Consider the following 230,686-nt stretch of genomic DNA (forward strand, 5'->3'; position numbering starts at 1 on the left):
GCGTGACAACCGGCGCGCCACTTCCCGCCTTGCCGACGGTGGTGCTCGGCGGCCTGCCGATCACAGTGATCGACCGGCAAGATGCCGCCCGGCTGATGATCGCGTCGGCGCGCGGGCATCTGCCCAACACCCGCCCTTATTATTTCACCTCCGCCAATGGCGATGTCATCGCCCAGGTGGGGCAGAACGCGGAAGTCGCCCGGCTGTTTCGCCAGGCCGACCAGATCCTCGCCGATGGCCAGCCGCTGGTTTTTGCCTCGCGCCTGCTGTGCAGCGTGCACCTGCCGGAGCGGGTCGCCACCACGGACCTGTTCCATGATGTGGCCACGCTCGCCGAACAGGAAGGCACGACGTTCTACCTGCTGGGTTCGACGGAGGCGGAGAACAACAAGGCTGTCGCCCGCATCAGCGCCAAATACCCTCGCCTGCGCATCGCCGGGAGTTGTCACGGCTTTCTTGCCGGCCTGGCGCTTGAAAGGAAACTCGACGAGATCAACGCGCTTGCGCCGGACATATTGTGGCTGGGCCTCGGCGTGCCGCGCGAGCAGATCTTTATCCGCGACTATGCATCGCGGCTCCACAATGTCGGCCTGATCAAGACGTCGGGCGGGCTTTTCGACCATATCGCCGGCAAGGTCCGGCGCGCCCCGCTATGGGTGCAGAAGGCTGGTTTCGAGTGGCTCTGGCGTGTGATGATGGAGCCGCGCAGGCTTTTCTGGCGCTATTTCACCACCAGTCCCCGGGCCGTGTACGCCCTGTTGAGGTACTCCAAATGACGGCCGAGCACAGCCACAGTCCGCTGCCTGAAGGGACAGATGCCGAGATCGCCATCGTCGGCGCCGGACTGTCCGGCACCATTGCGGCGAATGTGCTCGGACGGGCCGGCTACAGCGTCATCCTGATCGATCGCCATTCGGTCTTTCCCAGGGAATTCCGAGTCGAAAAAGTCGCCGGCGACCAGATTGAAAAAATGCGCCGGCTTGGCCTTCTGGACAGGCTGGCGACGGCTGCGGTGGCTTTTGACGAGATCGTCAACATCCGCAGGGGACGCTTTCTCGATCGTACGCATGCGCGCCACTACGGCATTTTCTACGATGACCTCGTTGCCGCCATGCGTGCCGAACTGCCCGAAAACGTTCGCTTCATAGCCGGCCGCGTGAACGCATTGGAGACGGGAGCGGACCGCCAGCGCGTGTCGATCCTCGACCACCACGACGTAACGGCGCGGCTGCTCGTGCTCGCCACGGGCATGGGCGACATTCTGAAGCGCGACGTTGGCATCGAGCGCCATTTCGTCCATCAGAAGCAGTCAATGACCTTCGGCTTCAATCTGCGCCCGGTGGGAGCAAGCGCCTTCAAGCACCCGGCCCTCACCTATTACGGCGGGGTCTCCGACGGCATCGATTACCTTAACCTGTTTCCCGCCGCTGACGTTACGCGCGCCAATCTGTTCGTCTTCCGCGATCACCGTGATCCCTGGGTGAAAGCGCTGCGCGAACGTCCCCGCGAGACGCTCATCGACACGCTGCCGGGGCTGGTCAACGCGTTCGGCGATTTCGAGGTCATCAATCGGGTCGACAGCTGGCTCACTGACATCACCGTGGCGCAGAACTGCGTGCGCAACGGCGTCGTTTTGATCGGCGATGCCTATCAGACATCCTGTCCGGCCGCCGGAACCGGCGTCAGCCGGCTGCTCACCGATGTCGAGCGGCTGTGCATGCATGTGCCGAACTGGATGGCTTCGCCGGGGATGGCGGCTGCCAAGATCGCAACGTTCTACAACGATCCGGCAAAACGGGCGATGGATGAGCACGGTCTGCACATGGCTGATTTTCGCCGCAGCCTGACCATCGACACCGATCTGCGCTGGCGCGCGCGCCGGCAGCTTCACTTCAGCCGTCGTCGCGTGATGCAGCAGATCAGCAATTTCAGCCCCGCTTTCGCGGCCAGGCTGCGCGGTTTCAGAAAGCCCGGCATCGAAGCCGCGAGCTGATCGCAGGCACCCAAGCAATTCCAGGAAAAGTGTGACGCGGTCTTTCGGGGAAACGCGTAGCGCTTTCCCGTGGGGATTGCGTAAAAACAAAGAGATAGGGCAGTCAACGTTTCCGTGAAACGGACGTTCAGGATCCAGCCGCTTCGTCGCTGGGCGCCTGCGGCACTACGGTACGGTCAGGCTTGCGCTTCTTGCCATGCGATCCGACCAGCCGCCGCGCCAGGGCCTTGGCCGCCGGCAGTTTCTCGACGGTCATGTGCGCGGCATAGCCGAGCGGGCTGCCGGCGCTGAAAATCTGCCACATCGGCGATGGCCGGCCACCGAAGGTAATCTTGTAGGGTTCGTCACCAATGGTGAAATCGAGCGAATGGTCGCCACGCTCGATGCAGTCGCGGGCGATCTGTTCGAACATCAGGCTGCCGATCGACTGCTTCCTGTAACCGGCCTCGTCGAAGCCGCCGAGAATGACCAGCAGCGAGCCGCGATGAGCGAGGCCGAGCGCGCCGGCAATCGCGCGATCGTCCATCCAGAATGTGTAGGTGCGGGAAAAGCCGCCACATCCCTCCGCCGCCACAGCCATGTAGAAGTCGAAATAGGACGGCGACTGCAACAGGTCGGCCGGGCCGTCGCTGCCGTCGAAACGCTTGCCGCGGTACAATTTGAGCGCATCGAATGTCGTGCGGATGGCGTCGACACTATCCGAACATTCAAAACGCGCCTGGCCCATCCGGCCGAGCTGCCGCGACTTCTTGTCGAGTTCCTTGCGATAGGAATTGTCGAGCTGGTGTTCGCGCCACGCCGCGAATGTCGTTTCAAGCTTGCTGGAATAGGCGCTCATGCCCATGCTTTCACGCTTGTCGATGCCAAACAGGCGCTCGATTGCCAGCGAGCGGTCGGCCAGCTTGCCTATGCGCAACAGATCATAGGGCTTCAGATGTTTTCGGATGGCGGCCACTGTGCGGCCATCTGCCACGATGCGCGAAAACGTCTCCTCGTCGGCGACCGGCGATATGTAGTCGGAAACACGCATGTCGGCGAATTCCACGACTTTCAAGAGCGTGTAGCGACGCCTGACCAACGGCAGGACCATCGCCAGTCTTCCGCCTGTCCGCACGACGATTATCAGCGGCGTGGCCGCACCATGCCCGACGATCTTCTCATACAGGAGGGCGAGCCAAATGGGGTGCTGAAAAGCGGTCGCGGCCGAGCTGGCGAAAAGCTCGGCATATTCCTTCGAACGAAAATCGAACGAATCCTCGACTGTGACTTCAAACATTATGGTCCGAACCGGCTGAGCATGGTCTATCGACGCTGTCTTGCGTTCCACGTCAAGGTCAACCGCATGGAATGTTAGGAACTTGGTATATACGGGGCCTCAAGCGCTGATTGCATATCTGTCGTCAATCCAGCATTCGGCGGCTGGCCGGCAGGATTGGTCAAGTTCTTCCCCTAAAGCGGATGGCCAGACTTCCAAGTAACCGCAAGGTAAGTTTTTTCGGTCAGTCATTTGTTTGTACCGGTCATTGCTTTTCAAATGTCCAGGCCGGGTCCCGATACAATCGCGAACTGGTACGACATGCTGGCGATCGACGTCATTGTTCCGCAATTTGCACCGCGCCTGTGGCAGAAGATTGTCATCGAGCGGCTGCGGTCGGACGGCCATGATATCGCCGTGCTGCGGCAACCGGGAATGCCGGGCTGGCCAGGGTCGGCCAAAGCCGCTTTTGCTTTCGAACGGCGCCTGTTTCGGCGCCGCCGTCCCAATCTGGCCGGAGCGCTGAACGAGATCCCGGTCCAGCCCTCCGGACGGCCCGCGGCGCTCAGGCTGGACCTTGCCGGCAATGCGCCGCGATCCGAAGTTCCAACCCTTGGCCTGCTGTTCGACGGATCTCAGTCCGATCTTGCAGTGGCGGCAGCGATCGTTGCCGGAAAATTGCCTGTGATCGAGGCCGTCCTCGACGGAAACGTGGTCGGCCGGGCACGGCCGATGGTGGACAAGCGGGAATCGGTGGCGCTCGGCACGGAAGATGTCCTCGCCCGCGCCATCACGCTGATCGTCTCGCTCGCCAAGGCTTTTGCCGACGGCCGGACCTTGCAGAACGAACCGTCGTCTGAACCTCGTAGCGCTCCGGTAAGGCAATTCCTGCCTGCCTATGTCGGCTCGGCGCTGCCGCGGCTTGGCCGGGAGATCATCCGGCGCGTCCGCTATCGCCACGCGCATTGGCGGGTCGGCTACCGCTTTGCCGATGCCCCCGGCGTCGTGGAAACCGGCAGGCTCGGCAGCGGCTGGTCGGTGCTGCCCGACCCCGGCGACCATTTCTACGCCGATCCGTTCCCGTTCGAATGGCAGGGCCGGTCGTTCCTGTTCGTCGAGGACTATCCCCACGCCACCGGCAAGGCTGTCATCTCGGTCGTTGCGTTTGATGCCAACGGAGTTCCCGAGGCGCCCCACGTCGTGCTGGAGGAACCGCACCACCTCTCCTATCCGCAAGTGTTCGAGCGCGACGGGGCAATCTGGATGCTTCCTGAAGCCAGCGCCAGCGGCAAGCTCACTCTCTATCGCGCCTCCGGCTTTCCGGACCGCTGGACCGCCGAGAACGTTCTGGTCGAGGGCGAGATTTCCGACGCAACGCTGCTCGAGCATGACGGGCTGCTCTGGCTGTTCGCCACCGACCGCGACCGCTACGGCAGCACCTCCGATACATTGGTGGTGTTTTCGGCCTCCGCCCTCACCGGTCCCTGGACACCGCATGCCGGCAACCCGATCCTGATCGACCACCGCATGGCGCGTCCGGGCGGCGCTTTCGTTCGCGGCCCGGACGGACGCGTCGTCCTTCCCGTTCAGGACGGAACGCTCGGCTATGGCGGCGGCCTCGGCCTGTCCGAACTGTTGCAGCTCGACCGGCAGACGGTGAGGCTTTCGGCGCCCCGGCCGATCGTCGCCGACGGCGACTGGCCATACCCGAAAATCCATACGCTCAATCGCGCCGGCAGGCTGGAGGTGATCGACGGGATCGCAGCGGTGCGAAGGCGTTAGAGCAATTCCAGGAAAAGTGTGAGCGGTTTTCCCGGGAAAAGCGCGCAGCGCTTTCCCTTGGGAATTGCGCAAAAACAAAGACATAGAGCGGTTCACCGTTTCCGTGAAACGCTCTATGAAAACAGTAGCGCCTCATAGCCGGCACACATCTGGGCCGGCGAGTATTTGTCCTTGAGCCGCCGCCCGGCTGCCGAAAGCCTGGCCATGAGCTCCGGCCTGGCGATCATCTCGGCAAGCCCTGTGGCCATGCCCTCGGCGTCGGCCTCGACGAAGATCGCAGCCGGTTCGCCGTCTTGCGCGGTCAGCACCTCGTGCATCACGGCAAGATTGCTTGCCACCACCGGCAGCCCGGAAATCGCCGCTTCAACGCAAGCAAGACCGAAGGTCTCGCTCGTCGACGGGAACGCATAGACATCGCCTGCCGCCAGGAATTCGAAAATCTGTGCCGGCGGAACTTCACCGACAAGATGCAACCGGTCCGCCACGCCCTGCTCCCTGGCAAAGGCGACAAGCGTCTCCAGTTCTGGTCCGACGCCGGCAAGCGCTACATGGATGTCGGACAACCGTGCAAGTGCCCCGACCAGTGCGATCTGGTTTTTTGTCCGCGTCAGCCGTCCGGACGAGACGGCAAGCCATGCATTGCCTGGCAAGCCGAAGCGGACACGAGCCGCCGCCTTGTCGAATGGCTCACGCGGTGCCGGAACGCCGTGATCGATGCGGTGGAGCCGCCGCCGGTAGGCTTGCGGATAGTGATCGAATTGCGCTTCCGTCCAGGCCGAGTTGACGATGTTTGCCTGGTAAAGCCCGGTCACGCCCATCAGCTTGTCGATCTGGGAGAGCAGGCCCATGATGCCCGTGGTGTGCGGTGCGCCGCTCTGGTTGGCGACGATCTGCCTGACCCCCGCCAGTCGCGCGCCAATCGTGCCGAAGATGTTGCCATAGTGCTGATAGGTGATGACGGCATCCGGCCGCGCCTTGCGCAGGTAGCTCACCAGCCCGATGGTCGCCCGGATCTGTCCCGGCAAGCCTTTTGGCGGCTCGGTAAGAATGAAATCAGCGCTGGCGTCGTGGTCGAAGGCGTCGGTCTTGCGATACATGAAGACGGTGCGGACATCATGGCCGCGCGCCCGCAACCCTTCACCGACCATGTCGGAAACGCGTTGCGCGCCGGCCGCCTCCGCCTGCGTCTGGACCTGCACGATCTTCACGTACGGTCTCTAAGCACGGGTCGGGAAACGGCCGCCGCCTTGCTCGTCGCGAGGCCGAAGATGGACGGGTTTATGCCTATTCGACGCCGTGCGATCGAGACTGCGAGGGCAGTCCAGGCAATCACCGTTCCGGCGATGGTGACCGCCGCGCCGACCGGCCCGAAATAATAGGTCGTCGCGGCCGTCGCGGCGAGCCCCAGCACGTTGACGATGACCAGCACCTTGAACAGTGCATGCTGCAGGCCGGTCAGTTGCAGCAGTATCTCGATCGGGCCGCATGCGGTGGCGAAGGCCGCGCCGATGCCGAAGATGACGAGCGTCGTGCGCATGGTCGGCGTGTCATAGGCCGGATTGAAAATGGACAGGATGAAGCCGCCGAAAAGCCAGAACGCCGCCAGCACGCAGAGCGCAATGGCAAAGCTGCCAAGTGCCGCAAGGCTGGTGATGCGCTGCACATGCGCCCTGTCGCCGCTGTAGAAAGCGCTCGAAATCTGCGGCGCCAGCGCCTGATTGATGCCGTTGAGCGCCAGCGCCACGAAACGGGTTGTCCGGTCGGCGACGAAGATGGCGCCGGCCGGCACCGGCCCCAGGATCATGGCCACCAGCAAGGTGCTGACCTGGCCGAGCGCCGGCGGCAGCGAGGTGACACCCCAGAGGCCGAGCGTTACCGTCTTGAATTCGCTTTTTTGCTCTTCCGTAAGCGGGCCACGCTCAGCGCGCGACGTGTCGCGCAGCAGAAGCACCGTCTGCGGCACGACCGAAAGGATGAGCAGCCCGGCGGTCAGAAAGGTCGCTGCGACCGCACCCATCCCGACATGCAGGAAGCGGCAGCCGAGCATGGCGGCAATGGTCGCCGCCCGCCAGATGATGTCGCGCGGCAAAAGGCCGTAAATGAGTGCATTCTTGGCGCGGAAGGCGCCGGAGGTGAATTCCGACCAGCCGAGCGAGAGCGACAGCACCGCGGCAGCCAGGCACAGCGAAAACCACTCCGGCGTGGCGCTGCTGGCGAACGGCATAAAACCCGCCACCAGGATGAGCAGGCTGGAGGCGACAAGCCCCATCAGCGCCACCACGATGGCGCGCGCCATCATGCCATGCGCCGAGTTGAGGTCGCCGAGGCCGACATATTGCGGCCAGAACCTGAGCACCGTGCTCTGCTGGCCGACCGAGGCAAAAAAAGAAACCAGGCTGGCGCCGGCATAGGTGGCGCTGTAGAGGCCGAACTGCCGCTCGTCCATCACCATCGCCACGGCCACGAACATCAGGAACGACAGGCCGGCACTGGCAAGCTTGATCACACCCGCGACCGCCCCGCTCCTGGCGAGCGCAGGGATGGACATGCGCATGTCGGCTGCCGGATTGCCGCTCCCAGCCATTGCGGCCTTTTTGTCGCTTATGTTGTCATCCAAGATCGGCTCCCGTGACGATCGGCAATGGCCTTGCCCCCGCGGCAGCCAACCGACCCTGAAACCTGTCCCTGAATAGAACAAAAACTCACGCAAGCGCCAGTGCCTACGCGACGAATGGTTACCTGCACCCCTGCATACAAAGGTGAAACGCTTTGGTAACCTTAACGAAAGGCTAACGATAATGGGAAATAGTGCGAGGTGTAGGGTGACGTGACTCTGCAGAGGAAAAATGATGAGTCCTGCCGGCATCGACGATCGCACGCTTCCGCCGCTGTTTGATATCGCGGCGCTGTGGGCGATCCTGTGGGGCCGCCGCCTGATGATTTTGATCATCGCCGGCGCCGTGTTGCTGTTGACCGTGCTCTATCTCGCCGTGACCAGCCCGAGCTACACGGCAACAGCCTCGATACTGATCGACCCACGCGACTCGCGTTCCACCAATTTCAACAATGTTCTTCCCGGCATCGGCTCCGACAGCGCCGCCATTGCCAGCCAGGTCTTCGTCATCGAATCGCAGGACCTGCTGGGAGACGTATTCGACAGTCAGAAGGTGGAGAGCGACCCCGAATTCTCGGGCCGAGGCCTGGTATCGCGGTTGTTTTCCATATTCGGACCCGACAAGAAGGCCACGCGCGACGCAACCTTCAAGCGCTTTCAAAAAGCGGTATCGGTGGAGCGCGAAGGGCTCACCTATGTCATCAATGTCAGCTTCACCTCGAAATCGCCAGACACGGCCGCGCGCATCGCAAATGCCATCGTCGAGCGCTACCGGACCGGCCTTGCCGGGGAACGCGAAGGCGCCAACAGCGATGTGAACTCCCTCCTCAACGACCGGATCAAGGGCCTGCAGAAGGACGTCAGCGACGCCGAGCGCGCGGTCGAGGATTTCAAGACGACGCACAGGATCGTCGACCCGACCGATGGCGGCACGTTGCAATTCCAGCTCGATCAGCTGACGACGCAGCTGATCACCGCCCAGGGCGACGCCGACCAGGCAAGGGACCGTTACAATCAGGCGCTTGCCGCCGGCAGCTCGCCTGCGGGTCTGGCCAGGTTGGCGGAAATCCTGTCCTCCAATTCGGCCATCAAATTGCGCGACGACTACAACCAGCGCACCGCCGAACTCGCCAATCTCGAAACCATGTATGGGCCGCGCCATCCGGCGATCGCGCGGCTGCGGTCCGAGATCGAACGGATGAACCGGCTCATGGGCGCCGAGGCCGACCGCATCAGGCAGCAGTTGAAGGCCAGCTACGATCTTGCCGCGCAAAATGTCGGCAAGTTGCAGGCCAAGCTCGAAGCCTTGCGCCAGCAGTCTTCCGACTCGAGCCTTGCCCAGGTGCAGCTGCGGCAGTTGGAATCCAAGGCCCAGGCGGCTCGCGGCGTCCTCGACGACTATCTGAAGCGAGCCAAGGAAACCTCGCAGATGGAGGGCGTCCAGACCTCCGAGGCGCGTACCATCGCCAAGGCTTCGCCGCCGATCCAGCCGACCTGGCCAAAGCCTGCGCTGCTGCTGCCGGTGGGCGCGGTTCTTGGCCTCCTCGCCGGATGCGGTCTCGCTCTGGCGTTCGGCCCGGTTCGCCGGCCGGAAGACGAACCGCGGGCGCCCAAGGAAGAAATGGTGCCGGCGGTCCAGCCCAGGCAGGACGCATCGCGCCCGGTTGCCCAGCCCACTCCGAAGCCGGTTCCGCCCAGTCTGGGCGAATACCGCGTGCCGGCCAGCGGTACGGCGCTTTCGGGCATCAAGGCAATCAGGGCTTCGCTTTTCCAGGACGGCGACGAGGCGCTTTCGCGCGACGTGCTGAAGCTGATGCGGCAGATCATCCTGCGCCTGCACGACCATCCCAAACCCTTTGTGCTGGCCGTGTCCTCGACTCGCAGCAGCCTCGAGGCAAGGCTTGCCGGCGCATTGATCGGAATAAGCCTGCAGCGCGTCGAGCAGAACGTGCTGGTCGTCGAGATCGAAGGCCAACCATCGGCTTCGGCGGACCACGGCCCCGGTATATTCGTCGACAGCGCCAGCGGGCTCAGAACCGCCATCTGCAGCCCGCAAGGGCAAAAAGGCGGCCGGACCCTGGGCGACGTCCTGACCGAGGCTGGAAACGCCTTCGACTTCATCCTCATCAGCGCCCCGGCCTTCAGCGAAAAGGCCTGGTCCCCGGAGTTTTTCACGCAGGCCGATCTGACGCTGCTGGCGCTGAACCCGTCGGAGCAGGCAGCCGACGCTGCCGCCCTTTTGGCGCAACGGCTGGGCGCCGCCCAGATCGGGCGCAGCGCCACGCTGGTGATCGCACCACAGACCGCGCAGTCGGCCGCCCGCGCGCCCGTACAGCCGTCCGGCGCTGCCGACTGGCGCCGCGGTTTGGCCGCGAGGAGCTGATCCGTGCTGGCGGAGCTGCCATCGCTGCCGGTGATGTCACGGCGGCAGGCGCTCGCGCTGGCTGGCGGGGCTGTGCTTGCGGCCCTCCCCTTTCCGGCCCGTGCGGCGACAACCGTGCGCAGTGTTCCATCGCGCGGCTTCAATCTTCCGGGATGGTTCGATCGCGAGGCAGGGACTGCTCCCGCCCCTGCGACGCTGGAAAAGCTGCGCCAATCCGGGTTCGAAACCATCCGCTTGCCGGTGAACAGCGATCTTATCTCGGCCGGTGACCCGGCCGGGCTCCGCCGCATCCATGACGGCGTCGCCGATCTTGCCGGGCTAGGCTTTGCCGTTCTCGTCGACATGCACCCGTCCGCCGACCTTCACGCCGCTTTTGAGCGCGATCCGGCAGCCGCAAGCGGACAGGTGGTGCAGGCGTGGACAGCCTTGCGTGCCGTCATCGCCGATCTGCCGGCGGCTTCGGTCTATCCGGAGCTGCTGAACGAGCCACCGATGGAACGCGCCGTCTGGCTTGCTCTGCGCGACAGGCTCGCCGAGACGCTGCGCACAACATGTCCGCGCCACACGCTGGTCTGGGGCCCGGCACGCTTCCAGGGCATATGGGAAATCGCCGATACGCCGCCTCTGGCCGACGACAACCAGATCGCCGCCATCCACTTCTATGCGCCGATGGCCTTCACCCATCAATGCGAGAACTGGGATACGTCGCCGCTGGCGCGCATGGCCAACCTGCCGTTTCCCGCGACAAGGGAGACCTCTGCGGTACGCGACCTCATCGCAAAATTGCGCACTGCCGGCGACGAAGAAGCCGCCTCCCTGCTCGAGAACGAACTCTCGAACCCATGGACAGAGGCCGCGATCGCCGCGAGCTTTGCCGAGGCCGGACGCTGGTCGGCGGCGCATGACTGTCCGGTGATGCTGAACGAGTTCGGCGTGCTCAATTTCTGCGTCGATGCACAAAGCCGCGCGGCCTGGGTCCGTGCCGTGCGCGAGGCCGCCGAAGCCAATCATATCGGCTGGACCTATTGGGAGCTCGACCAGGGTTTTGGCTTCATCAAGAGCAGGCTGAGCACGGAGGGGTTCGACGCCTCGATGATGGTTGCCCTGCTGGGCGACGAGGCGGCCGGGCAATGAGCGTCACCGGCGCATATCCGCGAGTCGGGCTGCGCGCACCCGATAGCACCGAGGCGCTGCTGCATGTCTGCGTATCGCTGATCGTTGTTGTCTTGACGGTTTCGGCCTTTGCCGTCTGGACCCCGTTCGGCATTGCGGCGACCTTCCTCCTGACGCTGATCGTGTCCAACGCCCTGCCCGCGGGCGTTCCCGTCCTGATCATCTGCGCCTTCCTCTACCAGAACCTCGTGGTCACCTGGTTCACCCCTTACATCCCAGACAACGACACGTTCGATTCGCTGCGCGGTACCAATTTCGTCATCCTGATGAGCGCCTTCGGCATTTTCCTTGCCGCGTCATTCCAGCAGCGCGTGCGCGCCCTGATCGAATTGCGCTTCTGGCTGCTGCTCAGCCTCGTGCTCTGTGGAACCATCACCTTCTATCTCGCCCTGGGGATCGTGCACGGCCAGCCCAAGGACGCGGTCGTCTATTTCCGCAACACCATCACGCCGCTTGCCTGCTTCCACATCGCCGTGCTCGCCGCCAGCCTCTATCCGGTCGACCTGCGCAAGAGCATGTTGTGGCTCGGTGCCGGCGCGGTCGTCTACGGATATCTGGAATTGATCTTCACGATGAATTTCCTCAGCCTCTTCCATGGCGACCTTTACATCGAACGCAGCATATCGCGGCAGATCGAGACCGGCGTGTGGGAGAAGGCGCTGACGGAAACCGGCTTCGTTTTCCGTGGGCTTGAGGACGTGATGACCACGACCTTCTTCAACACGCCGTTCTTCAACGACATCCTGCCCAGCGTCTTTCGTGTCGGCGGCCCGAATTTTCATCCGATCAGCTATGCCTATGCCCTCAGCATCATATCGGCCTGGCTGCTCTTCAAAGGACGCTGGCTGCTCCCTATTGCGGCCTTGCCGCTGCTGCTCGTCATCGGCTCCAAGGGCGCGACGTTCCTGCTGCTCATCGCGCTCGCCATGCGTCTGATCTACAGCCCCTCCCGTGCCGGTTTTACGCTTACCGCCGTCATAGTCCTGGCTTTGGCCTGGACGACCGCGGCAATCGGCTATGGTGCGACGCATGGGGACTATCACGTGCTTGGCTTGACGGCCGGCCTGCGCGACTTCCTGGCCAACCCGCTTGGACAGGGACTGGGCTTTGGCGGCAATTTGTCGAGCACCAGCGTCAATCTCAGCTGGGCCAACGCCCAGGCGGAAGGCGTCGCCTCGGTCCCCGTCGAAAGCGCGGTCGGCGTCATGCTCTATCAGATGGGCATAGGCAGCTTTGTCTTCTTCGGCTTCCTGGCGGCGCTCGCCATGGCGGCGCGGCGTCAGCTGATCGAAACCCGCGACCCGGATTTCCTGTTCGGTTTCGTCGTCATCGTCACCATCTCGGCCAATGCAGTGCTGCAGGAAGAAGCCTTCTACTCGCCGCTTGCGCTCGGCTTCTGCCTGTTGCTTGTCGGTGTGTCGCTGGGCACGCGCTGGCGCGAACTGGCGATGCAGAGAGCAATTTCAGGAAAAGTGTGAAACGGTTTTCCCGGGAAAAGCGCGTAGCGCCTTCCCTTGGGAATTGCGTCAGGAAGAGAGAGCGCAATTACGGCCCGAACACCACAAGTTCGGTGAAGGTCAGGTCGCCCGGCGCCGGCGGATTCGGACCCTTGAAGTATTTTATCCCCCGGTTGGCGAAGTAGCGGCCGAACAGGCCAGGGATGGGCTCCCTGGCGTCGACGAGGCAAAGCAGGATTCCCCTTCGCAAGACAAAGCGCCCCAGGGCGCCGGCGCAGCGGTCGAGATCGGCCACCGAACGGCAGTAGACGACCTGATGGCAAGGAATGAGACCGCGCAGCACGTGCCGCTTCATCAGCACCAGCGGAAGCGCTTCGCCGTCACAGATGCAGATCAGGCAGAGGCAGCCCAGAGCGGCGTGTTCCGAGAGTATGTATCGTTCGTTCTCCGGCAGCATCGCCGCTTCGGCAAGATCGGCGCGAAATTCAACCATGCGGCAGGACCGCCCTGAATTCAGGACGGGCAGAAAGGCAAACTGTCCTTCGGAAAACAGCCGGAAACCGAGCGCCTTGTTGATTTTCAATGTCGCGGGCGCCGGCGAGATATTGATGTAGGTTACAATGTCCCGTTGCTTGAGAACCGCCATGATCAGCTTGGTCGCATAGGGGCGGAATTTCTCGTCCACCGTCCAGCTTGAGATATTACAGCGGATTTCGTCGCCTTCCAGGCCAGGGAAGCGGGCGTAGAGCGTCAGCACGACGCCAACGATCTTGCCAGCATGCTCCAAGGCAAAGCCGTATTGCGGAAAATCGGCGACGATGGGGCGTTGCGACAAACGTGCGAGCGCCCGCATCCAGTAATTACGGCTGCGTTCTGGAAAACCCCGGCGCAGGCAATCGGCTACGCCGTCCCAATCACCCTGGTGAATTGGCCGGCAGCTGAGATCGGGAGGAAGGGTACCAAGTACTGCCATAGTCGACCCGTGAACGATCAAATTACCAGATCCATTCACCCCCAGCCTCCCAATAGCGCAGGACGATTAACAATCTCCTCTGTCATCGGGGAATATCCCCACCATGGCACCCGATGACGGTCTGTCTCGGTGTCGATGGCAGCGTTGGCCGGTTCCCCGCGTCACCTGCCCGCCGCGTGCCGACCTGCATTCCTGCCGGAGAAGATGCAGCTGCCGAGAAATGTCCCTTCCAGCGCATTGTAGCCGTGATAGCCGCCGCCACCGCCGCCGGCCACCTCGCCCGCCGCATAGAGCCCGGCGATGGGCTCGCCATTGCCGTCGAGAACCTGCGAATTGAGGTTGGTGTGTAGGCCGCCCAGTGTCTTGCGCGTCAGGATGTTGAGGCGCACCGCAATCAGCGGTCCGTGCCTGGGGTCGAGTATCTTGTGCGGTTTGGTCACTCGGAAGATCTTGTCGCCGATGTAGTTGCGGGCGCCGCGGATGGCCGTGACCTGCGCGTCCTTGGTGTAGGCATGGTCGACCTCGCGATCGCGCGCCACGATCTGCGCCTTGAGCCGGTCGTAGTCGACCAGGTTGTCGCCGGAGAGCGCGTTCATGCCGGCGACCAAATCAGCCAGATTGTCGCGGACGACGAAGTCCTCGCCCTTCTCCAGAAACGCCGCCACCGATGGTGGCGCCTTGCCGCCGCGCCGGTTCTTCAGCACGGCCCGCCAATCCTTGCCGGTGAAGTCAAGGTTCTGCTCCGAGCCCGACAGCACGAACTCCTTCGAGGCGATCGTCTTGGTCAGCACGAACCAGGAATAGTCGTGGCCGGTCGACAGGATGCGCTTCAGCGTGCCGAGCGAATCGAAGCTCGGGAAGAACGGCGCCTCCATGCGTTGTCCGAGCGCGTCGAACCATAGCGGCGACGGCGCCGACAGCACGCGGATGCCATGGTTCGGCCAGATCGGATTCCAGTTCTTGAGCCCTTCGACATAGTGCCACATGCGGTCGGCGTTGATGACGGCGCCGCCGGCGTTCTGGGTGATAGCCACCATGCGGCCATCGACATGGTGCGGCACGCCGGCGACCATACGTTTCGGCGCCGGCCCGAGCCGCTCGACTGGCCAGACCTTGCGGACAAGATCGTGATTACCGCCGATGCCGCCGGAGGTGACGATGACGGCACCGGCCGAGAGTTCGAAATCACCGACGACTGTCCGGTTCGACTGCTTGCCGCGCTCGACGTTGGACGCCTCCAGGATTTCGCCCGCGACGCCGGTGACCGCGCCGTTGGTCTTGATCAGCCGGCTGACCTGGTGGCGGAATTTCAGCGTGATCAGCCCCTTGGCGACATGGTCGCGCACGCGCCTTTCGAACGGCGCGACCACGCCGGGCCCAGTGCCCCAGGTCAGATGGAAGCGCGGCACCGAATTGCCGTGGCCATTGGCCAGCGCGCCGCCGCGCTCGGCCCAGCCGACGACAGGCCACCAACGCATGCCCATGCCGTGCAGCCACGGCCGCATCTCGCCGGCGGCGAAATCGACATAGGCTTCCGCGACTTTCCGCGGCCAATGGTCCTCTGGCCGGTCGAACTGGGCCGAACCCAGCCAGTCCTGCCAGGCAAGGTCGCGGCTGTCCTTGATGCGCAAGCGGCGCTGCTCGGGCGTGTCGACCAGAAACAGGCCACCGAGCGACCAGAACGCCTGGCCGCCGAGAAAACCGCCGCCCTCCTGCTCGACGATGATCACGCGCTTGCCGGCATCGCCTAGTTCGGCAGCCGCGGCCAAGCCAGCAAGGCCGCCACCAACGATGATTGCATCCGCGTCAGCCATTGTCGTCACTCCTGTCTCGGCTTTTTGGTTTTGACATCGGATGCTTGTTGCTAGCCGCGCAGTGCGTTCCAGATGATGCGCGGCAGTTTCAGGACGCTCGGTCTGTAGTGAAACTCGGTGATCAGCCGGCCGACGATATCAGCCCTTTTGTGGGTCAGGAACCATGCCGGTTTCGGCATGATGCGGAACGGCGCTTCGAGTACGCTGCGCTCGGGCTTGTCGAACAGGAAGGTGTTGTGCACGACCCCGATGCCGCTCTGCACGTCCTCGAGCGTGTGGCCGGGGAAGGCGCCCCAGGTCGGCCGCAGCAGTGCGAACAGAACACCGCTCCAGGAATTGATGCCGATGCCGCCATAGCGCAGCTCGGCAACGATCTCTTCGAAGCGCGTCCGGCCGATCTCGGCGATCGTCTTGGGATGGATGAGGATGTTGGCGGCCAGCGTGCCGTGTAGCTTTTCATTGGCGTAGGCGACTGCGGCGCGCAGGTAGGATTCGGCATTGCCCGCCGGCAGCCGCAAGACGCTGAGCGCAGGCGCGAACACTTCGGCGTTTTCGAGATAGGCATCGCTGCCCGGCCGGAACGGCACCACCACGCAGGCAGGTCCACCCGGGCGCTCGAATTTCTGCAGGCTGTCGGCATGCGCTTCGAACGCGGCGAGGCGCTCGGCGGCGCCGGGATAATAGGCCGGCCGCGACGGGGCCTTCTGCATCACCTTTTCGAGCGCAGCCAGCAGCGCATCGGATTTGTCCCAGCCTTCGGGCAGCACCAGCATCTGGCAGGCGATGCAGTTGAAGCCGGAATTGTTAAGCTTCTGGGTCGCGATCAGTTCGGCATGATAGGCGATGTCGGCATTCGACCATGGGCCGGGAACCACGATGGTCGGCGCCACACCGCCAAGCTCGGAGGTGATGCGCCTTTTGTTCTTCGGCGTGCCCGCCGCCTTGTTCTTTCGGCCCTCCTCGCCGGGACCCCAGACGATCGCATCGTGCGAGGTGGCGGCACCGGTGATGTGGATGTCGTCGACGAGATCGTGATTGCACAGATAGCCGCCGACATCGGCACCGCCGCGCACGATGCGCAGCGCGCCGAGTTCGATCAGCGGCCGCAGCGCCGGCCGCAGGAAATCGATGAGATAGTCGTTGACCGGGTTCATCTTGAGCAGGACGACCTGATGTTCGACCAAGAGCTTGTGCAGGCAGTCGAGCGGCGCGATCGATGCGACATTGCCGGCGCCGAGCACCAGGCCGATCTTGCCCTTGCGGCTCGCCGCCGGCGCGTCATAGGCCGCGGCAGTGTTTGCTGCGAGGTTCGCCTTGGTCACGCCGGGCTGCATCCAGATCTCGGCTTTCAAGCCCGTGAACAGCACCCTGTCCCAGACCGAATTCGGAACCACCGTCACCGCCACCTGCCCGTTGGGCAAGGTGCGGACCGGCAGCCCGTCGAGGAAGGTCTTGCCCTCCATCAGGCTGAGTGTGTGGATGAACTGGTTGCAGCCGTCCATCAGCGCCGCCGGGCCGGCCAGCCACTCCTCGCCTTCGAGCGGCGAGCCGGTCGGGATGCCCTTCTTGCGCACCGCCGTCTTGACCCAGGCCTCGGCGACCTCGCGTACATTGTCCTTGACCTCGCGCAGCAGCGCGATCCGCTCGCTGTTCGAGGTGCGCGCCCAGTCGTCCTTCCTGGCATTGAGATCGGCCAGAGCCAAATCGAGTTCGGCTGCCCATTCAGGCTGCACGGGGTGGGTTTTGACTGCCTTGGCGACCATCGTATCCTCCTCCACTTCGATCTCTGTGTTTGCCGCAATTCCTGTGGGAAAACCGCTTCACACTTTTCCTGGAATTGCTCCTACGAAAACGGCAGTGCGGCCCATTGCGCGGCGATCTTACCGCCGGAATAGACCTGGATCGAACCGAATTGCTGTAGCACGAATTCGCTCTGCGTCGGACGCAGGAAGGCGTAGTCATCGGGTCCGACATTGGCATCGTCGGGCAACGCCATGAACTGCTGGTTGGTCGAAAAGCCGAACGTCTTGTCGGTCTTCATGCCCACGGGATAAACGGGCTTGGCCATCCATTTGCCGCCGTAGAGAAAACAGCCGCGCCGCGGCAACAGTCCGAGTTTCTGCAGCAGCCAGGAGCGCTCGTCGAGGCCCGGCAGCTGGACATCGACCACCTTCAGGATCGGCGCCGCGATGAACGCGGCAGGTTGCAATTGGCTGAGGCTGGGCACGTCGAAATCGGTCGGCAGCACAAAGGCCGATCCGATGGACAATTCATTGGCGCCGACCCAACTATCGTAGAGCAAAGCGGTGCTGCTGCCGCCAAGATTGAGGATCTTGCGCTGGTTGGGCGCGAGGCAGCCGACATACTGGCGAAACAGGCTGACGGCCTTGGCGCGCGCCTTCGCAGGCCCACCCAGCAGTTTGGGGATGTGGCCGATATGCGCCTCATAGGCCATGATGCCATCGCATTTCAGCCGCGGATAATTCGTCAGCGCGGCAACCGCCCGTGCTAATACGTCGGGGTCGCCGATGCCGCCTCGATGCAGGCCGACATCGACCTCGAAGCAGATGCGCAGCTCGCGGTCGAGCTCAGTGGCGAGCGAGCCATAGGCGGCAAGCCGCTCCTCGGTATCGATCAGCCAGACGATGCGCGACGTCGCTTCGCCGAGCCCGGCGAGCACGCCCTTGGTCAGCGCGTGCCTGGCACCAGCAACCGGCATCGGCTTGCCGAGCAACAGATCGACGTCGGCAAAATTCCGCAGCATCTCGGCGCTGATCGGCAAATGGAAGGTCATCAGCCTGTCGGTCGCAAACGCCGCGCGGATGTGCTCGATGAGCGGCAGGCAAGGCAGCGACTTGTCGACGAGGCGCAGATCGAGGCCAGCGGCGAACTTCGCCCTGATCGCAGCGATGTTGTGATCGAGCCGGTCGAGATCGAGCACCAGGCACGGCTGGTGGATTTCGGCGGTTCTCAGCGCGCCCGACAGTTCGGCGAAATAGGTGTCGGTCAGGCTCATGCCGCGACGCCGAGCAGTCTGGCCATGTAGGGCGACACGAAGCGGTTGTCCGGGTCCATCTCGCGGCGCACCGCCATGGCGTCGTTCCAGCGCGGATAGAGCGCGCTCAAATCCTTGGCTGTCAGGCTGTGCATCTTGCCCCAATGCGGGCGCCCTCCGCGCTTGCGGAAGATCGGCTCGGCGGCGTTGAAGAACGCCATCGGATCACGCTCGACGCCATGATGGATGGCGATGGAACAGGTCGGCCGCTTGTAGAACGGGCTGAGCCAGACATTGTCCGGTGCAACCACGCGCACTTCCATCGGAAAGTAGACCTCCGGAAACCGCGTCTCGAGCAGCGCGATGATTTCACTCAGCGCCGCCGCCCCTTCCTCGAACGGAAGGTGGTATTCCATCTCGTTGAACTTGACGTTGCGCTCGGAGGTAAAAACCTTCAGCCAGTCCTCGACATAGTCTTCTGCCGGCACTTTCGCGAAGGCCGAACCGATGAGACGGCGGCGCAGCCACGGAAACCACGTGAGATAGTCGCGCAGCCTCCTCAGCGTGGTGACGGCATCGTCGTCTTCCGTCGGCGGGCGCACTGTCGCCGGCGCCTCGGTGATGTCGCTGGCGATCAGCAGCGCCTGGCCTGAAAACGGCACGTAGTAGAACTCGGCCGAACGATGCGCCGTCATGGTGCTTTCGAATTGCGACAGCACATCGGCAATCGGCGCCGTCCAGCGGCGGTGCCGCATGCGGTAACTCGCCATGTTGCGGATCGTCACTTCGGTGACCGCGCCGAAGGCGCCGAGCGAAGCGCCCATGGCTTCGATCATGTCGGAGCTCTTGGTGCGATCGAACTCTTTCACCACGCCGCGCCCGTCGACGATCTGCATCGCCTCGAGCTGGGTATGATAGGCGCCGAGCGTGATGCCCGAACCATGCGTGGCTGTGCCGAGCGCCCCGCCGAAGGCCTGCTTGTCGATGTCGCCCATGTTCGGCAGCGCCTGGCCGACGCCGTGCAGCAGCTTGGCCATCGTGCCGATCTTGGTACCGGCGCCGACCCGCGCCGTAAGCTTGTCGGGATCGTGCGCCTTTAGCCCCTCGAAGCGATCGAGCGACAGGATCGTTCCGTCATTCTTGACCAGTGGCGTGAAGGAATGGCCCGTGCCGGCGAAGCGCACGGGCCATGGGGCGCTGCGGATGAGTTCGCGCAATTCATCGAGGCTCTGCGGCTCGGCAAGAGCCTGCGGTGTGGCCGTAACATAGCCCGACCAATTGCTCCACTGGCTGATAGCCTCTCCCACAATCGCCTCCCTGGAACGGCCGGCTTGACCGGTCTTGATCGCTGCACAAAATAATATGATACATAGTCAGCTTTTTGGATATGATACATTGTCAGCTTTCTGTCAAGCTGGCAATCGAGCGCTAAGCCGTTGCAAGCCGGCTTCGAAAGAAAAGCACCGTCGACCTCATGGCCTGTGACTTTTCGCGTCAATCACCAGGCATGTCACCGACTGTCATTTTTCAGGGGCAAGCAGCTGCTATGGGACGGCTGTCGCTCGGTCCTGTCGACCGAAAACCCCGTCCTGAACCGCCTGTCCCCCGAAGAGAAATCGTATGTGGCTAAGTGAATTTGAAATTGTCCTGCGCGACCGCGTCGTCCCGAACGGCGCCATCCGCATCGAAAGCGGCCGGATCGCCGAGATCCGCAACGAGCCGGTCGAAAATGCCGACATCTCAGGCGGCGGTCGCCTGCTTCTGCCCGGCTTCATCGACATGCATGGCGATATGGTCGAGAGGGAAGTCGAGCCGCGCCTCGGCGTGCATGTTCCAATGAAGATCGGTATCGCCGAACTCGACAAGAAGCTCGCCTCCTGTGGCGTCACAACGGCCTATGCCGCGCTCTCCTTCATCGGCGCCAGCATCACCAGCGGCGTGGCGCGCTCGGAAGAGCATACATCGGCGATCATCGACACCATTGCCGGCATGAAGGACCACCTACTGGTCGATCACCGTATCCACGCCCGCTTCGAAGTCACCTTCACGCCGGCCATTGCCATGCTGCAGAAGCTGATGGATGCCGGCAGGCTGCATCTGATCTCGCTGATGGATCACACGCCCGGACAGGGCCAGTATCGCGATGTCGAGCTTTACATCGCCCGCATCGCCAAGGAGCGCGGCATGTCAGTTGCGCAGGCGTCCGAGGTCGTCGGCCACCGCATCGCCGGGCGTGAAGGCCAAGGCGATGTGCTCAACGGTTTGCAGGACCTGTCAGCCCGTGCGCAGGCCAATGGCGTCGCGCTTGCCTCGCATGACGACGACACGTTGGAAAAGGTGGAACTGGTGCATGGCCTCGGCGCCACGCTGAGCGAATTCCCGGTGACGCTGGAAGCGGCGCAGGAAGCACGGAGGCTGGCAATGCACACAGTGATGGGAGCCCCCAATGCGCTCCGCGGCCAGTCCTATTCCGGCAATCTTTCGGCACGCCAGGCTTACGAAGCCGGGCTGCTCGACATGCTGGCCAGCGACTATCATCCGGCCTCGATCCTGCCAGCCGTGCTCGGGCTGGCCGAACTGCGCGAAGGCAGTCTTGTGGCAGCGGCGGCACTGACGAGTGCCAACCCGGCGACGGCACTAGGCCTTACCGATCGTGGCGCCATCGAGCCGGGATTGCTGGCCGATCTCGTGGTGGCCGATCGCCAGCCGGTGGCGCGGGTGCGGGCGACATTCCGCGCCGGCCGCATGATCTACAGTGACGGCACGCTGGGCCGGCGCCGGGATGACAGGGCATGAAGTCCAGCCCTGTCACGCCAGCCCGAACGTCTCCACGGCGCGCATGATACCGCGCAGTTCGGCCAGCCCCTTCAGGCGGCCGATCAGCGAGTAGCCGGGGTTGATCCTGGTCTTGCCGATATCGTCGGCCAGCAGATGGCCATGGTCCGGCCGCATCGGGATTTGCCAGTCGGCGCGGCCTTCCCTGTGGCGGCGCGCCTCTTCCTGCATCAACGCCAGAATGACATGCGCCATGTCGGTGCCGCCCTCGAGATGCTCGGCCTCGTAGAACGAGCCGTCCTTCTCGATGGTGATGTTGCGCAGATGGGCGAAATGGATGCGGTCGGCGAATTCCTTGACCATGGCGACAATGTCGTTGTCGGCGCGCGTGCCGTAGGAGCCGGTGCAGAACGTCAGCCCGTTGGCCTGACTGTCGACGGCATTGAGAATGAAACGCGCATCCTCAGCGGTCGAAACGACGCGCGGCAGGCCGTAGAGCGAGAACGGCGGATCGTCGGGGTGAATGCACATGCGCACCCCCTCCTCTTCCGCCACCGGAATGATCTCGCGCAGGAACCAGGCGAGGTTGTCGCGCAGCTCCTTCGGCCCGATCCCGTCATAGTCGGCAAGCGCCTCGCGAAAACTCTCGCGATCATATTTGCGCTCGGTCGCCGGCAGGCCGGCGATGAGGTTGCGCTCGATCTGGTCGATCTTCTCGGGCGGCAATTCCTTGAGCCGCTTCTCCGCCTCGGCAATGCGCGCCGGCGTATAGCTCGCCGCACCGTCCTTGCGCTTCAACACGAACAGATCGTAGGCGGCGAAATCGATCGCATCGAAACGCAGGGCATAACCCGTCGTCGGCAGCCGGTAGGCGAGATCGGTGCGGGTCCAGTCGACCACCGGCATGAAATTGTAGCAGATCGTGGCGATGCCCACCTTGGCCAGCGCGCGGATCGAGTCGCGATAGTAGCCGGCATAGCGCTCGCGTTCCGGCGCGCCGATCTTGAAGGAGTTGTGAACCGGGATGCTCTCGACGACCGACCAGGTCAGTCCGGCTTCCTCGATGATGCGCTTGCGCTCCAGCACTTCGGCTTCCGGCCACGCCCTGCCGTCGTAGATATGGTGAAGTGCCGAGACCACGCCGGTGGCGCCCGCTTGCTTGACATGATCGAGCGTCACCGGATCGTCAGGTCCATACCAGCGCCAGCATTGTTCCATTTTCGGCTTTCCTTCTGCGAGAGGTTGGCAACTTATTGTTGGACCGCGACGGGAGTCGATAGAAAAGGAAGGAGTTTTTAGAAATGACGGATTTCGAGGGCAAGGTGGCCCTGGTGACGGGTACGACCGGCATTGGTCTGGCGACCGCCAAACGCCTTGCGGCCGGCGGCGCTGCAATCATCGCCTGTGGCATCGACCGCGCCGCCAATGCGGCGATGAAAGCGCAACTGGAAAGCGCCGGCGCCAAAGCGTTGGTCATTGACACCGACGTCTCCGTCTCCGACCAGGTGCGCGACGCGGTGGCGGCCGGCGTGGCGAAATTCGGTGGCCTCGACGTCATCGTCAATTCGGCCGCCGTCCACCCCTATGGAACCGCGACGACGACCGACTGGGAAACCTGGAACCGGACGATGACGGTCAATGTCGGCTCCATCTATCTGACGGCACATTTCGGCATTCCGGAAATGATCAAGCGCGGCGGCGGCGCCATCGTCAACGTCGCCTCGGTGCAGGGCTTTGCCTGCCAACAGAACGTTGCCGCCTACGCCACGACCAAGGGCGCCATCCACACGCTGACCCGCTCGCTAGCGCTCGACTATGCCTCAGCCGGCATCCGGGTGAATTCGGTCAGCCCAGGCTCGATCCGCACGCCGATCCTGGAGAAGGCCGCGCGCGGCGACAATGGCAGCGATGCCGATGTCGAAGAGGCCTACAGACGCTTCGGCGCGGCGCACCCGCTCGGCCGCATCGGCGAACCGGAAGAGGTGGCCGAACTCATCGCCTTCCTGTGCTCGTCGAAGGCAGGCTTCTGCACCGGTTCCGACTACCGGATCGATGGCGGCCTGACCGCAGGCATCGGCGTGAAGTAAGGCTGCGAAATCGCCTGTTCACGCTTGCAACGTAACCCCATATGTGAAAATACTATTCACAAAAGAAGATTGACGGGAGGATCGATCATGCAGTCAGCGGGTCCGCGGCGCGCCCGGACGGATGCTTTGCCCGTTCTGGAGATGTTGCCATGACGGAGTTTGCGCCGACCGTTGGCGTGGCATCGACGCACCCCGCCAACATGCCGAAAGACCATACCGATATCCCGGTCTGGAATGCAGAAAACTGGTTCTATGAGGACTGGCCGGTCGGCCAGAAAATCCGCTCCTTGCGCCGCACAATGGCCGAAGGCGACAGCCATCTGTTCAACACGCTGGTGCTCGACATCCACCCCTATGTGCAGGACCAGATGTTCGCCGAGACGGAAGGCATTTTCGGCAAGCGGCTGATCGCTGGCGCCTTCGTCTTCTCGGCCGGTCTCGGCCTCGTCGCCACCAACTGCATCAACGCCTTTTCCTACGGCTATGACAAGCTGCGCTTCATAAAACCTGTCTTCATTGGTGACACGATCTATTCGATCCGCTCCAACCTCGACAAGAAACCGCGCTACAAGGAGATGGGGCTGATCCGCGCCTCCTACGAAGTGTTCAAGGGCGAAGGCGAGCTTGTTCTCTACTGCGAGCACCTGCAGACGGTGAAGTACCGCAACCCCGCGGACTTCATCGGCAAGACGGAGAAATGACGATGGCAGCCGAATTGCCGCTTGCCGGTCTCACTGTCGTCGACATGAGCCAGTTCCTGTCCGGGCCCTACTGTTCGCTCAGGCTGCTCGATCTCGGCGCCCGCGTCATCAAGATCGAACGTCCGGATGGCGGCGACCTGTCGCGGCGGCTCTATCTCAGCGACACCGAGATCGGCGGCGATTCCACCATCTTCCATGCCATCAACCGGGCGAAGGAAAGTTTTGCTGTCGACCTCAAGAACGAGGCCGACCTGGAGGCGTTGCGCGGGCTTCTGGCCAAGGCAGACGTGCTGATCCAGAATTTTCGCCCCGGCGTCATCGAGCGGCTCGGCTTGGACTACGAATCCGTGCGCAAGATCAATCCGCGGCTCGTCTATGCCTCGATCAGCGGCTATGGCGAGGAAGGTCCCTGGGTCAAACGGCCGGGCCAGGATCTGCTGGCGCAGTCGCGCTCGGGCGTGATGTGGCTGAACGGCAACGAGGACCAGGGACCGGTGCCGTTCGGCCTTGCCATCGGCGACATGCTGGCCGGTGCGGCCTGCGCGCAAGGCATTCTCGCCGCCCTCGTTCGGCGCGGCATTACCGGCCAGGGCAGCCATATCGAAACCAGTCTGCTCGAAGCGCTGGTCGACTTCCAGTTCGAGGTGCTGACCACGCATCTCAACGATGGCCGCCGCTTGCCCAGACGCTCCAGCTTCCGCAGCGCGCATGCCTATCTCTCAGCACCTTACGGCGTCTATCCGGCCAAGGACGGTTACCTTGCCATCGCCATGACGCCGATCCCCAAACTCGCCGATCTCTTGTCGCTCCATGAGCTCGCGCCCTATCGCGACAAACCGGCATCCTGGTTCACTGCACGCGACGATATCAAGGCGATCATCGCGCAGCGCATCGCCACCAAGACCATCGACGAATGGCTCGCCGTCCTCGAGCCAGCCGACATCTGGTGCGCCAAGGTGCTGACCTGGCCCGAGATGCTGGCCAGCGATGGCTTCCAGTCGCTCGACATGCTGCAGACAGTGACGCGCGAGGATGACGTCTCGATCCTCACCACCAGCTCGCCGCTTCGGGTCGACGGCATCAGGGCCAAGGTCGAGCGGGCGGCACCGCGCATCGGCGAGCACAGCGCTGCGATCCGCGCGGAGTTCGGCCTGTGAGCCAGATGACGCTCCGCGGCATGACCTGGAGCCACCCGCGCGGCTACGACCCAATGGTCGCCTGCTCGGCGCTGTGGGAGCAGAAGACCGGCGTCGCCATCGAGTGGGACAAGCGCTCGCTGCAGGATTTCGAATCCTTCCCGGTCGAGGAACTGGCGCGCGCCTATGATCTGATCGTCATCGACCATCCGCATGTCGGCCAGATCACCGCGGAGCGCTGCCTCACGCCGCTCGATATCGCCGGCCGCGAAGCCGAGCGCGCAACGCTTGCCTCGGGCAGCGTCGGCCAATCCTATCCGAGCTACAGCTGGCAGGGACGGCAATGGGCCTTTCCCATCGATGCGGCAACGCAGGTCCAGGCCTGGCGACCCGATGCGCTCGATACGCCGCCGACGCGCTGGAGCGAGGTGCTCGACCTCGCCCGGCAAGGCCGCGTGCTGCTGCCGTTGCGGCCGCCGCATTCCCTGATGACCTTCTACACGCTGGCCGGCAATCTCGGCCACGCTTGCGCCACCGATCCGTCGGGCGATCTCATCGACAGCGAGACCGGCAGCGAAGTCTTCGAGGCAATGCGCGAGATCGCGGCGCTGGTCGATCCCACCTGCTTCGAGATGGATCCGATCGCCGTTTCCGAACGCATGGCTGAGGCCAACTCCCCCATCGTCTGCGCGCCCCTAATCTATGGCTACGTCTCCTATGCACTATCTGGTTTTCGCGCGCACCGCCTGGCCTTTGCCGATATCCCGGTGATCGGCTCCAATGGCCCGGTCGGATCGGCGCTCGGCGGTACAGGTATAGCCGTCTCGGCTTTCTCCAAGGCGAAAGACGCGGCCATCGATTTCGCCTACTGGGTTGCCAGCGGCGATGTTCAGCGCGGTCCCTACGCCGCTGCCGGCGGCCAGCCCGGCCATGCCGCCGCCTGGGAAGACCAGGCGGTCAACGCCGCGACCGGCAAGTTCTACAGCGACACGCGCGCGACGCTGGAAGGCGCATGGGTGCGGCCGCGCCATGACGGCTACATGGCGTTCCAACAGAAAGCATCCGACTGCATCATCGACGGCCTGATTTCAGGGCATCGGCCCGGTCGGGTCGTTGCCGATCTCAATCACCTGTTCCGGAAGAGTAGCCCGGCGCTAGGCGCTGGAGCCTGAACCCAGGAGGTACAGATGCGCTCCTCGCCACTAGGCGAGCGCTGTCCGTCCGCCGCTACAGCTTCCACATCCGCTTGGCATTGCCCGAAAGCAGTTTCGTCCGCTCATCAGCACTGGCGCCGGCGATCAGCGCATGCGTCGCCGCCACCCAGGTCGCAAGGCCGCCGCCGAGCGTGCACACCGGCCAGTCGCTGCCCCAGACGACGCGGTCCCAGCCGAAACTTCCGATCGTGTGTTCGACATAGGGGCGCAGACTTTCGACGGTCCACGAGCCGGCATCGGCATAGGCGACCACGCCGGAGATTTTGCCGATGACATTGGGCCGCCGCGCAATCTCGGCCATGTGTTCGCGCCATGGGTGCTCCGCATTGCCCTTGATATCGGGCACGCCGCAATGGTCGAGCACGAACTGCACATCGGGCGCGAGATCCACGAGCGCAATCGCGCGCGGAATCTGATGCGGCAGCACCACGAGGTCGAAGGTCAGGCCGGTGCCGGCAAGTCGTTTGATGTTCTCGCGAAACAGCGCGCTTTCCGAAAGCTCGTCGGGCATGACGTGCAGCACGCGGCGAAACCCCTTGACGAAAGGATCGGCCTGCTGGCGCTCGAGATAGGCGGCAAAGCCGGCCTCCTCCGGACGGCATGAAGCGATCGCGCCGCGCAGCAGACTGCCCTTCTGCAGCGACTGCGCCTTGACATGGTTGGTCTCCGCCTGGATGTCGGCCTGGTCGACATCGACCTCCATGTGCAAGGCCGCCTCGATGCCGGCGCGGCGGGCCTGCGTCGCATATTCCTGATGCGAAAAATCGCGATTGAGCGCCGGCACGCCGCCGAGCCAGGGATAGCGCAACGCCGACAGATCGATCAGGTGCAGATGGGTGTCGATGATCATGGTGGCGCTGTCCTCCTCGTCTATTTCAGATCATCTCACGGAGAAATCGTTCATTCAAATAAGAATTTCACTTCGATGGCTTGAAGGTTGACCCCGCCAGCTGCGACAGCTTTTCTGCCGCCGCCTGCAACAGCGCGATGGTCTTGGTGATGTCGGGCGCCTGGGGCGAATTGACCAGCGTGATGTAGGGCACCGAAAGGGCTGCGATCGCCTTGCCGTCCGATCCCAGCACCGGTGCCGACAGGTTGAACACGCCGGCGGTCTGCAGCGACGCCATCATTTCGTAGCCGCGCTCGCGGATCTGGTCGAGGCGGGCAAAGAATTCCGGCGACTGCGCCGGCTTGTCGGTGCTGCGGATATGCTCCGAAATCATCATCTGTCGCTCCTCGTCCGAGCGGAAGGCCAGCAGCACATGGCCCGAACCGGTGTCGAACAGGCTGATATGCGAACCGACGCGGATCGAGATGCCCCAATAGTCCGGTGCCTCCTGCTGCGCGATCACCACGGCCGAACCGCGGTCAAAGACCACCAATTGGTTGGCCTGCTGCGAGGTTTCGGCCAGCTCGCGCATCAGCGGCGTGGCAAAGGAGCCGAGCCTGCGCACCGGCGCATGCAACTGCGCCAGGCCGAACAGTTTCAGCGTCAGCGAGTAGCGATCGCCGTCGGGGCGCGTGACATAGCCGCGCCGCACCAGGCGGTCGAGCATGCGGTAGAATTCGTTCGGGCTGCGGTCGAGTTTTTTGGCGATTTCCGCCTGCGTCAGGCCGCCATCGACGCCGGCCAGCAGCTCGAGAATGTCTAGCCCCTTGTCCAGCGCGGGGGCGCGATAGCGGTCGTCGTCATCGTCCTCGGCCATGCTCACTCTCCAGTGAATTTCAAACTTCATATACGCATACCGATCGTCATCTGAAAGCACTTTCCGGCTTGACGCTACCATAAATGTTTTGTTTGTATATGAATGAAGACTGTCAATCGAATCCCACAACGGGTTCGACGCAGGCTCTTTGGGAGGAAACCAAATGAACAGACTGTTTTCCGGCCTGTCGGCCGGCGTGACATTGCTTGCTCTGTCTGCCAGCGTCGTCTTTGCCGGCGACCTGCCGGGCAAATTCGAGGGCGTCACCATCGACGCCAAGCTGATCGGCGGCCAGCAATATGAAGGCCTCTACGCGCGCATCGGCGAATGGGAAAAACTGACCGGCGCCAAGGTCAACGTCATCTCGAAGAAGAACCACTTCGAGCTCGACAAGGAAATCAAATCGGACATCGCCTCGGGCAGCATCAACTGGTGCGTCGGCTCCAACCACACCTCGTTCGCGCCGCAATATCCCGGGATTTACACCGATCTTGCCAAGCTGTTGCCGAAGGAGGAGATCGATGCCTTCGTTCCGGCCAACATCGCCGCCGGCACGCTTGACGGCAAGCTGGTGATGCTGCCGCGTGCCCAGTTCGACGTCTCCGCGCTCTATTACCAGAAGAGCCTCTATCAGGACGAAGCCAAGAAGAAGGCCTACAAGGACAAATACGGCGAGGAACTCGTGCCGCCGGATACGTTCGACGAGATGGCGCAGCAGGCCGAATTCTTCGCCAGCCCGCCGGATTTTTACGGCACCCAGTTTGCCGGCAAGGAAGAGGCGATCAACGGCCGCTTCTACGAGATGGTCATCGCCGATGGCGGCGAATATCTCGACAAGGACGGCAAGCCAGCCTTCAACTCGGAAGCCGGCGTGCATGCGCTCGACTGGTTCGTCAATCTCTACAAGGCCAAGGCCGTGCCGGCCGGCACCACCAACTATCTCTGGGACGATCTCGGCCAGGGCTTCGCCTCGGGCACCGTCGCCATCAACCTGGATTGGCCGGGTTGGGCGGGCTTCTTCAACGACCCGAAATCGTCCAAGGTCGCCGGCAACGTCGGCGTCAAGGTCCAGCCCAAGGGCTCGTCCGGCAAGCGCTCCGGCTGGTCCGGCGCGCATGGCTTCTCGGTGACCGAGAACTGCGCCAACAAGGAAGCCGCGGCTTCTCTGGTCTGGTGGCTGACCAATGAGGACAGCCAGAAGCTGGAGGCAGCCGCCGGCCCCCTGCCCACCCGCACCAAAGTGTGGGAATGGGACATCGAGCAGGCGAAGTCCGATCCTTACAAGACCGAAGTGCTGCAGGCCTTCCAGGAAGCCGCCAAGAACGCCTTCCCGGTGCCGCAGACGCCGGAGTGGATCGAGATTTCCAACGCCGTCTATCCTGAGCTGCAGGCCGCCATCCTCGGCGACAAGACCTCCAAGCAGGCCCTGGACGATGCGGCTGCCAAGGCCACCCAGATCCTCGAGGACGCCGGCAAGCTTTGATTTTTCCCTCGGGGGCGCGGCATCTCCAAAGGAGCGGCGCCCCCGAATTGTTTCCAACAGCAAGATGCTCTCTGATGTCCCCTCGCCTGGTGGCTTGCGGCATCACGGCGCCAACCAGAACCGGATCGACATGAAAGGCTGGAAATCCTCGCCACCCTTCCTGCTTCTGCTGCCGGCCGTCATCGTGCTGGCGGCAGTGGTGGTGGTGCCGTTGCTGTTGTCGCTCTATTCCAGTTTCACGCCGTTCCGGCTGACGCGGCCGGAGACCTTCTGGGTCTTAATCGGCGCCCGCAACTACATCAACATTTTCACCAGCCGCGATTTCTGGGTCGCCTTCGCCCGCACCGTGGTGCTGCTCACGGTAGCGCTCAATCTGGAAATGCTGATCGGCCTCGGACTGGCGCTGCTGGTCGAGAAGGCATCGCGCGGACAGCGCCTGCTGCGCACCATCATGATGTTCCCGATGATGTTCTCGCCGATCCTCGTCGGCTTCCAGTTCAAGTTCATGTTCAACGACAATATCGGTCTGGTGAACAACGCGCTGCAGGCGCTTGGCCTGACCGACCGCGCCATCCCCTGGCTGATCGACGGCAACCTCGCCTTCATCGCCATCCTGACCGCCGAGATCTGGTCGTCGACCTCGGTATTCGCCATCCTGATCCTGGCCGGCCTGCTCGCCATGCCGCGCGAACCGGTCGAGGCGGCGCGCGTCGACGGCTGCACGCCGTGGCAGACATTCCGCTATGTCACCTGGCCGTTCATCATGCCGTTTGCCTTCATCGCCATGACCATCCGCTCGCTCGACGTGGCCCGCGCCTATGACATCGTCAAGATCATGACCGATGGCGGCCCGGCCGGCCGCACCGAGCTGGTCTGGACGCTGGTTGCCCGCACCGCCTACAGCGACGCCAAGATGGGGCTGGCCAACGCCATGGCCTACTTCTCGATCCTGCTGTCGATCGGCTTCACCGTCTATTTCTACCGCAAGCTCGCCGCGGCGCGCACCCAGATCGCGGCGGAGTGGTGACGATGGATCAGAACAGCATCCATCGCGTCCGCCGCCAGGCGCTCGGCATCGCCCACGGCGTCGGCCTGTTCCTGGCCATGCTGGTCATCTGCCTGCCCGGCATCTGGATCGTGCTGTCGTCGCTCAGGCCAACCGTCGAGATCATGGCCAAGCCGCCGGTCTGGATCCCGCAGGAGCTGTCGCTCGACGCCTACATCGCCATGTTCAGCGGCGTCGGCAAGGGCGGCATTCCGGTGCTCGACTATTTCCGCAATTCGCTGATCATCTCGGTGACCTCGACGGTGATCGCCATCGTCATCGGCATGGCCGGCGGCTATGCCTTCGCCCGCTATCGCTTTCGTGCCAAGTCGGCGATGTTTCTCGGCCTGATGCTGACCCGCACCGTGCCCGGCATTGCACTGTCACTGCCACTGTTCTTCGTCTATGCGCGGCTCGGCATCATCGACACCCATTTCGGCTTGATCCTGGTCTATGTCGCGCTCAACGTGCCGTTCACTGTCTGGCTCATCGACGGCTTCTTCCGCCAGGTGCCGAAGGACCTTGCCGAGGCCGCGCAGATCGACGGCTGCACGCGCTGGCAGGCGTTCTGGCAGGTCGAATTTCCGCTGGCCGGGCCTGGCATTGCCTCCGCCGGCATCTTCGCGTTTCTGACCTCGTGGAACGAGTTCGCGCTGGCCTCGCAGCTGACGCGCTCGATCAACTCCAAGACGTTGCCGGTCGGCCTGCTCGACTACACCTCAGAATTCACCATCGACTGGCGTGGTATGTGCGCGCTGGCCGTGGTCATGATCATACCGGCGCTCACGCTTACCTTCATCGTCCAGAAACACCTCGTCGGCGGCCTCACCTCCGGCGCGGTGAAAGGCTGACATGGCAACCGTATCCCTGAAAAACCTTAGCAAGAATTATGGCCCGGTCGCGGTCGTGCACGGCATCGACCTCGAGGTCGCCGACCGCGAATTCATCGCGCTCGTCGGCCCGTCCGGCTGCGGCAAGTCGACGACGCTGCGCATGATCGCCGGCCTCGAGGACATCAGCGGTGGCGTGATCGAAATCGGCGGCCGCAAGGTCAACGATTCGCCGCCGCGCTCGCGCAACATCTCGATGGTGTTCCAGTCCTACGCGCTCTATCCGCACATGACGGTGCGCGAGAACCTTGGCTTCTCGCTAAAGATCGCGGGCGCGGCCAAAGAGGAAATGGACCGCCGCGTCGCCGAGGCTTCCGGCATCCTCGGCCTCGATGCGCTGCTGGAGCGACGGCCGTCGCAGCTGTCGGGCGGCCAGCGCCAGCGCGTCGCCATGGGCCGCGCCATCGTGCGTGACCCTGATGTCTTCCTGTTCGACGAGCCGCTCAGCAATCTCGACGCCAAGCTGCGCACGCAGATGCGCACCGAGATCAAGAAGCTGCACGCCAAGGTGCAGTCGACGGTGATCTACGTCACCCACGACCAGGTCGAGGCGATGACGCTGGCCGACCGCATCGTCATCATGCGCGACGGCTTCATCGAGCAGGTCGGTACGCCAGACGAAGTGTTTCGCCGGCCGGCGACACGCTTTGTCGCCGGCTTCATCGGCTCGCCGCCGATGAATTTGCACGAAGCGACGGTCGACAACGGCGAGCTGCTGTTTGCCAGCGGCGAGCGCTTGCCCTTGCCCGGCCAGTTCAAGGCAAACACCACCGCCGGTGACAAGGTCGTTTTCGGGCTGCGGCCGGACGACATCTACCCGACCGGCCATGGCCTCAACTCCGGTGCCGATACCGATGTCCATCAGGTCGAGCTGCCCGTCACGGTCACCGAACCGCTCGGCAACGAGACGCTGGTGTTCGCCGAATTCAACGGCACAGACTGGGTGTCGCGCATGCTCAACCCGAAGCCGCTCAAGGCCGGCGACAGGGTGAAGATGAGCCTCGATTTGTCGCAGGCGCATCTGTTTTCCGCCGCAACCGGCAAGACATTGCGGAGCTGACCGACATGGCGAAAATCGAAAAAGTCGAGCTGCGCATCGTCGACCTCGTGCCCAAGGTCAAACGCACCGACGCCATCCAGAGTTTCGTCAGCCAGGAAACACCGATCGTCACCATCACCGATGCCGACGGCACGGTCGGCACCGGCTACAGCTACACGATCGGCACCGGCGGCTCCTCGGTGATGCGGCTGCTGTCCGACCATCTGGCGCCGCGCCTGATCGGCCGCGACGCCGACCAGATCGAAGCGATCTGGCACGAGCTCGAATTCGCCACCCACGCCACCACCATCGGCGCCATTACCGCAATCGCGATTGCCGCCATCGATACGGCCCTATGGGACCTGCGCGCGAAGAAACAGAACCTGCCATTGTGGAAGCTCGCCGGCGGCGCCAAGGACCGCCGCCCGCTCTACACCACCGAAGGCGGCTGGCTGCACATCGAGACACAGGCACTGGTCGACGATGCGCTCGCCGCCAAGGCGAAAGGCTTTCGCGGCTCGAAGGTCAAGATCGGCAAGCCGCATGGTTCTGAAGATCTCGCTCGCCTCTCGGCGGTGCGCAAGGCGGTCGGTGACGGCTACGAAATCATGACTGATTGCAACCAGGGTTTTTCCGTCGACGAAGCGATCCGCCGTGCGGAACGCCTGCGCGACCTCGACCTCGCCTGGATCGAGGAACCGCTGCCGGCCGACGACATCGACGGCCATGTGCGACTGTCCAATGCGACGTCGACGCCGATCGCCATCGGCGAGTCGCTCTACTCGATCCGGCATTTTCGCGAATACATGCAAAAGGGCGGCTGCTCGATCGTGCAGGTCGATGTCGGCCGCATCGGCGGCATCACCCCCTGGCTGAAAGTGGCGCATGCCGCCGAGGCCTTCGACATTCCAGTCTGCCCGCACTTCCTGATGGAACTGCATGTCAGCCTCGCCTGCGCTGTTCAGAACGGACGATATGTCGAGTATATTCCGCAGCTGGACGATTTGACCGGCAAGAAGATGCGCATCGAGAATGGTGAGGCGCTGGCGCCTGACGAGCCCGGCATCGGTATCGACTGGGACTGGGACGCGGTCAAGGCAAAGAGCATCGCCGAATTCACCACGACGATTGCCAAATAGGGAGCCGGCACATGCAGCGGATGGGAATGGTGCTCGGCCTCAAGCCGGAAAAGGTCGAGGAATATGTCCGTCTGCACGCTGCCGTGTGGCCCGACGTGCTGACCATGATTTCGGCCTGTAACATCAAGAATTATTCCATCTACCTGAAGCGGCCGGAGAACCTGCTGTTTTCCTATTTCGAATATCACGGCACCGACTACGCCGCCGACATGGCGAAGATGGCTGCCGATCCGAGGACGCAGGAGTGGTGGGCCGTCTGCATGCCGTGTCAGGAGCCACTGGCGACGCGCAAGGACGGTGAGTGGTGGGCGTCGATGGATGAAGTCTTCCATCATGACTAACGGCGGTTTTGACCCGGCCTCGCTCGTTCAGTCCTGGCCAAGGCCATCAAAGCCCCGGCCGATTGTGACTTTCGGCGCGGGTTCGATTGTCGGCGACGCGCATTTCCCGGCCTATCACAAGGCCGGCTTTCCGATCGCCGGCCTCTACGATCCGGACCAGGCCAAGGCGCAGGCCCTGGCCGAAAGATGGGGCCTAGGGGCATTCAGCACAGTGGAAGAAGCGGCAGCGGTCAAGGACGCGATCTTCGACCTTGCGACGCCGCCGGCACGGCACGCCGAAATTCTGAAAGCCCTGCCTGACGGCGCGGTCGCGCTGATCCAGAAGCCGATGGGAAACTATCTCGGCGAAGCCACCGAAATCCTCGAAATCTGCCGTACGAAAAATCTAAAGGCAGCGGTCAATTTCCAGCTACGCTTCGCACCGATGATGCTGGCGCTGAAAGACGCCATCGCCAGGGGCTGGTTGGGCGACATCGTCGACTTCGACGCCTGGCTGGCGCTGGCGACGCCGTGGCAACTGTGGGAGTTCCTGCTCAAGGCGCCGCGCGTCGAGATCGCCATGCATTCGATCCACTATCTCGACCTGATCCGGCAGTTGCTCGGCGACCCGCACGGCGTGCACGCCAAGACGCTCGGCCATCCCAACCATAAGGTGGCGCAGACCCGCACCAGCGCCATCCTCGACTATGGCGACACCGTGCGCTGCGCGCTGTCGATCAATCACGATCACAAATTCGGCCGCCGGCATCAGGTCTGCGAATTCCGCATCTGCGGCACCGAGGGCGCGGCCTATCTCAAGCTCGGCTTGAACCTGGACTATCCCACCGGAGAGCCGGACATTCTGGAGATCTATCCGAAGGGCGGAACGGACTGGGTTGCGGTGCCGCTGGCCGGCGAATGGTTTCCGGATGCCTTTGTAGGCCGCATGGCCAATGTCCAGCGTTTTGCCGCCGGCGAGGACAACGAGTTGATAAGCTCCGTCGAGGACGCCTGGAACACCATGGCGCTAGTCGAGGCGGCCTATAAATCGAGCGCGGCGCCGGCGACGCCGATCGCGGAAAGACCCTGATGGAACAGATCCAGTATTTCGAGGACTATCAAATCGGCTCGTCGCGCCTGACCAGCGGCCGCACCATCACCGAGACCGACTTCATCGTCCATGCCGGCCACACCGGCGATTTCTTCCCGCATCACATGGACGCCGAGTTCATGAAGACGACGCCGTTTGGCCAGCGCATCGCGCATGGCACGCTGGTCTTCTCGGTCGGCGTCGGGTTGACGGCAAGCGTCGTCAATCCTGTCGCCTTCTCCTACGGCTACGACCGGCTGCGCTTCATCAAGCCGGTGTTCATCGGCGACACGATCAAGACCCGCACGACGATCACCGCCAGGGAAGATGATCCGAAGCGGCCGGGCTCAGGACGGATCATCGAGCGCTGCGAAGTGATCAACCAGCATGGCGAAGTCGTGCTGGCCGCCGACCACATCTACATCGTAGAGCGTCGACCGGTGCCCAACGCATAACAGGTCGTCTGCCCGCTCAACCCCGCTTCGGGATCTCTTTGTCCTCGAGCAGCAATGTCAGCCCCATGGCGACGAAGTAGAGTGCCGCCACCCAGATGAACATCACGTTGAACCCACTGGAGTAATGGTCGAGCACCACTTCACGGATCGCGTCCGGCAGGCTCGACGCGAGGTGCGGGGTCAACCCGTTCAGGCCCTGCGGCAAAAGGGCCGCAGCATCGGCGGGGAGCTCTGATGTCTGCCGGTTCAGCGCCCAGATCATCACCGCGCCGTTCAGCGCCAGTCCAAGCGATGCTCCGAGCGTCCGCGCCTGCGTGATCAGCGAGGTCACCGCGCCGATGTCCTGCAGGGGTGCTGCCGCCTGGATCGCCACGATCAGCACCTGGAACTGCAGACCCATGCTGATCCCGAACACAGCCATCATCGTCGCCAGCACCCAGATCGGCGTGTGCTGGTTGGTGATGACGAAGCCCAGCATCAGGAACCCGCCAATGGCCATCGCCACCACCGGCATCCATTTGTAGCGTCCGGTTGCGGCAATCACCCGCCCGGCCACGATCGAGATGACCATCGACGTCAGCGACGCCGGCAGGAACAGGAAGCCGACTTCGGCCGGGCTCAGCCCCGTCAGCGTCTGCATGTAGAGCGCGAAATAGAAGAACATGCCCAGCGTCACCGTTCCGGCGACCAGCGACACGCCCGAAACGATGCTGACCGTCGAATTGCCGAACAGCCGCAACGGCACGATCGGCTCTTCCGCCCGGCGCTCGACCATGATGAACAGGGTGATTGCGACCAGTGCGAGAAGCGGCAGCGCGAAGGTGAAGAGGTCCGGCCCGGTAGGGTCGAGCACGTGATAGCCCCAATAGACGATTGATGTCGTGCCGATGGCGAGCAGCGCACCGCCTAGATAGTCGATGCGGTGCCGCTTCTCGTTAAACCGGCTGCCCATGGCGAACGCCAGCACCGCCATCACGGCGATGCCGATCGGCAGGTTGACCAGGAACACCCAGCGCCAGCCGAACAGGCTGGTGATGTAACCGCCGGCCAGCGGGCCGAGCACCGACGACAGCGCGAACACCGCCGAACTGTAGCCCTGGTATTTCGCGCGGTCGCGCGGTCCGAACAATTCGCCGATCATGGCAAAGGCCGACACCATCAGGCCGCCTCCGCCGATGCCCTGCAGCACGCGCGCGGCGATCAGACTTTCCATCGACCACGCCATGCCGCAGACCAGCGAACCCACGAGAAACAGGCCGATTGCCGTCAGCACCACATTCTTGCGGCCATACATATCGCCGAGCTTGCCGTAGAAGGGCGAGACCGCGGCCGTCGAGAGCAGATAGGCAGCACCCACCCAGCCGAACAAATGCAGATTACCCAGTTCGCCGGCAATGGTGGGCAAGGCCGTGACGACGATCTGCATGTCGATCGTGGCCATGAACATGGCGATCAACGCACCGAAATAGACGACCAGTGTCGTCAGATCAGGCCTGGCTTCGGCCTCAACCGGCGCCGCATTCGGCAGCGTCTGCTCGACAGTCATTGAGGTCTCCGTAACTTGGGGCGCGATTTATGTGCCCACGGCCGAGAGGTGTCAAATAGGCGATAACGCTATGCCTGGACGCAGTCCGTCCGGTTTAACAGGAAGTGCCCCAGCGCACCGTGCAGTCGTGGATGATCGTCGTCGCGACCTGGTCCGCCGGGTCGCGTGCGATCAGGTCGACGATGCTGTCGGACCCGGAGGTGGTACAAACGGCGGGGCCTTCGTTGATATCGCCGCGACAAATGGGCGCCTCCACGATCCGGATTCAAACGAGTGACAACTTTGACCGATGGTACTACCCCATCCCTGCTGAGACTGCCGCGACGGCGAGGAAGCAAGCGAGATTCCCGAACGACCAAATCATACTTGTACTTAAGCGGTAACTCATATGAAGCAGATACACTTCTTCGCACGGCGCCTTGCCGGCTTCATCCCCGCCAGAGAAAGACCGGGCATTTCTTGCCGCCCTATTTCAGCGTCGTGAGTTGAATGCAGCAATCGCCACCACCAACCCTGTGGATAGACTCCAAATCCCCCCATCAATTCAAGCGCTCAACCTCAGGACGTCCTAGACTAAAGCCCTTGGGGAATCGGGCGTATGGCAATCGGGTCAAGCAATCGCGTAATCTTGTGCCTGATGATGCTTGCTGTTGCCGGTTGTACGTCCGCGCCGGGCAAGGATTTTTTCACCGAGACCATCGACAGCCTGCACGCCAAGAACTCACCCTTGCGGGCAGGATACACCGGACCGTCCACCGTCACCTCGGCCGCAGCCGCCGGGCAGCGCTTCAACGGCGCGCAGTATCAGGGGTCCGGCCAGTTCGTCTCGTCCAGCGCCCCGGTCACAAGGGTGACGACAGACGGCTCGGGCCAGTTCGAGCTCAATTTGGTCAACGCGCCTATCGCCGACGCGGCCAAGGCGGTGCTGGGCGACGCGCTGCACCTTAACTACATCGTCGACCCGCGCGTGCAAGGCACGGTGACGCTGCAGACCTCGCAGCCGGTGTCGAAGGACGCGCTGGTCGATATACTGGAATCGGCGCTTGCCGTGAACGCCGCGGGCATCACCAAGCGCGCCGGCACCTACCAGATCGTGCCGCTGTCCGAGATCATGTCCAACACACCGCCGGTCAGCGTGCCTTCGGTGTCGCCGTCGGGTCCGGGCGTCAAGGTGCAGGTGCTGCAGCTGCAATACATCGCCGCCGACGAGATGAAGACCATTCTCGAGCCGATCACCCGCCAGGGCTCGGTGCTCAGGGTCGATGCCACCCGCAACCTGATCACCGTCGCCGGCAATGACAGCGACCTCAATGCCATCCGCGAGGCGGTGTCGGTGTTCGACGTCGACTGGATGCGCGGCATGTCGGTCGCGCTGCATCCGCTAAAGACCTCCAAGCCGGAAGCCGTCGCCGCAGAGCTCGATTCCATCTTCGGCACCAAGGACGGGCCGGGCGCCAAGCTCATCCAGTTCATTCCCAACGACCGGCTGAATTCGGTGCTGGTGATCACCTCGCGTCCGGCCTATCTCACGCGGGCCGCAAGCTGGATCAACAAGCTCGACAGGCTGGCCGAGTCCAACGAGGACCAGCTTTTCGTCTACCAGATTCAGAACCGCCCGGCCAAGGAACTGGCCGCTGTGCTGAGTTCGGTTCTCGGAACCTCGGTCAAGACCGAAGGCGATTCCGGCGGCTCGAACGTCTCGCCCGACCAGACACCGATCGCCATGCAGTCGGATGGCGTCACCCCGGTGCCATTGACCGGACCGTCGCCTTCGCTGCCTCAGCAGGACGGACAGCCGCCCGCCCACGCCACCGTCGTCGCCGACATCGAAAACAACGCGCTGCTGATCCAGACCACGGCACGCGACTACGAACGTATCGAGCAGATCCTGGCCAAGGTCGACGTGCTGCCGACACAGGTCATGCTGGAAGCCGTCATCGCCGAAGTCACCCTCAACGACGATCTGAAATACGGCCTGCGCTGGTTCTTCGAAAATGGCGGCACGAAGATATCGGTGACCGACGTGGCCAAGGGGGCTGCGGCCGCCACTCTGCCGGGTTTCAACTGGAGCTATGCCACCGACAACATCCAGGTGACGCTGAACGCGCTTTCCAAGGTCACCGACGTCAACGTTATTTCGGCGCCGACCATCATGGCGCTGAACAACCAGAAGGCGATATTGCAGGTCGGCGACCAGGTGCCAATCTTGACCCAGCAATCGCAAGACACCGGGAATGGCTCTGCGCCGATCATCAACTCGGTCCAGATGAAGGATACCGGCGTGATCCTGACAGTGACGCCGCGCATCAACAATGCCGGCCGGGTCATGCTCGACATCCAGCAGGAGGTCTCCAACGTCACCAAGACGGAGAGCTCCGATATTGATTCACCAACCATCCAGCAGCGCAAGATCCAGACCCGCGTGCTGGTCAATGACGGCGAAAGCCTGGCGCTGGGCGGTCTCATCCAGCAGAACAACAGCGTCGGCCGCACGCAGGTGCCGATCCTCGGCGACATCCCGATACTCGGCAATGTGTTCAAGCAGAAGGAAGACGGCATCAAGCGCACCGAGCTGATCATCTTCATCCGGCCGCATGTCGTGCGCGACATCAACGAGGCGCGCGAGGTGACCGACGAATTCCGCGGCAAGATCAGCCTGCAGACGCCGATCCAGAAGCGCCGCGGCGGCACCAAGCTGCAGCAGGATTTGAAGAGGCTTGCCTATTGATCACGCCCGCGCACCCATCGCTCCTGCTGGCCGCCACGATCGCCCTGGTGGCAATTCTCGCCGCGATTTCGATCGCCGATTTCCGCCGCCAGATCATCCCGGACGGCTTGAACCTTGCACTGGCTGCCATCGGCCTTGGTTATCAAGGAGCCGCCGGAGCGGACGGCCTGCCGCTGCATCTCCTCTTCGCCGCAGTAACGTTCGCCGCTGCCTGGTTGTTGCGGCGCGGCCACTTCCTGATGACCGGTCGGATCGGGCTCGGCCTCGGCGACGTCAAGATGCTGGCCGCCGCCGCATGCTGGATCGACCCGCTGCTGTTGCCGGTGCTGCTGTTCACCGCCAGCGCCACCGCGCTGCTTTTCGTCGGTGGGCATGTGGTTGCGACTGGACCGGCAGCCGCACGGGCCCGCATCGCCTTCGGTCCGTTTATCGCCATCGGCCTCGGCTCCAGCTGGGTGCTGGAACAATATGCCGGTTTGAACATGGGACTGCTCTGATGATCACGCTGCGCTTTAACCAAGCTTCCGATAAATCCGCCCGCAACCGCGACACCAGCGAAAGCGGCTTCACGCTGGTCGAGCTTCTGGTGGTGCTCGCCATCATCGCCTTGATCGCGACGCTCGCCGCCCCTCAGGTGCTGCGCTATCTCGGCTCGGCCAGGACCAACGCCGCCAAGGCGCAGATCCGCAACATCGAAAGCGCGCTCGAACTCTACTATGTCGACAACGCCAAATACCCAACCGATGAAGAGGGCCTCGCCGCGCTGGTCACACAACCCGCCGGCGAAGCACGCTGGAACGGGCCCTATCTCAAGGGCGGTCTCAAGGATCCCTGGGGCAAGCCCTATTCCTATGAGGTGAAGGCCGATGCGAGTGGCGTGGTCATCCGCACACTTGGCAAGGACGGCAAGCCGGACGGCACCGGCGAGGACCAGGACATCACCAACTGATCCCGTGATTGACCCCGGCTGAACCAAGGCCGGGTGGATCATGCCCCTCCCTTCGCCGGCGGCGGTTGGACAGCCGCCAGGTCGAGGCGGGCAAAGCCTGCCGACGAATAGGTCGCGCCGTCCCTCACCACCGAGATGGTGAAGCGCACGGCGGCGGGCAGACGCCGCGGCTCGGCCCAGCTCGCGGACCATGACGGGACTTTGGCCGACCCGTCGAGATACTCGAACCTGACCGCGCTGACGCCGGCGATCAGCCGCACCGGTTCGCCCTCGGTCGCTTTGGCGGCATCGCTGCCGCGTCGGATCTTCTGGACGATGGTCAGGTCTCTGCCGAGCGAAACGGCGATCTCACGCAGTGCGGAGGATTTGAAGCCGATGGCCTGAACGGCGTTGAACTCGATGCGTGCGCTTGTCCCACTGAGATAAACCACCTGGTCTGGCGTCGATTGCGACAGCGGCAGCGGCTCGGCGCTGCCGATCGCTGTCTCGAGAAACCGCGCCGCGGCATCGACCTCCATCTGCATCTCGGTCGTCTTCTGGATGCGCATCATCGTGCGTGCCTGTCCGAGAAAGACGATCATCAGCGCGGAGATCACTCCGATCATCGCCAACCCGACCAGCACGTCGATGAGCGCGAACCCGTCGATGGATGCCGATGATTTGGGCCGGCCGGTGCGGAAGAGAATACGCCACCCAGATGGCGGACGATGCTCTTGAGCCCGGATCAGCCGCAGGATCATTGCGGGCCCTTCACCGGCACGAAGGTCAGGAATGGCTGGCCGGCGCCGTTGGTTCTGGCAATGACGACGGCGGCCATCCTTGCCTTCGACACCACGATCGGGCGCGCCTGCAACCGCCAGCCGGATTGCACCCGCTCGCCTGAACCGTTTGTCCCGGCCTCGTAGTTCGCCAGCATGATGCGCGCTGCCCTCGCCGCTTCGATCTGCGCCTTGGCGGTGGCGATGCTGCGGCTGGCGAGCACGATCGACTGGCTGGCAATGCCCAGAACCAGCGCCAGGATCGTCATGGCGACGATCATTTCCAGGATCGAAAATCCGTCTTCGGGAGAAGGCTCGGTCATGGCAGCGCCCGCCATGTTGGCAGCCCGGTCAGCCAGTTGACCGCAATGCGCGCGGTCCGCCCTTTTTGCTGCAGCGAGATGTCCATGCCGGACGCGCTGCCGTCAGGCAGGAAAGTCAGCACCGTCTGGCGGTCGGCGACGACCGTCTCTTGACCGGTGACCACAGTCAGTTTGACATCGTCCGGCAAGGCGAAAACATCGCGCTCGCCAAAGCGGATGGTGCGGGCGCCGAGGTCGACGAGGACCTGCTTCGGCCGCGCGGTGGCGATTGCCGAGGTGCGCGACAGGCGCAGCCGCATGGTGATCTCGCCGGCCATCGCCTCCAGGGATTTGCTGCGATAGTGGCTGACCAGCCCCGGTGCGGCAATAGTCGCGACCAGCGCCATGATCGCCAGCACCACCAGCATTTCGACCAGGGTGAACCCGGCCTCCGTCTGCTGGTTGGCTTCCGGGGCGACGGTCATTGCAGCGCCAGATCGTTGATCGAGAGGATCGTGGTCATCACCGAGATGACCAGGCTGCCGACGAGGAAGCCGAGCGAAATCGTCAGCGCCGGCGTCAGCAGTTTCAGCACCGTGTCGATCCGCCGTGTCAGCGTCAGCTGCAGCATTTTGGCGGCGCGGTCCAGCACCACCGGCAACGCGTTCGCCTCCTCGCCGAGCGAGACCAGCGACATGGTCGCATGATCGAAAATCCCCGCCTTGACAACAGCGCCATGCAGGCGCGCGCCATTGGCGACATTGTCTTCGATCGAGGCAAAGCTTGCCGCCAGCGAGCTTTGCTTCGACACATTGGCGGCAAGCCCAAGCGCCTCGGTCATCGCCACGCCATTGCCGAGCAGCAGGGCCAGAGTTTCAAGGTAGCGCGCAATGACGGCATCCCGGACCAGCGCACCGATCAGCGGGATCTTCAACACCGCGTGCGAGACCTGTCTTCTGGCGCCTGCCGAGCGGGATATCAGGAGATAGGACAAGAGGCTGAGCACTGCAGCCAGCGGGAAGACGAAGGGATAGTCACGAAACACCGTGCCGAACACAGACAGCATTTTCATGGTGAACGGCTTGGGGGCGGACGATCCTTCGAAGATCGGCTCCAGCGCCGGCACCAGCACCGTCGCCAAAATGACCAGCGCCCCACTCATCACCAAAAGCAGAAAGGCGGGGTAGGCCAGCGCCTCGCCGATTGCCGCGCGGCGCTTGGCGGTGGCCTCGAATGTGTCCGCCAGGCGCTGGCAGATATAGGCCATCTTGCCGCTGCGCTCGCCGCTGGCGAGAAGCGCAGCGACATCGGAGGTGATGCCTGGCAGGGCGGCAAAGGCCTCGGCGATCGGCCGCCCGCCGGTCGTTAGATCGAGCACCGATTGCAGCTGCTGGCGGCGCTGGCCATTGGCTTCGCCCGCGATGACCGCGCCGAGCGCACGGTCGACGGTGAAGCCGGCATTGAGCAGCACCGAAAGTTCGGAAAACAGCCGGCTGAGATCGACCTTCCTGGTAAAGGTCAGCACGCTGCGCCCCGGCAGACGCAGCTTCGTCTTGTCGCTGCTCACCGGCGCGAGGTGATAGGAACGGCGGCCCTGCTGTGCCAGCTTGCGCGCCGCTTCCTGCTTGGTCGAGGCATCGAGAACACCGGTCTCGGTGCTGCCGTCGACGAGATAGGCGCGATAGGCAAAGGCCGGCATCAGCCACCTCCGGCGAGATCGATGACGCGCCGGACCTCGTCCATCGTGGTAACCTCGGCGCGGGCAAGTGCAGTGGCATGGACCGACATCGGCACGAGGTCGTCCTCCGCCGCTATGCGGCCGATCTCCATTTCGCCGGCGCCCTGGTCGATCAGCTCGGCAATGCGCGGCGACACTTGCAGCATTTCATAGGTCACCGTGCGCCCGCTATAGCCGGAGCCGTTGCAGGTGCGGCAGGGCGAGCCGGCCTGCTCGACGCCATGGCAGGCCGGGCAGACACGGCGCAACAGCCGCTGCGCGATGACGCCGCGGATCGTCGCGCCCAGGAGATAGCCGTCTATGCCCATGTCGCGTAGCCGCGTCAGCGCGCCGGCCGCACTGTTGGTGTGCAGCGTCGAGAACACCAGATGGCCGGTGAGCGCCGCCTGCACCGCGACCTGCGCCGTCTCGCGGTCGCGGATCTCGCCGAGCAGGATGATGTCCGGGTCCTGGCGCAGGATCGAACGGAGTGCTGCGGCAAAGTCGAGGTCGATCGCCGGATTGACCTGCAGCTGGGTGATCCCGGCCATGCGGTATTCCACCGGATCCTCGACGGTGAAGATCTTGACGTCCGGCCGCGACCGCTCGGCGAGGATCGAATAGAGCGTCGTCGTCTTGCCGCTGCCGGTCGGCCCGGTGATCAGCACGATGCCATTGGCGGCTTGCGACATGGAGCGGATCTTGGCCTGCGCGGCAGCGTCGAAGCCGAGCTTCTCCAGCTTCAGCTCGACGCCGGCGCGGTCGAGAATGCGCAGCACGATGGCCTCGCCGTGAATGGACGGAATGACCGAGACGCGCAAATCGACATCCCGACCGCGCACGGCAATGCGCATGCGCCCGTCCTGCGGCAGACGGCGTTCGGCGATGTTCAGCCGCGATAGGATTTTTATGCGCGTGGAGATGCCCGACAGCATCGCAATCGAGGCAGTGTCGACGGTGGACAGCATGCCGTCATGCCGGAAGCGGATGCGGACGTGATCCTCGAGCGGCTCGATGTGGATATCTGTGGCTCTGGCATCCACCGCCTTGTGGATGGTCTCGGCGACGAAGCGTACGATCGGCGCCTCGCGGGCGAAATCCTTTAGCCGTTCGAGATCGTCAGGACCAAAATCCATGATCTCGCCGGTAGCACCGCCATTGGAGACGGCCGCCAGCGCCGATTGCTCGATACGGTCGATGCATTCGGCAATCACGCGCCTCGGCAAGATGCGCAGCGAAAGCGTCCGCTCATAGTGGAAAGCGAGCGCATCGATGGTGGCCGACGCGAACGGATCGGCGACGGCGACGACCAGCCGCTCGGCATCCATCTGCAAAGGCAGGATGGCGTTTTCCCGGAGATAGGCGAGCGGCACGCCGGCCAGCATTTCGGCGCTGACCTGCTCCGGGATTTCCACCGGCATTGGCGCTTCGAGATAACGGCTGAGGCTGTTGGCAAGCTCCTGCTCGCCGATCAGCCCGAGTTCGGTCATCACCGTGTCGAAGGGATGCCCGGATGTCCGCGACGCTCCCAAGGCGCGCTGCGCGGCGTGCGCAGTCAGCACCTTCTCACCCTCGAGAAAAGCGAGAAACGCCTCGATCCCCTTGGTCTGGGCGGACGCGTTCATACGCTCCACCTCGCCAGCAATTGCGCGGCCTCAGTACCGAACAGCGCCTCGCAGCCGGCGGTGACCACGGCTGCCGACAGCGCTGTGGCATCGCCGGCCGGGCTGCGTGAGACGCGCGAGAACGGCGACGGGCCCGCCTGCGATTTCTCGATAATGAAGCCGGCCTCGCCTGTGATGCCGGAGCCGTCCCGCCTGACAACGACGTCAACCGTGTAGGCCGATGTGTCGGTCGCGCCCACAACGACCGAAGCGTTGGGGCCGCCGGTGAGAACAGCGCGAAGCCGGCGCGGCGCCCGGTCGGCGCTGATCGTGCCGCGCTTGGAGTTGACGGTGAAAATCCCCTGCAGGCTGCGCAGCGGGATTTGCGCAAGCGCGGAAAACTCCTGCAACTCAGATACGGATTCGAACGGCGCCTCTTTATCCTCAGGCGGGCCGACCGGGCTTCTGGCCTGGGGCAGGCCGGCGAACAGTTTGGCGCTGTCGCGAAACCGGATCGCGGCCTTGGCCAGTTCGTCCGACATCTGCTGCTCGAAGCCAAGCGCGGCAAAGCCCAGCCCCAGCAGGCGGTCGTCGGCGGCATTGAGATCGATCAGTCCGCCATGATCCTGGACGCGCAGGATAAAGCTGTATTTTCCCGACCGGCAAGCGGCCGGCGTGGAATCCAGCGGCAGCTTTTCCGTGGCCTGCTCCGCGGTCAGTTCGCTCGCAACCACATTGCTCAGCCCCTCGGCAAGCAGCGACAGGCGCTCCTGCTCCAGCTCGTTGTTGGCGATCATCAGCCGCGTCCTGGCGGTGACGGCGAAGGGCACGACGATGGCCGAGACAATCAGCATGAACACCAGCACCGCGACCAGCGAAAAGCCGGCGCTTGCGCTATCAGCATCTGCGTCGTCGAGCCAATCGCATATGGAGCTCCCCCTCTCCGTCTCGGCTTCGCCGAGCCACCTCTCCCCCATTTCATGGGGGCGAGGAAACGCTGACCTCCGAGGGCGCGACCTCGAAAAGCGTGGGTTCCTCGCCCCCACGAAGTGGGGGAGAGGTGGCCGCGCAGCGGACGGAGAGGGGGCGGCGCTGCCGTATGTGATTGTCCTGCCTGCACTCCCGGGAGCTGCGCGCCCGCTCATAGCTGCGGCTCAGCCGGTGGAGGCGGCGGCGGCGGGGCTGGCGGCGGGTTCGTCCATGGCGGATTCAGCAGGATGCGCGCCACCTTGCCGTCCCTCTCCAGCACGGCCTGATCCCTGTCGATCGCCGAGACTGTCCAGCCATCGACGGTCTCGCCACTGGCATACCAGACCGCTTCGTCTTTGCCGGCGACGCGCAGCAGCGCTTTTCCCGCTCCGCCCTGAATGCTGATGCCCAGCAGCGATGGCGCAGCCGCCGGCGCGACGTCGACCGGCGCCGGCGCCTGTTCGACAGGCGCCACGGCAACCTCAACCGCCGGCGGCGTTGGCGGCGGCACGATCTTCCGCCGCGTCGGCGTGAACAGCGGCCGCTGGAACGTCTCGCTGAAATCGCCGGCCTCGGGAAATTGCAGCGCTCCCGTCGCCGATGCCGGGCCGCCATCATGCCCCTTGCCGGAAGCGATCGGCGTGATGTCGATCGGTGTGTTGTAGAGCGCGACATTGACGAGGGAGAGAACCGCGATACCTCCAGCAATCGCCAGGGCCGCGAACCTGCCGCTCATGGCTTGGCCCCGCCAGGTGCGGCTTGCGTTTGCAGCGGGCCGTAAAACAGGATCTCGGCAGACAGCTCGGGGTCGCCGGTGCGCCCGGCGGCGGGGCTGACATCGGTGGTGCGCAGCGTCGCCTCGCGGATGAACAGCACCGGCAGCGAGGTCTCCAAGGCGAGCACTGCGTTGTGGATGCCTTCCAGCGGCCCCGACAGATTGACCCGCAGCCCGATGAAATCGACGCCGCCTTCGCTCAGCACCGGGGCATTGCCCGCCGACAGCACGCTGACGCCATTGGCGGCGGCGATGGCGTTGAGCCGCGTCTGCAGCCCACCGCGAATGATCGCTTCGCTCTCGCCGGTGAGGAATTCGGGCGTGGCCGCCGCCACCGGGCTGGCGTCGCTGTCGAGGCGCTTGGCCAGGGCCGCCACGTTTTGCAGCTGGCCGAGCAGCGCGCGCTTCTCCTCGATCCCGGCGCGCGCCGAGGCGACACTGTCGAATGCCGCGAACACCAGCCAGGCGCACAGACACGCCGCCACCGCCGCCAGCGCCAGTGCGATCAGGCGGCGCAGCGGCGGGCTGGTGTTGAGGATGGCGGAGAGCATCAGAGCGCTCCGATCTTGGCCGAGATGGTGAAATGTTCGCCGTCCTGTCCGGGTACCTTGACCACGGGTGCGGCAAATTCAGGCGCCGAAAACAGCGGCGAGGCATCGATCGGCTGGATCAGTTCGGCTGCCGACGTGGAAAAGCCGGTGATGGTCAGGTCGTCGCCCTTGGCGGAGAGATCGGTCAGCCAGGCCGTGTCAGGCAGCAGATGCGTGAGTTCGGCCCAGACCCGCACCAGCGACGCCGTGGTCTTCTTCTCCTGGCGGATTTTCTCGACCCGCTCGATGCCGGCCTGGCGCTTCTGCAGCGACGCGCGTGCCGTCTTGGCCAGCACCTGCGCATCAGCAATCTGCGTGTCGAGTTCGCCATCGGCCTGCCATGTCAGCCAATGCGCGTGGACGAAGGTGATAAGCAGCGCCGCGGCCAGCGCCGAACAGGCGGCGATCCAGGCGCGGCGCCTGCGCCGGTCGCGCGCCGTCGGCGGCCAGATGGCGGCTAGGCTGAGCGGATCGGCGCGCAACGTCGTGTCGTCCGGCTGCGACAGCGACAGGCTGCGCACCGAACCGCCGGCCCGGCGCACCGCATCCAGCACCGCGGCAAGAGTCTTGCCCTTGACGACATGGTAGGAACTGTCCTGCCCGGCAGGCCTGGCCCCGGCATCCCTGGCAAACACGATATGCACCTGCGCCGGATCGAGCGGCGTCGCGGCCAGAAGGTCCAGCTCGGCCATGTCGCGCGCCTGCCGCGCCGGCAGCCGTCGCGGCGCCAACTGCCGGGTCAGGAACAGCCCGGGCTGGATGACAATATCGAAGCGCGGCCGCCGGACACGGCGCCCGCCCTGCAGCAGCGCCAGGATCTCGTCGGAAGAGGCGGAGAGCGCCAGCGGGATCGACTGAAACTCCGGCGCACCCGCCTCGCGCACGCGAATGCCGTCATCGGCCAGGCTGACAATCCAGTCGCCGGTAGGAGCCTGCTTCTGCTTCGGCGAAAGCCGCACCCCTCGCAGCTCCTCGAGCCACCAGTCCCGGAAATCCAGACATTGCGCGCCAAGTCCCGCCACGACCTACCCCACCCCGGCTGATTCTTGGCCAGAGCCTTTCAGGTCGAGATTACAGGGGCTGGTGTGACGGGGATATCAGCGAAGGCGCGGGGAGCGGATTAGCCACAGCTTTGTTGGTTGGTTAGAGTTCAGACCGATCGAAGTCAGCGCCATGACCCTATGCCATATAGGAACTACGGTGACGCGCCCTATTGTCCTTTTACACCTGCCGCGTTTCCTTGGCTTCACCGCATTCGTCGCAGGTCGCCCACCCTTCGCGACAACCTTTCGAACGTAGAAAAGGTGCGTCGTCACCGTAGTCCAAAACGCTTGCAGATTCATTGCCTGGACTTAGGATTAATAAGTATGTAGTTAATAGAGCCACAATTTGGACAACTAAGTGCTCGTTCTAATAATGATTCCGCAGTACCGCCGCTTATATCAAATATTTTTAGGTATTCTTGTTCGCATACAGGGCAAATTATTCGAGCATTTTTGTCTTCCGCAGCGATTTTCCCAGCATTGATCCACCCTCTTTTGACTTCTTCCTTTGATCTCATTTTCCGGTCCAATCTGGCTTAGCTTGTCCGCCGCCTGCGCCGCCGCCACCGCCGGCGCCATCGCTTCCTCCCATGGCGTCGGAAGCCCTATCAGCAAAACTAGCTGCGTCCCGGGTTTCTTTCGTTGCCAAATCTGCCGAGACGCCCTTCTTGGACTTCGATGTCGCCAGGCGATGCAGCTCATGCAATACAGTTTTCTCCAATTCCGTTTCTGAAGTAAACGCTTCACGTCCTATGAGGAAGCCATTCTCTCCAAACATCGTCATCCCAGCAGCTGGCAATCCTGGTTCATACTGAACGAGCCGACCACCAATAGTGACTGATGTCGGTACGCCGCTTGCCTGCGCTGCGCGGATCGCACCCATCTGCTTAGACCCAAGGATGGCTCGTGCCTCGGATATGATAGATTTCTCGACCTTACTGAAGCCAGAGAGAGCTTTCCCTACTTTGCCAGCTATTCTTCCTGCTGGAACAACGCCAATAGCAGCCATCGCGATATTGCCAAATGTCGGGTGCTCAATCGCATCAATGATCCCCAAAGCGGTACCAACTGGAGACACGTCTATCGCTACTTGGGCACTGGCGCCTCCAACAGCTAGCGAAACTCGGCCAACGTCTTGCTCAAAATTAGCCAAGCCTTGTACTTGAGAGTTAATTTGAGAGTTTATGTAGCCCTTCCCGATGCCCGCCAAATCCTGATGTCCATTTGGGTCACTATCGTTCACAGGATCATTGTGGGCATAGGAATACCTATTTGTGCCGACGCCGGGCTTAGTCGGGTCCCAATCATCCGGCGAAATGAACCGCCCCAGCACCGGATCCATGTAGCGTGCGTTGAGATAGAGCAGCCCGGTCTCGGGATCGAAGCGCTCGCCTATGTAGCTCTTCTGCGTCTGGAAGCCGGTGTTGAGGCGTTCGCCATAGGTGGCGTAGTTGGTGGCTTCAGCTATGTTGCCCGAGGCGTCGGTGACCATGCGCACCGAGGCCAGGTGGTCGCGGTGCAGGAAGGCTTTTGTCGTGCCGGTCACCTTGATGTCGGGATGCGGATATCTGGTGTAGATCTCCGCACCCGGTGTTGCCGGATTGATCTCGACATCGGCGTCGGGGTAGAGTGTGGTGGCAAAGTTCGAGGTCTTCTTTGCCCGCGCTCCGTCCGGTCCATAGGCGAGGTTGACGGTGTTGGAGGCGCGCGTGACGGTCTTCAGCCGGTTGGCTTCGTCCCAGATCAGCGTGCGGCTGCCATCGGAGGTGAGATTGCCATTGGCGTCATAGGCCATGGCGTTGGCGCCGACGGAGATTGGCGCATGCGGGCGCGCTGCGGTTGCCGCGGGATAGACATAGGTGCCGGCAACACGGGTGCGCGAGACCATATTGTCGTTGGCGGCATAGACGAAGGTTTCGTCCAGCGAGTTGTCGCCGAGATTGTCTGAAGAGGTTAGCCGGTCGGCATTGTCATAGCCATAAGTCCAACTGTCGGCGGCGGTCAGCCCCGTCGTGCCGGTGATGCGGCCGAGGTTGTCGCGCGCATACTGATCGTCGAGCAGAATGGTCGCGCCCTTCGATGTGGTGACACGCGTCACCCAGCGCCGGGTCGGCGAATAAATGAAGGTCGTCTTCACACCGTTGGCGTAGGTGATCTCCTTGGTCTGGCCATCGGCCTCATAGATCGTCGAGGTGATGAAGCCGGGGGCGGAGAACAGTTTGTTGCCGGCGGTGTATTGCAGGCGGTGGTCCCAGTCGCCGAACCACAGCTCGCCCGGCTTGTAATTCTTCAGGATGGTCTGGCCGGACCCGTCGTGGATATCGACCGTGGTGTGCATCAGGCCGGCAATGGTCATGTCGTGCCAGCCGAGCTTGCCAAACCCGTCATAATTGTAGCTGTGCGTCGCTGTCGCGTTGGTCGAGGTGGTCAGCTGGCCGATATTGTAGAAACCGGCAGCCGCCTGGTCGTAGGTGTTCTGCGTTTGCGTCACCGCGCTGCCGCCGGGCGCCGTTGCCGTCTTCAGCGTCAGCCGGTCCATCTGGTCGTAGCTGAGCGTGCTCACCGTGCCCCTGGCATCGGTCTGGCTGACCAGCCGGTTGGCGGCATCGTAGGTATAGGACCATGTGCCGAGATCGGGATCGGACGCCGACAGCCGGTTGCCGACCATGTCGTAGGTGTAGCTCCAGGTCGAGCCGCCGGGATCGGTGACGCCGATCAGCCGGCCAAGCAAGTCGTAGCCGCGACTCTCGGTCAGAGCGAGACCGTCCTGATCACGCATAATGCCGGCGATGTCGCCGCGCGTCGTCGACCAGGTTTTGGTCTTATGGCCGAGCTCATCGATCAGGATCACGGCAAACAGTCGCGGATTGGGCGTGCCGGCGGTGTCGGTGAGGAAGTGTATGTAGGTCCGCTGGCTTGCATCCGGATTGACCGTCTTCACCAGCCGGTCGGCCCAATCATAGGAGTTGGTGGCCCATTGCGCGGCGTCGCCGACAAAGCGCGGGAAGGCGGTGCGCAGCGCATTGCCGCGCGGATCGTAGTCGGTATCGGCAATGCGTTTGGCGCCGGCCGCTGTCTCTCCGGGGGTTTCGACGCGATAGACGCGGCCGAGCCCATCATAATAGGAGCGGGTAAAATCCTCGCCCGCACCATTGGGCAGCGGCGTGTACTTCACCAGCGCCTGGGTTGCCGGATTGCCCTCATTCTCGAAGCGCGTCTTGGCATAGGCGCCGGTGACGCTCTGCGAGACCTGGTAGAGCCGGCAGAACGGATCGTAGGTGAAGGTTTTCACCAGACCATTGAGGTCGGTCTTCGTCGCCAGCAGCCCGCAGGCTGTATTGAAGGTGGCCGTCGAGACAAAGCGGGTGTCGGCGGCCTGGCCGCCTGTAGCAAAATACTTCGCCGCCCGTTCCGTTATCGGATAGAGGTGATAGGTCGCGTCATAGTCCCACTCGGTCTTGTGGCCGAGCGCGTTGGTGGCAGAGATCTTGTTGCCATAGCTGTCATAGGCAAAGACCTGATAGGTCGCCCTCGCCGGTGAGGAATAGATATCGGCATAATCCACTGACCAGGTCAGATTGCCCTTGGTTGGCGGGGTCGTGTTGTCGGCATGGTTGTTGTCGTAGAAGTCGTAGTGGACGTGAATGTAGGGAAGCGATGCATCGAAACCTGCTTGCGCCGTCTGTGCGCGTGGCAGCGACACGATATAGGCACCGGTGTTCGGCGCGAACCAATCTGCCGTCCATAGTTCATCGCCACTGACGTCGGTGCGGCCGTAATCCTTGATTTGCGCAATATTGTTGTAAGTGTCGAACACCCGCTCGACCCGCAAACTGCGCACGACACTGCTCTCGGTGACCGTCGTGTCGGTCGCCGTGTTCTGCACGGTGTAGGGTTTTGTCGCTGTGTTGACGACATAGGTCTCGGCCACCTGCTTGTGCACGGTGCCCGCGCCATCCTTCCACACCGTCAGCGACGGCAGGCCATAGCTCGCCAGATCCTGGCGGTAGGTGGTCTCGATCTTGGAGGCCGCCGTCTCGCCATTGGCCAGCGGCCTGGTCTCGACAATCGAGGCAAAACCCAGGAACTTGCGCGCCGCCGGATCGTATTTACCGCCGGCATAGGTATACGCGCTCACCGCCGTCTGGCCGCGTCCGTCGCTGACCGAAAGTTTCGTCACGGCATGTACGACCTGCGGCAGGTAGTTGTTCGCCCAGGTCGAGGACGGCGAGTACTCGACAGCAACCGTGCCACCGAGCTCGGTTACGATCTGCTTCAACAGGTTCGGATTGCCGGTGCCGGGGTTCGACACCAAAATGTGGCTGTAGTCGGTCAGGTCCGGCAGGCCGTCACCGTTGAAGTCACCGATCACACTACCAACGGGGCCCATCTCTGCCGGGCGCGCAAGATTCACCGCAATGTAGGCCGTGGCGGATGACGGTTGCAACGAGTAGACTTTGATCACGCGCAAGTCAGGTACGGCAACAGTGGCCGTGGTGCCCAACGTGAATATGTCGACCTTTCCGTCATTGTCGAAATCACGCAGAATTGCCGGGCCGCCTAGTATGCCGGTCGCTGTAGAATAGCTTTTGAGACCGGTGCCGGTCGACAGGAATATGGTGGCCTCATCGACGCTGGACCTGTATCTTACGACATCCGTTGCGCCATCGCCGTTGATATCGGCGAAAACACAGGCGCCAGGATTTGACTGAGTGTCAAACTGGCAATTGATCCCAAATGACGATCCGCCAGCCTGCCATTTGCCGCTTGAAAGCACGCCCTTTTTGACGGAAGTGCCCACCGCGAACAACGGCTGTTGCCGGCCGTTGCCGAGGAAATCGCCAACACCCATGTTCGTTTCGGAGGAATTGCCGCCTTTAAACTCCAGCGTATCAATTCCATCGCCATTCGTGTCAGCCACAAATGACGGGATCGCGGGAAGTGACGATACATTGCTGTAGTTTGGCAAACTGCTGCACAGGGCCTCATAGCCCGCAGGCGCTGGGCTGCAGGACGCAGTGGTCATCGCCAGGTTAGCATCTGTCAACACCAGAGAAGGAGTTGCCGAGTAAGTGTAAGTGCAAACCTCCCCGTTGTCTTTCGTGCCGTGACAAGAAGCTGTTTTGGTATTCTGATACTGGGCAAAATCTATCGCGTTCTTTGTCGCCAGGAAGCGTCCAGGATCAAAAACGCTTAGCCCAGAGCTGCCTTTCGGTGTAAGATCAGTGCCAAGCGATGACGTAGTTGTTGAGCTTGTGTTGCCAAACAAACTCTTTACGTCAAAAGGCGCTCCATTGCTGCCGAATTTGATTATTCTTTTGAAATGTTTAACCGTCTTTGTCGTCAATACTTCGTGATTGCCGGTTGATCCTCCTCCTGTATTGGTTGTTGTTGTCGTCGTCTCGGTATACTTGCAGCAAAGTTCATCCCGGCCATCGAAGTCAACATCAAGGTTTTCTGTAGGATTCCCGTAGGTTGGATTGTCACCAAGCGCGGGGATGTGCTCATACATCGGCGTGTTGACGGTGGTGTAATTCCAAGCCGCATCCTGATAGGTCATCTGGCCGAGTGACTTCGCCGTGCCGCCCGAGATGGTGCCGTCGGTAGCAATGGCGGCATCGGTGCCGTAGCGGGAGACGGCGGTGAGGCGTGAGGCGTTGGAGAACGGCGCCGGGTCGTAAGTGAGCTTGTAGGCGCCGCGCAGCGTGCCGGAGACCTTGACGCTGACAGATTTGATGCGCTGGCTGGTCACCGAGATGTCGCGGCCATTGCCCATCAGGATCAAATCGGGCCGCGTCTCCAGATAGAATTTTACCACCGTGCCATTGTAGCTGACGGCGTCGGGGTAGCAGACCGGGCTGGCCGGGCATGTGTAGCTGTAGGCAACACTGTTGCCGTTGGTGTCGGTGACCGAGGTCAGCAGCCAGCGATAGCTCATCGCAAGGTCATAGGCCGGCGTGCCGGCCGTCGGCGTCAGATTCGCAACCGCGGCTACCGAGCGGAAGGTGGAGACCGTGCCGTCGCGGTCCGTCACCTTCCATTCATTGGTGGTGCTGTTCAACGCGATACGGCGGTAGGATTCATTCTCCGTCGCATGCGTGCCGCCGGTCGCACACGAGGGGGAGACCATACCTGCCACGCAGGCGACCATCGCCTGGCCGTCCAGCAGATAGATGTCATTGGCGTCGAAGGCGGGCATACCGTAGCCGGGCGTGGCCCGTTCGATGACGTCGAAGCCGTCGAGGCCCCAGGCATAACCGAGCCAGCCCTGGTAGAGGCCGCCTAGCTTGGTCTTGCGGGAAGAATTGTAGTTGAGCGCAATCTGCGGCTCGATACCGTGATAGTCGGGGACGTCGATGCCGATGTCGTAACCCAGATTGCCGTTGCCGGCGGCCTTGGGCAGGTCCACCTTCGGCGTGCCGACAGCCTCGGGATCGCCACTGTCCGTCGCCGTGGCTGCTGCAACTGCCGCGGCTGCGGCAGCCGGTTCCTCCGGCGCTGCTTCCGTATCGGCCTTACCGGCTTCCTTGCCCTTGGTATCGGTCGTCTTCGTGTCGGCAGCCTTGGTGTCGCTCGCCTTGGTATCGCCAGCCTTGGCATCGGCCGGTTTGGCTCCAACCTTGGCGGCCGCATCGGGACTGCCGGTCGTGGACGCCGCATCTCCCGTCGTGCCTGCTGCCGGGGCCGGCTTGGCGGTCGAAGAGCCGGTGCCCAGTGCGGCGCCGCCATTGCCGAGGCCGCCGCTGGCCGGCGCCTCGGGCGAGGCGCTCTGCGCAAAGGCTTCTATTCCTGCACCGCCTCTAATATAAGAAAGGGAAGATACATCCGCACCAAAGATGCCTGCGGCAAACATAGCCGCGCCCAAAAGCAACCGCTTCATTGAAACCCCCGAGTCAGTTGCTGGAAGCTACTCCGGCTTCACTTGGCGGATACGACACAATCCGGTCATATCTAAAATATCCACAGCTTTATTTGAGCGTCAGGCGAAGAAGGCGCGTGTACAGTGCCAGCTGCCAGGGATGTAACCGGCAGAGCTAAAAGCACGCCTTGTTGCTGGGCCGCCGCGGGTCTCCCCGCCCCTCAGACCGCCGCCGTCGCCCTCGCCTTCGCTGGCTATGCTGCCCTTATCCCCAGCAGAAGATTGCGCCCTGCCACAACATGGTTCGGCAGAGCGCAGAAAAATGGCCGGTACAACCGGCCCATTTTCAATCAATCTCCTCACCCATCCTCAATCAATCCTGCTGAACGGCTTCCTCCTCAACGGGTTCGGGAATCGCATCCGGCAGGTTCTGCCGTCCAACCCGGTCGGCAACGAGCATCGAAAGCATCATCTCGACAAGGCCATTGGCAGCCCCCTTCTCACCACCGCTGGCGCCGATCTGGATCTGCGGCACGAGCGGCAGCCTGCCATTCTCGATCGCCTCGGCAAAGCGCATGAGAACCTGCGAATTGAGCTGATAGTCCGGGCCGCCGAAGGCGGCGACCTTCTTCTCGGTGGCCTCGGCCTCCGCCAGACCGACGGCGCGCACCTTCTCGGCTTCCGCAAAACCGGTCGCCTTGATGCGTTCGGCATCGGCAAGCGCGATAGCCTTGATCATGTCGGCCTCGCCCTGGCCGCCGAGGCGCACCTTCTCGGCCTCTGCCTTGGCATTGACCTGAATGGTTTCCGCCTCCTGGCGGGTGCGGGCGAGTTGCGCCTTGCCCTCGTTCTCGCTGATCTCGATGGTCAGGGCCGACGTCGTGATCTTGGCTTGCTGTTCGGCGAGCGCCTCCTTCTCACGCAACGTGCGTTCCTGAATGGCCGCCTTCTCCTGCAATTTATAGGTCTCGACCTTTTCGACCGCGATCTGGCGATCGCGCAGCTGGATCAGGATCTGCTCGATGCTGTTTTGGCCATTGGCGGCACGTGGCGTACCAATCAGCACTTCCTGCAGCTCGAGGCTGTAGGAATTGAATTTTTCGCGCATTTCCTCGCCCGATTTGCGCTGGATATCGCTGCGCTCCTGCAAAAGCTGGATCAGCGTCTTTGTCTGGGCGATATTCTTGAAGTAGGCAGAGACCATCGGGTCGAGCGTTTGTTCGACCAGCCGCTTGATGTCACCGAAACGCTGCACCACGAGAGGCGCCTTCATATAGTCGATATGCACGACGACGGAGAGCGGCAGCACAGGCTCGAACGCATCCTTGGTGATCAACGACACTTCAGACAGGTTCTCGTCCAGCCTGTGTTCGCCAAACTGCTCCTTCGTCCATTTGAGCACGAAGTTGGTGGTCGGCACGGTGATGATATTGCCGGCATAGGTATTGAACGCATACTTGCCTGGCAGCAGCGGCGTGGACCAGACACCGCGTGCGCCGATTTCGACCAGCTCGCCGTGACGATAAGCCTGCCCGGAAATATCCGTGCCGTGGCGGCCGTTATAGGAGACGACGACACCCACCGTGCCAACGTCGATGATCGTCTTCTCGACCAGTTCGACGGTCGCGAAAATGCGATTGAGGAAGTAGCTGCCGTCGGCCAGCACCTGCAACTGCCGGCCACGGTAGCCGCCGGCATTGAGAAACTTCTCCGGGTCCTGAAAATTGTTGTGAAAGTTCGGGTCGTTCGGATCGTTGGCGACGGTCGGTGCGATGATCTCGCCGTCCGGCAGGGCCGGTCCGTCATGGATGGTGACGATGCCAATCATGTCATCGGCATTGTGGATGACGACCGGCTCGAAGCCGCCCCGTTCCGAGATCATGCTGGACATGTTGGAAAAAAGGCTTTGTTCCGACGAACTCAGATTGACGGAATGGATCGACTGGGCGGTCAGCACGATGAATTGTGCGAGGTTGATGGCATAGGTGCCTTCACGCAAGATCTTGCGTTGCGGTCCTTTCTGTCCGCCCTTTTCCAGAAAGCCGCGCACATCCTGGAAATCATCGGCTTCGGTGTTTGAAGCAAGTGTCTGCGTCGGAGGCAGCGGCTTGCCATCACGGGCAAAGACATAGCCGATCTGCCCCTGCGGGATGGTGACAAGATTGGCGCGATGCATTGAATATTGGAACGGCATGAAGAAATGCAGGCCACCGCGCACGACTTCCGGCTGGTAGCCCGCCTCACGGTTGAGTGCTATGAAGCCATTGCTGATGGAGCCGCGAAAACTCCACAGTTTTTCCAGGATGCCGAGCCTGTCGTTTGGGATGTAGCGGACCACGCCGCTCCACCAGAACAGGATTGCCAGCACGATGACCAGCACGGCGACCTTGATCGCCGTCCATTCGATCGGGCCGAGATATTGTAGGGCTTCCATCTCTTCTCTCCTATGGGGCGCGCAGGTTCGTTCACCCGAGGGCCACTCGGTTGGTGTTGATTGATGAAGCGGGGAGATTGCGCACCTGCGCGCCCGACGCACCAAGGGCGTGTCGAACGTTTGGGCTGCTCATTGTGTGGAAAAATGACCGCGCGTCCCGAGTCCCCAGTGGGGGCGGCGTGGCCGTGAGTTATCTCACATCGGTGTTGCCTTGATAGACACTACACCAAATGACGTAGGCATAGCGCCAACGGGTTTAAAGATACTTCGCGCGAAAACCGAATAATTATTTCCAATGCTATTTCGAATAGGGTGGTGGTTGGCTTTTATAATTGGCAAGAGCGCGAAACTGCGCTCCTGACGGGTTAGAACCGTCGGCCTCCGGCGGCCGCACACGCTAGTCGAAGAAACCGGCGTCCTCTTCCGCGAGATATTTTTTCGCTCCCGCGGCATCGATGTCGAGGCCCAGCCCCGGTGCTTCGAGCAGGTCGATCATCGAATCCTTTACGATCTGCTTCGGAAGGCCGATGACGATATCCTCCCACCACGGGTCGGAGGCGCTGGGATATTCGAAGGCAATGTAATTGGCCGGCAGCGTGGCGCAGACATTGATCAGCGCACCGAGGCCGAGCAGGCCGTTGGCCGTGCCGTGCGGCGCCATCATGATCGAGTGCATATAGGCGTGCTCGGCCACCCATTTGAGCTCGGCGATGCCGCCAATGTCGGCGGGGTCAGGGCCGATGACGCGGACCGCCTGGGTTTCGATCAGTTCCTTGAAATTGTGGCGCAGGTAGATCTGCTCGCCGGTGTGGATCGGGGTGGATGTCGATGTGGTCAGTTCGCGGTAGGCCTGCGGGTTGACCCATGGCACGTAGTCGCCGGTCAGCATGTCCTCCAGCCACATCAGATTGTATTTTTCCACCGCCTGCGCAAAGCGGATGGCGTCCGGCAGGAACCAGCCCGGACCACAATCCAGCGCCAGCGAAACCTTGTCGCCCAGCACTTCTTTCATGGCGATGACGCAGTCGATCATATGCGCCATACCGCGCTCGCTGATCTGCCCCTGGTCCATCGCCCCGTGATAGGTCGGCGGCTGGCGTACGCCGTAGTGGAAGTCGGGCACTGATGTCTTCATGTTGGAGTGGAAGCTGATGCCTTGCTTGACCATGAAGAAGTTTTCCGGCCGCTCCATCATCCATTTGACGTCGGCAGCGTAATCCTCAGGCCTGTCTCCGGTGCGCTTCTTGCGGATAGAGCCGTTATAGACCCGCACCCGGTCTCGCACCTTGCCGCCGAGCAGCTTGTAGACCGGAACGCCTGCCGCCTTGCCGGCAATGTCCCACAGCGCATGCTCGATGGCGCTGACCGCGGCGCCATAGGGCTTGAACGAGCCGCGCTGCCGGATCTTCAGCATGACGCGCTCGACGTCGGTCGGGTCCTCGCCGATCAGCGCCTCGCGAAAATGCAGCACCCAGGGTTTTAGATAGGGCTTGGTGTATTCGACCTCGCCGAGGCCATGGAGACCTTCGTGGGTGACGATGCGGACGATGGGGTGCTTGCCGATGACGGCGCATCGGAGATCGGTGATTTTCATGATGTCCTCTATTTCACCGACGAGAAGGCGGTTGGCGCGAGAAACTGGCTGGAAATATTGGCCACGATCGGGCCATCGCGCTCGGACTCGTCGCGGACCTTGAGCCATATCGGATCGGTGGTGAAGGCCTTCCATTTCACTTCGCGCTCGGCAAGGGATTCCCAGGCGACGAAATAGGTCAGTCGATTGCTGTTTTCGCCGACCACCGTGGTGAAGAACCCGGCTTGGCGGATGCCATGTCTCTCCCAGATGGCCAGCGTTTGGTCGGAAAAGCGCTTGAGCAAAGCCGGCAGCCTGCCCGGCAGGCAGTCATAGATACGCAGTTCGTAGATCATGGTTTCGTCCGTTTCTTTCTTTGCACCCTTGGGAGAGGTCGACACGAATGGTCGGTCGTTTGGCCCTGTGAGCCTGGGGGGAATGATGGCAGGAGGTCTGGGCTAACTCCAAGTCCGGTCCCAGCTATATTCATTGTCCCAATGCTCGGTGGGTTGCCATATCCCCGTGACACCGGGCTGCAGGTGCTGGCTGATCACTTCGTCGACGACGTCGTCGATGCCGAGGCCAGGCTTGTCCGGCACGGTGATGAAGCCGTCCTTGACCAGCGGCTTGGGCAGTCCGGTGACGATATCGTCCCACCAGTCGACCTCGACGCTGTGATATTCGAGCGCCATGAAGTTCTCCGTGGCCACCGCGACATGGGCGGCGGCCATCGCCGCGATCGGGCTTTCGGCCATGTGAATGGCCATGGCAACGCCATGCTCCTGCGCCGCGTCGCCGATCTTCTTGGTCTCGAGGATACCGCCGGTAGTCAGCAGGTCTGGGTGGATGACGGAAATGCCTGATTTGAGCAGCGGCTCGAATGCTTGCCTGAGGTAGATGTCCTCACCCGTGCAGATCGGCACCGACGTCGCCTGCTGCAACTGCCGATACTGCTCGGTGTATTGCCAGGGGATCACGTCCTCGAGCCAGGCCGGCGCGTATTTCTCGATCCGCCGTGCCAGACGGATGCCGTCCTGCAGCGAGATGTGGCCGACATGGTCGATCGCGAGCGGGACCTCGTAGCCAATCACCTCGCGCACTTCATGGATATATTGGTCGAGCAGGTCGATGCCCTTTTCGGTGAAGTGCAGGCCGGTGAACGGATGCGGCACGTTCTGCGCGTCATAGGCCGCGTTGCGCGCCCGGCGTTCGTCCAGCGTGCGTGCCGGACCACGGGCGGCATGGCTGCGGAAACCGTCGAGCACGCCGGCCGGCGCCACCACCGCGCCCGGTATGTGCGCGATCTGCGCCAGCCCGAGGTCCATTTTGAGGAAGGTGAAACCGAGATCCATCCGCGCCTTGAGCCGCTTGCCGGTCTCGGTGCCGCTGGGCTTGTCCGCATCGGTGTCGCAATAGACCCGCACCTTGTCACGGAACCGTCCGCCGAGCATCTGGTAGATCGGCACGCCATAGGCCTTACCGGCGAGGTCCCACAGCGCGATCTCGACAGCCGAGACGCCGCCACCTTGCCGCCCATGGCCGCCGAACTGCTTGATGCGGCGAAACAACCGGTCGACGTCGCAGGGGTTCTCGCCCAGCAACCGGCTCTTCAGCATCAGCGCATAGGTCGCGCTGGCGCCGTCGCGCACTTCGCCCAGGCCGACAATGCCCTGGTTGGTGTAGATCTTGATGAGCGCTGAGGTGAACGGCGCGCCGACGATCTCGGCGACGCGCAGGTCGGTGATGCGCAGCTCGGACGGCCTGGAGTTCGTATTTACCCGATTGAGCGCCTCGCCGGCGCCACCCGTCTTTGGCATGGCTTATCCTCGTTCTGATCGGTGGGCTTGTCGCCGCCCATGCCCGTCCGGCATGAGCGTTGCTAGGCAAGCTCTATTTCGTGAGCCTGCAGATAGTCGCGGTTCATCTCGACGCCGAGACCAGGTTTCGACGTCAGCTTTAGGTTGCCGTTCGAGACATCGAGTGGTCGGTCGATGAGGTGATCGTATTTGGCCAGGTTCCACTCCGACGTTTCGAGCTTGTAGAAGTTGGGAACGGTCATCATCACCTGCGCTCCCGCAACCACGTTGATCGGTCCTGCCGCGTCATGCGGCGACACCGGGATGTAGTAGGCTTCGCACAGGGCAGAAATCTTCTTCAGTTCGGTAATGCCGCCGGTCCAGGTCACGTCCGGCATGATGTAGTCGGCGAGCTTGTTCTCGAGCACCGGCACGAAATCCCATTTCGTGTGGCCGCGCTCGCCCCACGAGATAGCGGCGCTGACTTTCTCGCGCACCTGCTTGAGGGCATTGAGGCTCTCGGGCGGACAAGGTTCCTCGAACCAGTCGATCTGGCCGGCTTCCTCGAGGCTCCGGCAGAGGCGAATGGCGGTGGGCACATCGAAGCGGCCATGCGCATCGATAAGAATGTCTACATCGGGGCCTGCCGTCTCTCGGATCAGAGCCGTCAGTTCGGCGGCCTCGCGCTCGTCCTTGCGGGTCATGCTGCCATCGAGGTAGCCGTCCCGCTGTTCGCGCGACAAGCCATCGGCGGTGCGACCCTGGTGGGGGAAAGGATCGAACTTCAGCCCGGTGTGTCCGGACTCGACGATGTCTCGAATTTCACGGACCACAGCCTCCTTGCTGGTAAACTTGCGTTGGTCGGGATGGGTGTAGAGCGCGATTTCATCGCGTATCGGTCCGCCCAGCAGCTCGTAGATCGGCTTGCCGAGAACTTTGCCGCGAATGTCCCAGAGCGCTATGTCGATGGCGCTCACGCATTCGACGGCGGCGCCGCGGCTGCCCATATAGGTGAAGCTGCGGAATATCTTGTGCCACAGATATTCGATACGCGCCGGGTCCTCACCGGTCACGGCGGCACCGATCTGCCGCAGGATCGTGCAGAGAGCGCGGTTGGCGAGCCTTGTGGTGGTGGTGATTTCTCCCCAGCCGCTCACCCCCTCGTCAGTCGTCACTTCGACGAACAGGAACTCCCCCCAATAAGAAGCGCCGGACTTGATCAGCCACGGCCGAACGCTCGTGATTTTCATCTCAACTGCCTTATATGAAGTGGATCGGGACAGCGGCGTTCCGGACCGGATGTTCTATCCAGCCCGCGCGGCGCTGCGCGCGCGCATATGTTCGAGGACATGCCGGCCGGAGCCCTCGACATGCCGCGCGATGAGTTCGGCTGCCTCGTCGGCATTTCCCGCTTTTACATGCGCGATGAGCTCGCGGTGCTCGCGAAGGATCGCGGCACGCCGGGCGAGCGTGAAGTTGAAACGCCGGCTCACAGCCCGCAGCACTTCGCGATGCTTCCACCAAAGCTCGGCGGCATGGCGGTTGTAGTGCCTCTGGTACATCACGGTGTGAAAGGCGGTATCCAGCTCGCTGTGCCTGAACGTGTCGGCAAAGTTGTTCTCTTCAATCAGGCCCTGGATACGTTCGAGTTCGGCAATGTCCTCGACGGTAGCCATATTCACAAACCATCGCGTCAGGGCCGGCTCGATCAGGACTCCGATCTCGTAGATATCCCGGACAAAGTCCTGGTCTATAGGCCGGACACGCGCCCCACGGTTGGCAACAAAGGTGACAAAGCCCTCGCCCCGCAACAGCTGCAGAGCCTCGCGGACCGGGTTGGTCGAGGTGCCGTGACGGCGAGCGAGATCGGTGACCACAAGCCGCTCGTTGGCGGCGAGCCGCCCCTCGATGATGTCTTCCCGGATCAGTTGATAAAGCGAGGCGCCCTCGCTGGAGGCCCCGATAGGGTCGATCCCTTCGGGTGGCTCTGCTTTGAAATCGCTTGCTTCGGCCAAGGTTGCCCCCAGATCAATACACACTTCAACCGATATCACGCACGGTTTCCATAAACAATGTACGATTTGGCGCGTTGACAGACAATCCACGATCTGAAAACGTATGAAATGCTCGAAGGGATACATCGAACGGAGCGTTCGGCCACCGACGAGCAGGACCGCTCGCCTCGACGCAGAGCGGCGTGGGAGAGAAACCTGGAGGATACCCTATGACGAGGATTTCACTCGGCGGTGCCGTCCTGCGCGGCACTGTCTCCACTGCTTTGATGGTATCGTTGATGTCCGCATCGGCGCTGGGTGCGGCGCCGGTCGACTTGAGCAAGTGGTCGCCCGAATATGTGCGCTCCATTGCGGGTACGCAGGATTTTGACACGGCGGGCGATTGCGGCAAGGTCACCCCGCTCGACTACAAGGGGCGACTGACTTTCTGGTATCAGGGCGTGTTCGAGGGCGACCCCGACCTCCTGCGCCAGTACTACAAGGATTTCTTCGAAACCTTCCGCAAGACCTACCCCAACATCCAGCTGGAAGAACAAGCCCTCACCTACAACGATCTCCTCGACAAGTTCCGCACGGCGCTTCTTGGCAATGCCGCGCCGATGGCGGTGCGCCTGCAAATCCTGGGCGGCACCGAATTCGCCGCAAAGGGCTATCTGCAGCCACTCAAGCCTGAGGATGTAGGCTATTCGACCGATGATTTCTGGCCCGGCGCCATGAAGGCCGTGACCTGGGATGGGGTGACCTACGGAATTCCAACCAACAACGAGACGATGGCGTTCATCTGGAATGCCGATATCTTCAAGCGTGCGGGCCTCGATCCGGACAAGGCTCCAGCCACCTGGGACGACGTCGTCAAGGATTCCAAGCAAATCCACGACAAGCTCGGCATTGCCGGTTACGGCCTCGTGGCTCGCAAGAATGCCGGCAATACGCCGTACCGTTTCATGCCGCAGCTGTGGGCCTATGGCGGCGGCGTCTTCGACGAAGCCACGGCGAACCCGACCTACAAGGAGATCGAGCTCAACAGCCCGCAAAGCAAGGCGGCGCTGCAGGCCTCCTACGACATGTATGTTCGGGACAAATCGGTTCCGGTTTCGGCACTCACCAACCAGCAGGCCGACAACCAGCCCCTGTTCCTGGCCGGCCAGCTTGGCATGATGGTCTCGCACCCGTCCGACTACAACGTCATGCTCGACCTGCAGAAGAAGGCGACCGGCACTGACAAGGACAAGGCGCAGACCGTCATCGACAACATGCGCTACGGACTGATACCGACCGGCCCGGACGGCAAGCGCGCAGTCGTGTTCGGCGGCTCGAACATCCACATCCTCAAGCCCGAATATGTCGAGGGCGGCAAGGTGGACGAGCCGGCGGCAAAGGCCATCATCTGCATGTGGACGAGCCCGGAATGGTCGCTGAAGATGGCCTATGCCGGCTCGAACCCCGGCAACCTAAACGGCTTCAAGACCAAATGGATGAAGGAACGCCTGGACAACATCAAGTTCCTTGATGTCACAACGTCGATGTTGCCATACGGCATCCCGTTCCCGGCGCTGCCGCAGTCCCCCGAGATCATGAACATCATCGTCCCGGACATGCTGCAAAATGCCCTGACCGGAGCGATGACCGTCGACCAGGCAGCGGACGACGCGGCCAAGAGGGTGAAAGAGCTGATGGACGGCGGACTCTAGCCGAAGCCTGACCTGCGATCCACCGGCTGCGCCGAGAGTGCAGCCGGTCCGTTCCGAAAAACAAGGGCACGCCAAAGTGACGATCGTGACCGGCAAGGCCGGAGCTCGGCAAGAGTTGCGGCCCGCTCGTTGGAGCCTGCTGCTGCGCAAGATCTGGGAGCATCGCGCTGACTACGCGTATGTGCTGCCTGCGATCGTCGTGATGCTCATCGTCATCGCTTATCCAATCTACTACACGGTCGAGCTGTCGTTCTTTAATACGCCGCCGGGCCTGCAGCTCCGCGACAAGATCTTCATCGGCTTCGACAACTACACGGCCATCCTCACAAGCCCGGTGTTCTGGAAGGTCACGTGGAACACCCTTGTCTGGACATTGGCATCCACTTTCATCTCCTTCGCCCTCGGCTTTGCTGCCGCGCTGGCGCTCCACCGCGACTTTGTCGGCCGTGGCGTTCTGCGCGCCATCCTGATCGTTCCCTGGGTGATCAGCGCGGTCGCCGCCTCCTATATCTGGAAATGGATCTACCATTCGGATTTCGGCATCATCGGCGCGGTGCTGGTCGGCCTCGGATTGACCGACCGGCCGCCGAACTTCATCGACAGCGTCAGCACGGTGCTGCCCTCTCTCATCGTCGTCAATATCTGGCGCGAGTTTCCGTTTGCCATGATCATGATGATGGCCGGCCTGCAGACAGTTCCCGACCAGTTGCTGCGTGCCGCCAAAGTCGACGGGGCCAATGCGTGGCAGCGCTTCTGGCATGTCACCTTCCCGCACCTGAGAGACGTCTCGACGGTGACGATCCTGCTGCTCGCGGTGGCCAACTTCAATTCCTTCATCATCCCCTGGATCATGACCGGTGGCGGGCCGTCCAACGCATCACATATCTGGATCACCCATATTTACGAGCTCGCCTTCGGCCGGCAGCGCTGGGGGGTGGCTTCCGCCTATTCGGTGCTCCTGTTCCTGTTCATGATGACGCTGGGCTACTTCTACGTCCGTGCGCTCAGCGGCAACGAGCGGAAAGAGGCGGACTCATGAGCAAGATTGCCGAGACTGCTCCTCGAAGCCGGTCCCGTCGCCGTAGCGGCGTCGACGGATGGCGGTGGGCCGGACGTATCTTCCTCGTGTTCATGCTGCTCTACACAGCATTGCCGATGGTCTGGATGCTGATCACTTCGATCAAATCCGGGTTCGCGGCGATGCAATTTCCGCCGCAATGGTGGCCCGATGAACCTACCCTCGCCAGCTACCAGAAGCTGCTCGATCCGCAGAACAGCGTCGGCCAGGACTTCCTCCGCTTCTTCTGGAACAGCCTTTTCGTGTCGACCGTCACGACAATCCTTTCGGTGATCGTGGCTGTCCCTGCGGCCTACGCGTTTTCGCGCTTCCGTTTTCCCGGCCGGAACTTCCTGTTCTTCACTGTGCTTTTGCGCAACATGTTCCCGGCGGTGATCTTTCTGGTGCCGCTCTTCATCCTGATGCGCATGCTGGGGCTGGTGAACACGCACGGATCGCTCATCCTCACCTACCTCACATTCGGCTTGCCGCTGGCGATCTGGCTGCTCAAAGGCTTCTACGACAACATTCCGGTGCAGCTCGAACAGGCCGCGCGCATCGATGGGGCAACACGGTTCCAGGCCTTTATCCTGATCGTGATGCCGCTCTCGACGCCGGGGATCATCGCAACGGCGATCTATTCCTTTATAGGCGCGTGGAACGAGTACATCTACGCCTATACCTTTCTGTCGAAGAACGAGCAGTTGACACTGCCGGTCGGTATCCAGCGCTTCTTCTCGGAAAATACGACGGACTTTCCCGGCCTGATGGCCGCCAGCTTCATGATGAGCGTGCCGGTGGTGGTGCTGTTCCTCGTCCTGCAACGACATTTCGTACGCGCCCTTACAGAAGGCGCGGTCAAGCACTAAGGAGCTGCCGATGGCCCACGTGGTCCTCAAAGATCTGGTCAAGACCTATGGCAGCTTCAAAGCCGTCAACAATGTCTCGCTGACCGTCAATGACGGCGAATTCGTTGCGCTCGTCGGCCCCTCAGGCTGCGGCAAGACGACGACGCTTAATCTCATCGCGGGGCTGATCCCGATCACGTCGGGCGATATCTTCATCGGCGACCGGGTGGTCAACGACCTCGACCCCAAGGACCGGGACATCGCAATGGTGTTCCAGAACTACGCGCTCTATCCGCAAAAGTCGGTTTATATGAACCTCGCCTTCCCCCTGCAGATGCGCAAGCTGCCCAAGGACGAGATCGACAGGAAGGTCAGGGAAGCGGCGAAGGTGCTCGACATGACTCAACTGCTCGAGCGCAAGCCACGCGAGCTTTCGGGCGGGCAACAGCAGCGCGTGGCCCTGGGGCGCGCCCTGGTTCGAGATCCGGCGGTATTCCTGATGGACGAACCGCTCTCCAATCTCGACGCAAAGCTGCGCGTGCAGATGCGGTCTGAAATCAAGCGGTTCCACCAGGACCTGAAGGCGACGATCGTCTATGTGACACACGACCAGCTCGAGGCCGTGACCATGGCAGACAGGATGGCCGTGATGAACGGCGGCTTCCTGCAGCAATACGATTCGCCGGCGCAAGTTTTCGCCCATCCCGCCAACATGTTCGTCGCGAGCTTCGTCGGCAGCCCGGCGATGAGCCTTATCCCACTGGAGGCATCGACCGCAAACGGCGGCACCACTCTGACGAGCGCCGAAGGCTGGAGCCTCCCGCTGTCGCAACTCAACGCGCGCAAGGTGCTGGGAGCAACCACCAGGAAGGTCGTGCTCGGCGCGCGACATTCGACGATCAAGCTGCACAAGAGCGCCGCCCCCGGCGCCATTCCGGCCAAGGCCTATACGGTGGAGCCAACCGGAGACGTCACCTTCGTGCAAGCGTTCCTCTCCGGCGCGATCGTCAACATCAGCGTGTCTCCCAACATCGCCGTCACACCCGACGAGCACATCTGGCTCGAGTTCGATCAAGAACGCATCCATCTGTTCGACGGCGAAACGCAGATGGCCCTCCAGGCCGATTGAGACAGGGGCGGATGCGTTGGGGGAATGCGTGTGAATGACCACGAAACTTAAGATCACGGCGATCAAGTCTTATCCAGTGTGGGTGGGAACCCGCAACCAGATGCTCGTCAAGGTCGAGACCGACCAGGGCATCTTCGGCTGGGGCGAGAGCGGCTTGAGCGGTCGCGAGAAAGCCGTGGCCGGCGCAATCGAGCACTATCGCGAATTTCTCATCGGCCGCGACCCGATGCAGATCGGGCGGATCTGGCAAGAGGTCTATCGCAGCCAGTACTTCGAAGGCGGACGCGTTCTGCAGGCGGCGATTTCCGCCATCGACATCGCCCTTCACGACATCAAGGGCAAGGCGCTGGGAGTACCGGTTTACCAGTTGCTCGGCGGCAAGCAGCGCGACCGCATCCCCACCTTCGCCTCGACCGGAGACGAGGCCGAGGGCGATGTTGCCATCGACCGAGCCCGGGACCTGTGCGCGCAGGGATGGCAGGCGATCCGCTTCTTCCCCGCAGGCCAAAGCAGCAAGGACATCTTCGAGCCGCGCGAGTCGATCGGCGCTACCGCGAGGATGCTCAACAAGGCACGCGAGGCGCTGGGCGACGAGGTGGTCCTTGGTATCGACTATCATCATCGGCTGTCGGTCGCCGAGGCGGCGAGCTTCTGCAACAAACTCGACGGTGGCGTGCTCGATTTTCTTGAGGAGCCGATACGCGACGAGACCCCGGAGGCCTACGAATCCCTGCGCACGATGACCGACATCCCGTTCGCCATCGGCGAGGAATTTGCCAGCAAGTGGCAGTTCCTGCCCTACATCGAGCGTGGCATCCACCAATTCAACCGGCTCGACGTTTGCAATGTCGGCGGGCTCACCGAGGCGATGAAGGTCGCTGGCTGGAGCGAGGCGCACTATGTCGACCTGATGCCGCACAATCCCCTTGGCCCGGTCTGCACAGCCGCAACCATCCATCTCGCCGCGGCGGTGCCGAATTTCGCATGGCTCGAGACCAGGGCGCCGGAAAGGACGCTGGGCTTCGACAATTCCGAGTTCTTTCCCGTGCAACCACGGCTTGACGGCCCCGATTACCCGGTCAGCGACCTGCCGGGACTGGGCGTCGAGATCAACGAAGAGGCGATCCAGGCGCAGAGCTTCCGCTTCTGGGAAGCGCCTCACCTTAAGCGCCGCGACGGGTCTGTTACGAACTGGTAGTTTCCTTTCAACCGGAGTCCACAATGACGCATACCCCCGACATCACGCGGCCGCCCAAAGATCTGATCGACGCGCTCAGGGAGATCGGCGCCGCGACGGTTGCCGGCACGCTCGGCCACATGGGTTTCCGCAATCCGCACATGGTCGGTCCGGTGGCGCAGAACCACGGCAAGTCGGTCGTCGGGCCGGCGCTGACGCTGCAATTCCTGCCGCAACGGCCCGACCTCTTCAGCGAGGGAGAATATGCCGATCCGGAGACCCAACTGCACCGGCACGTGCTCTATCACGCACAGGAAGGCGATGTGGTCGTCGTCGACGCGCGTGGCGACATGAGCTCGGGCGTCTTCGGCGATATGATGTCGACCTATTTCAAGGGCAGAGGCGGTGCGGGCATCGTCATCGACGGATGCATGCGCGACCGGCCCAATGTCGAAAAGCTCGACCTCCCCCTTTGGCTGCGCGGCTGGACGCCCAACTATCATGTGCAGACCAGCATTTATCCCAATGCCGTTAACGTGCCGATTGCCTGCGGCGGTGTCACGGTGATCCCCGGCGACATCATCGTGGCCGACGACGACGGGGTCGTGGTGCTTCCGCTCGCAATGGCCGCAAAAGTGATCGAAGAATCACAGAAGCATCACGAGTGGGAGGAATTCTCCCGCATGAAGCTGATGCAGGGTGCGCCACTGCAGCGCTACTATCCGCTGCAGGACGATGCCCGCGGCGAATATGAGGAATGGCGCAAGGCCAATCGGTAGAGCACCCACAGACGAGCCCGTTTATGTCAGAATGCGCTACCGGCGCATCTCCAACTCAAGGCGGGCGCTTTCCTCGGGCGAGTTGGGTGCTCCGACACGGAAGGCGAATGACACGACCCGCGTCGCATTGGCATTGATTACGCACCGGAAGCTCAGATCGTACCATCCTGCTGTTCGCGTGCGGAAATGAGCATGCGGCTGGGCGATGACATTGCCCTCCTTCAACTCATAGAGAGGCCACGCGTAGGGATCATATGAGCCGCCCTTCAGCTGCTCTCCCAGGACGCTGAAGCAAAGTTGGCCGGCCCGCTCATCGCGCGGTAGGCCATCTATCGCGGTCGTGGCGAACGCATCGCCGGTAGCGCCTTGCGAGTAGAGCTTGCGGACGCCCGGGAGGCCCGAATAAGCCTGGGCAGCGGCCACGTTTGTTGAGCTTGGCCTGCTCTCGCCGCCACTTACAGACTTCGAGACCTTTGCTGGGCTTGGTTTCGACGTGTTCTCGGGCCTGGCCTTCGGAGCCTGGGCCGACGCAGGAAGCTCGATCTCACCATCGTCGCCGGGAGCCGCCAAAGGCACTGCGGCCGCAGCTTGTTTGTCAGCGTCTTGCGGCTGCTGTTTGTCTGCTTCCTGCTTGCTTGCGTCCTCGGTCGCCGGCTTCTCCTCGGCCTTGGTCGTACCCGCCTGCTCCCCGGAGTCTGGCGATGCAGCGGGTTTGCTCTCTGCCTTCGGCTCGCCCGGCGGTTTTGAACCGTCATCCTTGGCCGGCGCCGGCGAGTTGTCCTGGGCGCTGGCCCCATCCAGGGATTTCCGCGAGCCGGCATTTTTGTCGCCGAACTGAAAAACAGGCCTCAGGCCCTCGATTTTCGGTGGCGCAGGCGGCTTTTCTACTTTCGGTTCCGGCGGCTTCGGAGCAGGTTTCGGCTTCGGCGGTTCGGGCGGCGGCACGAGCGCGACATTGATCGGCTGCTCCTCCTGCGGCTCCTGAGGAGGCATGGGCAGGCCGTAGACCAGGAGCGCGACGATGAGCGCGTGCAGGATCAGCGATGCGGGCAAGGCCCACAGCAAAGTCCGACGCCGCTGCGATGTCTCCGTCTTCATCCCTCACGATGTGGAGCGAAACTGCGGCGGCATCAAGCACGGCCGCCGCTTCGACGCATCTTAGTCGCAGCCCCAGCGGCGAGGCCGGCCGCAAGCAGGTGTGAGGTGATCGGGCGTTGCGTAAGCCGATGCTTTCGTAAGTTTGGGACCTGAACCGCTATTTGAGGGTTTCCAGTTTGGCGATAGCTGCGGTGAAGCCGCCTAGCGACACCGGGATGGTGACCGGCTTACGCGTCACCGATTCCATGCCTATGTTCAGATTGGTTCCCGACTTCATCGCCTTGACAAGCTCCGGTGACAGCGGCGTGGCGGCGTAGGCGCCGTTCTGGTCGCTGGTCTGGATCGCGATGGTCGTTTTCTGCCCCTGGTCGATCTGATAGCTGGCGCCGGACGGCAGGAACAAGCCGTGCGGCAGGGCAAGCAGCATTGCCAGGCTGCCATTGCCAGGGTCGCGGCGCACGGTCACGGTCAGCACACGCTGGCCCGTCTTGGCTTCGGTAAGGTTTTGCGAAACCTGGCACTGAAGCTCGGCGTTCGCCGAACCGCTGGAGCAGTTTACCGCCCATGGATTGGCGTCGGCAGGCTTGACTTGCGCAGGCTTGGTTTCGGCAGGCTTGGCATCCTCGGCGAGCGCCGGCCCCATTGCCGAAAGCACAAGCCACAAAATGCCAACCCACGCGGCCCGCCCAAAGATGGTTTTCAGCAGTGGAGCCACGCGATCCTCGCCGTGTCAGGGTTTTCGCGGCCTTGATACAACAGCCGAGCCTGGCCGGGAAGCCACTACAGGTGAATTAGAGCGGGCTAATGTACTGTTGCCTTGCTGCCACAATAAACAACTTTGCAATCTTGTAGGTGTAAAAAGAAGAATCGGCGCTCGCTATACAGTAGGATTCGGATAAATATTCGCGCCGAGCGTGTACTCCACGGGGTCAGTACGGGATGGAGACGACCGAGAAAACTCGGCAAATCAATGGCATGGCGACGCACGGAAGACGCTTCCGGGCGAATACTGAGTATCGCCGGTCAGGCTTTTCCAGACATTTGTGGAAGACAACAGCACTTTCCACCTTGGCACTTGCCCTTTCCGGCATGGCCGCTCAGGCGGGTGACAATGGACTGTGGCAGCCACAGGTCCGCGCCATCATCGGCGCCAACAACAATGGCGGCAACACGGCCATCGAGGGCTTCCTGCCGCTGAAGCAGAACCTCGAATCCGTTCTCTTCCTCGATGTGCGCTCGAAATACGATTTCGACGACGGCTTCGGCCAGGATGTCGGCCTCGGCGTTCGCCGCATCGTCAATCCGGATCTGATGGTCGGCGGCTACGCCTACCTCAACATCCAGAATCACGACAGCCACCAGTTCGTCGCCTCGACGCTGGGCCTCGAGGCCATCACCTCGAAATATGACGCGCATGTAAACGTCTATCTGCCGATCAGCGGCGACCGCCACTCGAGCGGGCAAGAGTCCAGCCTGTCGCTGGTCGGCCATCAGCTGATCGAGCAGATATCGGCCATCGACCACCGCGACTACGCGGCCTGGGGCATAGAGGGCGAGATCGGCGTCCAGGTGCCGCTCGACCTGCCTGAAAACCATTCGCTGCGCTTCGATGTCGGCGCCTACCATTTCGGCGATCCGGATGGCGACGACCGCAGCATCACCGGCGCCAAGGCCGGCCTGGAATACTCGATCGGCGACGTCATCGGCAGAGGCACGTCGCTGACCGTCACCGGCGAGGTGCGCAACGACAATCGCGACGACACCCAGTTCGCCGGCAGCATCCGGCTGACGGTGCCGCTCAACGCTTTCGACCAGACCACTTCATCGGTCGATGACGGCACCGAGCCAGTCTACCCGGTCAGCCCCGGCCTGCGCAAACGTCTCAACGAGCGCGTGCGCGGCGACATCGGCGTCCGGATCGAGAGCCACGACAAGGTCACAAGCTCGACGACGCGTGTGGCGATCAACGCCGCCACCAACACGGCGTTCGGCCAGTTCTTCTTCGCCGATGGCGACAACGACGCGCTCGGCCTTGGTACGATCGGCGACCCCACCACGCTCGACAATGCAGTCGCCGGCGCCGGCGCAAATGGCGTTGTCGTCGCGCTCGGTGGCAAGGGCAACATTACGACAGCCGGCGTGACGCTCGCCAACGGCCAGATCGTCATCGGCGGTGGCGGCGGCGTCCAGGCGAAGCTCGCCGACGGCAGCATCGGCACTTATAATTTCGGCGGCTCCAACGGCACCATTCAGGGCACCAATCCCGCCAACAATGTCCTGACGCTCGCCAACGGCAACACGCTGAGCGGCATCACCATCACCGGCGGCAAGGACGGCATTTTCGGCAACAACATCACCGGCGCCACGCTGACCAACGTCACGGTCACCGGCACCGGCGGCAATGGCGCCAGCTTCACCGGCACGTCGACCGGCGTCAGAGGTTCGAACTTCACCGCGACCGGCAACGGCCTCGACGGCCTGCATATCGAAGGCGACGGCACCTACAACTTCACCGGCACGACGCTGCTGCAGGGCAATGGCGACGACGGCCTGGACGCAACCGGCCACGGCACCTACACCTTCGCCACCCTCAATACCCTCGACAACAACGATGCCGGCATAACCGTGAAGGGCACCGGGGTCGCCGGCTCGATCACCATCACCGGCGGCCAGGTGTCTGGCAACAAGGCGCTCGGCGATGACGGCGTCAGCGTCTTCATCGATCCGATCACCGCCCATATCGTGCTGGATTCGATCACCCAGACCGGCGGCACGTCGGCCGTTGTCCTCGACCATGTCTCCGGCAGCTTTATCGTCACCGGCGCGACCAATGCAACGGGCACCACCGGACCCGCCATTGCGATCACGGAATCGCCGGCGGCGATCCGCTTCGGCGACATCAACATCACCAATCCCGGCACCGACGGCATGGTGTTTACCGGCGTCAATGCGTCCGTCATCGCCGGCAACATCATCATCTCCGGGCTCGGCTCCGGCGTCGGCCTCGACTTCTCGGACAGCCAGACCAATTTCACGGCGCAGTCGCTGAACATAACCGGCACCGGCGGCACGAATTCGATCGGCATCGATCTCGCCCAGACCGACGGCGGCACGATCATCATCACCAATGGCGGCACCATCGCCAATGTCGGCACCGGCGTGCGGCTCGGCATTGCCGGCTCGCCGGCCGACACCGCCAACGCCCAGTTCACCTTCGGCGGCGGCTCGATTGGCGGCAACCTTGCCTCACTCGACGCACGCGGGCTGAACCCCGGTTCCGGGCTTTACAATTTCGGCTCGACCCAGTTCAACGGGCCGCAGCTATTCGACGTGGCGCATCTGCTCTTTGTCGCCGCGGCGGCGACCGGCACCGGCGACGGGTCGTCCCTAGACAATCTGGCCACGATTGCCGATGCGGACGCCAACGCGGACGACCAGGCCATCTTCGTGCTGGTCAATCGCGGCCTCATCGACGATACGGACGGCTTCACGCTCGACGCAGGGCAGACGCTGGCCTCCTTCGGCAACGGCCGCACCTTCTCGCTCGGCGGCGTGCCGATGAACGTCGTCGGCGACAATGTCCAGCACAATTCCACCGTCTCGGACGGCGCGGGCGCGGCGACGCTGACCGCTTCGGGCAGCGGCGACGTCGTCACATTGGCCAGCAATAGCTCGCTGCTGGATTTCAACATCTCGGGCGGCACTGCCAACGGCATCCATGGCAGCGGCGTCACCGGCGTCACGCTGACGGGCATGACCGTGTCCGGCGCCAACCTCAACGGCGTGCTGTTCGACGGCACCAACGGCGTTTCCGGCAGCGATTTGAGCTCGACCGGCAATGGCGGCGCTGGCCTGTCGATCCTAGGCGACGGCACGTATAATTTCACCGGCACGACGACGTTGTCGGACAATACCGGCGATGGCCTGCTGATCAACGGCAACGCCATCACCAGCTTCCAGACGCTCAATGCGACCGGCAATGGCGGCAGCGGCGTCAAGGCCACGTCAACCGGCACCGGCTCGCTTTCGATCGAAGGCGGCATCGTCAGCAACAACACGACAGCCGCCTTCCAGGCCACGAACATCGGACTTGACGTCACGCTGGACAATATCGGCCAGGTCGGCGGCACGACCGGCGTCAGCCTTACGGGCGTCAGCGGCAACTTCAGCGTCACCGGCCCAACGACGATCGACAGCACCACGGGCGACGGCATTTCGGTCAGCGGGAGCACGGCAACGGTCGGGTTCAGCGGCGATGTGCTCATCAGCCAGGTGCTTGGCAACGGCATCGCGCTCAACGGCAACACCGGCGCCGTCAGCTTCGGCTATGCGGAAATTGGTCTGCCGGGCCTCAACGGCATCGACGTTCAAGGCGTCAACGGCACGATCGGCTTCGGCACGATATTTATCGGCGGCGTCGAGGCCACCGGCCTCGACCTGTCAGGCAGCCAGTCGACCTTTACCGCCAATTCGCTCACCGTCTTCGGCGGCGCCACCTCAACCGGCATCGACCTGTCGGGCACGACCGGCGGCTCGGTCACGATCGGCACCGGAACAATTACGGCGGATACCGGCGTGCAGATGGGCACGCATGGGGCAGCCGGAACCACCGCCAACACGGTGTTCTCCTTCGGCGCCACCGGCGGCGGCGCGATCACCGGCACCACCGCCTCGCTCGACATGCGTGGCCTGATGGCCGGCAGCGGCACTTATGCCTTCAACGCTACGCACCTGGTCGGCCCGCAGCTGTTCGATGCCGCCAACGTTGTCTTCGTCGGTGCCGCCAATACCGGTTCCGGCACCGGCGCCAGCGTCAATGACCTGATCAATGCGGCGGCTGCCGACGATCTGACGACCGATGCCAGTACCATTTTCGTCCTCGTCAATGACGGCAACGGAAACCTCGGCACCGATGCCGACGGCTTTACGCTTGCCGACGGCCAGCAGATCGTCTCGTTTGCCAACGGCAACACGATCGCTCTGGGCGGGCCTCCGGCCAACGTTACCGGCACCGAGGTCGTGACCGCCGGCACCCAGGTCGATCCGTTCGGCAATGGCGCCGCCACGCTCAACAATTCGACCGGCAGCGCAATCAACCTGGCCAACGGTAACCGCGTCGCCGATCTCAGCGTCAGAAACGCCGGCTCGGGCTCTGCGATTGACGGGGCCGGCTCCGTCGGCGTGACGATCAACGGCGTGACCATCGAAAGCGCGGTCACCGGCGTCAACCTGACCGCCGCCTCGGGCGCCGTCAGCGTCACCAACCTAACAATCCAGGCGGCTCAGAACGGCATCGCTCTGGACAATACCGGGGCTGCGGTCACCTTCGGCGGCACGACGACGATCGGTGGCGTCACCGGAACCGCCCTATCGCTTGATAATTTCGGTGGCAACGCCACTTTTGCCAATTTCGATATCAATGGCGCTGGTATAGGCATCAACCTCGTTGGTGGTTCTACAGGCACCTTGAACTTTGACGCCGCGAGCTCGATTGCCAATACGACGGGCGTGGCGTTCAACATCGACAATGCCCAGCCGGACCTGACCTACAACGGCACCATCAACCAGACCAGCGCGGCAAGCGCGGTAAAGATCAATGCCATGTCCGGCGGCAGCACGGCCACCTTCGGCGGTAAGATTACCGCCAGCACCGGCGCCGCCAACGCGATCGACCTGACCAACAATCTGGGTGGTACGATCAATTTCACCGGCGGGCTCGACCTGACGACCGACGGCGGCTTTGGCTTCAGCTCCGTCGGTGGCGGCATACTGAGCGTCACAGGCTCCGGCAACACGGTTACAACGGGGGCCGGGCTAGCCGAAAGAGGTATTCAACTGCAGGGCGGCCCGAACACCCTGGTCATCGCGCAAGGGTTTACTTTCGACAGTGTCACTGTCGACGGCTCTGGCGGAGCGGCGGCGACGGGCATCGTCATCCAGAACACCATCGGCAGCAATATTACCTTCGGCGCTGTCGACATCAACCGCGTCAATGGCGATGCCATCCGCCTTACCAACGTAGCCAACGCCGTTACCTTCAATGGCACGACGACGATCGACACGGTTGTTGGCGGCGGCGCCGGTTTTGTGGTGCAAGGCAGCGCTGCGACGGTCAATGTCAACAATCTGGTGACAACGCTGGTTTCGGGCGCCGACGTCAGCCTGACCAACAACACCGGCACGATTGGCATCGGCGGCACCATCACCAACTCCGGCAGCGGCGACGGCGTGGTCGTATCCGGCGGCAGTGCGGCGATCACGGTCTCGGCCGGCATCTCCAGCTCGGCCACCGCGCCGGGCACGGCGGTGAAGGTCGACGGCATCACCGGTGGTTCGGTGACCTTCAGTGGCAATGTCACCTCGACCGGCACCGGCAATCTGTTCGACATCGGCTCGACGACGGCACCGAGCGGCGGCACGATCAGTTTCACGGGCTCGACGCTGACGGCGACCGGCGGCGGCGGTGCGGTGATCGGTGGGCTCGACGTCGGCGCGACCTTCAACGCCAGCGCGGCGCTTTCCGTCACCAACGCGACCGGCAACGGCCTGTCCGTCGCCAATGTTGCCGGCAGCGCCACCTTCGGAGCGGTGACGGTGAGCGGCGCCGGCGGCAACGGCATCGACATTTCAGGCAATTCCGGCTCTGTCACGCTCGGCACGACCAAGGTGACGATGGGCGCCGCCGCCAATACGGCCGGCATCAATTTCAGCGGCACCAATGCCGATGTGAGCTTCGGCACGACGACCATCGACAATGTCGGCGCCAACCAGACCGGCATCGACTTCAGCGGCTCCGCCACGACGGCCGATTTCGGCCTGACGACGATCACCGGTCTTGGCGATCTGACCTCGCGCGGCATCGACCTGTCGTCGACCACCGGCAACAAGGTCATCACCTTCCTGCAGGGGTCCAAGATCGACAATCTTGGCGTCGGCGTCGAATTGTCGTCCGGCGGCACCACCGCGACCTCAGCCAACGCCACCTTCACTTTCGGCGACGGCGACTCCACCGACGGGCTGGAATCCTTCATCATCGCCGCCGCCGGCGGCTTCACCGTCAACACGGTCGGCCTCGATCCGACGCTCGGCAACTACGATTTCGACGACGTGTTCTTCACCGGCAGCGCCAACCTTGCCACAGCGCCCGGTTCGGTCACGCTGGTCTCGCAGTCGGGCGGCTTCATCGCCGCCGGCACGACCGGCAATCTCAGCATGGGCGTCAACACCATTTCGCTCGCCGCCGCCGATGCGCTGACCGGCGCGCAGAACTTCGCCTTCGTCGGCACGATCAATCTTGGCGCCACCGCCTTCACGCTCGATTCCGGCCAGACGATCACCGGTTTCGGCAACAGCAATGTGGTTTCGACCGGCACGATCCAGCCGGCCAACGTCCAGGGCAATCTCGGCGCCACCGGCGGCAACATCACCGGCGACGAGGCCGTGGTCAGCGGAACGGCCAACCTGATGCAGCTGCTCGGCGACAATGCCGTGCGCCACACCGCATTCGACTTCAGCAGCGCCACCGGTGCCGCCTTCCTGATCGACCAGAGCGCGGTTGGCTTCGGCAATGCCAGCGGCATCACCATCGAAGGCGTGACGATCTCGAATGTCGCGGCAGGCCGGACGGCGATCCAGGTTGCCGGCCTCAATGGCAATCTGTCGGTCATCAACAACAACATCAACGTTGCCGGCACGCTGCTCGACGTCAATGGCGGCACCGGCACCATCTCTGTGTCGCGCGGCATCCTGCCCAACAGCGCAACACCGGGAACGCTGACCGGTGGCGGCATCAATATCGCCAACCGAACCGGCGGCGCGGTGACCTTCACCGACCAGGTGACCATCACCGGCGGCAATGGCGTCTCGATTTCGGGTGGCAGCGCGGCAGCCGCGGTCAATTTCAACGGCGGCCTCGACATCACGACGTCCGCCACCACCGGCCTCAGCCTGTCGGGCCTGAATGTCCTGACCGTCGCCAATGCCGGGTCCACGACGATCAACGCGACAGGCCAGACGGCACTGTCGCTGCAAGGCACGCTCGGCGCCGGCGGCGTCAACTTCGACAGCATCACCTCGAGCGGCGGCGCCAGCGGCATCATCCTCAACGGCCTCACCGGGGCGGTGAATGTCTCCGGCGCGACCAGCATCACCGGCACCAGCGGCGTCGGCATCGACGTCACCGGCGCCAACACCGGCCCATTCACCTTCGGCGCGGTGACGGTCAACAACACCGCCACCGCCGGCGGCGGCATCCATGTGGTATCCGGCACGGTCAACGTCACCGGTCTCGCCAACATCGATACGACGAGCGGCGTCGGCCTTTCGCAGAGCGGCGGTACCACCAGCTTCACCGGCGGCCTGACCATCGACACCACGACTGGCACGGCCATCGTCGGCACTGGCGGCACGATGGGCATCACCGCCACTGGCGGTGCCGAGACGGTAAACTCAACCCTCGGCCAGGCGATCAGCCTCTCCGGCGTCGCGGCGACCATTGCGTTGGACTCGACATCGTCTGGTGGCGGCACCAACAATGTCAGCCTGACCAACGTCACCGGCACGGTGGGCCTCGGTTCCGGCTCGCTGACCGGCGCGTCGGCCGTCGCATTCCTGCTCGGCGGTGGCGACGCGACCGTCAGCTATGGCGGCACGGTCACCAAGACCACCGCCGGCAATATCGTCGACATCTCCGGCGTCGCCGGCGGCACGGTCACCCTGTCGGGCAACCTCAGCGCCACCGGCGGCTTCGACAACGGCATCGATGTCCACACCAACAGTGGCGGCACGTTCAATTTCAACGGAGCCATGACGCTTTCCACCGGCGCCAGCCCGGCAGTCAGTCTGATTGCCAACACCGGAGCCGTGATCAATTTCGGCGGCGGATTGGGGATCACCACCACGTCCGGCACCGGCTTCAACGCCACCGGCGGTGGCACGATAAGCGTCACCGGCGGCGCCAACACGATTTCGACCGGCAGCGGCACCGCGCTGAACCTCAGCGGCGCGACGATCGGCGCGGGCGGCCTCAACTTCAGCTCCATCTCCGTCAATGGCGCGGCGACTGGCATCTCGCTGAACAACATCGCCTCGTCCGGCGGTGGCGCCATTGCGCTCGGAACGGTCAACCTGCAAGGCATCACCTCGCGCGGCGTCGATGTTTCCGGCACGCTTGGCGCGGCGCTATCCTTCAACGATCTCGACATCGGCCTGAACAGCACCACGGGGGTCGCCTTCGACCTCAACGGCGCCACCATCAATGCGGCGGTGACGGCCAATGATTTCGACGTGACCAACGCGGCCGCCGCCGGCACCTCGATCGGCGTCGACCTGCGCGGCGCCATTGGCGGCCAGACGGTCCGCCTTGGCGACGCCGTGGTCGGCGGCGCCAGCTCCAGCATTGCCGGCGTCAACACCGGCGTGTTCCTCAACAGCACGACCAACCTTGCCTTCATCTATGGCGACGGCGAATCGGCGATCGATCAGAACTCGACCATCGGCGCCAATGTCGGCATCGACGCTTCCAGCGCGCCAGTGGCCGGCACCTACAACTTCCAGGACGTGAATTTCCAGGCGACCCCAGGCCTCGGCTTCGGTATCGGCAAGGTCTATTTCGTCGGCGCGAGCGCGACCGGCGATGGCACCGGCCGCGACCAGAACAATCTGGCGACGCTGACAACGGCGGAAGCGGCGTCTGGCGCCACAGACATCCTGGTTCTCGTCAACAATGGCGGCACCATCACCGCGGCGGGCACCAATGCAGACAACACGCTGGTGCTTGCCGCCAATGAACAGGTGCGCGGCTTCGGCAATGGCAACATCAATCTGGCGCTGACGGTGCCGTCGACGATCCAGCTTGCCAGCAACAACATCTCGATCGCCGATCAGACGCCGGATGGCGCCGCGACGCTGACGACGAGCGCCGGCAACAATGTCATCACGCTCGGCGCCAGCGGCAACATCATCGACGGCTTCATCCTGAATGGCAGCCCGGCGGGTGCTGCGCGCGGCATCAAGGACAATGGTACCGGTGCCTCGGGCACCACGATCAGCCATATGACGATCCAGAATTTCTTGACCGCCGGCGTCGAGATCACGCCGTCGACCAACACGACGATCGACAACGTGACATTCTCGAGCAATGCCACTGACGTCATCGTCAATGCGCTCAACACCACCATCACCAACGTCAGCAGCACCGGCGCCACCGGCATCGCCTTCGACCTGCGCAACACCACCGGCACCACGACGCTGACCAACGTCAATGTCACCACGGCGGCGACGGGAACCGGTATCGTCTTCGGTGGCGCGTCCGGCCCCCAGGGCACGATTACCGCTACCAATGTCGATGTCACGGGCGGCGCCGGTGGGGGAATCAAGGTTACCGGCGGCAACGCGGCCATCACGTTCGATGCGGCGAGCTTTGTTGCCAGCACGTCGGGCGGCACGGCGGTAACCATCGCAAACCGGACTGGCGGCAGCTTCGGCTTTGCCGGCGCGGTCGTGGCAAATGGCGCGGCGAGCGGCATCAGCGTTTCCGGCGCGACAGCGGCGAACACGGTCAGTTTCACCGGCGGCGTCGCTCTCGGCACGACCACGGCGCTGACCGGCACCGCCGTCTCGATCGACAACAACGGCACCGCCTCGACGGTCAGCTTCGCCAACCTCGACATCGTCAGCAACGGCACGACTGGCTTCAGCGCCAGCAATGGCGGCACGGTCAATGTCACCACCGGCACGGTGAATTCCACCGGCGCGCAGGCGGTCAACCTCAACGGTATCGCTGCCGGCGTCAACTTCACCTCGACGACGTCGAGCGGCGGCGTCAACAATGTCGCGCTGACCAATGTCACCGGCACGGTCGCGCTCGGCACCGGTGCGCTGAGTGGCGCGACGGGCACATCGTTCGATGTCAGTGGCGGCAGCGCCACCGTCACCTATGCCGGCACCATCACCCAGGCAACCGCCGGCCAGCGCATGATCGCGATCGCGAACACGACCGGCGGTGCGATCAACTTCACGACCGCGACGGTGAACGGCCTCAACAACTCGGCGGTCACCGGCACCGGCATACTCATCGACGGCGCGGCGGGCAACGTCACCGTCAACAATGCGAGCCTCACCGGAGCGCGCGGCATCACCATCCTCGGCGATGCGGCGAACAACGCGACCGGCACCTTCACCTTCAACAATGTCGCCATCCAGACTGCTGCCGGCGCGACGAACCATGCCTTCGTCATCGACGGCGATCAGGGCCTGCCGCCCAACAACGATGTCAGCGCGGTCGTCAACCTGAACAATGTCGATATCACCAACCCGGGCGGCAATATCGTCAACATCCGGGGCATGAATGGCGGTTCGGTCACGTTCGACTCCGCCAGCTCGATCACCCGCAGCGACAATGGCCTGGGCATCCTCGCCACCAGCAATCAAAGCGGCACGATCACGTTCGGCGGCACCACGAAAACGCTGACCACCGGCGCCAACAACGCCGTCGATTTGAGCGCCAATGGCGGCACAGTGATCAACTTCAGCAATGGCGGGCTGGCGATCAACACCACCAACGGCACCGGCTTCAACGCCACGAGTGGCGGCACGATCTCGGTGACGGGTGCCGGCAATTCGATCACCACGACGGGCGGCGTCGCCGTGAATCTTGACACCGTCGCCATCGGCGCGGGCGGCATGACCTTCGCTTCCACGAACAAGAGCGCCGGCGCCACCAGCGCCGTCATCCTCGACACCGTCACCGGTGCCGGCGCGATCGATCTCGGCACCGGCGCGCTGGTCGGCGGCACCAGTGCCGTGATCCGCATCGGCGATGGCTTAGGCACCGCCAACAGCGGCGGCACGGCAGCATTCACCTATGCCGGCACCATCACCAGCGGCACCGGCCGTGGCATCGACATCCAGGATCGCGCCGCGGGCGCGGGCAACATCACGCTGTCGGGCAACATCACGCACAATGTGGCTGGCCAGACCGGCATCTTTATGGACGACAATGCCGCCGGCACCATCACCTTCTCCGGCGCTTCGAAGTCGATCACCTCGACGACGGCGGCGGGCGTCAGCCTGACCGACAATGGCGGCGCGACGATCGACTTCACCGGCGGCGGGCTTGTCATCAGCTCCACCAGCGGCGCCGGCTTCAACGCCACGGGCGGCGGCACGGTGACGGTGCAGGGCACCGGCAACACCATCGCGTCCGGCACGGGCACGGCCCTCAATATCGCCAACACGACGATCGGCGTCAGCGACGTGACGTTCAGGAGCATTGCGTCCAATGGCGCAGCCAACGGCATCGTGCTCAACAACACCGGTACGAGCGGCAATCTGGTGGTGACCGGCACCGGCGCGACGGCGGGCAGCGGCGGCACGATCCAGAACTCGACCGGCGACGGCGTCAGCCTGACCGACACTCAGGATGTCAGCCTGAGCAACATGATCATCAGCGACAATGCGGGCAACGGCATAAAGGGCCTGCGGGTCAACGGTGTGGTACTCAACGGTCTGACCCTGAACAGCAATGCCGATAACAACACCGAGTCCGGAATCCTGTTCAACGAACTTACCGGCAATGCCTCGCACGTCACCACGTTCACCAACCTTATTGTCTCCAACTCATTCACCCACAACGTGCAGGTCATCAATTCCGGCGGCACGTTGACGAATCTGGTGGTGAGCGGCGGCACGTTCTCAAACAACGGCGCCTCCGACAATGCCGGCAGCGACTTCATCTTCGAAGCGGACGGCGCCGGTGTCGCCGGCACGCCGACGATGACGCTGACCGTGGACGGCGCAACCTTTACCGGCAACAACGCTTATCCCGGGCCGGGCGTCATCCCTGGAACCGGCCTGTTCGTCATTGCCAATGACGGTACCGTCAACGCTCACATCGGCGAGACCACGGGAAATCTCTTCAACAACCTGAACAACGGCATCAACCTCACCCAGAGCAGCAATGCCGGCGCCGGCACGGGTGGCAATCTGAATTTCACCGTCAAGAACAACACCGTCACCAACAGCGAAGGGAACGCCATCAACGTGTTCAGCAGCGGCGACCTCGCCCGGACGCTCGACGGCATCATCGCCAACAACGTCATCGGTACGCAAGGCGTGGCAACCTCGGGATCGGTAGCCGGCTCTGGCATCCGGATTGGACATGAAAGCCTCGGCGTCGCCAAGGTGCTGATCGATAACAACATCATCCAGAGCATCGGCGTCAACGGCGTAAGCGGTGGCGACAGCATCACGATCTCGCAACTCGTCCAGCCGGGCACCGTGCACGCGACGGTAACCAACAATATCATTCGCGACAATGCCGACAGCCGCGGCATCACGGTCACCGCCACGTTTGCCGGCGCCATCATCAATGCCGACGTTCACGCCAACACCATCACCAATGTCAACAACGCCAATGCCATCCGCTTCCTCGCGGACGGCCTCGGCGCCGCCGACGGCACCATCAACGTGCCGCAGGCGAACGAGGCAGGTATCGAAGCCGTCAATGGCGGGGCAACGGCGCTGACGGACGGCCGGACGTTCTTCAGCCAGCCGCTGCCACTGCTGCCTGCAGCCACGCCGTAATCGCAACCTTGGATTTCACCTTGGGAAATATATTTTATGAATCTGATATCGACTTGTTGCCTTAGTTAGGCATAATACAAGAATTCAGACAGTAAGCCGCGAACCGAGGGGAGCCGGGATGAGTGAGCCTTATTTAGGTGAAGTCAAGATCATTTCCTGGAACTATGCTCCGCGCGGCTGGGCATTTTGCAACGGCCAGTTGTTGCCGATTAACCAGAACCAGGCATTGTTCTCACTTCTTGGCACCAAGTACGGCGGCAACGGCCAGACAAACTTTGCTCTTCCGGATGTCAGGGGACGCGCGCCTGTTCATACCGGCGGTCCTATCGGTGCAGTTGTCGGCGGTCAGGGCGGAGAAGAGTTTCACACGCTCACGCTCGGCGAAATGCCGACACACAACCATTTCGTCAACGCATCGAACACTGCCGGCAACGTCAACAATCCATCCGGCGCACTGTTGGGGGCGAGCGCCAGCCCGATCTATCAACCGCCGGGCAGCGCGGTGGCTATGGCGAAGGAAAACATCACTTTCGTCGGTGGCGGTCAGCCGCATGAGAACAGATCGCCGTATCTCGTCTTGAATTTCATCATTGCCCTGCAAGGCATTTTCCCGTCGCGAAATTAAGAGGACGCTTCGATGAGCCAACCTTTTGTCGGCGAGATCAGGATGTTCGGCGGCAATTTCCCTCCGAATGGCTGGGCGTTCTGCCAAGGCCAGCTAATGCCGATCTCCGAGAACGAAACCTTGTTTACTCTGATCGGTACGACCTATGGCGGCGACGGGGAGGAAACATTCGCCCTGCCCAACCTCGCATCCCGCATCCCCGTCCATGCTGGCAAAGGCCCGCTGGTCAGCCAGACCTATCAACTCGGAGAACTGGGCGGGGTCGAATCCGTCACTGTTTCAACTCAACAAATGCCGAACCATTCCCATACATGGACGGGTTCGTCGAATATCGCCAAGAATCCGGGTCCGTCCGGCGGTGTCCTGGCGACATCGAGCCTGCTGACGCCCTATGTGGGTATCGCACCTGATGGCAACATGGCCGCCGGAGCCATTTCGCCGGTCGGCGGCAGCCAACCTCACGACAATATGGTGCCGTTCCTCGCCGTCAGTTTCATCATCTCGCTGTATGGCATCTTCCCCCAGCAAAGCTAGAGATTGTCATGACCAATCCGTTCGTCGCCGAAATACGAATTTTTGCCGGAGATTTCGCCCCGACAGGTTGGGCGACCTGCGATGGTCAGCTCCTGCCAATCTCGCAGAATACGGCGCTGTTTTCACTGCTGGGCACGTATTACGGCGGCGACGGCAAGTCGACCTTCGCTTTGCCCAACATGGCCGGCTCCGCACCCATGGCGCAAGGACAGGGCAACGGATTGTCGGAGCGGTTTCTCGGCGAGACGGGTGGCGAAACGTCCGTTACCCTTCTGCAGACGGAAATGCCGCAACATAATCATTTTGTCGCGATATCCACCGAGAATGGCGCCCAAGGAACTCTGACCGATGCGGTTGTTCTGGGGAAGTCGGGGGGCGGAATGCTGTATCAGAACAACACGTCGCAAAATCTGGTCCAGATGGACCCCCAGGCGCTCAGCATGACGGGCAGTACGTTGCCTCACAACAACCTGCCTCCCTATCTGGCGATGACGTTCATCATCGCCATGCAAGGCGTTTTTCCGGCGCGTCCGTAAGCGCCACTCCATGATCCGGTTTCCGATCGCGGACGGCGCGCGAGTTCCATTTTGCTGGGCGCGCGCGGCACGGATTGGCCTGACGTTCCGCCCGATCGCGGGCGCCGATCTGCCGTTCCTGTCGGCACTCTACGCCTCGACCCGTGCCGAAGAGCTTGCCGTCACAACGTGGAGCGACGCACAGAAAGCGGCGTTCCTCGATATGCAGTTTCAGGCGCAGCACGCGCATTATCAGAAATACTATCCCTCTGCCGACTGGCTGGTGATCGAGCAGGCCGGGCAAGACATCGGCCGCCTCTATATCGAGCGCTTGCCGAGCGAGCATTGCATCATCGACATCGCCTTGCTGCCGGCGCATCGCGGCAAGGGGATTGGAGGTGCGCTGCTCACCGATCTCATCGGTGAGGCCGCCGCCGCCGGCAAGTCGGTCTCGATCCATGTCGAGAAGAACAACCCGGCGCGACGGCTCTACCAGCGGCTCGGCTTCATCGTTGCCGAGGACAAGGGCGTCTACGACCTGATGATCCGTTTGCCGGGCTGATCGTCAGGCGCCGCGATACCAGGATACGATGGTGAAACGTTCGTTGCGGGTGACCGGGGTAACTTCGTGCGTCGTTTCCGAACGAAACGCGACAAGGGTGCCCGGTGCTGCCGGCATGGCAACGCGCAGGTCCGGACCGCTGTAAGGACCATGCAGGACCAGCGAGCCGCCTGCGTAGCTTTCGGGCGAGGGATCGTCCGATTGGCGGTTGAGAAAGATCACCGCCGAAATCTTTCTGAATCGCGACTCGTCGTGAATGAGCGGCGTGTTGCCGTCCTGATGCGGCACGAAGAAATCGCCTTCCCGATAGTGGAGGAACTGGGGTTTTTCAACAAGGCCAAGCGCGACGGCGAAATGCCGCTCCAGCGCCGCCTTCTGCTGCGCCAGCAGCGTATTCACCAGCGCTTCGCTGGTCGGCGAGACCTCGGCGCGCCTGGTCCTGCGAACCTCCGGCCATTCCGGCTTCTGGCTCGCGCGTCCCATCAGGCCGGCCGGGCCGCCGCAGCCAGCTCTGATTTCCGCGCACAGCGCACTGCACGCTGCTTCGTCAAGCACACCTGCGATCTCGATGAAGTCGATCATGGCTCCAGTCGCCCTCACCTGCGGACTGCTCTGTTGGTCCGATCGTCGCCATGACCGGCCGAACCATCGAAAATCAGTTGAAGACGGCCTCGTAGACATAGCTGGCCGCGTCGGCCGCGACCGGAACAATGAAGATGTCATGCGACTGACCCTCGCCGACCAAGCGATAGGTCGCCTGCGGCAGCGCCGCGTCGCGCGGCCCCTTGAACAGCAGCGTGAAGCCGCCGCCCTCGCGCGCGCTGTTGGCAATGGGCTTCACCGCGCTCAGTTCCAGTGCGATCGTCCTGCCGCCTGCTTCGATGGAAAAACTCTGCCCCTGCTCGAAATCCGAAACCGATGTCATGTCGCCTGCCCTGGTTCGCCTGCTGTGTGCCGCCAATGTCGCTGCTGCGTGGCGCGCTGTCCATAGGCGGACGCGAGCGATGACGTCTCTGCCAAGTCGGCGCATATGGTACAAGCGCTACATCTTGTCTTGCCGCGAAATTCACCCTCTGATTCCCTGCGCCAAGGCTGTAAAAGCTGATTCTTGCTCCTGGCGTGTTCAAACGGCGCGTTCCGGGATGAATTTTTGTCGATCAATTCCAAGGAGACAAGACGATGAGCACCGCGGCAAGGCCCGTCATCTCTGAAATGCGGCCGAAGATAACCGTTGTCGGCGTCGGCGGCGGTGGCGGCAACGCGGTCAACAACATGATTGCCGAAAATCTGCAGGGGGCGGAATTCATCGTTGCCAACACCGATGCCCAGGCTCTCACCATGTCCAAAGCCTCGCGGCTGATCCAGTTGGGAGCCCATGTCACGGAGGGCCTGGGCGCCGGATCGCTGCCCGCGGTCGGCCGTGCGGCGGCCGAGGAATCGATCGACGAGATCAGGGACCACCTTGCGGGAACCCATATGTGCTTCGTGACCGCCGGCATGGGAGGCGGAACCGGAACCGGTGCCGCGCCCGTCATAGCGAACGCTGCGCGGACAGCCGGCATCCTGACGGTGGCGGTCGTCACTAAGCCATTCACCTTCGAAGGAAAACGCCGCATGCAGGCCGCCGAAGAGGGCATCGAGCAGCTTCGCGAATGCGCCGATACCGTGATCGTTATTCCGAACCAGAACCTGTTCAGGATCGCCGACGCCAAGACGACTTTCGCGGACGCCTTCGCCATGGCCGATCGTGTCCTCTATTCGGGCGTGGGCTGCATCACCGACCTGATCGTCAAGGAGGGGCTGATCAATCTCGACTTCGCCGATGTGAAGTCGGTGATGCGCGACATGGGCCGCGCGATGATGGGTACTGGCGAAGCCACGGGTGAGGGTCGCGCCAAGAGGGCCGCCGAAGCGGCCATCGCAAACCCGCTTCTCGACGAAGCCTCGATGATCGGCGCCAGGGGCGTCCTGGTCTCGATCTCGGGCGGCATGGACATGACGCTGTTCGAAGTCGATGAGGCCGCCACCCGCATCCGCGAGGAGGTCGACGCCGACGCCGATATCATCGTTGGCGCGATATTCGACCGGGCACTTGCCGGAAAATTCCGGGTCTCAGTCGTCGCGACAGGATTGCGGCCGGGACTTGAGATGCCACAGTAAGCAGGATCCGGTTCCTGAACTATAAGTCACAGGTCACCTCTGCTTTGGATCGTGGCTTGAAGCACGAAGCTTGAAGGCATCGGCAGTCCAAGAACGGACGCGCATCTACTCCGCGGCCTGAACCCGATTGACCTGGATGATCGCCCTGATTTCGGCCCGGCAGGAGCCGCAATTGGTGCCGGCCTTCAGTAGGCTGCCGATGGCATCGACGGTCGTGCAGCCGGCCGCAGCAGCCGTGGCGATCTGGTTGACCCCGACGCCGAAACAGGAACAGACGATCGCACCGGCATCTGGCCGTTCGACGCCAGCACGGCCGGCGACGACGCGGAAGCGTTCGCGCTGGCTGGCGTGCACCTCCTCGAGCTGTTGCGCTGCCCAGCCGCGTGATACCGCAACCGGGCCGGGCGCAACGAACAAGGCCCCGGCGAGGTGCTTGTCATCGAAGGCGGCGATACGGTGCTGGCCCGCGTCGCGGTCGTGATAAGCGAGCATTTCGGTTTCCGGCGGCGCGCCGAACAGGGACTGGGCGAAACCTGCCCAGTCGATGTCGCCGTCGGCAAAAGCGAGTTCGACCCGCCAGCCGCCCTTGCAGCGGGCTGCTGCCCAGTAGTCGGCGTCGATCGCCTCGGGACGTCGCCGCGTCACGGCGAAGCCAAACGCTTCTGCGGCGAATTTCTCAAGCCGAACCGCGACGTGTTTCAAGGCGGGTTGGCCGGAAACAGGATCCGTCAGCGGCGCGGTGAGCGCGTCGAGCCGGCCCTTGGCGGCGAACTGGTCGGTCCAATGCATCGGCGCGAACAGACTGCCACGGCGCTGGCGGGACGTGATCATTGCGCGCACCAGCACCTCGCCGCGCGGGCTGGAGACACGCACGATGTCGGCGTCGCCGATACCGTGTTGCTGTGCATCCGCCGGATGGATTTCGACGAAGGGCTCGGCGATGTGCTGGGACAGGCGTGGACTTTTGCCGGTCCGCGTCATCGTGTGCCAGTGGTCGCGGACCCGGCCGGTGTTGAGGATGAGTGGATAGTCCGGGCTGGTGCGGTTTTCGACGGTTGGGCGGATAGCGATGAAGCGCGCCTTGCGGTCGGGGGTGTAGAAATTGCCGTTGGCGAAGAAGCGAGTGGAGGGGCCACATTCGGCTTGCTCTGGCAGACGTCGAGCTTGAGCACCCCCCTCTATCCTGCCGGACATCTCCCCCGCAAGGGGGGAGATTGGCAGCGTCGGGCTCGCCGCCTGTTCTGCAACGCCAAACATTGGCGAAGGCCGGGGTGCAGGCTGATCTCCCCCCTTGCGGGGGAGATGGCCGGCAGGCCAGAGGGGGGTGCCTTGGCTCGGCATTGGCCATTGGAAGGGCGCCAACTCCTCGTAGGCCACCGCGTCCATTTCACCATAAGCGCCAATATCGAAATCCCGAGCGCCATCATTCTCGAAACCGGACAGCGCCGCGTGCTCGGCAAAAATCTCCGCCGGCGCCTCGTGCGAAAACGCCTCGCCAAACCCCATCCGCCGCGCCACCTCGGCGACGATCCACCAGTCCGGTCTCACCTCGCCTGGCGAAGGCAGAAACGCGCGCTGGCGCGAGATGCGGCGCTCGGAATTGGTGACGGTTCCGTCCTTCTCGCCCCATGCGGCGGCGGGCAGCCGCACATGGGCATGGCGGACCGTGTCGGTCTTGGCCAGCACGTCCGACACCACGACGAACGGGCAAGCCTTGATCGCCGCTTCGACGGCGTCGGCGTCCGGCATGGAATCGACCGGGTTGGTGGCCATGATCCACAGTGCCTTGATGCGCCCGTCGGCCAGCGCCTGAAACATTTCCACTGCCTTCAGGCCCGGCTTTTGCGCAACGGCCGGCGCATTCCAGAAGCGCTGCACGCGGTCACGGTGCTCGGGGTTTTCGATCTCCATGTGGGCGGCCAGCATGTTGGCCATGCCGCCAACCTCGCGGCCGCCCATGGCGTTGGGCTGGCCGGTCACCGAAAACGGCCCTGCCCCAGGCTTGCCGATGCGGCCGGTGGCGAGATGGCAGTTGATGATGGCATTGACCTTGTCTGTCCCCGAAGACGACTGGTTGACGCCCTGGCTGTAGACGGTGACGGTCTTCGCGGTGGCCACGAACAGGCTGTAGAAGCGGCCAAGCTCATCCTCGCTGAGGCCGGTGGCGGCGGCGACACCGGCAAGGTCGAGTTTCGAGGCGGCAAAAAGCGCCTGGCCGAAACCGGCCGTGTGCGCCGAGATGTAGCCGCGGTCGAGCGCGTTGTGCTGGCCGAGCCAGGCGAGTAGCCCGGTGAACAAAGCGACGTCGCCATCCGGTGCGATCGCCAGATGCATGTCGGCGATGTCAGCGGTCATGGTACGGCGCGGGTCGATGAGCACGATCTTCATCTCTGGCCGTTTTTCACGGGCAGCTGCGATGCGCTGGTAGAGCACGGGATGGCACCAGGCGAGGTTGGAGCCGACCAGCACGATCAGGTCGGCGAGCTCAAGATCCTCGTACGTGCCCGGAACGGTGTCGGAGCCGAAGGCGCGGCGATGGCCGGCCACCGATGAGGCCATGCACAGCCGCGAATTGGTGTCGATGTTGGCCGAGCCGACAAAACCTTTCATCAGCTTGTTGGCGACATAGTAATCCTCGGTCAGCAATTGGCCGGAGACATAGAAGGCGACCGAGTCCGGACCGTGCTCGGCAATGGTTTGCGAGAAGGTCGAGGCGACGCGGTCGAGCGCCTCGTCCCAACCGGCGCGGCGACCGTTGATTTCTGGGTACAGCAGCCTGCCATCGAGGTCGATGGTTTCGGCCAGGGCCGAGCCCTTGGAGCAAAGCCGGCCGAAATTGGCGGGATGATCGGGGTCGCCGCGGACGCTGATTTCACCGTCCGCGGCGACCTTCGCCAGCACGCCGCAACCCACCCCGCAATAGGGGCAGGTGGTCCTCACCTCGCGTGCTGCGTCGATTTCCATGATTCAGGCCGCGCGGCTGGCCAGCGCTTCCAGCGCGATGAACAGGTGCTCGCCTTCGATCCGCACCGGAATGGTGCGCACCGCGCCCTCATCGGCGCCGAGCGCCCTGCCCGTCTCCAGCGAAATCACCCAATTGTGCAGGGGACAGGTCACCGCCGTGCCATGCACGATGCCTTGGCTGAGCGGCCCGCCCTTGTGCGGGCAATGGTCGTCAATGGCATAGACCTGATCGTCAGCGGTGCGGAAGACGGCGATCTTGCCTTCCGGCGTGTCGACACAGCGCGCGCCACGGCGGGGGATGTCGGAGATGGTGCCGATTGCAATCCAGTTCATCTCCATCACTCCGCCGCCTGCGCAAACCCGACCGAGGCCATCGGCCTGAACTCGTGCTTGTCCTTGCCGGAGACGCGCTCCGACCACGGGTCGACCTGGGCGAATTTCTGGCTGAAGACGAAGCGATCGTAATAGGCCTTGCGCTTGTCGCCATCGTCCATGATCTGGCGCTTGATCTCGGGGATGCCGATGCGCTTGGCCCATTTATAGATGCGCTCGAGATAGCGGCCCTGCTCGCGATACATCTGCGTCAGCGCCACGATATGTTCGAGCGCCTCGTCTTCTGTCTTCACAAGGCCGAGCACCTCGGTGCCCTTGATGTCGAGGCCGGCGGCGCCAGCGAAATGGATCTCGTAGCCAGAGTCGACGCAGATCACGCCGACATCCTTGCAGGTTGCCTCGGCGCAGTTCCTCGGGCAGCCCGACACCGCCATCTTGACCTTGGCAGGGGTCCACGAGCCCCACATGAACTTCTCGATGCGGATGCCCAACCCCGTCGAATCCTGGGTGCCGAAGCGACACCAGTCCGAACCGACGCAGGTCTTCACTGTGCGCAGCCCCTTGGCATAGGCATGGCCGGAGACGAAGCCGGCCTGGCCGAGATCGGCCCACACCGCCGGCAGGTCTTCCTTGCGGATGCCGAGCATATCGATGCGCTGTCCCCCGGTGACCTTGACCATCGGGATCTCGAACTTGTCGACGACATCGGCGATGGCGCGGAGTTCCGCGGCATTGGTGACGCCACCCCACATGCGCGGCACCACCGAATAGGTGCCGTCCTTCTGGATGTTGGCGTGGACGCGCTCATTGATGAAGCGCGACTGGTAGTCGTCGGCGTAATCATCCGGCCAGTCGCAGACGAGATAGTAGTTGAGCGCCGGCCGGCATTTGGCGCAGCCGCAGGAGGTCGTCCATTCCAGCTCCTGCATGACGGCCGGAATGGTCTTCAGGCTCTTGGCGATGATCAGCCGGCGCACCTCGTCATGGCCGAGCGTGGTGCAGCCGCACATCGGCTGTACGGCTGCCGGGTTGTATTTGTCGCCGATGGTCAACACCATCAGCTTTTCGACCAGCCCGGTGCAGGAGCCGCAGGAGGCCGAGGCCTTGGTGTGGGCGCGGACATCGTCGAGCGAGGTCAGGCCTTTGCCTGAAATCGCAGCTGTGATCTTGCCCTTGCAGACGCCGTTGCAGCCGCAGATTTCCGCATCATCCGGCAAGGCTGCAACGGCCGCCATAGGGTCCAGCGGGGCACCCCCCTGATAGGACTGGCCGAAGATCAGCGTGTCGCGCATCTCCGATATGTCGGTCTGTTTCTTCTTCAGGTCGTTGAACCAGGCGCCGTCAGCCGTCTCGCCGTAGAGCACGGTGCCGATGATGCGATCGTCCTTCAGCACCAGGCGCTTGTAGACGCCGGCGGCGGCGTCGCGCAGCACGATCTCCTGGCGGTCCTCGCCTTCGGCGAAGTCGCCGAGCGAGAACAGGTCGATACCGGTGACCTTGAGCTTGGTCGGCGTGTCCATATGGACGAAGGCGGCTGCCTCGTCGCCGGCAAGCTGGCGGGCCGCAACGCGCGCCATCTCGTAGAGCGGCGCAACCAGCCCGTAGACCTGTCCGTTGACCTCGGCGCATTCGCCGAGCGCGTAGATATCGGGATCGTTGCTGCGCATGCCGGCATCGACGACGATGCCGCGATTGACGGCAATGCCAGCCTCCTTGGCCAACATCGAATTCGGTCTGATGCCGACCGCCATGACCACGAGCGTTGCCGGAATGATGGTGCCGTCGGCAAGCTCGACCTGGCCGACCTTGCCGTTGCCCGTGATCGCCCGGGTGTTGGCCTTGGTGATGACCTTGATGCCGCGCTGTTCGACGGCACGCTGCAGGAGATAGCCGGCGGCCGGATCGAGCTGGCGCTCCATCAGCGTCGGCATGACATGCAGTACGGTGACGTCCATGCCTTGGGCGTTCAAACCTGCTGCCGCCTCGAGTCCGAGCAGGCCGCCGCCGATGACAACGGCCTTGGCGCGCGACTGGGCGGCAAGCATCATGGCTTGCACGTCGTCGAGGTCGCGATAGGTCAGCACGCCAGGCAGATCATGACCGGGCACCGGAATGATGAACGGCACCGAGCCGGTGGCGATGACGAGCTTGTCGTAGGGCTCGGTGACGCCGTGATCGGACGTTACGGTCTTCGCCGTCCGGTCGATGGCAACGATCTTGTGGCCCTTGTAGAGGGTGATGTTGTTGGCGATGTACCAACCGTCGCCATGGATGATGATTTCCTCATAGGCCTTTTCGCCGGACAGAACCGGCGACAGCATGATGCGGTCGTAGTTCACCCGCGGCTCGGCGTTGAAGATGGTGACCTGGTAGCGCCCGGGTGCCTGCTCGAAAAGGTGCTCCAGCATGCGCCCGGGGGCCATGCCATTGCCGATGATGACGAGTTTTTCGCTCATGGCGTTACTCCGCGGCTTCGACGAAGCGGTGGCGTTCGTAGAGGAACTTCAGCACCGCCTCGCGGCAGCGCAGGAAGGTGCGGTCGGACGAGAGTTCGACGCGGCGGCGCGGCCGGGCGAGCGGCACGGCAAGCACCTCGCCGATGGTCGCCGCCGGACCGTTGGTCATCATGACGATGCGATCGGAAAGCAGCACCGCTTCGTCGACATCATGGGTGATCATGATCGTCGTCGAGCCGAGCCTGGAATGGATGTCCATCACCGCATCCTGCAGATGGGCGCGGGTCAACGCATCGAGTGCGCCGAACGGCTCATCGAGCAGCAGGATTTTTGGCTCCATGGCGAGTGCACGCGCAATGCCGACGCGCTGCTTCATGCCGCCCGAAATTTCCGCCGGCCGCTTGTCCTTGGCATGCGCCATCTGCACGAGGTCGAGATTGCGCATGATCCAGTCATGCCGCTCGGCTTTGCTCTTCGAACGACCGAAGACTTTCGATACCGCCAGGCTGATGTTCTCATAGACGGTGAGCCACGGCAGCAGCGAATGGTTCTGAAACACCACGGCGCGTTCGGGTCCGGGGCTGTCGACCTCCTTGTCTTCGAGCAGCACGGCGCCGGCGGAAACCTTGGTCAGCCCGGCGATCAGGTTCAGCAAGGTCGACTTGCCGCAACCGGAATGACCGATAATCGAGACGAATTCGCCCTTGTCGATGGTCAGCCTGATGTCCTTCAGCACCTCGCTGACCTGACTGCCGCGGGCAAAGGATTTGTCGATATGGTCGAGCTTCAGATAGGCCTTCATCGCCCTCTCCTCACTTTGCCGTTGTGCCGCGGGTGACGAAGGCGCCGACGCCAGCGACCAGGCGGTCGAGGCAGAAGCCGGTGACGCCGATATAGGCGAGCGCGACGATGATGTCGGGCAGCCGCGACGAGTTCCAGGCGTCCCAGATGAAGAAGCCGATGCCGACGCCGCCGGTCAGCATTTCGGCGGCGACGATGGCGAGCCAGGACAGGCCGATGCCGATCCTCAAGCCGGTGAAGATGTAGGGTGCAGCCGCCGGCACCATGATCTTGACGAAGAACTCGAACTGGTTGAGCCGCAGGATGCGGGCGACGTTGCGGTAATCCTGCGGGATGTTGCGCACACCGACGGCGGTGTTGATGATGATCGGCCAGATCGAGGTGATGAAGATGACGAACAGCGCCGACGGGCTGGAATCGCGGAAGGCAGCGAGTGACAACGGCAGCCAGGCCAGCGGCGGCACGGTGCGCAGGATCTGGAACACCGGATCGAGACCGCGCATTGCCCAGATCGACTGGCCGACCAGCGCGCCGAGCGCGACGCCGACGATCGCCGCAAGGCCAAAGCCGATGGCGACACGCTGCAGCGAAATCAGCACCCGCCACGCCAGCCCGATATCTTGCGGGCCATTGTTGAAGAACGGATGGGCTATCAGATCATAGGCCTCGTTCCACACCTGGCTGGGTGGCGGCAGGCTGGCGGTCGGCGACGAGCAGGCGATCTGCCAGACGACCAGCATGAAGGCGATGACGATGACCGGCGGCACCAGCGCACTGGCCAGTTTGCCGGCGATCACGATCGGATCAATGCGGCGCAGCGCCTTGGCGGTGAAGGCGATGACCTCCGCCGGCTTCGCGGGGAACGCCTTCACCGTTGTGTCCTCGATAGTCTGAATCGACATGTCTGGGAAAAACTCCTTGGGGCACTGGCGCCGGCGATCAGGCGGATGCCTTGATCTTCAAGCTGTCGAGATAGGCGGACGGGTTGGCCGGATCGAAGATTTTGCCGTCGAAGAAGGTCTCGACGCCGCGCGACGACGAGGCCGGAATATCGGCCGCTGCGACGCCGAGATCCTTCGCCGCCTCGCGCCAAATGTCCTCACGGTTGACCTGATCGACCAGCGCCTTGATGTCGGTGGTCGGCGCGAACTTACCCCAACGGATGTTTTCAGCGAGGAACCAGCTGTCGTGGCTCTTGAAAGGATAGGAGACGCCGCCGCTCCAGAACTTCATATAGAGGTCGGTGCCGGTGGCGACGCGGCCGTTGCCGTAGTTGATGTCGCCCTTGAGGCGGCCGATAATGTCGGCGACAGGCACGTTCATCCACTGCCGCTTGCCGATGATGGCGGCCATCTCGTCCTTGTTCTCCTTGGCCTCGCACCATTGCTGCGCTTCCATCACGGCCATCACGATCGCCTTGGTGGCGTTCGGGTGTTTGTCGATGAATTCGGCGCGCAGGCCGAGCGCCTTTTCGGGATGGCCTTTCCACAACTCGCCTGTCGTGGCAGCGGTGAAGCCGACGCCCTGGTGGACGAGCTGTTCGTTCCACGGCTCGCCGACGCAGAACACGTCCATGTTGCCGACCTTCATGTTGGCGACCATCTGAGGCGGCGGCACAACGATGGTCGAGACGTCCTTGTCGGGATCGATGCCGCCGGCAGCCAGCCAGTAGCGCAGCCACAGATCGTGAGTGCCACCGGGGAAGGTCATGGCGGCCTTGACCTCCTTGCCGGCCGCCTTCTTGGCGGCGAAGGCATCCTTCAGCTTGGAAGCATCAAGGCCGACGCCGGTAGCGGCATATTCCTGCGCCACCGAAATGCCCTGGCAGTCGTAGTTAAGCCGCGCAACGATCGCCATCGGCATAGGCTGGTTGTTCTGCGTCACCTTGCCGGTGTGCATCAGGTAAGGCAGCGGCGTCAGGATGTGGGCTCCGTCGATGCCGTTGGCTTCGCCGCCGAGCATCAGATTGTCACGCGTCGCTCCCCATGAGGCCTGCTTCAGCACCTCGACATCGGGCATTCCGTGTTTGGCGAACAACCCCTTCTCCTTGGCGATCATCAGCGGTGCCGCATCGGTCAGGGCGATGAAGCCGAGCTTGGCGCCGGTGACTTCCGGAGCAACCGTGGCGGCATAGGCGCCCGAGGGGAAGAGCTTGCGAGCCGCTATGAACAGACCTGCGGTCATGGCACTGCTGACAAGAAAATCGCGACGCGTCACATCCTTGAGCGACGTGCCCGTCCCGATCCATTGCTTCATCGTCTTCTTCATCGTCGTCTCCGGTTGAACGCGAGGGCGCTGGCCCAAAACAAAAAAGCTGCCGTCCAGGCCTCGCGTCCGTACATCCGGGATCGCGTGTAGACCTGAGCGGCAGCTTTGCCTGTGGCGCCCGCCATTGGACGCCTGTTCCGTGACCCGCTAAGGGCCTGACTATTTCAAAGCAGGAACCGTGCCAGTTTTGGATTGATTATGATTTCTTAATAAAATCAATGTGATACATGTTTCTGGCGTCGTGCGGAGTTGCCGCCCACACGGTCAAACGTTAATCAAAAGGGTAAGCAGTGCGCACAAATTTTGTGCAATGCACAAGAATGGCGCTGAAATGATCAGGCGCCTCGCAACTTCGTTGTCCCAGCGCGAAGCGGGAGGGAAGCTCCGCCGCGAAGACCCCGGGATCCATGTCTGTCGCAGCCGCTTCAGCCGGTCGCCGCCAACGGTCCGGCGGGGTCAGTCTGAGATAATTTCGTAATGAAGAACCTGGGCGTCGCGGAGGGACGATCTCATTCCAGGCGAGATGACGCCGGAGCCGAAGAGGAGAATATCTTCGCGGCGTACGAATACTTCATCGCCGGGTCCCATCGACACAAATGTGCCCGACGAGCTTCGTTCGACAAGCCGGGCTTTTCCATTCGAAATGGTGAAGGTCGCGTGGTGCCTTGAGACCCAGGGCCGCTGGACGACGATATTGCATTCCGGAGATCGGCCGATGGTCACGAATCCGTTGTTTCGACAGGATAGCAACTGATCTCCATAGCGGATGACCAGCTTGATCTGCGGCGGCTGGGCGGAGCGCGTATCGATAATGGTGCCCCGGCTGGTGATCTGCGTGCTGAGGGTTCGATCGCCGCTCCCCAGAGTATAGACATCGAAGAGTTCTTGCTTCCCTTTGAAGGCCATTTTGTCGAGCAGCCGCAAGGTACTGCGACTGCCCGCGGAAAGGGCTTCGAAGAAGCTCTGGCTGATCAGGACCTCCCCGGGGTTCGCCGTGGTGGACAACCTTGCGGTGACATTGACAACATCACCGAAGATTGCGCCCCGCGCGCGAATGACCGCCCCGAAATGCAATCCGATCCGGGCGCTCAACGGCCCTTTCGTCAGTTGGCCGCCAATTTGGCGAACGGCCCTCAGCGCCGCCTCCGGCCTCTCGAACAGGCTGAGCACGTCATCGCCCTTCGAGTAAATGAAATCACCGCCGTTCCGGGCGACGATCTCGCGCATCGCGTCCAGGCAATCCGAAACCTGCTGCAGAGCGGCATCGTCGCCGATGCGCTCATAGAGGGGCGTGCTGCCCACGACATCAGCCAAAAGGACTGCGGCTAGAAGTCTTTCCTGATCCATCGATCTCGTATCCGCCCGAGAACGCAGCGTATATAGCACACCAAAGTTGCCTTTAACTGATCTACTTGCGCATTGGCGATCCGCCACCCCGGCACTTCGGAACTACTGCGCCAAGGAACCAGCGTGTTTCTGCCCGGCGATATAGGCGTCGATCTCGTCGGGATCGAAGATCTGGCCGTCGAAGAAACCGTCGGGACCAAGCACAAGGCTGGCACCCGCCGAACCGACCGGCGTCGCCGCCTTAAGCGCGCCCTCGACCTTGGCGTTGGCGCCGGGCAGCGCCACGCCGAGCGGCTTCAGCGCCGCGCGATAGAGGTCGGGCCGGTAGCAATCCCTGGCGATGGCGAGGTTTTCCGGCGTGTGCGCGATGTCGCCCCAGCGCACCATCTGCGTGTAGAACCACAGCGCATGGCTCTTCCAGGGAAAGTTCGCCGCCTTGTCGAAGGGCACGAAGAAATCCTCGACGCCCCGCTCCGCGCCGCCGCCAAGCTGGAGATGTCCGGTGAGGACAGGCATCTGGATCGCGGGCGGTTGGCCGAGGAAGCGGGGCTCAGCCATCAACGCGGCAAGATCCCCTCGGTTTGCCGCATCCTGACACCAGCGGGCGGAATGATGCAGCGCTCTCAGAAGCGCCGCCAGCGCCTCCGGATTTTCCTCCGCCCAGGCCTTGCGCGCGCCGATCACCTTCTCTGGACTGTTGCGCCACAGCAGCGCCTTGACGGTGACGATATGACCGATCCCGGCGGCAACCGCGGCGCTGTTCCAGGGTTCACCGACGCAATAGCCGTCGATGCGCCCGGTGGCCAGCGCATCGGCCATGAAGGGCGGCGGCACGATGACGATCTCGATCTGGCGCTGCGGATCGATGCCACAGGCGGCAAGCCAGTAGCGCAGTTCGTAATTGTGCCCGGAATGCGGGTGCACGACGGCGAAGCGCAGCGGTTCCCGGCCGGCTGCCGCCCGCTCGCGGATAAATGCGCCAAGCGCTGCTCCGGCGCGCGCCGGGTCGAGATCCGGCTCGGCGCCATGTGCCGCCATGCCGCCCCAGACCGCGTTGGAGACGGTGACGCAGTTGCCGCCCAGGCCCAATGAGAATGGCACGATGATCTCGGAGGCGAGCGGCGTCAGACCCAGGCAGCAGGCAAGCGGCATCGGTCCCAACATATGAGCGACATCGAAATGGCCTATGGCGATGCGGTCGCGGATGTTGGCCCAGGATGTTTCACGCTGCAGCTTGAGTTCAAGCCCTTCGCGGGCGGCAAAACCCAACTCACGGGCGGCTACGAGCACAGCGCTGTCGAAAAGCGGCATAAAGCCGGCGGTGATCTGATGCGGCGCAGTCATGCTCACTCGTCCTCCATCGGTCCCAGCAGCCCGGCGGCGGTCACCAGGCTCTGGGCGATGTCGCTGATCTTGCGGTTCTGGTTCATCGCCGTTTTGCGCAACAGCGTGTAGGCGGCCTCTTCCGTCAGGCCGCGCGACTTCATCAATATGCCCTTGGCGCGATCGATCACCTTGCGGTTCTCGAGTTCGCCGCGAACCTCTTCCAGTTCGCGCGCCATGCGCGAGAAAGCGTTGAAGCGACTGACCGCCATGTCGAGGATCGGCTTGACGCGCTCCTGCCGCAAGCCGTCGACGACATAGGCCGACACGCCGGCATCGACCGCCGCCTCGATCGAGGCCTGGTCGGAGCGGTCGACGAACATCGCGATCGGCCGCTTAACAGCGCGTGAAAGCTGGAACATGCTTTCCAGCATGTCGCGGTTCGGATTTTCGAGATCGATGACAATGACATCCGGCTCGATCTCGGCAATGCGGCGTGCGATGCCGGTCACGTCATGAATGACAGTCACCCGCTCATGCCCAGCCTCGCGCAAGCCTGCCTCGATGATCGAGGCACGGATGCGATTTTCGTCGATCACCAGGACGGCGAGTGAGGAGCGGACCATGCCTCCAATATGTCGAAGCGGGGAGATTGTGCAATGCGGGATCATCGACCGGGTAAAGGCGGATTCCCTGATGCGTCGACGCCACTGCCAGACCGCAAGGCAACTTTTCGACAGGCCTCGCGCTCTCGACCAACTGCTATTTTGCGTTACACGTCAGGCCGAGGCGGGGCGCCGTCGTCGAGTTCGACCGTGTCTATGCTGGCAGCAGGACTGTTTCTTCAAAGCCAATTCGCACAGCAGTGAGGCAAGCTATTGTTCCCGGAATGCATGGCGGATGCTGTCTGACAAGGGTTTGAAAATGAACCCCATCACTGTGCGGGAATTGCTCTCGATAAACGCTTCAGCGGGCATACCGGGCAACAATGTGAGGTCGCCCAGTTTCGCCATCTCGTCGGGCGGCACGCTGATGCCGACCCGGTAGAAGGCGACACCGGTTTTTTCGTTGACGATCGTGGACGGCGAAATCATGTCTATCGTGCCGAACAATTGCGGTGTCGTGCGCTGGTTGAATGCCGGGAAGCGGATCAGCGCCTTATGCCCGGTGTGCAGCTGGTCGATGGAGCGCGGCTCGACATTGACCTCGAGATCCATGCCCTGGTCGGTGGCAATGAGCTGCATCAGCGTACCGCCGGGCGGCACGACGCCGCCGATCGTGTAGACGTTGAGCTCATGGACGATGCCGTTGACGGGCGCCCTGATCTCGATGCGCTCCAGCTGCTTGTTGGTGGCCAGTATCTGCTGAACGAGATCATCGACCTGCGTCGACACTTCGCGCAGCTCCGACAGCACCTGCTCCTGGAACTCGCGGTCGATCTGCAGGATGGCGATATCGGTCTCGCGGATCGAATTCTCGATGCGGGCGAGATCTGCCTGGCTCTCGGCGATCTGCCCTTCCAGGTCGGCACGGCGCGCTTCCTGCGCCAGCACGCGCGTCTCCGGCGCCAGTCCCTGGTCGCGCAGCTTCTTGATGCCGTTGAGTTCCCTGACGATATAGTCGAGCTGCTCCCGTTTCGACTTCACCATGCCCTGGACACCAGTGATCTGATTGCCGAACTGATTGATCTTCTCTCGTTGCTGCTCGATCTGGCCGATGCGGCTCAATCGCCGTGCCTGAAACAGCCGCTCTTGCCCATGGCGATGTCCGCCGTCGTCGTTGACGCCGGTGAGGCGCATGACGGTTTCGTCGTAGGTCAGGGTCTCGGTATCATCGCGCTCCGCTTCCAGCCGCGCCTTGCGCGCCAGTCCCTCGCGAAGACGGTTGCGGTAGATTTCGAGGTTGGCGTCGAGCAGGGTCTCGTCCAGCCTGACCAGAATGTCTCCGGCTTTCACGATGTCGCCGTTCTTGACCAGAATATCCTTGATGATGCCGCCGTCGAGATGCTGCACCAGTTTCGGTTTGCCCCTGACGATGATCGTGCCGGAAGCGATAACCGCGCCCGAGATCGAGGCGTAAGCCATCCAGAAGAAAACGCCCCCGAACAAAACAAGGAAGGCCGCCAGACCGGTGACCATAAATGTCCGGTAACTGGTGCGCGGCTTGCCGCTCGTTTGCGTTTGGTCACTCATCGCTTCATCCCATCGAATCCAGACCTTGTCAGGCCGTGCGCGTCACCTTGCGCAGCACTTCGGATTTGTCGCCCATTTCGACCGCGGCTCCGTTCGACAGCATCATCACCTTGTTGACCGCGGCTATCGCGCTCGGCCGGTGCGTCATGACGATCACCACCGACCCGGCTGCTCGCATATGCTCGATCGCCGCGGTCAGGGCGGTATCGCCATCGGCATCGAGATTGGCGTTCGGTTCGTCAAGAACGACCAGCTTCGGCATGCGAAACAACGCTCGCGCCAACCCGATGCGCTGGATCTGTCCACCGGAAAGCGGCGTCGCGCCGTAACCGATTGTCGTGGCGTAGCCTTCGGGCAGACGCAGGATCATCTCGTGCACGCCAGCGGTCTGAGCGGCACGGATAATGTCGGCGTCCTGTGCGTCCGGATCGAAACGGGCAATGTTTTGCCGCACTGTGCCAGCCAGCAGTTCAACCGATTGCGGCAGATAGCCGACAAAGCGGCCCAAAGCCTCGGTGTCCCACTGTTCCATCGAGGCGCCGTCGAGCCGGATCGATCCCGTATCCGGCATCCAGGCGCCGACCAGCAGCCGCGCCAACGTCGATTTACCCGAAGCGCTCGGCCCGATGACGCCAAGCCCATCGCCGGGCTCGAGCGCAAAGCTGATCTGACTGAGGATGACGCGCCGGCCACCGGGGGCTTCGGCAGCCTGGCCCGGCGCATATTTGGTGACGTTGCGCAGTTGCAGGTTGCCCTTCGGCTCAGGCAGTTGAATGGGCGGCTGCGCGGTCTCGGCCTTGTCCAGGTGCGCGGTGAGCCGCCTGTAGGCAAGCCTGGCGCGCACGATGCCCGTCCACTGCCCGATCACCTGATCGACCGGAGCCAGCGCGCGGCCGGAGATAATGGATGAGGCCACGATCATGCCCGGCGAGATTTCCTGCTGGATGGCCAGCCAGGCGCCGAGCGCCAGATTGGCCGACTGCAGAAGCATGCGAACCGCCTTGGAGATGGCGGCAAAGATTTCGGAATTCTCCGAGCCGGCCTGTGCCCGTTCCGCACTTTCGCCATGCATCAGCAGCCACTGGCGGCCGACATGGCCAAGCATGCCCATCGACAGGATCGTCTCGGCATTGCGATTGCTCTGCTCGACGAACCGGCTTTCCAGCCCCTCGATGGCGGCAGCGCGGCCGAGATGGCGCCTTGTGAGCATTTCGTTGGCGAGCGCCAGTGCCGTCACCACGACAGCGCCACCGAGCGACAGGAAGCCAAGATAGGGATGCATGTAGAAGACGAAAGCGAGATAGAACGGCATCCATGGCATGTCGAAAAAGCCGAGCAGGCCGGAACTGCCGAGAAACGCCCGCACCGCGTTGAGATCCTGAATCGGCCTGCCGGCCTCGGGCCGACCGGCAACGCCCTGACACACCCAGGTGCGGAAGGTGAGCGCGCCAAGCCGCTGGTCGAGCCAATAGCCGGAGCGCGACAGAATGCGGGTCCGCAAAAAGTCGAACACGCCCATGAACAGATAGAGCCCGACCACCAGTGCAAAGAAAGCCACCAGCGTCGGCACCGAGCGCGCCGTCAGCACGCGGTCATAGACCTGCAGCATGAACATCGGCCCGGTCAGCATCAACAAATTGATGGCGAAACTAAACAGGCCGACGCCGACAAAAGCCGTGCGCAGGGATCGTATGGCAAGGCTGAGCGGGTTCTTGTCCTTGCCCGATTTGGCCGGTCGCGACTGGCTCATCATGCCTCGGACAGTCTGAACAAGGATAGGGTCAGGGTGTTCTCCTCAAGCCATTAGAAGAAGCTGAAGCTGTCCTTGTCGAGCGCCGCAAGCTGCGTGCCCTTCAAGAACAACTGGTCGCCGCTGCCGAAATCGAACAGCACGCCGGTATCGGTCTGATGCGCGGTCTGCATCAGGTCCTGGAAGTCATCGATGCCATTCACGTCGATGCTGATTTCGTCGCCGGCGATGAAGAAGGTCCGCAGCAGCCTGGCTCCCGGATCGAAATCGGTGATCGTGTCGCTGCCGTCGCCCTGGGAGAAGATGAAATTGTCGTTGCCCAGACCGCCGGTCAGCTGATCATTGCCGGTTCCGCCGGAAATCCTGTCCCTGCCGATGCCGCCAGTGATGCTGTCGTCGCCTTCGTTACCGTCGAGACGATTGTCACCCATAAGGGCGATCAACGTATCGTTGCCACGCCCGCCGGCCATGTTGCCGCCAAGCAAGCCACCGACCATCCGGTCATTGCCATCGCCGCCGAAATGCGAGCCGCCGCCGAAGCCGCCGAATATGTTGTCGTCGCCGGACGTGTGCTGCTGATAGTTGGCATAGGTGTTGTCGGCCTTGACATAGACAATGCCGTTGCTGGTGCTCTTGCCGTCGCTCACCGAGTAGATGAACTGGTCGTCTCCGACAAAGCCCGTGGCCGCGCGATAGGTGACGACACCGTTCTGCAGGGTGACCGTACCGTGACCACCCTGGCCGACACCGACGACGGACAGCGGGTCGCTGTCCGGGTCAGTGTCGTTGGCCAAAAGCACACTGGTGTTAAGCGTCAGCGCGTTCGGCGTATAGACGTAGTAGCGGCCGTCATTATGCACGACGGGCGCGCCATTGCCCTGCTGGAAGGTGACGTTGAAAATATCCGAATTCTGCAGCGAGCCGTCGCTGGCCAGGATCTGGACATTCCAGACACCGGCCGCATTGTGCGGCGCCGTGCCTGTCAGTTTTGCCCCATCGAAGGTCATCCACGACGGCAGCGCGTTGCCGTTGGCGAGGCGAGCGGCGTAATGCAGTGCGTCGCCGTCCGGATCGCTGAAGGTGTTGGCCGGAATGTTGATGCTGAAGGCGCTGCCGGTTTTCAGCGGTTGGCCGGAACTGTTGGTGCTGACATCCGGCAGCGGATGGTCGAGCACCGGCGCATCGTTGACCGGGTTCACCGTGAATTTGAAGATATCGGAAGTCGACAGCGAGCCGTCGGACGCAGTGACCTTGAGGTCGATCGAACCGTTGAAGTTCTGCGGTGGCCTGCCGGTCAGCCGCAGATGCTCGGCATCGGCGACCAGCCAGGACGGTAGCGCCGCACCGCTGGCGGTGGTGATCGAATAGGTCAGGTGATCGCCTTCGACATCGGTGAACAGGTTCTGCTGCAGCGTCACGTCGAAGGCCTGGTCCTCGAGCACGAAGCGGTCAGAGAACGGCGCCACGATGCGCGGCGCGTCGTTGACCGGATCGATGACGAGGTCGAAGCTGGACGACGCCGACAGTTCGCCGTCGCTGGCGGTGACCTGCAGCGAAATGGTGCCGTTGAAATCGGCCGGGGGCGTGCCGGTGAAGCGCATGCTGGTCGGGTCGAAGGCGAGCCATGACGGCAGCGCCGTGCCGCCGGCCCTGGTTGCGGTGATCGTCAAAATGTCGTTGTCGACGTCCGACGCCCAGCCTTCCGGAAGCGTGAAGTCAACCGGCGCGTCCTCGGCTGAATGCCGGTTCTGCAGCGGTGTGACGACGGGCGGATCGTTGACCGGATGATCGCTGACGGTGATCGTGCCGGTATCGGTCAGATGGCCGTCGGAGACGACATATTCGATCTGCACGTCGCCGGAAGCGTTGGCTTCGCGCGTCACCAATATGTTGCCGTGCCCGTCGAGCACCGCGGTGGCACCCGGACCGGCGGAGACCGAAGTGATGGTCAGCGTGTCGCCGTCAACGTCATGGTCGTTGGCCAGTATCGACTGCACGCTGATGGTCGTGGGCTGGTCCTCCTGGCCTTCGACGGCATCGTCGACGGCAACCGGCGCGTCGTTGACACCTTGAATGACCAGTTGGACGGTGCGGCTCACCTGTGCCGTGCCATCGCTGGCGGTGACGCGGAGCTCGATCGTGCCGGCGAAGTCGGCCGGCGGCTGGCCCGTAAAGCCTCTTGCCTCAGGATGATAAACCAGCCAGTCGGGCAGCGGATTGCCATTGGCGAGCAGCACGCTGACGGCAATGGCGTCGCCATCGATGTCGGCAAAGGCCGAGCCAGGCAGTTGCGCGGCGAAGTAGGTGTCTTCGATGCCGGTCAGCGGTGCGATGGCGCCGATCGTCGGGGCATCGTTCACCGGCTGCAAGTTGATGGTCACCGTCGCCGTGTCGGTCGCTCCGGTGATGTCGGTCAGCACATAATCGAAGCTTGCCGGTCCGTTGCGGTCGGCATCCGGAACGAAGACGATGTTGCCGGCGCCATCGAAGCTGACCGTGCCGCCAACGGCATTGGCGAGCGCGGTGATAGAGATCGACTGGCCGTCGACATCCCCGTCATTGGCGCGCAGGGCGGCGACCGGGATGACCAACGTCTGGTCCTCAGTGCCGGACACGCTGTCATTGGCTGCCGTCGGGTCGTCGTTGACCGGACGGACATCGACACTGAAGGTCCCCGTCACGTTAGGCCCGCTGCCATCGGTGATGGTGTAGTTCAGCGTGAAATGACCATTGGCATTGGCGGCCGGCGTGAAGCGGATCATGCCGTTGGGCAGCTCTTCCACACCGCTGCCGAAGGCGCCGACGAAGCTGATTGTGCCGCCGTCCGGATCGTAGTCGTTGGCCAGAAGTTCGGCCGGGTCGATGTCGATGAAACCATCTTCGTCGATGGTCCAGCCGCTGTCGGAGACGGCAATTGGCAGATCGCCTTCCGGCAGCACAGTGAGCGTAACCGTGCCCGTGGTGCTGCCGCCATGACCGTCGGAGACAACATAGGAGAAGCCGCCATTGCCGAAATAGTCGGCGCGCGGCGTGAAGATCGCCTGGCCGCCTTCGATGCGGATCGAGCCGTTGACCGGATCGAGCACCGAAATGATGCTCAAGGCTTCACCCTCGACATCGCTGTCGTTGGCGAGCAGATCAGCCAGGGCGATGGCGATCGGCTGGTCTTCATGCGTGGTGTAGCCGCTTTCGTTCGCCACATCAGGCGCATCGTTGACCGCGGCATAGTCGACCACGATGTTGTGCGTTTCGACCGACCCGAGCCGCCCGTCCGTCACCGTATAGGTGAAGGTGACCGGACCGTTGACGTTGTCGCGCGGCACCAGCGAAATGCGGCCGCCGGGCAAGATGAAAGCCTGGCCGCCATCGCCGTTCTGATCGACGCCGACAAAGGAAATAACGTCGCCGTCGGGGTCGGGATCGTTGGCCAGGAGATCGGCAATCGCGACCACGAAAGGCGTGTCCTCGACACCCTGGAAATGGTCGGCGGCGGCGATCGGGTGCTGGTTGGTCGAGACGACGTTGACCGTGACCCGACCGATGTCGACACCGTCCGCATCGTCGGTCACCACATATTCGAACCAGGCTTCGCCGTCGAAATTGTGGTCGGGCGTGAACAGGATGGTGTTGCCCGACAGCTGGACCGCGCCGTGCACGGCATTGAACACTGAAAGGACACGCAAGGCGTCGCCGTCAATGTCGCTGTCATTGGTGGTGAGCGTCGCCGGATCGATCGACAGCACCGTGTCCTCGAGACCGTTGACATGGTCGTCCCGCGCCACCGGCGGATCGTTTGCCGCGGCGACATTGACGTGAACCTGAGCCGTGCTCGTGCCTTCGTGATCGTCGGTAATGGTATAGGTGAAGGTGACCGGGCCTGATTGCTGCGGCGCCGGATTGTAGGTCAGCGTCACGCCGGCATTGCCGTCGACCGGCAGCGAAAGTGCCGTGTCCACCGTTTCGGTGCCATCGGTCGAATGCACAAGGACGGCCAGCGTCTGGTGCAGGCCGAGGGGCGGAGTGCCGGAAAGGCGGCCGGTCTGCGGATCGATGGTGAGCCATGACGGCAGCGGGCTGCCGTCGGCAAGCGTCGCCGAATGCGTGACAGGGCCGGAATCCAGACCCGAGACGGGCGGCAGGTCGACGGCGAACTGCGGGATGTTGACCGTCAGCGTGCCGCGATCCGGTGTTCCGATCGCAACAACGCGGATGGCATCGCCGTCATCGTCGCGGTCGTTGGCGAGCAGCGAGGCGAGCGTGAAGGTAACCGGCGTGTCTTCCGAGGTGTTGACCGTATCGTTGACCGGGTCGGGCAGTTCGCGTTCGGCCGCGACATTGACGACGATGCGGCCCGGATCGTGCGAGACGGCGCCCTTCACGTCATGGGCGTTGTACTCGATGACGAAAGCGCCGTTGAAGTCTTCCGGCGTCGAGACATAGATGTGCTCGCCATCCGTGCTGACCGAGAAGCCGCCCTGGTTGCCCAGATGGTAGGTCTGGTCGATGACGACGTTCTTGATCAGCGCGAAGGCCGGCATGCCGGTTTCCGCCGAAGCGCCGACATCGATGCGCACCGGGATAGAGCCGACATATTCGGCAGGCGGCGTGCCGGTGAACGACAGCGTTTGCGGATCGAAATGCAGCCAGCCCGGCAGGTCGGTGCCGCTCGCCTTGGCGGCGGTGACGGCGGCATCGTCGGCCACCGGCAACACCCATAGGCCATTGGCGGCGAAGAACGCCGGATTGGCAAGCAGCGCATTGATGGCGGGATCGAGCGGCGCATTGGGATCGATGCGGAACTCGACGGCAAAACCCGGTTGGCCGGCGTCCGTCGGCGCGAAGGCGATGCGCACGCGGGCAATGTCTTCGCCCGCGCCAGGCTCGACAGCAGTGCGTTCCAACCGCATCGTCTCGGCATTGAACGACAGCCAACCCGGCAACTCGCGGCCCGAGGCCAGCTCCGCCGACCAGGTGCCTTCGCCCAGCCCCACAGCCAGCAGGTCGGGGTGATAGACCACGCCCGTGGCGAGAGCGGCGGCATCCGCCGGGTCGATCGATACATGGCCCTGATAGGACACTGGTTGGCCGCTGTGCGGGTCGGTGTCGGAGAAGGTCAGCGCCACATTGACCGGGTCGACGGTGCCTGCGGGCGGCGTGCCGGTGAACGTCAGCGTGGCCGTGTCGAAGGCCAGCCAGGACGGCAAAGGCGTGCCGTCGGCCAGCGTCGCAACAACAGTGACGCCGGCGTCGACCAATGGGGATGCGAGATCGACGCTCTCTTCATGCAAGGTGCGATGGCTGAAGTCGTCGGTTACCACGCCGATGACGTGCGCGTCCTCGAAGAAGATGACGTCGCCTTCGGGATCCATGTCGTTGGCGAAGGCTTCGGCCGCCAGGACGGTGATCGGATGATCCTCGAGGCCGGAGGTGATGTCGTCATGGAGCACGGGCGCGTCGTTGTCGACCAGGATGGTGATCGAAACAAAGGCTGTGTCCGTGCCGCCACGGCCATCGGAGATGGTGTAGGTGAATCCGGCGGCGCCGTTGTAGTCGGCGCGCGGCGTGAAGACGATCATTCCGTCCTCGTTGAACGCCACCTTGCCGTTGAGCGGGAAGCGCTCGAGCTCGATGATCGACAGCGGATCGCCGTTCGGGTCGGTGTCGTTGCCCAGAAGGATCGACGGATCGATGATGATCGGCTGGTCTTCCAGCGTCTCGAAACCGCCATCGTTGCGGGCATCCGGCGGATCGTTGAGCGGAATGACATGGACCTCGACCAGGCCGGTCGACTGTGCGCCATGCACGTCGACGACATCATAGAGGAACGAGGCGTCGCCAAGTGCCGCGCCATCGAAATCGATGACCTGCACCGCGACGCCGTTCTCGATGATGGTGCGCAGCGTGGCCGTGCCGTTGCTGGCCGAGTGAATGCCGACGAAGGAGAAGGCATCGCCTTCGACGTCGTGGTCATTGGCCAGGAGGTCGCGGACGTAGATCGTCTTGGTCTGGCCGAGGCGCGCGGTGGCGCCGTCCTTTTCGGCATATGGCGCATCGTTGACGCCGACGAAGTTGAGCTCCACCGAGGCGGTCGAGGTTTCGCCCGACGGATCGCTGATCGTGTAGGTGAAGCCGACGAAGCCGTAATGGTCGCCGTCCGGCGTGAAATAGATGCCGTCGCTGCCGGCAAAGGCAATGCCGTAAGAGGCCGCGCCCGGCAATGTCTGGTAGAGCGGATGGCCGTTGTCGTCGAGCAATGGACCGACCGCCACGACCCGGAGATCGTCGCCGTCGACATCGACGTCGTTGCCGAACAGATCGGCATAGGAGATGAACAGGACCGTGTCTTCGACACCGGTGAAGACGCCATCATTGTGGGCAACCGGCGCATCGTTGACCGGCAGCACGTCGACCTCGGCCCTGGCGGTCGATTCACGGCCGGTCTGGTCGCGTACCGTGTATTCGAAGAAGGCGTCGCCATTGAAGTTCGCCGCGCCGACAAACTGCACCGAACCATCGGCCAGCAACGTGGCTGTGCCGTTCACCGCATTGCCGACCGAAACGATGGTCAGAAGTTCCGCGCCCTCGGCGGCGTCGTTGGCGGTCAGCCGATGCGGCGCGATCACCAGCGCTTCGTCCTCATTGGCGAAACGGATGACATCGTCCTCGGCGTTGAAGCTGCCATTGCGCTGCAGGAAGGCGATATCGTCGCGATCCCAGACCGTGCCGTCGGCGAACACCACCTCCTCGATGCCGGTTGCCGGCCCGACGAAATGGTTGACGACGCGCACCGTGTCGATCAGCAGCCCGTCATCATGCTCGAGCTCGAGCACCAGGTCGTCGCCCTCGCGGATGACGCTGACGTCGCGCACATGCACGTCGGCATCGAGCACGATGCGATCGGTATCGCTGACCGGACCGTTTTCGTAGATCGTGTCGGCGCCGGAATCGAAGCCGAAGAGATAGCGGTCAGAGCCCGCGCGGCCGACAAGCGTGTCGTCGTCGAAGCCGCCTTCGAACGTCTCGTCCGCTGCACCACCGGCGAGATAATCCTGGTAGGATGAGCCGACCAGCATGTCGATGTTGGCCAGCACGTCGCCTGCCGCTTCGCCACCGGAGCCGAGGCCGCTGCCGAGGTCGACGATGACGCCTTCATCGGCCGCACTGTAGTCGGCGGTATCGAAACCGCTGCCGCCGTCGATGTGGTCGGCGCCACGGCCGCCGCGGATGACGTTGTCGCCGGCATCGCCGATGATGGTGTCGTCGTGGAAGCTGCCGATCACCAGTTCGATCGACGAGAAGGTGTCGCCGAGCGCATCGCCGCCGCCGGCCGCGCCATTGGCCATGTTGATGCTGACGCCTTCGACCGACGTCGAATAGTCCGCCTGGTCGATGCCGTCGCCGCCGACCATCTCGTCGGCGCCACGGCCGCCGATCAGTATGTCGTTGCCGGCGCCACCGAAGAGGTGGTCGTCGCCACGGCCGCCGGTCAGCGTGTTGTCATTGCCATCGCCTTCCAGCACGTCGCTGAAATCGCTGCCGATGAGGTTTTCGATGCCGACGAGAATGTCGCCGGTCGCATCGCCGCCCGTGGCGGTGCCAGCGGCCAACGAAACCTGCACGGCTGCATCGGAGAGGAAATAGTCGACAGTGTCCGATCCGGCGCCGCCATCGAGCCGGTCGGCGCCTTTGCCGCCGTCGAGCCGGTCATTGCCCAGGCCGCCTTCCAGGATGTCGTCGCCTTCGCGGCCGACCAGCAGGTCGGCGCCGCCGAGGCCTTTCAGCACATTGGCGTTGGCATCGCCGTCGAGCTCGTCGGCGAAGGTGGTGCCGATGAGCTGTTCGATCGAGAAATAGACGTCTCCCTGCGCATGGCCGCCCTGGCCGATGCGCGCGGCAAGATCGGCGCGAACGCCGATGTTCGACCCGGCGAAATCGACCGTGTCGAAACCGTCGCCGCCATCGATGCGGTCGGCGCCATCGCCGCCGACGATGTAGTCGTCGCCTTCGCGGCCGAAGATATCGTCATTGCCGCCAAGGCCCTCGATGCGCTCGCCGAGATAGGTGCCGATGATGAGATCGCGGATGGCGGTGCCGGTCAGCGTTGCGGCGTGCGTCGCCGAAATCGTCGCGTGCACGGTGCCGTCGTCCTCGACGCCGGCCTCGTCCTTGATGATGTAGTCGAGCGAGACCGCGCCTGAGAAGCCGCGCGCATATTCGACGACGATGAACTCGTTGTTGTAGATGGTCGCCGTGCCGGCGCTGGTCGAACGCACGCCCGCGAACGACAGCAAGGCAGCGTAGTCGTCGGGATCGAGATCGACGTCGCTGTCATTGGCCATCAGGTCGGAAATGCGCAGCACCAACGGCGCGTCGAGGCTGGTCGAGCCGGTGTCGGGCGCCGCCGTGGGTGCGTCGTTGACCGGGATGATGACGATCGAGACGGTGGCGCTGTCGGTGCCGTCGGCATTGTCGGTCACGATATAGGAGAATTGGCTCCCCGAGGTGGCGTTGAGTGCCGGCGTGAAGACGATATCGCCGTTCTCGTTGAACGCCACGCTGCCATGCGCGCCAAAGCCCATCGATACGCTGATGATCTCGAGCGGGTCGCGGTCGATATCGGTGTCGTTGCCCAAAAGGGCTGCGACCGGAATGACGGTCGGGACATCCTCATAGACATAGATGATGTCGTTGTGAGCTTCCGGCGGCGCGTCGCCGACCGGCGCGAAATAGAGGGTAACGGTCGCATCGTCGACCAGACCGCCCTCGTCGGCAACGACGTAGTGGAAGACAGCCTCGCCCCAATAGTCGGGATCGGGTGTGAAGACGATGGTGCCGTCCGCACGCAGCTCCACCGTGCCGTTCTCGGCGGCGGAGACTGACTGGATGGTGAGGTTCAGCCCATCGATGTCGCCATCATTGCCAAGCAGAGAAGCGGCCGAAATGATGAGCGGCGTGTCCTCGGTCCCTCTCAGGGAGAATGCCGTGTAGTGGTCGTCGCGAGCGTTCGGCGCATCGTTGACCGGATCGACCTGGACATTGACCCGCGCCTCGACGAGGCCGCCCTGCCCGTCATCGACCGTGTAGAAGAAATACGCCTGGCCGAAATAGTTGGATGACGGCGTGAACAGCACCGTCTGGTTTTCGAACAACTGCACCGAACCGCCGCTGCCGCCGCGCACCGAGGCAATGTGGAGCGGGTCGCCGTCATGTTCGATATCGTTGGCCAGCAGCGTCGCGGCCGCGATCAGGATCGGCTCATCCTCGTCGATGGTGAGCGCATCGGCCACTGGCGCCGGCGGATCGTTGACCGGCGTGACGTCGATCCGCACCGTGGCGGTATCGGTTGCGCCCTGCGCGTCGGTGACCACATAGGTGAAGGTGGTCTGGCCGAAGAAGAAGGGCTCTGGCGTCACCAGGATCACGCCGTCGTCGGTGAGCTCGACGCGGATGTGTTCATTGCCGATCACCGAGGTCACCCGCAGCGCATCGCCGTCGATGTCGATGTCGTTCTGCAGCAGGGCCGACACGTTGATCTGGAACACCTCGTCCTCCGCGGTGACGAAGCCCGTATCGTTGCGTGCGTCCGGCGCGTCGTTGCGCGGCGTCACATCGATGTAGACGATCGCTTCGGCGCGTCCGCCTTCCGGCGTGTTCGCGACATAGCGGAAGCTTGCCAGCCCGTGGAAATTCTCGGACGGCGTGAAGCCGATATGGCCATCGCTGGACAGGCTGACAGTACCGTTCACGGCATCCAGCACCTGGGCGACGATCATCCGGTCGCCGTCGATGTCGTTGGAAAGAAGCCGCCTGACATCGATGGACAGGAATTCGTCTTCGTTGACGGTGAAACCGAAATCGTCCTTGGCGCTGGCCGGCGGCATCACACGCACGTCGACGGTCGCGGTCGACAGGCCATTGCGGCCATCGCTGACCGTATAGGTGAAGGTGGTCGCGCCGGTGAACCCGGGAGCGCCGGTGAAGATGATCTCGCCATTGGCGCCGATCTGGGCGGTGCCGTTGGGGCCGCCATGCACCGCAATGATGCGCAGCATGTCGCCATCGGCATCATAGTCGTTGCGCAGCAGAAGCGTCGGATCGAGGCGAAGCTCCTGCTCCATCTTGACGGTGAAAATACCGTCCTCGACGGTCACGGGCGCATGATTGTCGAGCAAGGTGAGCAGCGTCTGGCGGGTCCAGACCACGCCGTCGGCAAAGACAATCTGCTCGACGCCAGCCCCCGTTTGCGACAGCGCATCAAGCACGGTGATGGTGTCGTTGCCGGAGGCGAAGGAAATGACCACCGTGTCGCTGCCCTTGTAGAGGCGCTCGACCGTTGCTTCCAGCGAAAGCAGGTCGGTGATTTCCAGGCGATCGCCGAGCGTGGTGCCGGTGTCCTCGATGAGGTCGTGGCCGTCGCCCTGCGAGAAGCGATAGACATCGTTGCCCTGGCCGCCGAGCAGCCAGTCGTCACCGCGTCCGCCGACCAGCAGATCGTTGCCGTCGAATCCACGGATGGTGTCGGCCTCCGCCGTCGTCGCCGAGGACAGGACCGCGGCGCGCATGGCAGCGAGATTCCATTCGACGCCATCGGCAAAGACGATCTTCTCAATGCCGTGGCCGGAACCCGACAGAGTGTCGGTCAGCGTGATGCGATCCTGCGCGCCGTGGAGACGCAGCACCAGATCGTTGCCGTCGGCGGGGCTGCGGCGGGCCCATTGCAGATCGGTCGAGGCAATGCCTTGCAACACCAGCCGGTCGCCGGTGCTGGTGGCGCCGTCGCTGATACGGTCGTCGCCGTCGCCTGCGGCGTAGATGTAAGTGTCGTTGCCGCCGAGGCCGATCAGCAGATCGGCGCCGGCATTGCCGCGCAACGTGTCGGCGGCGCTGGTCCCGATAATCTGGTCGGATTCCGGGCTTGGATTGCCGAGCACAAGCGAACTCTGGATTTCGGCCCAGTTGTAGACACGGCCGGAATCGACGAGGACCACGCGCTCGATCGCGTCCGCGAAGCCATCGCTCAGTCCATTGACAATTGTGATGCTGTCGCCGCTGTCGCCCAACCGGATGATGAGGTCCTGACCATCGCGGCCACGCCGGGTGAAGCTGATCTCGCTTGCCGCATAGCCTGAAATCTCGATCGTGTCGGTGCCCGATCCGGCATCCCGCACGATGTCCTGGCCGTCGCCACGCGCAAAGACATAGGTGTCGTCGCCGGCGCCGCCCGAAACATAGTCGTCGCCGGCAAGACCGGCGAGGCGATCGGCCTGCGAGGTCCCGGTGATGCGATCATCACCCGTCGTCGCGACGTTGCGCTGGGCCAAGGTCTCGAACATCTCGCGCGTCCAGACCGTGCCGTCTTCAAAGGTGACCTGCCAGATGCCGTTGCCCTGGTTGGCCAGGAAAGATTCCCGCAGGGTGATGCGGCCGCCGTCGCCGGTGCCTTCGGCACTCTCGGGGATGAGCAGTTCGAGATCGTCATGGAGGCCGCGCCTGACCGTCACCTCATCCGGTGAGATGCCGCGCAGGACCAGCGTGTCCTGGTCCCAGTATCCATTGTCGACAATGACGTCGTAGCCGTCACCACGCTTGTAAACATAGGTGTCGGCGCCGCCGTCGTCGGTGAAGTAGTCGTTGCCGCCGCGGCCTTCGAACGTGTTGTCGGAGGTATCGCCGTGGATAATGTCGTCGAAATTTGTGCCCGCCGCCTGCAACAGCAGGCTCTGGATCTCGTCGGCAGTGACCACCGTACCGTCGTCGAACACCACCGTGGCCACGCCAGGGTTGCCGAAGAAACTCTCGCCGAACAGACCGTCGATCAACACGCTGCCGCCATCGCCGGCGCCGGGGCTGCTCTCGTCGATCTCGACCAGCACGCCGTCATAGACGTCGCGGAAATAGACATCGTCGCGCGAAACGTCTTCGAGCCTCAGCACGCTGCCTTCGCCGCGACCCTGCTCATCGATCACCAGATCGTCGCCATCGCCGCGATGGTAGACATAGGTGTCGGCGCCGCCATGGCCTGACAGCGTGTCGTTGCCATGACCGCCTGTCAGCACATCATCGAAGCCGCTACCGACGATGTCGTCATTGCCGGTCGTTGCCTTCGCGGCAATGAGATCGGCGATGATGCCGCGGACCGTGCGCTCATCGCCATTGGCAAAACGGATCAACTCGACATTGGTGTCGTCGTCGTTGTTCCTGGGGCCAAAGGCGTCGACGATTGTGACCGAACCGGCACTGACTCCGGCACCGGTCGCGACATTGGCGATCAGATTGTCGCCAAAGCGCCTGAAGGAGACCTGGCTGGCATTGAGGTCGGCAAAATCGACGACATCGGGGCCGGTTTCTTCGACGAGCTGTGCCAGGCCGATTTCGGGACCTTCGCCACCATGAATGACGCCGAGATAGGCGTCCCTGCCATTCTCGACGATGGTGTCGTTGCCGTCGCCATTGCGGTAGACATAAGTGTCGCCGACGGCGCCGGTTTCGATGTAATCGTCGCCGTGGCCGAGTTCATAGGTCAGTGCCGGACCGGCATTGACGACATAGTCGGCGCCGGCCGTCGTGCGGCTGGCAACCCAGGCGGCGGCGATCGCCGTCTCGTCCCAGACGCTGCCGTCACCAAAGGTGATCGAAGACACGGCAAGCCGTTCGTAGCCATACGCGTTGTAGCCGCCCAGGAAACGGATACTGCCGCCATTGCCGGAGCCCGCCGGGTTGTCGGCGAATTCAAGCAGCAGATCATGGTTCTGGCGCAACACGGTCAGTTCGCCAGGCGCGATGCCGCTCAGATCCAGGGCGAAGCGCCCGCCATCATCCTGATTGGCCACGATATCGTTGCCGTCGCCGCGTGCGTACCGGATGCTATCCTGACCGGATATGCCCTCGATCAGGTCGTTACCGGTGCCGGGATCGAACAGATCGGCGCCGGGCAGGCCAACCACGCGGTCATCACCCGCGGTCTGGTCGCCCGCGAGCATACGGGTGGAAATATCGGCTTCCGACCAGATCGTTCCGTTGTCGAATACGATGGACACACCGGTCCAGCCGAGATCGGCGGCGGCGTAAGCCATGATGATGCTGCCGGCATCCGACCCGTTCGTCTCATGGGCCGCGATCGAAAGCACCAGATGCTCGAAACGGCGCGATACCGTCAGTTCCTCAGGCGTGATGCCATGCAGCGTGATGACACTGGTTTCGGGGGCCAAATCGCTGTGGTTTTGATAGTAGATGTCCTGGCCGTCGCCGCGGTTGTAGATGAACTGGTCGGCGCCGCCATTGCCATGGGCAATGTCGTCGCCCTTGCCGAGTTCGATGATGTCAGGCGACCAGTAGTCACCGTCGTAATTGTCGTTGCCCGGCGTTCCGTGCGCAACCGTCGGGTCGCCGTCACCACCATCGCCGCCGTCACCACCGTCGCCATTGTCGTCGACCGGCAGGCCGTTGCCGGTCAAGTGATCGCGGACATCGGAAAGCGTCCAGATCGTGCCGTCGGCGAACTGGATCTGTTCAATGCCCTCGGCAGTGATCTCCTGCTCGGTTTCCGGATCGATCAAAGTGCCTTCATTGGCCACCCAGACCAGCATCTTGCCGCCATCGCCGGCGCCGGGCGCGGATTCGCCATAGGTGAAGATATAGTCGCCACCACCGGCGTCACGCACGCCGGTGAGATCGCTGATGTTGAGGTCGCTGAAGATCAGTCGGTCGACCTCGCCCTCGCCCCGGCCGAGGTCGTATATGACGTCCTGGCCGTCACCCCTGGCGTAGGTGAATGTGTCGCTGCCGGCCTCATCCTCGAAATAGGTGTTGGCGGCGTCATTGGTATGCGTGTCGTCGGCGGCCGTGCCATAGCGTTCGTCGCTGTCGGGGAAGGTGATCAGGGCGCTGACGTCTTCGGCGGTCAAGGTCGTGCCGTCGTCGAGCACGATGTCGCCGAACCAGAACCGGTTTGGCCCCTGATAGTGCCAGAAAATGTCCAGGCTCTGCCGGAACACGATCGTATCGGCGCTGGTGGTGAAGCCCAGCGTCAGCAGCGGCTCGAGGAAGTCGGCGCTGAAGACGAGTTCGTCGGCCGTATAGCCGTGGAGGTGCAGCGTGTTGTTCTCGACCAGGCCGTCATTGTAGACGGCGTAGTCGGCGACGATGTCCTGTCCGTCGCCGCGCGTGAAGACATAGTCGTCGCTGCCGCCGGCACCGCTCAGAATATCGTTGCCGAGGCCGCCGGTTATCTGGTCGTCGCCGTCGCGCGCAAACACCACGTCGTTGCCGCCCAGCGCGTCGATGATCTCGCCATCGTTGGTGCCCTTCAGCGTGTCTTCGCCTTCAGTGCCGACGATGAGCTGCGGCTCATGCGGCACGATCAGCTGGGCGATATCGTCGATCGAAAGCACGGTCCCGTCGTCGAGCGCGATGCTGAGGGCTACTGACGCATAATCCCGCATACCGTCCGGCGGATAGCTGATGAACCTTATACTGTCGCTGCTGCCGTCAAAGGTGAGTGTCGCACTGAATTGTTGCGATGCTGCTGTGAAATGCAGATCGCTGAGTTCATAGCCGTGCAAATGCAGGACGTCACCTTCCGATGGCAACCCGGTTCCAAGCACCCAAAATTCGGTTGCGATCGTATCGTTGCCGTCGCCACGGGTGAAGGAATAGCTGTCGTTGCCGGCGCCGCCTTCGAGATAATCGTTGCCGAGGCCGCCGCTGATCGTGTCGTCGCCGTCGCCGGCAAAAACGGTGTCGTCACCGCCGAGCGCGTTGATGACTTCGTTGGCATCGCTGCCCTGGACCGTGTCGGCGTATTCCGTCGTCCGCATCTGGAACGCCAGGGCGCGCGCTTCCATGTCGGCGGCGGTCAATGTCACACCGTCGGCGAACACATAACGCTCGACGCGATAGTCGGTCGCCCAGCTCAGGAAGAAGTACTGGAGGCTGACCGAACCTTCGGCGCCGTCGAAGCTGATCTGCAGGTTGTCGCTGTCGAAGGGGTCGTGACGAACGGTGATTTCGGTCGACAAGATACCGGCGAACTCGATCGCGTCGTCATTGCCGCCATCATCATAGATGCGGTCGTGGCCGTCGCCGATCGCGTAGCGGTAGACATCATTGCCGCCGGAATCGAGGAACCTTTCGTTGGCGGCCGTGCTTTCGTGGATGTCGTTGCCGCTGCCGCCATTGACGTCGCGCGTGGCGCCGAGACTGGCCGGGCGCTGCTCGATCGCCGCAGCGATGGCGCTTTGTTGCCAGACCGTACCATTGGCGAATTCGATGCGGCCAAGCGTTAGGAGGCCGCTTTCGAAGCGTATCGAATCGGTTGAGCCGTTGACCTGGAGGGTGACGCTGCCGTCGTTGAACGTGGCGCCCAGAAGCACGATGTCGCCCGGATTGAGATCTGTCAGGCGCAGCGTATCGTATTCGTACGCGGGATAGTCCTTGTAGCCGAGCACCGTATCATGGCCGTCGCCGCGGCCGAATTCGATGACATCGACACCGCTGCCGGTGTCGATCACGTCGTCACCGGCGCCGCCATGCACCGTATCGATCGACGAATAAAGCGTGATCTCGTCGTTGCCGGGACCTGCGGCGACATTTAGCGCGGCGCGCTGATCGATCTCGGTGCGGTACCAGGTGGTGCCGTTCTCAAAGGAGATCGAGGAGATGTTGTGGGTGTAGTTGTCGTTCGCGTCCAGCTTCAGCCGGTCCGTCGTGCCGGCGAAGGTCAGGATCATCGAGCCTGGATCGGTCGGATCGAGCGTGACCGTCACCTGGTCGGGCGTATAGCCGACAATCTTCAGCGAGTTGCTTTCGTAGCCACTGTCGGCGAAGACATCCTGGCCGTCGCCGCGCGTGAAGACATAGATATCGCTGCCGTAGCCGCCGTCGATGAAATCGTTGCCGTGGCCGCCGGTCAGCGTCTGGGCATTGCTGGAGCCGATGATGTAGTCGTCGCCAGCAGTCGCCGATGGGGCATCGATGCTGTTGATGATGTCATTGTAAGACAGCGTCACGCCGCCGGGGAATTTCACCTGCTCGATGCGGTTGTAGTTGGAACCGGCGTAGCCGTTGACGATGAGGATCTCGTCATCCGTACCAGCGAAGCGGATGAGCAGATCGCTGTCGTTGCGCGGCGAGCGCAGGAAGATCGCCTGATCGGCCGTGTAGCCGCGAATATCGAGCGTATCGGTGTCGGAATAGCCGCCGTTCTCGCGGATGACATCATGGCCGTCGCCACGCTTGAACACATAGGTGTCGCTGCCATAGCCGCCGGACAGCGTGTCGTTGCCGCCCTCGCCGACCAGCGTATCGGCACCGCTGGTGCCGTTGATGATTTCATCGCGCGCCGATTGCCGATGGTTCTCCAGCGCAAACAACGCGTCGGCGATCGTCCAAGTCTGGCCGTTCTCGAAGGTGATCTGCTGGATGCGGGCGCGGCTCGATGTGTCGAAGCCGTCGACAATGACGATCTCGTCGCCATTGTCGAAGCGCAGCACCATATCGTCCGGCCGGTCGGTATAGCGCACCACCGTGACGTCATCCGGCACGTAGTCGTGGATGACGAGCCGGTTGACCTCCGACGAGCTTGTGCCCTGGTCGTCGATGATGTCGCGGCCGTCGCCGCGCGAGAAGATGTAGGTGTCGCTGCCGGAGCGGCCCGACAATGTGTCGTTGCCCTGTCCGCCTGCCATCGTGTTGGCGCCAATGGTGCCGGTTATGACATCGTCATAGGGCGTGCCCTGGCCGACGGCGGCCTCGAACAGCTGCTCGCGCGTCCAGGTGGTGCCGTCGCCGAAGACGACCTTTTCGACGCCCTGATAGGTGCCGAAGCGCAGCACGATCTCGTCATTGGTGCCAGCGAAGGACAGGACGATTTCGTCACGGTCGGCGACCGGCTTGCTGATCGCCACCTCATCGGGGCGGTAGCCGCGAATGTTCAGGCGATCTTCGCCCGAAGAGCCGAGATCGGAGATGACGTCACGACCGTCGCCGCGGTTGTAGATATAGGTGTCGGCGCCCTCGCCGCCCTGGACGTCGTCGTCACCCTTGCCGGCGTCGATCGTGTCGGCGAGGTTTGAACCGGTGATGACGTCGGAGCGCTCGGTGGACTGCGCAAGGATCGCCTGGCGCACCAGTTCGGCGCGGTCCCAAACAACGCCGTCGGCGAACTCGATCGACGGGATGGTGGCGTTGGTCAGGGCGCCTACGATGCGCAGCTGATCGCCTGAATTGGGGAAGGCGATGACGAGATCCGGGCCGTCCAGATCGACGCGGCGGATCACCGCTTCGCTCGAGGCAAGATCGGCAAACTGCACGCGGCTCGCCACATACTGGTTGGCATTGACGATGTCGGAGCCGTCGCCGGCCCTGAAGATCAGTTCGCCGTCCTCGCCGATGGAGACGGAATCGTCGCCATGCCCCGGTTCGACCGTCACCGGCAGATTGATGTCGGCGTCGACGATGTCATGGCCGGGCGTCTGTGCGTCGGCAAGCAGGCTGCGCAGCACGGAATCCATGCCGAGCACCGTGCCGTCCTCGAAAACGAAGCTCTCGATCTGCTGGCCGCTGTAGGGACCCGTGCCTGAGCCGCCAAAGATGATCAGCGTGTCGCCGCTGCCCTTGAGCTGGACCAACAGGTCGCCGCGCTCGTCGGAGAAGGTCACCATGGCGGCGCTGATGCCGCTGCCGAAGACGACCTTGTCGACGCCGCCTGTATCGAGAATGGAATCGTCGCCCGAACCCAGGCCGAACTTGTAGGTGTCGTTGCCCTGGCCGCCTTGCAGCGCGTCGGAACCAGTGCCGCCATCCAGCACGTCGTTGCGGTCGTCGAAGCCGACCAGCACATCGTCGCCGTCGGTTCCGGTGAGCATCCTGGTGCGGATCTGCTCCAGCGTCAGCGTGGTGCCGTCGCCGAACTGGAATTCCTCCACCTGCCTGGTCGTCAGCCCGTCGATGATGGTCAGACGATCCTCGCCATTGCCAAGGTCGATGATGAGGTTGTTGCCATCGCGGCGCACGATGATGGAATCGGGATCGACCGAGCTGCCGAAGATGACGCGATCGATTGCGCCGGCGACACCGTCGGTCCGCTCGACGATCTCGTCGAGATCGTAGGCGCCGCCGAAGGCATAGGTGTCACCCTGGCGGCCGCCGATCAGCTGATCGTCGCCCTGGCGTCCGTCGAGCACGTTGGGCTGATCGACAATGCCGGTTATGACGTCGTCGCCACGGCTGCCGCCGACAATGGCGAGGCGCTCCTCAATATCGGAGATATGCCAGCGCGTGCCGTCGTGGAATTCGAACCACTCGACGCCGTCCTCGATCGCGCCGAACTGGTTGCGTACGCGCAACGTGTCGGTGTGGCCGGAGATCGAGATAAGCAGGTCGTTGCCGTCCTTGGTAAACACGGCATTGTCGATGGTGATGTCGTCGCCGAAGCGTATGGTGTCGTCGCGCTCGGCCACGGTCTTGTTGTCGCGGCCCTGCCAGGCTAGCCGGGTCTGGTGGTCCTGGACCACGTCGTGGCCGTAGCCGACATCGAACAGATAGGTGTCGCCGTCGCTATTACCGATCAGCGTGTCGTCGCCGCCGCGTCCGTCGATGACTTCGCCGAAGTCCGAGCCGACAAGGGTCTCGCCGGCCGACGTGCCGACAAGGTCGACATCCTCGGGGTTCAGATTGCGGAAATCCACGGTCTGGTCGGAGAAGACGAAGGTCTCGACCGCATGGCCCTGCTGGTCGTAGCGGTAGTACTGGTCCGACAGCGTCAGCTTCTCGCCGGTGTTACGCACCGTGAAGATGAGATCATTGCCGGCGCGGCCGATGATGACATCGTCGAAAGCGATGCCTTGCATGATCAGTGTGTCGCCGTCGCCCGACGTATCATAGACGACGTCGCGGCCATAGCCGCGCGCGAACACGTAGGTGTCGGAGCCGCCAAAGCCTTCCAGCCGGTCATTGCCGGCGCCGCCATCATGGGTGTTGCCGATGTCGAAGCCGTAGATGACGTCGTCGCCGTCGGTGCGGGCGAGATCGATGACATGCTGGGCAAGCTTGACGTAGTCCCAAGAGGTGCCGTCGGCGAAATCGAGCCGCTCCACCATATTGGCGAAGCCGAGCAGGAATTCGCTCTTGTACTGATCCTTCAGCGTCACCGTGTCGTTGGTGCCGGTGACCCGCATGGTGATGGTGGCGGAGGCGCCTTCGCGCTCGAAATCGAAGTCTGTCCAGCGCAGGCCGTCCTCGAACTTCAGCACATCGTAGCTGCTGCCGAAATAGTCGTTGTGGCCGTCGGCGATGACGTCGCGGCCATAGTTGCGGCCATAGATGTAGGTGTCGTCCTGTGCCCGCCCGACCAGAAGGTCGTCACCGGCGCCGCCATCCAGCGTGTCTGCGTTGTTGAAGCCGTAGATGACGTCCTGCCCGGTCGTCTTCATGTCCTCCAGGACATGCGCCATGATGTCCTTCTCGGTCATGAACGAGCCGTCCTGGAAGGCGACGCGTTCGATCGTGTCCGGGAAAAGCAGGCCCAGGAACGGAATGTTGTACCAGCCGAACTGGTTCTCCAGGGTGACGCGGTCACCAGTCGGGTTGCCCGCCGCGTTCAGCATCGTCAGCGTGACGTCGTTGCTTTCGCCGGCGCGATGGAAGCGGATGTTCTCCGGCGTGATGTCGCCGACGAACTGCAGGATGTCCATCTTGACTTTGGGATCGTCCGTCGGCCAGTCGTTGGAATCGGCGATGCGGTCGTCGCCGTCACCCTGGCGGAAGATGTAGATATCGCCGTCGCGGCCGCCGCGCAGAACGTCGTTGCCCTTGCCGCCTTCGAGGAAGTCGCGCGATTCCGAGCCGAGCACGAGTTCGTCGGCATTGGTCGGATGGCTGACCGCCTGAGCGATCTGGAAGGCATCCCAGATGACACCGTCGGCAAAGACGATGTTGACCATCTTGGTGTCGGGCGCGAAGTTGAAGCCGAACAGCGGATCGATCTTGTCGCCGACGAACTGGTTCTTGACGCGCAGCACGTCATCGGTGCCGATGATCTTGAGGACCAGATCCTGGCCGTCGCGCGTGGCGTAGACATCGGTCGACTTGGCCTGGGCGAAGCGCAATTCGTCGGCCGAATGCGCGCGCAGGGGCTCTTCGCGATCCTCGATGACGTCGTGGCCGAAACCCTTGCCGACGAAATAGACGTCGCGGCCATAGCCGCCCTTGTAGGTCTGGTCGCCGGCCGCCGAAATATAGAAATAATCGGCGCCGCCGGTGCCGTTGACGACCGGCCCGCCGGTCTCGGCGACCAGCTTGGTTTCGTCGACGCCGAGCGCGTCCATCACCGCCTGAAGGTCGGCGTCGATGCCGACATTCTCGAAGGCCGGGATGATCATCTGGAAGACGAATTCCTTGTCCAGCTTCATCGTGCCGGTGATGATGTTGGCCGTGGCATCGAGGTGGTAGTCGGGATAGACGACTTCGAGGATCTCGCGCCAATCGACGAGATAATCGTAGGCAGCCGTTGCGCCATCCGGAGCGCCGCGGAAGATCGCCTCGAACATCGGCGCCATTTCGCGGTCGGTGGTGGCGTAGAACTGGTCGGTGTCGGCGTTGTAGGCGAGACCCTGCGCGAACTCCGACAGGCCGCCTTGCAACGCCATGCGCACGGCAAAGCCGCGGCTGACCTCGATGTAGTTTTGCATCAGCACATCGAGCATGTCGATGGCCGGTTTGATGACGCTGTGATAGCTGCCGTCGGGATTTGTGTCGGGCGCTTCCTGGCCGTTGAAGGAGCCGACGGAATAGTCGAGCATGCCGGTCACCGGATCGGTGACGGCCTCCATCATCTGCGGCTGGAAATCGACGCCGTAGATCGAAGTGGCGAAATGCAGCTGGCCGGCCGTCATCACCTCGACGCGATAAGCGCTGTCATCGGTCGAGCCGACCTCGTCTAGCGTGTCGAAATCGACTTCGTAATTGCGCAGCTGGAACTCGCCGGGATGGCCGAGCTTGTTTTGCAATTCGATCGCGCGGTCGAGATTGCGGGCCCAGACATAGAAGCTGCCGTCGGCGTCGGTGACCTGGACGGTGTAGTCGACAACGACGCCGTCGATCAGGTAGACGCCGATCTTGTCGACCGGCAGGTCGGCATAGGGATTGGCGCCAAGGCTTTCAACGCGCCATTCCATGCCGGCGGGCGCCGCCATGGCGCGGATATCGGCGACGGTCGGATGGGAGATGACGTGGCCGGCCGCATCATACACCGGTGCGCCGCTGGCCAGACGCCAGCTGCCGTCGGGATTTTCAATGCCGTAGTCGGAAATGACGGCGCGGCCGTCGACGACCGCGACCAGATAGGGCGCGGCATCGCGATGCTCGAGCGGCTCGGCGCGCGAGATCGGCGAGAATGTCTGCTCCAGCCGCCAGTCTTGCCCCTGGGCGGTAGCCTGCGCCAGGATGTTTTCCAGCGTCGGCCGGGCGATTACATGGCCGCCGGCATCGTGCACGGCAGCACCGCTCTTCAAGGTCCAGTAGCCGCCGGCGGCATCCTCGACATAGACGCCACGGTCGACCAGCGAGACGCCGTTGGCGTCTTGCGAGACCAGGACCGGCGCCAATTCGCGCGTCAACTCCAGCGTCTCGGCCCAGGCGCCGAACACCGGCGTCGCCTTCTCGCGGATATCCCTGAGGTTGGCCACCGTCATCGACGCGGCCGCCGTTCTCACCGTGTCGGCAACTTGGAAATCATTGGACGCGGCGACGGCGAGATTGACCATCGAGCCGAAGCCCTTGGCGTCGGGCAGCTTGACGCCCTCCAGCCAGGCGGCCGTGCCCCTGTCGCCACGGAAGATGGTGTCGGTCGGGTCGGTCTCGAAGATCGCCTCGAAGACATTGCCGTGCGAGCCGTCGGCGCGGGTGAAGCCGCCTTTTTCGCGCAGTGTCGCGCCTTGCGGCGTCGTCGAATTCAGCGCCTGGCCGTGCGCGTCGATGGAGACGATGCCGAGCTGGCCGAGGCTGAACAATTCACCGCTGTCGGTGGTGCCGTCCTGGTCGAGGTCGCGCCAGACCTTCAGCTCGGCAAAGCCGGCATCGTTCAGATTGATGACGCCGTCATGATTGCCGTCGAGTTCGGCCAGCACCGAAAAGCCGGAACGATCCGGGCCGCCGAACATTTCCGAGACATCATCGATGCGGCCATTGCCGTTACGGTCGATGACCAGGAAGCCGTCATCGGCGCCGACCCAGCCGGTCCGCTCGGCAAAGTAATCGCCGTCGAGATCGAAATGCACGCCCGACTGCGACTTCGAAACGGTCTCGATGCCATCGCCGTCGAGGTCGAGCACCAGCGGATCGTCGACCGGCAGCCAGCGTATTGCCTTGGCGAGGTTTTCGAGCACGTCGATATAGGTGAACAGGCTGCCCCAGACGGCATTCCACAGCGAGATTTCCTTGGAGCCCTCGCCGCCATAGATGCGGAAGGTCATGCCGAGATCGCCGGCCTTCGGCACACCCCAGTTCGCGTCCTTCCAGCCGCCGAAATCATAGTTCTCGACGACCATGGCGTATTTGCCAATGCCGCCATACTGCCCATTGTTGGCAATGCCGTCGATGGCCATGCTCAGGGTGTTGATGACCAGCAGCTGGCCGCTATTGGTGTAGCCATAGAAGATGAACGGGAACAGCCAGTCGATGGCAAGCGAGCCGTCGCCGGCAGGGATACCGGCGATCGAATTGGAGCCGCCGAGCAACGGGAAACCGAACATCTGCAGGAGATCGTTCGGCTGGGCGTCCATGATGAACGTGTTCGGCCAATACCAGAACACGTCGGAATCGGTCAGGCCCGATGTCGAGACGCCGCCCTGGCCGTCGATCGTGTCGCCAAAGAGCTGGCCCTTCTCGGAGGTGTTGAAGATGAAGTCGCGGCCAAGCCCGCCGACGGCGATAGCGCCTGTGCCGCCGATGACGATGACCCAGTCGTCTCCTTCACCGCCGTCCAACTTCAAATAGAGGTCCGTTTCGGCTACAGGACGCGTGTCAGGCTGGCCCGCCGCAGGGGGTGGCCCAATTTTCTCGCCCTTGAAAATGTAATCCGGGAAAAGGCCAATCAGAACATCATCGCCCTTTTGGCCGAACGCCTCACCATGGCCGGTATGAAACAACCAGTCGTTCTTGTCACCGCCGATGATCGCGGAGCTGTCCTGACCCAACAGCCAGACGTTGCTCTCGTCGAAGGTGTAGATTGCGGCATCGCCGCTCGCGACCTGAAAAGAGTCGACCGGCAACGCGTCGACGCCATTATGAAGTTCGCCAGCATGAACGGAAGACACGATAAAGTTGGCAGCGACCTCTAGGATCGCGACGGCATGCCCCTCGAAGATCTTCATATGATCGAGGATGTATTTCCCCGAAATGTAGAGAACCGAATCTGGCTCGTCTGCAAAGGCCTCGACCAGATTCTGCGCTACCGCTCTGACGCCAAAATAAAAGCCCGCAGCCACGGCGGTGTACACTGCAACCGAGCCCCAAACGGGCGAGGAAGCAATCGCGAAACTAGCGGCCGCGTTAGCAAGTGGGATTGCCACCGCCGCAATGGCTGCCGTCGTCGCCGCCCATTCAAAAAACTTCTCGGTAAAACCGCCGGCCTTCTTGTACTCGGCCACGCCATCGAGAGCTGCAAGCATAGCCCCAACCGTCGCGCCGGTGAGTTTTAGCGAATATTTTGCCAGACTTCCTTCGAACTTGAATAGCCCGAGCGTGTCATCCCATGCTTGCTGATAGTGGGACAGCGCACCCTTTCCAACTTTGACAAGAGATTCGGGAAGTCCATCAAAAACGTCGGGAACCGCATCCAGAAACGATTTTTGCCAGCGCGCTATATTTCTAACGGCGGTCTCACCAGCCTGCTCGGCGCCTTCTGTGAGCTTCGATGCAGCCTCAAGCACCTGGTGCCAGGCAGCTACCGCGCCGCCTTTGGCGGAGGCGGCAGCGTCACCCAGCTCAGAAAGCGCCTCCCCAAGAATCTTAACAGACTTCTCAAGCGCTTCGCTTGTCCCCTCAAGCAAACTCCTGAGTGCGCTAGGATTGTCTGGCAAATCAAAAGCAGACTTCCAACGCGCCTGTTGCTCGGCGGCATATGCGCGGGTGACGTGCCCTTTCAGCGGCAGACTGGAATCGATGGGTTCCAACGAGACGTTAGCACCGACGATTTCCCTTACCCAGCGAGAATCGACGTCCATAGCTCCTTTGAACGTCCTGCTGTTATTAGCCGGGTCAGTCTCGCTGGACAGGAAAAGGTCGGGGTGCCCCACACGATTTGCGTCCTGGTAGGCATCAAAGATACGAAAAACATCTCTTTTACTGTTAGTGATGTCCTCTCCCGGAATGTGATCGGCAAAAAGTTCTGCCTTGGTCACCCCGTTAAAAGTAGCTGAATCCGAGGCATTTTTAATTGCGGCGGGAATTTCGATGTCTCGGACAATAGAGTCCCTGCTAAGGTCACCGCTGGATTTATCTGGCGCATAAATTACATTATGTTCAGCAGGGTTTTGGGTCGCATATGCAAGAGAAACTTTCCCATTTAGTTTATTTGAGGCCTCAAAATCCAAACCACCATCAACAACGCTTGCAATATTAGATCGAAATATAAACTGCCCAAGTTTCGTTCTATCGATGGATACTGCTTCATCACCGACGCGCTCCACCAAGTCATTGGCCAAAACGCTATTAAATACACCTCCTGTTAATCGTCCATCGCCTCCCGTGGCGCCGTCGTAGAAGACCTTTATCGTGGCATGGCTCGTACTTCCATCCGCCAGTAAGCGATCAAGATTATTCGACCCTACCTTGCCATCAATCGCATCTTGTACAAATTGCTGCAGCTGGCCCAGCGTCACCTTGCCGCCGGCAAAGGCGGGAACCCCATTCGCATCGAATGTGACAGTAAGTCCAAATTTGTCGGCAAATATCTGAACAAGTGGATTGGGGTAGTCGACGATACTTGTCATCGGCCCGCTCCACTTGGTGAATGATATAATTTCCAATACTTACGAGGCAACGAAATCGGATTGAACTCAATAGTATCGGGGTAAAAGTTAATTAAATCTTCTTCTAATATATCTTTATCGTTAAATTTATAGGAAGAATTCATTATAAAGTATAGATTAATAAATATTTCTCTAGTAAACTCTATCTCTGATGGTTTCATCGCTTTTATAAAGTCACCATAGAAATTCTTTACGCTCCCGTATCTCCCATGCTCTTGAAAGAACCTTTCATCAAATTTTCCTTGCTCTGGCAAAGTCATATTGTCATAGTCCAGACCAGCCTCGTAGGCGGCACGACTGATCCGTTTCGAGTTCGCCGCGACCACTATCGCTTCAATAGTCATTTTTCCTGTCTTACTTCCAGGCCACTCTACTTCCAGAAGGTAGGTCGCCCCGCCAACATCCGGATGTATCGTTATGCCCTTGTATTGAAGGGTGGCTCTCCCATCCTTGCTCGTCACGCTAGTGACCTTTGGCATTCTCAAGCGCATATCTTGCATCCTGACTTTAGGAATGACTGTATCGAGCGGCCAGTCGGTCGACGGTCAAGCCAGCCAGCATGCTCTTTCAAAATCGGGCAGCGCAATAACTTCCAGTCACAAGCTGTCCGGTCACGATCGTCTGATTTGCTCAGGATACGGTTCGAATAACAGCGCCCCTTGATCGCACCAACGGACGATAAGAAATGGGTGCCGCGGACGACTTCATGCGCCTGCAGCGTGGCGTCGTGCAACCCACCACTATCCTGGCGCAAATAGCCCGCCTCCATCGTCTTGGTGAAGGCGATGTGTTCCTTGATCCCTTCGATCCGGGCTTCATTAGTCAGCCGATCGTACTCGGCTTGGCTTATCAGGTTGTTTTCAAGTTGGTTCGCGGCGCGCTCGGCCTTGACGTTGAATTCTTCCAAAATCGATTGAGCAAAGCTCGGCCTATTGTCGGGGTCGCTACTCCAATGAATCTCGTCCACCGACTTGCTATGATTGCCGTGCGCCGTCGTCCCGAGGACGGCTGCGTCAATCTTGCGCTTTGCCACCAGCGCTCCGTTGTAGCGCGCATCGGCGTTGAAGCCGAAACGCCCGCTGGGATCCAGTGCGCTCTGGTAGCTTCCCATCTCACGGGTCCAAAGCGAGTCGCCAAAGCCATGGGCGGCATCAAAAGGATTGCGGGCCTCACCGTTGGAACGAGTAAACGGTCGCACACCGAGAAAGTCGTCAGGACGCTCGATGTTCTCGAAAGCCATTGCAATGCCCCCGCTTGCCGATGTTTAACGGTTACTACACAGTTGGAAAGTTGTTGTAGCCAATACCCTTTACACCGGCATCGGCCATAGCCTGTTTAAAGCTCTCTGAAACGAAGACAGAGCCAAAATGAGTTCGCGGGTCGATCCATATATTATTCCCAGATAATTTCGCGAGATTGACAACATACTGACCACCAGGCTTACTTACCCAAAGCCCAGCCGACTCGTCGAACGCATGCGTCGTTTTTTCTCGGTCTATACTGTCAATGCTATTGCCAGGGTAGAACCAGAAAAAAGAACCAGCATGGCTGCCGTCCTCCCATACAAGCTCGACGGGCTTGAACTGATGAACATCCGGCTCCAGTTGGTCCACCACTCGGCGTAAATTATCGCTGACCATGAAGATGTTGTTGGTTCTCTGAAGATCGGTGAGTTCACGCTTCTTGCCCTTGACCAGCACTTTGGTTGGCAGGTGCGCCAGATCGACGCGAACACCTTGGTAGAATTCGTTCTTTTTGACTCTGGTCCCATCCGGCAATCTTGCCCCATTCGTAACCGGATGGAACTGGAAGCCGACCGGCAGCACCTTCTTCATGTCACCGTCGAGCAAACCGAAACCAGATTCGTACTCTTCTCCGGTATCGTCGAAGATCGTGTAGACTGCCATTCTTCTTTCCTTTTGAACCATCCCTTGCGGGCGCTGCGGTTGCGCTTCTGCCCTGCCTGCCGCACAGGATGATGATGCCGGGCCAAGCGCTGCCGTGCAGCTTAGCCCGACTGATATGCCGGCCGCGAGGAGACGGCGCTTTGAAAGCGTCAAATTCGCACCGATTCGTTCCCCGGGTATCGAGCCCGGCACAGCATGATCCAGCCGCCTGTCAAAAGCGCGCCTTGCCGCGACCCTTGCGAGCGTCAGTGACCGCCAACGGCTTTCGTGGACAAGCCCCCCGGCCATGCCCGACCCCTCATGTTGGATGATCCGCCTCCGGCGCCTTTGCCAGCGCTTCTTCTTACTTGGCAATGAAGCAAAACTATCGATGGTTGGGAAGGGCAATAGTTGCTCCAGGACCATTTTTTTTGAGCAATTCTACAACAGGAAGATGACAGCGGCAGCGCCATGCCGTCGATGCTTCATATCTGGGTAGAATATTCTAATATGTATATTAGAATGCGCTACTGAACTGGTGAGCCGGCCAGCCCGCCGATTGGAGCCTCAAAGCTGCAACGCTGAGAGCATCAGGCGCCGGCCGCCGCCCTCACTGGATGGACCAGCCACTCTTATCTTACTTCAAGTCCTTGACCACCGGGCAGCGTAGCAATTTCCAGTCGCGAGCTACCTTTGCGGCCCTCAGTGCTTGCGCAAGCCTGTCGGAGATAAAAAAAACTCGAAGAATTCTCTCGTCCCACCACATGTCTGGCCCGCCCAAGGCGGCAGTCGAAAATGTAAACTGATCATTAACCGGATTAGGGGGAAGTCGCCATACCTCGCGAGATTTATAAGGCTTGTAAGCTTGCGGCGACATCTCTGGCAGGAAGGCATCCTTCCGATTGCCCTGGTTAAGGTAAAAGAACTCGCCCTGCACTTGCGTAGTGCGATCAGGATGCCAAAGCCTCACAGGCACTAAACAGCCGTTACCCAAATCGAACAGCCGCAAGATGTCTGCGCTCGGCTGCGTAACGAATAAATACCCGGAGCTAAACATTTGCGGGATGCGTTGGCGATGCGCATTGTCATACTTCATGGGCTTAAGATCAGCCGGAAATCGTTTGGGTTCAACAACGCCCCCAGCGTTTATTAATCTGACAGCATCCAAAATATGTTCCGGTTCATTGTCGGCCTCATCAGCCTCGAACGAGCGCCAGCCTCTGACGTTAGTTATATCGCCGCCCCGAACGCACCAGACGCATTCGGCGCTTCGGTCGGTCATGCCTACTTCTGCTCCGCGCCGGACTGTTTTCATGTAAGGCTGCACCATCCAAGAGCACTTTCACTGACCGACTTTACCGCCGCAGCCGACCGATTGGCCGTCTCGGACGCCGCCCAAAGCGACGATGCCTGAGCGACTACGCCGTTGGCAGTTCATGATAGCCGATACCGCTGGCACCGGCATCGGCCATAGCCTGCTTGAACACTTCTGAAATGAAAGGACGCTTGAAAGAATTCATGCGCGGGTCGATCCAGATATTGTGTTCGCCGACCTGCCCGCGGTTCACGACGTATTGCCCGCCAGTACGGTCATATCCGTCGATCAAGAGGCCGATGTCGTTTTGTACGGTCATTGGACCACCCATGTCGCGATTGACGGGTCAATGAAGGACTCATGGAAGGGGATAGAGCGGAAGTAAGGGCGCAGGACCGGGTCGAAAGCGATGCTCATCGGCATCCAGTCGCCGATCCACTGGCTGTCTTTCAAAATGAAGCGCCGCGGCAAGTGAGCTGCGGGAACATCCTGAGGGACGAGGCGGTCATCGGTCAGGGGCGCCACGAGGCAACCGGATTCGAATGCCCGCCAGATCGCCCGGAAAGCGGCCGGCTCGGCGGCGCGCACTCCATCGCGGATCGCCTTGGGGAGTTCCTGACGCTCGAGAACGGCGGGTGGCGAATAGTAATCCGTATCCCGGACAAGCCATAATCTGGTGCTGCGAATGTCCTCGACTTGACGGCCAAAATTCCAAGCGATGACATCCAGTCGGTCGGCGTTTTCGCGAGTGGCGAAGCTGCAGCCTAGTAGATCCGGCCCTCTACCCAAACCAATCACCAATTCGTTGGATTCACCGGCCTGCGGCAGCGGCCACCGCAGTCCCCCGAACCGGGCGTTCGGCGGAGAAAACAATCCAGGCCGATCTGAGACCTTCTCCCAGCGGTACCGATGCGCGTCGAGCGGCTGCAGCATGTCCGGCGACGGTTCGGGAGAACGGAACTGCCGCTTGCGCATTGCGGCATAAAGGTCGTGCGGGAAGATCGGACCCTCGCGGCGCAGGCCGGCGGCCCAGGCGCCGTTGAACCAGCCGCCGAACGTTCGCAGCATGGCGGCATCGTCGGTGGCGGTGCGCCAGTTCGGCCAGATGCGAAATGCCTCCAGCGCGGCGTCGTCGACGCGCGCCCAGGTGCCGTAGGCCGGCGCCTGACCGTCGACTCCAGACAGCGACAGATTGTAGTCGAGAATGACCGCGCTTGCGTCGCCGGCGAAGCCGATAGCCAACTGCATTTCGAGGTCTGGATGCCGGTAATGAAAATGCCGCCAAACCAGCGCGGGATGCGTTGGATGAGCTTTATCGGCAAGTTCGGCATGTTGCGGCGAGAGCAGGGAACCCGCCACGAACGCCTCGCCCGTATGGATATGATCCATCCGTCCGCCTTCGGGCGTCGGCGAAAAGCGCCACCAGCCGAAGTCGAGCGCGTCTGTCATGGCTTGACCGGAAAGGGCGTGAAGGCGTATCGACCGCTAGCGCGGTAACCGGCCCCGTCTTCTGTGCCGTGATCTTGGGGCCAACATTGGTGGTGAACTCATAGGCCATGCAATGATCTCCGGATCTCAGCGCCTTGCTCCGACGCCGCACGGTGAGCGATCGGTTGACCTCGGCTCACATTTCCTGATGGTAGCCAACCTTCAACAGCCCCCTGATATTCCTGTCTTCCACTGCCTGGACGAAAGCGTCTGAAGCGAAGACGAGGCTTTTCGCGCCCGTATCTCGCCAGAGGTGCTTTCCAAGCACAATTTCTCTCTTGAACAGATAAGGAACGTCTCCGCGACGCTGCATCCAAAAGACTCTGTCGCCTATATACTCGACCTGAGCACCTTCTCGTCGAGTACCACCGAGTGCAACATCTGGCCGATATTAACGAGAGAATACCGAACAGGTAGCGCTTGCTTTGTCCCGGTTCTCGCAATCCTGATCGGGACAAACTGATGAACGCGAGGCTCGAATTCCTCGATGAGTTCGATAACTTCCCGTTGAACCGCGAACAGACCCCTAATCGATATGATTGGCGAGAACTTCTTTGGAACCTCCCTCAGATAAAATATCTCCGGTACCCATTCGGGATGGAGAAGCTCGCGCCCTTCGTGGAAATCTCCAATCACGGCCAGTGAGAAGGCTCCCAGAATCTTTCCGCCTCTCATCTCATTGAATTGCGGATCTTCTTCCGTGGCGTGGAGCTCCGGTGTATTTTGAGCGTTGCTGTCTGGTCTGACCTGCCAAACCATCACAGCACTCTCTTGCCAAGCATGCCGATCATAGCTTGCGCCCTCACCACAAAAGGCGTCCGAATGGAACGGCGGCACCGAAAAGCGCTTGTCGCGCCAGGCGGCGCGGCCACCCCCGACCTCCCGCGTTCGGTGATCCGCCTCGGGCAGGCGGGCCAGCCCGCCTGGGTGGGCGCCCAGAGGTGCGATGACTGACGACATCCCATCGACAGACTGCTCAACTCAGCTAGCCCGTCCAGTGACGGCGTCCGCCATTATCAGGCGTCGGCGGCCTGCTTGGCTGGCATCGGCGCAGCACCCATCTTCTTCAGCGCCTCCGGGTCGACCAACCGGGTCACCAGCGGGTGGATGCGCAGGTCGCCCTGCTTGATCACCTGCTTGAAATTGGCGATCACGGCGGTGGCGAGTTTGGGGGTCGGCGCGATCACGTCGATCAGCCAGTTGATGTCGCCGCTCGTCCATTCCTCGGGCTTGAGGCGAACCGGGAAGATGCCGGCCTTGATCTGCTCGCGGATCTTGGCGTCGACCTCGTCCGACACACTGGCCCAGATGGCGATGCCGGCCAGCGCCTCCAGCTGCGGCCCATCCTCCTTGGCCGGCTGCGCGATGGCGATGCGGTCGCGGATCAGCGGCTCGAGCACAAGCTGCTGCAGGTCGGCGATCGACAGATGGCGGTAGCGCGGCACGGCCATCATCGCCAGCGCCACCTTGCCGAAAGTTTCGTGGACGCGGGCGCGAATGCCCTTGATCTTTTCCAGTACAGCCGGATCGATGGCCGGCTGGCTTTCCGGAGTCGTCCCGCCATGGCCATTTGCCGGCTTTGTTTGCTGCGGCGTCGCGGCTTCTTTGCCCTCGCCTGGAAGTTTCTTCGCCATGTCCAGAATACCTCGCCATTAGACTGTGACTGCGGCGCACGTTACGGAGATTTTATCGAAATACAACCGCTTATGCAGCACAGCCGAATGGGCTGCCTGTCCCTTTTCATCGCCCGATGACGCTTTCTTGCCGTTCGATGGCGCGCGAAAGACGCGCACACCGCTTTTCAGTAAGGACTTTTCCCAGCCGCACTCTGCGCGTAGCCCTTGGCCCGGTAGACAATCGTCGAAACGAGCCAACTGGCAACCAAGATGCCGACGACCGCGTAGCCGAAATTGGCGAGATGTCGTTCATCTCCCCGACGAAGCCCCAAAATCCGCCTTGAAGACCGAGCTTATCGGCGATCACGCATTTCATTAGTGAGAAACGTGGACCTGATCGCAGGTTCCTTTCAAGGGTCGACCTCAAGGGCTCGGCATGATTCCCAGTCTGGAAGCATACAAACATTTGAGAGCAACCAAGCAGTCCTGCAGCTGGGATGCCGGCTGGCGTTCGCTGCTACTCCGCAGCCACGAGGACGCGCCTTCAGGCCCGGAGGGTTATTAACATCGTTGATTTCATTGGCTTTTTCGTGGGCCGAAATCAGAAACCTCCCCGTACCATTCCGCATGGTTCCGCGACCACTTTCGAAAGGGCCAACAGATCAGCGACCGGCTGGCTGCCAGGTCAAGTTGTCATATCTTTCGTAGCGAGTTCGTCAGGCATAGTCGACCAGCACAGCCACCACCGCTGCGCAGTCGCCGGCTTTGACCAAGCCGGGAAAATGCCGCGCGGCCAGCATGCCGGACATCTTTGCCCGGATTTCCTGCGGAGCGATGCCGGTGCGGCCGGTGGAGTGGATGCGCGCCAGTACCGCGCCCTGCTCGACAGGCTCGCCGAGATCGACCATGGTTTCGATCATCCCGTCATCCTCGGCGAAGGAGAAGCAATCGCCCGACGGCATGTCCAGCCATTGGGTCGTGCCTGTCTCGACCGCACCCTCAACAATGCCGGCATGGCGCAGCACATTGCTTATGCCGCGCCGCGCGATCCGCACCGTTTGCGCACGCGAGGTGCCGCCGCCGCCAAGCTCGGTGCTGACGAAGACCTTGCCCATCTCCTCCGCCGCCGTGTCGTACATGCCGACGGAGTCGATCTCGATCATGCGCATCGAGAACGGTGCGGAGAACGCCGCGACCGCATCAAAGGCTTTCTGCTCCTGTGCCTTGTCGGGCACGGTGTGCGCGGCGCAGAAAGGCACGAAGTCCAGCGTTTTGCCGCCGGAGTGGAAGTCGAAGACGAGGTCGGCGCGCGGCAGCAATTTCCGCTGGAAATAGTCGGCGATCTTTTCCGTCACCGTGCCGTCGGGCCGGCCGGGAAAGCTGCGGTTCATGTTGCCCTTGTCGATCGGCGACGTCCGCGTGCCGGCGCGAAAGGCCGGATAGTTCATCGCCGGTACGATGATCACCGTGCCGCTGACCTGGCGGGGATCGAGCGTGCGGGCGAGATCGTAGAGCGCCAGCGGACCTTCATACTCATCGCCATGATTGCCGCCCGAGAGCAGCGCTGTCGGTCCCTTGCCGTTGCGGATGACGCAGATCGGGATCATCACCGAACCCCAGGCCGAGTCGTCGCGGCTGTAGGGCAGGCGCAGGAAACCATGCTGCACGCCATCCCTGTCGAAATCGACGGTCGGCGCGATTGGGGATGGGCGGAGACTGGACATCGTTTTCAATTCTTCACCACCAGCTTGCGCGGCACATTGGCCAGGCACTCTACACCGGTTTCGGTGATCAGGATGGATTCGGTGATCTCCAGCCCCATAGTATCCAGCCACAAGCCGGTCATGAAATGGAAGGTCATGCCGGGCTTCAGTTCGGTGCGGTCGCCGGGGCGCAGGCTCATCGTGCGTTCGCCCCAGTCCGGCGGATAGGAAAGACCGATCGAGTAGCCGGTGCGGTTGTCCTTGACGATGCCATACTTCTTCAAGACGGCGAAGAAGGCGTTGGCGATGTCCTCGCAGGCGTTGCCGGGCTTGGCCGCTGCAAGCCCCGCCTCCATGCCTTCCAGCGTCGCCTTCTCGGCATCGAGGAAAGCTTGCGTCGGCTTGCCCAGAAAGACGGTGCGCGACAGCGGGCAGTGATAGCGGTTGTAGCAGCCGGCGATCTCGAAGAAAGTGCCTTCGCCGGACTTCATCGGCTTGTCGTCCCAGGTCAGATGCGGTGCCGAAGCGTCGGCGCCCGACGGCAACAGCGGCACGATTGCCGGATAGTCGCCGCCGATCCCATCGACGCCGCGCGTGCCGGCATCATAGATCTCGGCGACAAGGTCGCATTTGCGCATGCCGACCTCGATCTTGTCGACAATGCGCTGGTGCATGGCTTCGACGATGCGGGCCGCCTTGCGCATATAATCGATCTCGGTCGCGCTCTTCACCGCGCGCTGCCAGTTGACCAAAGCTGTGGCATCGACAAAGCGGGCATTGGGAAGGTGTTTCTGCAGCGAAGCGAAGGCGGCGGCCGAGAACCAGTAATTGTCCATCTCGACGCCAATGGTGAGCTTGCCCCAGCCGCGATCACTGAGCACGCTGGCCAGAAAATCCATCGGGTGGCGCTCGGTCGACTGCACGTAGTGGTCGGCATAGCCAACGATGTTGTCATGCGCGAGATAGGCGGTGCGCTTGGCGCCATTGGCATCCTGGCCGCGGCCATACCAGACCGGCTCGCCCGATGGCGGCACGATGACCGCCTGATGCACGTAGAACGACCAGCCGTCATAGCCGGTCAGCCAAGCCATGTTCGACGGATCGCTGATAACCAGCAGATCGACGCCCTTTACCTCCATGGCCTTCCGCGTCTTGGCGAGGCGATCCGCAAATTCGGCCCGCGAGAATTTCAGGTTCGGTTGCATTGTTCTTGGTCCTCGTTTGTTGGGCCTCGCGGCCGGTATCAGCTTTCGAAGATGGTTCCGGCATTGGCCGCTTGCGCCCGGTCGCGGGCGAGCGTCGCGATCGCCGTGTCCTGCACGCCGGTGCCGGTCAAATCGGCGATGGTGATTTCGCTGGCCGAGCGCCGGCCGTGTTTGTCGCCGGCGATAATCTGGCCGAGTTCGGTCACCTCGGCGTCGGCTCCCATCACGCCCGACGCGATGGCGTGATGGAGTTCGCCGAGACGCCGCGTTTGCTTCGCGCTATCAGCGACATAGAGGTCGGCCATGCGCAGGATCGCCGGCGCGATCTCGTTCTTGTGCTCGGCGTCAGATCCCATGGCGGTGATGTGCTGCCCAGCGGAAACGAAGCCGGCCTTGACCAGCGGTTCAGTCGACGGCGTGGTGGTGACGATGATGTCGGCGCCGGCAACAGCCTTTGCCGCGTCCGGTTCGGCGCGCACGGAGATGCCAAGTTTTTCGCGCAGGGAGTTTGCCGTCGCCTCCGCCTTGAAGGGATCGCGCGCCCAGATGCGTGCCTCGGTGATTGGCCGCACCAGCATGAGCGCTTCGAGCTGCAACCCGGCCTGCACGCCGGCACCGAAGATCGCGGCAACAGATGAGTCCGGCCGCGAAAGGTGCTTCGCCGCGACAGCGCCTGCAGCAGCGGTGCGGATGTCGGTGAGATAGCCATTGTCGAGCAGCAGCGCCTCGACCACGCCGGTTCTTGCCGAGAGCAGCACCATCATGCCGCCGCCGCTCGGCAGGCCGAGTTTCGGATTGTCGAAAAAGCCGGAGCTTATCTTGACGGCGAAACCGTCTATGCCGGGCACATAGGCCGACTTCACATCGACCTCGCCGCGATGCTCGTGAATGTCCAGCCGCAGGATCGGCGGCATCGCAACCGGCAAGGTGGCGAGCGCGCGGAAGGCGCTTTCGACACAGGCGACGGCGTCGAGATCGAGCGTCACGATGGTACGCAGTTCTCTCTCGGTGAGGATCGTCATGCTGCTCATGCCGCGCGCTCCGCAATGGCGTCACCGCAGATGATCTTGCGATGCGTGTTCATGTCGATGTTTCGTCCGGACAGCAGAACCACCACCGGCCCGTTCACCTTGACCTTGCCGGAAAGCAGCGCGGCGATGCCGACCGCACCGGCGCCTTCGACGATCTCGCGTTCCTGCGCGTAGGCATGGCGGATGCCGGCGGCGATCTCGTCCTCGCTGAGCAGAATGACGTCGTCGAGCAGGTCGCGGCACATGGCGAAGGTCAGCCGGTTGTCGAGGCCGATGCCGCCGCCGAGCGAATCCGCCAGCGTCGGCAGCTCCTCGACCTCGATCGGGCGACCGGCATCGAGGCTCGCCTTCATCGCCGCCCCTCGCGCCATCGAAACGCCCATGACTTTTGTCCGAGGGCTGACGCCTTTGATGGCTGCGGCGGTGCCCGAGGCCAGCCCACCGCCAGAGAGCTGGACCAGAGCGAGAGCGGCATCCGGAACCTGCTCGATCATCTCCAGTCCGAGTGTGCCTTGCCCGGCGATAATGTCGGGATGGTCGAAGGGCGGCAGCATCACCAGCCCTTCTTGCGTCACCAGCCGCTCGACCTCCTGCTGCGCCTCATCCTGACTTCTGCCGACGATGCGGACGTCCGCACCGAGCCGACGGATCTCATCCAGCTTGTTCTGCGGCACCAGCCGAGACATGCAGATCACCGCGCGCATCCCTTCGAGCTTCGCGGCATGGGCAAGCGCACGGCCATGATTGCCAGTCGATGACGCGACCACGCCGTGCGCCCTCTCCTCAGCGCTCAGCATAGCGACAGCATTCGAGGCGCCGCGCAGCTTGAAGCTGCCGGTAATCTGGCGATGTTCGAGCTTGAGATGGACGGGGACGCCCAGCCGTTCGGACAGGCTGTGGGATAATACTGTTGGCGTGCGCTCGATCCTGCCGGCAATGCGCTCACGCGCGGCACGAATATCGCTAAGGCTAACTGTTGTCATGATCGTCAATCGCCCGGCAGCGGCAGCGTCATCAGACGGCCGAACTCCGGATGCGGTGTTTCATCGCCACACAGCCGCAAACAATTCCAGGCGCTAGCCTGATTGCTGGTCACCACCGGGCGGCCAATGGCCTCTTCCATGCCGGCGACTGCCAGCGCGCCGCGCAACGCCGTGCAGGAGACGAACAGCGCATCGGCCTCAGCGTGCGTCGCCTCGCGTGCGAGATCGACAATCGCTGCCGGCGCGATGCGCGCCATCTCGCGGTCGTCTTCGAAGCCAAGGCAGGTGAAGCTCAATATGTCGAAGCCACGCGCCGCAAAATAGGCGGCCATCGGCCTCGAGGTTTCCACCGTGTAAGGCGTGAGGATGCTGATCTTTTTCGCGCCCAACGCGTTCAGCCCGCGCACGCCTGCCATAGGCGGCGTGACGACGGGAACGCCCGGCTTGGCGGACTGGATTGCCGCCTCGATCTCCGCATCGCCGATCACCACCGAGGCCGAGGTGCAGGAATAGCAGATGGCGTCGAGGCTCTCGTCGGGCAGGATGAGCGCCGCGCCCGCCGCCAGCTCCGGCTGCATCTTGCGAAGGTTTTCCGGCGTGGTCGGGTTCTTGTAGGGAATGCGCGCGACATAGACGCCGAGCCGCTCGCTCGCCACCATGCGGCGGAAATCCGGCTCGCTCGTGTGGTCGGTGGCAAGGATGATCAGGCCGACGCGCTTTTCCAGCGGGCGCGCGTCGAGTGCCGGCCTTGTCGGCATCAGCCTGATTTCGGGCAGCGGTTTCATCTTGAGGATTACCTTTCGATCTTGCCGTAGCGATGTTCCAGCCAGCGCAGCAGCACGACCGAAAAGAGGCTGATGACGAGGAAGAAGGCGCCGACCAGCGTGATCGGCTCGATGTAGCGATAGTAGGTGTTGGCGACGCTCTTGGCCTGGTTCATCAGTTCCAGCACGGTGATCGCCGACAGCAGCGGCGTCTCCTTGAACATGGCGATGAAATAGTTGGCCAGCGCCGGGATCATCGGGGGGATAGCCTGCGGGATGATGATGTTGGTCCAGGTCTGCGTGGCGCTGAGATTGCATGCCTTGGCCGCTTCCCACTGGCCGCGCGGCACGTTGTCGATGCCGGCGCGGTAGACCTCGGCCGTGTAGGTGCCGTAGTGCAGGCCAAGCCCGATGACGCCGGCGACCAGCGGCGGCAAAAGGATGCCGAAATCGGGCAGCACGTAAAAGATGAAATAGAGCTGCACCAAGAGCGGCGTGCCGCGGATGAATTCAGCCGCCCAGCCGACGCTGCGCGAGAGCGCCTTGCTGGGGGAGCGGCGCGCCAATGCGATGCCCAGCCCGACGATGGCGGCCAGCACGGAGCCAAGCAGCGTCGCCAGGATGGTGATCTTCACGCCCTGGATCAGCGTCGGCATGATTTCCCAGACGAAGTTCCAATCCCAATCCATCAGACGCGCACCCCATCGAGGCCACGCGCCATGCGGCGTTCCAGAGAACGCACGCCCCAGGAGATGATCAGCGCCAGCATGAAATAGATGATGAGGATGGTGGCGAACGGCACCAGCGTGTTGCCTGTCTGCGAGCGCACGACCTGCGCCTGAAAAGTGAGATCGGCGAGCGAGATCAGCGACACCACGGAAGTCGCCTTGAGCAGTTCGATGGCGTTGTTGCCGAAGGTCGGCAGCATGATCAGCAGCGCCTGCGGCAGGATGACGTGGCGCATGCCTTGCCAGCGGCCAAAATTGAGCGCGATGCAGGCTTCGTATTGCTCACGGCCGACCGACTGGATGGCGCCGCGCACCACTTCGGCCGCATAGGCGCCGACATTGAGGCCCAGCGCCAGCACGCCGGCCTGCAGCGGGGTCAGTTCGAGGCCGATCAACGGCAACACGAAATAGGCAAAGAACAGCTGCACGAAGATCGAGGTGCCGCGGAAGAATTCGATGTAGACGGTTGCCAGCCAGCGCAGCGCAAAGAAGCGCGACAGGCGCCCCATGCCGGCAAGGAAGGCCATGACCAGCGCGAGCACCGACCCCATCAGCGTCAGCTCGATGGTGACAAGCGCTCCCTGCAATATCAGGCCGAGATAGCCGGACCACTGGGTCATCTAGGTTCCAACATTGGCGGTTTCAGAGTCCCTTCTCCCCGTTTACGGGGGGTTGAGGAGCGGTCCGCGTAGCGGGCGAAAGCCAATTGCTTGGCTTTTCGAGCGACGAACGCCGGCAGGCAGATGAGGGGCGGAGCCAGCCTCTCAAGGGAAAGCGCTGCCCCTCATCCGTCACTTCGTGACACCTTCTCCCCGTTGAACGGGGCGAAGGAAAAATCACTTCGCGGCGCAGAGCTTGTCGCGGGTCGTCGACATCGCCGCTGCCGCCGAGAAGCCGTAGGGTTCGATGATCTTGGCGAACTCTCCGGATTTCTTCAGCTTCGCGAGTTCCACGTCGAAGGCATCGCGCAACGCTTCGTCGCCCTTCTTGAAGGCGGCGCCGTCGCAATAGACCGGCGCGCCCTGCACTGGCGCAATGACTTCGAGGTTCGGATCATTGGCCTTCTTGACCAGGTCGTTGATGGAAAGAACCGGCAGCGAATAGGCGTCGATGCGGCCATCCTGCAGCATCTTCAGGCCACTCTGGCCGTCCGGCACGACAATGACGCGCTCGCGTGGCACGCCGGCGTTGAGCGCCAGCTTCTCTTCGGTGCCGCCGCCGGGCGCGCCGATCGTGGCTGACGTGTCCTTGGCGACGTCCTCGTAGCTCTTGAACCCCTTGGGATTGCCCTTCTTCACCAACATCGCCTCGGCGTCGCACAGCACCGGTTCCGAATAGACGACCGCCGCGCAGCGCTCCGGTTTCATGAACAGGCCGGCAGTAACGACGTCGAAGCGGCCGGCCTGCAGGCCGGGGATCATCGCGCCATACTCCGAAATCGACGCGACGATGTCGCCAACGCCGAGACGCTTGAAGACCTCGCGGGCCACGTCGGGCGCCGCCCCCGAGACCTTGCCGTCGGCGGCGACGGCCGTGTAGGGCGGCTCGTTGGCGATGGCGACGCGGGCAAAGCCCTGCGCCTTCAATTGCTCGAGCTTGCTGTCATCGGCGAAACCGGAGCTTGACGCGGCCAGAACCGCTGTCAATGCGAGACCGGAGACGCCGGCCAGAATGCCAAGTTTCTTCATTGTTCCCAACTCCTTGTTTTCTTGTTTGGTTTTGTCTGAGGCGGTCTTCCGCCCCGCAAAGCGGTCAGACACGATGTCCGGCCGCGATGATCTTCTTCAGGAAGCCTTGCGTGCGCTCCTGCTTGGGATGGCGGAAAATCTCGTCGGGCTTGCCTTCTTCGACGATCCTGCCGCGGTCGAAAAACAGCACGCGGTCGGCGAAGTCGTGGGCAAAGCCCATCTCATGGGTGACGAGCAGCATGGTCATGTCGGTCTCGGCGGCAAGCTTGCGCATGACGTTGAGCACCTCTTCGACCAGCTCCGGATCGAGCGCCGAGGTCACCTCGTCGAAGAGCATGATCTTCGGCGACAGGGCCAGCGCGCGCGCAATCGCCACACGCTGCTTCTGGCCTCCGGACAATTGCGCCGGCATCGACTTCGCCTTGTCGGCCATGCCGACCATGTCGAGCAGTTCCATCGCCCGCTTTTCGGCAGCGGCGCGCGGCGTGCCCTTGGTCAGCATCGGCGCCAGGGTGACATTGTCCATGACGCATTTGTGCGGGAACAGGTTGAACAGCTGGAAGACCATGCCGATCTTCTGGCGCATCTTGGTCAGGTGCCGCTCGTCGGCGGGCAGCAGCTGGCCATTGCGCTCCATGTGGTAGAGCTGCTCGCCATCGATCTGGATATGGCCGCCATCGATCCTTTCCAGCGTCATCAGGATGCGCAGGATTGTCGTCTTTCCCGAGCCGGACGGGCCGATCAGCGCCAGCTTCTCGCCGGGCATGACCTGCATCGACAGGCCGTCGAGCACCTTGAACGAGCCGAAGCTCTTCGAAATGGCGTCGACCTTGATGATGGGTGTGGACAAATGAATTTCCCCTGTTGGAGAAGCCTGTGCCCTTAACGATGGGGAAGGCGCCAAATCATGTCAATTGAGAAAATAATCTCATGACAATATTTCCGGCACCGCATGATTTCAGGGCAATTTCCGCTCAGATTGCGAGCAGCAGATGCTCCGGATCGCCAAGCAGCAGCTTGGTCACAACGCCGAGGCCGGCACGCAGTTCCCCCTCGGTGGTCGAGCCCAACGAGATGCGCACCGCCGGATGCCAAGGCGCATCGGAGATGCGGAAGGAGGTGCCGGGCGCGATCGCCACGCCCTGCAAGCGGGCCTGGGCGACGAAGCTGTCCTCGGCGCGGTTGGCCGGCAATTGCAGCCAGACATGCAGCCCGTCGCGCCGGGCGCGGTAGTCGACCCCGGCCAGCACTTCGGCCGCGATATCCTGGCGCCGCCGCAACGCCGCGCGCTGCCAGCGCACGAGGTCCATCGCCGTGCCGTCGGTCACCCATTTGGTAGCGATCTCGGCCACCAGCGGCGTCGCCATCCAGTTGGACACCAGATGCCGGTTGGCCACCGCCGCGACATAGCGGTCGGGCGCGGCGAGGTAGCCGATGCGCAGGCCGGGCACGGTGATCTTGGTGAAGGAAGTGACATAGAGCGTCCGCTCCGGCGCGAAGGCGGCAACCGGCGGCGGCCGGTCTTCGACCAGGGGCCCCAGCACATCGTTCTCGATGATGGCGATGTCGTGCTTGCGCGCCACCGCGGCGATCTCTTCGCGCCGCCGCGCATCCATCAGCGTAGCCGTCGGGTTGATCACCGAGGGCTGTACGAAGACCGCGCGGATATCCGAGAGCCGGCAGGCCTCGTCCAAAGCGTCCGGGATCAGCCCGTTGCCGTCGATCGGCAGGCCTTCCAGGTTGAAACCGAGATAGCGTGCCAGCGGCACCAGCGTGTGATGGCCGATGGCCTCGGTGGCGACGGTCGAGCCCGGCGGCGCAACGCTCATCAGCGCCACCGTCATCCCGGCGGTGGCGCCATTGGTGAGACTGATATTCTGTGCGGAAACATCCAGCCCGCACAGCTTCAGCCAGTCCACCGCCACCGCGCGATGGCGCGGGAACACCATGTTGGGCCGGAACGACAGCGCCGAACTTGACGGCAGGTTTTCCGCCAGCCAGCCCAGCGCCTGTTTCAGCCGCTCCAGATGCATCGGCTCGCAGACCGGCTTCAGGATGGAGAGATCAATGACCTCGCCGAGGCGTTCCGGCAGATAGGGCGGCTCGGGCTCGCGGCGTTGCGTCTGGACAAAACTGCCGCGGCCAATCTCGCCCGAAATCAAGCCGCGCCGGATCAGTTCCTCATAGGCGCGGCTGACCGTCTGCACCGACAATTTGAGATCGTCTGCCAGCCGGCGATGCGTCGGCAGCCGCGCGCCATTGGCCAGCCGCCCGTCATGGATGGCGCGCGCGAACTGGTCGGCCAGCGATTGATAGGCCGGCCGGCGAAGCAGCGCGGGATCGGGTTGCCACAATGTCATGACTTATTAGAGATCAGAATCAGTGCAATTGACAATCGAAATCATGCGCCGTCATGGTGATGCCGACAAAAAGTGGACGCCGATGAGATCAGCGAAACTCGACGCCATCGACCTGAAAATCCTCGAGGCCATCCAGCGCGACGGACGCATCACCAAGCTGGCGCTGGCCGAGCAGGTCGGCCTTTCGCCGACGCCCTGCTGGATGCGGCTGCGCAAGCTGGAAAAGGCCGGCATCGTCTCGGGCTATCACGCCAGGATCGCCATGCGTGTCGTGACGCCGGTCGCCACCGTATTGATGGAGGTGACGCTGGCCAGCCACCGCCAGGCCGATTTCGACCGCTTCGAGCGCGTCATCCGCGATATCCCCGAGATCGTAGCCTGCTGGTCTGTCGGCGGCGGCGTCGACTATGTGGTAAAGGTGATGGCGCGCGACATCGATGCCTATCAGCGGCTGGTCGACGGCTTGCTCGAGCGCGAAATCGGCATCGATCGCTACTTCACCTACATTGTCACCAAGACAGTGAAGGAGGAGCTCGTTCTCCCCATCGCCGACCTGCTGCCGGCATCGTCCTAGCCCGGAGAGATCGTCTGCCAAGGCGGCAGAATAGAGAGACTCTCTCCACGACCGGGCACGCAAACAATCTCTCTGTCTGCTTAATGACCGATAGTCTTCCCGTACAGTCGGAAACGGGAGGCCTCGATCATGTCCGCGCATTTCGCTCGCTCGCATCGCCATGAGGCGCTGGAACGCCTTGCCGACCGCCGGCTGCTTCGCGAACTCGCCTATGTCGATGGCCACTGGACGGCAAGCGATGCCGCCAAAAGCTTCGAAGTGACCGATCCGGCCACTGGCACCACCGTTGCCTCTGTTGCCGCGCTCGATGCCGGGCAGACAACCAGGGCGATCGATGCCGCCGCGCGTGCCTTCCCGGCCTGGCGATCGCTGCTGCCGCAGGAGCGGTCCAAAATTCTGCGAAAATGGTTCGAATTGATCATTGCCGCAAAAGACGATCTCGCTCTGCTGATGACACTGGAGCAAGGCAAGCCGCTGCAGGACTCGCTTGGCGAAATCGACTACGCCGCTTCCTTCGTCGAGTGGTATGCGGAGGAAGCTAAACGCCTTAACGCCGAGAGCGTCACCAACCATCTGCCCAACGCGGAAATGATGGTGCGGCGCGAGCCGATCGGTATTGTCGGCGTCGTCACGCCGTGGAATTTTCCGTCGGCGATGCTGACCCGCAAGGCGGCGGCAGCGCTTGCCGCCGGCTGCACCATCGTCGCGCATCCGTCCTCGGAGACGCCGCTGTCGGCGCTCGCGCTGGCTGAGCTTGGCGAGCGTGCCGGCCTGCCCGCCGGCGTCCTCAACGTCATCACCGGCAAAGCCGCGACGATTGTCGGCCGCATGTGCGAGGATGCGCGCGTCCGCGCCATGAGTTTTACCGGCTCGACGGAGATCGGCAGGCTGATCGCCGCGGAAAGTGCTGCTACGATGAAGCGGCTGGTGATGGAGCTTGGCGGCCATGCGCCGCTGATCGTGTTTGCGGATGCGGATCTCGACAAAGCGGTGAGCATCGCTATCGACGCCAAGTTCGCCACGTCGGGCCAGGATTGCCTCGCCGCCAACCGCATTTATGTCCATCGCCCGATATACGATCGCTTCTGCGCCGCCTTTGCCAGGCGCGTCGAGATATTGCGAACCGGCAATGGGCTTGCCGACAAGTGTGACATCGGGCCGCTGATGCATGAGCGCGCGGTGACCAAGGTCGAGGAGCAGGTCGCCGATGCCATCGCCCATGGCGCGCGCTGCCTGATCGGCGGCAAACGACATCAGGCCGGGCCGTTGTTCTACCAGCCGACGCTGCTGGTCGATGTTTCCGACGAAGCGCTGATCATGCGCGAAGAGACCTTTGGTCCAGTCGCTGCCATGACGCCCTTCGCCAGCGAGGACGAGGTGATCGCCCGCGCCAACGCCACCGAATACGGCCTCGTCGCCTATGTGGTGACCGAGAACGGCGCTCGCCAACAGCGCCTTGGCCGCGCCCTCGACTACGGTATGGTCGCCATCAATCGCGTCAAGATCACCGGGGCACCGATCCCGTTCGGCGGCGTCAAGCAATCCGGCATTGGCCGCGAAGGCTCGCGCCACGGGCTCGAAGCCTTCACCGATCTCAAATATCTCTGCCTGGACGTCGCATAGGTTCCAGGTCAACGGATGCATTAGAAGCTGTTTGCCAATATCTGAGATCTGTCCATGAACGCCACAACAAGAACCGTCCCGGCCACCATGTCCGCCGTGCTGCTCACCGGGCATGGCGGACCGGAAAAGCTCGTCTACCGCACCGATGTCAAAGTGCCTGTGCCTGCAGCCGGCGAAGTGCTGGTCAAGGTCAGCGCTTGCGGTATGAACAACACCGATGTCTGGGTGCGCCAGGGCGCCTATGGCACCGAGGAAGACGCCGCCGCCGTATCGACCTGGCGACGCCAGGGCAACACGCTTGTTTTCCCGCGTATCCAGGGCACCGACACGGTCGGTACCATTGCTGCTGTCGGCGAAGGCGTCTCGCCGGATCGCATTGGCGAACGGGTGATGGTCGATTTCTCCATCTACAACCGCGACGACGACTCACTCGCCGACATTGACTATATGGGCCACGGCCGTGACGGCGGTTACGCCGAGTACCAGGCGGTGCCGGCTGAAAACGCCCATGTCGTCGACACCGAGATGAGCGACGTAGAACTCGCCACCTTCTGCTGCGCCTATCTCACCGGCGAGCAGATGCTGGAGCGTGCCGGGCTGAAAGCCGGCGAGCGCGTGCTGGTCACCGGTGCCTCGGGCGGCGTTGGCTCCGGCATCGTGCAGCTGGCACGGGCGCGCGGTGCGATCCCCTATGCAGTCGTCGGCAAGAGCAAGGAGCAGGCGGTGCGCGACATCGGCGCCGAGGCGGTCATCACTCGTGGCGGTGCCGATCTGCCGGCGGCCGTGAATGAAGCGACCGGCGGCCAGCCGATCGATGTGGTGGCCGATCTCGTCGGCGGTGCGATCTTCAACGACCTGTTGCGCATCCTCAGGCCCGAGGGCCGTTACACGACCGCCGGCGCGATTGCCGGCCCGGTTGTGCAACTCGATCTCAGGACGATGTATCTGAAGCAACTGCAGCTGCACGGCTCCAGCCAGGGCACGCGGGCTGATTTTCGCCGCGTCGTGCGCTACGTCGAGGAGAAGAAAATCAAGCCTCTCGTTGGCGGCGTCTACAAACTGTCGGACTTCCACCGTGCCCAGACAGACTTCATGGGCAAGGACTTCGTCGGCAAGCTCGTCGTGATGCCGGATGCAATGTGGAGGCGCGGCCAAGATCATTGATCCAGGCCCCAACCGACGTCACCTCAAATAAGGTCATCTGTCTGGCATCCGGCACCTGCCCGAACTCGATATCGGACGGTAAAGCCATTTGGGTTCCGGCTGAAGTTCAAGCGTCGCGCCGAACTCCGCCCCAGTCGGCAAACAGTCCAGAAATGTCTGCTTTGATTGCCCGGTAGTTTTTTCACTTGCATCCGATTTCACGACCGGAAATGCCATCAGGCAGATGAAGATCGGAGCTTCCAGGAGACGCTGATACTAACCGGCAGCGGGCCAGTTCCGCTGCAGCTCACTTTGGTCGACCATGTCCTTGCTGCGTGCGACAAAGCGGCGCCAGCCGCCGAATGAGGAGATGTCGGAGGCACCGTCCAAGCCGGCGGTTTCGACCAGAAAACCCTTGGCCGGGGCCCCGTCGTCGAGTTCGACCGTGCCGATGCCGAGCGGCGCCGGAATGGCAGCGACGAAACGGCCGAAGGCCTCCGGCTCAAGCCGCCAGACCTCGACGTCGATCCGCATGCCGCCATCGGCAACGCGGATCAAGCCGGGTTTGGGCACAGACTGGCCAGCCAGCGCATAGAGTCTATACGCGGGGGCCGTCCTGGTTGCGCGCAGGAACTGCGCACCGAGCTGGCTGAGCTGGCCGTTGAGCGGCATGCCAGACAGATGCGCGCCGACCACGACAAGGTCGATCAAACCGTCGCAGGGCGCGAAAGCGGCCGGCTGCAGATTGGGCTGCGGCCAGCCCGTGGCGCCAAGCGGAAGGCCACTGGCGGCATGGATGTCGCCGGCCAGTGCCGCAGTCTGCCAGTCCCTCCCTGCCATGGCGAGCAATGTCACGCTCATCGGCAGCCCATCGTCGCGCTTGCCTGTCGGCACGGCGATGCCACACATGTCGAGCAGATTGACGAAATTGGTGTAGGTGCCCAGCCGGCTGTTGGTGACGATCGGATCGGCGAGCACCGTATCAAGGGCATAATGCGTCGGCGCGGTTGGCACACAGAACAGGTCGACCGAGGCGATGAGCGGGGCGAGCTTCGCCTTGTAGGACTGAAGTGCATAGAGGCCCTTGAAGGCGTCGGCCGCCGACAGGCTGCGCGCGCCGCCGATGATTTTGCGCGTCACCGGATGCATCGCCGCTTCGTTGGCGTCCATGAAGTCGCGGATCGCCGCGTAGCGTTCGGCCACCCAGGCGCCCTCATAGAGAAGATTGGCGGCGGCGTAGAAATCGCTGAACGGGATTTCGACCAGCCGGCAGCCGAGCTTTTTCAGCGTGGTCAGAGCCGCCTCGAAGCCGGCCTGCATGGAACGGTCGCCGAAGAATTCGAGATCCGCCTTCGCCGGCACGCCGACGCTCAGCACCGGCGGGAGGGCGGCAAGGGCGGGCACCTTGATGGCGCGTGAATAGGCATCGGCGGCATCCTTGGCGGCCGCGACGGAAAACACCTCATAGGCGTCGTCGACGGTGAGCGCGAACACCGAGACGCAGTCGAGCGTGCGGCAGGCCGGCACGACGCCGGCGGCGGAGAGCGCGCCGACCGTCGGCTTCAGCCCGACGATGTTGTTGAGCCCGGCGGGAATGCGGCCGGAACCGGCGGTATCGGTGCCGAGCGCGAAGGAGACGATGCCGCGCGCGGTCGCCACGGCAGACCCAGACGAGGAGCCGCCGGGGACCAGGCTGGCATCGACAGCGTTCCTCGGGATAGGGTAAGGCGTGCGCACGCCGACCAGGCCGGTGGCGAATTGATCGAGATTGGTCTTGCCCACCACCAGCGCGCCGGCCGCCTTCAGCCGCGCCACCACAGTTGCGTCCCTGTCGGGCGTATAGGCATATTCGGCGCAGGCGGCGGTCGTCGGCATGCCGGCGACATCGATGTTGTCCTTGACCGCGAACGGCACGCCCCACAACGGCTTGGCCACCGGATCGAGCGGCCCGAGCTTTTGCGCCTGCGTCAGCATCTCCGCCTTGGCGGCGAGATGGATGAAGATGCCGGGATCGTCAGCCGCCGCGATGCGCTCATGCACGGCATCGATCATGTCGGCGACAGTGACGCCGGCCGCATAGGCCGCATGCAGACTGCCGATGTCGAAGCGGATCTCGCTCATTTGACCTCCCCCAGAATGATCACTGGCAGGTCCCACTGGATCAGCACGACGCAGCCGTCTTCCGTCCACACCGAATGCTCGGTGCCGACTGGATTCAGGATGACGCTGCCTGCGGGATAGCCGCCGTTCTCGTCGCTCTGGGTGCCTTCCAACACGACGATGGTTTCCAGCCCGACATGGCGGTGGTGCGGCACGGTGGCGCCGGGCCGGTAGTTGAGGATGGCGACCGACGGCTCGACAGGCCCGCCCTTCAGCAGCCAGTGCACGGTGATGCCCTCGCGAAATGGCTCGAACGCCAGCTCGCGCCAGCCGCCACCGATGAGGCCGGCAAAACTCAGATTAGCCATTGGCAATTCCCTGAAGCACCTGGTCGGTCGTCGCCGTCCAGCCGACGATGGCGCCTTGCGCCCTGATCATGGCCAATGCCGCCGCCTTGAACTCTGGGAAATAGCTTTCCGTGGCGTCCTCGGCGAGCAGGCACTCATAGCCGCGATCGTTGGCCTCGCGCATGGTCGTCTGCACGCAGACTTCCGTGGTGACGCCGGCAAAGACGAGTTGCTGAGCACCGAGCCGTTTCAGATCCTCGCCAAAACTGGTCGCGTAGAACGCACCCTTGCCAGGTTTTTCGATGACGATCTCGCCCGGCAGCGGTGCAAGCTCGTCGAGGATCGCCGTGCCCGGTTCGCCGACGATCAGCACGCGGCCCATGGGACCTGCATCGCCGATGCGGATGGTCGGATTGCCGCGATTGCGCTTGGCCGGCGGCAGGTCCGAAAGGTCGGCCCTGTGGCACTCCATGGTGTGGATCACAGGCAGGCCGGCGGCACGGAAGCCTTCGATTAGTTTCTTCACCGTCGGCACGATGGCCGTGACCCGGCTGACGTCGTTGCCGAGACTGGCGCCAAAGCCGCCGGGCTCGGCGAAATCGCGCTGCATGTCGATGACCACCAGCGCCATGGTCTGTGGCTTGAAGGCGAAGGAAAACGGCAGCGCATCGATTTCCGCCATCAGTGATGTCCTGCCATGTGTTCGCCGATGGTCTGCACGCTGGCCTGCGCGATCGGCGTCTCATAGACCAGCGCGCCATCCGACATGACGAAGATGCGGTCGGACAGTTCGAGCAGTTCGTCGAGGTCTTCCGACATCAGCAGCACGGCGGCACCCGCATTGCGCGCCTTCATGATGCGGGCGCGGATTTCGGCTACCGCCGAGAAATCGAGGCCGAAGCAGGGGTTGGAGACGATCAGCAGATCGACCGCACCGGTGAGTTCGCGGGCGAGGACGGCGCGCTGCACATTGCCGCCCGACAGCGACGAAATCGGCGAGGCGAGCGAAGCGGTCTTGACCTTGAACTGCTCGACCAGACGGGTCGCATAGTCGCGGATGGCGCTCATCCTGATCCAGCTGATCGGTTTGCCGGCTTCGTTCAAATCGAAGGTCCGGAAAGCCATGTTTTCGGCCACCGTCATCTTCGGCGCGCAGGCGTTGCGCAACGGTTCCTCGGGAATGAAGCGGACATTGAGCGTCCGCGCCTCGGCGCGGCTGGCGCCGTAAGGCGATCCCTTGACCAGTACGTCGCCGCCGTCGCGCGTACGCTGCCCGGCCAGGACTTCGAGAAACTCCTTCTGGCCGTTGCCGGAAATGCCGGCAACGCCGACGATCTCGCCGGACTTCACATCGAGTTCGCCGATATTGATGGTTTTCAGGCCTGTCCGGTCGGGCGCCTTCAGCGACTTTACCGTCAGGATCTGCCTGGCGTCGGCCGGAACCGGAGCGCGGCTGTCGAGCGCGGCGATCGGCTGGTCGCCGATCATCATCGCCGCCATCTCCCTGTGCGAGAGAGCTGACACCTTTCCGGTTCCGGTCAGCCTGCCCTTGCGCAGCACCGTGATGTCGTCGGCAAACGCAGTCACTTCATGGAACTTGTGCGAGATCATCAGCACGGTGAGGCCGCTCGCTCTGGTCATGTCGCGCACCAGGCCAAGCACTTCCTGCGCTTCGCCGGGGGTGAGCACGGAAGTCGGCTCGTCGAGCACCAGGAAGCTGCGGCCGAGATAAAGCTGCTTGATGATCTCCAGCTTCTGTTTTTCGCCGGCGGCGAGTTCGGCCACCTTGACGTCGAGCGGCAGCTTGAACGGCATCCGTTCCATGAAGGCAGCAAGGTCGGCGCGCTCCTTGCGCCAGTCGATGATACCAGGCACCTTTTCGCGCGAGATGACCAGGTTTTCCGCGCCGGTCAGCGACGGGACCAGCGTGAAGTGCTGGTAGACCATGCCAAGCCCGAGCGCCGAGGCGTCGCGGGGGCTGGCGATCGCCACCTCGCGGCCGTCGACGAGGATGTCGCCGGAGGTCGGGTGGTAAAAACCCATCATGCATTTGACCAGCGTCGACTTGCCGGCGCCGTTTTCGCCGAGCAGCGCATGGAACGATCCGGCCGGCACCTTGATCGAGACGTCGCTGAGCGCGGTGAAGGCGCCGAAGCGCATGGTCATGCCGATGGTCTCGACGCTGACCGCTTTCCTGCCGCCTTCACTCATGGTCGAACCTCATGGCAGCTGGGCAACGAAGGACGCCGAATTCGACACCGCGCCGAACACGCCACCCTGCATCTTGATCATCTTGATCGCGGCAAGATGGTTGCCGTAGTCGGTCGCGCCGCAGCAATCCTCCAGCATGACGCATTCGAAGCCGCGGTCGTTGGCCTCACGCATCGTGGTGTGCACGCAGACATCGGTGGTGATGCCGGTGAGCACGATGTTTTCGATGCCGCGCTGGTTGAGGATCAGCTCCAGATCGGTGGCGCAGAACGAGCCCTTGCCCGGCTTGTCGATGATCGGCTCGCCTTCGGCCGGATAGAGGTCGGGGATGATGTCCCAGCCGGGTTCGCCGCGCACCAGGATGCGCCCGCACGGGCCGGGATCGCCGATGCCGGCATTGATGCGCCGAGAGCGCCAGCGCTTGTTGGCCGGCAGGTCGGCGAGATCGGGCCGGTGACCCTCGCGCGTGTGGATGATGGTGTAACCTTTCGAGCGCATGGCCAACAGCACCGACTTGATCGGCTCGATCGGCGCCCGCACCAGCGACAGGTCGTAGCCCATATGGTCGACATAGCCGCCCGGCCCGCAGAAATCGGTCTGCATGTCGATGATGATCAGCGCCGTGTTGTCGGGGCGAAGTTCGCCATTGTAGGGCCATGGATAGGGGTCGGCGTCGATGTAGCGCTGGGTGATCTCGGCTCTGGCGTTCATGGCAAAAACTCCAGTTACTTGGTGATCGACAATTCGCCCGGCGCGCCGGCAAGCGATCGGCTCGGCGACGAAGTGGCGATCATGATGATCAGGGTGAGGATGTAGGGGGCGGCGTAGAACAGATAGTAGCCTTGCGTGACGCCGACTGACTGCAGCGCCGGGCCGAGCGCGCCGGCGCCGCCGAACAGAAGGGCGGCGGCAAAGCAGCCGAGCGGATTCCAGCGCGCGAAGATCACCAGCGCCACCGCCATCAGCCCCTGTCCGGATGAGATGCGTTCGGTCCAGCTGCCGGGATAGTAGAGCGACAGATAGGCGCCGCCGATGCCGGCCAGTGCTCCGCCGAGGCCGGTGGCGATGAGGCGCACCGTGTTCGGGTTGAGGCCCATGGCGCGCGCTGCATCGGAACTGTCGCCGACGACGCGCAGGATCAGGCCGGCGCGGGTGTTGCGGAAAGCCCACCACAGGAACGCCGCCAGTGCCGCGCCGATCAGGAAGAGCACATTGACGTTTAGCGCCGCCTGCACCTGTGGAATATCGGACCAGCTGCCGAAGGGGATGGCCGGCAGGTCGGGTGCCGAGGGCTGGATGAACGGCTTGCCGAAAAAGAAGGCGAGACCCGAGCCAAGCAGCATCAGCGCGATGCCGATGGCAATGTCGTTCACCCCGGGAAATTTGCAGATCCAGCCGTGGAACAGGCCGAAGCAGAGGCCGACTGCTGCGGCCGCCAGCAGGCCGAGCCAGGGCGAACCGGTCATCACCGCCACCGCGTAGGCGGTCATGGCGCCGAAAACCAGCGTGCCCTCGAGGCCGAGATTGATGCGGCCGGAGCGTTCGGTGATGGCTTCGCCAAGCGACACGAAGATGAAGGGTGTCGAAACCCGGATGGCGCCGCCGAGTATGGCGAGCGGGACGCCCCAGAGGCCGATCTCGGTCGCGTCCATCAGGCGCCTCTCTTCCAGAGGTCCGGATTGAAGGCCTTGAAGCGGCCGTAGAAGGTTTCGCTGAACAGGATGACGACGAAGAGCATCCCTTGCAGCACCAGCACCGTGGCATCGGGCAGGTCCATGCGGCGCTGGATCAAGCCGCCGGACGCGTTGATGCCGCCAAGCAGGATGGCGACGGGGATGATCGCCAACGGGTTGTGGCGGGCAAGGAAGGCAACAAGAATGCCGGTATAGCCGTAGCCGGCTGCGAGGGAGGCATTGGCGCTGCCTTGCACGGCGCCGACTTCCAGCATGCCGGCAAGGCCGGCGAAGCCGCCGGCAAGCGCGGTGAAGCCGACGATCAGCGGTCCGACGGCCAGCCCCTGCACCTGGGCTGCCCTGACATTGCCACCGGCGATGCGGGCGGCGAAGCCCCAGCGGGTCTTTTCGATCAGCAGCCAGGAAAGGATGCAGGCGACGATGCCGACGATAAGGCCCCAGTGCACCTCCATGCCGGGAATGTTGCCGATGCGATAGGCGTCGGCCAGCGGCTGGGTCGAGGGCTTGTTGAGCGAGGCGGGATCGCGCAGCGGCCCTTCCACCAGATGGTTCATCAGGGCGATGGCGATATAGGCCATCAGCAGGCTGGAGATGGTTTCGTTGACGGCACGGTAGTGGCGAAGCGCGCCGACGGCACCGATCCAGATGCCGCCGGCGGCCATGCCCGCCACGCCCATGGCAAGAATGACGATGAAGGATGGCGCGCCGCTGATTGCCACGCCTGTGGCAGCGGCGGCGACGCCGCCGAGCACGATGGCGCCCTCGCCACCGATGACGACAAGGCCGAGCCGGGCCGGCAGCGCCACGCAGAGCGCCGCAAGCAGCAGCGGGGCTCCGCGCGACAGCGAGTTCTGGATGGAGAACCACGAGCCGAAGCCGCCGCGCCACATGGTTTCATAGAGCTGGAGCGGCGACTTGCCGACCAGCGCAATGAACAGGCTGAACAGGACCATGCCGACGACCAGCGCCGCGAGCGGAATGACGAAGGCTTCCGCCCGCCTGGCGATCCATTCGAGCGCCGCTGGATATCCCCTGGCGCCGAGAATGGCCGGCGCCTCCGCACTGCTGACCGTATCCGTCATGATCCCCGTCTCCGCGCTCAGCTTCAGGCGGTCGAGCCGACGACGCCCTCGACGAGATAGTCCATGCTTTCGAGCTCGATGGCGGTCTCGACGAAGGCCTGGCCTTCCGTCGCCACCACGGCGCCCTTGTTGCTCTTCAACGGACCCTTGATGACGGAGAAGCCGCCCTTCATCATTTCAGCCAGCGTGGCGTCGAACTGCTTGTGGGCCGCCTCGCTCACGGCCGGGCCAAGCGGGCTCATCTTGACGAAGCCGTCGGCCAGGCCGCCGCGCGTGAAGTTGGGCAGCGGCGTGCCGGCGACGAGATCGTCGACGAACATCTTGTAGACCTTGGCCCAGTTCCATTCGGCTCCGGTGAGGTATTTTTCCGGCGCAAGCGGACTCTGGTTGGCGTGGTAGCCGCACACGAAGGCGCCGCGCCCGGCGGCCGTCTCGACCACCACTTTCGGGCTGTCGACATGGCAAGTGATGACGTCGGCACCCTGATCGACCAGCGCATTGGTGGCTTCCGCTTCCTTGACCGCCAGCGACCATTCGCCGGTGAAGATCACCTGGCAGGTGATGGTCGGGTCGACCGAGCGTGCGCCAAGCAGGAAGGAGTTGATGTTGAGCAGCACCTGCGGGATCGGTTTGGCGGCAACGAAGCCGAGCTTCTTGGTCTTCGAGGTGTGGCCCGCGATGACGCCATTGAGATACTGGCCCATGCCGATATAGCCGAAATAGGAGCCGGCATTCATCGGGTGCTTGGCCTTGTCCCACATGCCGCCGCAATGGCGGAACTGCACGTCGGGGAATTTCGCGCACATGGCCAGCATGTGGGGATCGAAATAGCCGAACGAGGTCGGGAAGACCAGCGAGGCGCCGTCGAGATTGATCATCGATTCCATCGTCTTCTGGACGTCGACCGTCTCGGGAACGTTCTCCTCCTCGACGATGGAGATGCCCTCGATGCCCTTCAGCGCCGCCGCACCCTCGGCATGCGCCTGGTTGTAGCCATAGTCGTCCTTCGGCCCGACATAGATGAAGCCGACGGTGGCAGCGGCGGCTAAGGCCCTGCTGACGGGAAAAGCCGCAGAGGCAAGACCAAGTGCGGCTCCTGCGGCAGAGGTCTTGAGCAGCTGGCGGCGGCTAAGCATGAATCTGTCGGTCATCTCTTATGCTCCCCTGTTGGACCCTTTCCGGGCCGGTTAACGCCTTCTCAGGAAAGTGCATGCAATCAACGTGCCAGTTCTAAAATCGTAATTTATGCAATAAAATCAGTTGGTATGTCGAGGCTACCTGCTCAAGTGGAAGGCAATTGCATACACTTTTTGCCTTGGAAATAGCCAGTTTGACATGTAGATTAAAATAAAGGCATAGAGTGAGGAGCCCCGAGTCGAGACTGGCCGGCGAGCCAACCCTGCAAAAAGACTGGACGGAGGAGACGTGTCGGGAAAGCGCAGCTTGGTCAGGTCGGGCACGACCGTCGATCAGATGGTGAGGGCGATCGGCGACCGCATCGTCACCGGCTTCCTGCGCCCCGGCGAAAAGCTCGACGAGGCGTCGCTGGCTGCCCGCTTCGACGTCTCCCGCACGCCGGTACGCGAGGCGCTTGGTCATCTCAGCGCCATGGGCCTGGTCGAAAGACGGCCCAACCGCGGCGCCATTGTCGCCGTGGTGACGCAGGAGCACCTCGCCTCGATGTTCGAAAGCATGGCCGAACTGGAAGCGATTTGCGCGCGCTTCTGCGCCGAGCGCATGACCGGCGGCGAACGCCGTGCACTCGAGACCGAGCACCAGGCCTCGGCTCGGCTGGTGCGGCTGGGCGCCGAGGAAGACTATGAATACTTCAACACCGAGTTCCACAGCCGGCTCTATCGCGGCGCCCACAGCACGCACATCTACGAGCTGACCGCCACGACACGCAGCCGGCTGGCTCCCTTCCGCCGCGCCCAGTTCAGGCTGGCCGGACGCCTAGCGAAATCCTGGCAGGAGCATGACGCCATCGTCACCGCGATCCTGCGTGGCGACAGCGCTGCTGCCGGCAAAGCCGCCAGGGATCACGTGTCCATCGTCAGCGAAGCGAGCGCCGTGTTTGTCGTTGACGATCAGGCGCGAGCCAAGCCGCTGGGTCTCTAGAGGCCCATCGAGAAGGAATTCGGATGGTTCCAACCCGGCCGCACTGCGCACCCGCGGCATCGTACCAGCGCATTCAAAGCAGGTTGCGGCACCCCCGAAATCGGTGCTGTCATGCCCAGTAAGAGATATCGCAAGTTTTCTGAACGTGGGAAAGACGGCAGCGCTCCAGCGATTTGAACCCCGACAATGCGATATCGCCTCAGGCGATTCTGAAATCGCGATGAAAATCGCTGGGGGTTAGTTTTTGGTCAGAAAGAGGGGGTTCGAGTCCACATCGTGGGACACATCATAAATATACAGCAAATTCAATTACTTAAATGAGTATTTTGGTGGGCCCGGAGGACGTATTAAAATCTTTGATTTCATTGGTTTTTCGTGGGCCAAAATCAGAAGTCTTCCCGTATCGTTCCGTATCGTTCCGCCGAAGCCAAACAGTGAACTCATTGACTCATGTCACCTTTGGCGCAACGAGTTGAGCTATTGTAGAACCGAGAAGCAGGTGCCAGGCGGACCGCCACTTCGCGATGGTTGTTGTGGTTGCGGGGGCCGTGCGCGATGGCGAGCACGACGCACCTGATGAGCTGCCAAGTGTGGAAGTCCACTTCGTTCTCGGAAGGGTCCGTTGGCACAAAATGCGAACGAATACAAGCTCAGGTCCAGGCTCCTGTCGGATGCTAGGTCGCCTAGTCTGGTGTCAAGATCGATTCTGAATTAGCATTCAGACTGGGGTATCGGGCGGATCAAGGGCATGGAACGCACAGAGAGAAAGCACGTCAATTTCGCGTTGCGTGCATTCCGGTCGATCCTGTTGGTCGTTCTCGGGACGACGATTTTACCTGCGGGCGTCTCAGCCCAGAATTCGATCGTGGCCGTGGACCCCAATCTGGCGCCGTGCGGGACGTACAATGCCGCGGCGCTCGATCCGAGACCGGTTCCAAGTGCCATCGGCGGCCCGGCGATGATCGAAGCGTTGCTGCAGCAAGGCTTCCACACGCCTGCGACGATGCTGGGGGCGCCCAAGGACATACCGGTAACCTGGTACGACCAGGTCAGGGTGACGCCTGAAGATGCCAAGCGGATTTGCGATCAGCACCTGACGGCGGTCTACATCGATTGGGCAAGCGCGCCATACAACCTCGCCATGAACAGCGGCGCCAAGATTGTATTTGATGCCCTGGGCATCAGACTGCTACGGATTGGAAACTACGCCTTCAATCCCAACGGATTGAGCGGCGTGCTCGCCGCCATACTGCCGTTGCGACCGAACATTCTGCTCACCGGTGGCGTCGCAAACCCGGCGCAGCTCGGCGCGATTTTGAAGCCCGCCGTGGATCAAGGCATTGTCATCAGCCTATGGGCTGTCGCATCGCCTAAACTCGAGATCGGGCAGAACGGTCCGATCAAATCCCTGGTCGGCTACGATTTCTACGGGCTCGGATTGCAACTCGCTGATGCCGTCCACCAGCAGTATCCAAACGGCGCCGAGCTCGGCTACATCCACTGGATCAACGACTCGCCGCCGGTTCAGGCGCGCGAGCATGGGTTTCTCGACGGATTGAAGAAATACCCCAACATCAAGATCGTGACCAACGGCGAGCCGGACCCATCGAATCCCGCGTCCGGCTTCACCAACTTTAGCTCGCCGCAGGCTTTCACGATCGCTTTCCTGACTCAGCACCCGAACGTGAATCTCTTGTTCGCCCCTTGGGAAGATCCGCCCGCACTCGGCGAGGCTGCGGCAATCCGGGCCTTGCATCTCGAAGATAAGATCAAGATCGTGACCATGGACCTGGGCGGCGATGGGATCTACCAACTCAGACACAATGGTCCTATCGTCTTGGACATGGCCCCGGATGTGTACGACGCCGGACGGGTGATGGCGCTGACGGCCGCGCTGTCGTCGATCGGCAAAAGCAACTACCAGTATGTTCTGGTTCCGACCTTCCCCGTTTTTTCGAATTCCGACATGAGTGCTGCCTGGGATTTCATGCACGGACCGGAGATAAAATGCCCGGATACAGCCTGCCAGTGAAATGCCCGCTTTTCCGAGCCAAGATGAGTTGGCCAAGAGCGTTGCGAGGGGACGAGCCCGGTGTCCGAGGCTGACGAACACGCATGCGCTCTCGAAATGGCGCATATCGGCAAGCGCTTCGATCGGAATTGGGTTCTGGAGGATGTGAACCTCAAGGTCCGGCGCGGCAGTATCCATGCGATTGTCGGCCACAACGGCGCGGGCAAATCCACCCTGATGAAGATCGCGCTGGGCGCCGAGAGGCCGACCACGGGTGAAGTGCGCATCGGCGGTCGAAGCTTGACCTATTCCCGTCCTGCGGAAGCGCGCGCGTTGGGGCTCGGGATGGTGATGCAGGAACGCAGCCTCATCGCGACGATGACGGGCATCGATAACATCTTTCTCAACGCCGAGCGCCAGAATGCCTTGGGCGGTGTCGACCTGCGACGTCAGCGGACCGAGGCCCAGGACATGCTCGAGCAGCTCGGCATCCGGCCGTCCACCCTTCGACTGTGGGTGTCGGATATGAGCACGATTGAGCAGGAGTTGATCGAGATCGCCAAGGCGCTGCGCCTTGGCAACCGGGTTCTGGTGCTCGACGAGCCGACGGCGCCCCTGGGCAGCGATGAGATCGAGAGGCTGTTCGCGGTCTTGCGCGCCATCGCCGCCCGAGGAACGGGTATCGTGCTGATCACTCACCACCTCTCGGAGGTGTTCGCGGTCAGCGACGAAGTGACCTGCCTGCGTGAAGGAAAGGTCGTCCTGTCCTGCGCGACGAAGTCGGTGGACATGGCTGCGCTCGTCTCCGCGATGCTCGGGCGACGTTCCTTGCCGGAGGCGCATGCGCGCCGACGCGCGCCGGCGCGTCACGGGTCGGGCCAGGTCCCGACCCTGACCGTCCGCAATCTGCGCGTCGGGACAAAGCTGCGCGACATTTCGGTCGAGGCCTTCGCCGGCGAGGTTCTCGGCATCGTCGGGCCTGCGGGCAGTGGTCGCACCACCCTGCTGCGGGCTCTCTTCGGCGACCTGCGTGCCAGTGACGGCGCGCTTCGCCTGTTCGGCAGGCCGTACCGGCCCCACTCTCCTGCCGACGCGATTGCGCACGGTGTCTTTCTCGTTCCGCAGGATCGCGCGGCACACGGGCTCGTCTTGCTCGAGTCAGTTGCCGAGAACATCATCCTCGTCGCGCTGAAACGTCTGATCGACACGTTGGGATTCCTGAAGCGTGCAGAAGGCCGCCGGCAGGTGCGGCGGATGATCGACACACTCGGGATCCGGGTGAGCAGCATGCATCAGCCGGTCCAGGAATTGTCGGGTGGCAATCAGCAAAAAGTCGTTTTGGCGAAAGCCTTGACCGCCGGGTCGCAGGTCTTGCTGTTCGACGAGCCGACCTTCGGCGTGGATATCGCCGCGGCGCGCGAAATCATGACGCGGGTCCGCGGCTTGGCGGATGCGGGCGCGACCGTGCTGTGGGTCTCGTCCGACCTGCTGGAAACCACGTCCATCTCCGACCGCATCGTGATCCTGCGGGACGGGATCATCCGGGCCACCTTCGCCAGCGAAGACGAGCATGCGTTCAGCGAACACTACCTCTCGGCGGCGATCCACGCAGAGCCGGACAGAGCGTGCCAGTGAGCCAGCCGGACACGCGCGAAAAGAAACTGTTGCTACGGGCTGGCCGGCGCCTGGGCTGGGCGTTGTGGAGCGCCTCCCGCGGCCAGAGCCCGGCCATTCTGGTCGGGGCGATGCTGGTCGTTTTGGCGATCTTTTCGGTGATACTGCGCGACACTGCATTTTTGACGACGGCCAATCTGCTCGCGATCGTCCGCATCTCCACGACCACCACCGTGATGACCGTCGCGACGGTTTATGTGCTGTGCGCCGCCGAGATCGATCTGTCCATCGCCTCGATCGTTCCGGTCTCGGCGCTGATCGCCGCGGTCCTGTTGTCGCTGCACCTCCACTTCCTGCTCGCCGTCGCCGTGGCGATTTCGTTTGGCGCCTTGGTGGGACTGGTGAATGGCCTAGCCACGGTTTTCTTCGGCATACCGTCGTTCGTGGTGACGCTCGGCTCGATGGGGGTCATGCAAGGTCTGGCCCAGATTGTGACGCATACCAACACGATCTCGATCTCCGACGATCGGTTTCTGTTCTGGTTCGGTTCGGGATCGGTCGGCCCGGTCCCTATCCTCGCCTTCTGGTCGTTCGGGGTACTGGTGATCGGCAGCGTGATCCTGTCCTACACCGGTCTCGGCAGGCGGGTGCTCGCCACCGGGGCCAATGCCGGCGCAGCGCGCTACTCCGGCATCCGCACGGAGCGCATAAAGGTCGGTGTCATGGTTGCAAGTGGCGCGGCCGGGGCACTTGCCGGCGTGCTCTATGACGGCCAGTACGCGGCCGGGGATTTCACGCTCGGCTCGGCCGATCTGCTGCCGGTCATCGCCGCCGCCGTCATCGGCGGCTGCTCGTTGTCCGGCGGCAGAGGCAGCGTCGTTGGGGCGGTGACCGCGTCGCTGCTGATCGGCATGCTGAGCAATGTACTCCTTCTTGCCGGCTTCGGCGCGCCGGAGCAGTTGATGGTCCAGGGCATCATCATTGTCGCGGCCGTCATAGCGGGCTCGCGCCGCGGTCGTGGCACGCTCTGGCGCTGGCTGGCAGCGTTGGAAAACAACCGCGATCTGGACTGAGCCGTCGTAGCAGTCGATCAGGCCGCGTCAGCGGCAGATGGCGGTTGGCTGGTCGGCAGTGTGAACTGGAAGGTTGCTCCCTGGCCTGCTTCCGAGGTCACCCACAATTTCCCGCCGTGGGCTTCGATGATCGAGCGGCAGATCGAGAGCCCCAGGCCCAAACCATCGGGCTTGTTGCTGTAGAACGCGTCGAATATGCGCTCGTGATCGGAATCCTCAACGCCAATGCCGGAATCACGCACCGCCACGAGTACGTCGGTCGATTCGGCATTCGTCGTACTGATCAGGATTTCCCTTGACCCTACGGCGGTTGTTTTCATTGCGTCTACAGCGTTCAAGATCAGATTGAGGACCACCTGTTGGAGCTGAATCCGGTCTCAATTCGGCATCGAAGCCGGCAAGGGCGAGTTCTTCGATGCGCGCTCGCCAGAAACACCATCAATTCGAGCTACACGCCGAACCTCTATGCCTATTCGCTGGCGACTTCGAACCAGCAGTATGGCTATGCGGCCGCCGTCTCGTTCGTGCTTGGCGTCGTGATCGCCGGGGCCTCCTACATCTTCACCCTGATCGCCAACCGCCGTCGGCCGGAGCAATGATGACTGCGACCACCGATGCCGGCGCGACGCGCTATCTCGATTGCCCTTTGATAGACAGAGCGCTGTACGAGGAGCCGCGTCGGTGCATCGCAGGACTGGCCGGAGTTATTGAAGCATTCGGCCACACTGGCGGAAACCCGCTCGTCGAGATCGGCATCGTCAAAAACGATGTTCGGAGATTTGCCACCAAGCTCCAGGGTGACCCTTTTCACAGTGTCCGCAGCATCTTTGCTGACTGCGATCCCGGCCCTCGTTGAGCCTGTGAAAGACATCATGTCGACGTCCCTATGTTTTGAAAGAGCCGCGCCGCAGTCGGCGCCGCCATTGACCAAATTGAAGACACCCGCAGGAAAGCCCGCCTCATCAATCATCTCAGCATACAGCATGGCATTGAGAGGCGTGAATTCGCTGGGCTTCAAGATGCATGTGCAACCCGTCGCGAGGGCCGGCACCACCTTCAGAGCGATCTGATTAATCGGCCAATTCCAGGGTGTAATCAGACCACAGACGCCGATAGGTTCGCGCAAAATAATATCGCCGTTCGGCAATTCCTCGCGAGCTTTCAGACCACGCAGCGCATCGATGAATCCCTGCAGATGGCCAACACCGACATCGGCCTGCTGCTGCCGGCTCATGGTGATAGGGGCGCCAAGCTCCAACGTGATTGTTTCAGCCATCTCGTCGTAACGACGCACATAAATGGCCAGAAATCTTTCGAGCAGCCGGAGGCGCTCTTCAAGAGTGGTTTGGCTGTAGGACCCGAAGGCATTTTTTGCTGCCGCGACAGCCTTGTCGATATCTTCTGCCGTACCCATGGAAATGACGGCAATCGGCTTTTCGGTTGCAGGGTTCAGAACTTCCAGGTTCTGCCCGGCGATTGGCGATACCCACTCGCCGCCGATATAGAACTTCCGCTTATCGAGCATAACGACGCTCCTTCCCAATTCGAATAAGGCTCACTCCCTCGCTCAAGCAAGCGAAGGGCTAAACGTCAGCAGGCCCAGAATTTCAAAGAGCACCTGTGCGCCGACCTGCGCTGTGTTGGTCGTCGAGTCGTATTGCGGAGCCACTTCGACGACGTCTGCGCCAACAAGATTGACGCCCTTCAGTCCCCTGATGAGCTCCAACACCTCGCGCGTCGTGAGCCCTCCAATCTCTGGAGTGCCTGTCCCCGGTGCGAAGGCCGGATCGACGCTGTCGACATCAAAAGAAAGGTAGGTCGGGCCGTCGCCTACAATCGCCCTCGCCTTGCGGATCACGGCTTCGATTCCAAGGCCCGAAATTTCTTCGGCGTGGATGACCGTCATGCCGGAGGCGTAGGAGAATTCCCACAAATACTCCGACGAGCCGCGAATTCCGATCTGGATTGTCCGAGCGGGATCGAGCACGCCGTCCAAGACCGCGTTACGCATCGGGCCGCCGTGATGGAACTTCGTCTGATCGAAAGGGCCGCCCGTGTCGCAATGCGCATCGATATGGATCAACCCGACCGGACGATCGCGGCCGACGGCCTTGAGGATAGGATGAGTGATCGAGTGATCACCTCCAACCGAGACGGGAATTAAGCCCGCAGCGACGACCGCCGCAATCGCCGCCTGGATATCATCGTGACTTTGCTCCAGGCGGTAGCGGCTTGCGAAAGGAATATCGCCTATGTCGGCGATCCTAAGATCGAGCGCAGGCGCGCATTCGAGGACGTGATTGTACGGCCCAATCCGCTCAATTGCCCGTATTGCACGTGGCCCGAAACGCGATCCGGGTCGGTTGCTTACACCAAGGTCCATTGGCACGCCGACTACCGCTACCTGGAGATCGCCGAAGTCGGGTGCTTTGAAATCGATTGCCTTCAATGGCAAGCCGGCAAAGGTTGAGATGCCGGAATACGGCGCCAGACGTGTCCCCCCGCTAAATATCTTCTCACCAACCTTGCGAAATTTCGGATCATGAAACTCGAGACTGTCGGCGAACTTCGCCCGCAGCGCTACAAGGCGCTCATTAAAGTCAACCATTGCGAAACCCTCTCCTTGTGTCGCGTTGTTCCTGGGATCAGAAGACATGGAATTGGCCGACGGCGCGTCCCGCCATCGAGGTCCCTGAATGGCTTCAACGTGCCACCCTCAATGTTCACATTTCCGCAGCCGTAGCGGGCAGCCGGAACATATATGATCATGATGATTTGGCGCGGGGCGAGCCGGGGGCGTTCAATTTCTCCGCGACCGCGCCTACATAGCGGTCCAGGATGATTGCCAGTGCGGAAATCGCAAGGCCTGCAAGCAATCCTCTGCCGGCCTCGACGCGAGCGATGGCATCCACGGTCTCCAGTTCAAGCCCCTGTGAGCCAACAAGCGCCGTGATGACCACCATCCCAACACACATGAGGATCGTTTGGTTGAGACCGAGCATCAGACCAGGTCGGGCAAGAGGCAGACGAACCTTCCAGAACGTTTGAAGTGGGGTGGCCCCGAACGCCACCGCGGCTTCGATCGTGGTTGGATCGACATTGCGGATGGCATGGTCCGTGTATCGCACCGTCGTCGCCACGGAGTAGAGCGCAATGGCGATCACCGCGGTTGCATCTCCGGGACCCAGAAGCATGACAACGGGCACCAGGTATACGAAGGAAGGCAACGTCTGCAGGGTCGTGACGACAACCTCCGACACCGCGTGCACGCGGCGCGAAGATCCGGCCCATACTCCCAAGGGCGCTCCGACAAAAAGGGAGAGCAGCGTTCCGACCGTCACCAGATTGAAGGTGATCAGCAACTTGTCCCAATAGCCAATGGCAGCGATCAGGATGAGCGTGGCGCAAGACAGGACAGCAAGAGAAGGCCGCCGCAGCGCGAAGCCGAAACACAGCATGGAAGCAACAATCGACGCCCAGCCGAGATCTCTCAGTATCGTCAACAAGGGCCGAATGACGCCGAGCGTGATGGTCAGCCGGGCGGTTTCGAAACCATCGCCCCAGTTGCCGTTCAGCCAACTGATGACGCGTGACCAGAAATCAGCGGTCGAGATCGTCAACTCGACCGGATATTGCGCCAGAGGTGCGATTGCGACTCCCGCGACTGTGGGAATGACGAGGATGGCGGCCAGGATTGCGAGGTGCCTTATCGGTTGCGGTCGAGACAGATGAGAAGGTCGACGCACGGCGATCGAATGTCCGTAGCCGTAAAGCAGTACGGCCAGCAGTGTTATCGCAATCCCCGCCTCCAACCCGCGACCGATCTTGAGGGATTGGATCGCGCGAAGCACTTCCGCTCCCAGACCACCTGCGCCGATCATGGAAGCCAGAATGACCATAGCCAGAGCCATCATCACCAGTTGATTGACGCCCAAAAGGAGGTCGTCCCTCGCGCTTGGCAAAAGGATCTTCGATGTGCCCTGCCAGCGGGAGGCACCGGTCATGCTGGACAGTTCGAACGTATGGTCCGGCAACCGACGCAGGCCATACACCACCGCTCGCGCCATCGGCGGCAAAGCGAAGATCAGTGTTGCCACCAACGCCGCGACGGGACCGAACCCGAAGAGGATCAGGATTGGCACCAGATAGCTAAATGGCGGAATCGTTTGCATGACGTCGAAGACGGGGTTCAATACGGTTTCGAGCCAACGCCAACGAAACAGCATCACGCCCAGCGCCAGGCCAAAGATCACGCCGACGACGATCGCAAACGCCACGGAAGCGAGCGTCAATGTCGCTTGAGCCCAAAGATTGAAAACAAGAAAGTACGCAAAAGTTGCAAACGCCAGGACAGCCAGGCGGCGCCCACCGGCGAGCCAACCCATGTAGATTGCAGCAAGAACGACCGACACCCACGACAATGGCGGCAGAGTAACCGTTTCGGCTGCAGTGCGACCCGGAAAGGACCAGCCGGTGGTCAGAAGGTTCTGCAGGCCCCGCATCGGAAGGCCGACTGCCTCCCCACCCGCACGCGTCCAGACCCGGAGAGGCTCGCCAAAAATTTCGGATCGGCGAAGCAACTGGTTGAGCACATCGTTGGACATCTTAAGCAACGGCAGCAGCCATTGCTTCGGCCAGACGTACAACCCTTCGGGCAGCACCTCCCGCCCAACATAGGCAGCGACGAGCAAAATGAGGCCGAATGTCACCCACAAACGGCTGCTCAGCAGCCATTTGTGGCGGATGAGCGGCGCCACAGATGTCGCGCCGAAGGTTATTGAAGCCACGGTGACCACTTTTTCTCGTTGGTGGAAATCCACTCAGCCGCGGCAGCTTCGGGCGTTAGTCCGCCCTTATCCTGCTTGAGGATGCCCCAGGCAACATCGTCATTGGTCAGAACAAACTTCTTCAAGAGATCCGTTACATTGGGCTCGCGCTTGGCGAAATCATTGTTGATCAATTCGATGATATCTCCCGTGGGCAAAGCGCAGTCACCCACGAGATCGGGGTTGACGCCCCAGGCGGGATCGCTGCGGCACGCGTCCTCATAGGGGGGGAAATCGACAAAGGTGCCCACGCCGGAGCCGTACAGCCAGTGAGGCACGAAACCAAATCCGATGATCGGCTTTTTCCTCTCGATAGCGCCCTGCATCGTGGCGACCATGGCCGCCATGGTACCCGGCAAGGTTATGTGGACGTCGAGGCCTAGCGCCGCGATGCGGCGCTCGTCGTCGGCGTCAAAGTCTGCCGGTGTTCCGAGATAATTGATCTTTCCGTCCGTCTCGGGGTTGGACAGCGCTTTGATGCATGCAGAATCCTTGAGCGCCTTCCAGTCCGGCAATCCCGGACATAGCTCAGCAACATAGTTGGGGTACCACCAGGTTTCCCTGATCTTGACGCCGACCGACCCCACCTTCGTCACAGAGCCCGACGCAAGCGCAGCTGCGATCAGCTCGGGAGAAGACGACCAGATTGCGGGACTGATCTCGAGGTCGCCGAGCTCAATGGCCGTGAACTGCGCCGTGTAATCGGTATGCACGTACTGAATGTTGTATCCGGCCTTCTTGAGCAAGGCCCCGAACACGTTCGTGATGAAGTCCGCGTCAGGCGCACTAACGACCGCCAGCCGTACCGGATCCTGGGACTGCGCGGCGGCGAGCGCCTCGCCGGAAGAAATGCACAGACTGGCGCAAAGCACAGACGCCAACGTGACTGACGAAAGTGGAAACCGCATCGCGAAACACCCTTTCAAAATGACCTACGAGCCAAAGTAGGGCGCACTTCTTATCACATGTCAATCACAAAAATGGAAAAAGAGGTTGCGTTGCTGGGAAATATCGGGTTGAATACAGCATATATATGGACGATATATATCACAAATGAGTCACAAATGACAAAGAAGGACGAGCAGAGCACGACCGCTTCGGACCGCGTGTACAAGCTTGTCCGTCGGGATATCCTTGAGTGCCGCTGGCGGGCCGGACAGCGCCTGAAGATCCGCGATATCGCCGCCGAACTGGGGGTCAGCCCGATGCCGGTCCGTACGGCGTTCCGGCGCCTAGGGGAAGAGGGTATTCTTATCGTCGAGGAAAACCGGTCGGCTCGTGTCCCCTTCGTTTCCCGGCAGAGCTTCAACGAATACCTTGAGATCTCGGTGAGCCTCGAATGCCTGGCCTTGGAGAGGGCCGCCGGGCGTATATCGAGTGAAACGATCCAGGCGCTCCGAAGCGAAGCCGAGTGCATGCAGCGCGACATCGAGGCTGGCGACACCGTTGGCTACGCCCCTCGGTTCAACGGCCTTCTGATGAAGATTTATGTGCGAGGGGAATCTCAGGCGCTCATTGAGATGATCGAAAGCGTCTGGATCAAGACAGCTCCACCGGCGCGCGAGGCCTTCGAGGAAAAAGGCATCGTCACGCGACTGAATGCGGCCCTGGTTGCGATCATCGACGCCTTGGAGGCGGCCGACGCGGCCAGTGCCAAGGAAATTCTGACCTCGGCCCTGCAGTATGCCTGCAAAGGCGTGAACCTGTTCCTTGAAATGGATCAAGATCAGAAAATGAAGCCAAAAGCCAAAAAGAGGATCGAGGAACAGTATGTCGAATCCAAGTGAAGCTCCGATCGCGCTGGTCACCGGCGCGTCCCGCGGTATTGGGCGAGCGACTGCGGAGATGTTGCTTCGGGATGGCTACGATGTTCATGCCACCTACATCAGCGATGCGACAGCGGCAGAGGGCCTCGTTTCGTATGGCGACGACTTGGGGCGCAATGTCACGCTTCACCATTTCGATGCCGGCACGCGCGAGAGTCAGGACGAGTTGATGCGGCGCCTGCAGGGTGTCCAGCTTCGGGGCATCGTCCACAATGCGGGAATCGTCAAATTCGAGCGATTTACTGAATATGACATTTCGATCTGGGACCGCACCTTCGAAGTAAATCTGAATGCAGCTTTGCGGCTGACTCTTGGACTGCAGAAGCAGATCGTGTCAGGAGGATCTGTGGTTTTGGTCGCCTCCACCGACGCATTCTTCGGCTCCTACGCAAGCATGGCTTACGCGGCGTCCAAGGCGGCGATGATCAATCTGGCCAAGAGCCTCGCATGCAATTTCGGTTCCCGAAACATCCGCGCCAACGCCGTTTCGCCGGGATGGATCCAAACCGACATGACGACTGGGGCTTCCTCCGGGTCTGCGTCAGTCACGCCTCTTGGCCGGGACGGAAGGCCGGAGGAGGTCGCTGGCGTGGTCGCCTTCCTTCTCTCCGACAGGGCCAGCTTTGTCTCGGGCACGAGCATCGCCGTCGATGGCGGCTATACCTCCTCTGACGCGATCATGTTGAACGAAGCCAGGGAACTGGGTTGAGGATTGTCGGGAATAGCCATGTTGAGTTGCAAGAACCTCTGGAAGATTTACGGTCCGGCCAAGGCACATAGTATCGGTCCAGAAGTGCCACTGAGTGAGAACATCTCCTCGGTGGAGCAGCGCGGCGGTTTCGTCGCGTTGGCCGGCATCGATCTCTCCGTGGCGAAGGGCGAGATCCTGGTCATCATGGGCCTTTCAGGGTCCGGAAAATCCACTCTGCTGAGATGCCTGACGCGCCTGGTGGAGCCGACGGCCGGAGAGTTGCGCTTCGAGGGTCAGGACTTGCGCGCCGTGCCCGAAAAGAGCCTGCAACTGCTGCGTCGTACGCACATGAGCATGGTGTTCCAGAATTTCGCGCTGCTTCCCCACCGTACCGTTGTCGGCAATGTGGAGTTGCCCCTGGAAATCCAAGGCGTGCGCGCAGCTGAGCGGAGGCAGAAGGCGCTCGATATGATTGGGCTCGTCGGGCTGTCCGGCAAAGAAGATCACTACCCGCACGAGCTCTCCGGAGGCCAACAGCAGCGCGTCGGCATTGCTCGCAGTCTGTCAACCAATCCTAGCCTTTGGCTGCTGGACGAGCCCTTTTCAGCGCTCGACCCACTCATTCGCGAAGAGATGCAGGACGAAATTCTCAGGCTACAGAAAACGCTGTCGAAGACTGCCGTGTTCGTGACCCATGACTTCAACGAGGCTGCTCGCGTTGGAGATCGCATCGCCCTTTTGCGCAAGGGCGAGCTCGTCCAGACCGGCAGCGCCGCGGAACTGATCCTGAATCCCGCGGATTCCTATGTGAGAGCATTCACCGCGAGCGCGGAACGCAGTCGAATACTGACGGCGGAAAATTTCATGCAGCGTGGAGAGCCGGGCGCATTCGACGTGCAACTCGAGGCTGAGGCGACACTTCGAAGAGTCGCGGAAACCTTCCAGGGCGGGGCCAGCGTGATCGCCTTCGGCAATTCCACCGGCAGAACGGTAGGGTTCATGAGACGTCAAGATCTGGGCGACGCGCTCACGTCTGCTATGACTGCGTAGCTGGCCGGGCGTCGAAATCGAGGTACCAGTTCGACCATGCAAACGACAATCACCGAGACAGAAGCGCGCTCGCTCCTGCGCAGCATCAAGGCGCCGCAACTGGACCTGAAGCCGGTCGCAGACCATGTGCTCGAACACTACGGGCTGGCAGGCGAATGGCATCAGCTGGGAGGGGAAAGAGAACAGAACTATCGTCTTGTCACTGCCGCCGGCGAGAGGTTTGTCGTCAAGATCGCATCTCTCGAAGAGGATGAGGAAAGTCTCATCTTTCAGGCGAAAGCACTTGAACATATCGAACAGGTAGACCCTGCGCTCCAGGTCCCACGGGTGCGCAGGACCCTTGCAGGTGACCTGCTCTCCAGCATCTCGGCTGGAGAGGGAAGAAGGCATGCTTTGCGGGTTCTCTCGTTCGTCGCCGGCGAGACCGTCATGGATCTGTTGAGCCAGCGAGGCTTCAATCTGTCCACCGACGACCTTCTGAGCCTCGGTGCGGCGCAAGGCCGTCTGGCACGCGCGCTCCAGGGATTCAATCATCGCGGCGCCTTTCGACCGATGCCGTGGGACCTGGCAAATGGCCTGGTCCTTGGTGATTGGCTGCGGGACTATATCTCAGAAGAAATCCGCCCAGACGTCGACCGGGCATTGGAGCACTTCGCCGGATCAACCCTGGCGGCGCTGCCGCGCCTCCGATCCCAGGTCATCTACAATGATTTCCACGAGAGCAACGTTCTGGTCCGGGCTGAGCCTTTGCTCGAAGTTGTGGGCGTTATCGACTTTGGCGACATGGTCTATGGGACGGTCGCGCAGGACCTCGCCGTTGCTGTGGCGTCTTTCATCCATTGGAGCCCGGAGCCTGTGGCGGCCGCGGCAGCCGTCGTACGCGGCTACCAAAGGTATATGCCCCTGGAGGCCGCCGATCTGGCGGTGCTCAAGGATCTGGTGCTGGCCCGGCTGATCCTGCAGGTCGGGCTCGTCCGCTACCAGGCTGTCGTCAACGGCCGGAACGACCAGCACCTCGGTGAATTGCAATCCCTGTATTCGGCCGCCATATCACGTCTCGCCAACATCGACGACGACGCGTTCGTCGCCTCGATGACACCGTCCGTGGTGCCCACTCCGATATCATCGCTCGTGGTGGAACAGACTGCGACCGATATCCAAGCCCTGGTGTCGCGCAGGGAATCCGTCCTAGGCAAAGCCTACACGTTCTACAACGAGCCGCTGCAACTCGTGCGCGGTCGCGGCACAAAACTCTTCGACGCTTCCGGGACGGAGTACCTGGATTGCTACAACAACGTCGCCAACGTGGGGCATTGCCACCCCTATGTAGTGCAGGCGCTCGCCCAGCAGGCGGCCACGCTCAACACCAACTCCCGCTATCTTCACAGCGAGATCCTGCGGCTGGGAGAGCGGCTGACTGCGACCCTCCCCGAAGGCCTGGATACCTGGATCTTTGTCTGCACCGGCTCGGAGGCCAACGACCTGGCGGTTCGCATTGCCCGGTCGGTTACCGGCAACGAAGGCGTGATCATCACGGAGAACAGCTATCATGGCAACACATCGGTGGTCGCGCCGCTTTCGTTGCTGGAATACGAAATCAAGGACAAGCCGAGCTGGGTCGAGGCGGTGCCGCCTCCAAATGTCTACCGGGGCATCCATCGAGATGCCCAGGCCGATTTAGCGGAACGATACTCCGATCACGTGACGGAAGCAGCGGCCCGTCTCAAAGCAAGGGGGCCGGGCGCTGCAGCGCTGCTGATTGACTCGATCTTTGACGGTAACGGCGCCCTGGTGCCGCCACAGGATTACATGCGCCTTGCCTTCGAGAAAGCGGGCCGCGCAGGGGCGTTGTGCATCGCCGACGAAGTTCAAATGGGCTTCGGAAGATCGGGCACGCACATGTGGGGCTTCGAGGCCTTCGATGTTCGTCCCGACATGGTCACCATGGGAAAGCCGATGGGCAACGGCCACCCTATCGCCGCGCTCGTGACGCGTCGCGAAATTGCCCTGGAGTTCCAGCGTCGCACTGGCTATTTCAACACGTTTGGCGGCAACACGGTCTCGACGGTTGTCGCCAACGCCACCTTGGACGTTCTGCAGGGCGAGAACCTGCAAGGCAACGCCGAGCGTGTCGGTGCGCATCTCAAGGCATCTCTCGACGGCTTGATCGGCACGCACGAGCTTGTCGGCCACATTCATGGGCGCGGCCTCTTCTACGGAGTCGAGCTTGTCGTCGACCGGACATCGCGCGCTCCCGCGAAACTCGCAGCCCGCTGGGTGCGTGAACGGATGAAGAGCCTCGGTGTCCTGGTTGCCTCGACAGGTCCCTTGGGAAACATCATCAAGATAAGGCCGCCATTGGCCTTCAGCACCGCCGACGCCGACCGGTGCTTCGAAGCCCTTCACACCGCGCTGACAGAGGTGCCGCCCGATCTTCGGATCGCAAATAGCGCCTGAGCCAACCGGGGATTAGCAGATGAAAATCTACAAATGCGATGCTCATCTGGAGCATCAATCGAAAGTCGAACTCACCCCTGGGAGGTTCATCCCGACGCTCGACGTGGCGGAGCGCACCAGCGTTGTTCTGGACGTCTTACGACAGGCTGGCCACACCGATGTCTTGGACTGTGCACCCGCATCGAAGGAAGATCTGCGCACCATTCATTCCGAAGACTACCTCGATTTCCTGGCCACGGCTTGGGATGAATGGTCGAGCTCATTCGGAACCGAACTCGACGGCGTCGGCTTCGTCTGGCCGCACCGCAACCGGCCGCCTCGATGCCCTAGCGCGATAGAAGGCAAGATCGCCTACTACATGTTCGACGGCGTAAGCACGATCACGCCGGGGATGTGGCCTGCAACCTTGGGCGCAGCAGGGGCTTCCCTTCAGGCTGCCAGGGACCTTCGCGTCTCTGGATTGCCGGGCCTGGTCCTGGCTCGTCCTCCGGGGCACCATGCCTGCTGGAACATGGGTGGTGGAACGAGTTACACCAACCATACCGCGCTGGCGGCACAGGAACTGACGCGAGATGGCGCTCGGGTCGCGATCCTGGACGTTGACGCTCACCATGGCAACGGGGCTCAAGACATCTTCTGGACCAGGTCCGATGTCCTTACCATCTCTCTCCACGCTGATCCTGCGGTGGACTATCCCTATTTCTCCGGCTACGCCGAGGAGATCGGGGCCGAGGCTGGAGAAGGCTTCAACTTGAACCTGCCACTGCAACCCGGCACCGACTGGTCGGGCTATAGCGAAGGTTTGACGACCGCACTCGAGAGGCTGCGCGATTATTCTCCTGACTATATGGTGGTGGCACTCGGCGTGGATGCCTATGCCAACGATCCCGCGGGGCGCCTGGCCCTGGAGTTGGCTGATTTCAACCGGATTGGCGAAACCGTTGCATCTTTGGGCTGCCCCCACCTGTTTGTGCTCGAAGGGGGATACTGCCTTGATGCGATTGGTCCCTGCGTCCTGAATGTTGTCGCGCCGGGGGGTTAGATGCGTCTGTGCCTCGCCGGATGTTTTGACCGACCCGGCCTAAGGGACGGGATTGACCTCAAGGAGCGAGTTGCCGCTTGCGTTGACAGCCACGACTAATTGGTTGCCCGCGCTTGACGATCGATTTTGTCAATACTTCCTATCTTTGATTAGCGAAACTATTGGAGGAATTAGCTATGGAAAATCAAGACAGAGAAGAAGGTTTCGAGAGCCGAATGATGCGGTTGGTAAAAAAATGCCATCAGGAACAGAGGCTCATCATGAACCACGTCTGCATTCGGGTTGACGACATCGGTCGCACGGAAAGGTTGCTGACTGAGTCTTTTGGTATCGGCACAGGAGGGTTTACTCGCGTTGAAGGAGATCTATTCAAAGGTGAAGCTTTTGTCAGCGGCGCGTGGGTGAACGACAATTTCTATCTTGAACTAATGGAGCCGCTCGAAAAACAACGGCTGGGATACGATACCGGGTGCGGTGCACCAATTGGGCACTTGAGTGAAATTGGCTTCCTCACCCCTAATATGGACGCAGAATTGGACCGGCTATCAAAACTCGGGTGGCAGGTGACTGACACGCTTTCATCTGAATTCTCTAGAGAAGTTAAGATGGACATGGAACCGTCCATTGGATTTCCGATAGAACTTATGGAAGTAAAAAGCAGAGAAAAATAACTAATGCCAAATACTATTTGATATTATCATGATTTTCTAGTTTAATTTTATAGGAAAAACAACGGAATGCAGAGGAATATGCTATAATGGCGTACATCGAAATTTTTCCTAAATCCGCTGAAGCCCAGAAACAGTTGACCGATCGCTGCGCTTCAGTGATGGATATTCTTTATCAGGCGACAAAGGAGGTTCTCAACGTTCCTGATCACGATATCATCGTCGAGCTAAATCAGTGTACAGCAATAGCATTTAATTCCTTGGCAGTGCACGCGGCTGCCGTCCCAGATGTCGTAATAAAGATTTCAACTAGCGATCATGATTTTCAACCAAAGTTCCAATCTCTGTGTGATCATGTCGTGAGCAATTGGAACGCACAATTCGGAAGTGCGCTCAAGTTGGAAATCTGGATAAATTTGATTAATACGTGGAGTTGCAATATAGACTTCAACTAAGAAGAAGCAACGATCCGTGTGCGATATAGCCGGATCCGAACCTAATTGACCCTCATTACGCCCACTCCCTAAGGGCGGTCTGGATGAAAATGGCCTGCACGGGGTGGTCGTCAAAGACAGCCGGCGAGCTTCGCACGCTGCCGAATGAGCGCCTCGACGATATCGATCGTCGGGGTCGCCCGACCGGTGAGACGGCCTAGCTCCTGGACGGCCGACACCAGAGCATCGACCTCCATCGGCCGGCCCAGTTCCAAATCCTGCAGCATTGATGTCTTGTGCGCGCCGACCGCGGCCGCGCCGGCAATGCGTCGATCGACATCGACGCCGAAACTTGCCCCCAAAGCCTCGCCGATCGTTTGAGCTTCGACCATCATTGCGCGAATGATCGCCCGCGTGCCTGGATCGGCGCAGATTTCATCGAGCTTTCCGCCGGTCAGGGCGGAAACTGGATTGAGCGAGAGATTGCCCCACAGCTTCACCCAGATCTCATTGCGGATTTGCGGGCGAATAGGCGCCCTGAAACCCGCCGAGACGAGGAGCGCAGCCAGTTTGGCGATGCGTTCGGTCTTCTCGCCTGAAGGTTCGCCGATCGGCAGCCGATCGCCTTCGATGTGGCGGATGATGCCGGGGGCCTCGATTTCTGCGGCCGGATGCACGACACAGCCGATCACACGCTGAGGCCCAATCGTGCCCCACAGCAGCCCCTTCGGATCGACGGCCTCGATACGGCGCCCCTCATGCACGCCGCCATGCTTATGAAAATACCACCAGGGAACGCCATTCTGCGCCGTGACGACCGCCGTTTCAGGCCCCAGAAGCGGCTTCAGGCTTTCAAGGATGCCTGGAAGCGAATGAGCCTTGAGCGCCAGGAATACGAAATCTTGCGGCCCGAGATCTGCCGGCTGATCCGTCGCGCGCACCGTGACGGTGGTCTCACCCTCTTCAGACTTCAGTGTCAAACCCTTCTCGCGCATGATGGCAAGGTGCGCACCCCTGGCAACGAGGCTCACTTCGGCGCCGTCTTGCGCGGCGAGCCTGGCGCCGACGAGACCTCCGATCGCTCCCGCGCCGAAGACGCAGATCCGCATCAGCCGATCCCCCGTTGCACCGCCGAACCTTGCATCAGCATCCCATCCAGCTCTCGCGGCCGGACTGTCGGCATGGAGGGGCCAGTGTCGACGACCTAGTAGCCAAGGGCGCAACCATCCATACGCGCATCAGAACCCCCGATAAGCACCCCTTCGGACCAGTCGATCTTTATCATTTGTCCGCCGCCGAGCGGTTCGGCTGGCTGGACCACCCGGTGGCCGAGCTTTCTTAGCCCCTCGACTGTATTGACCGGAACGCCACGCTCGACCTCAGTGTCACCCAGCGAATAGAAGACGCGAGGCTGGTCGATCGCCTCCTGCGGATCGAGTCCGAAATCGACGATGCCCGTCAGTACGTGCGTATGTCCGAATGGCTGATAGTCGCCCCCCATGACCCCATAGCAAAGGAATGGCCGACCATCCTTCAAGGCGAGCCCGGGCATGATGGTGTGGAGGGGGCGCTTGCCCGGCCCTATCGCATTTGGGTGAGCCGGATCGAGCGAAAAGCCCATGCCGCGATTTTGAAGCGTGATGCCATAGGTCGGCGAGACTCGGGTTGAGCCAAAGCCCCAATAGACCGAATTGATGAAGCTGACGCAGTTGCGATCGCGGTCGACGACCGTCAGGTAAACAGTATCCGATTTGCGCATGAGCGGCGGCGGCAGATGGTCTGCCACACGGTCGCGACGGATTTCATTGCGCAGGCGTGCGGCATAGTCCTTGGCCAGGAGTTCATTCACTGGAACGGCTGCATGGCGGGTGTCGCAGATGAACGCATCACGATCCCTGTAGGCCAGCCTGCCGGCTTCGATTTCAAGATGGAAACGCTCAGCGCCCAAAGGCTCGAGCGCCGCGAGATCAAAACCCTCGAGGATGTTGAGCATGAGGAGCGCGGTGATGCCCTGGTTGTTGGGCGGGATCTGGCATACCTCCATGCCACGGTAGTTCGTACGCAGGGGCTCGACGTATTCGCCTGCGGCGATCTCGAAATCTTCAAGCGTGTGATGGCCACCCAGGCTGCGCAGATAGCTCACGATATCCTCAGCCACAGACCCTTTGTAGAATCCATCTCTCCCTTTGGCGGCGATCAAGCTGAGCGCGTCAGCCAGGCCGGGGTTGCGAAATATCTCACCGGCCCGAGTGGCCCGGCCACGCGGAAGGAAAACGCGGGTTGCATTGGGGTCGCGCCGCAACCGCGCTTCATCCACAGCCCAATCTTGCGCCACCCGAGGGTGAACCGGAAATCCATCCCGAGCAAAGGCAATTGCCGGTGCAAGAAGCTCGCCGATCTCCTTGCGTCCATGATCCGCCACAAGCCGGGTCCACGCATCAATAGCGCCCGGGATGGTGACGGCATGCGGGCTCGAATCTTCAAGTTGGCCATGGCCAACGGCAAGCCCGTCAGTTGGAAGCCTGGAAGGTGCGCGCCCAGATCCATTATAGGCGACGATCTCATCGGTGCCGTTCTTGGCCATGATGACAAAGCAGTCGCCGCCGATTCCGGTTTGCTGCGGTTCCACGACCGCAAGCACCGCGGCCGCGGCAACGGCCGCATCGATTGCCGCGCCTCCTCTCTGCAGCACCTCAATGGCCACTCGCGCCGCATGCGGGTTGTGGGTGGCCGCCATGCCGTTCGTGGCCATTGCCGGAGAGCGGCCAGGTAGTTGGAAGTCGCGCACAGTGTTCTCCTATTGGCAACGCGCAGAATGAAAACGGCGGGCCTCAAGCTGAGTCACCATTCCCATTGCTTGTCAGTTACGATTGCAAAATGTCGCGCCGGCCCCGGGCCTGGCATCCTATCGGGCTCGCATTCGCTTCCCTCAAGCGAGTGGGCATCGCTCGGAACAATGCTGGCGCGTGATTGTAGTTGATCATAGCTATGCCAGCCCAAGTTTCGCCGCGAGGCCAATGCGCTGCATCTTGCCCGTGGCGCCCTTCGGGATTTCCGGCACAAAGACCACACGTCGTGGAACCTTGAAGTCGGCAAGACGACCTGCCACGAACTCGCGAATATCGCGCTCGCCCGCCTGGGCCCCCTCCCTCAGGACAATGACCGCGGCAACTTCCTCACCAAGCTTGTTATGCGGAATGGCGAAGGTGAGAGCCTGGTGAACCGCCGGGTGGGCCATCAGGACTTCGTCGACCTCAAGCGGAGCGATTTTCTCGCCACCGCGGTTTATGATCTCTTTGAGCCGGCCGGTAAGGCGAAGAAAACCGTCATCGTCCATCACACCCTGATCACCGGTGCGAAACCAGCCGTGAGCAAATGCCTCGGCATTCGCTTTCGGGTTGTTCTCGTAACCACGCGTGACGTTTACCCCGCGTGTGACGATTTCTCCTTCCTGACCCTGAGGAAGCAATCTTCCGTCTTCGGACATGATCGCAACCTCGGGTCCCGCGGCGAGGCCGACACTTCCTGGCTTGCGCTGGCCTGGCGGCAACTGATTGGACGTCATCTGATGGGCGTTCTCAGTCATCGAGTATGCTTCGATCACCGGACACCCAAAAACCCGTTCCATTTCGGCGAAGACGGGCGCTGGCAAAGATGCCGAGCTTGAACGGATGAACCGCAAAGGGTTGGCGGAAATAATCTCCGCATTGCCACTGCTGCGCGCCAGGATCGCCTGGTGCATCGTCGGCACGGCCGTATACCAGGTCGGTCTAGCCTCGTTCATCCAGCCGAAGAACTTCAGGGCGTTGAATCCGGGCGTGCAGAAGATACTGCCGCCAGCTGACAGGCTTGCCAGCACGGCCGCGACCAGACCGTGAATATGAAAGAGCGGCATGATGTTAAGGCAACGGTCCGACGGCTCGAGCTTGAGCGTCCGTACGATATTTGCCGCTGAAGTCAGCAGGTTCGTATGACTGAGCGGCACTATCTTGGGTCTGGAGGTCGTACCAGAAGTATGCAGGACCAGAGCGACATCCTCAGGCTCAGCCGGTCCAGGCGTGGTGGCCGCCGCCGACGCGCCCGAGAGATCGAAGAGCCCCGCTGGACCTTCCGTTCGCGCATGCAGGTGGATTATCGGTATCCCGACACGCGCAGCCGCAGCAAGCGCCGGACTGTTGCTATCGGCTGCGACGAGAAGCGCCTTCGCCTTGAGATCGTCCAGATAAAAGACAAACTCGTCTTCGCGGTAGGCTGGATTGAGTGGAGCGGTGGTACAGGCGGTTGCGCAGGCGAGAAAGGCGGCGACCATCTCGGGGCCGTTGTCGAGAACAATGGCGAGTTTGTCACCCCTCCCAATGCCAAGATTGTTGAGAGATATGACCGTCCGGTCGACAAAAGCCAGCAGTTCTCCCAAGGGGACATCCGGGCGAGCTGGAGCTCCAATTGCTCGAGCCTCCAAGGGCCCGGTACTTAGAATATCGCGGATCGTATTCATGCTTACCGCTCTTGGTCTCACTTGCTAATGACCCGAGACAGAAATGCCACGGTCCTCTCATGTGTCGGCGCGGTGAAGAATTGCTCCGGAGGAGCGTCCTCTATTATCCGGCCGCCATGCATCATGATTACGCGGTTTGCCACCTCGCGCGCGAAGCCCATCTCGTGGCTCACCACAATCATGGTCATGCCCTCGCGGGCGAGTTCCTTCATGACGTCCAGCACTTCGCCAATCATCTCAGGGTCGAGCGCACTGGTCGGCTCGTCGAACAGCATGAGCGCAGGACGCATGGCCAGAGCACGGGCAATGGCCACACGCTGCTGCTGACCACCAGAGAGTTGCGCGGGATAGGTATTCTCTTTATCGGCCAGGCCCACGCGAGCGAGCAGCGTGCGGCCGGTTCGGAGCGCTTCCTCACGCGGAATCTTGCGCACGTGAATCGGCGCTTCGATGATGTTTTCGAGAGCCGTCAGGTGCGGAAATAGATTAAACAGCTGGAAGACCATTCCAATCTCGCAGCGCTGGCGGGCAATGTTCCGCTCGCTGTCTTCCACAAGTTGGCCGTCGCGTTCGCGGTAGCCGATCAAATGGCCGTTGACCTCAATCCGACCTTTCTGGATCCTCTCGAGATGATTGATGCAGCGTATGAACGTGGTCTTGCCCGACCCCGACGCACCAACGATGACGACCACCTCTCCCTTGCGAACGATAAGATCGATTCCCTTGAGGACCTGAAGGTCACCGAAGCGCTTTTCCACGCCGCGCGCGGTGACAACCGCAGGCTCATCCGCCCGATCACCACTCATCGCCGCTCTCCAGTCTGGCCAAATCCGAACAGGCGCCGGTACCCCTTTGAGCCGAGTTTGCGGGAAGCTGCCGCAGCAGGATCGCCATACCGCGACTCGAGCCGCTGCTGTACGAAGCCCCAGAGCGTTGTGAGCGTCAGGTAGTAGCAGGCGACCACCATATACAGCTCAAAAACACGAAAGGTTACGGACGTAACCATCTGCGTTGCGAGCAGAAGTTCGGGAACGCCAATCACGCTCAGCAGTGTCGTGTTTTTCAGCATGCTATTAAACTCGTTGCCAAGCGGCGGCACAACCACGCGTGCCGCTTGCGGCAGTATGATGCGCCGCATGTAGAGGCCATATGTCATTCCCAGGGACTTTGACGCTTCCGTCTGGCCTATGGCGACGGAATTGATCCCCGCCCGAATGATCTCCGCCATGTAGGCCGCTTCGTTCAGCGTCAACGCAAGAATTCCTGCCTGCATATTGCCGGGAAGGACGGCGAAACCGAGATTGATATCCTCGAAACGGAAAATGTTCGCGGCCGCCAACCCGGTGTAAATGAAGACGATCTGCACCAACAATGGCGTGCCGCGAAAACCCCACACGAAGATTCGCGCGGGCACTTGCAGTATGTGATGCTTCGAGATCCGGGCCAAGGCTATGAAAAGCCCGAGAAGGGTTCCGAAGCCTTGGGAGATCACGCTGATGCTCAAGGTCAGCCAGAGACCGTGCAAATAGACCGAACTTGGCCGGAACAGGTATTCCCAAAAAACGCCCCATTCGAAATTCATGGGGACCGCCTATTCGATGGCGTCTCCTTCGAGCCCCCACTTCGCGAGTAACTTCTTGTAGGTGCCGTCGGCCCTCATCGAATCGAAGGCCTTCTGAACGGCATCATGCATCTCGGCCTCACCTTTGCGGGTGGCGATCCCGGTCTTGATCTTGGCGAACGGCTCACCGCCTATGTCGAAAATATGGCCCGCCTTCTGTAGGAAAAAAGCAGCTGTTTCGAGGGTGGTTCCGTATGCATCGACCTGACCAATTTGCAGCGCCTGGCGGGCATCGGAATCCTTCGGGAAGACCGTGACCGTTACTTCAGGTTTTCCAGCTTCCTTGAATTTCTTGTTCTGTTCATCCAGCAGGCTCTGGATCGTCGTGCCATTGTCCACCGCGGCCTTGAGGCCGGAAAGATCCTCAAGCCCTTTGACATTCTTCGGGTTTCCCTTCGCCACCAAGAGCGACTGGCTCGAATACATGTAGTTCGTGAAATCCACGACTTCGCGGCGCTGCGGTTTGTCGAAAAGCTGCGACAGAATGGCATCGCACTGCTTGGCCAGGAGAGCCGGAATGATGGCACTGAACGCAGTTTCCTTCCACTCGACCTTCACCCCCATCCGCTTCCCGATCTCGGTGCCGATATCGACATCCATGCCACCTAGAACCTGATTTTCGTCATAGAAGCCGAGCGGCGGATTTCCGAATTCCGCGCAATACGTGATCTTGCCTGCCTTTGCGATATCTGCCGGCGGCGTCACTTCCGATGCATGGGCAAGGCCAACCGCAAAGACGAGCGCGATGGCACAACCGGCAGTTTTGGAAACACGAGACATTTGACAACCTTCCCCTTAATTTATCGGCCCAACAATTTGGACCATTGCGTATTGGTCTATATCCCGATAGTGTTCTGTTATGATTTTTGTTATCTATTCCCCAACGTATGGGCCCTGTCAACTCATTGGGTACCGGCCCACCAAAATAAACCAATATGGAATGGTCTAAAATGAAGAGAGCCGACTACGCTCACCAGAAGCTTGACGAAATGCTGCGGGAAAATCGCTTCCAGCCGCAGAGTCGGCTGCCGCCGGAACGAGATCTGGCCCGTCAGCTCGCCGTCAGTCGTATGGGACTGCGAGTGGCGCTTGACCGGCTCGAGGCGGAAGGACGAATTTGGCGTCATGTCGGTCAAGGTACTTTTGTTGGTCCGCGTCCCGAAAAAGCACCAAAACAACTGTCGTTCGTTACCGCAAACACGAGCCCGGCCGAGGCGCTGGAGGCACGACTGGCAATCGAACCTCAGATTGCCCGAATGGCGGCTCTGCGCGCGAGCGAACTTCAGATCTCTGATATGTTCGGACTTGTTCAGAAGGGAAGGGCCTCTGGAGACCCCGCTGCGTGGGAGTCCTGGGACGGACAGTTTCACCGGGCGCTGTGTCTGGTCACAGGCAATCGGCTCCTGCTTTCCATCTTCGACAGCTTCAACGCTATAAGACGGCAAAGGACATGGAGCCAGCTTCGTCAGGCGGTACTCACGCCGGAGCGACGGGAGCATTACGCGCAGCAGCACAGGAATATTCTGGATGCGATCACTGCGCGCGACCCCATGCAAGCCGAACTCGCCATGCGCTCGCATATTGAAGACGTCGCACGCAGCCTGCTCGACCCCCGCAGGTAAGCGAATAAGCAGGTTCACACCTGCATCCCCTGGTGCGCCGCGGACGCGCATCGATAGATATCCTCGAGGGGTGATATACGAAGTGGTGTTGGGCAAGGCGTCAAACGCTGACGTCTTTCACTGCTAGACTTCAGCCGTTGCAGCTGGCGTAAATGCCAACTTTCGCCAATTCCGATCGCGCGGGAATGGGCGGCACGGCCAACCATTTGCCCGACAGTCAGGCCTGGCAGGTCATATAGTAAACCAGCGCGACAAGTGGCGCTGTACGGCTGGTGACGCGGAAGCCGCTGCTTGGCGAACCTGTTGGCGAACCTCGTGGCGAATCTGTCAATAAGTCATTGATAAATAACGATAATGGTGGGCCCGGAGGGACTCGAACCCCCAACCAAGCGGTTATGAGCCGCCGGCTCTAACCATTGAGCTACAGGCCCCACGAGCGCTGGATTAGTGTTTTTCCTTGCGCCGCACAAGGCTTTCCGGACGGGCTGGCCGAGATCGCCCAAATCAGCCCATATTCGCATCCTAGTCGACAGGCGCGACTGGATCGCAGACTGAGGAGATTTTCATGACCAGACATCTTTTGCCGCTCGCCCTTGCCGCCGCGATCGCTTTTCCGGCGATTGCCACCGCTGCCGATTCGTTTCCCCCGCCCCGCATCATCGTGTCGGGTGAAGGCCAGTCGACCGTGGCGCCCGACCTGGCGCTGCTGACGCTCAGCGTCATGCGTGAGGCCAAGACCGCGCGCGCGGCACTCGACGCCAACAACGACGCTATGGCCGCCGTGATCGCGGCGATGAAATCGGCAGGCATCAAGGACCGCGACCTGCAGACCGCCGGCATCCAGATCAACCCTCGCTACAACTACACCAACAAGCCCGACGGCAGCCAGGAAGCCGAGTTGGTCGCCTACCAGGTGACCAACACGCTGTCCGTGCGCATCCGCGACATCGACAAGACAGGCGAGATTCTCGACAAGGCGGTATCGCTCGGCGTCAACCAGGGCGGCGGCATCTCGTTCTCCAATGAGGACCCGAAGGCAGCCGTCACCGAGGCCCGCAAGAAGGCCGTTGCCGACGCCATGGCCAAGGCCAAGACGCTGGCCGAGGCTGCCGGCGTTAGCATCGGCCGGGTGCTGGAAATCACCGACCAGAACATCGCGCCGGCGCCGATGCCGATCAACGCCAAGGCCTTCGATGCGGCGGGTGCTGCGGTTCCGGTGCAGGCTGGCGAGAATGCCTACGCCGTGCAGGTCACCGTCACCTTTGAGCTCAAGTAACAGGCGGCCGCCGGCCCGGTGCGGCCGGCTGATCGGCTGAGCTGGTCGCCAATGGTTTGCAGACATGAAAAACCCCGGAGGACTTGGTCCTCCGGGGTTTTTTTCGAGCCGCACCCTTCCGCTGAGGGAAAGGGGCTCCTGGCTGACCCTCGAAGAAGGTCGCCGCTACCGATCTTCGCTTAGCGATAAATAACCGGGCAACCGCGCTCATTGGCGAACACGACCACCACGCGATCGCCATACTGGCGGCCGGCGACTTTTACCACGCGGCGGTTGATGTCGACGAGGCGGACGCGGTGCAGGCCCATGCGCTCGGCCTTGTCGAGGGCGCGCTCCGGCGAACAGCGGCGCCAATTGCGCTCGCGGCGAAAGCCGTCATCGTCGTCGCCGGTATAGACGCCGACGCGGCGGTCGTGGTTGTTGCCGAATCCGAGATAGATCGAGTCCGCATGGGCGGGGACTGCGGCAAGCGTGCCGAGGGCTACGAGACCCGAAAGGGCTGCGGTTTTGATCGTGTTGAACATTGTCTTCTCTCCTTGTTGAGGGCTGGCGCCCGACTTCGTGGAACCGATGGGGGGAGAATGCGCCTTGCAGTCTGAACTCTTTGCGAACCGGCCGTTCATTCTCGGTTAATCTGCCGGACAGGTCGCAAGCAACCGCCCCTTCCGCCACTGCAAACGATCCGGACCGTCAAAAACGTCCGATGGCCCAGAACGGCTGGCGGCCCTGTCTGTTCCAAACCTTCAAGGCTCGTCGTCGAGCATATAGTCGAAATAGTCGTCCGGCTCGGCCAGGTCGGTCTCGCTGGCGCGGACCCGGCCGCGGATGGAAATGCCGGCCTCATGCACGGTCTCGGCACTTCCCGACACCAGCCTGTGCCACCAGTAGAGATCGTGTCCCTCGGCAACCAGCCGGTAGGCGCAGGTTTTCGGCAGCCAGCTGATCGTGCGCACATTCTGCGGCGTCAGCCCGACGCAGTCCGGCACCCGCGACAGCCGGTTGGCATAGTCCGAACAGCGGCAGGTCTGCCCATCGAACAGCCGGCAGCCGACCGATGTCCAGTAGATCTCGCCGGTGTCCTCGTCCTCGAGTTTCGACAGGCAGCATTTGCCGCATCCGTCGCAGAGCGATTCCCACTCGGTGGGCGTCATCGCTTCCAGCGTCTTGGTTTTCCAGAACGGGGTGTCCATTATGGGCTGAGATGTGGCCTCCGCTCGCGGCAAGGTCAAGCGGTTCCGCTGCCGCAAATTGCCGCCGCACCATACGAAAAACATGAAGTTGCCTTCAAAAGGCCGGTCAATCGTCCTTGGTTGCGGGTAATGCCTGCAAACCGGAACCAATCCGGTCATGGACAGTTTGGGCAGGGATGGGACCCCATAAGGAGAATTTCTGATGAAACGCCAACCACGGATTCTGGCAGGCACGGCTATTTGCCTGTTGATGGCATCCGCGCCGTTGGGCGCGTTCCCGCTTCAGGGAAGTGCCGTGTTCGGCCCCTTGCAGCACAATGGCACACCGCTGATCCTGGCCCAGGACGACCCTGCTGCAGATGGTCAGCAGACCGACCAGGAACTGCCACGCAAGAAGAAGCACAAGCAGGCCGAACAGGCGCCGGTAGAGCAGCAGGCCGCACCGGCGGCCGAGCAACCCGCGCCAGCCGTCGAGGAACAGCAGCCCCGCAAGAAGAAGCACGAACAGCAGCAGACCGAGCAGGCTCCCGCTGAACAGGCCGCCCCGGTTGAAGAGCAGCAGCCGCGCAGGAAAAAGCGCAATCAACAGCAGCAGATCGAGGCAGCGCCGGCGGAGCAGGCAGCTCCTGCTGCAGAGCAGGCAGCACCCGCGGTTGATGAACAGCAGCCCAAGCCGCGCAAGAAGAAGCGTGACCAGCAGCAGCAGATCGAGGCTGCACCAGCGGATCAACCGGCCGAACAGGCCGCGCCCGCAACCGAAGAACAGCCGCTGAAGCCGCGCAAAAAGAAGCGCGACCAGCAGCAGCAGATCGAAGCGGCGCCGGCCGAACAGCCAGCCCAGCAGCCGGTTGAGCAAGTGGCGCCCACCGAAGAGGCGGCGCCGGCAAACGACAACAGTCCGGGCAAGAAAAAGCACAAGCAGGACCAGCAGCAGATCGAGGCGGCACCCGCCGAACAGGCGCCAGCCACCAAGGTTGCCCCTGCCGGAGAACCCGTGCCGCAGGCCGAACCGCTCCAGCCGCCGGCCGAGCAGCAGGCAGCCCCCGCCGAGGGCGAACAACCCAAGAAGCACGGCAAGAAACCTGTCGGCGAGCAGCCGGTAACGGGCGAACAGCAGCCTGCAGCCGGTGAACAGCAGCCCGCGACGGGTGAGCAACAACCCGCCAATGCCGAGCAGCCGGCGCAGGGCGAAAAGCCGGCACAGGGCGAAGCCATAGCCAATCCTGACGAAGCCCCCATTCTGGACAGTCAGAAGGATGCCAAGCGCAAGCACCGCAAGGACCAGGGCGGCCAGAACGCCGACGGCCAGAATGGCCAGAATGCGGCCGGCCAGACGGGCGAGCAGCCCGCGCAGGGCAGCACCGAAGCGCAGACCCCGAAGCCGGCTCCGGTCGATCAGGGACCGCCGCCCACCGACGACAAGGCGGCGCAACAGGAGATCAAGCCTGAAAAGATCGTTCCGGTGACGGAAGAAAAGGGCAAGCGCGTCGACCGCGCCCCCGATGAGAACATTCGCGATCGCCGCCGCCCGAAGGGTGTCGACGTGCTGAAGGAAATCGGCGACCGCGTGATCATCCAGTTCAACAACCAGACGATCGTTGAAAGCAATGACGGCCCGCGCATGAATCGTGGCGCCAAGGATGTCTATTACGAGGATCTGCCGCGCGGCCGTATCCGCGAGACCGTGGTACGCGCAAACGGCGTCCAGATCGTCACCATCCGCAACCGCAACGGCGACGTCATCCAGCGTTCGCGCATCACGCCCGATGGCCGCGAATATGTGCTGAGCTATGTCGACGAGCGCAGCTATGACGACGATACCGACTGGCGCGATCCCGGCGACGACCTGCCGCCGATGCGGCTGACCATCCCGCGGCGGGAGTACATCCTCGATTCCGAGGATGTCGAGAGCGATGACGATTACTACGACTTCCTCGAGCAGCCGCCGGTGGAAAAGGTCCAACGCCTCTACTCGGTCGACGAGGTCAAGCGTTCGGCCCGCGTGCGCGACATTGCCCGTCGTGTCGACCTCGACACGCTGAACTTCGAATTTGGCTCGGCTTCGGTCTCCGACACCGAGGTGCAGAAACTGGAAGGCGTCGCCAGCGCCATGGAGAAGCTGTTGAAGAAGAACCCGGCCGAAACCTTCCTCATCGAAGGCCATACCGATGCCGTCGGCACGCCGGAAGCGAACCTTGCTTTGTCCGACCGGCGCGCCGAGGCGGTTGCCGAAGCGTTGACCAATGCCTTCGGCATCCCGCCGGAAAACCTGACCACGCAGGGCTATGGCGAGGAGTATCTGAAGGTCAACACGTCAGCGCCCAACCGTGAGAACCGCCGCGTCGCAATCCGCCGCATCACCTCTCTGGTGGCGCCGGTGGCCAGCAACAATTGATCTGATTTTTCAGTAGCTTGAGTGGCTTTCTGGAATCAGATCGGCAAGAAGGACCCATCCCGGCAGACCGGGATGGGTGGACGTACGAACCACAAGCCCAGTCAACAAGAATTGTACAAGCATTAGAGCCGGCTCATTGAATCACGAGGCGGCAAACCCCAGATTCTGGGCTGGGCGTTCCCTGGCCCGTCCCGACTCCAGCGGGATGCATTGAACCCCGCCGGCCCTCCCGGCGGGGTTTTTTTGCTTTACAATTAGCCTTGCAAACCAGGGCTGGCTGGCCGAAATACCCCATTCGACCTCAGAAAGCTGACCGGAACCGCTGCATGAAACGTCTCGAACTTGCCATCGAATCGATCATTCTCGCCTCGCGCTGGCTGCTGGTCGTTTTCTATATCGGGCTGGCGCTGGCGCTGGCCGTCTATGCGCTGTCGTTCGGCAAGAAGCTCTACGAGTTCATCACCCTGGCCTTCACGCTCGGCGATACCGACACCATCCTGAAAATGCTCGGCCTCATCGATGCGGCCCTGGTCGCCTCGCTGGTGGTGATGGTCATCATCTCCGGCTACGAGAACTTCGTCAGCCGTTTCGACGAAAATGACGGCGAGGTGCATTGGCTGGGCACGATCGATGTCGGCTCGCTGAAGGTCAAGGTCGCCTCGACCATTGTCGCCATCTCATCGATCCACCTATTGCAGGTGTTCCTGAATTCGGCTTCCTACACGACCGAGCAGTTGATGTGGCTGACCATCATCCACCTCGCCTTCGTCCTCTCGGCATTCATGCTGGCCTATATCGACCGGCTGATGGGCCTGGCCAAGGGCAAGAAGTTCGAGGAATGAGCCCTTCTCCCCGTCTCTAAACGGGGGGTGCGACAGACGGACGGGAGGCAGCGCCGCGCGTGATATCAGCTAGTAGATGCTTTTGACGTTCGTCGTCGAATTCGCGAACACCTCGTCCGGCACGAAGAAATCGCCCGCCAGCGGCCCGGTCGCACCCGGCGCGTAGGGCGAGAAATCGTTGACCCCTTGGGCGCGCAGCACCTCTTCGTCGATGTAGAAATTACCCGTGGTCTCGCGCGATGGCCGCAGGAAGATGGCATGCGCGGCATCGGCCATGATGTCGGGCAAACGGCTCATAGCCGCCACCGTGGCGCCACCGAGCAGATTGCGCACGGCCGCCGTGTCGATGGTCGAGATCGGCCACAGCGAATTGACCGCGATGCCGTCCTTGGCGAACTCGGCGCTCATCCCCAGCGTGCACATCGACATGCCGAACTTGGCCATGGTGTAGGCGACGTGGTTCTTGAACCACTTTGCCTTCATGTCGAGCGGCGGCGCCAGATTCAGGATGTGAGGATTCGTAGCCAACTTCAGGTGCGGAATGCACATTTTGGAGACCAGGAAGGTGCCGCGCGTGTTGATCTGGTGCATCAGATCGTAGCGCTTCATGTCGGTCTCCAGCGTGCCGGTAAGCTGGATGGCGCTGGCATTGTTGACGCAGATGTCGATGCCGCCGAATTTTTCCACGGTTCTGGCGACGGCCTCGGCAACCTGCGCCTCCTCGCGGATGTCGCAAAGCACAGGCAGCGCCTTGCCGCCGGCCTGTTCGATCTCTTCGGCCGCCGAATAGATCGTGCCCGGCAGCTTCGGATGCGGCTCTGCGGTCTTGGCCGCGATCGTCACATTGGCGCCGTCACGCGCCGCCCTGAGCGCAATCGCCAGCCCGATGCCGCGCGACCCGCCGGAGATGAACAGCGTCTTTCCCTTGAGCGACATGTCGTGGCACCTCCCTTGCAACATCACTGGCGCGAACCTTTGCGCGGCGACCTTGCAGTGCGCAAGGCCCTAGCAGCCCTCAGGCGGGTTACGCAGCGTAGGCTCGAATGGAAAAGGAGGTCAGACCAGCACCAGGCCCTGCCGCATCGCTATCGCAATGGCGTCGGTGCGGTTGGCGGCACCAAGCTTGATCAGGATGGCGGCGACGTGGAACTTTGCCGTGTGCACGGAGATGTTCAGCCGCCGCGCGATCACCTTGTTGGGAGCGCCTTCGGCGAGCAGCGCCAGCACTTCGGCCTCGCGCGGCGACAGCGCCGGGCGGGCGGTATGCTCGTCGGAGAGATCTTCCTCGAACGGCTCACCATTGCCGGAATGAAAATCCCCATTGCGTCCGCCGTCGCCTGAGACCCGGTAGCCCGCGGCTGCCAGCCGCACCGCCGCGGCGATCAGCAGATCGTCCGCACCGGCGGGCATGATCGCAAAGACATCGCCGCCTGGCCGCTCGCCGCCCACGCGCCCCGACAGCAGCACCCGCGGTGTGGCAGCTGGCACGGCATCAGCGCTGCTGTCGTCAATAATGGCGACGTCGGCCGCACCGTCGCCGGCTGCGACAGGCAACAGGTCGTCGCTGGCCGCCAGCGCAGCAGCCAAGCGCTCAGCGCGAACAACGTCGCCAAGCGCGATCAGCACCACCAGCCGCCGCGAAGCGGGGCCGTCAGCCATGATCCGATCGTTGGCGAACGTGTCCATCAATCCCTCAGCTCAGAGGCTTCTCGCCGATGGTCACAGCGACATCGCGCTGCTCGCCGCCGCGCACCACGCCGAGCGTCACCGCAGCACCCGCGCTATCCGGCCCAAGCTTGCGGATCAGCTCGCGCGGCCCGTGCACGGCCTCGCCGTTCCACGCCACGATGATGTCGCCCAGCGCAAGGCCAGCGGCCTTGGCCGGACCATTGTCGTCAAGGCTCATCACCATGGCGCCGTGCGCCGCGCCGTCACGGATCGGGTGCAGGCCGGCGCCGAGATAGCCGCGCGCGACATGACCCTTTTCGCGCAGGGTCGCCACCGCCCGCTCGATCGTCTCATAAGGCATGACCAGGGCGCGGCCACGCGGGCCGAACAGCAGCATGCCGATCAGCGCGCCCTTGGCGTCGAGCACCGGACCGCCCTCGAAACGGCCGCCGGCATTGACGGCAAGATTGATGCGCCGGTCGATGGTGCCGCCGCGCATAGAACGCCAGGCCGGACCGACCTCGCCGACCGAACCCGACACCGCCAGTGCCGAACCCTGGCTGCTACCGATGGCAATGGCGATGTTGCCCGGCCGCACCGCATCCGCCTTGGCGAGCGCCGGCGCCGTGGCCGCAGCTGCCGGCTTCAGAAGCGCGACGCCGGTCGAGGGATCGCGGCCGATCAGTTCGGCCTTGACCGTCTCGCCCGAAGCCAATGCCAGTTCGATCTCCTCGCCGGCCTCGACGGCTTCCTCGGCGGTGACGAAATAGCCGTCACGCCAATGGAAGGCGCTGGCGGTGCGATGGTGATGGGTGGCGAAACTTGCCGTCACGGGTGCTGCCGCAGCAGCGACATCGGCGATGGCCTCGGAAAAGGCGCTCAGGTTGAAGTCGCTCATTTGGGTCTCCTGGGTTTCTTGCATGCCCCAGATATCGCTCGGCAGCCGGCTCGCAGATACTCGCCTGACGGCTAGTTCAAGGTTTCACTGGCCATCTGGTCAGGTCGCGGCGGTTCCAGCCGCTCCGCACATATAGTGCGTGTCGCCCAAAAGTGCTCAGCGGTTTTGGGATGACGACACGCACAGGAAAAAATCACGAACACGCCTGAAAACACGGAGCCCAGCCATGGCCCTCGCCGCCGCCAAATTTCAACCGGACGACATACTGCTCGATGCCTATTCGACGACAGTGGCAGATGCCGTCGACCGCATCGGCCCCGCGGTCTGCCGGATCGAGCGTGTCGGTGGCCAGGGCGGCCACGGCTCCGGCTTCGTCATCGCGCAGGACGGCTTGGTCGTCACCAACTTCCATGTCGTTGGCGACGCCAGGACGGTGCGTGTCTCGATGCCGGACGGCGCCTCCAGCGAAGGCCGCGTGCTTGGCCGCGATCCCGACACCGACATCGCGCTGGTGCGCGCTGACGGCAGCTTCGCCGATGTCGCGCCGCTGGGCGATTCCAAACGGCTGCGGCGCGGCCAGATTGCGATTGCCATTGGCAATCCGCTCGGCTTCGAATGGACCGTGACGTCAGGCGTGGTCTCCGCGCTCGGCCGTTCGATGCGCGCCTCGACCGGCCGGCTGATCGACGACGTCATCCAGACCGATGCGGCGCTCAATCCCGGCAATTCCGGCGGGCCGCTGGTGTCGTCGGCCGGTGAGGTCATCGGCGTCAACACCGCCATGATCCATGGCGCGCAAGGCATCGCCTTCGCGGTTGCCTCCAACACCGCGAACTTCGTCATTTCGGAGATCATCCGCTTCGGTCGCGTGCGCCGCGCCTTCATCGGCATCTCCGCCGACACCACCAACCTGCCGCGTCGCGCAGCGCTTCTGTCACAGGTGTCGACCAACACCGCTGTGCGGCTGCGCAGCGTCGAGAAGAACGGCCCGGCGGCAAAGGCCGGGCTGAAGGAGGGCGACATCATCGCGGCCATTGACGGGCGCCCGGTCACCGGCGTCGACGACCTCGTGCGCATGCTCGACGCTGAACGCATCGGCCGCGAGACGCTGTGCACCGTGGTGCGCCGCAGCGGCGTCAGCCAGGTGACGGTGACGCCGGTGGCAAGGGCAAGCTGAGCCTCATCGCTGCTTGAGCACCCGCCCGAGCAGCGACACCAGCAACCGCGCCAGGTCGCCGGTCGGGTCAAGGTCGGGGTCGTAGATTGTCATGTCCATGCCGATGCAGCGCTGATCCGCCGCCAGCGCCGACAGGATCGGGACGAGATCGTCGGGATCGATGCCGGGACTGCCGGGCGAATCCACCGCCGGCATGATCGTCTGGTCGAGCACGTCGACATCGAGATGCAGCCAGTAGGGACAATCGGCGCGCGCCAGCGTCGCTCTCGTCGTCTCCAGCACTTTTTCGGCGCCGAGGTCCTGCGCGGCAAAGACATCGATGCGCGTGATCGCAGTCGCATTGATGTCGGGCCAGGCAAAATCGGCATCGCGGCTCTCGCGCTCGCCGATCTGCACCACCGTTTCGTCGGCAACGAGCGGACCGGCAATGCCAGGCCACTCGGTCAACAAGGACTCGCCGCGTCCGGTGGCGAGCGCCAGATCCATGCCGGCGGCGGAGCCGAGCGCGGCATCGACATCGTAATTGCCCGGATGGCGAAAATCGCTGTGGCCATCGACATGGATAAGCGCGACCGCGCCTGCGCGTCGCGCCGCCGCCAGGGCGCCAAGCAGGATCGAACAATCACCGCCGATGACCACGGGGAACTCGCCTTGCCCAAGCGCACCGGCGACGATCTCGGCAAGTTCGAGGTTGAAGCGGCGGATCGCCGGACCGTTGCGCAGGCGGGTGCCCGGTTGCGGCTCGGTGCTGTAGGCAGGCCGCTCGAGATCGACCACCCGCGCCGGCGCAAGCACGTCGACCAGCCCAGCCTCGCTCAACGCCTCCGGCGCCCGCCAGGTGCCGGGCACATGGCCCGGGCGTAACGGCCGAAGGCCGAGATTGGAGGGCGCATGGATGAGACAGATGTCACGCATGCAGCAGGACCGGCTTCAGCATCCATCCAGCATAGACTGCATCGCGTGACCCCGGCCACAGAGGTCGGAGCCGCTGCCGACATTTGCTGCCATCGGTACGGATTTCACGCGCCCGCCGCGCCCTCCGCGAACTGCGCCAGAAACTCCTCGCTTGGCGGGATCGGCTTGATGACGTCGATCAGCACGCCATTGGGATCCCTGGTGATGAAATGGCGCTGGCCGAAGGGTTCGTCGCGCAGCGAGCGCAGGATCGGCAGCCCGGCCGCAACGATCCGCTCATAGACCGCGTCCGGATCCCTGACTTCGAAATTGATCAGCAGGCCCGACGTGCGGCCGCGCCCCTCTTCCGGGATCGTTTCGTGGTCGCCGTGGACGATGCCGAGATTGACGCGCCGATCCTCGGCCGACTGCAGATGCACATACCAGTCGCTCGCAAACAGCGGCTTGAAGCGGAAGTGGTTGATATAAAAGGTTTTCGTGCCGGCCACGTCGCCCGTCATCAGCACTGGATAGTAGCTCGTCGTCTTCATCTTTCTTTCTCCCGCCAATTAACATACAGTCTGCATGTAAATTGGAATAACATACAGGCTGCATGTATGCAACGAGAAACTGCCCGCCGTTCCAATCGTGATCGCACCGAAGCGACGCGCGCCGACCTGATCGCCGCGGCGCGCAAACTGTTCATCGAAAAATCCTATGCCGAGACCGGCACGCCGGAGATTGTTGCGGCCGCCGGCGTCACCCGCGGCGCGCTCTATCACCACTTCGCCGACAAGCAGGCGCTGTTTGCCGCCGTAGTCGAGCAGGAGGCGGCAGTGGTGGCGCAAGAGATCGATCGCGCCTCGCCGCCCTCGCTGTTTGCCCGCGATGCGCTAATAGCCGGCTCGGATGCCTATCTCGCCGCCATGCGCCTTCCCGGCCGCACCCGGCTGTTGCTGCTCGACGGCCCGGCCGTGCTTGGCCGTGCCGCCATGGATGCGATCGACAACCGCCATGGCAACCGTTCATTACGCGAAGGTCTGGTTGCCGCGATGCGCGAACAGTCGATGATCAGACTGCCGGTCGACGCGCTGACCGCTTTGCTCGCCGCGGCTTTCGATCGTGCGGCGCTGGCCGTCGAGGCGGGTGCCTCGGCCGAGGATTATCACGTCGTGCTCATGGCGCTGATCGACGGACTGGCTCCGGCTCGTCCACAGGCACCTGGCCCGGCTCGAACTCGTTGAAACAGCCGAGCTGGCTTTTGAACTGGTCGATCAGCCAGGCCGCCGCCGGTTTCGGACTGCGGTCGACGCGGTGCATGGCATAGAGCGGCCCCTTCACCTCCTTGAACGGTTCGAGATCGAGTTCGACCAGCCTGCCGCTCGCCAGGTCGTCGGCGATCAGCCAGCGCGGCAACCCGCCCCAGCCCAGCCCCGCGCGCATCAGGACATGCTTGGTGCGCATGTCCGTCAGCCGCCAGGTGCGGTAGGCAAAGACGCCGTAATCGCGTCCCTTGGTGCGCTCGGACTGATCGGAGACGACCAGCTGGATGTGTTCGCGCACATCCTCGAGCGCCACTGGCTTCGGCAGCAGCGCCAGCGGGTGGTTGGCTGCCGCGGCCGGCACCATCGACATGTAGCCAATATTCACCAGATGCACGTCGACCTCGCCCAGCAGCCCGCCAATGCCGAGATCGGCCTGGCCGCTGAGGACAAGGTCGGGAATCAGGCCGAGCGTGCCGATATGCAGGCGCAACATCACCGTCGGAAACTGCGCCTCGAACGCTTTCAGCACCCGCACCAGCACCGGCGCCGGCAGCGCCGCATCGAGTGCCAGCGCGAGCTCCGCCTCCAGCCCCTGGTGGTGGCCGTCGACGCGCGAGCGGATGCGCTGCAGCACACCGACCATGCGCCGCGCATCCTCCAGCATCGCCCGGCCGATTTCGGTCAGCTGCGGTTCGCGCGTGCCCTCGCGCTCGAACAGTTTTAAGCCGAGCTGCGCCTCGAGGTTGGCGATGCCGTAGCTGATGACGGACTGCGCCCTGTTGAGCTTGCGCCCGGCGGCCGAGAAGCTGCCGGTGTCGGCCACCGCCACCAGGATCTGCAATTGGTCAAGCGTCGGATTGGGTTGCATGGCATATCTACTTTATGGATGGATCATATAGAAAATATACCAGTTTTTTGAATGGATGGATAGACCCATATCAAGCGGGACAATTCAATTCCCACTGGAGAGAACCGCTATGTCCATCCTTCTTGTAACCTCGAGCCCGCGTGGCTCTGCTTCGCACTCGACCCGCATCGCCACCGAATTCGCGCAGAAGCTTGTCGCCGCCGATCCGTCGGCCGAGCTTGTCGTGCGCGATCTCGTCGCCAACCCGCTGCCGCACATCGACGCCGACTATTCCACCGGCATCTATACGCCCGCCGAGGCCCGCACCCCGCGCCAGGCCGACGTCGTTGGTGTTTCCGATGTCGCGCTCGACGAGCTGTTCGCCGCCGACACCGTGATCCTGGCCACCGGCTTCATCAACTTCAACATCTCTTCGACGCTGAAGTCGTGGGTCGACCATATCGCCCGGTCCGGCAGGAGCTTCTCCTATGGTGAGGGCGGCCCGAAGGGCCTCGTCACCGGCAAGAAGGTCTACATCGTGCTTGCCTCCGGCGGCATCTATTCCGAAGGCGCGGCCGTGCAGCTTGATCACGCTGTCCCCTATCTGCGCTCGGTGCTCGGCTTCCTCGGCATGACCGATGTCGAAGTCATCCGCATCGAAGGTGTCGGCATGGGCGCCGATGCCGTGACGGCAGCGCTCGCCAAGGCAACTGCCAAGGTCGACGCCGTGGTGGCCGCAACCGCCAACCAGCAAATCGCAGCGGCGGCGTAAAGCGCCGGCGCTCACTCGCTCGATTGAAAAAGGCAGGCGCCGAAGCGCCTGCCTTTTTCTTGTCGAGCGGCGCTACAGGATCGCCGCGCAACGCCATTGGTTATTCGGCCTGTCTGCGTTATCGGTCGCGGATGTTTTTGTCCGTCGCCACAACGCACCGTCCGGCCACCGATCTCGGCTTCTTGCTGCACAAGCATCCCGATCGGCTGCATGAGACTGAACTGTCCTTCGGCAAGGCCTGGCTATTCTATCCGGAGGCGACCGAGGAACGGTGCGAGGCCGCACTGCTGCTTGACGTCGACCCGATAGGCCTCGTGCGAGGCAAGGGGCAGGCGGACGGCTTGCTGGATCAATATGTAAACGACCGGCCCTATGCGGCATCGTCCTTCCTGTCGGTGGCGCTGAACAAGGCGCTGCGGACCGCAATGACAGGCATCTCGAAGGAGCGCCAGCAACTGGCCGACAGCGACCTGCCGCTGGAGGCCGTGGTGACCCCGCTGCCGTTGCGCGGCGGTGAGGCTCTGGTTCGAGACCTGTTCGAACCCTTGGGATGGGCCGTCGACCTGACGCCGATCGAAACGATCGGATCTGGCGCGGGAGGCCCCCGATACGGTCATCTGAGGCTGACAGGCACCGGTCGGCTAAGCAGCCTGCTCAACCACCTCTATGTCCTGATCCCGGTGATGGACGACGCCAAGCACTACTGGGTTGGCGAGGCGGAGATCGACAAGCTGCTGTCCAAGGGTGAAGGCTGGTTGGAGAGCCATCCCGCCAAAGACCTGATCATACGCCGCTATCTGCGCAATCGCGGCGCCCTGGCTCGCATCGCTCTGGAGCGGCTGGCACCCGAGACAGCCAACGAGGCCCTGCCGACCGAAGCACGGGTCGCACCCGAGGAAGCGCTGGAGGCGCCCATCCGGCTCAACGATCTGCGCATGGACGCCGTGGTGCAAGCCATTCGCGCGACCGGCGGGACCAGTGTTGCAGATTTGGGATGCGGCGAAGGCAAGCTGCTCTATCGGCTCGTGCGCGAAAAATGGGTCCACAAGCTGTTCGGCCTCGACCCCGCCGCACGCGAACTGGAATGGGCCGCCAAACGTCTGAAGCTGAACGAGTTCGGCGGACCGCCCGAAGGTCGGGTCACGCTGCTGCACGGATCGCTGACATATCGCGACAGCCGCTGGGCTGAAGCTGATGTCGCCGTGCTGGTCGAGGTCATCGAGCATCTCGATGAAGACAGGCTGCCCCTGATCGAACGTGTCGTCTTCGGCGAGACGGCGCCCAAATTCGTGATCGTGACCACGCCGAACGCTGACTACAACGCCTTGTTCCCCAATCTCGCTGCCGGTGCTTTTCGCCATCCGGATCACCGTTTCGAATGGGGCCGGGCTCGATTTGAAGCCTGGGCAGCCAGCATCGGCGAGACCTATGGCTATAGCGCCGCCTTCAGCGGCATCGGAGCCGTGGACGCCGTGCTCGGCGCGCCGACGCAGATGGCGGTGTTCACCCGATGAGAGAGCCCGACAAGACCGACCTCACCATCCCCGACTTCGCCCTCGTCGTGTTGATCGGCTCGACCGGATCGGGCAAGTCGACTTTCGCCGCCAGGCACTTCCTGCCGACCGAAATCATCTCCTCGGATCGCTGCCGCGCGCTCGTCAGCGACAGTGAGACTGACCAGGATGTCTCGGCCGACGCCTTCGATCTGGCGCGCGAGATTGCCGGCAAAAGGCTGAAGCACCGCAAGCTGGCCGTCATCGACGCCACGAATGTGCGGGCCGCCGACCGCAAGGCCTGGGTCGAACTGGCGCGCAAGTGGCACGCTTTGCCGGTCGCCGTGGTCATCGATCCGGGCGTCGATGTATGCGTCGCGCGCAACGCGCTGCGAGCCGACCGTCCCTTCGGCGCCGGCGTGGCCCAGCGCATGACGACCGAAATCCGCAAGGGTCTCGGTAGTCTGCAGCGCGAAGGTTTCCGTCAGGTCTGGAAGCTTACCAGCGAGGCCAGTATCGACGCGGCCAAGGTCTCGCGCCAGCCGCTGTGGACCGACAAGCGCGATGACCATGGTCCGTTCGACATCATAGGCGACGTCCACGGCTGCGCCGACGAACTTCAGGCCCTGCTCGCTCAACTCGGCTACAGCGTCGCCTGGTCCGAGGACCATGGCGAACGAACCGTCACGGTGACACCGCGGGAGGGCCGCAAGATCGTCTTTGTCGGCGACCTCGTCGATCGCGGCCCCAACGTGCCCGACGCCTTGCGCATCGCTATGAGCATGGTCGCGGCCGGAACCGCCTACTGCGTCCAGGGCAATCACGAACGCAAACTCAGCCGCTGGCTGGAAGGCCGCAAGGTCACGGTCGCCCACGGCCTGCAGCAGAGCATCGATCAACTGGAGACCCAGGATCGGGGCTTGAGAGAAGCCCTGCCGGCCTTCCTCGACAGCCTGCGCAGCCACGTCTGGCTGGACGGCGGACACCTCGCCGTCGCCCATGCCGGCCTCAAGGAAGAGATGATCGGACGCGGCTCCGGCGCCGTGCGCGAGTTCGCCCTCTTCGGCGAAACCACGGGCGAGATCGACGAATTCGGCCTGCCCGTCCGCGCTGATTGGGCGGCAGCCTATCGCGGCAAGACGGCGGTGATCTATGGACACACACCGGTGCTCTCGGCCGAGTGGGTCAACAACACGCTTTGCATCGACACCGGCTGCGTGTTCGGCGGCAAGCTGACGGCCTTGCGCTGGCCGGAACGCGAACTGGTCGACGTCCCGGCTATCCGGACCTGGTCCGAGCCCGTGCGTCCGCTCGGTGGATCCGGTCTCGGCAAATCGGCACAGGCCGACGCCGACGGCGTGCTCGACTATCAGGATGTTTCCGGACGCCGCTGGATCGAGACTGAACTGAGGGGCCGGGTCGTCGTGGCGGAAGAGAACGCCGCGGCCGCACTCGAAGTGATGAGCCGCTTCGCGTTGTCGCCGCAGTGGCTGGTCTACCTGCCACCAACGATGTCGCCGTCCGAGACCAGCAGCGAAAGCGGCTGGCTGGAACGTCCCGAGGAAGCCTTCGCTTACTTCCGCGAACGGGGTGTCGCCCAGATCGTCTGCGAGGAAAAGCACATGGGTTCGCGCGCGGTGATCGCACTGTGCCGAAACGCGCAGACGGCGCGCGACCGATTCGGCGTGATGGGGGGCGAAACCGGCGCGATCTGGACCCGGACCGGACGCGCCTTTTTCAACGACATCGGGATGACGGAGGGACTGCTCGCCCGCCTCCGCGCCAGTGTCGACGCCGCGGATCTGTGGAAGGAACTGGACAGCGACTGGCTGCTGCTGGACGCTGAGATCATGCCCTGGTCGGCGAAGGCCGGCAGGCTGATTGAAAGCCAGTACGCCCCGGTGGCGACGTCCGCCACCGCTGGCTTCCAAACCAGCCGCCAGGCGCTGGCCCGTGCGGTGGCGCGCGGTGTCGATGCGACCGCGCTGGCCGCTCGCCTTGAAGACCGGGCTGCGCGTGCCGCCAGATATGCCACCGCCTGGGCACCTTACGTGTGGCCGGTCGCTGATATCGACGACCTGAAGGTCGCGCCGTTTCACCTGCTCGCCAGTGAGGGACGTGTCTGGTTCGATCAGGACCACGTCTGGCACATGACCCTTGCAGACCGTCTGGCCGCGGGCAATGGCGTGGTGACGCGAACACAATGGCGGGTGGTCGATCTGGCCGACGCCACCGCTTGTGCAGAGGCTGTCGCATGGTGGGAGACGCTGATCGGTTTGGGCGGTGAAGGCATGGTGGTGAAGCCCCGTGACTTCGTCAGCCGGAACAAGAAGGGGATCATCCAGCCGGCGCTGAAAGTGCGCGGCCAGGAGTATCTGCGCATCATCTACGGCCCGGAGTATGATGCACCGGACAATCTCGTCCGGCTGCGCGAACGAGGCCTGGGCGGCAAGCGCAATCTGGCGCTCAGAGAGTTCGCCCTCGGTCACGAGGCGCTGAAGCGGTTTGTCGCCAGGCAACCGCTAAGACGTATCCACGAATGCGTTTTCGGCGTCCTGGCGCTGGAGAGCGAGCCGATCGACCCAAGGCTGTAATCTAGCCGAAAATCTTCTCGCCCTGCTCGTCGACGAGTTGGATGCCCTTCTTGATTGAGATGTCGACGGCATCATCGAGCCCGGCGAAACGGTCGGCGCGGATAAAGCGGTGCTCCTTCATCACGCCGCCGACTTCCTTCGAAACCACGCCGCAGGTCTGGTACTGGCCATCCGCCTTGTAGGGCGTGGCGCTGACCAGGAATCCCTTGTGCTCGATCTGTTTTGCCGGCGCTGCGCTCTTTGGCTCGCCGCTGTCACCGCCGCCTCCGCCGCCGAAAAGACGTTTCAGAAAAGACATGGGGGACCCTCCAACGGCAATCATCCCGCATCACATGGTGTGATGCGAGATGATTTTCACTAGCGGTCCTTGGCTCGGTGGGCAAGGGCCGTGGCCCTTCCGCGAATCCGCGTTAGCTGCGCGACAGCGCCTCAAGAGCTTCGGCGGCGCCTTCCAGTATGGCGATCGCTTCGGCCTGCTTTTCAGCCGGTGCATCGACGATCTCGCCGAGCGCTGCGCGCAGCCGGTGGCGGACAGTGCGGAACTCGTCGCGGGCTTCCGAACGGCCGCCGCGGCCACGCCGTCCGCCTTCCTCGCTCTCGTCGTTCCAGCCGAACCACTCTCGCGCCTTGGCCATTTTGCGGCCGAAGCGCTCGAGATGCTCGAGCACGCCGTCGATCATCTCGCGGTTTTCGGTGAGGTGCGCCTGCCCCGCCTCGGTGATCGAAAATACCTTCTTGTTGCCGTCGGCCGCAGAAGCGGCATAGCCGGCTTCTTCGAGGAAGGTCAGCGTCGGATAGACGACGCCCGGGCTCGGGCTGTAGATGCCGCTGGTGCGCTCCTCCAACGCCTTGATGATGTCGTAGCCGTGGCGCGGCGCCTCGGCCAGCAGCGACAGCGTGATCAGCTTGAGATCGCCGTCGGCCAGCATGCGCCCGGCGCGAAACATGTCGCCCGGGCCGCCGCGTCCTCCGCCACGTCCGCCGTGACCGAATGGGCCGAAGCCGCCGCCCCCTCTGCCACCAAATTTGCCGCCGAACTTGCCGGCCATATGCAGGAATGCGCGCTCGGCGCGCTCGCCAAAGGGATGATGTCTGTGCATGAATTGCTCCTTGAGTTATATCTTACGATACATCTTAAGTAGGCTCGCGCCATCGACGAGTCAAGATATATCTTACGATGTATCTAAAGGCAGTGCCAGATGGTTGATTTCACCGACACCGACAGCTAGAAGGCACGTGAGGGGCCCGACCTCTCCGTAAGCGTCTGACGTCAAGCAACGCATCCAACCCCGGTCTTTCCGGGCAATTTCGCCGGAAACCCGGCGCAATGGATGCCAAATGCGACGGACCGGATACTTCAGGAAAATCCAAAAATGACCACGACCCGTAAGCGCGGCAAGCTGCCGGCGCGCTATGCTGCCATCGTCAGCCCACTGGTGCTGTCGCTGCTGATGACCTTCATCGTCTCGTTCATCTCGACGCTGAAAAGCCTTGGCCCTCAGCCCAACCTGCCCTCTGTCTGGCTCACCGCCTGGGGCTTGTCCTGGCTGGTGGCGTTTCCGACGCTGCTGCTTGTGTTGCCGGCCGTGCGACGCATCGTCGGCTGGCTATGCGAGCTGCCGGCCCGGTAACGCTCACGACGGCAGGCCCGAAAAAAATTTCGGGCCTGCCTCTTTACCAGCGGCCTTTGCGCCGGTTCCAGGCATAGAGAAGGTCAGCAAAGCGATCATAGGCGAACCGGGTCAACGGCAGTGCGATCGGATTGCCGAACAGCGCAGCCAGCCAGCCCTCGCCCGGCGTCGCCTTCCAGACGGCAACAGCGACATCGGCGCCGACCAGCAGCCTGCCCTGGGGATCGGTGGCATGCAGCCGCCGGCGGATGTCCTCCAGCGAAGCGCCGTGATCGGCGAGCGCCGCCGGTTCGAGGTTGATGTCGCGGAATTCGATTCGCCCGGCCTTGATCGCCTCGATCAGCCGCCGTTTCTGCCGGGTGATGCCGCCATCGCAGACCGGACAGCGCGTGTTGTACCAGACGGTCAGCAGAGAGCCCGCCATTAGCCGTGGTCGTGCCGGTGGTGCAGGTCGGGATAGTGCGCGTGCGCATGGCGCATCGACGCATGCCGATGCCAGTGCGAATGCGGTTCCGTCACCATCCCATCATGATCGTGCTGGTGGTGCTCGTCATGCACATGACTATGCTCATGCTCAAGAGCCTGGTGATCATGCTCATGATCGTGACGCTCGGACAGATGCAGCCACAGGCCGACGCCCATCAAAAGTCCGGCAATTACCAGCTTCAACGTCAGGGGCTCACCGAGGACAGACACGGCAAGCAGAGCACCTATGAACGGCGCCAGCGAATAGTAGGCCCCTGTGCGTGCCGTGCCGAGATGGCGCAGCGCCAGGATGAACATTACCAGGCTGATGCCGATGGCGAAAAAGCCGGCTGTCGCTGCCGCGGCGACGATGGACACAGCGGGAAATGATGCACCGGCAATCAAGGCGAGCCCAACATTGACGATGCCTGCCACCAGCCCCTTCAGCATGGCGATCACCACCGGGTCGGTGGCGGAGATTTTACGGGTGAAATTGTTGTCCAGGCCCCATGCCAGGCAAGCTCCGGCAACCAGCAACGCGCCAAGGTTGAAGGCAACACCCTGGCCTTGCCATGACAACAGAATCGCACCGGCAAGGATGGCGAAGGCACCGAAAAGCAGTCGACGATCGACATTCTCGCGATAGATCAGCCAGGCTATCGCCATGGTAGCCAGCCCTTCAAGGTTGAGCAGCAAAGCGGAGCTGGATGCGGTATTCAGTGTGAGGCCGAACATCAGAAGCACGGGGGCGACGATGCCACCCATACCGATCGCCAGCGCCAGCCATGGCATATCCTTGCGGGCCAGTTGTGCTTCGCCGGCGGCTGCCTGCATGCCTCTAAGCAGGCGAAACACAGCCAGCCCTACACCCGCGCCGAGATAGAGCAGGCCCGCCAGCATGAAGGGATTGACTGTATCAAGAAGCAGCTTGGAGAGCGGCGGTGCCGCGCCAAACAAGGCGGCAGAGCCAAGCGCAAGCGGCACACCGGGCCATAGATGCGAATGTGAAAGCGGTTCAGACATGACGCCATCCTACCACAGCGCTGCGTCCCGTCTTTCCCTTGCGCGCCGCAAATCAGAACTCGTAGCCGAAGCGCTCGAAGTCTCTGACATAGAGCCGCCGCACGATCGCTTTCGCCTCTTCGTCGTAGAGGGCGCGATAGTCGACCGGCGCGCTGACGTTCGATCGGGGAAGCTCGGCGGGAAGGCCGAGCCGCTCGGCCAGGACATTGAACTGCTCGGCCAGCGTTTCGAAGCGCAGGATCTCGTCGACGATCAGCTTTCCATCTCCGTCCGAAATCCAGCTTGTCTGATCCACGCGCGCCAGCCGGTTCTTGCGTTCGAGGTAGCGCAGGAATGCCTTGAAGTCCCAGCGCTGCGCCTGGCGATGCCGGCGCCGCGAGGTTTTCCGGCGCAAATGCTGGTAGTTGGAAACGACCAGCTCGAAAGGGTTGCGCACCACGGCGAATTTGTAGGCGCCGTCATAGAGCTGGGGCGGCAATTTGCGCCGCAGCCAGCTGGCTCTGTCATGCTGGTTGAAATTTGCCCTTTCCGGCGCTTCGCGAACCGGCAGATGCGACAGCAGGCGCCGCCATGGCGTCGGCTTCGGCCTCAGGCACCATGGCCGCAGCGCACGGGTGATCGAGGTCCCGGCCGTCTTCGGGATGTGGATGAAAATGAAGTTCTTCTCGAGCGAGAGGAGCATTTCTCTTCAATATCGGCAGATCAGGCACCGTCAAGCGGCACCCCGCACCGACCGCCTGGAAATGCTTCCGGCCTCGTTACTTCAAGCTGCCGGCAATTACCCAAGCGAGGTGACGATCTCGCGATAGGCAAATTCTGGGAAAGCCTTGAGCGTTCGCGTCCTGACGCTGCCGCCCGCCCCCAGCATCAGCGCAAAACGCGCCAACACCGCATCGTCGGGTGCCTCGACCACGGCCACCATGTCGCATTCGCCCATGGTGAGATAGAACGCCTTGAACGATCCGCCCATGTCGGCCAGCTGCTTCTTGGCGGCATCGAGCCGCTTCGGCGACTCGCGCACATTCCTGGCGCCCTGTTCGGTCCAGTTCATCAGCAGGATGTAGGTTGTCATCGCACACCTCCCTCCGGCGCCACGGAGCACGGCTCAGGTCGTAGACCTGGGCCGGGGCGAACATCCGGTTTGTCACCCAGAACACGCATCCGACGGGAAGTATCCGCCCGCAGCGAGCTTCGTGCAAGGACCGCCGTGCCAGCCCCATTGATGCGTGAAGGCGATTTCTCCAAGCGCCAGGGCGGCGGCATAGCAACGACCGCAAAACTGTCGGCGCCGACCAGGGAAAGCCGGTTTAAAAATCCACCTGACTACGGCAATCTCCGTTTGTGGCCATCGACCTGGCGGAAGTCCCCGCCGATCCAGCCGCTGGAGAGCTTCATGCGCGAGACCATCGACCTGCCGCCGGGACAGATCGAAATTCCTGCCGCATGGACTGGCGAGGAAATGGCGAAGCATCCTGAAAATTGGCTGGTCGAATTGGACAGGCGGGATGTCGCGGAACTGGAATTGGCGGCAACCGGCTTTCTCGCCCGCTCGCAAGATATCGGCAACTTGACCAGGGCCGATTTCCCCTTGCCCCGGCTTGCCGGCTATCTCGCCGCCCTTCGCGAAAAACTCATCGCAGGCATTGGGTTCGAGGTGCTTCGCGGCCTCCCGGTCGAGAAATATTCCGCGCAAATGGCGGCAACGATCTTCTGCGGGATTGGCGCGCATCTGGGAAGCGCACGGTCGCAGAATGCCCAGGGTCACATACTCGGCCATGTCCGCGACACAGGCGCCGACGCCAGGGATGCCACGACGCGCATCTACCAGACGGCGGAGCGCCAGACATTTCACACCGACTCCGCCGACGTCGTCGGTCTGCTCTGCCTTAGAGATGCCATGCAAGGCGGCGAGTCCCTGCTGGTAAGCACTGTGACGATCTACAACGAGATGCGAAAACGATGGCCCGATCTGGTCCGCCTGCTGTTTGATCCGATTGCCACCGACCGGCGCGGCGAGGTACCGGAAGGCGCAAAGCCCTACTTCGAAATCCCGGTCCTCAACTGGCATGCGGGATTGCTGACCGGCATTTATCAACGCCAGTACATCGACAGCGCGCAGCGCTTCCCGGATGCCATGCGGCTAAGCCCCGCGCATGTCGAGGCGCTGGACCTCTTCGACAGCCTTGCCAATGACCCGAAACTAAACCTGTCGATGCGGCTGCGGCCCGGCGATATGCAGTTTGTCTACAATCATTCACTGCTTCACGACCGTATGGGTTTTCGCGATTGGCCAGACTCCGACAGGCGGCGCCATATGCTGCGCCTGTGGCTGTCGGTGCCAGGCGATCGCCCGCTGCCCGAGTGCTTCAGACAGCGTTATGGCTCAATAGAAATTGGCGACCGGGGCGGCATCATCGTCAAGGGGACCCGGCTGAACGTGCCGTTGTAGAAAAGGTCCTTCGCCCATCGTCTAACCGTCGACCGTCCTGATCAAACCCTCCGACCGACTGATTTGGTCCTTCAGTATGTATCGATGGCTAAGGCCGACTGATTCTTCTGGAAGTCCCAGATAAGTGGCGAGTTCCTCGTGGAGGTCGAGCGGCGAGATATAGTCTTTCGCCCCATCCATTCCTAAAATCTGAAGCAGATCGTCCGTTGCGCCCGGTGCGCCGAGCGTGGCCAGCAATGCCGGAGCGTCTTCGAGCCGGGGGCGCATGTCCTCCTCGCCTGGGTCACTCATCTCCATGCCGGGACAGGAATTGTAGCGAGATTTAATAGTACCGTGCTTTGCAACCCAGAGGCCAAGCTGTTCCTCGTCATAGACGGTGATCGCTATGCCGATGCACGATAGATCGAGAGTCAGGCGCTGGAGCAAAGGTTCGATCCAGCGCGGGTCCAGCCCGTCTGAATACTGGTCTGAGAACGTGGTCCAGCCGTTCTGTTCGACTGTCACGAAGGCGTCGATGTTCTTTAATCTTAGCCAGTCGGCCAACGCTTCTCGCGTTGGCCCTTTTATGCTGATGGTGCCGTAGGTCGCGCCCACCCGAAAATCCTCAGCTGTCGAGGAAGCTCCTGAGCTTGCGGCTGCGGCTCGGGTGCTTGAGCTTGCGCAGCGCCTTGGCTTCGATCTGGCGGATACGCTCGCGGGTGACCGAGAACTGCTGGCCAACTTCTTCCAGCGTGTGGTCGGTGTTCATGCCGATGCCGAAGCGCATGCGCAGCACGCGCTCTTCGCGCGGCGTCAGTGAGGCCAGCACGCGCGTGGTGGTCTCGCGCAGATTGGCCTGGATCGCCGCGTCGATCGGCAGGATCGCCATCTTGTCCTCGATGAAATCGCCCAGATGCGAATCCTCCTCGTCGCCGACCGGCGTTTCGAGCGAGATCGGCTCCTTGGCGATCTTCAGCACCTTGCGCACTTTTTCGAGCGGCATTGCGAGCTTTTCGGCCAGTTCCTCCGGCGTCGGCTCGCGGCCGATCTCGTGCAGCATCTGGCGCGACGTCCGCACGATCTTGTTGATCGTTTCGATCATGTGCACCGGGATGCGGATGGTGCGCGCCTGGTCGGCGATCGAACGCGTGATCGCCTGCCGGATCCACCATGTCGCGTAGGTCGAGAACTTGTAACCGCGGCGGTATTCGAATTTGTCGACCGCCTTCATCAGGCCGATATTGCCTTCCTGGATCAGGTCGAGGAACTGCAGCCCGCGATTGGTGTATTTTTTGGCGATGGAGATGACGAGGCGCAGATTGGCCTCGACCATTTCCTTCTTGGCGATTGCCGCTTCGCGCTCGCCCTTCTGCACCTGGTTGACGATCTTGCGGAATTCCAGGATCGAGATCGCCGTTTCGGTGGCGAGGTTCTGGATCTCCGAACGCAGATCCTTGATCGCGTCCTTCTCGTTCTTGGTGAATTCCTTCCAGCCGCGCGAGGTCAGGTTGCCGATCGAGCGCGTCCAGTTCGGGTCGAGCTCGGAGCCCTGATATTCCTTCAGGAACTCCTCGCGGCGCACGCCATAGCTTTCGGCCAGGCGCAGCAGCTTGCCTTCGTTCTGCACCAGACGCTTGTTGATGTCGTAAAGCTGCTCGACCAGCGCCTCGATGCGCGCGGTGTTGAGCGACAGCGACTTCACAGCCTTGATCAGCTGGTCCTTCAGCTCCTTCAGGCGGCGGTCCTGGCTGGGCGACAGCGTGCCGGCCGCGGCCAGTCGGTTCTCGACCTGCTGGTCCTGCAGCTTGCGAAGCTTCTTGTAGGTGTCGGCGATGACGTCGAGCGTCTCCATCACCTGCGGGCGCAGTTCGGCTTCCATCGCCGCCAGCGACAGGCTGGCCTCGTCCTCGTCTTCCTCGTCGTCATCGACCAGGCCGCGCGTGTCGGTGCCGACATTGGTGATGTCGTCTTCGTCGTCACGGCCGCCGCGGCGCGGCTTTTCCTCGGGCTTCGGGGTTTCCTCGATGCGCTCTACCACCGGCGCCTGCTTGGCCTCGGGGCCGGCATAGGTGGCTTCAAGGTCGATGATCTCGCGCAGCAGGATCTTGGATTCGTTGAGCTCGTCGCGCCAGATGATGATGGCCTGGAAGGTCAGCGGGCTTTCGCACAGGCCCGCAATCATCGTCTCGCGGCCGGCCTCGATGCGCTTGGCAATCGCAATTTCGCCCTCGCGCGACAGAAGCTCGACCGAGCCCATTTCGCGCAGATACATGCGCACCGGATCGTCGGTGCGGTCGGTCGGCTCTTTCTTGGTGGTCGTGGCGGCGACGGCGGTGCCGGTCTGCTCGGCCAGTTCGTTGGCGTCTTCCTCGGCGTCGGCAGTGCTGTCGGCGGCCTCGGGCTCCTCGCCCTGGTCGTCATCCTCGACCACGTTGATGCCCATGTCGGACAGCATCGCATTGATGTCCTCAATGCGATCCGGATCGGTCTCTTCCGAAGGCAGCACCGCATTCAGCTCGTCGAGGGTCACATAGCCGCGCTTCTTGGCGGCCTTGATCATCTTCTTGACAGCATCATCGGAAAGGTCGAGCAGAGGCCCATCGGTGGCGCCTTCACGTTCGGTCTCGACCTCTTCCTTTTCCTTTGTCGCCATAGTCTTTATCTTCTCCTAGCGGCCGAACAGCGAAGCCGCGTAAGCTTCCGCACCGGTCAAATTATGCGCTCGTAACGAAACGCGCTTCACCGGGCCGGTAACCGCATCAACTCTTTTGTTTGGTTCATATCGTACCCCAAAACCGGTTTTCACTTTTGGGCGACATGCATTAAGTCCAGATTAACCCTGATATCTGTGGCAGGCTAACAGCCTGTCCAGTGATCAGCACCTCGCATCGCTGCATTTTCCATCGACGCTGGCACGGGTTAACGTTTCGAATCGTCCTGATTCCGTCATTCTGCCAGAAGGTCAAGCGCCTCTCGCATGATTCGCATCAAAAAAGCGAATCAATTACCCGACTTAGAGGCGTCGATTCGACGCGCAGCACATTACATCATTCATTCTTGCGCAGGTTTCGACCTACACACGCCCAGCCTTGCCCGAGGACACGCCGAACCCTTCGATCAGCGCTTCCGTTGCCTGCACATCACGAAATTGCGCCTGAATCTCGACGAGATGCCGGTAGTTTTCGTCTGTGGGATCGCTGGCGAGCGCTGCTTCCGCCTGCTTCAGCTCCTTATGTAAGGTGCGCGCGCTGCGCTGCAAGTGCAGCGCCTGGTTGAAGGCGTCGCGAGCATCGTCAAGGGCGGCGGTTTCCAGCGCCGGCCATTGCCTCGCCCGCTGGATCAGCGCCACCGCGCGCCCCCAGATCTCTGCGCAGCCGGCACGCTCGATCGTGCTGACCACCGCACCGCGGTCATTGGCCATGTCATGCGCCATGGCGTCGAGTATGGCGGCGTGCAGCCGCTGCAGATCGCTGTTTGCGAGATCGAGGAACTCGACATGGGCGAAATTCTCGTCGATCAGCGCGGGGTGATTGACGAGAGCGACGATGATCGTCGCCTCGCGAACCGACATCATCTCGCCGCCGCGCTTGACCATGGCGGAACGGCCGAGGCTTTCGGTGATCGCGGCGCGCGCGCCGACTCCGCTGCCTTTCGCGAACTGGCCGCCGGGTGCCGCCGTTTTGCCCTGCCCCGGCTTCCAGTCCTGGCGCGGTTGCCGAACAAAGCGCTGGGCGCTGAAGAAGGTTTGCTCCCGCTCGCGCATCCACTGCTGGTAGTGATAGCGCTGGCTCTCATCGCGGATGCGGCTGGTCAGTTCGCGCAGCGTCTTTGTCAGCCCTGCCCGCCGCTCGGGCGTGTCGAAGACGCCACCGGATGTCTCGCGCATCCACAACAACTCAGCCAACGGCCGTGCTTCGGCAAGCACGGTGCGAAACGCATCCGGTCCCTCGGCCTTGACCAGATCGTCGGGATCCTTGCCCTCGGGCAACAGTGCAAAATGTACCGAACGTCCCGACTGCACCGACGGCAGCGCAAGATCAGCGGCCCGCCATGCCGCCTTCAGCCCGGCCTGGTCGCCGTCGAAGCACAGCATCGGCTCGGGCGCCATGCGCCACAACAATTCGAGCTGGTTTTCGGTCAGCGCGGTGCCGAGCGGCGCCACGGCATTTTCGAAGCCGGCCTGCGCCAGCGCGATGACGTCCATATAGCCTTCGACGGCAATCACCGTGCCGCCCTTGGCCAAGGCTTTGCGGGCGCGGGCGAAATTGTAGAGCACATTGCCCTTGTGGAAGAGCTCGGTGTCGGGCGAGTTCATGTATTTGGCGAGCGCATCCGGCGCCAGCGCGCGGCCGCCAAATGCAATGATCTTGCCCCTGGAATCCGGGATCGGGAACATGATGCGGTCACGGAACCAGTCATAGGAGACCGGGATATCGTCGCCATGGCGCACCAGCCCGCAGGCCTCGATGTCGGCCTTGGGCACGCCCTTGGCGGCAAGATGCTCTTTCAGCGCATTGCGGCTGTCCGGTGCAAAACCCAGCCGGAACGATTGCTGAGTCGCCGGCGTCAGCCCGCGGTCTCTGAGGTAGGCGCGCGCCTTGGCGCCTTCCGGCCCCTGCAGCCGTTCCTGGAAGAAGACAGTCGCCATCTCCATGACGTCGGTCAGGCTGGCGCGTTCCTTCTCGCGCTGTTCCTCCCGTTCGTCGCGCACCGGCATCGGCACGCCGGCCATCTCGGCGATCTTCTCGACCGCTTCGGGGAAACTCATGCCATCGAGCTCGGTCAGGAATTTGAAATGATCGCCCGACACCGAACAGCCGAAACAGTGGTAACGGCCCTTCTTGTCCTCGCAGTGAAAGGACGGGCTCTTCTCGCCATGGAACGGACAGCATGCCCAGTAATCGCCGCGCGAAGCGTTGGTCTTCCTCCTGTCCCATGCGACGCGCTGGCCGATAACCGATGAAATCGGCACACGGTCGCGTATCTCGTCAAGAAAGGCGGGCGGAAAGCGCATCGGGAAACTCGTTTCCCCACCATATAATCATGCCGGCGAAATCCGACGACCCCGAATACCGGCCATACCCGGTTTCCACAGGCAAAAAGAAAGGCGGCCGTATCGGGCCGCCTCCCTTTCAGGTCCAACAGTGCGGCCTACTGCGCGGCAATGGCGCCGAAGATGATGCCGGATAGGATGCTGACCAGCACATAGTCATTGCCGACGCGGATCCACTCCTGGCCTCGGCCGGGACGATGCAGGCCATAACGGCCATAGTCGCGGATCGGCTGGTGCTGTCTCCAGCTCGAATATTTCTGGCCATTGCGCCAGTTGTTGCGCTTCACGACCACTTTCTTTTCGAAACGCTTGTGGATCACGCGCTTCTGGATGACGCGCTTCTTGACATCCCTGTTGGTGGGCTTCTGCCAGTCGACATTGGTGTAGTTCGACTGCGGTGCGACCGGCGCGTTCACCGGTGCGGCCTGGCCGGTCAGCGAAGTAGCAGTCAGCATCGAGAAAGCGAGGGCGGAAAGAACAATGCGTTTCATAACGGGGCTCCTTGGTTGTCGATGCCAGAGGAGTAGCGTTCGAAGGATGAACTGAAACTGAACACCAGCATTACAATTATGTAATGAATTCCTTCGCTTATTCCCGATATTTCAACATCACCATGAAATCCGGAGCCGATCGGCACGAATGCGGCGCGTCGATACGCAAGCGTCCGCAATTCCTTTATTTCCGACACCCGTTGTCGTGCGCCGACGCGCCCTTGAAATCGACAATATTTTATTACCCGGCTAAACTAATCGAGCTATTATCAACTGCAGCCATGATCATGATTCGCACTCTCGTTCTCCCAATCGGATCCCGCGCTGTTCGCGTCGCCGTTGCTCGTCGCATGCAGGCCTCGACATGAGCGGTTCCGTCGTCCTCCTGCATCTGGCCGGCGCCGTGGCGCTGATGCTGTTTGCCACCCGCATGGTGAAAACAGGCGTCGAACGTGCCTATGGCGACGTGCTGCGACACAAACTGCGCGCCACCATGCGCAATCCGATCATGGCGGTGCTGGCCGGCTGCGGCCTGTCGATCGCGCTGCAGAGCTCCACCGCCGTCACGCTTCTGGTCGGCTCCTTCGCCGGCGCCGGCATCGTGTCCGGCATATCGGGCCAGCTTGCGGTGCGCGGCGCCGAGATCGGTTCGGCACTGGTAGTCAAGCTGTTGACCTTCGATCTCACGCTGCTGGTGCCGATCTGCCTTGTCGCCGGCACCATCATGTTCATGGCCACCGAGCGGCGCGACTGGCGCCAGTCCGGCCGCATCCTGGTCGGCATCGGCCTTTTGCTTCTGTCGCTGGAAATGATCGGCCAGGCGTCTGAGCCGCTGCGCCAGAGCACGCTGATGCCGCTCATCGTCAACTATTTCTCCGGCGATTTCGTCACCGCCTACCTGCTTGCAGCCCTCATCACCTGGCTGTTCCACTCCTCCATTGCCGCGGTGCTGCTTTTGGTGACGCTCGCCGGCCGTGGCTTCATCCCACCGGAACTCGGCATCGTGCTGGTACTCGGCGTCAATCTTGGCTCGTCGATCATCGCGCCGCTGCTCACCCGCAGCGCCGAGCCCGGCGTGCGCGTCGTGCCGATCGGCAATCTGTTGATGCGCGGCATGGGCTCGCTGGTGATGCTGATCCTGTTCATGACGCTGAGGCCGCCGGTGGCCTTCCTCGGCACGACTGTACCCGACCAGATCGTCAACGCCCACATCCTGTTCAATGTGCTAGTCCTGCTCGCCGGCCTGCCGCTTGCCAGCCTGGTCTATCGCGCTTCGGAGAAGATCGTGGCGATGGGCACCAAGCCCGAACCGGCTGCAGCGCTCGACGTGGTGGAGTTGTCCGCGCTCAACGACAGCGCGCTCGACGTGCCGAGCCAGGCACTGGCCAACGCCACCCGCGAGGTGGTGCGGGTCTGCGAAACGGTCGAGATCATGCTCAAGCGCATCATCGAGCTCTATGAAAGCGCCGACGGCGACAAGATCAAGGCGCTGGCTGCCCTTGACGACCGCGTCGACAGGAAGCACGCCGCGATCAAGCTCTATTTGGCCAAACTGACCAGGAACTCGCTCACAGAGGACGAGGCGCTACGGTGCCAGGAGTTGATCGGCGCCTGCGTCAAGCTCGAACAGGTCGGCGACATCATCGTGCGCAACATGCTGGTGCATGTGAGGAAGAAGTTCGAGCGAGGGCTGGAGTTCACGCCCGAGGGCTGGAGCGAGTTGCTCGCCTTCCATACTTCGGTGCTGGCCAATGCCAGGCTTGCCTTCAACGTACTGGTCTCGCGCGATCCGGAAACCGCGCGCCAGCTGGTGCTGGAGAAGGACCGCCTGCGCGACCGCGAGAAGGAAACCAGCGCCAGCCATTTCGTGCGCCTGCGCGACGGCACCGCCAAGAGCGTCGAGACCAGCTCCATCCACCTCGACACCATCCGCGACCTGAAGCAGATCAACTCGCTGCTGGCGTCGATGGCCTACCCGGTGCTGGAAGAGCGCGGCCTGCTCGGCGGGTCGAGATTGAAGGCGAGCTAGGCCCGAACCAGCGCCGGCAAAATTAGTCTTTGCGCCTCCAGCCATCCGTCGGCTAAGCATCGGCCAGGCCACCGGGAGGAAAATCGATGGACACTCATTCGCGCAGCTTTGCCAAGGCGCTGTCTTGGCGCGCCACAGGCACCATCGACACGATGATCATCTCACTTGTCATCACCGGCAGCATCAAGCTTGCCGCAGCCATCGGCGCCACCGAGGTCGTCACCAAATCCCTGCTGTATTACCTTCATGAGCGGGCGTGGCTGAAAATCCCCTACGGCAGAAAGAATGCCGCTTAGGCTTGGCGGCCGACCGCCCGATCGGAATGAGCCCGATCAAGAAAAGCTAAAGCGGCGTCGACAATTTCTGCATTGCCGGCAAGCACCATCCATGATTTGAGGCGACCTCATTCAAGGATCGCTTCCGCGCCATGCTTCCGCTCATTGCCCTGTTCATTGCCGCCTTCGCCTTCGGCACCACCGAATTCGTCATCGCCGGTGTATTGCCGCAAGTGGCCGATGGTCTCGGTGTTTCGATCCCGACCTCCGGCTATCTCGTCTCCGGCTATGCCGGCGGCATCGCGGTTGGCGGACCACTGCTGGCGCTCGCCACCAAGCGCATTTCCCGCAAAACCCTGCTGCTTGGCCTCACCGTCGCCTTCACGATCGGGCAGGCCGCCTGCGCGCTGGCGCCCGACTTTACCTCGATGCTGCTGCTGCGCATTGCCGTTGCCGTCGCGCATGGCGCCTATTTCGGCGTCGCCATGGTGGTGGCTGTCAGCCTTGTCCCCGAGGACAAGCGCGGCATGGCGGTCGCCGTCATTCTCTCCGGCCTCACCGTCTCCAATGTCATCGGCGTGCCGGCCGGCACCGCGATTGGCAATCTCTGGGGCTGGCGCGCCACCTTCTGGGTGATGTGCGCGCTGGGTGTGGTGTCGTTTGCCGCCATGGCCGCACTGCTGCCGCGCAAAACGGGCGCATCGAGCCCGTCCACCAGCCTTGGCAGCGAGGTTCGTGTGCTGGTGCGTCAGCAGGTCTGGACCTCGCTCATCCTGATGCTGATGCTGATGATCGGCCAGTTCGGCCTGTTCACCTACATCACCCCGACACTGCTCGAGGTCACCCACCTCGACGAGAGCCTGATTCCCTGGGTGCTGCTGCTCAACGGAGTCGGCGCCACGATCGGCGTCTTCCTCGGCGGCAAGCTGTCGGACTGGAAGCTGATGCCGTCGCTGATCACCATGCTTGCCCTGCAGGCAGTGATGCTGGGTGTGATCTATGCGGTCAGTCCCTACCCCGTGCCGATGGTCGTTGCGATTTTCATCTGGGGTGGCCTCAACTTCGCCATCGGCACGCCGATCCAGACCCGCATTCTGGCCTGGACGGCGGACGCCTCCAACCTCGCCTCATCGCTCATCCCCTCGGGCTTCAATGTCGGCATCGCGCTCGCGGCATCGCTGGGCGCTGCCATGCTGAATGCCGGTTACGGCTATCGCAGCCTGCCGGTGGTCGGCGCCGCGGCCATGCTGGTCGCGGTGGCGGTGGCGCTGGCCTCCTACATCTGGGAAGGGCGCAGCCGCGCAGCGCCGCCGCTGCCGGCCGCGGCGGAGTAGCAGCACCGATCGCCATTGGCTGCATCAGACCGGAGCGGGCGCGTGTCCTGGGCTGCCCGCAAGGATCGACACGAGGCTGCGCAGGCCCTGTTCGAGCCTTTCGCGGCTAGCCGCCGCGCCGAGCGCCAGGCGCACGCCGTTGGCGCCATCGGGCATAACGGAAAACTCCTCTGCCGGACTAAGCGCCAATCCTCGCCGCCGTGCGAGATCGGCGAGTTCCAAAGAACCCAACCGCCCGTCGAGCGGATACCAAAGATGCAGGCTGGATGGCGCTGAGGCAAACCCTCGGGGCAGGATCATGCGCGCCACCTCCAGTCTCGCTTGCGCTTCGACGCGCACCGCGGTGGTGATCTCGACGGCAAGGCCATTGCGTATCCATTCGCAGGCAAGGCCAGTCATCAGCGGCGGGGCCATCATCGTGGTCCCGCGGATTGCTTCAGCTATCGGCTCGATGGTCTCGGCGCCCGGCCCCACCAAAAACGCGGTGCGCAGGAACGGGGAGACGCATTTCGCCATCGTCGCGATATGGATGGTGCGCTCGGGCGCCAGGCTTAGGAAGGACGGCGGAGACGCTGCAACCAGGGGGCTGTACGGATCGTCCTCGATGATGGTCAGACCCAGCCTGCCTGCCACCCGCGCCAGATGGCGGCGTCGACCCTCAGGCATGACCAGCGCCGACGGATTGTGCATCGTCGGATTGAGATAGAGGACGCGGGCGCCGTGCCGCCGCACCGCGTCCTCAAGATAGTCCGGCCGCATGCCTTGATCGTCACGTCCCACACCGGCCAGTTCGCGCCTCGTCGTCCTGGCAAGCGCTTTCAGGCCCGGATAGGTCAGCGCATCGGTGACGACGGTGTCGCCCTCGCGGGTTTGCGACAGAAGAACGGCTGCCAGCAAAGCCTGCGCGCCTGAACCGACAACCACACGATCGACCGGCAGCCTGTCGCCGGATGCAGAGAGCCACGCGGAACCGGCGGCACGCTCGGCGGGCGAGCCTGGCCCGGGATGGTAGGCCAGAAGCGCCTCCGCGCTCGAACGACGCAGCAGTCCGTCTATGCCGCTGCGGATCAATGCCGGCAGGCTGAGGCCCGCAGGCGCAGGCGGGATGTTCATGCTCAGATCCAGGATCGGTTCCTCGGCTTCCCCCGGCGTGACGAACGTGCCGCGCCCCGCGGCAGCGTCGATGAGATTGCGGCGGCGCGCCTCGGTGAACGCTCTCGTGACGGTCGTCAGATCGACCCCCAGCAACCGGGCCAGTTCACGCTGCGCAGGCAATCTGTCCCCCGGCTGCAGCCGACCGCTTGAACGGGCGTCGGCAAGCGCGTCGACGATCCTGAGATAGATCGGCCCGGAGCCATCTCCCAACGCGGAAAACCACCCGAACTCGCCGTCACCAGTCATCCTGCTACCGCCTTCATTTCTCAGCTCCATACATTTTGTCGCATTGTATGCATACAATCATGATACTAGTATGTATCACGGACCTCAAGGCCGGATGAGAGTGCCCTTTGATGAGGTCGGTTGGAGTGACCATCATGCACGATCACGCGCACTATCCCCCGCTTGTGCCATGGCAAGTCGGAATTCGCGGCCGTTGCCCCCGCTGCGGAGAAGGCAGGCTGTTCAACGGGTTTCTGACGCTTGCGCCAAAATGCGAGGTTTGCGGGCTCGACTACTCTTTTGCAGATCCGGCCGACGGCCCTGCCTTCTTCGTGATCTGCTTCGCCTGCGTGCCTTCCGTGCTGTTCGCCGTCTGGGCGCAAGTGACCTTTGAACCCTCCATGTGGTTCCATGTCTTCGTTTCTTTGCCCATAGTTTTTGCCACATGCATTCCACCCCTGCGGCCCCTCAAGGGTTGGCTGGTGGCAAGCCAGTTTTACCACAAGGCGGAAGAGGGTAGGCTGGCCAAGCCCGGCGAATAGCGCCTGACCCGCGCGCTACAAATCGATCCGGAACAACAAGCTCTCGGCGCCGCCATACACGGCGTCCTTGGTGAACGGCCCGACTAGCCGGCCGCCATTGGCCAGCACCACCTTCTGCGAGGCCGGATTGTCGAGGTCGGTGGTAAGCTCGACGTAAGACAAGCCGACCGCCTTCGCCTCGGGGAGCATCAGCCGCAGCGCTTCGGTGGCATAGCCGCGGCCGCGCTTCCACGGCACCACGGCATAGCCGATATGGCCGAGAACATGCGACGGCAGCGCCGATGTGCCTGTCTGCCAGCGAAAGCCGATGGAGCCGGCGGCCTCGCCGTCCCAGATCCAGCGCCGGAAGCCGGGCAGCCGCGGCACTGTCGTGCCGTCGGGCAGAGCGATCGGCGGCCCCTTGGCTTCGGGATCGTCGAGGCTTGCGAGGAACGCCACCGGATCCTCTTCGATCGCCACAAGCTGCTCGCGCGTTGCCTCTTCGAGCCGCACATTATCCGGCGACCAGCCGCGCTCGAGCGCGGCCTTGTAGGATGGCAGGTGTTCGAGCGCGGGTTTGACGATTTCGATCATGACGACAGACGGCTTGGCGTCCGGCCCGCAAGCCGGACGTAGCGAGAGACAATACCTACTGCAGCAGGCCTTTGACGATGCCGCTCGCCTTGCCGAAATCCATCTGGCCGGCATATTTCTGCTTCAGCGCGGCGATCACCTTGCCCATGTCCTTCTGGCTCGCCGCACCCGTGGCTGCGATCGCCTCGCGGGCCGCCGCCGTCACTGCGGCGTCGTCCAGCTGCGTCGGCAGGAAGCCACGGATGATCTCCATCTCGCCGCGCTCCTGCGCCGCCAGTTCCGGCCGCTTGCCGTCCTCGAAAGCCTTGGCCGATTCCTCGCGCTGCTTCACCATCTTGGCCAGGATCTGCAGGATCTCCTCGTCGCTGGCCGGCTCCTTGGCCGAGCCGCGATTGGCGATGTCGCGGTCGTGGATGGCGGCCTGGATGAGCCGCAGCGTCGGCAGCCGGTGCTTGTCCTGCGCCTTCATCGCGGTCTTCAGGGATTCGGCGATTTTTGCGCGCATGATGCTTTCTCCTTCGAACGGCGCGGACAATAACCGCGGCGAACTCGTAAAGCAAACGCGCCAAGCCTCTGATATCGTTCGACGAAACAAATGTCCACCGTTTTGGCCCGGCATCATTGACCGCTCTGGCGCCTTCCCCTATGTACTCGGCCTTGCATAAGACAATGAATTGATGCGCGCAGGCTCGAGAAATCGGCCGCGCCGTTTGCTGCGCCGATGGCCCGCCATCGAAGCGCGCAACCTGACAGGAGCGCCGCCATGGCCGAGATGACGCCCGGACTGACCCCGCCTTGGGTAACCGAAAAGCCGACCGCCCTTCTGGTGCTGGCCGACGGCACCGTCATCGAGGGCCGCGGTCTCGGCGCCACCGGTTCCGCCGTTGCCGAAGTCTGCTTCAACACCGCACTCACCGGCTACCAGGAAATCCTCACCGACCCGTCCTATGCCGGCCAGATCGTCACCTTCACGTTCCCGCATATTGGCAACATCGGCACCAATGACGAGGACATCGAAGACTTGAACCCGGTCGCCCGCGCCGGCGCCGTCGGTGCAGTATTCAAGGCCGATGTCACCAACCCGTCCAACTACCGCGCCGGCACCGGGCTCGACAAATGGCTGAAGAAGCGTGGCATCGTCGCGCTCTCCGGCATCGACACCCGTGCGCTGACCGCGCTGATCCGCGAAAAGGGCATGCCCAACGCCGTCATCGCGCATGCGCCCGACGGCGTTTTCGACCTCGACGATCTGAAGCAGCGCGCGGCCGCCTGGTCCGGCCTGATCGGGCTCGACCTCGCCAAGGAAGTCACCTCGGGCCAGTCCTCGGTCTGGCGCGAAACGCCCTGGGTCTGGAATGAAGGCTTTGGCGAACAGGCCGAGCCGTCGATGCACGTCGTCGCTATCGACTATGGCGTTAAGCGCAACATCCTTCGCCTGCTTTCCGGCCTCGGCGCCAAGGTCACCGTGGTGCCTGCCAGCACCGGTTCGGAAGAGATCCTCGCCATGCAGCCGGACGGCATTTTCCTCTCCAATGGCCCGGGTGATCCCGAAGCCACCGGCGACTATGCCGTGCCGGTGATCCAGGACCTGCTCAAGACCGACATTCCGGTGTTCGGCATCTGCCTCGGCCACCAGATGCTGGCGCTGGCGCTGGGCGGCAAGACCGCCAAGATGCATCAGGGCCACCACGGCGCCAACCACCCGGTCAAGGATCACACCACCGGCAAGGTCGAGATCGTCTCGATGAACCACGGCTTTGCCGTCGATGCCGACTCCCTGCCCGAGGGCGTCGAGGAAACCCATGTCTCGCTGTTCGATGGTTCCAATTGCGGCATCGCGCTGACGGGACGTCCGGTGTTCTCGGTCCAGCACCACCCCGAGGCCTCGCCCGGTCCGCAGGATTCGCACTATCTGTTCCGCCGCTTCGTCAATTTGATCCGCGAAAAGCGCGGCGAGGAACTGCTGGCCGAGCGGGCTTGAGCCTTACGCCACTGGCCGGCCTTCGCTGGCCTCCAGTATGGCGAACCATTGCTGGCGGTCGAGCACGATATCGATCGCTTTGACCATGGCCGCCAGCCGCTCCGGCTTCATCGTGCCCAGCACCGGTACCAGCCGGGCCGGGTGGCGCAACAGCCAGGCGATGGCGACAGCAGCGAGATCAGCCACGCCGGATTCCGCCGCCACGGCCGCGATTGCTGCCCGGACCCGCGCCTCGCGCCCCTCCTTGCCGGTGAACAGCGAGCCGCCGCCGAGCGGCGACCAGATCATCGGCGCGTAGCCGAGGCGCTGCGCATGATCGAGACTGCCATCGGTCAGCGCGTTGGTTTTCAGCACCGACATTTCGATCTGGTTGGTGGCCAGCGCAAACGGCAGCCGCGAGGCCAGCAGATCGAACTGCGACGGCGTGAAGTTGGAAACGCCGACCGCCCTCACCTTGCCGGAGTTGACCAGCCCGGCAAGGGCTGCCGCGGTCTCGTCGGCATCCATCAGCGGATCGGGCCGATGCAGCAGCAACAGGTCGAGATAATCGGTGCCGAGGTTGCTTAGCGAGCGGTCGACCGAAGCGGTAATGTGACCGGCACTGGTGTCATAGTGCTTCAGCCGGTTTTGCGGCCGGTTGTCGGATGCCAGCATGATGTCGCATTTCGAGATCAGTTCGATGCTGTCGCGCTTGCCCTTCCAGCGCGACAAGCCGGCGCCGAACGCCGCCTCCACCTCGTAATTCCCGTAGATGTCGGCATGGTCGAAGCTGGTCAGGCCGAGATCGACTGCGTTGCCGATCAACCGGGCGACCTGATCGGCATCCGGGCGGGCGGCACTGTCGAGCAGGCGCCAGGCGCCGAACACCAGGCGCGACAGCGACACACCGTCCTTGGTCAGCTTTATGCGGCTGTCGTGGCTCATACCTGTGCTCCGTCTTCAGCGACGCCGGTGGCGGCGCTTCTCACCGCCGCCGGCCGCGCCACTTTCGTCACAAAGACGATAACTGCAAGCGTGAGGAAACACGCGCCGAGCAGATAGGGCGCGCCACCGAAGACGACCGGCGCATTAGGCCCGGTGAACCAGGAAAAGATCGCGGTATAAAGCAGCGGCGTGATGATCGAGGTGATCGAGAAGATCGAGGTCATCGCGCCCTGCAATTCGCCCTGCGCCGAAGGCGGCACCTTGGCGGCGGCAAGGCTCCTCAGCGGCGGATCGGCCAGCGCTTCCAGGCAGCCGACGACGATCACCGCATAGATCATCCAGCCTTGCGAGGCGAAGGCGTAGCCGAAGGCGCTGGCCGCAGTGAATGTCAGGCCGATGACCGCCGTCCTCCATTCGCCAAGTTTTGGGATCACGCGCGGCAGCACCGTCGCCATGACGATCGCACCGCACAGGCCGAACGCGCCGAGCGAGAAGCCGATCTGCTGCTCGCTCCAGCCATAGCGATAGTTGGAAACGAACGACCACACCGCCGGATACATCATGTGGCCGAGCGTCATCAGGAAGAAGGTCAGCCCGATCCACCCTATGCCTTTGTATTGGCGCATCTGCAGCAGCGTTCCGACCGGGTTGGCGCGTTTCCATTCGAAGCGGCGGCGGTGCTTTTGCTCCAGTGTTTCCGGCAGGAAGAACAGCGCGATCAAAAAATTCACGAAGGCAAGCCCGGCGGCGAAATAGAACGGCACGCGCGGCCCGAACGTGCCGAGCAGCCCGCCCAGCACCGGCCCGATGACGAAGCCGACGCCGAAGGCTATTCCGAGCAGGCCGAAATTCTTGGCCCGGTTGTCGTCGTTGGAGATATCGGCGATGAAGGCCGACGTCGTCGAATAGCTGGCGCCCGAAATGCCGGCCAGCACGCGGCCGATGAACAGCATCGGATAGGACCAGGCGATGGCGCAAATCAGATTGTCGATCGAGAAGGTGAGCACGGAAGCAAGCAGGATCGGCCGCCGCCCGAAGCGATCGCTCAAGCCGCCCATGATCGGCGCGAAGAAGAACTGCATCGCGGCATAGACGAAGAACAGCCAGCCGCCCTCGATCGCCGCTTCGCTGATGCCGACGCCGCTCAATTCCCTGAGAAAGGCGGGCAGCACCGGCATGATCATGCCGAAGCCGATAATGTCGAGCAGCAGGGTGGTGAAGACGAGCGCAAGGCCCCGCCTGGCGGTTTTGGGGTCGATCATGATGGCGTCTGCTCCCTGGGACCGCCCTTGGGCGGGCGCTCGTTATAAGCGAGGCGTCACTTTGGAACAATAGGAGAACGCCTTAGGCGTTCTCCTCCTGACATCTGTTGCCGGTGATGAATCGGTCCGCCGACGGATGCGCTTTCAACCGCTGTCGGCTGAAACTTGCGAGCGCCTCAGATTGGACCTGTCAGCGTGTTGCAATCCGACAGCTTGCCGCTCTTGTAGCCGCGCGCCAGCCAGGTCTGCCGCTGCTGCGAGGTACCGTGGTTGAAGCTTTCCGGCACGACATAGCCCTGCATCTTTTTCTGCAGCGTGTCGTCGCCGATCTGCTTGGCGGCGTTCAGCGCCTCTTCGATGTCGCCTTGTTCCAGAATGCCCTTCTGCGCGGTGAAGTGTGCCCACACGCCGGCGAAGCAGTCTGCCTGTAGCTCGATGCGCACCGACATCTGGTTGGCCTCGGCCTCGCCCATGGACTGCCGCATCTGGTTGAACTTGGGCAGGATGCCGGTGAGGTTCTGCACATGGTGGCCGACCTCATGCGCGATCACATAGGCCTGGGCGAAATCGCCCGAGGCGCCGAACTGCTGGTCGAGCTGCTGGAAGAAGGTGGTGTCGAGATAGACCTTGTGGTCGCCGGGACAATAGAACGGACCGGCCGCCGTCGAGGCGGAGCCGCAGGCCGAGCGGATTTGCCCGCTGAACAGCACCAGCTTCGGGTCCTCGTACTTCAGGCCCTGTGACTGGAAGATGCCGGTCCAGGTCTCTTCGGTCTCGGCCAGCACCGTCGCCACGAACTGCTTCATCTCGTCGGAAGCAGGCGTACCGGCACCCTCGTCCTGGCCGCCGCTGTTGTCGGTGATCTGGCCGCCGCCGCCCGGCAGCACGCCGCCGCTGTCGCCTGTGCCCAGGATCTGCGATGGATCGAAGCCGAAATACCATCCGGCCAGCACCACGAGGATGACGAGCAGGATGCTGCCGCCGCCACCGGTGCGGCCGCCGATCGGGACGCGGAACTGGCCAGGGCTGCCGCCGCCGAAACCACCGCCGCCGCTGTCGCTGCGCTCGTCCTCGACATTGTCACTCTGACGGCGGCCCTTCCAGAGCATGGCAACTCCCCGTGATGCAAATTCCCGGCAGACCCGGCCGATGGTATGGCCCGGTCCGACCCAACAAACGAATATCCCAATGGTTGCACCAAGTCACAGTATTTTTCGGTAGTGTCTCAGTTTGAAATTTGCGGAAACGCCTAATTCGTTTGGTCGGCGCGAAGGCGAAGAACGTTTCGGCCATGAAGCAGCCGGTTGACGGCGCTGGCGACGTGTGGACGTGGACCGCCTTGGATAGCGACAGCAAGTCTATCATTTCCTGGCTCGTCGGCGGCCGTGATGGCGAATACGCGCCGGCCTTCATGGACGACGTCAAGGAACGTCTTGCCAATCGCGTCCAGCTTACGACGGACGGCCACCGCGCCTATCTCAATGCGGTCGAGGAAGCCTTTGGAGCGGACATCGACTATGCGGTGCTGATCAAGCAGTATGGCGAGCCGGAAGGCAAGAAGACCTCGCCAGAGCGCCGCTACAGCCCCGCCGTCTGCACTGGCGCAACCAAGACGCGGATTGAAGGCAATCCCGATCCGGTGCATGTCAGCACGTCGCATATCGAGCGCGCAAACCTCACCATGCGGATGACAAACCGTCGCTTCACTGGCGTATCCGCCACGTTGTGGTCGATGGACGATCTTTGCGAGAAGATGGACGCCGGAGCGCCTAAGCCGGGTCCGCGCGGACCATACAAAAAAGGGGCCTAAGGCGGAGCTTCGACGGTAATCTTGATCGAGGAATAGTAAGCCGCAACATTGGCAATGTCTTCATCGCTCAGGTGCTTGACGACCAACGACATCATATAACTCTTGCGCTCCCCGGCCTTGTAAGCCATCAGCGAGTGGACGAGATAGTCGTACTTCTGCCCGGCGAGATTGGGCGCTTCGCCACCGCCGGTCAGAGCTCTGCCGAGGCCATCCTTGCCGTGGCACGACTGGCATTTCACCGTGACTGTCCGGCCGGCGATGCTGTCGCCTGCTGCCTGCGCAGATGACGACGTGACCACGAGGGCAACCACGCCAAGGATCAAGCCACGCATACTATGCTCCGTGAATTGCTCCGTAGATCGGACGACAAGGCACCCTACACCCGGCGAGGCGGCATAGCGAATCTTCCATGGTCGAAGTCGGAATTTCAAACTGAGACACTACCTATTTTTCGCGCCGCCGGCATCGCGGCTTCGCGCTCTGGTCGAGGCGGCCTGCGCGCTGTAGCATCCGGTTCGAACGGGGGTATCAGGGGCTTGCGGACGATCGGCCGATTTCTGTTGCTGGCGGTGCTGTTGTGCCTCGGCTCATGGCCGGTTGGCGCCGTCACGCTCGATTCCAGCGTCGCCGTCACCGATCCCGACACATTGCAGGCGCTCGAGCGTGGCGGCCTGTCGATCAGCCGCCTGCTCGGCCCGGCGCTCGGCCTCACGCGTGAGGTCGACAATCGCGGCCTGTTTTCGGTGCGTGCGCTGACCCCGGTGCGCAACGCCGTAAAGCAGGAGATCGCCGACGAACCGGCCGGCAGTCCCGACCCCTATGTCGCCGCTATGGCCAAGTCGAAGGACCCCAGCCAGAAATTCAACCCGAAATACATTGACGATGACGGCTCGACGCTCGACCTGACCGGCGTCGTCAACCGCATGGACCGCGGCTATCTCGGCCACACCGAATGCGGCGAGATCAGGCTGATCTACCGCTTCCACTATTCGGTGGCGGAGAAGCCGGCGAAGGGAAAGCCAATCGGGGGAAAGACTGCCCAGCGCATTTCATCGCGCCTGCCGCTGACCATGAGCCTGGTCTTCAATGCCAAGCCTGGTGAGGCCCGCGCCCGCGCATCGAGAGACCGTCCAAGCGCCACCGCCGTGTCGTGTGCCGATGTGGCCAAGCGCTGGCTGGCCGCCGGCCAGAAAGATCTTGCCCCCGATCAGTTGGCGGCGTGGCTGCGCTCCGACGAAGGTCCGCTGTCGAACGCCATGTTGAATTCATCGCAGATCATGCGGCTCGAACTCAACATGCAGGTTCTGCGGCTGTCGGCCTCAAGCCGGCGCGATTTCGGCGGCCACGCCGAATATCTCCTGAAAATCTTCAAATGGGATCCGGCGACGTCCACCTTCCAGGAATCGAAGATGGAGAACCAGATCGACAGGAAGATCGTGCTGGCCGACCGGCCGGCCTTCGCCAAATGGCTGCTGACCGACCGCAACATTTACGACCTCGACCGCGGCCGGCTGGTGATCGACGACAAATTCCTGGCGACGAGCGCCGTCTCGGTCGCGCCGGGCGGCATGGCCAGATCGCAGAACAACATCGCCTATGGGCTGCTCGACGACGCCGATGTCGACAAGGCGCTGCAGGACTATGTCGCCAGGGGCAACACGCTGCGCAGCGTGAAATCGGTGGCCGGCTTCAATCTGCGCCTCAACGAGATGTCCTGCACCGGCTGCCACCAGACGCATGGCATTGCCGGCTTCCACTATACCGGCGCCGACCCTTCCAGCGAGCCGCGCCGCAACGCCGTCTTCGTGCCGGGCTCGGCTGTGTTCTTCGCCGACCTGCCGCGCCGACGCGCCATCGTCGAAGGCTTCGCCGCCGGCGGCCATCCTGATTTCACCAAAGGTTTCGCCGCCCGTCCGGATACCAAATATGCCGAGGCGCTGAAAGGCACCGATCTCTACAATGGCTGGGGTTCGATCTGCTATCGCGGCGAGGATCTAAGCTTCAAGGACTGGAGCTGCGGCGCGGGCCTGCGCTGCGCCGGCGTCCATGAGAGCGCCATCCATCCGGGCTTCGGCACTTGCGTCAGCGAAAAGGGCACCGCGGTCGGCGACCCCGTCGAGTTCGGCGAGATCAAGATGTCGACATGGGGCAGCGACCAGTATTGCCGCCTGTCGCCCGCTACGGCGAAAGCCTGCGCCATCGATCCGGCGCGCGACAAGAAACCGGTGATCAAGCTCGCCGGCTACGGCGCGGCGCGCCAGCGCTACGACAATCCCGAGCAGAAGACCGGCGGCTTTCCCGGCGGCATGCTGCGCAAGGCGAGCTGCGAAAGGCTTCCCGACGAGGCAAGCTGCGGGCGGCTGGCCAAGACCGGCTTCAACGACTGCATCGCATCCGGCAAGGACCACAAATTCTGCACCAGCGAATTCACCAAGACCGCTGGCCTGCGCGCCTGCGACAAGGCGCACCCGTGCCGCGAGGACTATATCTGCACCGCCGGCTACGACGATCTGGCAGAAGCCAAGCCCGACAAGGGCACCTGCATCCCGCCCTACTTCATCTTCCAGTTCCGCGTCGACGGCCATCCGCGCAGTTGGGTGCAGGACACGGAGGAGTGAGAATCATTGGCGTCGATTGAACGCCGATCTCTGGCGGGCGGGCCGGCCAGTCCGTCAGGGATTGGGTGTCGCACAGGTCGGACCGTCCGACTGCAGGCATGGTTCACGGCCGGAACGGTCAACCAGGAAACTCTCAATATAGCCGCCATCGGCTTGCGTGACGTAGACGGTTTTTCCATCCGGCCCGCCGAAGGTCAGATTGGTGGGGTTTGTTGCCGATAGTTTGATTTCGCGCACCAGAGTACCATCGGGCGCAAGTTCAGCTACACTGCCTTTGGTCGGACGGGTGACAAATATCTTGCCGTCGGCATCTGTCCGCAGCCCGTCCAATTCCCCAGAATCAAACTTCTTGACCAGATGCGCCGACGTCAGTTTCGTGCCCTGCAACGCATAGGCCCACACTTCTCTGGATTGCGATTCACTGACGTAGAGCGTCTTGCCGTCGGGGCTGAGATCTATGCCGTTGGTCGTCCCCATGGTGCGATCGCTGGACATGACCACACCGCTGCCACTTCCGTCTGGCTTGCGCTCGATGCGCCAGATCTGCCCGGATCGGTGGGCAAAACTTGGGTCGCTGGCATAGAGCGTGCCGTCGGCAGCAATCGCCAGATCGTTCGGTTGATTGAAACCGCTGGAATGAAAATAGACATCCGCCTTGGTTTGGCCGGGCTTGATAACCAACACGTTGTGCTTGCGGTAGTCGGCGACGTACATGCGACCGTCCCGGCCGAAGCGGATGCCGTTGCCGATACTGCCGGTAGGAAGCTTGGCGAAAAGTTCAGATTGCGTGGCGCCAGGGCGCAGCCGGCCGATTGTCCCCTTTTGATTATAGTTGACGACGAACAGGTTTCCGGCCGCATCAACTGCCGGGCCCTCGATGCCCGTGGTGTATTCGCCTTTTGGAGTCAGCCGGCTGCTCGAAAACAGAACCTCTTCCGCTGCAGCCGAAGTCAGACCGAGAACCAGCACGGCCACGCAAATTTCGACCCGCCGCATGTCGTCCCCTCGCAAGAAGCATCCCGATTGCTATTTCAATGAATCACAAATCTGCGGCTTGGCTCTTATCAACGCCTGAATCTGTGAAAGCATTGAGTCACATGCCGGCAGGATTTGCGCCTTCCTGGTCCGTATTGGACCGAACTCGCCCTTTTTTCCGCCGCTTGTCCTGAGCAGCACAGCCGCGTATTCAGTGGCAAAGCCCGGGCAGGATTTGGTCAATTTCTGCCAGTCGGCCCCGGTGCCGCTTCCCCATGTCTTCGCATCCCACGCGGAGCAGCTCACGTGATCGCTGAAAACATCAAGTAGGCATCCTTTCTGGTCGGCTTTGGATTTCGAGAACAAATCCGACATCGCCTGGCTGTGTATGTGCCCGCCCCACCATGTCTGAAACAGTCCTGCTTCTGCCGTGTCGGCCGAACTGAAGTCCGCGCTCCGGTCCCCGCCGACACAATATCTTCCAGACGATTCTCGCATTCCGAGACCGATCAAAAGAGCATAGGCGTGCCTTAGAGTATCGGCTCCATCGGTTGCATTCGACATGCCAAGGCTCTGAAACTTGGCATCGTACCAAGTCAAGGCGTCGCTCCTGTCAGATCCTGTGCCAGGAATTCCGCGCCGCGGCAACAACTTTCACATCAGTCCGGTCAGGCTGACATACGGCTTCCGCAAACACCATCGCCATGCCACGAAAATAAGCTTTCTTGGCAACACCCATGTCTTGCCAATTGGTTGCGGCACATGTCGATTCTGCCGCAATCTTCCCAATCTGATCTTCTTCCGACGGCTCTTGACTGCGGGCCGAAAAACCAAAAAGCATCGATACCAGTATGCTGCCGACGAAAACTATATGCTGTCTCATTACTCCCCCCATTTTCACCAACTATAGCATGAAATCGAAGACAGTATCGACACGATGTTGAAAGCACGCAAATTTATTTGGAAACTTAGAGTGCATACGGATTGCGGCCTTGTCGACACGCATACATTGTACGGCCTTGCCTTGCTCAACCTGGCAGTGCTCCTGTGTTGGCGTCAACGGGGGCAATGCCGCCCGCCCTGCTGGCCGAGCTCAAGACGAGAGCCTACCATCGTCCATTTGGTGCCGGGCGCAGCACTGCTCGCCGACGCCCTGCCGATACCGGTTTAGCTGCTGGAAATTTCAGCTCTTCTGCTTGGCGCCGGCGCTCTTGCCGTCCGAACTCTTGGAGCGCTCCTCGAAACGCGCGGCGCCCTTCTCTAGCGGCCGGCCGGTTTCGGCCTCGGTCTTGCGCTCGTCCTTCGCGGCCGCCTGCTTCAATCCCTTGGCAGCCTGCTTGCCCTTTGCGGTCGGTGCCTGGTCGACGCCCATGGTTTCCTCCTTGTCGCGTGACGCGATCTCAGGAGCAACGTGCGTCGGATGCGGAGGTTCCGGTGGACTTTGGTCCGGGGTCGGCGAGCCTTAGCGCGGCGCGATCATCGCCTTGCGGAAGGCTTCGAGCGTCTCGGCGCTGACATGATGCTCGATGCCTTCGGCATCAATGCGCGCCGTCTCGGCGCTGACACCGAGCGAGCGCAAAAAGGCCTCCACTGTCTGGTGGCGGATGCGGCTTTCCTCCGCCACCTTGCGGCCGGCATCGGTCAGGAACACGCCGCGATACGGTTTGCGGGAGACAAGCCCGTCGGCGCACAGCCTGGTCAGCATCTTGGCCACTGTCGGCTGGGCGACGCCCAGCCGCGCCGCGATATCAACCTGGCGCGCCTCGTTGCCGTCCTCGATCAGGTCGGCGATCAGCTCGACATAATCCTCGACCAGCGCGCTGCGGCGCGCTTCGCGCGTATGCCGGAAGCCTTCGGAATGGACATCGGCATCCGGAAGCGGCTCCTCGCGTCGAACCGGTTTATGCTTCAGCGCCAATACCTGTTCCCTCTTGGCTTTCGACAAATCAATCGCCCTTTGCCATTCATAGCACGGGCTTAACTGTTCCAGCCGTTTATTTGCATTCCATGGCAGGCGCAACCGGCGTTTGCGATCACCCCCAGCGCGTCCATCACCTGCCCCAACAAGAAGCACATACAATGAAATATAGCCTA

180 protein-coding genes, 1 tRNA gene and 2 pseudogenes are annotated in these 230,686 nt (G+C 62.5%); 68 read left to right on the plus strand and 115 right to left on the minus strand.

The genetic code is table 11. The features are described from left to right. Positions 1-38: 38 nt before the first annotated feature. Positions 39-776, plus strand: a complete 738-nt coding sequence (locus AC1DYC_RS11510; protein ID WP_477408259.1) for a WecB/TagA/CpsF family glycosyltransferase — start codon at positions 39-41, stop codon at positions 774-776. Beyond that, positions 773-1,993: an FAD-dependent oxidoreductase gene (locus AC1DYC_RS11515; RefSeq protein ID WP_477408261.1), complete on the plus strand. Its 1,221-nt coding sequence runs from the start codon at positions 773-775 to the stop codon at positions 1,991-1,993. The genes AC1DYC_RS11510 and AC1DYC_RS11515 overlap by 4 nt, the downstream gene beginning before the upstream one ends. 127 nt (positions 1,994-2,120) lie before the next feature. Here AC1DYC_RS11515 and AC1DYC_RS11520 read toward each other — a convergent pair whose 3' ends face one another. Then, complete coding sequence (locus tag AC1DYC_RS11520) at positions 2,121-3,269, minus strand: GNAT family N-acetyltransferase (protein ID WP_477406354.1); 1,149 nt, start codon at positions 3,267-3,269, stop codon at positions 2,121-2,123. Between the two features lie 258 nt (positions 3,270-3,527). Between AC1DYC_RS11520 and AC1DYC_RS11525 the strand changes: the two genes are divergently transcribed. After that, complete coding sequence (locus AC1DYC_RS11525; protein ID WP_477406356.1) at positions 3,528-5,030, plus strand: glucosamine inositolphosphorylceramide transferase family protein; 1,503 nt, start codon at positions 3,528-3,530, stop codon at positions 5,028-5,030. A 113-nt stretch (positions 5,031-5,143) separates the two neighbouring features. On the opposite strand, the gene AC1DYC_RS11530 is transcribed toward AC1DYC_RS11525, so the two are convergent. Further along, a complete protein-coding gene (locus tag AC1DYC_RS11530; RefSeq protein ID WP_477406358.1) occupies positions 5,144-6,238 on the minus strand; it encodes a glycosyltransferase family 4 protein in 1,095 nt (364 codons plus the stop codon). After that, complete coding sequence (locus AC1DYC_RS11535; protein ID WP_477406360.1) at positions 6,235-7,647, minus strand: lipopolysaccharide biosynthesis protein; 1,413 nt, start codon at positions 7,645-7,647, stop codon at positions 6,235-6,237. Before AC1DYC_RS11535 ends, AC1DYC_RS11530 begins: the two co-directional genes overlap by 4 nt. A 229-nt stretch (positions 7,648-7,876) precedes the next feature. On the opposite strand from AC1DYC_RS11535, the gene AC1DYC_RS11540 reads away from it, so the two are divergent. The 3 genes from AC1DYC_RS11540 to AC1DYC_RS11550 are packed head-to-tail and all read left to right on the plus strand — an operon-like array spanning position 7,877 to position 12,678. Continuing rightward, complete coding sequence (locus AC1DYC_RS11540; protein WP_477406361.1) at positions 7,877-10,027, plus strand: GumC family protein; 2,151 nt, start codon at positions 7,877-7,879, stop codon at positions 10,025-10,027. A gap of 3 nt (positions 10,028-10,030) precedes the next feature. Beyond that, a complete protein-coding gene (locus AC1DYC_RS11545; RefSeq protein ID WP_477406363.1) occupies positions 10,031-11,161 on the plus strand; it encodes a glycoside hydrolase family 5 protein in 1,131 nt (376 codons plus the stop codon). Beyond that, positions 11,158-12,678, plus strand: coding sequence for a hypothetical protein (locus AC1DYC_RS11550; RefSeq protein WP_477406365.1), 1,521 nt, complete (start codon positions 11,158-11,160; stop codon positions 12,676-12,678). Before AC1DYC_RS11545 ends, AC1DYC_RS11550 begins: the two co-directional genes overlap by 4 nt. A gap of 67 nt (positions 12,679-12,745) precedes the next feature. Here AC1DYC_RS11550 and AC1DYC_RS11555 read toward each other — a convergent pair whose 3' ends face one another. The 5 genes from AC1DYC_RS11555 to AC1DYC_RS11575 form a co-directional block, all read right to left on the minus strand. After that, positions 12,746-13,651: a hypothetical protein gene (locus tag AC1DYC_RS11555; RefSeq protein ID WP_477406367.1), complete on the minus strand. Its 906-nt coding sequence runs from the start codon at positions 13,649-13,651 to the stop codon at positions 12,746-12,748. A gap of 140 nt (positions 13,652-13,791) precedes the next feature. Next, a complete protein-coding gene (locus AC1DYC_RS11560; RefSeq protein WP_477406369.1) occupies positions 13,792-15,444 on the minus strand; it encodes an FAD-binding dehydrogenase in 1,653 nt (550 codons plus the stop codon). Between the two features lie 50 nt (positions 15,445-15,494). Beyond that, positions 15,495-17,207 carry an aldehyde dehydrogenase family protein gene (locus AC1DYC_RS11565; protein ID WP_477406371.1) on the minus strand — a complete coding sequence of 571 codons (1,713 nt, stop codon included), beginning with the start codon at positions 17,205-17,207 and terminating at the stop codon, positions 15,495-15,497. 80 nt (positions 17,208-17,287) lie between these two features. Continuing rightward, positions 17,288-18,460 (minus strand): alanine racemase, encoded by a 1,173-nt coding sequence (locus tag AC1DYC_RS11570; RefSeq protein WP_477406373.1) that lies wholly within the window; start codon positions 18,458-18,460, stop codon positions 17,288-17,290. Further along, positions 18,457-19,746, minus strand: coding sequence for a D-arabinono-1,4-lactone oxidase (locus AC1DYC_RS11575; RefSeq protein WP_477406375.1), 1,290 nt, complete (start codon positions 19,744-19,746; stop codon positions 18,457-18,459). The genes AC1DYC_RS11570 and AC1DYC_RS11575 overlap by 4 nt, the downstream gene beginning before the upstream one ends. 313 nt (positions 19,747-20,059) lie before the next feature. Between AC1DYC_RS11575 and AC1DYC_RS11580 the strand changes: the two genes are divergently transcribed. Continuing rightward, entirely contained in the window at positions 20,060-21,235 is a 1,176-nt protein-coding gene (locus AC1DYC_RS11580; protein WP_477406377.1) for an alpha-D-ribose 1-methylphosphonate 5-triphosphate diphosphatase, read from the plus strand. Positions 21,236-21,247: 12 nt separating this feature from the next. On the opposite strand, the gene uxuA is transcribed toward AC1DYC_RS11580, so the two are convergent. Beyond that, the gene (uxuA, locus tag AC1DYC_RS11585) at positions 21,248-22,432 is read right to left on the minus strand and encodes a mannonate dehydratase (RefSeq protein WP_477406379.1); all 1,185 of its coding nucleotides are present in this window, start codon (positions 22,430-22,432) and stop codon (positions 21,248-21,250) included. 83 nt (positions 22,433-22,515) lie between these two features. Between uxuA and AC1DYC_RS11590 the strand changes: the two genes are divergently transcribed. The 4 genes from AC1DYC_RS11590 (at position 22,516) to AC1DYC_RS11605 (ending at position 26,310) form a co-directional block, all read left to right on the plus strand. Further along, positions 22,516-23,301, plus strand: a complete 786-nt coding sequence (locus AC1DYC_RS11590; RefSeq protein ID WP_477406381.1) for an SDR family NAD(P)-dependent oxidoreductase — start codon at positions 22,516-22,518, stop codon at positions 23,299-23,301. 149 nt (positions 23,302-23,450) lie between these two features. After that, on the plus strand, positions 23,451-24,002 hold the full coding sequence (locus tag AC1DYC_RS11595; protein WP_477406383.1) for a MaoC family dehydratase: 552 nt from the start codon (positions 23,451-23,453) through the stop codon (positions 24,000-24,002). Further along, the gene (locus tag AC1DYC_RS11600; protein WP_477406385.1) at positions 23,999-25,159 is read left to right on the plus strand and encodes a CaiB/BaiF CoA transferase family protein; all 1,161 of its coding nucleotides are present in this window, start codon (positions 23,999-24,001) and stop codon (positions 25,157-25,159) included. Before AC1DYC_RS11595 ends, AC1DYC_RS11600 begins: the two co-directional genes overlap by 4 nt. 5 nt (positions 25,160-25,164) lie before the next feature. Further along, positions 25,165-26,310: an ABC transporter substrate-binding protein gene (locus tag AC1DYC_RS11605; protein WP_477408263.1), complete on the plus strand. Its 1,146-nt coding sequence runs from the start codon at positions 25,165-25,167 to the stop codon at positions 26,308-26,310. Between the two features lie 55 nt (positions 26,311-26,365). Here AC1DYC_RS11605 and AC1DYC_RS11610 read toward each other — a convergent pair whose 3' ends face one another. Then, the gene (locus tag AC1DYC_RS11610; RefSeq protein ID WP_477406386.1) at positions 26,366-27,202 is read right to left on the minus strand and encodes an amidohydrolase family protein; all 837 of its coding nucleotides are present in this window, start codon (positions 27,200-27,202) and stop codon (positions 26,366-26,368) included. A 67-nt stretch (positions 27,203-27,269) separates the two neighbouring features. After that, positions 27,270-28,058, minus strand: a complete 789-nt coding sequence (locus AC1DYC_RS11615; protein ID WP_181055551.1) for an IclR family transcriptional regulator — start codon at positions 28,056-28,058, stop codon at positions 27,270-27,272. A 163-nt stretch (positions 28,059-28,221) separates the two neighbouring features. On the opposite strand from AC1DYC_RS11615, the gene AC1DYC_RS11620 reads away from it, so the two are divergent. The 8 genes from AC1DYC_RS11620 (at position 28,222) to AC1DYC_RS11655 (ending at position 35,519) form a co-directional block, all read left to right on the plus strand. Next, the gene (locus AC1DYC_RS11620) at positions 28,222-29,541 is read left to right on the plus strand and encodes a type 2 periplasmic-binding domain-containing protein (protein ID WP_477406388.1); all 1,320 of its coding nucleotides are present in this window, start codon (positions 28,222-28,224) and stop codon (positions 29,539-29,541) included. A gap of 130 nt (positions 29,542-29,671) precedes the next feature. Beyond that, positions 29,672-30,568 (plus strand): carbohydrate ABC transporter permease, encoded by an 897-nt coding sequence (locus AC1DYC_RS11625; protein WP_477408265.1) that lies wholly within the window; start codon positions 29,672-29,674, stop codon positions 30,566-30,568. Between the two features lie 2 nt (positions 30,569-30,570). After that, positions 30,571-31,437 (plus strand): carbohydrate ABC transporter permease, encoded by an 867-nt coding sequence (locus AC1DYC_RS11630; protein ID WP_477406390.1) that lies wholly within the window; start codon positions 30,571-30,573, stop codon positions 31,435-31,437. A gap of 1 nt (position 31,438) precedes the next feature. Further along, a complete protein-coding gene (locus AC1DYC_RS11635; protein WP_477406392.1) occupies positions 31,439-32,536 on the plus strand; it encodes an ABC transporter ATP-binding protein in 1,098 nt (365 codons plus the stop codon). 5 nt (positions 32,537-32,541) lie between these two features. Beyond that, the gene (locus tag AC1DYC_RS11640) at positions 32,542-33,654 is read left to right on the plus strand and encodes a mandelate racemase/muconate lactonizing enzyme family protein (protein ID WP_477406394.1); all 1,113 of its coding nucleotides are present in this window, start codon (positions 32,542-32,544) and stop codon (positions 33,652-33,654) included. An 11-nt stretch (positions 33,655-33,665) separates the two neighbouring features. Then, positions 33,666-33,995 (plus strand): L-rhamnose mutarotase, encoded by a 330-nt coding sequence (locus AC1DYC_RS11645; RefSeq protein WP_477406396.1) that lies wholly within the window; start codon positions 33,666-33,668, stop codon positions 33,993-33,995. Beyond that, positions 33,988-35,064 carry a Gfo/Idh/MocA family protein gene (locus AC1DYC_RS11650; protein WP_477408267.1) on the plus strand — a complete coding sequence of 359 codons (1,077 nt, stop codon included), beginning with the start codon at positions 33,988-33,990 and terminating at the stop codon, positions 35,062-35,064. The genes AC1DYC_RS11645 and AC1DYC_RS11650 overlap by 8 nt, the downstream gene beginning before the upstream one ends. Continuing rightward, positions 35,061-35,519, plus strand: a complete 459-nt coding sequence (locus tag AC1DYC_RS11655) for a MaoC/PaaZ C-terminal domain-containing protein (RefSeq protein ID WP_477408269.1) — start codon at positions 35,061-35,063, stop codon at positions 35,517-35,519. Before AC1DYC_RS11650 ends, AC1DYC_RS11655 begins: the two co-directional genes overlap by 4 nt. Before the next feature lie 16 nt (positions 35,520-35,535). Here the strand turns inward: AC1DYC_RS11655 and AC1DYC_RS11660 are convergent, their stop codons facing one another. Next, positions 35,536-37,065 carry an MDR family MFS transporter gene (locus AC1DYC_RS11660; RefSeq protein WP_477406398.1) on the minus strand — a complete coding sequence of 510 codons (1,530 nt, stop codon included), beginning with the start codon at positions 37,063-37,065 and terminating at the stop codon, positions 35,536-35,538. Between the two features lie 598 nt (positions 37,066-37,663). Between AC1DYC_RS11660 and gspD the strand changes: the two genes are divergently transcribed. Genes gspD through gspG form a run of 3 tightly spaced genes read left to right on the plus strand, consistent with a single transcriptional unit; the run spans position 37,664 to position 40,742 of the window. Then, positions 37,664-39,793 carry a type II secretion system secretin GspD gene (gene gspD / locus AC1DYC_RS11665; protein ID WP_477406400.1) on the plus strand — a complete coding sequence of 710 codons (2,130 nt, stop codon included), beginning with the start codon at positions 37,664-37,666 and terminating at the stop codon, positions 39,791-39,793. After that, entirely contained in the window at positions 39,790-40,290 is a 501-nt protein-coding gene (locus AC1DYC_RS11670; RefSeq protein WP_477406402.1) for a prepilin peptidase, read from the plus strand. Before gspD ends, AC1DYC_RS11670 begins: the two co-directional genes overlap by 4 nt. Then, positions 40,290-40,742, plus strand: coding sequence for a type II secretion system major pseudopilin GspG (gene gspG / locus AC1DYC_RS11675; RefSeq protein WP_477406403.1), 453 nt, complete (start codon positions 40,290-40,292; stop codon positions 40,740-40,742). Before AC1DYC_RS11670 ends, gspG begins: the two co-directional genes overlap by 1 nt. Positions 40,743-40,780: 38 nt before the next feature. On the opposite strand, the gene AC1DYC_RS11680 is transcribed toward gspG, so the two are convergent. From AC1DYC_RS11680 to AC1DYC_RS11760, 17 genes are all read right to left on the minus strand, one after another. Beyond that, positions 40,781-41,482 (minus strand): type II secretion system protein GspJ, encoded by a 702-nt coding sequence (locus tag AC1DYC_RS11680; protein WP_477406405.1) that lies wholly within the window; start codon positions 41,480-41,482, stop codon positions 40,781-40,783. After that, positions 41,479-41,823: a PulJ/GspJ family protein gene (locus AC1DYC_RS11685; protein ID WP_477406407.1), complete on the minus strand. Its 345-nt coding sequence runs from the start codon at positions 41,821-41,823 to the stop codon at positions 41,479-41,481. Before AC1DYC_RS11685 ends, AC1DYC_RS11680 begins: the two co-directional genes overlap by 4 nt. Then, entirely contained in the window at positions 41,820-42,287 is a 468-nt protein-coding gene (locus AC1DYC_RS11690) for a GspH/FimT family pseudopilin (RefSeq protein WP_477406409.1), read from the minus strand. Before AC1DYC_RS11690 ends, AC1DYC_RS11685 begins: the two co-directional genes overlap by 4 nt. Further along, the gene (locus tag AC1DYC_RS11695) at positions 42,284-43,501 is read right to left on the minus strand and encodes a type II secretion system F family protein (protein ID WP_477406411.1); all 1,218 of its coding nucleotides are present in this window, start codon (positions 43,499-43,501) and stop codon (positions 42,284-42,286) included. The genes AC1DYC_RS11690 and AC1DYC_RS11695 overlap by 4 nt, the downstream gene beginning before the upstream one ends. Next, positions 43,501-45,144 (minus strand): GspE/PulE family protein, encoded by a 1,644-nt coding sequence (locus tag AC1DYC_RS11700; RefSeq protein ID WP_477406413.1) that lies wholly within the window; start codon positions 45,142-45,144, stop codon positions 43,501-43,503. Before AC1DYC_RS11700 ends, AC1DYC_RS11695 begins: the two co-directional genes overlap by 1 nt. Next, the gene (locus tag AC1DYC_RS11705) at positions 45,141-45,977 is read right to left on the minus strand and encodes a hypothetical protein (RefSeq protein WP_477406415.1); all 837 of its coding nucleotides are present in this window, start codon (positions 45,975-45,977) and stop codon (positions 45,141-45,143) included. Before AC1DYC_RS11705 ends, AC1DYC_RS11700 begins: the two co-directional genes overlap by 4 nt. A 287-nt stretch (positions 45,978-46,264) precedes the next feature. Beyond that, positions 46,265-46,828: a hypothetical protein gene (locus AC1DYC_RS11710; RefSeq protein ID WP_477406416.1), complete on the minus strand. Its 564-nt coding sequence runs from the start codon at positions 46,826-46,828 to the stop codon at positions 46,265-46,267. Further along, positions 46,825-47,418 (minus strand): type II secretion system protein GspM, encoded by a 594-nt coding sequence (gene gspM, locus AC1DYC_RS11715; RefSeq protein WP_477406418.1) that lies wholly within the window; start codon positions 47,416-47,418, stop codon positions 46,825-46,827. The genes AC1DYC_RS11710 and gspM overlap by 4 nt, the downstream gene beginning before the upstream one ends. Beyond that, positions 47,418-48,479: a PilN domain-containing protein gene (locus tag AC1DYC_RS11720; protein ID WP_477406420.1), complete on the minus strand. Its 1,062-nt coding sequence runs from the start codon at positions 48,477-48,479 to the stop codon at positions 47,418-47,420. Before AC1DYC_RS11720 ends, gspM begins: the two co-directional genes overlap by 1 nt. 317 nt (positions 48,480-48,796) lie before the next feature. Next, entirely contained in the window at positions 48,797-49,018 is a 222-nt protein-coding gene (locus tag AC1DYC_RS11725) for a hypothetical protein (protein ID WP_477406422.1), read from the minus strand. Further along, positions 49,015-55,380 (minus strand): RHS repeat-associated core domain-containing protein, encoded by a 6,366-nt coding sequence (locus tag AC1DYC_RS11730; RefSeq protein ID WP_477406424.1) that lies wholly within the window; start codon positions 55,378-55,380, stop codon positions 49,015-49,017. Before AC1DYC_RS11730 ends, AC1DYC_RS11725 begins: the two co-directional genes overlap by 4 nt. 352 nt (positions 55,381-55,732) lie before the next feature. Further along, positions 55,733-57,793, minus strand: a complete 2,061-nt coding sequence (locus AC1DYC_RS11735; RefSeq protein ID WP_477406426.1) for an SPFH domain-containing protein — start codon at positions 57,791-57,793, stop codon at positions 55,733-55,735. Between the two features lie 397 nt (positions 57,794-58,190). Then, a complete protein-coding gene (locus AC1DYC_RS11740) occupies positions 58,191-59,387 on the minus strand; it encodes a mandelate racemase/muconate lactonizing enzyme family protein (protein WP_477406428.1) in 1,197 nt (398 codons plus the stop codon). Positions 59,388-59,395: 8 nt separating this feature from the next. Next, entirely contained in the window at positions 59,396-59,722 is a 327-nt protein-coding gene (locus tag AC1DYC_RS11745; RefSeq protein ID WP_477406430.1) for an NIPSNAP family protein, read from the minus strand. Positions 59,723-59,824: 102 nt separating this feature from the next. Beyond that, on the minus strand, positions 59,825-61,183 hold the full coding sequence (locus AC1DYC_RS11750; RefSeq protein ID WP_477406432.1) for a mandelate racemase/muconate lactonizing enzyme family protein: 1,359 nt from the start codon (positions 61,181-61,183) through the stop codon (positions 59,825-59,827). A 62-nt stretch (positions 61,184-61,245) separates the two neighbouring features. Next, positions 61,246-62,412: a mandelate racemase/muconate lactonizing enzyme family protein gene (locus AC1DYC_RS11755; protein ID WP_477406434.1), complete on the minus strand. Its 1,167-nt coding sequence runs from the start codon at positions 62,410-62,412 to the stop codon at positions 61,246-61,248. 54 nt (positions 62,413-62,466) lie between these two features. Next, on the minus strand, positions 62,467-63,177 hold the full coding sequence (locus AC1DYC_RS11760; protein ID WP_112562095.1) for a GntR family transcriptional regulator: 711 nt from the start codon (positions 63,175-63,177) through the stop codon (positions 62,467-62,469). 209 nt (positions 63,178-63,386) lie between these two features. On the opposite strand from AC1DYC_RS11760, the gene AC1DYC_RS11765 reads away from it, so the two are divergent. The 6 genes from AC1DYC_RS11765 (at position 63,387) to AC1DYC_RS11790 (ending at position 69,858) form a co-directional block, all read left to right on the plus strand. Beyond that, positions 63,387-64,868, plus strand: coding sequence for an ABC transporter substrate-binding protein (locus AC1DYC_RS11765; RefSeq protein WP_477406436.1), 1,482 nt, complete (start codon positions 63,387-63,389; stop codon positions 64,866-64,868). A gap of 76 nt (positions 64,869-64,944) precedes the next feature. After that, positions 64,945-65,907 (plus strand): carbohydrate ABC transporter permease, encoded by a 963-nt coding sequence (locus AC1DYC_RS11770; RefSeq protein ID WP_477406438.1) that lies wholly within the window; start codon positions 64,945-64,947, stop codon positions 65,905-65,907. Next, positions 65,904-66,794: a carbohydrate ABC transporter permease gene (locus tag AC1DYC_RS11775; RefSeq protein WP_477300775.1), complete on the plus strand. Its 891-nt coding sequence runs from the start codon at positions 65,904-65,906 to the stop codon at positions 66,792-66,794. Before AC1DYC_RS11770 ends, AC1DYC_RS11775 begins: the two co-directional genes overlap by 4 nt. 10 nt (positions 66,795-66,804) lie before the next feature. After that, complete coding sequence (locus AC1DYC_RS11780; RefSeq protein WP_477406440.1) at positions 66,805-67,902, plus strand: ABC transporter ATP-binding protein; 1,098 nt, start codon at positions 66,805-66,807, stop codon at positions 67,900-67,902. Between the two features lie 34 nt (positions 67,903-67,936). Next, entirely contained in the window at positions 67,937-69,100 is a 1,164-nt protein-coding gene (locus AC1DYC_RS11785) for a mandelate racemase/muconate lactonizing enzyme family protein (RefSeq protein ID WP_477406442.1), read from the plus strand. A 23-nt stretch (positions 69,101-69,123) separates the two neighbouring features. Then, positions 69,124-69,858: a ribonuclease activity regulator RraA gene (locus AC1DYC_RS11790; protein ID WP_477406444.1), complete on the plus strand. Its 735-nt coding sequence runs from the start codon at positions 69,124-69,126 to the stop codon at positions 69,856-69,858. Between the two features lie 36 nt (positions 69,859-69,894). On the opposite strand, the gene AC1DYC_RS11795 is transcribed toward AC1DYC_RS11790, so the two are convergent. After that, a complete protein-coding gene (locus AC1DYC_RS11795) occupies positions 69,895-70,956 on the minus strand; it encodes a DUF930 domain-containing protein (RefSeq protein ID WP_477406446.1) in 1,062 nt (353 codons plus the stop codon). A 157-nt stretch (positions 70,957-71,113) separates the two neighbouring features. Continuing rightward, positions 71,114-71,671: an invasion associated locus B family protein gene (locus AC1DYC_RS11800; protein WP_477406448.1), complete on the minus strand. Its 558-nt coding sequence runs from the start codon at positions 71,669-71,671 to the stop codon at positions 71,114-71,116. Positions 71,672-72,024: 353 nt separating this feature from the next. Between AC1DYC_RS11800 and AC1DYC_RS11805 the strand changes: the two genes are divergently transcribed. The 5 genes from AC1DYC_RS11805 (at position 72,025) to AC1DYC_RS11825 (ending at position 86,776) form a co-directional block, all read left to right on the plus strand. Further along, a complete protein-coding gene (locus AC1DYC_RS11805) occupies positions 72,025-84,540 on the plus strand; it encodes a beta strand repeat-containing protein (RefSeq protein ID WP_477406450.1) in 12,516 nt (4,171 codons plus the stop codon). 118 nt (positions 84,541-84,658) lie between these two features. Beyond that, positions 84,659-85,165 (plus strand): phage tail protein, encoded by a 507-nt coding sequence (locus tag AC1DYC_RS11810; protein WP_477300761.1) that lies wholly within the window; start codon positions 84,659-84,661, stop codon positions 85,163-85,165. Between the two features lie 12 nt (positions 85,166-85,177). Further along, a complete protein-coding gene (locus AC1DYC_RS11815; protein ID WP_477406452.1) occupies positions 85,178-85,699 on the plus strand; it encodes a phage tail protein in 522 nt (173 codons plus the stop codon). An 8-nt stretch (positions 85,700-85,707) separates the two neighbouring features. Then, a complete protein-coding gene (locus AC1DYC_RS11820) occupies positions 85,708-86,235 on the plus strand; it encodes a phage tail protein (protein ID WP_477300757.1) in 528 nt (175 codons plus the stop codon). 10 nt (positions 86,236-86,245) lie between these two features. Beyond that, the gene (locus AC1DYC_RS11825; protein ID WP_477406454.1) at positions 86,246-86,776 is read left to right on the plus strand and encodes an N-acetyltransferase family protein; all 531 of its coding nucleotides are present in this window, start codon (positions 86,246-86,248) and stop codon (positions 86,774-86,776) included. A 3-nt stretch (positions 86,777-86,779) separates the two neighbouring features. On the opposite strand, the gene AC1DYC_RS11830 is transcribed toward AC1DYC_RS11825, so the two are convergent. Together AC1DYC_RS11830 and AC1DYC_RS11835 are read right to left on the minus strand one after the other, a co-directional pair. Then, positions 86,780-87,358: a 2OG-Fe(II) oxygenase gene (locus AC1DYC_RS11830; RefSeq protein ID WP_477406456.1), complete on the minus strand. Its 579-nt coding sequence runs from the start codon at positions 87,356-87,358 to the stop codon at positions 86,780-86,782. Between the two features lie 73 nt (positions 87,359-87,431). Further along, positions 87,432-87,701: a DUF6916 family protein gene (locus AC1DYC_RS11835; RefSeq protein ID WP_477406458.1), complete on the minus strand. Its 270-nt coding sequence runs from the start codon at positions 87,699-87,701 to the stop codon at positions 87,432-87,434. Positions 87,702-87,955: 254 nt separating this feature from the next. Here AC1DYC_RS11835 and ftsZ point away from each other — a divergent pair, with 254 nt between their 5' ends. After that, positions 87,956-88,936, plus strand: coding sequence for a cell division protein FtsZ (ftsZ, locus tag AC1DYC_RS11840; RefSeq protein WP_477406460.1), 981 nt, complete (start codon positions 87,956-87,958; stop codon positions 88,934-88,936). A 105-nt stretch (positions 88,937-89,041) separates the two neighbouring features. Here ftsZ and AC1DYC_RS11845 read toward each other — a convergent pair whose 3' ends face one another. The 12 genes from AC1DYC_RS11845 to AC1DYC_RS11900 form a co-directional block, all read right to left on the minus strand. Further along, positions 89,042-91,900: a molybdopterin-dependent oxidoreductase gene (locus AC1DYC_RS11845; RefSeq protein ID WP_477406462.1), complete on the minus strand. Its 2,859-nt coding sequence runs from the start codon at positions 91,898-91,900 to the stop codon at positions 89,042-89,044. Between the two features lie 3 nt (positions 91,901-91,903). Next, positions 91,904-92,239 carry a nitrite reductase small subunit NirD gene (gene nirD / locus AC1DYC_RS11850; RefSeq protein WP_477408271.1) on the minus strand — a complete coding sequence of 112 codons (336 nt, stop codon included), beginning with the start codon at positions 92,237-92,239 and terminating at the stop codon, positions 91,904-91,906. Further along, positions 92,239-94,689, minus strand: coding sequence for a nitrite reductase large subunit NirB (gene nirB / locus AC1DYC_RS11855; RefSeq protein WP_477406464.1), 2,451 nt, complete (start codon positions 94,687-94,689; stop codon positions 92,239-92,241). The genes nirD and nirB overlap by 1 nt, the downstream gene beginning before the upstream one ends. A 4-nt stretch (positions 94,690-94,693) precedes the next feature. Then, positions 94,694-95,491, minus strand: coding sequence for an ABC transporter ATP-binding protein (locus tag AC1DYC_RS11860; protein ID WP_477406466.1), 798 nt, complete (start codon positions 95,489-95,491; stop codon positions 94,694-94,696). A gap of 10 nt (positions 95,492-95,501) precedes the next feature. Then, positions 95,502-96,392 carry a nitrate ABC transporter permease gene (gene ntrB, locus AC1DYC_RS11865; RefSeq protein ID WP_477406468.1) on the minus strand — a complete coding sequence of 297 codons (891 nt, stop codon included), beginning with the start codon at positions 96,390-96,392 and terminating at the stop codon, positions 95,502-95,504. Positions 96,393-96,429: 37 nt separating this feature from the next. Then, a complete protein-coding gene (locus tag AC1DYC_RS11870; RefSeq protein WP_477406470.1) occupies positions 96,430-97,758 on the minus strand; it encodes a CmpA/NrtA family ABC transporter substrate-binding protein in 1,329 nt (442 codons plus the stop codon). A 456-nt stretch (positions 97,759-98,214) separates the two neighbouring features. After that, positions 98,215-99,105 carry an adenylate/guanylate cyclase domain-containing protein gene (locus tag AC1DYC_RS11875; protein WP_477406472.1) on the minus strand — a complete coding sequence of 297 codons (891 nt, stop codon included), beginning with the start codon at positions 99,103-99,105 and terminating at the stop codon, positions 98,215-98,217. 102 nt (positions 99,106-99,207) lie between these two features. Then, positions 99,208-100,449, minus strand: coding sequence for a CmpA/NrtA family ABC transporter substrate-binding protein (locus AC1DYC_RS11880; protein ID WP_477406474.1), 1,242 nt, complete (start codon positions 100,447-100,449; stop codon positions 99,208-99,210). A gap of 2 nt (positions 100,450-100,451) precedes the next feature. After that, a complete protein-coding gene (locus AC1DYC_RS11885) occupies positions 100,452-101,054 on the minus strand; it encodes an ANTAR domain-containing response regulator (RefSeq protein ID WP_477406476.1) in 603 nt (200 codons plus the stop codon). A gap of 249 nt (positions 101,055-101,303) precedes the next feature. After that, positions 101,304-102,620: an HlyD family type I secretion periplasmic adaptor subunit gene (locus AC1DYC_RS11890; protein ID WP_477406478.1), complete on the minus strand. Its 1,317-nt coding sequence runs from the start codon at positions 102,618-102,620 to the stop codon at positions 101,304-101,306. 28 nt (positions 102,621-102,648) lie between these two features. Beyond that, positions 102,649-104,370 carry a type I secretion system permease/ATPase gene (locus tag AC1DYC_RS11895; RefSeq protein WP_477406480.1) on the minus strand — a complete coding sequence of 574 codons (1,722 nt, stop codon included), beginning with the start codon at positions 104,368-104,370 and terminating at the stop codon, positions 102,649-102,651. A gap of 53 nt (positions 104,371-104,423) precedes the next feature. Beyond that, positions 104,424-128,036 carry a tandem-95 repeat protein gene (locus tag AC1DYC_RS11900; RefSeq protein ID WP_477406482.1) on the minus strand — a complete coding sequence of 7,871 codons (23,613 nt, stop codon included), beginning with the start codon at positions 128,034-128,036 and terminating at the stop codon, positions 104,424-104,426. Between the two features lie 96 nt (positions 128,037-128,132). On the opposite strand from AC1DYC_RS11900, the gene AC1DYC_RS11905 reads away from it, so the two are divergent. Next, a complete protein-coding gene (locus AC1DYC_RS11905) occupies positions 128,133-128,786 on the plus strand; it encodes a hypothetical protein (RefSeq protein ID WP_477406484.1) in 654 nt (217 codons plus the stop codon). 569 nt (positions 128,787-129,355) lie between these two features. Here the strand turns inward: AC1DYC_RS11905 and AC1DYC_RS11910 are convergent. The 19 genes from AC1DYC_RS11910 to ehuR all read right to left on the minus strand — a co-directional run bounded on the left by AC1DYC_RS11910 (position 129,356) and on the right by ehuR (position 146,165). Then, positions 129,356-129,859: a hypothetical protein gene (locus tag AC1DYC_RS11910; RefSeq protein WP_477406486.1), complete on the minus strand. Its 504-nt coding sequence runs from the start codon at positions 129,857-129,859 to the stop codon at positions 129,356-129,358. A 20-nt stretch (positions 129,860-129,879) separates the two neighbouring features. After that, a complete protein-coding gene (locus tag AC1DYC_RS11915; protein WP_477406488.1) occupies positions 129,880-130,638 on the minus strand; it encodes a hypothetical protein in 759 nt (252 codons plus the stop codon). A 34-nt stretch (positions 130,639-130,672) separates the two neighbouring features. Then, positions 130,673-131,305 carry an imm11 family protein gene (locus tag AC1DYC_RS11920; protein ID WP_477406490.1) on the minus strand — a complete coding sequence of 211 codons (633 nt, stop codon included), beginning with the start codon at positions 131,303-131,305 and terminating at the stop codon, positions 130,673-130,675. A 616-nt stretch (positions 131,306-131,921) separates the two neighbouring features. Continuing rightward, positions 131,922-132,566 (minus strand): hypothetical protein, encoded by a 645-nt coding sequence (locus AC1DYC_RS11925; protein ID WP_477406492.1) that lies wholly within the window; start codon positions 132,564-132,566, stop codon positions 131,922-131,924. Positions 132,567-132,702: 136 nt separating this feature from the next. Beyond that, entirely contained in the window at positions 132,703-132,918 is a 216-nt protein-coding gene (locus tag AC1DYC_RS11930) for a hypothetical protein (RefSeq protein WP_477406494.1), read from the minus strand. After that, positions 132,915-134,048 (minus strand): hypothetical protein, encoded by a 1,134-nt coding sequence (locus AC1DYC_RS11935; RefSeq protein WP_477406496.1) that lies wholly within the window; start codon positions 134,046-134,048, stop codon positions 132,915-132,917. Before AC1DYC_RS11935 ends, AC1DYC_RS11930 begins: the two co-directional genes overlap by 4 nt. A gap of 175 nt (positions 134,049-134,223) precedes the next feature. Beyond that, entirely contained in the window at positions 134,224-134,400 is a 177-nt protein-coding gene (locus AC1DYC_RS11940; protein ID WP_477406498.1) for an imm11 family protein, read from the minus strand. Positions 134,401-134,417: 17 nt separating this feature from the next. Beyond that, positions 134,418-135,047: a hypothetical protein gene (locus tag AC1DYC_RS11945; protein WP_477406500.1), complete on the minus strand. Its 630-nt coding sequence runs from the start codon at positions 135,045-135,047 to the stop codon at positions 134,418-134,420. Between the two features lie 56 nt (positions 135,048-135,103). After that, entirely contained in the window at positions 135,104-135,721 is a 618-nt protein-coding gene (locus AC1DYC_RS11950; RefSeq protein ID WP_477406502.1) for a toxin-activating lysine-acyltransferase, read from the minus strand. Positions 135,722-136,419: 698 nt separating this feature from the next. Beyond that, the gene (doeB, locus tag AC1DYC_RS11955) at positions 136,420-137,427 is read right to left on the minus strand and encodes a N(2)-acetyl-L-2,4-diaminobutanoate deacetylase DoeB (protein ID WP_477406504.1); all 1,008 of its coding nucleotides are present in this window, start codon (positions 137,425-137,427) and stop codon (positions 136,420-136,422) included. Between the two features lie 5 nt (positions 137,428-137,432). After that, positions 137,433-138,611, minus strand: a complete 1,179-nt coding sequence (doeA, locus tag AC1DYC_RS11960; protein WP_477406506.1) for an ectoine hydrolase DoeA — start codon at positions 138,609-138,611, stop codon at positions 137,433-137,435. Between the two features lie 38 nt (positions 138,612-138,649). Beyond that, complete coding sequence (locus AC1DYC_RS11965; RefSeq protein WP_477406508.1) at positions 138,650-139,642, minus strand: cyclodeaminase; 993 nt, start codon at positions 139,640-139,642, stop codon at positions 138,650-138,652. Continuing rightward, complete coding sequence (eutB, locus tag AC1DYC_RS11970) at positions 139,639-140,625, minus strand: hydroxyectoine utilization dehydratase EutB (RefSeq protein ID WP_477406510.1); 987 nt, start codon at positions 140,623-140,625, stop codon at positions 139,639-139,641. The genes AC1DYC_RS11965 and eutB overlap by 4 nt, the downstream gene beginning before the upstream one ends. Positions 140,626-140,630: 5 nt before the next feature. Next, positions 140,631-141,410, minus strand: a complete 780-nt coding sequence (eutA, locus tag AC1DYC_RS11975) for an ectoine utilization protein EutA (RefSeq protein WP_477406512.1) — start codon at positions 141,408-141,410, stop codon at positions 140,631-140,633. Between the two features lie 8 nt (positions 141,411-141,418). Beyond that, positions 141,419-142,078, minus strand: a complete 660-nt coding sequence (gene ehuD / locus AC1DYC_RS11980) for an ectoine/hydroxyectoine ABC transporter permease subunit EhuD (RefSeq protein ID WP_477300721.1) — start codon at positions 142,076-142,078, stop codon at positions 141,419-141,421. Next, complete coding sequence (gene ehuC, locus AC1DYC_RS11985; RefSeq protein WP_477406514.1) at positions 142,078-142,737, minus strand: ectoine/hydroxyectoine ABC transporter permease subunit EhuC; 660 nt, start codon at positions 142,735-142,737, stop codon at positions 142,078-142,080. Before ehuC ends, ehuD begins: the two co-directional genes overlap by 1 nt. A gap of 216 nt (positions 142,738-142,953) precedes the next feature. Then, entirely contained in the window at positions 142,954-143,805 is an 852-nt protein-coding gene (gene ehuB, locus AC1DYC_RS11990) for an ectoine/hydroxyectoine ABC transporter substrate-binding protein EhuB (protein WP_477406516.1), read from the minus strand. 64 nt (positions 143,806-143,869) lie between these two features. After that, a complete protein-coding gene (ehuA, locus tag AC1DYC_RS11995; protein ID WP_477300715.1) occupies positions 143,870-144,655 on the minus strand; it encodes an ectoine/hydroxyectoine ABC transporter ATP-binding protein EhuA in 786 nt (261 codons plus the stop codon). A gap of 124 nt (positions 144,656-144,779) precedes the next feature. After that, positions 144,780-146,165 (minus strand): MocR-like ectoine utilization transcription factor EhuR, encoded by a 1,386-nt coding sequence (gene ehuR, locus AC1DYC_RS12000; protein ID WP_477406518.1) that lies wholly within the window; start codon positions 146,163-146,165, stop codon positions 144,780-144,782. Between the two features lie 82 nt (positions 146,166-146,247). Here ehuR and AC1DYC_RS12005 point away from each other — a divergent pair, with 82 nt between their 5' ends. From AC1DYC_RS12005 to AC1DYC_RS12015, 3 genes are all read left to right on the plus strand, one after another. Next, positions 146,248-146,739: an Lrp/AsnC family transcriptional regulator gene (locus tag AC1DYC_RS12005; RefSeq protein ID WP_477406520.1), complete on the plus strand. Its 492-nt coding sequence runs from the start codon at positions 146,248-146,250 to the stop codon at positions 146,737-146,739. A gap of 129 nt (positions 146,740-146,868) precedes the next feature. After that, entirely contained in the window at positions 146,869-148,362 is a 1,494-nt protein-coding gene (locus tag AC1DYC_RS12010; RefSeq protein WP_477406522.1) for an NAD-dependent succinate-semialdehyde dehydrogenase, read from the plus strand. A 54-nt stretch (positions 148,363-148,416) separates the two neighbouring features. Then, positions 148,417-149,526: an alcohol dehydrogenase family protein gene (locus tag AC1DYC_RS12015; protein WP_477406524.1), complete on the plus strand. Its 1,110-nt coding sequence runs from the start codon at positions 148,417-148,419 to the stop codon at positions 149,524-149,526. 255 nt (positions 149,527-149,781) lie between these two features. Here the strand turns inward: AC1DYC_RS12015 and atzF are convergent, their stop codons facing one another. From atzF to AC1DYC_RS12055, 8 genes are read right to left on the minus strand one after another with little or no spacing between them, the layout of a single operon-like run. Next, complete coding sequence (gene atzF / locus AC1DYC_RS12020; protein ID WP_477406526.1) at positions 149,782-151,626, minus strand: allophanate hydrolase; 1,845 nt, start codon at positions 151,624-151,626, stop codon at positions 149,782-149,784. Further along, positions 151,623-151,973 carry a cupin domain-containing protein gene (locus AC1DYC_RS12025; protein WP_477406528.1) on the minus strand — a complete coding sequence of 117 codons (351 nt, stop codon included), beginning with the start codon at positions 151,971-151,973 and terminating at the stop codon, positions 151,623-151,625. The genes atzF and AC1DYC_RS12025 overlap by 4 nt, the downstream gene beginning before the upstream one ends. After that, the gene (locus tag AC1DYC_RS12030) at positions 151,966-152,634 is read right to left on the minus strand and encodes a cysteine hydrolase family protein (protein WP_477406530.1); all 669 of its coding nucleotides are present in this window, start codon (positions 152,632-152,634) and stop codon (positions 151,966-151,968) included. The genes AC1DYC_RS12025 and AC1DYC_RS12030 overlap by 8 nt, the downstream gene beginning before the upstream one ends. Next, positions 152,634-154,163: an ABC transporter ATP-binding protein gene (locus AC1DYC_RS12035; protein WP_477406532.1), complete on the minus strand. Its 1,530-nt coding sequence runs from the start codon at positions 154,161-154,163 to the stop codon at positions 152,634-152,636. The genes AC1DYC_RS12030 and AC1DYC_RS12035 overlap by 1 nt, the downstream gene beginning before the upstream one ends. 9 nt (positions 154,164-154,172) lie before the next feature. Then, on the minus strand, positions 154,173-154,874 hold the full coding sequence (gene biuH, locus AC1DYC_RS12040; RefSeq protein ID WP_477406534.1) for a biuret amidohydrolase: 702 nt from the start codon (positions 154,872-154,874) through the stop codon (positions 154,173-154,175). A 14-nt stretch (positions 154,875-154,888) separates the two neighbouring features. Beyond that, entirely contained in the window at positions 154,889-155,815 is a 927-nt protein-coding gene (locus AC1DYC_RS12045) for an ABC transporter permease (RefSeq protein WP_477406536.1), read from the minus strand. Next, positions 155,815-156,939, minus strand: coding sequence for an ABC transporter permease (locus tag AC1DYC_RS12050; RefSeq protein ID WP_477406538.1), 1,125 nt, complete (start codon positions 156,937-156,939; stop codon positions 155,815-155,817). Before AC1DYC_RS12050 ends, AC1DYC_RS12045 begins: the two co-directional genes overlap by 1 nt. 23 nt (positions 156,940-156,962) lie before the next feature. Then, on the minus strand, positions 156,963-158,090 hold the full coding sequence (locus AC1DYC_RS12055; RefSeq protein ID WP_477406540.1) for a BMP family ABC transporter substrate-binding protein: 1,128 nt from the start codon (positions 158,088-158,090) through the stop codon (positions 156,963-156,965). 292 nt (positions 158,091-158,382) lie between these two features. Between AC1DYC_RS12055 and AC1DYC_RS12060 the strand changes: the two genes are divergently transcribed. From AC1DYC_RS12060 to AC1DYC_RS12075, 4 genes are all read left to right on the plus strand, one after another. After that, positions 158,383-159,057, plus strand: a complete 675-nt coding sequence (locus AC1DYC_RS12060) for a GntR family transcriptional regulator (RefSeq protein WP_477406542.1) — start codon at positions 158,383-158,385, stop codon at positions 159,055-159,057. A 748-nt stretch (positions 159,058-159,805) separates the two neighbouring features. Then, entirely contained in the window at positions 159,806-161,089 is a 1,284-nt protein-coding gene (locus tag AC1DYC_RS12065) for a substrate-binding domain-containing protein (RefSeq protein ID WP_477406544.1), read from the plus strand. A gap of 60 nt (positions 161,090-161,149) precedes the next feature. Continuing rightward, positions 161,150-162,703, plus strand: a complete 1,554-nt coding sequence (locus AC1DYC_RS12070) for a sugar ABC transporter ATP-binding protein (protein ID WP_477406546.1) — start codon at positions 161,150-161,152, stop codon at positions 162,701-162,703. Further along, entirely contained in the window at positions 162,700-163,755 is a 1,056-nt protein-coding gene (locus tag AC1DYC_RS12075; RefSeq protein ID WP_477406548.1) for an ABC transporter permease, read from the plus strand. The genes AC1DYC_RS12070 and AC1DYC_RS12075 overlap by 4 nt, the downstream gene beginning before the upstream one ends. A 17-nt stretch (positions 163,756-163,772) precedes the next feature. Here AC1DYC_RS12075 and AC1DYC_RS12080 read toward each other — a convergent pair whose 3' ends face one another. Next, positions 163,773-164,075, minus strand: coding sequence for an ATP-binding protein (locus AC1DYC_RS12080; protein WP_477406550.1), 303 nt, complete (start codon positions 164,073-164,075; stop codon positions 163,773-163,775). Between the two features lie 39 nt (positions 164,076-164,114). Here AC1DYC_RS12080 and AC1DYC_RS12085 point away from each other — a divergent pair, with 39 nt between their 5' ends. Further along, positions 164,115-164,354: a hypothetical protein gene (locus tag AC1DYC_RS12085; RefSeq protein ID WP_477406552.1), complete on the plus strand. Its 240-nt coding sequence runs from the start codon at positions 164,115-164,117 to the stop codon at positions 164,352-164,354. A 17-nt stretch (positions 164,355-164,371) separates the two neighbouring features. Here AC1DYC_RS12085 and AC1DYC_RS12090 read toward each other — a convergent pair. From AC1DYC_RS12090 to AC1DYC_RS12105, 4 genes and pseudogenes are all read right to left on the minus strand, one after another. Beyond that, positions 164,372-165,280 (minus strand): annotated as a pseudogene (locus tag AC1DYC_RS12090) (aldehyde dehydrogenase family protein); the annotation flags it as partial. 42 nt (positions 165,281-165,322) lie between these two features. Next, the gene (speB, locus tag AC1DYC_RS12095) at positions 165,323-166,363 is read right to left on the minus strand and encodes an agmatinase (protein ID WP_477326706.1); all 1,041 of its coding nucleotides are present in this window, start codon (positions 166,361-166,363) and stop codon (positions 165,323-165,325) included. Positions 166,364-166,520: 157 nt separating this feature from the next. Next, positions 166,521-168,551: an ABC transporter permease gene (locus tag AC1DYC_RS12100; protein ID WP_477406554.1), complete on the minus strand. Its 2,031-nt coding sequence runs from the start codon at positions 168,549-168,551 to the stop codon at positions 166,521-166,523. Then, positions 168,530-169,489, minus strand: coding sequence for an ABC transporter substrate-binding protein (locus AC1DYC_RS12105; protein WP_477406556.1), 960 nt, complete (start codon positions 169,487-169,489; stop codon positions 168,530-168,532). Before AC1DYC_RS12105 ends, AC1DYC_RS12100 begins: the two co-directional genes overlap by 22 nt. Before the next feature lie 156 nt (positions 169,490-169,645). On the opposite strand from AC1DYC_RS12105, the gene AC1DYC_RS12110 reads away from it, so the two are divergent. The 7 genes from AC1DYC_RS12110 (at position 169,646) to AC1DYC_RS12140 (ending at position 176,770) form a co-directional block, all read left to right on the plus strand. Then, positions 169,646-170,368 (plus strand): GntR family transcriptional regulator, encoded by a 723-nt coding sequence (locus tag AC1DYC_RS12110; protein WP_477406558.1) that lies wholly within the window; start codon positions 169,646-169,648, stop codon positions 170,366-170,368. Then, positions 170,352-171,116 (plus strand): SDR family NAD(P)-dependent oxidoreductase, encoded by a 765-nt coding sequence (locus AC1DYC_RS12115; RefSeq protein ID WP_477406560.1) that lies wholly within the window; start codon positions 170,352-170,354, stop codon positions 171,114-171,116. The genes AC1DYC_RS12110 and AC1DYC_RS12115 overlap by 17 nt, the downstream gene beginning before the upstream one ends. Before the next feature lie 18 nt (positions 171,117-171,134). Beyond that, positions 171,135-172,148 (plus strand): ATP-binding cassette domain-containing protein, encoded by a 1,014-nt coding sequence (locus tag AC1DYC_RS12120; RefSeq protein WP_477406562.1) that lies wholly within the window; start codon positions 171,135-171,137, stop codon positions 172,146-172,148. 36 nt (positions 172,149-172,184) lie between these two features. Continuing rightward, on the plus strand, positions 172,185-174,605 hold the full coding sequence (locus tag AC1DYC_RS12125; RefSeq protein ID WP_477406564.1) for an aminotransferase class III-fold pyridoxal phosphate-dependent enzyme: 2,421 nt from the start codon (positions 172,185-172,187) through the stop codon (positions 174,603-174,605). 19 nt (positions 174,606-174,624) lie between these two features. Continuing rightward, positions 174,625-175,647 (plus strand): histone deacetylase family protein, encoded by a 1,023-nt coding sequence (locus AC1DYC_RS12130; RefSeq protein ID WP_477406566.1) that lies wholly within the window; start codon positions 174,625-174,627, stop codon positions 175,645-175,647. Positions 175,648-175,823: 176 nt separating this feature from the next. Continuing rightward, entirely contained in the window at positions 175,824-176,318 is a 495-nt protein-coding gene (locus AC1DYC_RS12135; RefSeq protein ID WP_477406568.1) for a VOC family protein, read from the plus strand. Between the two features lie 86 nt (positions 176,319-176,404). After that, a complete protein-coding gene (locus AC1DYC_RS12140; RefSeq protein WP_477406570.1) occupies positions 176,405-176,770 on the plus strand; it encodes a hypothetical protein in 366 nt (121 codons plus the stop codon). Positions 176,771-176,880: 110 nt separating this feature from the next. Here the strand turns inward: AC1DYC_RS12140 and AC1DYC_RS12145 are convergent, their stop codons facing one another. The 6 genes from AC1DYC_RS12145 to AC1DYC_RS12170 form a co-directional block, all read right to left on the minus strand. Then, positions 176,881-177,858: a 2-dehydropantoate 2-reductase gene (locus AC1DYC_RS12145; protein WP_477406572.1), complete on the minus strand. Its 978-nt coding sequence runs from the start codon at positions 177,856-177,858 to the stop codon at positions 176,881-176,883. 95 nt (positions 177,859-177,953) lie between these two features. Beyond that, entirely contained in the window at positions 177,954-179,537 is a 1,584-nt protein-coding gene (gene ggt, locus AC1DYC_RS12150) for a gamma-glutamyltransferase (protein ID WP_477406574.1), read from the minus strand. Positions 179,538-179,735: 198 nt separating this feature from the next. Then, positions 179,736-181,244 (minus strand): acyl--CoA ligase, encoded by a 1,509-nt coding sequence (locus AC1DYC_RS12155; RefSeq protein WP_477406576.1) that lies wholly within the window; start codon positions 181,242-181,244, stop codon positions 179,736-179,738. A gap of 17 nt (positions 181,245-181,261) precedes the next feature. Then, a complete protein-coding gene (locus tag AC1DYC_RS12160; RefSeq protein WP_477406578.1) occupies positions 181,262-182,050 on the minus strand; it encodes an amino acid ABC transporter ATP-binding protein in 789 nt (262 codons plus the stop codon). Next, positions 182,047-182,826, minus strand: coding sequence for an amino acid ABC transporter permease (locus AC1DYC_RS12165; protein ID WP_477406580.1), 780 nt, complete (start codon positions 182,824-182,826; stop codon positions 182,047-182,049). Before AC1DYC_RS12165 ends, AC1DYC_RS12160 begins: the two co-directional genes overlap by 4 nt. A 9-nt stretch (positions 182,827-182,835) precedes the next feature. Then, positions 182,836-183,645 carry an ABC transporter substrate-binding protein gene (locus AC1DYC_RS12170; protein WP_477406582.1) on the minus strand — a complete coding sequence of 270 codons (810 nt, stop codon included), beginning with the start codon at positions 183,643-183,645 and terminating at the stop codon, positions 182,836-182,838. 170 nt (positions 183,646-183,815) lie between these two features. Here AC1DYC_RS12170 and AC1DYC_RS12175 point away from each other — a divergent pair, with 170 nt between their 5' ends. After that, positions 183,816-184,487 (plus strand): FadR/GntR family transcriptional regulator, encoded by a 672-nt coding sequence (locus AC1DYC_RS12175; RefSeq protein ID WP_352583356.1) that lies wholly within the window; start codon positions 183,816-183,818, stop codon positions 184,485-184,487. Between the two features lie 355 nt (positions 184,488-184,842). Here AC1DYC_RS12175 and AC1DYC_RS12180 read toward each other — a convergent pair. After that, positions 184,843-184,918, minus strand: a tRNA-Ile gene (locus tag AC1DYC_RS12180). Between the two features lie 134 nt (positions 184,919-185,052). Here AC1DYC_RS12180 and AC1DYC_RS12185 point away from each other — a divergent pair. Further along, entirely contained in the window at positions 185,053-185,763 is a 711-nt protein-coding gene (locus AC1DYC_RS12185) for an SIMPL domain-containing protein (protein WP_477406584.1), read from the plus strand. A 179-nt stretch (positions 185,764-185,942) separates the two neighbouring features. Here AC1DYC_RS12185 and AC1DYC_RS12190 read toward each other — a convergent pair whose 3' ends face one another. From AC1DYC_RS12190 to AC1DYC_RS12200, 3 genes are all read right to left on the minus strand, one after another. After that, entirely contained in the window at positions 185,943-186,287 is a 345-nt protein-coding gene (locus tag AC1DYC_RS12190) for a hypothetical protein (RefSeq protein WP_477306229.1), read from the minus strand. Between the two features lie 219 nt (positions 186,288-186,506). After that, entirely contained in the window at positions 186,507-186,953 is a 447-nt protein-coding gene (locus AC1DYC_RS12195; protein WP_477406586.1) for a YcgN family cysteine cluster protein, read from the minus strand. 106 nt (positions 186,954-187,059) lie between these two features. Further along, entirely contained in the window at positions 187,060-187,809 is a 750-nt protein-coding gene (locus AC1DYC_RS12200; protein WP_477406588.1) for a hypothetical protein, read from the minus strand. Between AC1DYC_RS12200 and AC1DYC_RS12205 the strand changes: the two genes are divergently transcribed. Both AC1DYC_RS12205 and AC1DYC_RS12210 read left to right on the plus strand, forming a co-directional pair. After that, the gene (locus tag AC1DYC_RS12205) at positions 187,810-189,348 is read left to right on the plus strand and encodes an OmpA family protein (protein ID WP_477406590.1); all 1,539 of its coding nucleotides are present in this window, start codon (positions 187,810-187,812) and stop codon (positions 189,346-189,348) included. It abuts the gene before it with no gap. A 326-nt stretch (positions 189,349-189,674) separates the two neighbouring features. After that, the gene (locus AC1DYC_RS12210) at positions 189,675-190,190 is read left to right on the plus strand and encodes a TIGR00645 family protein (RefSeq protein ID WP_477406592.1); all 516 of its coding nucleotides are present in this window, start codon (positions 189,675-189,677) and stop codon (positions 190,188-190,190) included. Between the two features lie 69 nt (positions 190,191-190,259). Here AC1DYC_RS12210 and AC1DYC_RS12215 read toward each other — a convergent pair whose 3' ends face one another. The 3 genes from AC1DYC_RS12215 to AC1DYC_RS12225 all read right to left on the minus strand — a co-directional run bounded on the left by AC1DYC_RS12215 (position 190,260) and on the right by AC1DYC_RS12225 (position 192,756). Next, complete coding sequence (locus AC1DYC_RS12215) at positions 190,260-191,126, minus strand: SDR family oxidoreductase (protein WP_477406594.1); 867 nt, start codon at positions 191,124-191,126, stop codon at positions 190,260-190,262. 120 nt (positions 191,127-191,246) lie between these two features. Beyond that, positions 191,247-191,876 (minus strand): response regulator transcription factor, encoded by a 630-nt coding sequence (locus AC1DYC_RS12220; protein WP_477406596.1) that lies wholly within the window; start codon positions 191,874-191,876, stop codon positions 191,247-191,249. A 7-nt stretch (positions 191,877-191,883) separates the two neighbouring features. Then, entirely contained in the window at positions 191,884-192,756 is an 873-nt protein-coding gene (locus AC1DYC_RS12225; RefSeq protein WP_477406598.1) for a S1C family serine protease, read from the minus strand. A 226-nt stretch (positions 192,757-192,982) separates the two neighbouring features. On the opposite strand from AC1DYC_RS12225, the gene AC1DYC_RS12230 reads away from it, so the two are divergent. Further along, positions 192,983-193,933: a S1C family serine protease gene (locus tag AC1DYC_RS12230; RefSeq protein ID WP_477406600.1), complete on the plus strand. Its 951-nt coding sequence runs from the start codon at positions 192,983-192,985 to the stop codon at positions 193,931-193,933. Between the two features lie 3 nt (positions 193,934-193,936). Here the strand turns inward: AC1DYC_RS12230 and AC1DYC_RS12235 are convergent, their stop codons facing one another. After that, positions 193,937-194,848 carry an arginase family protein gene (locus tag AC1DYC_RS12235; RefSeq protein WP_477406602.1) on the minus strand — a complete coding sequence of 304 codons (912 nt, stop codon included), beginning with the start codon at positions 194,846-194,848 and terminating at the stop codon, positions 193,937-193,939. Positions 194,849-194,952: 104 nt separating this feature from the next. Beyond that, complete coding sequence (locus AC1DYC_RS12240; RefSeq protein WP_477406604.1) at positions 194,953-195,378, minus strand: VOC family protein; 426 nt, start codon at positions 195,376-195,378, stop codon at positions 194,953-194,955. Between the two features lie 66 nt (positions 195,379-195,444). Here AC1DYC_RS12240 and AC1DYC_RS12245 point away from each other — a divergent pair, with 66 nt between their 5' ends. After that, complete coding sequence (locus AC1DYC_RS12245) at positions 195,445-196,071, plus strand: TetR/AcrR family transcriptional regulator (RefSeq protein ID WP_477406606.1); 627 nt, start codon at positions 195,445-195,447, stop codon at positions 196,069-196,071. Here AC1DYC_RS12245 and AC1DYC_RS12250 read toward each other — a convergent pair. Further along, on the minus strand, positions 196,004-196,960 hold the full coding sequence (locus tag AC1DYC_RS12250; RefSeq protein WP_477406608.1) for a LysR family transcriptional regulator: 957 nt from the start codon (positions 196,958-196,960) through the stop codon (positions 196,004-196,006). The two genes, AC1DYC_RS12245 and AC1DYC_RS12250, sit on opposite strands and share 68 nt — an antisense overlap. A gap of 109 nt (positions 196,961-197,069) precedes the next feature. Between AC1DYC_RS12250 and AC1DYC_RS12255 the strand changes: the two genes are divergently transcribed. The 3 genes from AC1DYC_RS12255 to AC1DYC_RS12265 all read left to right on the plus strand — a co-directional run bounded on the left by AC1DYC_RS12255 (position 197,070) and on the right by AC1DYC_RS12265 (position 201,798). Continuing rightward, a complete protein-coding gene (locus AC1DYC_RS12255) occupies positions 197,070-197,711 on the plus strand; it encodes an FMN-dependent NADH-azoreductase (RefSeq protein WP_477406610.1) in 642 nt (213 codons plus the stop codon). Between the two features lie 131 nt (positions 197,712-197,842). After that, on the plus strand, positions 197,843-199,225 hold the full coding sequence (locus AC1DYC_RS12260) for a 3' terminal RNA ribose 2'-O-methyltransferase Hen1 (protein ID WP_477406612.1): 1,383 nt from the start codon (positions 197,843-197,845) through the stop codon (positions 199,223-199,225). Then, positions 199,222-201,798 (plus strand): polynucleotide kinase-phosphatase, encoded by a 2,577-nt coding sequence (locus tag AC1DYC_RS12265; protein ID WP_477406614.1) that lies wholly within the window; start codon positions 199,222-199,224, stop codon positions 201,796-201,798. The genes AC1DYC_RS12260 and AC1DYC_RS12265 overlap by 4 nt, the downstream gene beginning before the upstream one ends. A 1-nt stretch (position 201,799) precedes the next feature. Here the strand turns inward: AC1DYC_RS12265 and AC1DYC_RS12270 are convergent, their stop codons facing one another. Together AC1DYC_RS12270 and AC1DYC_RS12275 are read right to left on the minus strand one after the other, a co-directional pair. Then, positions 201,800-202,096: an HlyU family transcriptional regulator gene (locus AC1DYC_RS12270; protein WP_477406616.1), complete on the minus strand. Its 297-nt coding sequence runs from the start codon at positions 202,094-202,096 to the stop codon at positions 201,800-201,802. A gap of 112 nt (positions 202,097-202,208) precedes the next feature. Next, the gene (locus AC1DYC_RS12275) at positions 202,209-202,898 is read right to left on the minus strand and encodes a PadR family transcriptional regulator (RefSeq protein WP_477406618.1); all 690 of its coding nucleotides are present in this window, start codon (positions 202,896-202,898) and stop codon (positions 202,209-202,211) included. 273 nt (positions 202,899-203,171) lie between these two features. On the opposite strand from AC1DYC_RS12275, the gene AC1DYC_RS12280 reads away from it, so the two are divergent. Continuing rightward, positions 203,172-203,429, plus strand: a complete 258-nt coding sequence (locus tag AC1DYC_RS12280) for a DUF2798 domain-containing protein (protein WP_112563373.1) — start codon at positions 203,172-203,174, stop codon at positions 203,427-203,429. A 43-nt stretch (positions 203,430-203,472) separates the two neighbouring features. On the opposite strand, the gene AC1DYC_RS12285 is transcribed toward AC1DYC_RS12280, so the two are convergent. From AC1DYC_RS12285 to AC1DYC_RS12300, 4 genes are all read right to left on the minus strand, one after another. Next, positions 203,473-203,853: a thiol-disulfide oxidoreductase DCC family protein gene (locus tag AC1DYC_RS12285; protein ID WP_477406620.1), complete on the minus strand. Its 381-nt coding sequence runs from the start codon at positions 203,851-203,853 to the stop codon at positions 203,473-203,475. Further along, on the minus strand, positions 203,853-204,917 hold the full coding sequence (locus tag AC1DYC_RS12290; RefSeq protein ID WP_477406622.1) for a DMT family transporter: 1,065 nt from the start codon (positions 204,915-204,917) through the stop codon (positions 203,853-203,855). The genes AC1DYC_RS12285 and AC1DYC_RS12290 overlap by 1 nt, the downstream gene beginning before the upstream one ends. 52 nt (positions 204,918-204,969) lie before the next feature. Next, on the minus strand, positions 204,970-205,599 hold the full coding sequence (locus AC1DYC_RS12295) for a sulfotransferase family 2 domain-containing protein (RefSeq protein WP_477406624.1): 630 nt from the start codon (positions 205,597-205,599) through the stop codon (positions 204,970-204,972). Positions 205,600-205,695: 96 nt separating this feature from the next. Then, positions 205,696-205,989, minus strand: coding sequence for a GYD domain-containing protein (locus AC1DYC_RS12300; RefSeq protein ID WP_112563285.1), 294 nt, complete (start codon positions 205,987-205,989; stop codon positions 205,696-205,698). Positions 205,990-206,310: 321 nt separating this feature from the next. Here AC1DYC_RS12300 and AC1DYC_RS12305 point away from each other — a divergent pair, with 321 nt between their 5' ends. Then, entirely contained in the window at positions 206,311-207,366 is a 1,056-nt protein-coding gene (locus AC1DYC_RS12305) for a TauD/TfdA family dioxygenase (RefSeq protein WP_477406626.1), read from the plus strand. A gap of 21 nt (positions 207,367-207,387) precedes the next feature. Here the strand turns inward: AC1DYC_RS12305 and AC1DYC_RS12310 are convergent, their stop codons facing one another. The 4 genes from AC1DYC_RS12310 to AC1DYC_RS12325 all read right to left on the minus strand — a co-directional run bounded on the left by AC1DYC_RS12310 (position 207,388) and on the right by AC1DYC_RS12325 (position 212,889). Then, positions 207,388-207,960: a hypothetical protein gene (locus AC1DYC_RS12310; protein ID WP_477406628.1), complete on the minus strand. Its 573-nt coding sequence runs from the start codon at positions 207,958-207,960 to the stop codon at positions 207,388-207,390. Between the two features lie 10 nt (positions 207,961-207,970). After that, positions 207,971-209,998, minus strand: coding sequence for an RNA polymerase sigma factor RpoD (gene rpoD / locus AC1DYC_RS12315; protein WP_477400976.1), 2,028 nt, complete (start codon positions 209,996-209,998; stop codon positions 207,971-207,973). A 420-nt stretch (positions 209,999-210,418) separates the two neighbouring features. After that, complete coding sequence (gene dnaG / locus AC1DYC_RS12320; protein ID WP_477406629.1) at positions 210,419-212,359, minus strand: DNA primase; 1,941 nt, start codon at positions 212,357-212,359, stop codon at positions 210,419-210,421. Positions 212,360-212,496: 137 nt separating this feature from the next. Then, the gene (locus AC1DYC_RS12325) at positions 212,497-212,889 is read right to left on the minus strand and encodes an RcnB family protein (protein WP_477406631.1); all 393 of its coding nucleotides are present in this window, start codon (positions 212,887-212,889) and stop codon (positions 212,497-212,499) included. Between the two features lie 364 nt (positions 212,890-213,253). Here AC1DYC_RS12325 and AC1DYC_RS12330 point away from each other — a divergent pair, with 364 nt between their 5' ends. From AC1DYC_RS12330 to AC1DYC_RS12340, 3 genes are all read left to right on the plus strand, one after another. After that, positions 213,254-214,918: a Na/Pi cotransporter family protein gene (locus AC1DYC_RS12330; RefSeq protein WP_477406633.1), complete on the plus strand. Its 1,665-nt coding sequence runs from the start codon at positions 213,254-213,256 to the stop codon at positions 214,916-214,918. A gap of 86 nt (positions 214,919-215,004) precedes the next feature. After that, positions 215,005-215,214 carry a DUF2061 domain-containing protein gene (locus AC1DYC_RS12335; RefSeq protein WP_142866937.1) on the plus strand — a complete coding sequence of 70 codons (210 nt, stop codon included), beginning with the start codon at positions 215,005-215,007 and terminating at the stop codon, positions 215,212-215,214. Positions 215,215-215,345: 131 nt separating this feature from the next. Then, complete coding sequence (locus AC1DYC_RS12340) at positions 215,346-216,527, plus strand: MFS transporter (RefSeq protein WP_477406635.1); 1,182 nt, start codon at positions 215,346-215,348, stop codon at positions 216,525-216,527. A gap of 24 nt (positions 216,528-216,551) precedes the next feature. Here the strand turns inward: AC1DYC_RS12340 and AC1DYC_RS12345 are convergent, their stop codons facing one another. Further along, positions 216,552-217,928, minus strand: a complete 1,377-nt coding sequence (locus AC1DYC_RS12345) for an aminotransferase-like domain-containing protein (RefSeq protein ID WP_477406637.1) — start codon at positions 217,926-217,928, stop codon at positions 216,552-216,554. A gap of 134 nt (positions 217,929-218,062) precedes the next feature. Here AC1DYC_RS12345 and AC1DYC_RS12350 point away from each other — a divergent pair, with 134 nt between their 5' ends. Continuing rightward, on the plus strand, positions 218,063-218,449 hold the full coding sequence (locus AC1DYC_RS12350; RefSeq protein ID WP_477306178.1) for a DUF983 domain-containing protein: 387 nt from the start codon (positions 218,063-218,065) through the stop codon (positions 218,447-218,449). Between the two features lie 15 nt (positions 218,450-218,464). Here AC1DYC_RS12350 and AC1DYC_RS12355 read toward each other — a convergent pair whose 3' ends face one another. Beyond that, positions 218,465-219,022: a GNAT family N-acetyltransferase gene (locus AC1DYC_RS12355; RefSeq protein ID WP_477406639.1), complete on the minus strand. Its 558-nt coding sequence runs from the start codon at positions 219,020-219,022 to the stop codon at positions 218,465-218,467. A 55-nt stretch (positions 219,023-219,077) separates the two neighbouring features. Continuing rightward, a complete protein-coding gene (locus tag AC1DYC_RS12360; protein WP_477406641.1) occupies positions 219,078-219,527 on the minus strand; it encodes a GatB/YqeY domain-containing protein in 450 nt (149 codons plus the stop codon). A 258-nt stretch (positions 219,528-219,785) separates the two neighbouring features. Here AC1DYC_RS12360 and carA point away from each other — a divergent pair, with 258 nt between their 5' ends. Continuing rightward, positions 219,786-221,003 (plus strand): glutamine-hydrolyzing carbamoyl-phosphate synthase small subunit, encoded by a 1,218-nt coding sequence (gene carA, locus AC1DYC_RS12365; RefSeq protein WP_477406643.1) that lies wholly within the window; start codon positions 219,786-219,788, stop codon positions 221,001-221,003. Positions 221,004-221,006: 3 nt separating this feature from the next. Here the strand turns inward: carA and AC1DYC_RS12370 are convergent, their stop codons facing one another. From AC1DYC_RS12370 to ypfJ, 3 genes are all read right to left on the minus strand, one after another. Beyond that, positions 221,007-221,927: an aldo/keto reductase gene (locus tag AC1DYC_RS12370; protein ID WP_477406645.1), complete on the minus strand. Its 921-nt coding sequence runs from the start codon at positions 221,925-221,927 to the stop codon at positions 221,007-221,009. After that, the gene (locus tag AC1DYC_RS12375) at positions 221,924-223,189 is read right to left on the minus strand and encodes a TCR/Tet family MFS transporter (protein WP_477406647.1); all 1,266 of its coding nucleotides are present in this window, start codon (positions 223,187-223,189) and stop codon (positions 221,924-221,926) included. Before AC1DYC_RS12375 ends, AC1DYC_RS12370 begins: the two co-directional genes overlap by 4 nt. Positions 223,190-223,365: 176 nt before the next feature. Continuing rightward, a complete protein-coding gene (ypfJ, locus tag AC1DYC_RS12380; RefSeq protein WP_477306166.1) occupies positions 223,366-224,298 on the minus strand; it encodes a KPN_02809 family neutral zinc metallopeptidase in 933 nt (310 codons plus the stop codon). A 491-nt stretch (positions 224,299-224,789) separates the two neighbouring features. Between ypfJ and AC1DYC_RS12385 the strand changes: the two are divergent. Next, a pseudogene (locus AC1DYC_RS12385) lies at positions 224,790-224,999 on the plus strand (IS1 family transposase); the annotation flags it as partial. Here AC1DYC_RS12385 and AC1DYC_RS12390 read toward each other — a convergent pair. Further along, positions 224,996-225,331, minus strand: a complete 336-nt coding sequence (locus AC1DYC_RS12390; RefSeq protein ID WP_477406649.1) for a c-type cytochrome — start codon at positions 225,329-225,331, stop codon at positions 224,996-224,998. The pseudogene AC1DYC_RS12385 and the gene AC1DYC_RS12390 overlap by 4 nt on opposite strands. A 204-nt stretch (positions 225,332-225,535) precedes the next feature. On the opposite strand from AC1DYC_RS12390, the gene AC1DYC_RS12395 reads away from it, so the two are divergent. Beyond that, positions 225,536-227,617 (plus strand): hypothetical protein, encoded by a 2,082-nt coding sequence (locus AC1DYC_RS12395; protein ID WP_477406651.1) that lies wholly within the window; start codon positions 225,536-225,538, stop codon positions 227,615-227,617. Positions 227,618-227,671: 54 nt separating this feature from the next. On the opposite strand, the gene AC1DYC_RS12400 is transcribed toward AC1DYC_RS12395, so the two are convergent. From AC1DYC_RS12400 to mntR, 5 genes are all read right to left on the minus strand, one after another. Next, entirely contained in the window at positions 227,672-228,613 is a 942-nt protein-coding gene (locus AC1DYC_RS12400; protein WP_477406653.1) for an SMP-30/gluconolactonase/LRE family protein, read from the minus strand. 30 nt (positions 228,614-228,643) lie between these two features. Next, positions 228,644-229,192 carry a hypothetical protein gene (locus AC1DYC_RS12405; protein ID WP_477406655.1) on the minus strand — a complete coding sequence of 183 codons (549 nt, stop codon included), beginning with the start codon at positions 229,190-229,192 and terminating at the stop codon, positions 228,644-228,646. 13 nt (positions 229,193-229,205) lie between these two features. Continuing rightward, positions 229,206-229,475, minus strand: a complete 270-nt coding sequence (locus AC1DYC_RS12410; RefSeq protein WP_477406657.1) for a hypothetical protein — start codon at positions 229,473-229,475, stop codon at positions 229,206-229,208. A 300-nt stretch (positions 229,476-229,775) separates the two neighbouring features. Continuing rightward, the gene (locus tag AC1DYC_RS12415) at positions 229,776-229,964 is read right to left on the minus strand and encodes a hypothetical protein (protein ID WP_477406659.1); all 189 of its coding nucleotides are present in this window, start codon (positions 229,962-229,964) and stop codon (positions 229,776-229,778) included. 90 nt (positions 229,965-230,054) lie between these two features. Beyond that, positions 230,055-230,510: a manganese-binding transcriptional regulator MntR gene (gene mntR, locus AC1DYC_RS12420; RefSeq protein WP_181058845.1), complete on the minus strand. Its 456-nt coding sequence runs from the start codon at positions 230,508-230,510 to the stop codon at positions 230,055-230,057. Positions 230,511-230,686: the final 176 nt, after the last annotated feature.

It is taken from the genome of Mesorhizobium sp. P2_E7, assembly GCF_056403855.1.

Bases quoted from the DNA above. Each gene is read 5' to 3' on its own strand.
- AC1DYC_RS11790 (WP_477406444.1), top strand. From the start codon at position 69,124: ATGACGCATACCCCCGACATCACGCGGCCGCCCAAAGATCTGATCGAC.
- AC1DYC_RS11885 (WP_477406476.1), bottom strand. From the start codon at position 101,054: ATGGTCCGCTCCTCACTCGCCGTCCTGGTGATCGACGAAAATCGCATC.
- AC1DYC_RS11700 (WP_477406413.1), bottom strand. From the start codon at position 45,144: ATGAACGCGTCCGCCCAGACCAAGGGGATCGAGGCGTTTCTCGCTTTT.
- AC1DYC_RS12400 (WP_477406653.1), bottom strand. From the start codon at position 228,613: ATGCGGCGGGTCGAAATTTGCGTGGCCGTGCTGGTTCTCGGTCTGACT.
- AC1DYC_RS11590 (WP_477406381.1), top strand. From the start codon at position 22,516: ATGACGGATTTCGAGGGCAAGGTGGCCCTGGTGACGGGTACGACCGGC.
- AC1DYC_RS12025 (WP_477406528.1), bottom strand. From the start codon at position 151,973: ATGGCTAATCTGAGTTTTGCCGGCCTCATCGGTGGCGGCTGGCGCGAG.
- AC1DYC_RS11930 (WP_477406494.1), bottom strand. From the start codon at position 132,918: ATGACCGTACAAAACGACATCGGCCTCTTGATCGACGGATATGACCGT.
- AC1DYC_RS12340 (WP_477406635.1), top strand. From the start codon at position 215,346: ATGCTTCCGCTCATTGCCCTGTTCATTGCCGCCTTCGCCTTCGGCACC.
- AC1DYC_RS12140 (WP_477406570.1), top strand. From the start codon at position 176,405: ATGGCGTACATCGAAATTTTTCCTAAATCCGCTGAAGCCCAGAAACAG.
- gspD (WP_477406400.1), top strand. From the start codon at position 37,664: ATGGCAATCGGGTCAAGCAATCGCGTAATCTTGTGCCTGATGATGCTT.
- AC1DYC_RS11660 (WP_477406398.1), bottom strand. From the start codon at position 37,065: ATGACTGTCGAGCAGACGCTGCCGAATGCGGCGCCGGTTGAGGCCGAA.
- AC1DYC_RS11785 (WP_477406442.1), top strand. From the start codon at position 67,937: ATGACCACGAAACTTAAGATCACGGCGATCAAGTCTTATCCAGTGTGG.
- AC1DYC_RS11815 (WP_477406452.1), top strand. From the start codon at position 85,178: ATGAGCCAACCTTTTGTCGGCGAGATCAGGATGTTCGGCGGCAATTTC.
- ehuC (WP_477406514.1), bottom strand. From the start codon at position 142,737: ATGACCCAGTGGTCCGGCTATCTCGGCCTGATATTGCAGGGAGCGCTT.
- AC1DYC_RS11780 (WP_477406440.1), top strand. From the start codon at position 66,805: ATGGCCCACGTGGTCCTCAAAGATCTGGTCAAGACCTATGGCAGCTTC.
- ntrB (WP_477406468.1), bottom strand. From the start codon at position 96,392: ATGTCGATTCAGACTATCGAGGACACAACGGTGAAGGCGTTCCCCGCG.
- AC1DYC_RS12185 (WP_477406584.1), top strand. From the start codon at position 185,053: ATGACCAGACATCTTTTGCCGCTCGCCCTTGCCGCCGCGATCGCTTTT.
- AC1DYC_RS12145 (WP_477406572.1), bottom strand. From the start codon at position 177,858: ATGCGGATCTGCGTCTTCGGCGCGGGAGCGATCGGAGGTCTCGTCGGC.
- AC1DYC_RS12160 (WP_477406578.1), bottom strand. From the start codon at position 182,050: ATGAGTGGTGATCGGGCGGATGAGCCTGCGGTTGTCACCGCGCGCGGC.
- AC1DYC_RS12015 (WP_477406524.1), top strand. From the start codon at position 148,417: ATGAACGCCACAACAAGAACCGTCCCGGCCACCATGTCCGCCGTGCTG.
- AC1DYC_RS12125 (WP_477406564.1), top strand. From the start codon at position 172,185: ATGCAAACGACAATCACCGAGACAGAAGCGCGCTCGCTCCTGCGCAGC.
- AC1DYC_RS12135 (WP_477406568.1), top strand. From the start codon at position 175,824: ATGGAAAATCAAGACAGAGAAGAAGGTTTCGAGAGCCGAATGATGCGG.
- AC1DYC_RS11600 (WP_477406385.1), top strand. From the start codon at position 23,999: ATGACGATGGCAGCCGAATTGCCGCTTGCCGGTCTCACTGTCGTCGAC.
- AC1DYC_RS11640 (WP_477406394.1), top strand. From the start codon at position 32,542: ATGGCGAAAATCGAAAAAGTCGAGCTGCGCATCGTCGACCTCGTGCCC.
- ehuB (WP_477406516.1), bottom strand. From the start codon at position 143,805: ATGAAGAAACTTGGCATTCTGGCCGGCGTCTCCGGTCTCGCATTGACA.
- AC1DYC_RS11645 (WP_477406396.1), top strand. From the start codon at position 33,666: ATGCAGCGGATGGGAATGGTGCTCGGCCTCAAGCCGGAAAAGGTCGAG.
- AC1DYC_RS12360 (WP_477406641.1), bottom strand. From the start codon at position 219,527: ATGCGCGCAAAAATCGCCGAATCCCTGAAGACCGCGATGAAGGCGCAG.
- AC1DYC_RS12305 (WP_477406626.1), top strand. From the start codon at position 206,311: ATGCGCGAGACCATCGACCTGCCGCCGGGACAGATCGAAATTCCTGCC.
- eutA (WP_477406512.1), bottom strand. From the start codon at position 141,410: ATGAAACCGCTGCCCGAAATCAGGCTGATGCCGACAAGGCCGGCACTC.
- AC1DYC_RS12005 (WP_477406520.1), top strand. From the start codon at position 146,248: ATGAGATCAGCGAAACTCGACGCCATCGACCTGAAAATCCTCGAGGCC.
- AC1DYC_RS12415 (WP_477406659.1), bottom strand. From the start codon at position 229,964: ATGGGCGTCGACCAGGCACCGACCGCAAAGGGCAAGCAGGCTGCCAAG.
- AC1DYC_RS12175 (WP_352583356.1), top strand. From the start codon at position 183,816: ATGAAGAGAGCCGACTACGCTCACCAGAAGCTTGACGAAATGCTGCGG.
- AC1DYC_RS11845 (WP_477406462.1), bottom strand. From the start codon at position 91,900: ATGGAAATCGACGCAGCACGCGAGGTGAGGACCACCTGCCCCTATTGC.
- AC1DYC_RS11765 (WP_477406436.1), top strand. From the start codon at position 63,387: ATGACGAGGATTTCACTCGGCGGTGCCGTCCTGCGCGGCACTGTCTCC.
- AC1DYC_RS11695 (WP_477406411.1), bottom strand. From the start codon at position 43,501: ATGCCGGCCTTTGCCTATCGCGCCTATCTCGTCGACGGCAGCACCGAG.
- AC1DYC_RS11915 (WP_477406488.1), bottom strand. From the start codon at position 130,638: ATGGCTTTCGAGAACATCGAGCGTCCTGACGACTTTCTCGGTGTGCGA.
- AC1DYC_RS12065 (WP_477406544.1), top strand. From the start codon at position 159,806: ATGGAACGCACAGAGAGAAAGCACGTCAATTTCGCGTTGCGTGCATTC.
- AC1DYC_RS12220 (WP_477406596.1), bottom strand. From the start codon at position 191,876: ATGGACACGTTCGCCAACGATCGGATCATGGCTGACGGCCCCGCTTCG.
- AC1DYC_RS12195 (WP_477406586.1), bottom strand. From the start codon at position 186,953: ATGGACACCCCGTTCTGGAAAACCAAGACGCTGGAAGCGATGACGCCC.
- AC1DYC_RS12370 (WP_477406645.1), bottom strand. From the start codon at position 221,927: ATGAGCCACGACAGCCGCATAAAGCTGACCAAGGACGGTGTGTCGCTG.
- AC1DYC_RS12210 (WP_477406592.1), top strand. From the start codon at position 189,675: ATGAAACGTCTCGAACTTGCCATCGAATCGATCATTCTCGCCTCGCGC.
- AC1DYC_RS11520 (WP_477406354.1), bottom strand. From the start codon at position 3,269: ATGTTTGAAGTCACAGTCGAGGATTCGTTCGATTTTCGTTCGAAGGAA.
- AC1DYC_RS12285 (WP_477406620.1), bottom strand. From the start codon at position 203,853: ATGGCGGGCTCTCTGCTGACCGTCTGGTACAACACGCGCTGTCCGGTC.
- AC1DYC_RS11690 (WP_477406409.1), bottom strand. From the start codon at position 42,287: ATGACCGTCGCCCCGGAAGCCAACCAGCAGACGGAGGCCGGGTTCACC.
- AC1DYC_RS11685 (WP_477406407.1), bottom strand. From the start codon at position 41,823: ATGACCGAGCCTTCTCCCGAAGACGGATTTTCGATCCTGGAAATGATC.
- AC1DYC_RS12010 (WP_477406522.1), top strand. From the start codon at position 146,869: ATGTCCGCGCATTTCGCTCGCTCGCATCGCCATGAGGCGCTGGAACGC.
- AC1DYC_RS11925 (WP_477406492.1), bottom strand. From the start codon at position 132,566: ATGACCGACCGAAGCGCCGAATGCGTCTGGTGCGTTCGGGGCGGCGAT.
- AC1DYC_RS11860 (WP_477406466.1), bottom strand. From the start codon at position 95,491: ATGAAGGCCTATCTGAAGCTCGACCATATCGACAAATCCTTTGCCCGC.
- AC1DYC_RS11935 (WP_477406496.1), bottom strand. From the start codon at position 134,048: ATGACAGACGCGCTCGACTTCGGCTGGTGGCGCTTTTCGCCGACGCCC.
- AC1DYC_RS12030 (WP_477406530.1), bottom strand. From the start codon at position 152,634: ATGGCGGAAATCGATGCGCTGCCGTTTTCCTTCGCCTTCAAGCCACAG.
- doeB (WP_477406504.1), bottom strand. From the start codon at position 137,427: ATGTCCAGTCTCCGCCCATCCCCAATCGCGCCGACCGTCGATTTCGAC.
- AC1DYC_RS12035 (WP_477406532.1), bottom strand. From the start codon at position 154,163: ATGAGTGAAGGCGGCAGGAAAGCGGTCAGCGTCGAGACCATCGGCATG.
- AC1DYC_RS11945 (WP_477406500.1), bottom strand. From the start codon at position 135,047: ATGTCGTCAGTCATCGCACCTCTGGGCGCCCACCCAGGCGGGCTGGCC.
- AC1DYC_RS11605 (WP_477408263.1), top strand. From the start codon at position 25,165: ATGACGCTCCGCGGCATGACCTGGAGCCACCCGCGCGGCTACGACCCA.
- AC1DYC_RS11965 (WP_477406508.1), bottom strand. From the start codon at position 139,642: ATGAGCAGCATGACGATCCTCACCGAGAGAGAACTGCGTACCATCGTG.
- AC1DYC_RS12325 (WP_477406631.1), bottom strand. From the start codon at position 212,889: ATGAAACGCATTGTTCTTTCCGCCCTCGCTTTCTCGATGCTGACTGCT.
- speB (WP_477326706.1), bottom strand. From the start codon at position 166,363: ATGGTTGACTTTAATGAGCGCCTTGTAGCGCTGCGGGCGAAGTTCGCC.
- AC1DYC_RS12115 (WP_477406560.1), top strand. From the start codon at position 170,352: ATGTCGAATCCAAGTGAAGCTCCGATCGCGCTGGTCACCGGCGCGTCC.
- AC1DYC_RS12235 (WP_477406602.1), bottom strand. From the start codon at position 194,848: ATGCGTGACATCTGTCTCATCCATGCGCCCTCCAATCTCGGCCTTCGG.
- AC1DYC_RS11705 (WP_477406415.1), bottom strand. From the start codon at position 45,977: ATGCTGATTGTCTCGGCCATCGTCGTGCCCTTCGCCGTCACCGCCAGG.
- carA (WP_477406643.1), top strand. From the start codon at position 219,786: ATGGCCGAGATGACGCCCGGACTGACCCCGCCTTGGGTAACCGAAAAG.
- AC1DYC_RS11680 (WP_477406405.1), bottom strand. From the start codon at position 41,482: ATGATCCTGCGGCTGATCCGGGCTCAAGAGCATCGTCCGCCATCTGGG.
- AC1DYC_RS11820 (WP_477300757.1), top strand. From the start codon at position 85,708: ATGACCAATCCGTTCGTCGCCGAAATACGAATTTTTGCCGGAGATTTC.
- AC1DYC_RS11895 (WP_477406480.1), bottom strand. From the start codon at position 104,370: ATGAGCCAGTCGCGACCGGCCAAATCGGGCAAGGACAAGAACCCGCTC.
- AC1DYC_RS12170 (WP_477406582.1), bottom strand. From the start codon at position 183,645: ATGTCTCGTGTTTCCAAAACTGCCGGTTGTGCCATCGCGCTCGTCTTT.
- AC1DYC_RS12335 (WP_142866937.1), top strand. From the start codon at position 215,005: ATGGACACTCATTCGCGCAGCTTTGCCAAGGCGCTGTCTTGGCGCGCC.
- AC1DYC_RS11580 (WP_477406377.1), top strand. From the start codon at position 20,060: ATGTGGCTAAGTGAATTTGAAATTGTCCTGCGCGACCGCGTCGTCCCG.
- AC1DYC_RS11560 (WP_477406369.1), bottom strand. From the start codon at position 15,444: ATGGCTGACGCGGATGCAATCATCGTTGGTGGCGGCCTTGCTGGCTTG.
- AC1DYC_RS11595 (WP_477406383.1), top strand. From the start codon at position 23,451: ATGACGGAGTTTGCGCCGACCGTTGGCGTGGCATCGACGCACCCCGCC.
- AC1DYC_RS11710 (WP_477406416.1), bottom strand. From the start codon at position 46,828: ATGAGCGGCAGGTTCGCGGCCCTGGCGATTGCTGGAGGTATCGCGGTT.
- AC1DYC_RS12410 (WP_477406657.1), bottom strand. From the start codon at position 229,475: ATGAGACAGCATATAGTTTTCGTCGGCAGCATACTGGTATCGATGCTT.
- AC1DYC_RS11880 (WP_477406474.1), bottom strand. From the start codon at position 100,449: ATGACTGCGCCGCATCAGATCACCGCCGGCTTTATGCCGCTTTTCGAC.
- rpoD (WP_477400976.1), bottom strand. From the start codon at position 209,998: ATGGCGACAAAGGAAAAGGAAGAGGTCGAGACCGAACGTGAAGGCGCC.
- gspM (WP_477406418.1), bottom strand. From the start codon at position 47,418: ATGCTCTCCGCCATCCTCAACACCAGCCCGCCGCTGCGCCGCCTGATC.
- gspG (WP_477406403.1), top strand. From the start codon at position 40,290: ATGATCACGCTGCGCTTTAACCAAGCTTCCGATAAATCCGCCCGCAAC.
- AC1DYC_RS12355 (WP_477406639.1), bottom strand. From the start codon at position 219,022: ATGATCGAAATCGTCAAACCCGCGCTCGAACACCTGCCATCCTACAAG.
- AC1DYC_RS11830 (WP_477406456.1), bottom strand. From the start codon at position 87,358: ATGATCGACTTCATCGAGATCGCAGGTGTGCTTGACGAAGCAGCGTGC.
- AC1DYC_RS11940 (WP_477406498.1), bottom strand. From the start codon at position 134,400: ATGCAGCGTCGCGGAGACGTTCCTTATCTGTTCAAGAGAGAAATTGTG.
- AC1DYC_RS12260 (WP_477406612.1), top strand. From the start codon at position 197,843: ATGTTTTTGTCCGTCGCCACAACGCACCGTCCGGCCACCGATCTCGGC.
- AC1DYC_RS12350 (WP_477306178.1), top strand. From the start codon at position 218,063: ATGCACGATCACGCGCACTATCCCCCGCTTGTGCCATGGCAAGTCGGA.
- AC1DYC_RS12225 (WP_477406598.1), bottom strand. From the start codon at position 192,756: ATGAGCGACTTCAACCTGAGCGCCTTTTCCGAGGCCATCGCCGATGTC.
- AC1DYC_RS12190 (WP_477306229.1), bottom strand. From the start codon at position 186,287: ATGTTCAACACGATCAAAACCGCAGCCCTTTCGGGTCTCGTAGCCCTC.
- AC1DYC_RS12295 (WP_477406624.1), bottom strand. From the start codon at position 205,599: ATGCTCCTCTCGCTCGAGAAGAACTTCATTTTCATCCACATCCCGAAG.
- AC1DYC_RS11810 (WP_477300761.1), top strand. From the start codon at position 84,659: ATGAGTGAGCCTTATTTAGGTGAAGTCAAGATCATTTCCTGGAACTAT.
- AC1DYC_RS12105 (WP_477406556.1), bottom strand. From the start codon at position 169,489: ATGCGGTTTCCACTTTCGTCAGTCACGTTGGCGTCTGTGCTTTGCGCC.
- nirD (WP_477408271.1), bottom strand. From the start codon at position 92,239: ATGGAGATGAACTGGATTGCAATCGGCACCATCTCCGACATCCCCCGC.
- AC1DYC_RS12300 (WP_112563285.1), bottom strand. From the start codon at position 205,989: ATGACAACCTACATCCTGCTGATGAACTGGACCGAACAGGGCGCCAGG.
- AC1DYC_RS11755 (WP_477406434.1), bottom strand. From the start codon at position 62,412: ATGAAAATCACGAGCGTTCGGCCGTGGCTGATCAAGTCCGGCGCTTCT.
- AC1DYC_RS11795 (WP_477406446.1), bottom strand. From the start codon at position 70,956: ATGAAGACGGAGACATCGCAGCGGCGTCGGACTTTGCTGTGGGCCTTG.
- AC1DYC_RS11725 (WP_477406422.1), bottom strand. From the start codon at position 49,018: ATGAGATCAAAGGAAGAAGTCAAAAGAGGGTGGATCAATGCTGGGAAA.
- AC1DYC_RS12280 (WP_112563373.1), top strand. From the start codon at position 203,172: ATGACCACGACCCGTAAGCGCGGCAAGCTGCCGGCGCGCTATGCTGCC.
- AC1DYC_RS11825 (WP_477406454.1), top strand. From the start codon at position 86,246: ATGATCCGGTTTCCGATCGCGGACGGCGCGCGAGTTCCATTTTGCTGG.
- ehuR (WP_477406518.1), bottom strand. From the start codon at position 146,165: ATGACATTGTGGCAACCCGATCCCGCGCTGCTTCGCCGGCCGGCCTAT.
- AC1DYC_RS11525 (WP_477406356.1), top strand. From the start codon at position 3,528: ATGTCCAGGCCGGGTCCCGATACAATCGCGAACTGGTACGACATGCTG.
- AC1DYC_RS11620 (WP_477406388.1), top strand. From the start codon at position 28,222: ATGAACAGACTGTTTTCCGGCCTGTCGGCCGGCGTGACATTGCTTGCT.
- AC1DYC_RS11630 (WP_477406390.1), top strand. From the start codon at position 30,571: ATGGATCAGAACAGCATCCATCGCGTCCGCCGCCAGGCGCTCGGCATC.
- AC1DYC_RS12050 (WP_477406538.1), bottom strand. From the start codon at position 156,939: ATGACGGATACGGTCAGCAGTGCGGAGGCGCCGGCCATTCTCGGCGCC.
- AC1DYC_RS11750 (WP_477406432.1), bottom strand. From the start codon at position 61,183: ATGCCAAAGACGGGTGGCGCCGGCGAGGCGCTCAATCGGGTAAATACG.
- AC1DYC_RS12045 (WP_477406536.1), bottom strand. From the start codon at position 155,815: ATGGACGCGACCGAGATCGGCCTCTGGGGCGTCCCGCTCGCCATACTC.
- AC1DYC_RS11730 (WP_477406424.1), bottom strand. From the start codon at position 55,380: ATGAAGCGGTTGCTTTTGGGCGCGGCTATGTTTGCCGCAGGCATCTTT.
- AC1DYC_RS11900 (WP_477406482.1), bottom strand. From the start codon at position 128,036: ATGCTTGCAGCTCTCGATGGCGTGGCCGAGTACAAGAAGGCCGGCGGT.
- AC1DYC_RS12230 (WP_477406600.1), top strand. From the start codon at position 192,983: ATGGCCCTCGCCGCCGCCAAATTTCAACCGGACGACATACTGCTCGAT.
- AC1DYC_RS11920 (WP_477406490.1), bottom strand. From the start codon at position 131,305: ATGGCAGTCTACACGATCTTCGACGATACCGGAGAAGAGTACGAATCT.
- AC1DYC_RS12250 (WP_477406608.1), bottom strand. From the start codon at position 196,960: ATGCAACCCAATCCGACGCTTGACCAATTGCAGATCCTGGTGGCGGTG.
- AC1DYC_RS12110 (WP_477406558.1), top strand. From the start codon at position 169,646: ATGACAAAGAAGGACGAGCAGAGCACGACCGCTTCGGACCGCGTGTAC.
- AC1DYC_RS11625 (WP_477408265.1), top strand. From the start codon at position 29,672: ATGAAAGGCTGGAAATCCTCGCCACCCTTCCTGCTTCTGCTGCCGGCC.
- AC1DYC_RS12155 (WP_477406576.1), bottom strand. From the start codon at position 181,244: ATGAATACGATCCGCGATATTCTAAGTACCGGGCCCTTGGAGGCTCGA.
- AC1DYC_RS11870 (WP_477406470.1), bottom strand. From the start codon at position 97,758: ATGAAGAAGACGATGAAGCAATGGATCGGGACGGGCACGTCGCTCAAG.
- atzF (WP_477406526.1), bottom strand. From the start codon at position 151,626: ATGAGCGAGATCCGCTTCGACATCGGCAGTCTGCATGCGGCCTATGCG.
- AC1DYC_RS11875 (WP_477406472.1), bottom strand. From the start codon at position 99,105: ATGGATCAGGAAAGACTTCTAGCCGCAGTCCTTTTGGCTGATGTCGTG.
- AC1DYC_RS11615 (WP_181055551.1), bottom strand. From the start codon at position 28,058: ATGGCCGAGGACGATGACGACGACCGCTATCGCGCCCCCGCGCTGGAC.
- AC1DYC_RS12130 (WP_477406566.1), top strand. From the start codon at position 174,625: ATGAAAATCTACAAATGCGATGCTCATCTGGAGCATCAATCGAAAGTC.
- AC1DYC_RS11835 (WP_477406458.1), bottom strand. From the start codon at position 87,701: ATGACATCGGTTTCGGATTTCGAGCAGGGGCAGAGTTTTTCCATCGAA.
- AC1DYC_RS11515 (WP_477408261.1), top strand. From the start codon at position 773: ATGACGGCCGAGCACAGCCACAGTCCGCTGCCTGAAGGGACAGATGCC.
- AC1DYC_RS12270 (WP_477406616.1), bottom strand. From the start codon at position 202,096: ATGTCTTTTCTGAAACGTCTTTTCGGCGGCGGAGGCGGCGGTGACAGC.
- AC1DYC_RS12120 (WP_477406562.1), top strand. From the start codon at position 171,135: ATGTTGAGTTGCAAGAACCTCTGGAAGATTTACGGTCCGGCCAAGGCA.
- AC1DYC_RS11735 (WP_477406426.1), bottom strand. From the start codon at position 57,793: ATGGAAGCCCTACAATATCTCGGCCCGATCGAATGGACGGCGATCAAG.
- AC1DYC_RS11565 (WP_477406371.1), bottom strand. From the start codon at position 17,207: ATGGTCGCCAAGGCAGTCAAAACCCACCCCGTGCAGCCTGAATGGGCA.
- AC1DYC_RS11740 (WP_477406428.1), bottom strand. From the start codon at position 59,387: ATGAAAATCACCGATCTCCGATGCGCCGTCATCGGCAAGCACCCCATC.
- biuH (WP_477406534.1), bottom strand. From the start codon at position 154,874: ATGAACGCCAGAGCCGAGATCACCCAGCGCTACATCGACGCCGACCCC.
- eutB (WP_477406510.1), bottom strand. From the start codon at position 140,625: ATGACAACAGTTAGCCTTAGCGATATTCGTGCCGCGCGTGAGCGCATT.
- AC1DYC_RS12245 (WP_477406606.1), top strand. From the start codon at position 195,445: ATGCAACGAGAAACTGCCCGCCGTTCCAATCGTGATCGCACCGAAGCG.
- AC1DYC_RS11635 (WP_477406392.1), top strand. From the start codon at position 31,439: ATGGCAACCGTATCCCTGAAAAACCTTAGCAAGAATTATGGCCCGGTC.
- uxuA (WP_477406379.1), bottom strand. From the start codon at position 22,432: ATGGAACAATGCTGGCGCTGGTATGGACCTGACGATCCGGTGACGCTC.
- AC1DYC_RS12265 (WP_477406614.1), top strand. From the start codon at position 199,222: ATGAGAGAGCCCGACAAGACCGACCTCACCATCCCCGACTTCGCCCTC.
- AC1DYC_RS12390 (WP_477406649.1), bottom strand. From the start codon at position 225,331: ATGCGTGGCTTGATCCTTGGCGTGGTTGCCCTCGTGGTCACGTCGTCA.
- AC1DYC_RS11890 (WP_477406478.1), bottom strand. From the start codon at position 102,620: ATGAGTGACCAAACGCAAACGAGCGGCAAGCCGCGCACCAGTTACCGG.
- doeA (WP_477406506.1), bottom strand. From the start codon at position 138,611: ATGCAACCGAACCTGAAATTCTCGCGGGCCGAATTTGCGGATCGCCTC.
- AC1DYC_RS12375 (WP_477406647.1), bottom strand. From the start codon at position 223,189: ATGATCGACCCCAAAACCGCCAGGCGGGGCCTTGCGCTCGTCTTCACC.
- AC1DYC_RS12165 (WP_477406580.1), bottom strand. From the start codon at position 182,826: ATGAATTTCGAATGGGGCGTTTTTTGGGAATACCTGTTCCGGCCAAGT.
- AC1DYC_RS12215 (WP_477406594.1), bottom strand. From the start codon at position 191,126: ATGTCGCTCAAGGGAAAGACGCTGTTCATCTCCGGCGGGTCGCGCGGC.
- AC1DYC_RS12330 (WP_477406633.1), top strand. From the start codon at position 213,254: ATGAGCGGTTCCGTCGTCCTCCTGCATCTGGCCGGCGCCGTGGCGCTG.
- ypfJ (WP_477306166.1), bottom strand. From the start codon at position 224,298: ATGCTCTGGAAGGGCCGCCGTCAGAGTGACAATGTCGAGGACGAGCGC.
- dnaG (WP_477406629.1), bottom strand. From the start codon at position 212,359: ATGCGCTTTCCGCCCGCCTTTCTTGACGAGATACGCGACCGTGTGCCG.
- AC1DYC_RS11610 (WP_477406386.1), bottom strand. From the start codon at position 27,202: ATGATCATCGACACCCATCTGCACCTGATCGATCTGTCGGCGTTGCGC.
- AC1DYC_RS12055 (WP_477406540.1), bottom strand. From the start codon at position 158,090: ATGACCGACAGATTCATGCTTAGCCGCCGCCAGCTGCTCAAGACCTCT.
- ftsZ (WP_477406460.1), top strand. From the start codon at position 87,956: ATGAGCACCGCGGCAAGGCCCGTCATCTCTGAAATGCGGCCGAAGATA.
- AC1DYC_RS11540 (WP_477406361.1), top strand. From the start codon at position 7,877: ATGATGAGTCCTGCCGGCATCGACGATCGCACGCTTCCGCCGCTGTTT.
- AC1DYC_RS12345 (WP_477406637.1), bottom strand. From the start codon at position 217,928: ATGACTGGTGACGGCGAGTTCGGGTGGTTTTCCGCGTTGGGAGATGGC.
- AC1DYC_RS12080 (WP_477406550.1), bottom strand. From the start codon at position 164,075: ATGAAAACAACCGCCGTAGGGTCAAGGGAAATCCTGATCAGTACGACG.
- AC1DYC_RS11550 (WP_477406365.1), top strand. From the start codon at position 11,158: ATGAGCGTCACCGGCGCATATCCGCGAGTCGGGCTGCGCGCACCCGAT.
- AC1DYC_RS12255 (WP_477406610.1), top strand. From the start codon at position 197,070: ATGTCCATCCTTCTTGTAACCTCGAGCCCGCGTGGCTCTGCTTCGCAC.
- ehuD (WP_477300721.1), bottom strand. From the start codon at position 142,078: ATGGATTGGGATTGGAACTTCGTCTGGGAAATCATGCCGACGCTGATC.
- AC1DYC_RS12275 (WP_477406618.1), bottom strand. From the start codon at position 202,898: ATGCACAGACATCATCCCTTTGGCGAGCGCGCCGAGCGCGCATTCCTG.
- AC1DYC_RS11950 (WP_477406502.1), bottom strand. From the start codon at position 135,721: ATGGCGAAGAAACTTCCAGGCGAGGGCAAAGAAGCCGCGACGCCGCAG.
- AC1DYC_RS11650 (WP_477408267.1), top strand. From the start codon at position 33,988: ATGACTAACGGCGGTTTTGACCCGGCCTCGCTCGTTCAGTCCTGGCCA.
- AC1DYC_RS11775 (WP_477300775.1), top strand. From the start codon at position 65,904: ATGAGCAAGATTGCCGAGACTGCTCCTCGAAGCCGGTCCCGTCGCCGT.
- AC1DYC_RS11745 (WP_477406430.1), bottom strand. From the start codon at position 59,722: ATGATCTACGAACTGCGTATCTATGACTGCCTGCCGGGCAGGCTGCCG.
- AC1DYC_RS12240 (WP_477406604.1), bottom strand. From the start codon at position 195,378: ATGAAGACGACGAGCTACTATCCAGTGCTGATGACGGGCGACGTGGCC.
- AC1DYC_RS12290 (WP_477406622.1), bottom strand. From the start codon at position 204,917: ATGTCTGAACCGCTTTCACATTCGCATCTATGGCCCGGTGTGCCGCTT.
- nirB (WP_477406464.1), bottom strand. From the start codon at position 94,689: ATGAGCGAAAAACTCGTCATCATCGGCAATGGCATGGCCCCCGGGCGC.
- AC1DYC_RS11570 (WP_477406373.1), bottom strand. From the start codon at position 18,460: ATGAGCCTGACCGACACCTATTTCGCCGAACTGTCGGGCGCGCTGAGA.